The organism is Micromonospora sp. WMMA2032 (assembly GCF_002688545.1).
Taxonomy (GTDB): domain Bacteria; phylum Actinomycetota; class Actinomycetes; order Mycobacteriales; family Micromonosporaceae; genus Micromonospora; species Micromonospora sediminicola.
Window position 1 is genome coordinate 4,275,391 of sequence record NZ_CP024052.1, and the last position, 227,102, is coordinate 4,502,492.

At 72.3% G+C, this 227,102-nt stretch carries 206 protein-coding genes, 5 tRNA genes and 2 rRNA genes; 95 read left to right on the forward strand and 118 right to left on the reverse strand.

Annotated features, from left to right (window positions below):
* Positions 1 to 276: 276 nt before the first annotated feature.
* Positions 277 to 633: a hypothetical protein gene (locus CO540_RS19800; protein WP_157779161.1), complete on the forward strand. Its 357-nt coding sequence runs from the start codon at positions 277 to 279 to the stop codon at positions 631 to 633.
* A 94-nt stretch (positions 634 to 727) separates the two neighbouring features.
* Complete coding sequence (locus tag CO540_RS19805) at positions 728 to 1,171, forward strand: tyrosine-type recombinase/integrase (RefSeq protein WP_305777698.1); 444 nt, start codon at positions 728 to 730, stop codon at positions 1,169 to 1,171.
* Here CO540_RS19805 and CO540_RS19810 read toward each other — a convergent pair.
* From CO540_RS19810 to gyrB, 6 genes are all read right to left on the reverse strand, one after another.
* Positions 1,142 to 1,217: transfer RNA gene (locus CO540_RS19810), tRNA-Ala, on the reverse strand. The genes CO540_RS19805 and CO540_RS19810 overlap by 30 nt on opposite strands.
* A 29-nt stretch (positions 1,218 to 1,246) precedes the next feature.
* Positions 1,247 to 1,375, reverse strand: coding sequence for a DLW-39 family protein (locus tag CO540_RS30620; RefSeq protein WP_013283222.1), 129 nt, complete (start codon positions 1,373 to 1,375; stop codon positions 1,247 to 1,249).
* A gap of 43 nt (positions 1,376 to 1,418) precedes the next feature.
* Positions 1,419 to 1,492: transfer RNA gene (locus CO540_RS19815), tRNA-Ile, on the reverse strand.
* A 129-nt stretch (positions 1,493 to 1,621) separates the two neighbouring features.
* Complete coding sequence (locus tag CO540_RS19820) at positions 1,622 to 2,554, reverse strand: DUF3566 domain-containing protein (protein WP_099163183.1); 933 nt, start codon at positions 2,552 to 2,554, stop codon at positions 1,622 to 1,624.
* A 3-nt stretch (positions 2,555 to 2,557) separates the two neighbouring features.
* Positions 2,558 to 6,337, reverse strand: coding sequence for an intein-containing DNA gyrase subunit A (gene gyrA, locus CO540_RS19825; protein WP_099163184.1), 3,780 nt, complete (start codon positions 6,335 to 6,337; stop codon positions 2,558 to 2,560).
* Between the two features lie 130 nt (positions 6,338 to 6,467).
* Positions 6,468 to 8,414: a DNA topoisomerase (ATP-hydrolyzing) subunit B gene (gene gyrB, locus CO540_RS19830; RefSeq protein ID WP_099163185.1), complete on the reverse strand. Its 1,947-nt coding sequence runs from the start codon at positions 8,412 to 8,414 to the stop codon at positions 6,468 to 6,470.
* 546 nt (positions 8,415 to 8,960) lie between these two features.
* Between gyrB and CO540_RS19835 the strand changes: the two genes are divergently transcribed.
* Positions 8,961 to 9,515 carry a hypothetical protein gene (locus tag CO540_RS19835; protein WP_091567607.1) on the forward strand — a complete coding sequence of 185 codons (555 nt, stop codon included), beginning with the start codon at positions 8,961 to 8,963 and terminating at the stop codon, positions 9,513 to 9,515.
* Here the strand turns inward: CO540_RS19835 and CO540_RS19840 are convergent.
* The gene (locus CO540_RS19840; RefSeq protein ID WP_099163186.1) at positions 9,500 to 9,991 is read right to left on the reverse strand and encodes a MarR family winged helix-turn-helix transcriptional regulator; all 492 of its coding nucleotides are present in this window, start codon (positions 9,989 to 9,991) and stop codon (positions 9,500 to 9,502) included. The genes CO540_RS19835 and CO540_RS19840 overlap by 16 nt on opposite strands.
* An 84-nt stretch (positions 9,992 to 10,075) precedes the next feature.
* On the opposite strand from CO540_RS19840, the gene CO540_RS19845 reads away from it, so the two are divergent.
* Positions 10,076 to 10,315: a hypothetical protein gene (locus CO540_RS19845; RefSeq protein WP_091567615.1), complete on the forward strand. Its 240-nt coding sequence runs from the start codon at positions 10,076 to 10,078 to the stop codon at positions 10,313 to 10,315.
* Here CO540_RS19845 and CO540_RS19850 read toward each other — a convergent pair.
* The 5 genes from CO540_RS19850 to dnaA all read right to left on the reverse strand — a co-directional run bounded on the left by CO540_RS19850 (position 10,306) and on the right by dnaA (position 16,836).
* Positions 10,306 to 10,911: a DUF721 domain-containing protein gene (locus tag CO540_RS19850; protein ID WP_091567619.1), complete on the reverse strand. Its 606-nt coding sequence runs from the start codon at positions 10,909 to 10,911 to the stop codon at positions 10,306 to 10,308. The genes CO540_RS19845 and CO540_RS19850 overlap by 10 nt on opposite strands.
* Entirely contained in the window at positions 10,901 to 12,034 is a 1,134-nt protein-coding gene (gene recF / locus CO540_RS19855) for a DNA replication/repair protein RecF (RefSeq protein WP_099163187.1), read from the reverse strand. Before recF ends, CO540_RS19850 begins: the two co-directional genes overlap by 11 nt.
* A 16-nt stretch (positions 12,035 to 12,050) precedes the next feature.
* Positions 12,051 to 12,923, reverse strand: a complete 873-nt coding sequence (gnd, locus tag CO540_RS19860; RefSeq protein WP_099163188.1) for a phosphogluconate dehydrogenase (NAD(+)-dependent, decarboxylating) — start codon at positions 12,921 to 12,923, stop codon at positions 12,051 to 12,053.
* 40 nt (positions 12,924 to 12,963) lie between these two features.
* Positions 12,964 to 14,097 (reverse strand): DNA polymerase III subunit beta, encoded by a 1,134-nt coding sequence (gene dnaN / locus CO540_RS19865; protein ID WP_091567631.1) that lies wholly within the window; start codon positions 14,095 to 14,097, stop codon positions 12,964 to 12,966.
* A 930-nt stretch (positions 14,098 to 15,027) separates the two neighbouring features.
* The gene (dnaA, locus tag CO540_RS19870; protein ID WP_099163189.1) at positions 15,028 to 16,836 is read right to left on the reverse strand and encodes a chromosomal replication initiator protein DnaA; all 1,809 of its coding nucleotides are present in this window, start codon (positions 16,834 to 16,836) and stop codon (positions 15,028 to 15,030) included.
* 575 nt (positions 16,837 to 17,411) lie between these two features.
* Here dnaA and rpmH point away from each other — a divergent pair.
* The 9 genes from rpmH to CO540_RS31025 all read left to right on the forward strand — a co-directional run bounded on the left by rpmH (position 17,412) and on the right by CO540_RS31025 (position 26,261).
* Complete coding sequence (gene rpmH, locus CO540_RS19875) at positions 17,412 to 17,549, forward strand: 50S ribosomal protein L34 (protein ID WP_074478258.1); 138 nt, start codon at positions 17,412 to 17,414, stop codon at positions 17,547 to 17,549.
* Positions 17,550 to 17,583: 34 nt separating this feature from the next.
* Positions 17,584 to 17,997, forward strand: a complete 414-nt coding sequence (gene rnpA, locus CO540_RS19880) for a ribonuclease P protein component (RefSeq protein ID WP_099163190.1) — start codon at positions 17,584 to 17,586, stop codon at positions 17,995 to 17,997.
* 41 nt (positions 17,998 to 18,038) lie between these two features.
* Positions 18,039 to 18,278, forward strand: coding sequence for a membrane protein insertion efficiency factor YidD (gene yidD / locus CO540_RS19885; protein WP_091567651.1), 240 nt, complete (start codon positions 18,039 to 18,041; stop codon positions 18,276 to 18,278).
* Positions 18,279 to 18,281: 3 nt separating this feature from the next.
* Positions 18,282 to 19,265 (forward strand): membrane protein insertase YidC, encoded by a 984-nt coding sequence (yidC, locus tag CO540_RS19890; RefSeq protein WP_099163191.1) that lies wholly within the window; start codon positions 18,282 to 18,284, stop codon positions 19,263 to 19,265.
* A gap of 213 nt (positions 19,266 to 19,478) precedes the next feature.
* Positions 19,479 to 20,060 carry a R3H domain-containing nucleic acid-binding protein gene (locus CO540_RS19895; protein WP_099163192.1) on the forward strand — a complete coding sequence of 194 codons (582 nt, stop codon included), beginning with the start codon at positions 19,479 to 19,481 and terminating at the stop codon, positions 20,058 to 20,060.
* Positions 20,061 to 20,286: 226 nt separating this feature from the next.
* Positions 20,287 to 21,165, forward strand: coding sequence for a 16S rRNA (guanine(527)-N(7))-methyltransferase RsmG (gene rsmG / locus CO540_RS19900; protein WP_172968047.1), 879 nt, complete (start codon positions 20,287 to 20,289; stop codon positions 21,163 to 21,165).
* A gap of 247 nt (positions 21,166 to 21,412) precedes the next feature.
* Positions 21,413 to 22,759: a ParA family protein gene (locus tag CO540_RS31215; protein WP_099163194.1), complete on the forward strand. Its 1,347-nt coding sequence runs from the start codon at positions 21,413 to 21,415 to the stop codon at positions 22,757 to 22,759.
* Positions 22,760 to 22,786: 27 nt separating this feature from the next.
* Positions 22,787 to 23,821 (forward strand): ParB/RepB/Spo0J family partition protein, encoded by a 1,035-nt coding sequence (locus CO540_RS19910; protein WP_099163195.1) that lies wholly within the window; start codon positions 22,787 to 22,789, stop codon positions 23,819 to 23,821.
* Between the two features lie 1,492 nt (positions 23,822 to 25,313).
* Positions 25,314 to 26,261: a hypothetical protein gene (locus tag CO540_RS31025; RefSeq protein ID WP_253866076.1), complete on the forward strand. Its 948-nt coding sequence runs from the start codon at positions 25,314 to 25,316 to the stop codon at positions 26,259 to 26,261.
* A gap of 6 nt (positions 26,262 to 26,267) precedes the next feature.
* On the opposite strand, the gene CO540_RS19920 is transcribed toward CO540_RS31025, so the two are convergent.
* Positions 26,268 to 27,263, reverse strand: coding sequence for a D-alanine--D-alanine ligase (locus CO540_RS19920; protein ID WP_099163196.1), 996 nt, complete (start codon positions 27,261 to 27,263; stop codon positions 26,268 to 26,270).
* A 7-nt stretch (positions 27,264 to 27,270) separates the two neighbouring features.
* A complete protein-coding gene (locus tag CO540_RS19925) occupies positions 27,271 to 28,584 on the reverse strand; it encodes a PLP-dependent aminotransferase family protein (RefSeq protein ID WP_099163197.1) in 1,314 nt (437 codons plus the stop codon).
* A gap of 292 nt (positions 28,585 to 28,876) precedes the next feature.
* Between CO540_RS19925 and CO540_RS19930 the strand changes: the two genes are divergently transcribed.
* Positions 28,877 to 29,542 carry a GNAT family N-acetyltransferase gene (locus CO540_RS19930; protein ID WP_091567690.1) on the forward strand — a complete coding sequence of 222 codons (666 nt, stop codon included), beginning with the start codon at positions 28,877 to 28,879 and terminating at the stop codon, positions 29,540 to 29,542.
* A 5-nt stretch (positions 29,543 to 29,547) separates the two neighbouring features.
* Here the strand turns inward: CO540_RS19930 and CO540_RS19935 are convergent, their stop codons facing one another.
* The 7 genes from CO540_RS19935 to murJ all read right to left on the reverse strand — a co-directional run bounded on the left by CO540_RS19935 (position 29,548) and on the right by murJ (position 37,848).
* A complete protein-coding gene (locus CO540_RS19935) occupies positions 29,548 to 30,711 on the reverse strand; it encodes an N-acetylmuramoyl-L-alanine amidase (RefSeq protein ID WP_099163198.1) in 1,164 nt (387 codons plus the stop codon).
* A gap of 165 nt (positions 30,712 to 30,876) precedes the next feature.
* On the reverse strand, positions 30,877 to 31,200 hold the full coding sequence (trxA, locus tag CO540_RS19940; protein WP_091567699.1) for a thioredoxin: 324 nt from the start codon (positions 31,198 to 31,200) through the stop codon (positions 30,877 to 30,879).
* Between the two features lie 28 nt (positions 31,201 to 31,228).
* Positions 31,229 to 32,182 carry a thioredoxin-disulfide reductase gene (trxB, locus tag CO540_RS19945; protein WP_091567702.1) on the reverse strand — a complete coding sequence of 318 codons (954 nt, stop codon included), beginning with the start codon at positions 32,180 to 32,182 and terminating at the stop codon, positions 31,229 to 31,231.
* Positions 32,183 to 32,361: 179 nt separating this feature from the next.
* A complete protein-coding gene (locus CO540_RS19950; RefSeq protein WP_099163199.1) occupies positions 32,362 to 33,339 on the reverse strand; it encodes a hypothetical protein in 978 nt (325 codons plus the stop codon).
* Positions 33,336 to 34,037, reverse strand: coding sequence for an RNA polymerase sigma factor SigM (gene sigM / locus CO540_RS19955; protein ID WP_099164857.1), 702 nt, complete (start codon positions 34,035 to 34,037; stop codon positions 33,336 to 33,338). The genes CO540_RS19950 and sigM overlap by 4 nt, the downstream gene beginning before the upstream one ends.
* 43 nt (positions 34,038 to 34,080) lie before the next feature.
* A complete protein-coding gene (locus tag CO540_RS19960) occupies positions 34,081 to 35,700 on the reverse strand; it encodes a protein kinase family protein (RefSeq protein WP_099163200.1) in 1,620 nt (539 codons plus the stop codon).
* 402 nt (positions 35,701 to 36,102) lie between these two features.
* Complete coding sequence (gene murJ, locus CO540_RS19965) at positions 36,103 to 37,848, reverse strand: murein biosynthesis integral membrane protein MurJ (RefSeq protein ID WP_099164858.1); 1,746 nt, start codon at positions 37,846 to 37,848, stop codon at positions 36,103 to 36,105.
* Positions 37,849 to 37,981: 133 nt separating this feature from the next.
* On the opposite strand from murJ, the gene CO540_RS19970 reads away from it, so the two are divergent.
* Positions 37,982 to 39,442: a CCA tRNA nucleotidyltransferase gene (locus CO540_RS19970; RefSeq protein ID WP_099163201.1), complete on the forward strand. Its 1,461-nt coding sequence runs from the start codon at positions 37,982 to 37,984 to the stop codon at positions 39,440 to 39,442.
* Between the two features lie 180 nt (positions 39,443 to 39,622).
* Positions 39,623 to 41,659, forward strand: coding sequence for a S8 family serine peptidase (locus CO540_RS19975; protein WP_099163202.1), 2,037 nt, complete (start codon positions 39,623 to 39,625; stop codon positions 41,657 to 41,659).
* Positions 41,660 to 41,717: 58 nt separating this feature from the next.
* Here CO540_RS19975 and CO540_RS19980 read toward each other — a convergent pair whose 3' ends face one another.
* From CO540_RS19980 to CO540_RS19995, 4 genes are read right to left on the reverse strand one after another with little or no spacing between them, the layout of a single operon-like run.
* Positions 41,718 to 43,223 carry a flotillin family protein gene (locus tag CO540_RS19980; protein WP_099163203.1) on the reverse strand — a complete coding sequence of 502 codons (1,506 nt, stop codon included), beginning with the start codon at positions 43,221 to 43,223 and terminating at the stop codon, positions 41,718 to 41,720.
* A gap of 25 nt (positions 43,224 to 43,248) precedes the next feature.
* Positions 43,249 to 43,791, reverse strand: coding sequence for a hypothetical protein (locus tag CO540_RS19985; RefSeq protein ID WP_091567732.1), 543 nt, complete (start codon positions 43,789 to 43,791; stop codon positions 43,249 to 43,251).
* A 42-nt stretch (positions 43,792 to 43,833) separates the two neighbouring features.
* Positions 43,834 to 44,934: a PD40 domain-containing protein gene (locus CO540_RS19990; RefSeq protein WP_099163204.1), complete on the reverse strand. Its 1,101-nt coding sequence runs from the start codon at positions 44,932 to 44,934 to the stop codon at positions 43,834 to 43,836.
* Entirely contained in the window at positions 44,931 to 45,440 is a 510-nt protein-coding gene (locus CO540_RS19995) for a SigE family RNA polymerase sigma factor (RefSeq protein WP_253866084.1), read from the reverse strand. Before CO540_RS19995 ends, CO540_RS19990 begins: the two co-directional genes overlap by 4 nt.
* A gap of 67 nt (positions 45,441 to 45,507) precedes the next feature.
* On the opposite strand from CO540_RS19995, the gene CO540_RS20000 reads away from it, so the two are divergent.
* The 3 genes from CO540_RS20000 (at position 45,508) to CO540_RS20010 (ending at position 46,718) form a co-directional block, all read left to right on the forward strand.
* Positions 45,508 to 45,990, forward strand: coding sequence for a methylated-DNA--[protein]-cysteine S-methyltransferase (locus CO540_RS20000; protein ID WP_099163206.1), 483 nt, complete (start codon positions 45,508 to 45,510; stop codon positions 45,988 to 45,990).
* Between the two features lie 138 nt (positions 45,991 to 46,128).
* Complete coding sequence (locus tag CO540_RS20005; RefSeq protein WP_157779162.1) at positions 46,129 to 46,335, forward strand: ribbon-helix-helix protein, CopG family; 207 nt, start codon at positions 46,129 to 46,131, stop codon at positions 46,333 to 46,335.
* A complete protein-coding gene (locus CO540_RS20010; protein WP_099163208.1) occupies positions 46,332 to 46,718 on the forward strand; it encodes a hypothetical protein in 387 nt (128 codons plus the stop codon). Before CO540_RS20005 ends, CO540_RS20010 begins: the two co-directional genes overlap by 4 nt.
* A 60-nt stretch (positions 46,719 to 46,778) precedes the next feature.
* On the opposite strand, the gene CO540_RS20015 is transcribed toward CO540_RS20010, so the two are convergent.
* Positions 46,779 to 47,858: an inositol-3-phosphate synthase gene (locus tag CO540_RS20015; protein ID WP_091567747.1), complete on the reverse strand. Its 1,080-nt coding sequence runs from the start codon at positions 47,856 to 47,858 to the stop codon at positions 46,779 to 46,781.
* 23 nt (positions 47,859 to 47,881) lie between these two features.
* Positions 47,882 to 48,520 carry a PadR family transcriptional regulator gene (locus tag CO540_RS20020; protein ID WP_091567752.1) on the reverse strand — a complete coding sequence of 213 codons (639 nt, stop codon included), beginning with the start codon at positions 48,518 to 48,520 and terminating at the stop codon, positions 47,882 to 47,884.
* A 174-nt stretch (positions 48,521 to 48,694) separates the two neighbouring features.
* Here CO540_RS20020 and CO540_RS20025 point away from each other — a divergent pair, with 174 nt between their 5' ends.
* The 3 genes from CO540_RS20025 to CO540_RS20035 all read left to right on the forward strand — a co-directional run bounded on the left by CO540_RS20025 (position 48,695) and on the right by CO540_RS20035 (position 53,835).
* Positions 48,695 to 49,141 (forward strand): DUF5318 domain-containing protein, encoded by a 447-nt coding sequence (locus CO540_RS20025; protein WP_099163209.1) that lies wholly within the window; start codon positions 48,695 to 48,697, stop codon positions 49,139 to 49,141.
* Positions 49,142 to 49,335: 194 nt separating this feature from the next.
* A complete protein-coding gene (locus CO540_RS20030) occupies positions 49,336 to 52,155 on the forward strand; it encodes a transglycosylase domain-containing protein (protein WP_099163210.1) in 2,820 nt (939 codons plus the stop codon).
* A 123-nt stretch (positions 52,156 to 52,278) separates the two neighbouring features.
* Positions 52,279 to 53,835 (forward strand): glycosyltransferase family 87 protein, encoded by a 1,557-nt coding sequence (locus CO540_RS20035; RefSeq protein WP_099163211.1) that lies wholly within the window; start codon positions 52,279 to 52,281, stop codon positions 53,833 to 53,835.
* Positions 53,836 to 53,851: 16 nt separating this feature from the next.
* Here the strand turns inward: CO540_RS20035 and CO540_RS20040 are convergent, their stop codons facing one another.
* Both CO540_RS20040 and CO540_RS20045 read right to left on the reverse strand, forming a co-directional pair.
* The gene (locus CO540_RS20040; RefSeq protein ID WP_099163212.1) at positions 53,852 to 56,104 is read right to left on the reverse strand and encodes a hypothetical protein; all 2,253 of its coding nucleotides are present in this window, start codon (positions 56,102 to 56,104) and stop codon (positions 53,852 to 53,854) included.
* Positions 56,101 to 56,883, reverse strand: coding sequence for a deoxyribonuclease IV (locus CO540_RS20045; protein WP_099163213.1), 783 nt, complete (start codon positions 56,881 to 56,883; stop codon positions 56,101 to 56,103). Before CO540_RS20045 ends, CO540_RS20040 begins: the two co-directional genes overlap by 4 nt.
* Before the next feature lie 627 nt (positions 56,884 to 57,510).
* Here CO540_RS20045 and rpsF point away from each other — a divergent pair.
* The 4 genes from rpsF to rplI all read left to right on the forward strand — a co-directional run bounded on the left by rpsF (position 57,511) and on the right by rplI (position 59,156).
* Entirely contained in the window at positions 57,511 to 57,801 is a 291-nt protein-coding gene (rpsF, locus tag CO540_RS20050; RefSeq protein ID WP_046563719.1) for a 30S ribosomal protein S6, read from the forward strand.
* Positions 57,802 to 57,883: 82 nt separating this feature from the next.
* Positions 57,884 to 58,414, forward strand: coding sequence for a single-stranded DNA-binding protein (locus CO540_RS20055; RefSeq protein ID WP_172967885.1), 531 nt, complete (start codon positions 57,884 to 57,886; stop codon positions 58,412 to 58,414).
* A gap of 41 nt (positions 58,415 to 58,455) precedes the next feature.
* Positions 58,456 to 58,695 carry a 30S ribosomal protein S18 gene (gene rpsR, locus CO540_RS20060; protein ID WP_013289355.1) on the forward strand — a complete coding sequence of 80 codons (240 nt, stop codon included), beginning with the start codon at positions 58,456 to 58,458 and terminating at the stop codon, positions 58,693 to 58,695.
* 14 nt (positions 58,696 to 58,709) lie between these two features.
* The gene (gene rplI, locus CO540_RS20065; protein WP_091567774.1) at positions 58,710 to 59,156 is read left to right on the forward strand and encodes a 50S ribosomal protein L9; all 447 of its coding nucleotides are present in this window, start codon (positions 58,710 to 58,712) and stop codon (positions 59,154 to 59,156) included.
* Positions 59,157 to 59,234: 78 nt separating this feature from the next.
* Here the strand turns inward: rplI and CO540_RS20070 are convergent, their stop codons facing one another.
* Entirely contained in the window at positions 59,235 to 60,791 is a 1,557-nt protein-coding gene (locus tag CO540_RS20070; RefSeq protein WP_099163214.1) for a hypothetical protein, read from the reverse strand.
* A 393-nt stretch (positions 60,792 to 61,184) separates the two neighbouring features.
* On the opposite strand from CO540_RS20070, the gene dnaB reads away from it, so the two are divergent.
* On the forward strand, positions 61,185 to 62,588 hold the full coding sequence (gene dnaB / locus CO540_RS20075; RefSeq protein ID WP_099163215.1) for a replicative DNA helicase: 1,404 nt from the start codon (positions 61,185 to 61,187) through the stop codon (positions 62,586 to 62,588).
* A gap of 5 nt (positions 62,589 to 62,593) precedes the next feature.
* Here dnaB and CO540_RS20080 read toward each other — a convergent pair whose 3' ends face one another.
* The 5 genes from CO540_RS20080 to CO540_RS20100 form a co-directional block, all read right to left on the reverse strand.
* On the reverse strand, positions 62,594 to 63,274 hold the full coding sequence (locus CO540_RS20080; RefSeq protein ID WP_099164859.1) for a maleylpyruvate isomerase N-terminal domain-containing protein: 681 nt from the start codon (positions 63,272 to 63,274) through the stop codon (positions 62,594 to 62,596).
* A gap of 115 nt (positions 63,275 to 63,389) precedes the next feature.
* Positions 63,390 to 63,782 carry a zf-TFIIB domain-containing protein gene (locus CO540_RS20085; RefSeq protein ID WP_099163216.1) on the reverse strand — a complete coding sequence of 131 codons (393 nt, stop codon included), beginning with the start codon at positions 63,780 to 63,782 and terminating at the stop codon, positions 63,390 to 63,392.
* Positions 63,783 to 63,805: 23 nt separating this feature from the next.
* A complete protein-coding gene (locus CO540_RS20090; protein WP_099163217.1) occupies positions 63,806 to 64,438 on the reverse strand; it encodes a phosphoribosyltransferase in 633 nt (210 codons plus the stop codon).
* Positions 64,435 to 65,790 (reverse strand): glycosyltransferase 87 family protein, encoded by a 1,356-nt coding sequence (locus CO540_RS20095; RefSeq protein WP_099163218.1) that lies wholly within the window; start codon positions 65,788 to 65,790, stop codon positions 64,435 to 64,437. The genes CO540_RS20090 and CO540_RS20095 overlap by 4 nt, the downstream gene beginning before the upstream one ends.
* Before the next feature lie 40 nt (positions 65,791 to 65,830).
* The gene (locus tag CO540_RS20100; RefSeq protein WP_099164860.1) at positions 65,831 to 68,320 is read right to left on the reverse strand and encodes a bifunctional diguanylate cyclase/phosphodiesterase; all 2,490 of its coding nucleotides are present in this window, start codon (positions 68,318 to 68,320) and stop codon (positions 65,831 to 65,833) included.
* A gap of 576 nt (positions 68,321 to 68,896) precedes the next feature.
* Between CO540_RS20100 and CO540_RS20105 the strand changes: the two genes are divergently transcribed.
* The 5 genes from CO540_RS20105 to CO540_RS20125 all read left to right on the forward strand — a co-directional run bounded on the left by CO540_RS20105 (position 68,897) and on the right by CO540_RS20125 (position 74,898).
* Positions 68,897 to 71,959: a tetratricopeptide repeat protein gene (locus CO540_RS20105; RefSeq protein WP_253866093.1), complete on the forward strand. Its 3,063-nt coding sequence runs from the start codon at positions 68,897 to 68,899 to the stop codon at positions 71,957 to 71,959.
* Between the two features lie 258 nt (positions 71,960 to 72,217).
* Positions 72,218 to 72,709, forward strand: a complete 492-nt coding sequence (gene moaC, locus CO540_RS20110) for a cyclic pyranopterin monophosphate synthase MoaC (RefSeq protein WP_098747552.1) — start codon at positions 72,218 to 72,220, stop codon at positions 72,707 to 72,709.
* Positions 72,706 to 73,176 (forward strand): molybdenum cofactor biosynthesis protein B, encoded by a 471-nt coding sequence (locus CO540_RS20115; RefSeq protein ID WP_099164861.1) that lies wholly within the window; start codon positions 72,706 to 72,708, stop codon positions 73,174 to 73,176. The genes moaC and CO540_RS20115 overlap by 4 nt, the downstream gene beginning before the upstream one ends.
* A 37-nt stretch (positions 73,177 to 73,213) precedes the next feature.
* Complete coding sequence (locus CO540_RS20120; protein ID WP_099163220.1) at positions 73,214 to 74,470, forward strand: molybdopterin molybdotransferase MoeA; 1,257 nt, start codon at positions 73,214 to 73,216, stop codon at positions 74,468 to 74,470.
* Positions 74,471 to 74,484: 14 nt separating this feature from the next.
* Positions 74,485 to 74,898, forward strand: a complete 414-nt coding sequence (locus CO540_RS20125) for a molybdenum cofactor biosynthesis protein MoaE (protein ID WP_098747581.1) — start codon at positions 74,485 to 74,487, stop codon at positions 74,896 to 74,898.
* A 10-nt stretch (positions 74,899 to 74,908) separates the two neighbouring features.
* Here CO540_RS20125 and CO540_RS20130 read toward each other — a convergent pair whose 3' ends face one another.
* The gene (locus CO540_RS20130) at positions 74,909 to 76,345 is read right to left on the reverse strand and encodes a glycosyltransferase 87 family protein (RefSeq protein ID WP_099163221.1); all 1,437 of its coding nucleotides are present in this window, start codon (positions 76,343 to 76,345) and stop codon (positions 74,909 to 74,911) included.
* 204 nt (positions 76,346 to 76,549) lie between these two features.
* Positions 76,550 to 77,095: a DoxX family protein gene (locus CO540_RS20135; RefSeq protein ID WP_091567828.1), complete on the reverse strand. Its 546-nt coding sequence runs from the start codon at positions 77,093 to 77,095 to the stop codon at positions 76,550 to 76,552.
* 135 nt (positions 77,096 to 77,230) lie between these two features.
* On the opposite strand from CO540_RS20135, the gene CO540_RS20140 reads away from it, so the two are divergent.
* Complete coding sequence (locus tag CO540_RS20140; RefSeq protein ID WP_099164862.1) at positions 77,231 to 77,776, forward strand: GNAT family N-acetyltransferase; 546 nt, start codon at positions 77,231 to 77,233, stop codon at positions 77,774 to 77,776.
* 7 nt (positions 77,777 to 77,783) lie between these two features.
* On the opposite strand, the gene CO540_RS20145 is transcribed toward CO540_RS20140, so the two are convergent.
* Positions 77,784 to 79,022 carry an ATP-binding protein gene (locus tag CO540_RS20145; RefSeq protein ID WP_099163222.1) on the reverse strand — a complete coding sequence of 413 codons (1,239 nt, stop codon included), beginning with the start codon at positions 79,020 to 79,022 and terminating at the stop codon, positions 77,784 to 77,786.
* A 131-nt stretch (positions 79,023 to 79,153) separates the two neighbouring features.
* Positions 79,154 to 79,963 carry a flagellar basal body protein FliL gene (locus CO540_RS20150; protein ID WP_099163223.1) on the reverse strand — a complete coding sequence of 270 codons (810 nt, stop codon included), beginning with the start codon at positions 79,961 to 79,963 and terminating at the stop codon, positions 79,154 to 79,156.
* A gap of 85 nt (positions 79,964 to 80,048) precedes the next feature.
* On the opposite strand from CO540_RS20150, the gene CO540_RS20155 reads away from it, so the two are divergent.
* On the forward strand, positions 80,049 to 81,056 hold the full coding sequence (locus tag CO540_RS20155) for an EamA family transporter (protein WP_099163224.1): 1,008 nt from the start codon (positions 80,049 to 80,051) through the stop codon (positions 81,054 to 81,056).
* An 11-nt stretch (positions 81,057 to 81,067) separates the two neighbouring features.
* A complete protein-coding gene (locus CO540_RS20160; RefSeq protein ID WP_099163225.1) occupies positions 81,068 to 81,691 on the forward strand; it encodes an A24 family peptidase in 624 nt (207 codons plus the stop codon).
* Between the two features lie 37 nt (positions 81,692 to 81,728).
* Here the strand turns inward: CO540_RS20160 and CO540_RS20165 are convergent, their stop codons facing one another.
* The 5 genes from CO540_RS20165 to CO540_RS20185 form a co-directional block, all read right to left on the reverse strand.
* The gene (locus tag CO540_RS20165; protein ID WP_099163226.1) at positions 81,729 to 84,914 is read right to left on the reverse strand and encodes a UvrD-helicase domain-containing protein; all 3,186 of its coding nucleotides are present in this window, start codon (positions 84,912 to 84,914) and stop codon (positions 81,729 to 81,731) included.
* A 94-nt stretch (positions 84,915 to 85,008) separates the two neighbouring features.
* Positions 85,009 to 86,310 carry a metallophosphoesterase gene (locus CO540_RS20170; RefSeq protein ID WP_099163227.1) on the reverse strand — a complete coding sequence of 434 codons (1,302 nt, stop codon included), beginning with the start codon at positions 86,308 to 86,310 and terminating at the stop codon, positions 85,009 to 85,011.
* 10 nt (positions 86,311 to 86,320) lie between these two features.
* Positions 86,321 to 86,566: a MoaD/ThiS family protein gene (locus tag CO540_RS20175; protein WP_091567854.1), complete on the reverse strand. Its 246-nt coding sequence runs from the start codon at positions 86,564 to 86,566 to the stop codon at positions 86,321 to 86,323.
* 2 nt (positions 86,567 to 86,568) lie between these two features.
* Positions 86,569 to 87,585, reverse strand: a complete 1,017-nt coding sequence (gene moaA, locus CO540_RS20180; protein WP_099163228.1) for a GTP 3',8-cyclase MoaA — start codon at positions 87,583 to 87,585, stop codon at positions 86,569 to 86,571.
* A complete protein-coding gene (locus CO540_RS20185; RefSeq protein WP_099163229.1) occupies positions 87,582 to 88,496 on the reverse strand; it encodes a fructosamine kinase family protein in 915 nt (304 codons plus the stop codon). The genes moaA and CO540_RS20185 overlap by 4 nt, the downstream gene beginning before the upstream one ends.
* A 162-nt stretch (positions 88,497 to 88,658) precedes the next feature.
* On the opposite strand from CO540_RS20185, the gene CO540_RS20190 reads away from it, so the two are divergent.
* On the forward strand, positions 88,659 to 89,807 hold the full coding sequence (locus CO540_RS20190; protein WP_099163230.1) for a DUF4192 domain-containing protein: 1,149 nt from the start codon (positions 88,659 to 88,661) through the stop codon (positions 89,805 to 89,807).
* An 11-nt stretch (positions 89,808 to 89,818) separates the two neighbouring features.
* On the opposite strand, the gene fdhD is transcribed toward CO540_RS20190, so the two are convergent.
* Positions 89,819 to 90,673 (reverse strand): formate dehydrogenase accessory sulfurtransferase FdhD, encoded by an 855-nt coding sequence (fdhD, locus tag CO540_RS20195; RefSeq protein WP_099163231.1) that lies wholly within the window; start codon positions 90,671 to 90,673, stop codon positions 89,819 to 89,821.
* A gap of 167 nt (positions 90,674 to 90,840) precedes the next feature.
* Here fdhD and CO540_RS20200 point away from each other — a divergent pair, with 167 nt between their 5' ends.
* The 3 genes from CO540_RS20200 (at position 90,841) to CO540_RS20210 (ending at position 92,862) form a co-directional block, all read left to right on the forward strand.
* Positions 90,841 to 91,440: a molybdenum cofactor guanylyltransferase gene (locus CO540_RS20200; RefSeq protein ID WP_099163232.1), complete on the forward strand. Its 600-nt coding sequence runs from the start codon at positions 90,841 to 90,843 to the stop codon at positions 91,438 to 91,440.
* On the forward strand, positions 91,437 to 91,694 hold the full coding sequence (locus CO540_RS20205; RefSeq protein WP_099164863.1) for a DUF6457 domain-containing protein: 258 nt from the start codon (positions 91,437 to 91,439) through the stop codon (positions 91,692 to 91,694). The genes CO540_RS20200 and CO540_RS20205 overlap by 4 nt, the downstream gene beginning before the upstream one ends.
* A gap of 67 nt (positions 91,695 to 91,761) precedes the next feature.
* Complete coding sequence (locus tag CO540_RS20210; protein WP_091567876.1) at positions 91,762 to 92,862, forward strand: hypothetical protein; 1,101 nt, start codon at positions 91,762 to 91,764, stop codon at positions 92,860 to 92,862.
* A 7-nt stretch (positions 92,863 to 92,869) separates the two neighbouring features.
* Here the strand turns inward: CO540_RS20210 and CO540_RS20215 are convergent, their stop codons facing one another.
* A complete protein-coding gene (locus CO540_RS20215; protein ID WP_099163233.1) occupies positions 92,870 to 93,826 on the reverse strand; it encodes a zinc-binding dehydrogenase in 957 nt (318 codons plus the stop codon).
* A 55-nt stretch (positions 93,827 to 93,881) separates the two neighbouring features.
* On the reverse strand, positions 93,882 to 94,340 hold the full coding sequence (locus CO540_RS20220) for an Lrp/AsnC family transcriptional regulator (protein WP_099163234.1): 459 nt from the start codon (positions 94,338 to 94,340) through the stop codon (positions 93,882 to 93,884).
* A 59-nt stretch (positions 94,341 to 94,399) separates the two neighbouring features.
* Between CO540_RS20220 and ddaH the strand changes: the two genes are divergently transcribed.
* Positions 94,400 to 95,233 carry a dimethylargininase gene (gene ddaH / locus CO540_RS20225; RefSeq protein WP_172967886.1) on the forward strand — a complete coding sequence of 278 codons (834 nt, stop codon included), beginning with the start codon at positions 94,400 to 94,402 and terminating at the stop codon, positions 95,231 to 95,233.
* Between the two features lie 54 nt (positions 95,234 to 95,287).
* Here ddaH and CO540_RS20230 read toward each other — a convergent pair whose 3' ends face one another.
* Together CO540_RS20230 and CO540_RS20235 are read right to left on the reverse strand one after the other, a co-directional pair.
* On the reverse strand, positions 95,288 to 96,508 hold the full coding sequence (locus CO540_RS20230; RefSeq protein WP_099163235.1) for an ABC transporter substrate-binding protein: 1,221 nt from the start codon (positions 96,506 to 96,508) through the stop codon (positions 95,288 to 95,290).
* 49 nt (positions 96,509 to 96,557) lie between these two features.
* A complete protein-coding gene (locus tag CO540_RS20235) occupies positions 96,558 to 97,385 on the reverse strand; it encodes a S9 family peptidase (RefSeq protein ID WP_099163236.1) in 828 nt (275 codons plus the stop codon).
* Between the two features lie 58 nt (positions 97,386 to 97,443).
* Between CO540_RS20235 and CO540_RS20240 the strand changes: the two genes are divergently transcribed.
* Entirely contained in the window at positions 97,444 to 98,034 is a 591-nt protein-coding gene (locus CO540_RS20240) for a bacterial proteasome activator family protein (RefSeq protein WP_099163237.1), read from the forward strand.
* A 35-nt stretch (positions 98,035 to 98,069) separates the two neighbouring features.
* Here the strand turns inward: CO540_RS20240 and CO540_RS20245 are convergent, their stop codons facing one another.
* The 3 genes from CO540_RS20245 to CO540_RS20255 form a co-directional block, all read right to left on the reverse strand.
* Entirely contained in the window at positions 98,070 to 98,882 is an 813-nt protein-coding gene (locus tag CO540_RS20245) for an HAD family hydrolase (protein WP_099164864.1), read from the reverse strand.
* Positions 98,882 to 99,703, reverse strand: coding sequence for an HAD family hydrolase (locus CO540_RS20250; protein ID WP_091567909.1), 822 nt, complete (start codon positions 99,701 to 99,703; stop codon positions 98,882 to 98,884). Before CO540_RS20250 ends, CO540_RS20245 begins: the two co-directional genes overlap by 1 nt.
* A gap of 174 nt (positions 99,704 to 99,877) precedes the next feature.
* Positions 99,878 to 100,618 carry a hypothetical protein gene (locus tag CO540_RS20255; protein WP_099163238.1) on the reverse strand — a complete coding sequence of 247 codons (741 nt, stop codon included), beginning with the start codon at positions 100,616 to 100,618 and terminating at the stop codon, positions 99,878 to 99,880.
* A gap of 119 nt (positions 100,619 to 100,737) precedes the next feature.
* Between CO540_RS20255 and CO540_RS20260 the strand changes: the two genes are divergently transcribed.
* The 3 genes from CO540_RS20260 to CO540_RS20270 all read left to right on the forward strand — a co-directional run bounded on the left by CO540_RS20260 (position 100,738) and on the right by CO540_RS20270 (position 102,417).
* Positions 100,738 to 101,166 (forward strand): OsmC family protein, encoded by a 429-nt coding sequence (locus CO540_RS20260; RefSeq protein WP_099163239.1) that lies wholly within the window; start codon positions 100,738 to 100,740, stop codon positions 101,164 to 101,166.
* Positions 101,167 to 101,254: 88 nt separating this feature from the next.
* Positions 101,255 to 101,599 carry a metallopeptidase family protein gene (locus CO540_RS20265; RefSeq protein ID WP_172968049.1) on the forward strand — a complete coding sequence of 115 codons (345 nt, stop codon included), beginning with the start codon at positions 101,255 to 101,257 and terminating at the stop codon, positions 101,597 to 101,599.
* Positions 101,600 to 101,694: 95 nt separating this feature from the next.
* Positions 101,695 to 102,417, forward strand: a complete 723-nt coding sequence (locus tag CO540_RS20270; protein WP_099163240.1) for an AIM24 family protein — start codon at positions 101,695 to 101,697, stop codon at positions 102,415 to 102,417.
* Between the two features lie 43 nt (positions 102,418 to 102,460).
* On the opposite strand, the gene pheA is transcribed toward CO540_RS20270, so the two are convergent.
* The 4 genes from pheA to CO540_RS20290 form a co-directional block, all read right to left on the reverse strand.
* Positions 102,461 to 103,417, reverse strand: coding sequence for a prephenate dehydratase (gene pheA / locus CO540_RS20275; RefSeq protein ID WP_099163241.1), 957 nt, complete (start codon positions 103,415 to 103,417; stop codon positions 102,461 to 102,463).
* Positions 103,418 to 103,427: 10 nt separating this feature from the next.
* On the reverse strand, positions 103,428 to 103,943 hold the full coding sequence (locus tag CO540_RS20280) for a hypothetical protein (RefSeq protein WP_099163242.1): 516 nt from the start codon (positions 103,941 to 103,943) through the stop codon (positions 103,428 to 103,430).
* An 89-nt stretch (positions 103,944 to 104,032) separates the two neighbouring features.
* A complete protein-coding gene (locus CO540_RS20285; protein WP_099163243.1) occupies positions 104,033 to 104,479 on the reverse strand; it encodes a hypothetical protein in 447 nt (148 codons plus the stop codon).
* A gap of 229 nt (positions 104,480 to 104,708) precedes the next feature.
* Positions 104,709 to 105,446 (reverse strand): hypothetical protein, encoded by a 738-nt coding sequence (locus tag CO540_RS20290; RefSeq protein ID WP_099164865.1) that lies wholly within the window; start codon positions 105,444 to 105,446, stop codon positions 104,709 to 104,711.
* Between the two features lie 162 nt (positions 105,447 to 105,608).
* On the opposite strand from CO540_RS20290, the gene CO540_RS20295 reads away from it, so the two are divergent.
* Complete coding sequence (locus CO540_RS20295) at positions 105,609 to 106,820, forward strand: arginine deiminase (RefSeq protein ID WP_099163244.1); 1,212 nt, start codon at positions 105,609 to 105,611, stop codon at positions 106,818 to 106,820.
* A gap of 21 nt (positions 106,821 to 106,841) precedes the next feature.
* Here CO540_RS20295 and CO540_RS20300 read toward each other — a convergent pair whose 3' ends face one another.
* The 12 genes from CO540_RS20300 to CO540_RS20355 all read right to left on the reverse strand — a co-directional run bounded on the left by CO540_RS20300 (position 106,842) and on the right by CO540_RS20355 (position 118,816).
* The gene (locus CO540_RS20300) at positions 106,842 to 107,726 is read right to left on the reverse strand and encodes a DUF5926 family protein (RefSeq protein ID WP_099163245.1); all 885 of its coding nucleotides are present in this window, start codon (positions 107,724 to 107,726) and stop codon (positions 106,842 to 106,844) included.
* Between the two features lie 61 nt (positions 107,727 to 107,787).
* Entirely contained in the window at positions 107,788 to 108,204 is a 417-nt protein-coding gene (locus CO540_RS20305) for an ATP-binding protein (RefSeq protein ID WP_253866095.1), read from the reverse strand.
* A 64-nt stretch (positions 108,205 to 108,268) separates the two neighbouring features.
* Entirely contained in the window at positions 108,269 to 109,723 is a 1,455-nt protein-coding gene (locus CO540_RS20310; RefSeq protein WP_091567954.1) for an ATP-binding protein, read from the reverse strand.
* A gap of 76 nt (positions 109,724 to 109,799) precedes the next feature.
* Positions 109,800 to 110,591, reverse strand: a complete 792-nt coding sequence (locus tag CO540_RS20315) for a glycerophosphodiester phosphodiesterase family protein (protein ID WP_099163247.1) — start codon at positions 110,589 to 110,591, stop codon at positions 109,800 to 109,802.
* A gap of 14 nt (positions 110,592 to 110,605) precedes the next feature.
* Positions 110,606 to 110,941, reverse strand: coding sequence for a rhodanese-like domain-containing protein (locus tag CO540_RS20320; RefSeq protein WP_091567965.1), 336 nt, complete (start codon positions 110,939 to 110,941; stop codon positions 110,606 to 110,608).
* Between the two features lie 28 nt (positions 110,942 to 110,969).
* Positions 110,970 to 111,878 (reverse strand): LCP family protein, encoded by a 909-nt coding sequence (locus CO540_RS20325; protein ID WP_253866097.1) that lies wholly within the window; start codon positions 111,876 to 111,878, stop codon positions 110,970 to 110,972.
* A gap of 193 nt (positions 111,879 to 112,071) precedes the next feature.
* Positions 112,072 to 113,286 carry an LCP family protein gene (locus CO540_RS20330; RefSeq protein WP_099163248.1) on the reverse strand — a complete coding sequence of 405 codons (1,215 nt, stop codon included), beginning with the start codon at positions 113,284 to 113,286 and terminating at the stop codon, positions 112,072 to 112,074.
* Between the two features lie 176 nt (positions 113,287 to 113,462).
* Complete coding sequence (locus CO540_RS20335) at positions 113,463 to 114,695, reverse strand: LCP family protein (protein ID WP_099163249.1); 1,233 nt, start codon at positions 114,693 to 114,695, stop codon at positions 113,463 to 113,465.
* 74 nt (positions 114,696 to 114,769) lie between these two features.
* Positions 114,770 to 115,750, reverse strand: coding sequence for an NAD-dependent epimerase/dehydratase family protein (locus tag CO540_RS20340; RefSeq protein ID WP_099163250.1), 981 nt, complete (start codon positions 115,748 to 115,750; stop codon positions 114,770 to 114,772).
* Positions 115,751 to 115,820: 70 nt separating this feature from the next.
* Complete coding sequence (locus CO540_RS20345; RefSeq protein WP_099163251.1) at positions 115,821 to 117,494, reverse strand: cation acetate symporter; 1,674 nt, start codon at positions 117,492 to 117,494, stop codon at positions 115,821 to 115,823.
* Positions 117,472 to 117,840, reverse strand: a complete 369-nt coding sequence (locus CO540_RS20350) for a DUF485 domain-containing protein (protein WP_099163252.1) — start codon at positions 117,838 to 117,840, stop codon at positions 117,472 to 117,474. The genes CO540_RS20345 and CO540_RS20350 overlap by 23 nt, the downstream gene beginning before the upstream one ends.
* Before the next feature lie 235 nt (positions 117,841 to 118,075).
* Positions 118,076 to 118,816: a flavin reductase family protein gene (locus tag CO540_RS20355; RefSeq protein WP_099164867.1), complete on the reverse strand. Its 741-nt coding sequence runs from the start codon at positions 118,814 to 118,816 to the stop codon at positions 118,076 to 118,078.
* Between the two features lie 253 nt (positions 118,817 to 119,069).
* Here CO540_RS20355 and CO540_RS20360 point away from each other — a divergent pair, with 253 nt between their 5' ends.
* The 4 genes from CO540_RS20360 to CO540_RS20375 are packed head-to-tail and all read left to right on the forward strand — an operon-like array spanning position 119,070 to position 120,870.
* Entirely contained in the window at positions 119,070 to 119,855 is a 786-nt protein-coding gene (locus tag CO540_RS20360) for a helix-turn-helix transcriptional regulator (protein ID WP_099163253.1), read from the forward strand.
* Positions 119,852 to 120,049 (forward strand): DUF397 domain-containing protein, encoded by a 198-nt coding sequence (locus tag CO540_RS20365; RefSeq protein WP_099163254.1) that lies wholly within the window; start codon positions 119,852 to 119,854, stop codon positions 120,047 to 120,049. The genes CO540_RS20360 and CO540_RS20365 overlap by 4 nt, the downstream gene beginning before the upstream one ends.
* An 18-nt stretch (positions 120,050 to 120,067) precedes the next feature.
* Positions 120,068 to 120,325, forward strand: a complete 258-nt coding sequence (locus CO540_RS20370; RefSeq protein WP_091568006.1) for a hypothetical protein — start codon at positions 120,068 to 120,070, stop codon at positions 120,323 to 120,325.
* Positions 120,326 to 120,339: 14 nt separating this feature from the next.
* The gene (locus CO540_RS20375; RefSeq protein ID WP_099163255.1) at positions 120,340 to 120,870 is read left to right on the forward strand and encodes a hypothetical protein; all 531 of its coding nucleotides are present in this window, start codon (positions 120,340 to 120,342) and stop codon (positions 120,868 to 120,870) included.
* On the opposite strand, the gene CO540_RS20380 is transcribed toward CO540_RS20375, so the two are convergent.
* The 3 genes from CO540_RS20380 to CO540_RS20390 are packed head-to-tail and all read right to left on the reverse strand — an operon-like array spanning position 120,851 to position 123,815.
* Positions 120,851 to 121,372: a type II toxin-antitoxin system RatA family toxin gene (locus CO540_RS20380; protein ID WP_099163256.1), complete on the reverse strand. Its 522-nt coding sequence runs from the start codon at positions 121,370 to 121,372 to the stop codon at positions 120,851 to 120,853. The genes CO540_RS20375 and CO540_RS20380 overlap by 20 nt on opposite strands.
* Complete coding sequence (locus CO540_RS20385; RefSeq protein ID WP_099163257.1) at positions 121,372 to 123,066, reverse strand: ABC transporter permease; 1,695 nt, start codon at positions 123,064 to 123,066, stop codon at positions 121,372 to 121,374. Before CO540_RS20385 ends, CO540_RS20380 begins: the two co-directional genes overlap by 1 nt.
* Positions 123,051 to 123,815, reverse strand: coding sequence for an ABC transporter ATP-binding protein (locus tag CO540_RS20390; protein ID WP_091576792.1), 765 nt, complete (start codon positions 123,813 to 123,815; stop codon positions 123,051 to 123,053). Before CO540_RS20390 ends, CO540_RS20385 begins: the two co-directional genes overlap by 16 nt.
* A 152-nt stretch (positions 123,816 to 123,967) precedes the next feature.
* Between CO540_RS20390 and CO540_RS20395 the strand changes: the two genes are divergently transcribed.
* Together CO540_RS20395 and CO540_RS31030 are read left to right on the forward strand one after the other, a co-directional pair.
* Positions 123,968 to 124,468, forward strand: coding sequence for a SigE family RNA polymerase sigma factor (locus CO540_RS20395; RefSeq protein ID WP_099163258.1), 501 nt, complete (start codon positions 123,968 to 123,970; stop codon positions 124,466 to 124,468).
* Complete coding sequence (locus tag CO540_RS31030) at positions 124,461 to 125,309, forward strand: hypothetical protein (protein ID WP_253866099.1); 849 nt, start codon at positions 124,461 to 124,463, stop codon at positions 125,307 to 125,309. Before CO540_RS20395 ends, CO540_RS31030 begins: the two co-directional genes overlap by 8 nt.
* A gap of 47 nt (positions 125,310 to 125,356) precedes the next feature.
* Here CO540_RS31030 and CO540_RS20405 read toward each other — a convergent pair whose 3' ends face one another.
* On the reverse strand, positions 125,357 to 126,997 hold the full coding sequence (locus CO540_RS20405) for a cation acetate symporter (RefSeq protein WP_099163259.1): 1,641 nt from the start codon (positions 126,995 to 126,997) through the stop codon (positions 125,357 to 125,359).
* Positions 126,997 to 127,398, reverse strand: coding sequence for a hypothetical protein (locus CO540_RS20410; protein WP_099164869.1), 402 nt, complete (start codon positions 127,396 to 127,398; stop codon positions 126,997 to 126,999). The genes CO540_RS20405 and CO540_RS20410 overlap by 1 nt, the downstream gene beginning before the upstream one ends.
* A 224-nt stretch (positions 127,399 to 127,622) precedes the next feature.
* Between CO540_RS20410 and CO540_RS20415 the strand changes: the two genes are divergently transcribed.
* Positions 127,623 to 128,174, forward strand: a complete 552-nt coding sequence (locus CO540_RS20415; RefSeq protein WP_157779163.1) for a Uma2 family endonuclease — start codon at positions 127,623 to 127,625, stop codon at positions 128,172 to 128,174.
* A 134-nt stretch (positions 128,175 to 128,308) separates the two neighbouring features.
* On the opposite strand, the gene CO540_RS20420 is transcribed toward CO540_RS20415, so the two are convergent.
* The 6 genes from CO540_RS20420 to CO540_RS20445 form a co-directional block, all read right to left on the reverse strand.
* Positions 128,309 to 130,393, reverse strand: coding sequence for a carboxypeptidase-like regulatory domain-containing protein (locus tag CO540_RS20420; protein ID WP_099163261.1), 2,085 nt, complete (start codon positions 130,391 to 130,393; stop codon positions 128,309 to 128,311).
* Positions 130,394 to 130,541: 148 nt separating this feature from the next.
* On the reverse strand, positions 130,542 to 131,204 hold the full coding sequence (locus CO540_RS20425) for a DUF5701 family protein (RefSeq protein ID WP_099163262.1): 663 nt from the start codon (positions 131,202 to 131,204) through the stop codon (positions 130,542 to 130,544).
* A gap of 49 nt (positions 131,205 to 131,253) precedes the next feature.
* Positions 131,254 to 132,015 carry a LytTR family DNA-binding domain-containing protein gene (locus CO540_RS20430; protein WP_091576795.1) on the reverse strand — a complete coding sequence of 254 codons (762 nt, stop codon included), beginning with the start codon at positions 132,013 to 132,015 and terminating at the stop codon, positions 131,254 to 131,256.
* Between the two features lie 22 nt (positions 132,016 to 132,037).
* Positions 132,038 to 133,261 carry a sensor histidine kinase gene (locus tag CO540_RS20435; RefSeq protein WP_091568039.1) on the reverse strand — a complete coding sequence of 408 codons (1,224 nt, stop codon included), beginning with the start codon at positions 133,259 to 133,261 and terminating at the stop codon, positions 132,038 to 132,040.
* Positions 133,262 to 133,271: 10 nt separating this feature from the next.
* Positions 133,272 to 134,777, reverse strand: a complete 1,506-nt coding sequence (locus CO540_RS20440) for a sugar transferase (protein WP_099163263.1) — start codon at positions 134,775 to 134,777, stop codon at positions 133,272 to 133,274.
* Between the two features lie 281 nt (positions 134,778 to 135,058).
* The gene (locus CO540_RS20445; protein WP_099163264.1) at positions 135,059 to 135,919 is read right to left on the reverse strand and encodes an Fpg/Nei family DNA glycosylase; all 861 of its coding nucleotides are present in this window, start codon (positions 135,917 to 135,919) and stop codon (positions 135,059 to 135,061) included.
* 24 nt (positions 135,920 to 135,943) lie between these two features.
* Here CO540_RS20445 and CO540_RS20450 point away from each other — a divergent pair, with 24 nt between their 5' ends.
* The 3 genes from CO540_RS20450 to CO540_RS20460 all read left to right on the forward strand — a co-directional run bounded on the left by CO540_RS20450 (position 135,944) and on the right by CO540_RS20460 (position 137,934).
* Complete coding sequence (locus CO540_RS20450) at positions 135,944 to 137,194, forward strand: glycosyltransferase family 4 protein (protein ID WP_099163265.1); 1,251 nt, start codon at positions 135,944 to 135,946, stop codon at positions 137,192 to 137,194.
* Positions 137,195 to 137,260: 66 nt separating this feature from the next.
* Entirely contained in the window at positions 137,261 to 137,545 is a 285-nt protein-coding gene (locus CO540_RS20455; RefSeq protein ID WP_099164870.1) for a type II toxin-antitoxin system Phd/YefM family antitoxin, read from the forward strand.
* The gene (locus CO540_RS20460) at positions 137,542 to 137,934 is read left to right on the forward strand and encodes a type II toxin-antitoxin system VapC family toxin (RefSeq protein ID WP_099163266.1); all 393 of its coding nucleotides are present in this window, start codon (positions 137,542 to 137,544) and stop codon (positions 137,932 to 137,934) included. Before CO540_RS20455 ends, CO540_RS20460 begins: the two co-directional genes overlap by 4 nt.
* A gap of 12 nt (positions 137,935 to 137,946) precedes the next feature.
* Here the strand turns inward: CO540_RS20460 and CO540_RS20465 are convergent, their stop codons facing one another.
* From CO540_RS20465 to CO540_RS20480, 4 genes are all read right to left on the reverse strand, one after another.
* Complete coding sequence (locus CO540_RS20465) at positions 137,947 to 138,669, reverse strand: CDP-alcohol phosphatidyltransferase family protein (protein ID WP_099163267.1); 723 nt, start codon at positions 138,667 to 138,669, stop codon at positions 137,947 to 137,949.
* On the reverse strand, positions 138,644 to 139,711 hold the full coding sequence (locus tag CO540_RS20470) for an iron-containing alcohol dehydrogenase family protein (RefSeq protein WP_099163268.1): 1,068 nt from the start codon (positions 139,709 to 139,711) through the stop codon (positions 138,644 to 138,646). The genes CO540_RS20465 and CO540_RS20470 overlap by 26 nt, the downstream gene beginning before the upstream one ends.
* Entirely contained in the window at positions 139,699 to 140,430 is a 732-nt protein-coding gene (locus CO540_RS20475; RefSeq protein ID WP_099163269.1) for a sugar phosphate nucleotidyltransferase, read from the reverse strand. The genes CO540_RS20470 and CO540_RS20475 overlap by 13 nt, the downstream gene beginning before the upstream one ends.
* An 86-nt stretch (positions 140,431 to 140,516) precedes the next feature.
* Positions 140,517 to 140,966, reverse strand: a complete 450-nt coding sequence (locus CO540_RS20480; protein ID WP_253866101.1) for an NUDIX domain-containing protein — start codon at positions 140,964 to 140,966, stop codon at positions 140,517 to 140,519.
* Positions 140,967 to 141,078: 112 nt separating this feature from the next.
* On the opposite strand from CO540_RS20480, the gene CO540_RS20485 reads away from it, so the two are divergent.
* Positions 141,079 to 141,471, forward strand: a complete 393-nt coding sequence (locus CO540_RS20485) for a cyclic nucleotide-binding/CBS domain-containing protein (RefSeq protein ID WP_091568068.1) — start codon at positions 141,079 to 141,081, stop codon at positions 141,469 to 141,471.
* Positions 141,472 to 141,555: 84 nt separating this feature from the next.
* Here CO540_RS20485 and CO540_RS20490 read toward each other — a convergent pair whose 3' ends face one another.
* From CO540_RS20490 to CO540_RS31220, 8 genes are all read right to left on the reverse strand, one after another.
* Positions 141,556 to 144,627 carry a malectin domain-containing carbohydrate-binding protein gene (locus tag CO540_RS20490; protein WP_253866103.1) on the reverse strand — a complete coding sequence of 1,024 codons (3,072 nt, stop codon included), beginning with the start codon at positions 144,625 to 144,627 and terminating at the stop codon, positions 141,556 to 141,558.
* A gap of 218 nt (positions 144,628 to 144,845) precedes the next feature.
* Positions 144,846 to 145,892, reverse strand: a complete 1,047-nt coding sequence (locus tag CO540_RS20495) for a glycoside hydrolase family 26 protein (protein WP_099163272.1) — start codon at positions 145,890 to 145,892, stop codon at positions 144,846 to 144,848.
* 68 nt (positions 145,893 to 145,960) lie between these two features.
* The gene (locus CO540_RS20500) at positions 145,961 to 147,508 is read right to left on the reverse strand and encodes a lipopolysaccharide biosynthesis protein (RefSeq protein WP_253866105.1); all 1,548 of its coding nucleotides are present in this window, start codon (positions 147,506 to 147,508) and stop codon (positions 145,961 to 145,963) included.
* Positions 147,496 to 148,356, reverse strand: coding sequence for a sulfotransferase domain-containing protein (locus tag CO540_RS20505; protein ID WP_091568082.1), 861 nt, complete (start codon positions 148,354 to 148,356; stop codon positions 147,496 to 147,498). The genes CO540_RS20500 and CO540_RS20505 overlap by 13 nt, the downstream gene beginning before the upstream one ends.
* A complete protein-coding gene (locus CO540_RS20510) occupies positions 148,353 to 149,579 on the reverse strand; it encodes a hypothetical protein (protein WP_099163273.1) in 1,227 nt (408 codons plus the stop codon). The genes CO540_RS20505 and CO540_RS20510 overlap by 4 nt, the downstream gene beginning before the upstream one ends.
* Positions 149,579 to 151,045: an O-antigen ligase gene (locus tag CO540_RS20515; protein WP_216642292.1), complete on the reverse strand. Its 1,467-nt coding sequence runs from the start codon at positions 151,043 to 151,045 to the stop codon at positions 149,579 to 149,581. Before CO540_RS20515 ends, CO540_RS20510 begins: the two co-directional genes overlap by 1 nt.
* On the reverse strand, positions 151,042 to 152,016 hold the full coding sequence (locus tag CO540_RS20520) for a DUF3048 domain-containing protein (RefSeq protein ID WP_253866107.1): 975 nt from the start codon (positions 152,014 to 152,016) through the stop codon (positions 151,042 to 151,044). The genes CO540_RS20515 and CO540_RS20520 overlap by 4 nt, the downstream gene beginning before the upstream one ends.
* 17 nt (positions 152,017 to 152,033) lie before the next feature.
* On the reverse strand, positions 152,034 to 153,899 hold the full coding sequence (locus CO540_RS31220; RefSeq protein ID WP_305777688.1) for a Wzz/FepE/Etk N-terminal domain-containing protein: 1,866 nt from the start codon (positions 153,897 to 153,899) through the stop codon (positions 152,034 to 152,036).
* Between the two features lie 337 nt (positions 153,900 to 154,236).
* Between CO540_RS31220 and CO540_RS20530 the strand changes: the two genes are divergently transcribed.
* Positions 154,237 to 155,016 carry an N-acetylglucosaminyltransferase gene (locus tag CO540_RS20530; protein ID WP_141561954.1) on the forward strand — a complete coding sequence of 260 codons (780 nt, stop codon included), beginning with the start codon at positions 154,237 to 154,239 and terminating at the stop codon, positions 155,014 to 155,016.
* Between the two features lie 42 nt (positions 155,017 to 155,058).
* Here CO540_RS20530 and CO540_RS20535 read toward each other — a convergent pair whose 3' ends face one another.
* On the reverse strand, positions 155,059 to 156,048 hold the full coding sequence (locus CO540_RS20535) for a sulfotransferase (protein ID WP_091568104.1): 990 nt from the start codon (positions 156,046 to 156,048) through the stop codon (positions 155,059 to 155,061).
* Between the two features lie 236 nt (positions 156,049 to 156,284).
* Here CO540_RS20535 and CO540_RS20540 point away from each other — a divergent pair, with 236 nt between their 5' ends.
* The 4 genes from CO540_RS20540 to CO540_RS20555 are packed head-to-tail and all read left to right on the forward strand — an operon-like array spanning position 156,285 to position 159,185.
* Complete coding sequence (locus CO540_RS20540) at positions 156,285 to 156,725, forward strand: UDP-N-acetylglucosamine--LPS N-acetylglucosamine transferase (protein WP_099163277.1); 441 nt, start codon at positions 156,285 to 156,287, stop codon at positions 156,723 to 156,725.
* Between the two features lie 56 nt (positions 156,726 to 156,781).
* Complete coding sequence (locus tag CO540_RS20545) at positions 156,782 to 157,315, forward strand: glycosyltransferase (RefSeq protein ID WP_098747576.1); 534 nt, start codon at positions 156,782 to 156,784, stop codon at positions 157,313 to 157,315.
* Positions 157,303 to 158,274, forward strand: a complete 972-nt coding sequence (locus CO540_RS20550; RefSeq protein ID WP_099163278.1) for a sulfotransferase — start codon at positions 157,303 to 157,305, stop codon at positions 158,272 to 158,274. Before CO540_RS20545 ends, CO540_RS20550 begins: the two co-directional genes overlap by 13 nt.
* Complete coding sequence (locus CO540_RS20555; RefSeq protein WP_099163279.1) at positions 158,271 to 159,185, forward strand: glycosyltransferase family 2 protein; 915 nt, start codon at positions 158,271 to 158,273, stop codon at positions 159,183 to 159,185. Before CO540_RS20550 ends, CO540_RS20555 begins: the two co-directional genes overlap by 4 nt.
* Before the next feature lie 10 nt (positions 159,186 to 159,195).
* On the opposite strand, the gene CO540_RS20560 is transcribed toward CO540_RS20555, so the two are convergent.
* Positions 159,196 to 160,347 carry a hypothetical protein gene (locus CO540_RS20560; protein ID WP_099163280.1) on the reverse strand — a complete coding sequence of 384 codons (1,152 nt, stop codon included), beginning with the start codon at positions 160,345 to 160,347 and terminating at the stop codon, positions 159,196 to 159,198.
* A 96-nt stretch (positions 160,348 to 160,443) separates the two neighbouring features.
* Positions 160,444 to 161,259, reverse strand: coding sequence for a 3'(2'),5'-bisphosphate nucleotidase CysQ (locus CO540_RS20565; protein WP_371682236.1), 816 nt, complete (start codon positions 161,257 to 161,259; stop codon positions 160,444 to 160,446).
* A gap of 202 nt (positions 161,260 to 161,461) precedes the next feature.
* Between CO540_RS20565 and CO540_RS20570 the strand changes: the two genes are divergently transcribed.
* Positions 161,462 to 162,556: a PLP-dependent aminotransferase family protein gene (locus tag CO540_RS20570; protein WP_099163282.1), complete on the forward strand. Its 1,095-nt coding sequence runs from the start codon at positions 161,462 to 161,464 to the stop codon at positions 162,554 to 162,556.
* Positions 162,557 to 162,916: 360 nt separating this feature from the next.
* The gene (corA, locus tag CO540_RS20575; protein ID WP_091568134.1) at positions 162,917 to 164,065 is read left to right on the forward strand and encodes a magnesium/cobalt transporter CorA; all 1,149 of its coding nucleotides are present in this window, start codon (positions 162,917 to 162,919) and stop codon (positions 164,063 to 164,065) included.
* Between the two features lie 75 nt (positions 164,066 to 164,140).
* Here the strand turns inward: corA and CO540_RS20580 are convergent, their stop codons facing one another.
* A complete protein-coding gene (locus CO540_RS20580) occupies positions 164,141 to 164,962 on the reverse strand; it encodes a hypothetical protein (RefSeq protein WP_099163283.1) in 822 nt (273 codons plus the stop codon).
* An 84-nt stretch (positions 164,963 to 165,046) separates the two neighbouring features.
* Between CO540_RS20580 and CO540_RS20585 the strand changes: the two genes are divergently transcribed.
* Together CO540_RS20585 and CO540_RS20590 are read left to right on the forward strand one after the other, a co-directional pair.
* Complete coding sequence (locus tag CO540_RS20585) at positions 165,047 to 165,577, forward strand: peptidylprolyl isomerase (RefSeq protein WP_091568142.1); 531 nt, start codon at positions 165,047 to 165,049, stop codon at positions 165,575 to 165,577.
* Positions 165,578 to 165,602: 25 nt separating this feature from the next.
* Positions 165,603 to 166,547, forward strand: a complete 945-nt coding sequence (locus CO540_RS20590) for a rhomboid family intramembrane serine protease (protein ID WP_099163284.1) — start codon at positions 165,603 to 165,605, stop codon at positions 166,545 to 166,547.
* Between the two features lie 568 nt (positions 166,548 to 167,115).
* Here CO540_RS20590 and CO540_RS20595 read toward each other — a convergent pair.
* A complete protein-coding gene (locus tag CO540_RS20595; RefSeq protein WP_172967888.1) occupies positions 167,116 to 167,550 on the reverse strand; it encodes a PH domain-containing protein in 435 nt (144 codons plus the stop codon).
* 100 nt (positions 167,551 to 167,650) lie between these two features.
* On the opposite strand from CO540_RS20595, the gene CO540_RS20600 reads away from it, so the two are divergent.
* The 6 genes from CO540_RS20600 (at position 167,651) to CO540_RS20625 (ending at position 173,085) form a co-directional block, all read left to right on the forward strand.
* Positions 167,651 to 168,823 carry an acetyl-CoA C-acyltransferase gene (locus CO540_RS20600; protein ID WP_099163286.1) on the forward strand — a complete coding sequence of 391 codons (1,173 nt, stop codon included), beginning with the start codon at positions 167,651 to 167,653 and terminating at the stop codon, positions 168,821 to 168,823.
* 106 nt (positions 168,824 to 168,929) lie between these two features.
* Positions 168,930 to 169,442 (forward strand): hypothetical protein, encoded by a 513-nt coding sequence (locus tag CO540_RS20605; RefSeq protein ID WP_099163287.1) that lies wholly within the window; start codon positions 168,930 to 168,932, stop codon positions 169,440 to 169,442.
* A gap of 69 nt (positions 169,443 to 169,511) precedes the next feature.
* Positions 169,512 to 170,204, forward strand: coding sequence for a response regulator transcription factor (locus CO540_RS20610; protein ID WP_091568163.1), 693 nt, complete (start codon positions 169,512 to 169,514; stop codon positions 170,202 to 170,204).
* Positions 170,197 to 171,639: a sensor histidine kinase KdpD gene (locus tag CO540_RS20615; RefSeq protein ID WP_099163288.1), complete on the forward strand. Its 1,443-nt coding sequence runs from the start codon at positions 170,197 to 170,199 to the stop codon at positions 171,637 to 171,639. The genes CO540_RS20610 and CO540_RS20615 overlap by 8 nt, the downstream gene beginning before the upstream one ends.
* A gap of 56 nt (positions 171,640 to 171,695) precedes the next feature.
* Complete coding sequence (locus tag CO540_RS20620) at positions 171,696 to 172,295, forward strand: hypothetical protein (protein WP_099163289.1); 600 nt, start codon at positions 171,696 to 171,698, stop codon at positions 172,293 to 172,295.
* Between the two features lie 79 nt (positions 172,296 to 172,374).
* Positions 172,375 to 173,085 carry a glycosyltransferase family 2 protein gene (locus CO540_RS20625; protein WP_099163290.1) on the forward strand — a complete coding sequence of 237 codons (711 nt, stop codon included), beginning with the start codon at positions 172,375 to 172,377 and terminating at the stop codon, positions 173,083 to 173,085.
* A gap of 67 nt (positions 173,086 to 173,152) precedes the next feature.
* Here the strand turns inward: CO540_RS20625 and CO540_RS20630 are convergent, their stop codons facing one another.
* Together CO540_RS20630 and CO540_RS20635 are read right to left on the reverse strand one after the other, a co-directional pair.
* A complete protein-coding gene (locus CO540_RS20630) occupies positions 173,153 to 174,037 on the reverse strand; it encodes a transketolase family protein (protein WP_099164872.1) in 885 nt (294 codons plus the stop codon).
* Positions 174,038 to 174,051: 14 nt separating this feature from the next.
* Positions 174,052 to 174,735, reverse strand: a complete 684-nt coding sequence (locus CO540_RS20635) for a transketolase (RefSeq protein WP_091568178.1) — start codon at positions 174,733 to 174,735, stop codon at positions 174,052 to 174,054.
* 46 nt (positions 174,736 to 174,781) lie between these two features.
* Between CO540_RS20635 and soxR the strand changes: the two genes are divergently transcribed.
* Positions 174,782 to 175,225, forward strand: a complete 444-nt coding sequence (gene soxR / locus CO540_RS20640; protein ID WP_099163291.1) for a redox-sensitive transcriptional activator SoxR — start codon at positions 174,782 to 174,784, stop codon at positions 175,223 to 175,225.
* 4 nt (positions 175,226 to 175,229) lie between these two features.
* On the opposite strand, the gene CO540_RS20645 is transcribed toward soxR, so the two are convergent.
* Complete coding sequence (locus tag CO540_RS20645) at positions 175,230 to 176,204, reverse strand: NAD(P)H-quinone oxidoreductase (RefSeq protein ID WP_091568187.1); 975 nt, start codon at positions 176,202 to 176,204, stop codon at positions 175,230 to 175,232.
* A 71-nt stretch (positions 176,205 to 176,275) separates the two neighbouring features.
* Here CO540_RS20645 and CO540_RS20650 point away from each other — a divergent pair.
* The 3 genes from CO540_RS20650 to CO540_RS20660 all read left to right on the forward strand — a co-directional run bounded on the left by CO540_RS20650 (position 176,276) and on the right by CO540_RS20660 (position 177,638).
* Positions 176,276 to 176,362: transfer RNA gene (locus tag CO540_RS20650), tRNA-Ser, on the forward strand.
* A gap of 50 nt (positions 176,363 to 176,412) precedes the next feature.
* Positions 176,413 to 177,063 (forward strand): DNA alkylation repair protein, encoded by a 651-nt coding sequence (locus CO540_RS20655; protein ID WP_099164873.1) that lies wholly within the window; start codon positions 176,413 to 176,415, stop codon positions 177,061 to 177,063.
* Between the two features lie 41 nt (positions 177,064 to 177,104).
* Complete coding sequence (locus tag CO540_RS20660; protein WP_099163292.1) at positions 177,105 to 177,638, forward strand: YbhB/YbcL family Raf kinase inhibitor-like protein; 534 nt, start codon at positions 177,105 to 177,107, stop codon at positions 177,636 to 177,638.
* Positions 177,639 to 177,731: 93 nt separating this feature from the next.
* Here the strand turns inward: CO540_RS20660 and CO540_RS20665 are convergent, their stop codons facing one another.
* Positions 177,732 to 178,442 (reverse strand): bifunctional 2-polyprenyl-6-hydroxyphenol methylase/3-demethylubiquinol 3-O-methyltransferase UbiG, encoded by a 711-nt coding sequence (locus tag CO540_RS20665; RefSeq protein WP_091568193.1) that lies wholly within the window; start codon positions 178,440 to 178,442, stop codon positions 177,732 to 177,734.
* A gap of 207 nt (positions 178,443 to 178,649) precedes the next feature.
* Here CO540_RS20665 and CO540_RS20670 point away from each other — a divergent pair, with 207 nt between their 5' ends.
* On the forward strand, positions 178,650 to 180,416 hold the full coding sequence (locus CO540_RS20670; RefSeq protein ID WP_099163293.1) for a hypothetical protein: 1,767 nt from the start codon (positions 178,650 to 178,652) through the stop codon (positions 180,414 to 180,416).
* A 13-nt stretch (positions 180,417 to 180,429) separates the two neighbouring features.
* Here the strand turns inward: CO540_RS20670 and CO540_RS20675 are convergent, their stop codons facing one another.
* Complete coding sequence (locus CO540_RS20675; protein ID WP_099163294.1) at positions 180,430 to 181,212, reverse strand: hypothetical protein; 783 nt, start codon at positions 181,210 to 181,212, stop codon at positions 180,430 to 180,432.
* Positions 181,213 to 181,534: 322 nt separating this feature from the next.
* Here CO540_RS20675 and CO540_RS20680 point away from each other — a divergent pair, with 322 nt between their 5' ends.
* Positions 181,535 to 183,064: a peptide deformylase gene (locus CO540_RS20680; RefSeq protein WP_099163295.1), complete on the forward strand. Its 1,530-nt coding sequence runs from the start codon at positions 181,535 to 181,537 to the stop codon at positions 183,062 to 183,064.
* Between the two features lie 66 nt (positions 183,065 to 183,130).
* Here the strand turns inward: CO540_RS20680 and CO540_RS20685 are convergent, their stop codons facing one another.
* Positions 183,131 to 184,252, reverse strand: coding sequence for a globin domain-containing protein (locus tag CO540_RS20685; protein WP_099163296.1), 1,122 nt, complete (start codon positions 184,250 to 184,252; stop codon positions 183,131 to 183,133).
* 122 nt (positions 184,253 to 184,374) lie between these two features.
* On the opposite strand from CO540_RS20685, the gene CO540_RS20690 reads away from it, so the two are divergent.
* Entirely contained in the window at positions 184,375 to 185,148 is a 774-nt protein-coding gene (locus CO540_RS20690) for a CPBP family intramembrane glutamic endopeptidase (protein WP_099163297.1), read from the forward strand.
* Between the two features lie 61 nt (positions 185,149 to 185,209).
* Here CO540_RS20690 and CO540_RS20695 read toward each other — a convergent pair whose 3' ends face one another.
* Positions 185,210 to 186,046 carry a hypothetical protein gene (locus CO540_RS20695; protein WP_253866113.1) on the reverse strand — a complete coding sequence of 279 codons (837 nt, stop codon included), beginning with the start codon at positions 186,044 to 186,046 and terminating at the stop codon, positions 185,210 to 185,212.
* Positions 186,047 to 186,116: 70 nt separating this feature from the next.
* On the opposite strand from CO540_RS20695, the gene CO540_RS30425 reads away from it, so the two are divergent.
* The 3 genes from CO540_RS30425 to CO540_RS20705 all read left to right on the forward strand — a co-directional run bounded on the left by CO540_RS30425 (position 186,117) and on the right by CO540_RS20705 (position 187,268).
* Positions 186,117 to 186,548, forward strand: coding sequence for a hypothetical protein (locus tag CO540_RS30425; RefSeq protein WP_172967763.1), 432 nt, complete (start codon positions 186,117 to 186,119; stop codon positions 186,546 to 186,548).
* 520 nt (positions 186,549 to 187,068) lie between these two features.
* A tRNA-Ser gene (locus CO540_RS20700) sits at positions 187,069 to 187,159 on the forward strand.
* 36 nt (positions 187,160 to 187,195) lie between these two features.
* Positions 187,196 to 187,268 (forward strand) — tRNA-Arg (locus CO540_RS20705).
* A gap of 351 nt (positions 187,269 to 187,619) precedes the next feature.
* Here CO540_RS20705 and CO540_RS20710 read toward each other — a convergent pair.
* Together CO540_RS20710 and CO540_RS20715 are read right to left on the reverse strand one after the other, a co-directional pair.
* Entirely contained in the window at positions 187,620 to 189,404 is a 1,785-nt protein-coding gene (locus CO540_RS20710; RefSeq protein WP_157779164.1) for an AIPR family protein, read from the reverse strand.
* Positions 189,405 to 189,882: 478 nt separating this feature from the next.
* Positions 189,883 to 191,304 carry an FAD-dependent oxidoreductase gene (locus CO540_RS20715; protein ID WP_099163299.1) on the reverse strand — a complete coding sequence of 474 codons (1,422 nt, stop codon included), beginning with the start codon at positions 191,302 to 191,304 and terminating at the stop codon, positions 189,883 to 189,885.
* 144 nt (positions 191,305 to 191,448) lie between these two features.
* Here CO540_RS20715 and CO540_RS20720 point away from each other — a divergent pair, with 144 nt between their 5' ends.
* The 6 genes from CO540_RS20720 (at position 191,449) to CO540_RS20745 (ending at position 195,656) form a co-directional block, all read left to right on the forward strand.
* Positions 191,449 to 191,823: a metalloregulator ArsR/SmtB family transcription factor gene (locus CO540_RS20720; protein WP_099163300.1), complete on the forward strand. Its 375-nt coding sequence runs from the start codon at positions 191,449 to 191,451 to the stop codon at positions 191,821 to 191,823.
* 92 nt (positions 191,824 to 191,915) lie between these two features.
* Positions 191,916 to 192,608, forward strand: coding sequence for a helix-turn-helix domain-containing protein (locus CO540_RS20725; RefSeq protein WP_099163301.1), 693 nt, complete (start codon positions 191,916 to 191,918; stop codon positions 192,606 to 192,608).
* Positions 192,605 to 193,294 (forward strand): arsenate reductase ArsC, encoded by a 690-nt coding sequence (locus CO540_RS31040; RefSeq protein WP_099163302.1) that lies wholly within the window; start codon positions 192,605 to 192,607, stop codon positions 193,292 to 193,294. Before CO540_RS20725 ends, CO540_RS31040 begins: the two co-directional genes overlap by 4 nt.
* Before the next feature lie 166 nt (positions 193,295 to 193,460).
* On the forward strand, positions 193,461 to 194,552 hold the full coding sequence (arsB, locus tag CO540_RS20735) for an ACR3 family arsenite efflux transporter (protein ID WP_099163303.1): 1,092 nt from the start codon (positions 193,461 to 193,463) through the stop codon (positions 194,550 to 194,552).
* Between the two features lie 58 nt (positions 194,553 to 194,610).
* On the forward strand, positions 194,611 to 195,018 hold the full coding sequence (locus CO540_RS20740) for an arsenate reductase ArsC (protein WP_099163304.1): 408 nt from the start codon (positions 194,611 to 194,613) through the stop codon (positions 195,016 to 195,018).
* Positions 195,019 to 195,098: 80 nt separating this feature from the next.
* Positions 195,099 to 195,656, forward strand: coding sequence for a DUF3592 domain-containing protein (locus CO540_RS20745; RefSeq protein ID WP_253866115.1), 558 nt, complete (start codon positions 195,099 to 195,101; stop codon positions 195,654 to 195,656).
* Between the two features lie 11 nt (positions 195,657 to 195,667).
* Here the strand turns inward: CO540_RS20745 and CO540_RS30625 are convergent, their stop codons facing one another.
* The 3 genes from CO540_RS30625 to CO540_RS20755 all read right to left on the reverse strand — a co-directional run bounded on the left by CO540_RS30625 (position 195,668) and on the right by CO540_RS20755 (position 197,708).
* Complete coding sequence (locus CO540_RS30625) at positions 195,668 to 196,108, reverse strand: NUDIX hydrolase (RefSeq protein WP_253866117.1); 441 nt, start codon at positions 196,106 to 196,108, stop codon at positions 195,668 to 195,670.
* Positions 196,105 to 196,833, reverse strand: coding sequence for a hypothetical protein (locus tag CO540_RS30630; protein ID WP_216642293.1), 729 nt, complete (start codon positions 196,831 to 196,833; stop codon positions 196,105 to 196,107). Before CO540_RS30630 ends, CO540_RS30625 begins: the two co-directional genes overlap by 4 nt.
* Positions 196,834 to 196,904: 71 nt before the next feature.
* On the reverse strand, positions 196,905 to 197,708 hold the full coding sequence (locus tag CO540_RS20755) for a DUF1206 domain-containing protein (protein WP_099163305.1): 804 nt from the start codon (positions 197,706 to 197,708) through the stop codon (positions 196,905 to 196,907).
* Between the two features lie 219 nt (positions 197,709 to 197,927).
* Here CO540_RS20755 and CO540_RS20760 point away from each other — a divergent pair, with 219 nt between their 5' ends.
* Together CO540_RS20760 and CO540_RS20765 are read left to right on the forward strand one after the other, a co-directional pair.
* A complete protein-coding gene (locus tag CO540_RS20760; protein WP_099163306.1) occupies positions 197,928 to 201,371 on the forward strand; it encodes an NACHT domain-containing NTPase in 3,444 nt (1,147 codons plus the stop codon).
* Between the two features lie 57 nt (positions 201,372 to 201,428).
* Positions 201,429 to 202,349 carry an alpha/beta fold hydrolase gene (locus CO540_RS20765; RefSeq protein ID WP_098747472.1) on the forward strand — a complete coding sequence of 307 codons (921 nt, stop codon included), beginning with the start codon at positions 201,429 to 201,431 and terminating at the stop codon, positions 202,347 to 202,349.
* Here CO540_RS20765 and fxsT read toward each other — a convergent pair.
* The 5 genes from fxsT to CO540_RS30430 all read right to left on the reverse strand — a co-directional run bounded on the left by fxsT (position 202,327) and on the right by CO540_RS30430 (position 210,866).
* On the reverse strand, positions 202,327 to 206,262 hold the full coding sequence (gene fxsT / locus CO540_RS20770) for an FxSxx-COOH system tetratricopeptide repeat protein (RefSeq protein ID WP_099163307.1): 3,936 nt from the start codon (positions 206,260 to 206,262) through the stop codon (positions 202,327 to 202,329). The genes CO540_RS20765 and fxsT overlap by 23 nt on opposite strands.
* Positions 206,259 to 207,449, reverse strand: a complete 1,191-nt coding sequence (locus CO540_RS20775) for a TIR-like protein FxsC (RefSeq protein ID WP_099163308.1) — start codon at positions 207,447 to 207,449, stop codon at positions 206,259 to 206,261. The genes fxsT and CO540_RS20775 overlap by 4 nt, the downstream gene beginning before the upstream one ends.
* 129 nt (positions 207,450 to 207,578) lie before the next feature.
* Positions 207,579 to 208,394 (reverse strand): aminoglycoside N(3)-acetyltransferase, encoded by an 816-nt coding sequence (locus CO540_RS20780; protein ID WP_253866132.1) that lies wholly within the window; start codon positions 208,392 to 208,394, stop codon positions 207,579 to 207,581.
* Positions 208,382 to 210,685: an FxsB family cyclophane-forming radical SAM/SPASM peptide maturase gene (locus tag CO540_RS20785; protein ID WP_099163309.1), complete on the reverse strand. Its 2,304-nt coding sequence runs from the start codon at positions 210,683 to 210,685 to the stop codon at positions 208,382 to 208,384. Before CO540_RS20785 ends, CO540_RS20780 begins: the two co-directional genes overlap by 13 nt.
* 7 nt (positions 210,686 to 210,692) lie before the next feature.
* Positions 210,693 to 210,866, reverse strand: coding sequence for a hypothetical protein (locus tag CO540_RS30430; protein ID WP_172967889.1), 174 nt, complete (start codon positions 210,864 to 210,866; stop codon positions 210,693 to 210,695).
* Positions 210,867 to 211,370: 504 nt separating this feature from the next.
* Between CO540_RS30430 and CO540_RS20790 the strand changes: the two genes are divergently transcribed.
* Positions 211,371 to 212,894: a non-reducing end alpha-L-arabinofuranosidase family hydrolase gene (locus CO540_RS20790; RefSeq protein ID WP_099163310.1), complete on the forward strand. Its 1,524-nt coding sequence runs from the start codon at positions 211,371 to 211,373 to the stop codon at positions 212,892 to 212,894.
* A 166-nt stretch (positions 212,895 to 213,060) separates the two neighbouring features.
* Positions 213,061 to 213,354 carry a DUF4287 domain-containing protein gene (locus tag CO540_RS20795; protein WP_099163311.1) on the forward strand — a complete coding sequence of 98 codons (294 nt, stop codon included), beginning with the start codon at positions 213,061 to 213,063 and terminating at the stop codon, positions 213,352 to 213,354.
* Positions 213,355 to 213,566: 212 nt separating this feature from the next.
* Here CO540_RS20795 and CO540_RS20800 read toward each other — a convergent pair whose 3' ends face one another.
* From CO540_RS20800 to CO540_RS20815, 5 genes are all read right to left on the reverse strand, one after another.
* Entirely contained in the window at positions 213,567 to 216,167 is a 2,601-nt protein-coding gene (locus tag CO540_RS20800; RefSeq protein WP_099163312.1) for a cellulase family glycosylhydrolase, read from the reverse strand.
* Positions 216,168 to 216,407: 240 nt separating this feature from the next.
* Positions 216,408 to 218,126 (reverse strand): arginine--tRNA ligase, encoded by a 1,719-nt coding sequence (argS, locus tag CO540_RS20805; RefSeq protein WP_099164876.1) that lies wholly within the window; start codon positions 218,124 to 218,126, stop codon positions 216,408 to 216,410.
* Between the two features lie 267 nt (positions 218,127 to 218,393).
* The gene (gene trpS, locus CO540_RS20810; protein WP_099163313.1) at positions 218,394 to 219,452 is read right to left on the reverse strand and encodes a tryptophan--tRNA ligase; all 1,059 of its coding nucleotides are present in this window, start codon (positions 219,450 to 219,452) and stop codon (positions 218,394 to 218,396) included.
* Between the two features lie 88 nt (positions 219,453 to 219,540).
* On the reverse strand, positions 219,541 to 219,687 hold the full coding sequence (locus CO540_RS30220) for a hypothetical protein (RefSeq protein ID WP_157779165.1): 147 nt from the start codon (positions 219,685 to 219,687) through the stop codon (positions 219,541 to 219,543).
* 49 nt (positions 219,688 to 219,736) lie between these two features.
* The gene (locus CO540_RS20815) at positions 219,737 to 220,180 is read right to left on the reverse strand and encodes a PRC-barrel domain-containing protein (RefSeq protein ID WP_099163314.1); all 444 of its coding nucleotides are present in this window, start codon (positions 220,178 to 220,180) and stop codon (positions 219,737 to 219,739) included.
* A gap of 272 nt (positions 220,181 to 220,452) precedes the next feature.
* Here CO540_RS20815 and CO540_RS20820 point away from each other — a divergent pair, with 272 nt between their 5' ends.
* The 4 genes from CO540_RS20820 (at position 220,453) to CO540_RS20835 (ending at position 227,081) form a co-directional block, all read left to right on the forward strand.
* Positions 220,453 to 220,902 (forward strand): hypothetical protein, encoded by a 450-nt coding sequence (locus CO540_RS20820; protein WP_157779166.1) that lies wholly within the window; start codon positions 220,453 to 220,455, stop codon positions 220,900 to 220,902.
* Positions 220,903 to 221,030: 128 nt separating this feature from the next.
* On the forward strand, positions 221,031 to 221,276 hold the full coding sequence (locus CO540_RS20825; protein ID WP_099163316.1) for an SCO4848 family membrane protein: 246 nt from the start codon (positions 221,031 to 221,033) through the stop codon (positions 221,274 to 221,276).
* 801 nt (positions 221,277 to 222,077) lie between these two features.
* Positions 222,078 to 223,592 (forward strand): 16S ribosomal RNA (locus CO540_RS20830).
* A 380-nt stretch (positions 223,593 to 223,972) separates the two neighbouring features.
* Positions 223,973 to 227,081, forward strand: a 23S ribosomal RNA gene (locus CO540_RS20835).
* Together the 16S and 23S rRNA genes form the textbook arrangement of a ribosomal RNA operon.
* Positions 227,082 to 227,102 lie beyond the last annotated feature (21 nt).

The window sequence follows — 227,102 nt, forward strand, 5'->3', positions numbered from 1 at the left end:
CACCGAGTCGCCCAGGAACACCCGATGGACATGGCGTTGTACGTCCGGGGCAAGACGGCGATCGTCATCGACATCCTCAAGCGATGCGGGTCGCGCTGAACAGCGCGCCGCTGACGCCTCGCCCGCCGGCCACCGACCCAGGCTCAGGCTGCCTCGGCCGTCGATCAACAGCTGGGCGAGGTGGGGGGCGGCGGCATGAGCGGATACTGATTGGCCGCCGGCGGAACCAGAAGACGGGCAAGGGCGTCCAATCGGCTAACGGGGAGAGGCGGAGGCATGCGCTATAGACACATAGGGGCTGTTGCCCTACTGGCCGCGATGGGGAGCGCCTGTGACAGTGACAGCGCCACGAATGCAGCGAACGCCTCGGAACCGTCGCCAACAACCGTGTCGTTGCCATGCGACGATACCGAGCAGACGCTGGTGATGTGGGACCTCGCAGGGCCGGGACAGCCCACCCCGATCCAGGCGGTCGCTCCCCATGCCGGTGCGCTCACCCTGGTTGAGCAGGAGAGCGCTGAGGGCATCACCGTGTTCGGCATTCGTGACGACGGCTCCGTGTTCCGCGCGTTCCAGGTGACGAAGCACGACGGCGGATGGTGGCCTGACGGGTATCGAGAGTGTTCAGGCTGACGCCTGAGCGACGAACATCTCAGAGGGCACGGGCGCTCATCGGCAGATCCGTGCGCCCACGCTCCGCCGACCGGCCGCTAGGCCATAGGTTCCCCTGTCGAACCTCACCTGGCGGAGATGTGTAGCGGATCAGTTGGCGGATCACAGCGGGCCTTGTCAGAGCTTGGTGTTCGCCAGCACGATCGGCACGCCGATGGAGCCGCGGAACGTCAACCGGCACTTCGAGCAGCTCCGCGCGGCGGCCGGTCTGGGCTGGCTGCACCTGCACGACCTGCGCCACGCCTTCGCCACATTCCTGCTCGACCGGGGCGAGGAGCTGCGCACGGTGATGGAGCTGCTCGGGGACTCCACGATCCGGACGACGGCCGACACCTACGGGCACGTCCTGCCGGCGCGGGCTCGTCAGGCTGCCTCGGCCATCGACCAGGTCCTCGGCGAGGAGGGACGGCGTGACCGCTTGGCTGTACGAATGGCTGCACTCGGGACCGAGATCAACCGGTGTTTGTGCTGGTGGAGCCCAGGGGACTCGAACCCCTAACCCCTGCCTTGCAAAGGCAGTGCTCTGCCAGTTGAGCTAGGGCCCCGTGTCGGGCGGCAACCGCCCGGTGTCAGCTCAGCGCAGGTCGGGCGCGGTGGTGGCCTCGTGCCACAGGGCGCGCTCATCGTTCGAGGCCTTGACCTTCTTGGCCACGACGGCGGCCACACCGACGATGCCGGCCAGGATCAGCAGCTTCTTGAACATGGGCTTGACCCCTCGCGCTCGACGACCGTCGGACGGTGTGCGGTGGGGCTAGCTGGAATCGAACCAGCGACCTCAGAGTTATCAGCTCTGCGCTCTAACCGACTGAGCTATAGCCCCGCGTAGCGACGAGCAAGGTTAACCCATCGCCTTCTTCGCCCCCAAATCGGGGGGCCCATGACGGAACCTACCCGGAGACACGACGCCGGGGCGACCGCTTTACGCGGCGGCGCCCCGGCGTCGTCCGGTTCAGTCCCGCTCGGCGAGCGTCAGCTCGATCCCGCCGACCAGGTCGGCGCAGACGTTGTAGACGAACGCGCTCAGCGTGGCCAGCGCGGTGAACAGCACGACGTTAACCAGGCCGATCAGCGCGGAGGTCAGGATCACGCCCTTGGCGGTGATCCGGAACCCGCCCCCGCCGCCCGAGCCGCCGCCGGCGTTGACCAGGTCGGTCAGGCTGTCGTTGACGCTCTTGAACACGCCCATCGCGTCGAGCGCGAGGTAGAGCACCGAGGTCGCCACGACCACGACGATGAAGAGCACGACCGAGACCGCGAACGCGAACTTCATCACGGACCAGGGGTCGATCCGCTTGAGGTTCAGCCGGGCCCGGCGCGGCCCGCGCGACGCGGCCGAACTGACCGAGGTACGCGCGGCGCGTACCGCCTCACCGACGCGCGCGGCACCGACGGCCGCCGCGCCGCTGATCCCCGGCGGCAGGCCACCGCCGTTGGCGGGGCGGCCCTGGGGCTGCTGGGCCTGGGTGCCGCCGGCGGGCCGGGCAGCGTCGGGCGCCGGCTTGGGCGCGGTGCCCAGACCGGCGCCGATGCGCGGCTGGGTGCCGGTCGTCCCGGGGGACGGCCGGGCGGCCGCCGTCGGCGTGGTCGGCGGTGTGCTCGTGGCGGGCTTCGCCGCGGCCGGGGCGGCCAGGCCGTCGGCCGAGGTGGGCGCGTCGACCTTGGTCTCGGTGGCGTCGCTTGTCCCCGAGTCCTCGCCGGGCTTGTCGGGAGGCGGGGCCATGCCGGGGGCCCGGGTGAACTTCGGGGCAGGCGCGTCGGCGGGGACCGTGGCCCGACCCACGGCCGCGCGGCCGGTCGCTGGTGTACCGCCCTGCGCGGCCTCCTCGTCGACCGGGGTGGCCGAGGTCCCCTTGTTCCCCGACTTCGCCTGTGTCTCCGTCATCAACTAGTCCTGTTCGTCAGGCTCGTCGGCATTGCGAGCAATCGCCACGATAGTCACGCCGTCCGGGAGGTCCATCAGCTTGACCCCCATTGTGTTCCGGTCACGCGTACGGCGTACAGGCTTCACCGGAGTCCGGATGACGCCGCCGTTGCTGGTGATGGCGAACAGCTCGTCCTCCGGATCGATCACGACCGCGCCGACCAGACCACCGCGTCGCTCGGTGATCTTCGCAGTCAGCACGCCCTTACCTCCCCGGCCCTGGACCGGGTATTCCTCGATCGGGGTACGTTTCGCGTAACCCCCGTTCGTCGCGACCAGAACGTCCAGACCCTCCCGGACCACCTCGACGGCGAGCAACTCGTCCTCGCCGCTGAAGCGCATGCCGATCACACCGGAGGTGGCCCGGCCCATCGGACGCAGCGCCTCGTCGGTGGCGTTGAAGCGGATCGCCTGCGCGTTCTTCGACACGAGCAGCAGGTCGTCCTCCGGAGCCACCAGGACCGCACCGACCAGCTCGTCCTCATCGCGCAGGTTGACCGCGATGATGCCGCCGGAACGGTTGGAGTCGAACTCCTCGAGCCGCGTCTTCTTCACCAGGCCGTTTCTCGTGGCCAGTACCAGGTAGGGCGCCACCTGGTAGTTCGGGATTTCGATGATCTGCGCGATCTGCTCGTCCGGTTGGAACGCGAGCAGGTTGGCCACGTGCTGGCCCTTGGCCACCCTACTGGCCTCGGGAAGCTCGTAAGCCTTCGCCCGGTAGACCCGACCCTTGTTCGTGAAGAACAGGATCCAGTCGTGGGTAGAGCATACGAAGAAGTGGCTCACAATGTCGTCCTGCCGGAGCGTCGCCCCGCTGACGCCCTTGCCCCCACGCCGCTGCGACCGGTAGAGGTCGACCTTCGTCCGCTTGGCGTACCCGGTGCGCGTGATCGTCACGACCACGTCCTCGCGGGCGATGAGGTCCTCCATCGAGACCTCGCCGTCGAACGGCACGATCTTGGTGCGGCGCTCGTCGCCCCACTTGGCGATGATCTCGCCCAGTTCCTCCGAGACGATCCGCCGCTGCCGCTCGGGCTTGGCCAGGATGTCCTTGAGGTCGGCGATCTCCAGCTCGAGCTTGGCCAGGTCATCCAGGATGCGCTGCCGCTCCAGGGCGGCCAGGCGACGCAGCTGCATGTCCAGGATCGCGGTCGCCTGGACCTCGTCGATGTCCAGCAGCCGGATCAGCCCCTGCCGGGCGTCCTCCACCGTGGGCGAACGCCGGATCAGGGCGATCACCTCGTCCAGCGCGTCCAGCGCCTTGGACAGACCGCGCAGGATGTGCGCGCGCTCCTCCGCCTTGCGCAGCCGGAACGCGGTCCGCCGGCGGATCACCTCGATCTGGTGCTCGACGTAGTAGCGGATGAACTGGGCCAGGTTGAGCGTGCGCGGCACGCCGTCGACCAGCGCCAGCATGTTGGCGCCGAACGTCTCCTGGAGCTGGGTGTGCTTGTAGAGGTTGTTCAGCACCACCTTGGCGACCGCGTCGCGCTTGAGCACCAGCACGATCCGCATGCCGGTACGTCCGGAGGACTCATCCCGGATGTCGGCGATGCCGGCGAGCTTGCCCTCCTTGATCAGCTCGGCGATGCGCTCGGCGAGGTTGTCCGGGTTGACCTGGTAGGGCAGCTCGCTGACCACCAGCGCCGGCCGGCCCCGCTTGTCCTCCTCGACCTCGACCACCGCGCGCATCCGGATCGAGCCACGCCCGGTCCGGTACGCGTCCTGGATGCCCGCCTGGCCGACGATCAGGCCGTGGGTCGGGAAGTCCGGGCCCTTGACGATCTCCAGCAGGGCTTCCAGCGTGGTCGCCTCGTCGGCCTCCGGGTGCTCCAGGCACCACTGCACGGCCGCGCCGATCTCGCGCAGGTTGTGCGGCGGGATCTTGGTGGCCATGCCGACCGCGATGCCCTCGGATCCGTTGATCAGCAGGTTCGGGATCCGCGACGGCAGGATGGTGGGCTCCTTGGCCCGGCCGTCGTAGTTGTCCTGCAGGTCGACGGTGTCCTCGTCGATGTCCCGCAGCATCTCCATGGCGAGCGGGTCGAGCTTGCACTCGGTGTTGTGGCTGACGAAGCCGTCGGAGACGAACGAGTGGTCGTCGGTGTCCACCCGGATGCTGTAGACCGGGCGTACCCCGGCGTCGGTGATCCCGGTCACCTCGGCGTAGTAGAAGCGTCCGTCGACAAGCGGCTCGACCACGTCGAGGATGCCCGGCTCGGTGATCCGGCCCGCGATCTCGTCGCGGTCCCGCTCCCAGCGCTCGATCCGGTCGACGTTGTGCCGGCGCAGCCAGTCACGCTCGGTCCAGCGGCTCGCGCCGTGCTCACGGATGAAGTCGCCGACGAACGGCACGTGGTCGCCGGAGAGCGCGGTGCTGCTCGCCGGCACCTGGGCCAGCTCGGACTCCAACTTGGCCTGCTTGCGGCCGAGGAAACCGACGTGAGCGGCGAAGATCCGGGCGTCCCGCCGGTTGGTGACGACGACCTTGATCTCACCGTTTTCGTACCGGCACTGGCGGCTGACGACGCCGAACTCCAGCAGGAGCTGCTGCACCTCGCGGGCCAGACGCTCACTGCGGGTCGAGTACGAGACCTGGATGGTGTGGCGCGGCAGCAGCGAGGACGAGCCGTCACCCTCGAACAACGCCTGGAGGAAGGCCCGCTTGACCGCGGCCGGTCCGCGCCAGACGAACTCCGGCACGAACTTGGCGGCGCTCCGCGCGCCCACCATGTCGCCGAGGACACTCGCCCGGAGTGCGGAGAGGTCCTGGACGTCGAGTTCGTGCAGCGTGCTGCCGGAGGCGATGACGCGCTCGGCGACGTAGCGGGGGCCGCCGACCGCGAGGTCGTATGCCGTCAGGACGCGGACGAAGAAGTCCCTGTCGACGTTGTTGAAACCGGCCCGGTGCTCCGACACCCAGCCCTCGGACACGAACGCGCCGGCCAGGACGGCCGCCTCGACGTGCTCCAGCATCGGGTAGCCGATCTCGTCCGGCACGGTGCGCTGGAGGACGACCCGGTCGCCCGGGGCGATCTCGGCGAGCAGCTTCCACAGCAGGGTCGGCACGCCGGCCACGCTCACCAGGCAGAGCACCGGGTGGTTGTGCGTGCCGGTCAGCTCGTACCCCTCGCGGGTGCGCAACCGCAGCGTGGGGTGCTCGCCGGAGTGAAAGAACCTGCTGGCGCGGACCAGGTCACCGTTGCGATCACGGACCTTGAGGTCGACGTCGGTCTCGCTGCTCGGCGCGGCGTCCGGCACGATGTCGCCGATCCGGACGGTGCCGTCAACGGTACGAACCCGAACATCTGCCGTAACGCAGTACCTCATGGCGGCGGCCGGATCGTTGCCCGGCGAGCCGAAGTTGCCGTTGCCGTCGACCAGCGGGTAGCGCAGCGACCACGGCTGCGCCATCCGGACCAGCGCGTCGTAGATGGCCGAGTCACCGTGCGGGTGGAACTGGCCCATCACGTCGCCGACGACCCGGGAGCACTTCACGTAGCCGCGGTCCGGCCGGTAGCCGGAGTCGAACATGGCGTAGAGGATCTTGCGGTGGACCGGCTTGAGCCCGTCCCGGACGTCCGGCAGGGCCCGCCCGACGATGACGCTCATCGCGTAGTCGAGGTACGAGCGCTGCATCTCGACCTCGAGGCCGACCGGCTCGATCCGGTCGTGCTGGACGACCGCGGCCACTGTCTCCGGGGTCTCCGGCTCGTTCGGGGTGGACTCGGGAGTATCGGTCACTGTTAACCCTTATCAGACTCAGAGTCGTGATCTCGCTGTGGATAACGGCTGTGGAAAGCGGCCAGACTGTGGATAACTCTGTGGACCGCCGGGCCGGCCGGTGGATTTCCGGCCGGCCCGGACCGGTCCGTCAGATGTCCAGGAACCGCACGTCCTTGGCGTTGCGCTGGATGAACGAGCGGCGCGCCTCGACGTCCTCACCCATGAGGACGCTGAACAGCTCGTCGGCGGTTGCGGCGTCGTCCAGCGTGACCTGGCGCAGGGTGCGGGTGGCCGGGTTCATCGTGGTCTCCCACAGCTCCGGGTAGTTCATCTCACCGAGACCCTTGAACCGCTGGATGTCGTCCGGCCGGGCGTTGGGCTTCTTCTGCTGGCGCAGCGCGATCAGCCCGTCACGCTCCCGGTCGGAGTATGCGTACTGGGCGTCGTCGCCCTTCTTGTTCCACTTGATCTTGTAGAGCGGCGGGGCGGCCAGGTAGACGTGCCCCAGCTCGACCAGCGGCCGCATGAACCGGAACAGCAGGGTGAGCAGCAGCGTCTGGATGTGCTGGCCGTCGACGTCGGCGTCGGCCATCAGCACGATCTTGTGGTAGCGCAGCTTCTCGATGTCGAAGTCGTCGTGGATGCCGGTGCCCAGCGCGGTGATCAGCGCCTGCACCTCGTTGTTCTTCAGCACCCGGTCGATCCGGGCCTTCTCCACGTTGAGGATCTTGCCGCGGATCGGCAGGATCGCCTGCGTGCGCGGGTCGCGGCCCTGCTTGGCCGAACCACCGGCCGAGTCGCCCTCGACGATGAAGACCTCGGACTCGCGCGGGTCGGTCGACTGGCAGTCGGCCAGCTTGCCCGGCATCGAGCCGGACTCCAGCAGCGACTTGCGGCGGGCCAGCTTGCGCGCCTGCTGGGCGGCGATGCGGGCCCGGGCGGCCTGGGACGCCTTCTGGATGATGGTCTTCGCCTCGGCCGGGTTGCGGTCGAACCAGTCGACCAGCGACTCGTTGCAGACCCGCTGCACGAAGCCCTTGACCGGGGTGTTGCCCAGCTTGGTCTTGGTCTGACCCTCGAACTGCGGGTCGGTGAGCTTGACCGAGATGATCGCGGCCAGGCCCTCGCGGATGTCTTCCCCGGAGAGCCGCTCGTCGCCCTTGAGCAGCTTCTTCTCGGCGCCGTAGCGGTTGACCACGCTGGTCAACGCGGCCCGGAAGCCCTCCTCGTGGGTGCCGCCCTCGTGGGTGTTGATGTTGTTGGCGAAGGTGTAGACCGACTCGCCGTACGACTCGTTCCACTGCATGGCGATCTCGACCGACATGCCCGTCTCCTCGGCGCCGAACTCGACCACCGTCTTGTGGATCGGGTTCTTCGAGGCGTTGAGGTGCCGGACGAAGTCGGCGATGCCGCCCTCGTAGTGGAAGGTGACCTCGCGGAGCTTCCCCTCCTCGTCCTCCGGCACCCGCTCGTCGAGCAGGTGGATGGTGAGGCCGCGGGTGAGGAAGGCCATCTCCTGCAGTCGCCGGTAGATGGTGTGGAAGTCGAAGTCGACGGTCTCGAAGACGTCCGGGTCGGGCCAGAACGACACCGCGGAACCGGTCCGGTCGGTCGGCTCACCCTTCTCCAGCGGCGTCGGCTTGGAGTGGTCGTAGCGCTGGCGCCAGACGAAGTTGTCCTTGTGGATCTCCACGGCCATCTTCGTGGAGAGGGCGTTCACCACCGAGACGCCGACGCCGTGCAGGCCGCCGGAGACCGCGTACGCCTTGCCGTCGAACTTGCCGCCGGCGTGCAGCACGGTCAGCGCGACCTCGACACCCGGCTTCTTCAGCTTGGGGTGCAGGTCGACCGGGAAGCCACGGCCGTTGTCGGTGACCCGGACCCCCCCGTCGCCGAGCAGCACCACGTCGATGGTGTCGCAGTGCCCGGCCAGCGCCTCGTCCACCGCGTTGTCGACGACCTCCCACACCAGGTGGTGCAGACCGCGCTCGCCGGTGGACCCGATGTACATACCGGGCCGCTTCCGGACCGCTTCCAGGCCCTCCAGCACGGTGATGGACTCGGCGCCGTACTTCTTGTTGTCCTCCGCTGCCACCCTCGGCCACTTTCTCGCACCGGCCGCGCGTGGGCGCGGGGCGCGGGTTCGGCGGACAGGACGCGACGTCGGCGCGCACGGGCCGCCCCCGGGATCGCCAGGTCACGGATCGTGCACACCGGTCGCCGCGGATGCCCGCGGATAGCGATCGGCTCGGACCCGATGCGGGACAATGATCAAGGGCCCTGGGGGCCCGCGTCCGTCGCTCCGTGTCGGGTCTTTCGTCTCGCCCCCAATCTTACTGTGCGGAGCCGACCAAACCGCCACTCGGCACCCTCTCCGAGGCGGCTGAGAATGCCGTAGCCGGACGAACCTCGCTGCCCGCGACTCCCCCTACACGCCACTGGGGCCGTGCCGCGCCATCGGCCGCCGCGACCCGTGGCCGCTCGCCGGCCCGGCCGACGACGGGCGCCAACCGGGGGTCGCGGTGGAACTCGACGTGCCGTACCTTTTGCGGCGCCGCCGTTGCGGTCTTGATCTTTCGCGCCCGAACCGGGGACCATCGCCGGAGATGGTCCGACGACGCTTGGTGAGAGGTGACGCCAGATGGGGCTGGACAACGTCGCGGTGCACTGGCCGCGTACCGGCCGCTTCTACGACCCGGTCGCGCCGGCTGAGTTCGTGGACTTCGGCGAGATCGTGGACATGCCACGGATCTCCGCACCGACCGCCGCGCTCGCCGAGCTGATCGCGAAGACCGGCACGGTGCGGGCAACCGTGTACACGGAGCTGGTCGACCTGATCCTCGGGTTGGAGAATGTGCTCTACGCCACGGAGAACGCCGCCGAGGACGAGGATCCGGTGATCGACCCGGACGGGTGTTCCTGGATCGCCGAGGGCGTGGAGAAGTTCGTCGCCCGACACCGCCCGTACGGCGAGGCGGTCACGTTCGAGTCGGTCAGCGAGGTGTTGCGCGCGCTGCTCGGCGACGGTCGGCTCGCCGAGCAGCAGCTCCGCTGGCTGGACAGCCGGCTGGACCGGTTGCGGGACGAGAGCGGCGATCCGCCGCAGTGGAACTTCACCTGCGCCGAGCTGAGCGTGCTGGCCGCGTTCTACCGGCGGTGCGCCGAGCGCGGCTTCGCGGTCTACGCCGACGCCTGACCCGGGTTCCCCGCCCCGCCGGGCCCGGTGGTGGCCCGGTTGGCGGCGGCGATCACCTCGGTGAGCGCGTCGTGCAACTGCCGCAGGTCGGCCAGCGGCAGGCCGAGCCGCTGCACGATGGCCGGCGGGATCCGCTCGGCCTGCGCCCGCAGGGCCCGCCCCTCGGCGGTGAGCGAGACGGCCAGGCTGCGCTCGTCGGAGGCGTCCCGTTCGCGCCGTACGTAGCCGGCGGCTTCGAGGCGCTTCAGCAGCGGCGACAGCGTGCCCGGGTCGAGCTGGAGCAACCGGCTCAGCTCCCGGCCCGACAGCGGCGCGTGCTGCCAGAGCGCCAGCATGACCAGGTATTGCGGGTGGGTGAGTCCCATCGGTTCCAGCAGCGGGCGGTAGACGGCGACCACACCGCGCGCGGCGACGGACAGGGCGAAGCAGACCTGCTGCTCCAGCGCCAGGGGATCGTCCTCGACCCGGTCGGTCACGTGCGCCCTCCTCGTCGTCGTTGCGATGATACCAACGATTGGTGTACCAATTGTTTGTACGCCAATCGTCTGGGAAGGGTGCCAATGAGCAGCGACGAGCAGGTGGGCGACACCTCCGGCCAGGGCGGACGCCTCCTGGGCTGGGTCTTCCGCAACCTCGCCGGCCCCTCCCAGGTGCAGGGTGCCGTGCAGGGCGGCTCGCGGCTGGCGCGCGAGGCCTGGAAACAGGACCTGGAGCGGCGCAAGCAGTGGAGCCGCGAACAACGGGAACTCAAGCGCGCCCGCCGGGAGGCCCGCCGGGCCGGGGGCGACGGTCAGCCGTAGGTGTCGCGCGGTCCCCGGCCGCGCACCCGGCGCGGCCCCCGCGACCAGGACGGCGCGGCCGGACCGTGGATGTGCAGCTTGCGCACCACGTTGTGGCCGACCTCACGGGCGATCTGCTTGAGCAGCGAGCCGGCCAGCAGGCGCAGCTGGGTGGCCCACGCCGTCGAGCGGGCCTCCACGGTCAGCTCGCCGTTCTCCAGCTTCACCGGGCGGCTGTGCTGGGCGACCTCCGGCCCGACCACCTTCTCCCAGGCGCCGAAGACGGTCGCCTCGGCCGCCGGCTGTTGCCAGCCCCGCGCCTTGACCAGCTTGTCCAGCACCGCGCCGAGCGGCTGCGGGTCACGCGGGTCCGGCCCGGCCCCGGAGTAGCCGCGCAGCCGCCGCTCGCCGTCGCCGCGCACCGCGGCACGCCGCCGGGGGGCCGCCGTCTGGCGCCGGGCCTTCGCCGCGTCGAGCACCGCCCGGGCCAGTTCCGGCCCGCTCGCGCCCTCCGGCAGGCCCGCGGCCGGCTCGCCGTCCGCCGACTTCCCGGGGGTACGCGCGTCGCGTCCCGGCCCCAGCCGGGCCGGCGGGAGTCGCACCTCGTCATCCGACACGTCGCACCGTCCCCTCCGCGACCGTGTAGCGGGCGCCGCGCAGCGTCGCCGGCACGTCGTCGTCCACGGCACAGGTCACCAGGAGCTGGCCGGCGCCGCCGACCAGCTCGGCCAGCCGTTCCCGCCGGCCGGCGTCCAGCTCGGCGAAGACGTCGTCCAGCACCAGCACCGGCTCGATCCCGTCGGCCCGCAGCAGGTCGTAGCCGGCCAGCCGCAGCGCCAGCGCGTACGACCAGGACTCGCCGTGGCTGGCGTACCCCTTGGCCGGCAGCGGGCCCAGCGTGAGGGCCAGGTCGTCGCGGTGCGGCCCGACCAGCGTGGTGCCGCGCTCGATCTCGGCGGACCGGTTCGCGGTGAGCGCGGCGGTGAGCGCCTCGGCCAGCGCCGCCCGGTCGGCCGCCGGCTCGGGCAGCTCGACCGACGGCCGGTACGCGATGCCGGCCGCGCCCCGGCCGGCGGCCACCGCGTCGTACGCCTTCGCCACGTGCGGGGTGAGCGCGGCGACCAGCTCCAGCCGGCCGGCGAGCAGGTCGGCCCCGTGCTGCGCCAGGTGGGCGTCCCACACGGCGAGGGTGGACAGGTCACCACCGCGCGTACCACCGGTCTTGCGGGCCAGGTACGACGTCCGCAGCAGCGCGTTGCGTTGCTTGACCACCCGCTCGTAGTCGGCGCGCACGCCGGCGTAGCGGGGCTGGCGGGTGACGAGCAGGTCGTCCAGGTAGCGGCGGCGTTCGGCCGGGTCGCCGCGGACCAGTTCCAGGTCCTCCGGCGCGAAGAGCACCAGGCGCAGCGCGCCCAGCACGTCCCGGGCGCGCCGGGCCGGGGACCGGCCGAGCCGGGCCCGGTTGGCCTTGCCCGGAACGATCTCCAGCTCGACCAGCAGCTCCCGGCCGTCGTGCACCACCGCGCAGCGGATCACCGCCGAGGTGGCGCCCATCCGCACCAGCGGGGCGTCCGTGGCGACCCGGTGCGAGTCCAGGGTCGCCACGTAGCCCAGCGCTTCGGCCAGGTTGGTCTTGCCGACGCCGTTGGCGCCGACGAGCACGTTCGGACCCGGCTCAAGGTCGACGCCGACCCGCTCGTAGGAGCGGAAGTCGACCAGTTCGAGCCGGCGGACGTACACAGGCTGTGGACAGCGCTCAGCGCTTGTGGACGGCGTGGCCGCCGAACTGCTGGCGCAGCGCGGCGACGGCCTTCATGGCGGGTGAGTCGTCCTGCCGCGACGCGAACCGGGCGAACAGCGAGGCGGTGATGACGTTGAGCGGGACGGCCAGCCGGACCGCCTCGTCGACCGTCCACCGGCCCTCGCCGGTGTCCTCGGTGTAGCCGCTCAGCTCGGCCAGCTCCGGGTCCTCGTCGAGCGCCCGGTCGAGCAGGTCGAGCAGCCAGGACCGGACAACGGTGCCCTCCCGCCAGGACTTGAACACGCCGGGGACGTTGGTCACCAGCTCGGAGGCGGTGAGCAGCTCGTAGCCCTCGGCGTAGGCGTGCATCAGGCCGTACTCGATGCCGTTGTGCACCATCTTGGCGTAGTGGCCGGCGCCGACCGGACCGGCGTGCACGAAGCCGAACTCGCCCTCGGGCTTGAGCGCGTTGAAGATCGGCATGAGCCGCTCGACGTGCTCCTGGGCGCCGCCGACCATCAGGCCGTAGCCGTTCTGCCGGCCCCAGACGCCGCCGGAGACGCCGACGTCGATGTAGCCGATGCCCTGCTCGTTCAGCCGCTCGGCGCGCGGGGCGTCGTCGCTGAACCGGGAGTTGCCGCCGTCGATGATGATGTCGCCCTCGCCGAGCACGTCGGCGAGTTCGTCGATGGTGGCGTCGGTGACGCCGGCGGGGACCATGACCCAGATCGCGCGCGGCGAGTCGAGCTTCTCGGCCAGCTCCGCGAGGCTCGCGGCGTCGCTGAGCTCCGGGTTACGGTCGAAACCGACCACCTCGTGCCCGGCGGCGCGCAGCCGCTCGCGCATGTTGCCGCCCATCCGGCCGAGTCCTACCAGGCCGAGCTGCATCTGCTCCTACCTCCGTACGTCAGGGTCGTGCTGCCTGCGATCAGCGGGACACGCGGATCGGCATGATGAGGTACCGGTACCCCGGGATGACCTCGCCATCCTCGCCGGCCGGGGAAATGACCGCGGGCTTGAACGCGTCGACGAACCGCAGCAGGGCGTGCTGGGCGCCCAGGTTGTTCAGGCCGTCGATCAGGTACTGCGGGTTGAAGCCGATGGTGAGCGGGTCGCCGCTGAAGGTGGCCTCCATGGCCTCGCTGGCCCGGGCCTCCTCGGTGCCGCCGGCCTCCACCACGAGCCCGTCCGAGCTGAAGCTGAGCAGCACCGGGGTGGTGCGCTCGGCGACCAGCGCCACCCGCTTGACCACCTCGATCAGGGTGGCGACCGGGACGCGGGCCTCGGCGTTGTGGTCGGCCGGGAAGAGCGACCGCACCGGCGGGTAGTTGGCGCCGTCGAGCAGCCGGCTGGTGGTCCGGCGGGTGCCGCCGGAGAAGCCGATCATGCCTTCGCCGGCGCCGCCGGAGGAGAGCGCCATGGTGACGTGCCCGCCGAGCGGGCCGAGCGCCTTGGCGGTGTCGTGCAGCGTGCGGGCCGGAACCAGCGCGTTGAGGCTGATCTCCGGGTCGTCCGGGTTCCACTCCATCTCGCGCAGCGCGAGGCGGTAGCGGTCGGTGGCGAGCATCGCCATGGTGCCACCGGACAGCTCGAGCCGGACGCCGGTCATCATCGGCAGCGTCTCGTCCCGGCCGGCGGCCACGGCGACCTGGGCCACCGCGGCGGCGAAGGCGGCGGCGTCGACGGTGCCGGCGCTCTCCGGCATCTCCGGCAGGGTCGGGTAGTCCTCCACCGGCATGGTCGGCAGGGTGAACCGGGCGCTGCCGCAGACCAGCTCCAGGTGGGCGCCGACGGCGGCGATGTCCACCGGCTTGGCCGGCAGGGCCTTGGTGATCTCGGCGAGCAGTCGACCGGAGACCAGGGCGGCGCCGTCCGCGTCACCCTGCACCTCGACGGTCACCTGGCTGGAGACCTCGTAGTCGAAGCCGGAGACCTGGAGGTTGCCGTCGGTCACCCGGAGCATCACCCCGGCCAGCACCGGTACGGAGGGTCGGTTGGGCAGGCTCTTGGCGGTCCACGCGACCGCCTCGGCGAGCGCGTCGCGCTCCACTCGGAACTTCATCAATGCCTCCGCGTCGACGTCAGCGACAACTCTCTCATGCCGACCGCTGCCACCCGTCCCGCCCGACCGTGCGGGTACCCATCGCACCTTAGGGCGCGTGGGCATCGGCTGTGCGCCCGACCCCGTGGATCCAGGTGCCCGGGCGACTGCCGGCGGCAGTGCTCCGGCCCGATCCACAGGAAGTCCAACGGTGATGATTGGTTTTTGTTGTTTAGAAGAGATAACTCATCGTCTTCATCGCACCTGTGCAAACTGTGGAGAACCCGCGTCCGCGCAGGTCAGACAGGTTATCCACCGGTGGTTTGGCTGTGGAGAACCAGGGGTACAACCCGTGTCCCGGTCCACAGCCGTCGCCAGCTCCCGGGTTTTCCACGGCTGTCCACCGGTTGTCCACCGGTAATCCACCGGGTTTCTCCCCAGTGCTGTGGACAGCGCCGACGGCGTCGACCGCGGTTGTCCCCAGAACCTTCAACAGGCCACCCACAGCCGGACCGTCGTCGGTGGACAACGGAGCCGTCGTCCCCAGGCATCCACAGCGTCGTCCCCAGGAGTTGTCCACAGTCTGTGGGTAACCGGCCGAATGCACAGGGTGGTTTTCCACCGCCTGTGACACAGGGGGTGTGGACAACGGGCACGAGCTGTGGACGAGCACGCGACCGATCCTGTGCCCTTCACCGGGTCGAGGGTCAACCGCTCCCGCCGCCCGCTCCCCGCAACCCGGGATCTCGGCCCCTCCGGAGGCGAAACACGTCCATGACCGGTGGCCCGTCCGGGCGGAAGGAATGAGCGAGCGGGCAGCGCGGCAGGACAGCCAGCGGCCGACTTCTGGTGTCGAGCAGGGAGCGCGGGTCACCGAGAACGGGTCGCCCCGACACCAAGCCCTTGATCACCGCGCCGAAGTGACGGGCGGGAGGGCCGCAGGGGTGGGGCTCAGGTGTTCTGCTTGATGCGGTTGGTCAGCTCGGCGATCTGGTTGTAGAGCGAGCGTCGCTCCGCCATCTGCTGACGGATCTTGCGGTCGGCGTGCATCACCGTGGTGTGGTCCCGGCCACCGAACGCCTGGCCGATCCGGGGCAGCGACAGGTCGGTCAGCTCACGGCACAGGTACATGGCCACCTGCCGGGCGTTGACCAGCACCCGGGAGCGGGAGTGACCCCGCAGGTCCTCCAGGCTCACCCCGAAGTAGTCGGCGGTGGAGACCATGATCTGGTCGGCGGTGATCTCCGGGCCGGCGCCGTCCGGGATGAAGTCCCGCAGCACCTCCTCGGCCAGCGACAGCTCGACCGAGGAACGGGTGAGGCTGGCGAACGCGGTGACCCGGATCAGCGCCCCCTCCAGTTCCCGGATCGAGTTCGACACCCGGGACGCGATGAACTCCAGCACGTCCGGCGGGGCGTAGAGCCGCTCCTGCGCCGCCTTCTTCTGCAGGATCGCGATCCGGGTCTCCAGGTCCGGCGGCTGGATGTCGGCGAGCAGTCCCCACTCGAACCGGGTCCGCAGCCGGTCCTCCAGCGTCGCCAGCTGCTTCGGCGAGCGGTCGGAGGTGATCACGATCTGCTTGTTGGCGTTGTGCAGCGTGTTGAAGGTGTGGAAGAACTCCTCCTGCGTCCGTTCCCGGTTCTCCAGGAACTGGATGTCGTCGATCAGGAGGATGTCCACGTCCCGGTAGCGGCGCTGGAACGCGCTGGTCTTGTCGTCCCGCAGCGAGTTGATGAAGTCGTTGGTGAACTCCTCGGTCGAGACGTACCGGACCGAGCGGGCGTTGCCCAACGTGGTGGCGTAGTGCCCGATGGCGTGCAGTAGGTGGGTCTTGCCCAGCCCCGAGCTGCCGTAGATGAACAGCGGGTTGTACGCCTTGGCCGGCGACTCGGCCACCGCCACGCTCGCCGCGTGGGCGAAGCGGTTGGACGAGCCGATGACGAACGTCTCGAACATGTACTTCGGATTGAGCCGGTTGCCACCGCTGTCCCCGGCACCGGGGAGCCGGCGGTCGGCCTGGCCGCCGGGACGGTGGTGGTCGGTGCCGCCGCGACCCGGGCCGCTGTCCGTCGCGCCGTCGCGGGGCAGGCCGCGCATCGGGGGAGGGTCGACCGGTCCCGGGGCCTCGCGGTAGCGGGGCTCGTACCCGCCGGCGTCGGGAGCGGCCGGCTCGATCCGGGGCCGCTCGTCGTAGGGGCGGCGTTCCGGCGCGGCCCGCATCGGCTCGGCGAACGCGGCGCCGAACAGGGTGTCCTGCCCGTCCCGGCCGGCCGGGATCAGCTGGGGTCGCCCGCCGTCGGCGGTCCGCTGCCGGGGGGCGGGCTCGTCCACCGGCTGGTCCGGCCGCGCCTCGGCGTACCCGGGCTCCTGGCGGGGAGCGGGGAAGGCCGGTGCGGCCGGCTGGTCGAAGCCGGGAAGCAGGTCCGCGGGGCCGTCCGGTTCGGCGAGCGGCTCCGGAGCGCTGCGGTACACCGTGCCGGCCGGGCGTCCGGCCGGGTCCTCGGCGACCCGCACCGTGACGGCCACCTGGATCGGCCGGCCGAGCCGGCGGCTCAACGCCTCCGTGATGGCGGGGCGGAGCCGGGACTCGATCACGTCCCGGGTGAAGGCGTCCGGGACGGAGAGCAGGGCGGTGTCCTCGACGATCGCCCGGAGCCGGGTGAGCCGGAGGTACGCCCGCTGCTGCGCGGAGATGATCTCGTCGGCGAGTTCCTCGGTGGTCGCCGTCCACACCGCGGCGAGGTCGTTCGCTCCGGTCACCGTCGTGCCACCCCCTCGCCTGATCCTCACGCCCGCCCGGACGGCTGACCGGTCGTCATCCACAAGTTATCCACAGCCTGTGTGTACCGACCGATTGTGGCCGCCCACCGGACGCGGGTCGGACCTGCCCCCTGGTTCGCGGAGGCGCTGAAGCGGGTTCACCGTGCCGAACGATTCAACAGCTTGTCCGGTCTTGCCGATCGGCGACAAACTCGGACCCCCGACGCCGACCGCAATCGCGCACGCTAACAGCGGGGACCCCACACCATCAACCGCCGACACCCTGGCGGCGTTGGCAACATCAGTGAAAACCGCCCCTTCGGTCGCCATTCCGGCGCAGGTCGGAGCCGGAGTGTGACGTTTGACGGTCGTTGCGCCCCTGCGTAGGCTGGAGCGGCTGCTCTCTCGCCCTCTGCTAGGGTGATGGATGCTTGCTGTCCGTGGCTGTCGCCCCGCACCGTCGGGGGTCGCGTCACCGGGCAGCGCCGATCGGAGGTCACCGCCGAGGTGATCTGGACCAGCACACGACCCCGGGCGATCCGCCGCGCGGGGCGTACGACAACGGAGAGCCTGACGTGAGCAAGCGCACCTACCAGCCGAACAACCGCCGGCGCGCGAAGACCCACGGCTTCCGGCTGCGCATGCGCACCCGTGCCGGCCGCGCCATCATCTCGACCCGTCGCGCCAAGGGCCGCACCCGCCTGTCGGCCTGAGGCCGACCGGTCCGGTCCGGGGACGTGGGCAGTCGTGCTGACCGCCGCGCAGCGACTGCGGCGCAGTAGCGACTTCGCCGCAGCGGTTCGCGGTGGCCGACGCGTCGGCCGTGGCGCCGTCGTGGTCCACCTGAGCCTCCCTGAACCGACCGGCCCCACCGGGACCACCTCGCCGGAGCCGGCGCGGAGCAGCGGTGCGGAGATCTCCGCACCCCGCCGCGCCGGCTTCGTCGTGTCCAAGGCCGTCGGTGGCGCGGTGGTTCGCAACACGGTCCGTCGCCGCCTGCGGCACCTGGTCCGGGAACGCCTGGCCGAACTGCCCGCCGGCACCACCCTGGTGGTACGCGCGCTGCCCCCGGCCGCCGACGCCACGTACGCCCGGCTCGGAGCCGACCTGGACGCCGCCCTCGCCGCCGCGCGGTCGCCCCGGGGACGGCGGTCGCGGTGAACGGTGCGCCCCTGACCCCGTCGCCGACTACCGGTGCCCGCATGCTGCTGGCGCCCATCATCGCGTACCGTCGGTGGATAAGTCCGGCACTGCCGGCCCGCTGCCGGTTCTACCCGTCGTGCAGTGCCTACGCCGTGGAGGCGGTGTCCCGGCACGGTGCGCTGCGGGGGGCCTGGCTGACGGTCCGGCGGCTGTCGCGCTGCCACCCCTTTCACCCAGGTGGTCACGACCCGGTGCCGGAGCCGGGCGATCGCCGCCGTGCCGACGTGACTGGAGCCTGAGAATTGAGTCTCGACTGGATCTACTACGCGATCTCGTGGATCCTGCTGACCTGGCACTCGGCCTGGGACGCCATCGGGGTGCCCGTCGACGCGGTGATCGGCACGAACTGGGCCTGGATCCTCGCCATCGTCTTCCTCGTGGTGACGGTCCGGGTGATCCTCTTCCCGGTCTTCGTCAAGCAGATCAAGTCGCAGCGTGCCATGCAGGCGCTCCAGCCCAAGGTGAAGGAGCTCCAGGAGAAGCACAAGGGTGACCGGGAGACGCTCCAGAAGGAGATGATGGAGCTCTATCGGAAGGAAAAGGCCAACCCCCTGATGGGCTGCCTTCCGATGTTCCTCCAGATCCCGGTCTTCCTGGGCCTGTTCCACACGCTGAAGCGGCTCAACCCCGACAACCCGGGCAAGACCCTGTACGGCTGGACCGTCGAGCAGTTCAACAGCGCGTCCAACGCGAGTCTCTTCACCGCCCCGATCTCCGGCAAGTTCGGCTCCACCGCAGAGGAGCTGTCCCGGCTGGGCGCGAACACCGGCACGGTCAAGGTGGTCGCCGGCATCCTGGTGCTCATCATGATCGCCACCACCTACCTGACCAGCCGGCAGATGATCCTCAAGACCGGCTGGGCCGAGGACCCGCAGCAGCGGATGGTGCAGCGGCTGATGCTCTACGGCATCCCGCTCTCCCTGCTGGTCTCGGGCGCGATCTTCCCGATCGGTGTGATCATCTACTGGGTCACCAACAACCTGTTCACGCTGGGCCAGCAGCAGTGGGTGCTGCGGAAGTTCCCGCCACTGGTGCCGCCGAAGAAGAACGCCACCCCGGGCAAGAGCCCCGTTCAGCCGGCCAAGACCGGTCTACTAGGCCGCAAGACCGCCCAGCCCGCGGTCAAGGCGCCGGCCGCCGCGCCGAAGGTGGCCGGCCCGAAGCCGGGCGCCAAGCCGGTCAACCCGAAGAAGGGCGCGGGCCGACCCGCCAAGCGTCAGGGCTGAGCCCCGCCGGGCCACCGCCACCCGGCGGTGGCCCGTCCGGTTCCCGAGCTGCCACCGAGGGTCGGCGCCGGGCCGGAACCGCCGCGCGCAGCGCGGCCACGGGCGAGACTGGCCCGTACAGACGTGCCCGTGGGCACCCGGCGAACCTCCCGCCGGCCCCCGGGAGACCAGCGGACCCCGACGGTCCGGCCGAGCGAGTACGGAGATGAGACCGTGACCGACACCAGCATCCCCAGCGCCGACCAGTCCCTGGACGAGGAGACCCCCACGGCCACCGCCACCGAGACCGAGGAGGGCACGGCCGAGGCCCGGGAGAAGAAGGCCCCGGCCGACAGCGACCTGTTCCGGCAGAGTGAGATCGCCGCCGACTACGTCGAGGGCCTGCTGGACATCCTCGACTACGACGGCGACATCGACGAGCTGGTCTCCGGCGGCCGCCCGGTCGTCGAGGTGGTCGGTGGCCGCCTGCAGAACCTGGTCGGCCAGCGCGGCGCCACCCTCGAGGCGCTCCAGGAGCTGACCCGCCTGGCGGTGTTCCGGCAGACCGGTACGCCGAGCCGGCTGCTGCTCGACGTCGGCGGCTACCGGGCCGCCCGGCGCAAGGAGTTGGCGGCGGTGGCCAAGAACGCGGTCGAGAAGGTCAAGGAGCACGGTGAACCGGTGCGCCTGGAGCCGATGTCCGCGTTCGAACGCAAGTGCGTGCACGACGTGGTCAACGCGATGACCGACGTGGAGAGCGAGTCCGAGGGTGTCGAGCCGAACCGGCGCATCGTCGTCCGCCCGGTGGCGGACTGAGGCAGTGGTCTCCGACGACACGACGGCTGATGCCGTGGCCGGCCCGGGCGGTACGCCGCCCGGGCCGTCCGCTGTGCGGCCCGACCCGAGCGCCGATCCGGTCTTCTCCGACGAGGACCGGTCGGCCGACCCGGCGTACCGGCCCGCCGCGTCGGTCGAGCCCGCCTTCTCCGGCGAGCCGGCGGCGACCGGCGACTCCGTGGCGACCGATCCCGCGGCCGACGTGATGCCGGCCTTCTCCGGTGAACCACCGGTGGACGCGGCGTCCGACGCCCCGTCCGGCCCGGTCGGCCCGGTCTTCGCCGAACCGGAACCGTCCTCGGTGGACGGTGCGGACGCGCCTCTCGGGGAGGCGGCGCCCGATCCGGCCGAGGCGACCCTGCCACCCGAGCTGGCGGAGGCGGCCAGGACGCTCTTCGGTGAGCGTCTGGACCTCGCCGCGGCGTACGCCGAGCTGCTCGCCACGGAGGGCGTGGTGCGTGGTCTGATCGGACCTCGCGAGGCGCCCCGGCTGTGGGACCGGCACCTGCTCAACTGCGCGGTCATGGCGGAGCGGATCCCGGAGGGGGCCAGCGTGATCGACGTCGGCTCCGGAGCGGGACTGCCCGGTCTGGTGCTGGCGATCGCGCGCCCCGATCTCACCGTCACCCTGGTCGAGCCGCTCGCCCGGCGGGTGTCGTTCCTGATCGAGGCCGTGCAGCGGCTCGGCCTCACCCGGTCCGTTCGCGTCTTTCGGGGACGGGCCGAGGAGGCGGCAGCCGGGTCGCGGGACCGGGACCCGTTGGCCGCCGACATCGTCACCGCCCGTGCGGTCGCCGCGCTGGACCGGCTCGCCGCCTGGTGCCTGCCGTTGACGGTGCCGGGTGGTCGACTCCTGGCGCTCAAGGGCGCCTCGGCGGCGGACGAGATCGCCGAACACACCGACGCGGTGGTCCGCCTGGGTGGCGGGACACCCGAACTTCACCGGTGCGGCGCCGGGGTTATCGAGCCGGCGGCGACAGTGGTCGAGGTGGTCCGGGAGCGCGTGGTGAACCCGCCGCGCGCGAAGAAGCCGAAGCGGTCGCGCGGTGGCCGCAATCGCGGTGGTCGTAACCGGGATCGCTGACCCGGGCGGGCTTTCCCGGCACCCCACCCGGTCGTTGGACCGGGTGGGCGTGACCTGATCGATCGCAACCCGACGTGGACCCGCCGCGCCCGTCGGCCGTAGGCTGACCGCGCGTCGATAGTGTGGAGCGGCGGTGCCGGGCGGCGTCCGAACCCGACCGCTCTCACCGGGCCGATGACGTCGCGCGAAGCGCGAGGCCTGATTGACGGGGTGCGGACCGACCATCCGGAGCGGGTAGGGATGACAGGTGCATGACGACGGCAGGTACGACGATCCACGGCTGACCGGGCCCGACGGGCGACCCACCGGTGATCCCGTTTCACGTGAAACCAGCTACCAGGAGTGGGTGGTGAACGATCCCCGCGACGCGGCACCGCATCAGCCCGTCGACCCGACGCCGCGGCGGGACGCTCCCGCGGCGGGCGCCGTACGCCCGGTGTCGTCCGTTCCGGTCAACGTGCCGCCGGCCCGCGACCCGCTCGACCCGAGCGAGGGCCCGGTGAACGCGCCGACCCCACGCCCGGCGGTCGCGCGTGGGAACGCGGCGGTGTCGGGCCGGTTCGAGCCCCAACCACCGGTGTCCGCCGTGCCGCATCAGCCCACCCCTGACTCCGCCCCCGTGTCGGCCGTGCCGGCCGACACGCCACCGGCAGCCGGGTACGGGGACGACACCGGGGCCACCACGTACGTTTCACGTGAAACCCCGACGCGCGAAGAGGATGACCCACCGTTGGCTATGGAGGCGATGCGCGCCGTGCAGATCCTGAATCCCAGTGGCGAGGTCACCATGCCGCGCCCCGACCGGACCCGGGTGATGTGCGTCGCCAACCAGAAGGGTGGCGTGGGTAAGACCACCACCACCGTGAACTTGGCGGTGGCGCTCGCGCTGCACGGCAACCGGGTGCTCGTGGTCGACCTCGACCCGCAGGGCAACGCGTCCACCGGGCTCAACGTGCCCCACCACACGGGCGTGCCGGACGTCTACGACTGCCTCATCGACAGCGTGCCGCTGGAGGAGGTGGCCCAGGCGGTGGAGGGCATCCCCAACCTGTGGTGCGTGCCCGCCACCATAGATCTGGCCGGTGCCGAGATCGAGCTGGTCTCGGTGGTCGCCCGGGAGTCCCGCCTGGCGCGGGCCATCGCCGCGTACCCCGGGCACTTCGACTACGTCTTCATCGACTGCCCACCGTCGCTCGGCCTCCTGACGGTCAACGCGCTCGTGGCCGCGCAGGAGGTGCTGATCCCCATCCAGTGCGAGTACTACGCGCTGGAGGGGCTCAACCAGCTGATCAACAACATCAACCTGGTACGCCAGCACCTGAACCCGCAGCTCGAGGTTTCGACCATCCTGCTGACCATGTACGACCGGCGCACCCGGCTGGCCGACGCGGTGGAGCAGGACGTCCGGAACCACTTCGGGGACAAGGTGCTGCAGGCCGTGATCCCCCGGAACGTGCGGGTCTCCGAGGCGCCGAGCTACGGCCAGTCGGTGATGACCTACGATCCCGGTTCGCGGGGTGCCACGAGCTACTTCGAGGCCGCCCAGGAGATCGCCGAGCGAGGCGTCAAGGAGCCGGTGAGCCGGAATGCGTAGTGCGGAGATGTCGCTGGGAGGCGTCGCATGAAGAACCGTCCCCGCGGCGGTCTGGGCCGAGGGCTCGGCGCCCTCATCCCCACCGGGCCGGTGGCAGGAGCCGACCCGGAAGGTGGCGAGTCGACGGCGGCGGCCCCCGCGCCGGTGGCCTCCGCCAACGGCGCCACGGCAGCAGTGACCGGAGCGAGCGGCGGGACCGCGTCCCCCGCCGTCGCGCCGGAGCCTCAGCTGAGCCCGGTGCCGGGTGCCCGCTTCGCCGAGATCCCGGTCGACGCCATCGTGCCGAACCCGAAGCAGCCCCGGCACGTCTTCGACGAGGACGCGCTGGAGGAGCTCAAAACCTCGATCCAGGAGGTCGGCTTCCTCCAGCCGATCGTCGTCCGGCAGCTCGACCCGGAGAAGTACGAACTCGTCATGGGCGAGCGGCGCTGGCGCGCCGCCCAGGCGGTCGGCCGGGAGAACATCCCGGCGATCGTCCGGGAGACCAAGGACGACGCGATGCTCCGGGACGCGCTGCTGGAGAACATCCACCGCGCCAACCTGAACCCGCTCGAAGAGGCGGCCGCGTACCAGCAACTGCTGGAGGAGTTCGGGGCCACCCACGAGGAGCTGGCCCGGCGGATCGGCCGCAGCCGCCCGCAGATCTCCAACACGATCCGGCTGATGAACCTCCCCGCCGCCGTACAGCGCAGGGTCGCCGCCGGCGTGCTCTCGGCCGGTCACGCCCGAGCGTTGCTCAGCCTGGAGGACGCCGACGCCCAGGAGCATCTCGCCACCCGGATCGTCGCCGAGGGCATCTCGGTACGCGGCACCGAGGAACTGGTGGCGCTGGCGCTCGCGGACGGACCGGCGAAGGCACCCGCGGCGAAGCGGCGGACCAAGCCGCACGCTCCCGCGCTCTCCGATCTGGCCGACCGGCTCTCGGACCGGTTCGACACCCGGGTGAAGGTCGACATCGGCCGGAGCAAGGGCAAGATCACGATCGAGTTCGCGACCGTCGACGACCTGGAGCGGATCGTCGGCATCATCGGCGTCGGCGAGGAGCAGCAACCCGGCGACTGAGTTCCGGCCCTCGTTCGTTTCCCGGCCGCACCGCCCGTGAGGGAGGTGCGGCCGGACTCGTTCGGTCCGGCGTCTCGCGAGTCTCCGCGTTGCTCGGTCCTCGCCGGCGAGCTGCGAGCCGAGCCGGTATCCGCAACGGGCGGCCGGCGTGAACGGTGCTTCGGCCCCTCGCTGGCGGCCGGTTTCACGTGAAACGGCCAACCCGGGTGTCGAAACAGGGAGAGGGGATTGTCGGAGGGGCGCGACGGTCGGCCGACGAAATGGTGGCCGTGGCGGGTTCGACTGATCCGAGGCCACCGGCGGGAGTCGGCCAACACTGCGCCCGGGCGGCTGACGGGGATCGCGTCCGGGGTTCACAGTCCCCCACTCGCGGACCTTCCTGGATCGCCTGGCCTTCGAGGGGCAGGGTTGTTGGTGGGCTCGGGCGATAGCGGCTGCCGGCCCCAACCGTCGCCGGCCACCACGTCCCCGACATCGCCGAGCGGTCGGGCCGACATCCGACGGTCCACCGTGCGTCGAGCCGACCTGTGTCGGGCGGGCCGGCTGGCGGCTCGTCGGCTTGGGCGTCCTGCGGGCCGGGCCGCCGGGCCGCTGGGCCGATCGTCGACCGACCGCCTCTCCGCCGAGGCCCCCGCGACGTCCCGCCGAACCGGACCGGTAACGGCGGACGGTCAGCGCCCGGCACGGAGGCCGACCGCCGTCGCTGCTACCCGACCGACGTCGGCCGTCACTGCTCCCGGTCGCGCGAGCGGACGGCGTCGAACCGGTGGCCTCGGGAGTGGAGAACCGCCAACGGCAGAGAGCTGGCCGACATCGCGAGCACCCGCTCGCCCCTCGCCCTCAGCCCAGAAATTGCGCGTCGCCCCACCCTCGCCGCCGTCTTGACGTGCCCAGGCCGCTGAGTCGTCACCAGGCAGACGAGATCGCCGAGCCGGGGTCCGAGGAGGCATCCGCCCCAGAACGGCCTTCCTGGGCCCCTGAGGCCGCCGTTTCACGTGAAACGGGGAAAGGGAGCCGGGCACCCCGAACGCCCCTCCTGTCGGCGACCACCCCTGACCGGCCCGCCGCACGGGCCTGCGACCGGGGTTCGCAGCCGCTTCGACCCGTCATTCCGTGGCCCGGTTTCACGTGAAACGAACGCCGCGGTAGCCGGCGGCCGGCGACGAAGCCCTCGGAGCCCCGGGCGCGACTACCGCCACCTTTCCGCACCGACAACGCCGGCACGGATCGATGCGTCGCTCGTTGAGAAGGGAGGGCCGAGGCTCCGAACGAGCTCCCTCGGTTATCCACAGGCGTTGTCCACAGGCTGGCCCCGTTTCACGTGAAACACGGCGCGGAAACCGTTGCTGAGCTGTGGATGACGGTCCGTACTGGTGATCTCGGCACCCTGTGGACAACGTGGTGGACAAGCGCTGTGGATCGTCGCCCGCCCACCGATGGCCCGGGGGAACGGGTAGGGACAGGCGTCGCCAACTCGGTTAGGGTCAGCGTCGTGCAGGACACCCCTCCCTCAGTCCCGGACTTCACCCAGTGGCCCTCCTTCCCCTTCGAGGGCGATCTCCGCGTCAAGCAGATCGACGATCCCGTCGCGGTCGAACCTCCCCGCCGGGGAGAGGCGGACCGCGAGTGCACCGCCTGCAACGCGCCCGACGAGGCGTACATCTGGGTCGGCGAACGGTGGCGGGTGCGCGCCATGGACCGGCCGACCGGGCTGCCGATGGTGCTGATCCTGGAGTCCCGCTCCCACCTCGATCTCGGTGACCTGCCCAACCTCCTCGCCGCCGAGCTGGGCGTGATGACCGTCCGTCTGGAGCGGGCCGTCCGCTCGCTGGACGGGGTGGCCCGGGTGCACGTCAACCGGTGGGGCGACGGCTCGGCGCACCTGCACATGTGGTTCCTGGCCCGGCCGTACGGCCGACTGCAACTGCGGGGCACGTTCCTGTCGCTCTGGGACTCGATCCTGCCGCCGATCTCCGAGGAGCAGTGGCGGGAGAACCTCGCCATGGTCGCCGCGTGGCTCGCCGAGTTCGGTGGTCGTCCGCTCGCCGAGCCGCCCCGCATCCGGTGGGAGGCGCCGTCCACCCTCTCGCCGTCGCCCACGAGCGTGGCCGAGGAGCCCGAGGAGGAGTCCGCATCGGTGATCGAGGCGGCGGACGAGATCCCCGAGTCGGAGGCCGCGGAGCAGACCGCCGAGGCGGATGTCGCGGAAGACCTGGAGATGCGCAGCGGCCACCCCGCCGAAGCCGCCGCCGACGAGCACGCCGACGGTGATCCGGTGGGCGAGGAGAGCGGGAGCGTCGAGGCCGGAACCGCCGGACGCGCGGCCGCGGGCGACGAGCCGGAGGGCGAGAACGACGAGCCGTCCGCCGGCGTCACGGACGAGAACGGCCGGTCCTCCGGGAACGGCGGGCGGGCGGCCTCGGCGCGTACCGCCGGCTGACCCGGGTCAGCGGCGGCGGGCGGCGGCCCGGCTCACCAGCGTGCCGAGCACCCGGCCGAAGTCGAGCCCGGCCGCCTGGATGGCGAGCGGCAGCAGCGAGGTCTCGGTCATGCCCGGCGACACGTTGACCTCCAGCACGTGCGGCCGGCCCTCCGCGTCGACGATCAGGTCGACCCGGGACAGGTCGCGCAGGCCGAGGGCGGTGTGTGCGGCGAGCGCCACCTCGGTCACCTGAGCGGTGGTCGCGGCGTCGAGTCGGGCGGGGGCGTGCCACGTGGTGCGTCCCGCCGTGTAGCGGGCGGCGTAGTCGTAGACGCCGTTGCGCGGCACGATCTCCACCGGCGGCAGGGCTCGCGGCCCCTCGCCCAGGTCGAGCACGGAGACCGCGACGTCCATCCCGGGCACGTAGCGCTCCACCAGCGCCGTCTGGTCGTACGCGAAGCAGCCGACCATCGCGGCCGGCAGCGACGCGGCCTCCCTGACGACGGCGGCGCCCAGGCCCGACCCGCCCTGCGCCGGCTTGACCATCAGCGGCAGCCCGAGGCGGTCGACGATCCGGTCCAGCACCGCCACCGCACCCAGCTCGGAGAAGCGGTCGTGCGGCAGGGCCACCCAGTCGGGGGTGGGGATGCCCGCCTCGCGCAGCACCGCCTTGGCCGACGGCTTGTCCCAGGCGAGCCGGGAGGAGCGGGCGTCGCAGCCGACGTAGGGCACGTCGCAGAGGTCGAGGACGCCGCGCAGCGAGCCGTCCTCGCCGGTCGCGCCGTGCAGGGCGATCACCACCGCGTCCGGCGGGTCGGCGGTCAGGGCGGGAAGCAGCGCGACGTCGGCGTCCCGGAGGTCCGCCTCCACGCCGACCGCGCGCAGCGCGTCGAGCACTCGGCGGCCCGACCGCAACGAGACGTCCCGTTCGTAGGAGAGTCCGCCGGCGAGCACCAGCACGCGCAGCTCGTCGGAGGTGGGTCCGGTCACGGGAGTCGGTGCGGCAGGGCTGTCGGCCATGCGGGAATCATGCCAAGTCGGGGCCGGGCGCGTCCGAGCCGCCCTGGCGTCGGCGCGTACCGGCGCCGCCGACCGCACCGAAGACCTTCCGCATCGCGATCTCCTGCTCCATCACGCCGGCCAGCCGGCGGACGCCCTCCCGGATCCGCTCCGGCGGCGGGAAGGAGAAGTTGAGCCGCATGTTCCCGGCGCCCGTGCCGTCCGCGTAGAAGCCGGTCCCCGGCACGTACGCGACCCGGGCGGCCACGGCGCGCGGCATCATCGCCTTGGAGTCGAGGCCCTCGGGCAGGGTCGCCCAGACGAACAGGCCGCCACCCGGCGTGGTCCAGGTGGTGCCCTCCGGCATCAGGTCGGCCATCGCGTCGAGCAGCGCGTCCCGGCGCTCGCGGTAGACCTCGCGGTAGACCTTGAGCTGCTGCCGCCACGGCATCGTGCCCAGGTAGGTCGAGACGGCCGCCTGCGCGTAGCCGCTGGGACAGAGGATCTGCGCCTCGCTGGCGATGACCAGCTTGTCGCGGACCGCGTGCGGGGCGAGGATCCAGCCCACCCGCAGACCGGGCGCGAAGGTCTTGGAGAACGTGCTCAGGTAGAAGACGCCGTCGCGCCGCCGGGCCCGCAGCGGCGCGGGCGCCTCACCGGAGAAACCGAGCTGACCGTACGGGTCGTCCTCCACCACGAGCAGCCCCGCGCGCTCGCAGATGTCGAGCACCCGCTCCCGCCGCTCCTCGCTCAACGTCACGCCGGTCGGGTTCTGGTAGGTCGGGATGGTGTAGAGGAACTTCACCCGCCGGCCGGCCCGGGCCAGGTCGGCGATCGCCACCTCCAACGCCTCCGGGATGAGCCCCTCGTCGTCCATCGGCACGTGGGCCACCTGGGCCTGGGCGGCCTGGAACACCCCGAGCGCGCCGACGTACGTCGGGCCCTCGGCGAGCACCACGTCACCCGGGTCCAGGAAGAGGCGGGCCACCAGGTCGAGCGCCTGCTGACCGCCGACGGTCACCACCACGTCCTCCGGGGAGGCGCCGCACGACGCGTCGATCCCGGAGAGGGACATCACCTCGCAGATCCGCTCACGCAGCTCCGGGGTGCCCTGGCCGATGCCGTACTGGAGGGTGGTGGCGCCGTGCTCCGCGCCGAGCCGGCCGAGCATCTCGCCGACCGCGTCCAGCGGCAGCGCCGCGATGTAGGGAGCCCCACCGGCGAGCGAGACGACCTCCGGGCGGCTGGCGACCGCGAAGAGTGCCCGGATCTCCGACGCGGTCATCCCCCGGACGCGCCGGGCGTACCGGTCGGTGTAGTCGTCGAGCGTCGTGCCGGTCATGACATCACCTCGATCGGGTGTCGGCGGGGCTGCCGCCCGGTGTGGTACCCGCGATGCCGGCATCCATTGGCGGCGCACGCGGCCGGTTGGTCGATCGTAGTCCCTGGTGACCGTCACGGGACCCACCGTGTGGACACGTCCACATCCCGGACCGGCGGTCCGCCGCCCGGGTGGAGGTTCGCGCGTCCTCTCCCGTACCGGCGGGTGGCGGCGTACGATCGCTCGTCGGGGGCAGGAGGGCTGCGGGACACCGCGCAGGCCGACGCTCCGAGACTGTTGGTGGGGTGCGCTCATGTCGCGACGTCTGGTCAGCCTGACCCTGGACACCCTGGAGGACCTTCCCCGATCCTGCCGGCGGTGCGTCTACTGGGAGCTGGATCCGGTTTCCGCCGAGCGGGCCTGCGCGGCCGGCGACCCGGGCCTGGAGAAGGAGGCGTGGGTCTCCCAGACGCTGCTGGAGTGGGGCTCCTGCGGCAAGCTGGTCTACGTCGACGGCATGCCGGCCGGTTTCGTCATGTACGCCCCACCGGCGTACGTTCCGCGCTCGATGGCCTTTCCCACCTCGCCGGTCTCGGCGGATGCGGCGCTGTTGATGACGGCGCACGTGGTGCCCGCCTTCGCCGACGGCGGCCTGGGCCGAATGCTCGTCCAAGGCGTGGCCCGCGACCTGACCAAGCGTGGCATCAAGGCGATCGAGGCGTTCGGTGACGCCAAGTTCGGCGACGACGCGGACAGCCCGACCCGGGCCTGCCTCGCGCCGGTCGACTTCTTCCTCTCGGTGGGCTTCAAGACCGTCCGCCCGCACCCGCGCTACCCGCGGCTGCGGCTGGAACTGCGGACGGCGCTGAGCTGGAAGTCCGACGTCGAATACGCGTTGGAGAAGCTGCTCGGGTCGATGAGCCCGGAGACGCTGCTGCGCCCGGTGCGGCCGGCGCCGGCCACCCGCTCGACGAGCTGACCGGTTCAGTCGACCACGGTGCCGGCGGCCACGATCGCCCGCAGCTCGCTCACGTCGATCGAGCCGGTCGGCACGTCCCGCTCGATCGGCAGGTACATCCGCTGCACCCCGGCCACGATCGCCTCGACGACCCGGTCCCGGAACCGGGGGTCGACCAGCCGGCCCAGGTCGTCCGGGGAGGTCAGGTAGCCCACCTCGACGCGGACCGCCGGCATCCGGGTGAGGCGCAGCAGCTCCCACGCCTTCGCGTGGGTGCGGCAGTCGCGCAGCCCGGTGCGGGCCACGATCTCCCGCTGCACCAGCCCGGCCAGGCGTTCCCCGGTGGCCGAGGTGACGCCGTTGTCGGTGCCGTAGTGGTAGGTCGCGACGCCGTCGGCCTCCGGGTTGGTGTGCCCGTCGACGTGCAGCGAGATGAACACGTCGGCGCCGAGCGAGTTGGCCAGCTGGGCCCGGTCCGCGTCGGGCAGGCAGGTCGCCGGTGCCGGGCCACGGGTCAACTGCACCCGTACGCCGGCGGCGGCGAGCCGTCCCTCCAGTCGGCTGGCCAGGTCGTGCACCAGGTCCGCCTCGGTCCAGCGCAGTGTGCCGTCCGGCACCACCACGCCGGGGTCGGTGCCGCCGTGACCCGGGTCGATCACCACGGTCCGGCCGACCAGGGTCGGGCCGGCCTGGCGGATGGCGTCGGACTCGCGTAGCCACTGCGGCCGCCCGCCGACGACCTTGCGGCCGAGGCGGCGCAGCGCGTTGACGGTGTGCGGACCGCAGGAGCCGTCCGGCTTGAGACCCATCTCGCGCTGGAACTGGGCCACCGCCCGTGAGGTGCGGATGCCGTAGATGGCGTCGGCCCGGCCGACGTCGTACCCCATCTCCAGCAGACGTTCCTGGAGGGACCGGACGTCCTCGCCGGTGAGCGGCTCGGGCACGGCGTGGTAGAGGGCGCGGGCGCCGAACCGCCAGCGGGCCGCGTCCAGCGCCCGCCAGGTCTCCGCGCCGACCCGCCCGTCGACGCTGAGGCCCCGGGACTGCTGGAAGGCACGGACGGCGCGTTCCGTCGCGGTGTCGTAGTCGTCGTGGCCAGGGCCGTCGGCCGGGAGCAGTTCCAGGCCGGCGAGGACGGTGCGGATCTCGGCCACCGCGGGTCCCCGGTCACCGGGTCGGATCGGACGCACGACGACCCCCTCTGCACGGACGTTGGCGGACCGGGAACTCCGACGGACGCTTACGGAGCGTACCGTGGCCCGTCACTCTCCGGCTTCGTGTTCACGCAGGTCAGGAAAGCCGGAAGCCCCGCCACCCGGGTGGGGTGACGGGGCTTCCGACGGTGTCGGTCCGGGTCAGAGCGCCGACTCGATGAGTCGGACCAGCTCGCCCTTGGGCTTGGCGCCGGCGATCGACTGGACCGGCTCGCCGTTCTTGAAGATGGTCAGCGTCGGCACGGACATCACCCGGTAGGTACGCGCCGTCTCGGGGTTCTCGTCGATGTTGAGCTTGACGATGGTGACCTGGTCAGCCATCTCGCCCGCGATCTCCTCCAGCAGCGGCGAGACCTTGCGGCACGGACCGCACCACTCCGCCCAGAAGTCGACCAGAACCGGCTTGTCGGACTTCAGCACGTCGCTCGCGAAGCTCGCGTCCGTGACCGCCTTGGTGGCTCCCACTATGAACCCCTCCTCCTCGTGAAAATTCTCAGCCCTGCAGGGTGGCGATGAAGCGCTCGGCGTCCAGCGCGGCGGCGCACCCGGTGCCGGCGGCCGTGATGGCCTGCCGGTAGGTGTGGTCGACCAGGTCACCGGCGGCGAACACGCCCGGCACGTTCGTGCGGGTGCTCGGCGCCTGGACCTTCACGTAACCCTCGTCGTCCATCTCGACCTGGCCGCGGAACAGCTCGCTGCGCGGGTCGTGACCGATCGCCACGAAGACGCCGGTGACGTCGAGCACCTTGCTCTCGCCGGTGTGCACGTTGCGCACCCGGACGCCGCTGACCTTGCCGTCCTCGCCGAGGATCTCCTCGACGGTGGTGTTCCACTCGACCTTGATCTTCTCGTTGCCCAGCGCCCGCTCGGCCATGATCTTGCTGGCGCGGAACGAGTCGCGGCGGTGCAGGATCGTCACCGACTCGGCGAAGCGGGTGAGGAAGCTCGCCTCCTCCATGGCCGAGTCGCCGCCGCCGACCACCACGATGTGCTGGTTGCGGAAGAAGAAGCCGTCGCAGGTGGCACAGGACGACACACCGTGGCCCAGGTATTCCTGCTCGCCCGGCACGCCCAGCGGACGCCACGCCGAGCCCGTGGAGAGGATGACGGCCCGGGCCCGGTAGGCGGTCTCGCCCACCCAGACGGTGCTCACCGCGTCGGAGCCGATCTCGCCGGTGTCCTTCAGCTCGACCCGGGTCACGTCGTCGGTGAGGAACTCGGCGCCGAACCGCTCGGCCTGCTTGCGCATGTTGTCCATCAGCTCGGGGCCGAGGATGCCGTCCGCGAAGCCGGGGAAGTTCTCCACCTCGGTGGTGGTCATCAGCGCGCCACCGGACTGCACGCCCTCGATCACCAGCGGCTTGAGGTTGGCACGCGCGGCGTAGACCGCAGCGGTGTAACCGGCCGGCCCGGAGCCGATGATGATCAGGTTGCGGACCTCGTCCACTGCCGTCTCCCGATGTGTGTGTTCGTCACCGGTGCGCACCGATGTCGATCCCTAGTGCCGACGGCTCTCCGAGGCGCCGGCGCCTGACTTGCAGAACGCCATCGTACGAAGCGGGGATTCCCGAGCCGGTCATCCGGTGGGTCACGTCACGTGGCGGGACAGGCGCGGTGACCGCGGTTTCACCCTACCCGCGTACGGAACCGGGTGTCCGCGCCGGACCCGGGTACGCCGCATTCCGGGCCGCTCACCCACCCCCATCGGGTGCCGTCGGCGTCGGAGAACGTCACCACCAGCGCCGGCGCCCCCTGGAACCGGGCGTAGTCCACCACGTCGACGGTGAGGGGCGTGGCGCCGTGCTCGGCGCCGATCGCGGTCAGGCAGCCGGCCAGCGCCTCGGGCCGGTCCAGCCGGTCCAGCCCGCCGACGGCGCCGAGGCGGTTCTTCTCCGCGGAGAACGGCGTCTCCCGGCCGCCCTCCGCCGCACCCGACGGCCCGGCCATGTCCGGTCGCATCGACTTCGGCGACGGGACGGCCGCGGCGCTGGCCCGGCTGCCGGCGAGGCGTTCCGGGGTCCAGTCCGTGCCGCTGCGCAGCGTCGGCCCGGTCGTCCGGTAGGGCGCGGCGGCCATCGGAGCCGCCTCCCCGGCCGCCCGGTCGGCAGTGCTGCCGGAGCTGTCGCCCCCCACGTCCGCCAGCCGACCCACACCCAGGCCCACCGCCGCGACCGAGGCCGCGGCCAGCGCCACCGGACCGGCCAGTCGGGCCCAGCGCCGGGAACGCCGGCCCGGACCGGTGCTCCGCGCGGGGCGCTCCGCCGTGCCCGGCGGGCGGGTCACCCGGCCCGGCTGTGCCGGTACGACGTCCCGAAGCGCGCGGTCGGGGTCGGCGACCGGTGCCGGTCCGGCGCCGGAGAGCGCGGCGGTGATCCGGTCCGCCACCGCCACCGGCATCTCCGGCGCGGGCTCGGCGGCCCAGTCGGCCAGGTCGGCGTGCACCAGGTCGACCGCGTGGGCCAGGCTCGCGTACGCCTCGCGCCACGCCGGGTTCCGCTCGACCAGCCGGGCGACGGTCGCCTGCTCGGGGGTGCCCTCCAGCGCCCCGCCGAGGTAGTCGGCGAGCAGGTCGTGGTCGACCTCGCTGAACTCCCGGGACGTCACGGCTCCTCCTGGCTGACCGAGTGCCGGGACGCTCCCGACGAGGATCCGACGCCCTCGGACGGCCGGCGGTTCCCCGCCGTGACCCGGGGCACGTCCACGGCGTCGTCCGAGCCGGTGCGCAGGTGCCCGAGAAGCATGGCGAGTCGGGCCCGGCCCCGGGCGCAGCGGCTCTTCACCGTCCCCTCGGCGACGTCGAGCATCCGGGCCACCTCGGCCACCGGGTAGCCCTGCACGTCCACCAGGACCAGCGCGGCCCGCTGCTCCGCCGGCAGCGCCGCGAGCGCCTGCCGGACCACCAGCGCGGTCTCGTGGTCCCGGGCGGGTGCGGCCGGCTCGATCCCGCCGGTGTGCCGGCCCGGTTCGCCGTCGGTGTGCACCCCGTCGGGCAGCGGGACGGTGGCGTGGGTCTGACGCCGACGCATCCGGTCCAGGCAGGCGTTCACCACGATCCGGTGCAGCCAGGTGGTGACCGCCGAGTCGCCCCGGAAGCGGGCCGCGGCGCGGTGGGCCGACAGCATGGCGTCCTGGAGCGCGTCGGCCGCGTCCTCGCGGTCGCCGATGGTCCGCAGGGCCACTGCCCAGAGCCGGTCCCGGTGCCGGTGGAACAACTCGGTGAAGGCGTCCCGGTCGCCCGCGACATGGGCCCGGAGCAGCTCCAGGTCGGACCTGCCCGGCTCGCCGCCGCCGGAGCCCGCCATCACCACGTCCGGCGGAGGTGGCGCGACGGGTACGGCGGACGGATCACGAGCCCTGGACCGTGATCTCCTGGACGCCGAGCTTCCACCCGGGGCCGTCGTCCTTCTTCGGCAGCTCGGTGATCCAGAAGAGGAGGTACTGGTACTTCTCGTTCGGGTCGAAGCCGTCGAACGTCATGGTGGTGCCGTTGTGGTCCTCGAAGGGCTGCCCGATCACGGTCGGATACGCCGCGACGAGGTCCTTGTCGCCCTTGGAGGTGGACGGGAACTCACCCTTGGTGCCGGCCCGCAGCTCGGCCGAGGCGTCGGTGGACGACAGGCTGGCCTGGAGCGACTTGACCGTGTGCGGTGCCCCGAGGTCGATCCAGATCCCCATGCCCTTCTTGAGGCCGCCGAACTTGCCGTTGTTCTTGTAGGTCTGGGTCTCCCAGCCCTCGTCGTCGCTGCCGTCCATCACCTTCTCGGCGTCGCGCACCTCGGCGCGGTCGTTGCTGTCCGGGTCGATCACCCGGACGTCCTGGATGGTGAGCTTGCGGACCGGCGGAGCGGCCTCGCTGCTGCCACCGCCGGCGGGCGCGCTGCTGGACGGCTGGGCCACCGGCTCCTTGTCGCCGTCGTCCCCGCCACCGAGGGCGTTGACGCCGATGAGCAGCCCGATCAGGGCGACCGCCAGGAGGCCGGCGATGCCCATGGCGACCCGGCGTCCGCCGGCGGCGGCGGCCAGCGGCGACGGCTCCTCGCCGGGGTCGGCGGTGAAGCGCAGCGGGCCGGCCTGCTCCAGGAACTGCTCGTCGGCCGGGATGTCCAGCCGGCTCAGCTCGGCCGCCAGCACGTCCGACGAGGGCGGGGCGATCTCCGGGTCGAGCAGGTCCATGGTGAGGTCGTCGAGGTAGGCCGGCACGCCGGCGCGGACCTGACGGGGCGCGGCGATGGCGCCGCCGGCGTCCCGGACGGCGTCCGGCAGGGCGGCCCGGCCGTGCCCGGCGGTGGCGCCGTGCAGCGGGGCCTCGCCGTGCGGCCAGTGCCCGGTGAGGGCGAAGTAGAGCACCCCGCCGACGGCCCGCAGGTCGCTCTCCTGGCTGTCCGCCCCGTCGGTGCGCGCGTCGGCCAGGACCACCCGGCCGTCGTCGCTGATCATCACGGTGCCGGGGTGGAGGTTGCCGTGCACCATGCCGGTGGCGTGGACGGCGGCGAGGGCGCTGGCGACGGCGTTGCCGATCGCGGTGGCCCGGGTCGGGTCCATCGGTCCGTCGGCGGCGACCATCTCGCGCAGCGACTGCCCGTCCACCCACTCGCGGACCACGTACGCCCGGTCGTCCTCGTCGATCGCGTCGTAGACGCCGACCAGGTTGGGGTGGATGACCCGGCTCGCCGCGACCGCGGCCTGGAGCATCTCGGTGGCGGAGTCGCCACCCGGGTAGCGGAGGACCACCGCGACGGGACGGCGCAGGATGACGTCGACCCCGCGCCAGACCAGCCGGCCCGCGCTGTCGTTGTTGATGTGCTCGACCAGCTCGTAGCGCTCGGCGAGGAGCTCACCGACCGAGGGAGCACCGAAGGTCACGACCGCAGGAGAGGTTTCCTCCGCTTCCTGACCCTCGCCGACCTGGGTCACCCGTCCTCCCTCGGTGATCGTGTCGATCGATGGACCCGTGTTGCTGGGCATGTGTTTCCCGCTCTGGCCTCGGTGGAACCGGCACGCCGGCGCCGACGCCCACGTCGGCACCTGCCGTACCCGTCGAGAGCGACCTTACCCGGGATGCCCGGTTCTCCGACATGTCATCTTCCCGCTGCGGCCGGTGGGAAGCCAGTCACCGCGGATCCGAACAGGTCGGAACACCCGCGCCGGCGCCCGACCCGGACACGCACCGCCAATCTAGAGGTTGACCGCAAGTGGTCGGCGCAGGGGCGTACCGGTGTGGCGTTCCCGCCCCCGGCCTGGGCACCCTCGTCCGTACGGTTGGTTGTCCACAGGCCGAGAGGCCCACTGGACGGCGGAATTCCGAGTTATCCACAGCCGTATCCCCAGCCTGGTGATCCTCGTTCACCGTCGGTCACCGGCGGCGGGTCAGCGCCCGAGTCGCCGCCGGACCATCCCGACCACCTCGGTGATCTCGCCGATCCGCAGCAGCATGGCCAGCCCGAGGTAGGTCGCGCCGATCGCCGCGCCGCCGATCACCAACTGGACCGCGGCGGCGGCCCAGCTCAGGTCCGCCGGGTCTCCGGGGAGCACCGCCACCACGAGCACGCCGACCAGTGCCGCACCCAGCGCGGCCACCACCACCCGACCCAGCGTCCGCATGATCCGGCCCAGCCCGATCCGGCCCACCCGGGGCCGCAGCAGCATCGCCGAGATGATCGCCGCGGCCAGGTACGACACCGCGTTGCCGAGCATCATCCCGGCCGCCGCGAACGTGTTCGAGAAGAGCAGGAAGAGGCCCACCTGGAGCAGGACGCGCAGAATCACCACCGGGATGTTGACCAGGGCCGGGGTGCGGGTGTCCGGCAGCGCGTAGAAGGCGAACGTGAAGAGCTGGCTGACCGCGAACGGCACCAGGCCGAGCGCCGCCACCAGCAGCACGGTCGAGGTGGCCACCGCGTTGTCGCCGGTGAAGGCGCCGTAGCGGAACACCACCACGGAGATCGGGGCGGCCAGCACCGCGTAGCAGACCGCGATGGGCGCGAGCACCGCGCTGACCATCCGGGTGCCCCGGGACAGGTCGGCGGTGACGTCGCCGAACCGGTTCTCGGCGGCGGCCGCGCTCATCCGGGGCATCAGCGCGGTGATGATCGAGACGGCGATGATGCCGTGCGCCATCATCAGCAGCAGGAAGACGTTGTTGTAGATCAGCAGGCCGGCGTTGTCGCCGCCGGCGGCGCGGGTGAGCAGGTTGACCACCACGAAGAGACCGAGCTGGTTGACCCCGACGTAGCAGAACATCCAGCCGCCGAGCCGGGCCAGCTCGCTCAGGCCGAGGGCGCGGAAGTCGAACCGCCACTTCCACCGGAAGCCGACCTTGCGCAGCGCCGGCAGCAGGCCGGCGGTCTGCACGGCCACGCCGAGCAGCGTGCCGCCGCCGATCAGCAGGATGCGGTCCCCGCCCATCTCACCGGGCTGGATGATCTTGGCGCCGAAGACCGCGATGTAGAGCGCGCAGACGCCGATGACCACGAGGTTGTTCAGGATCGGCGCCCACATCGGGGCGGCGAAGTGCCCGCGCGTGTTCAGCACCGCGGCGATCAGCGCGCTCACGCCGGTGAAGAACAGCATCGGCAGCATCAGGTAGGACAGGCCGGTGACGAGGTCCTGGTAGTCCTGGTCCTTGCCGCCCGCGTAGATGGCGGTCAACACCGACGCCCCGGCCATGGCGATCAGCGCCACGGCGGCCAGCGCCAGCACGGCCAGCGTGAGCAACCGCTGGGAGTATGCCTCGCCCCGGTCCGGGTCGGCCTTGCGTCGCCGGACCAGCACCGGAATCAGCACGCTGGTGAGCACGCCGCCGAGCAGGAACTCGTAGACCTGGTTCGGCAGGAAGATGGCGGTGGTGAACGCGTCGCCGACCAGCGCGCCGCCCAGCGCCGCGCCGATCATGAGGTTGCGGATGAAGCCCGTGCCCCGGCTGACCAGGCTGCCGATCGCCATCACCGCGCTGTTCGCGGCGGCGCTGGTCTCGCCGACCACCTCCTGCGGCGGCGCGACCGACTCGACGCCCGGCTGGTTCAGCGGCTCCGCCGAGATGAAGGTCGCGCCGTCGTCCGGCGGCAGGCCGCCGTCGTGCGCGTTCGCGCTGCGGTAGAGCCCGCCGCCGCTCATCTCCACAGCCTCCAAGGGGTACGCCGGAACCGGGCCCCGCCGGCCCCGCACAACCGGAACCTTAGTCAACCTCGACCCGTTACCCGCGCCCGGCGCGGTCGATCCACCCCCGGCCCGATAGGCTGGCGCTCCCATGTCCGAAGCCTCCGCCTCCGCTGCCGCCGACCGCCGTGAGCTGACCACCGCACAGCGCAACGCCGTCGCCGAGCTGCTCCGCGTCTCCCCGGTCGCCGACGAGCTGGGTCGGCGGTTCGCCCGGGCCGGTCACGAACTGCACCTGGTGGGCGGATCGGTGCGGGACGCGCTGCTCGGCCGCCTCGGCAACGACCTCGACTTCTGCACCGACGCGCACCCGGACGACACCGTCCGGATCATCCGGGGCTGGGCCGAGTCGATCTGGGAGACCGGGCGGGAGTTCGGCACCATCGCCTGCCAGCGCGACGGCCTCAACCTGGAGATCACCACGTTCCGCGCGGAGGTCTACGACCAGGTCAGCCGCAATCCGGTGGTGCAGTACGGCACCAGCCTGACCGAGGACCTGAAGCGCCGCGACTTCACCGTGAACGCGATGGCCGTGAGCCTGCCGGACCACCGGTTCACCGACCCGTACGGCGGCCTGGCCGACCTGGCCGCCAAGATCATCCGTACCCCCGGCACGCCGCAGGAGTCGTTCCGCGACGACCCCCTGCGGATGCTGCGGGCGGCCCGGTTCGCCGCCCAGCTGCGCTTCGCCGTCCACCCGGACGTGCGGGCGGCGATGACCCGGATGGCGACGGACCTGGACCGGATCACCGCCGAGCGGATCCGCGACGAGTTCACCAAGCTGCTCTGCGGCGCCGACCCGATCACCGGGCTGCGGCTGCTGGTCGACACCGGCCTGGCCGAGCGCTTCCTGCCCGAGCTGACCGGCCTGAAGCTGACCATCGACGAGCACGCCCAGCACAAGGACGTCTACGAGCACACGCTCACCGTGGTCAGCAACGCCATGTCGCTGGAGGAGGACGGCTGCGACTTCGTGCTGCGGATGGCCGCGCTGATGCACGACGTCGGCAAGCCGGCCACCAAGGCGGTCGGCCCGGACGGCCGGGTCAGCTTCCACCACCACGAGGTGGTCGGCGCCCGGCTGACCAAGGCCCGGATGAAGGCGATGCGCTACTCCAAGGAGATCACCTCCCAGGTGGTCAAGCTGGTCGGGCTGCACCTGCGCTTCTACGGCTACGGCCGGGGCGAGTGGACCGACTCGGCGGTGCGCCGCTACGTCACCGACGCCGGTGACCTGCTGTCCCGGCTGCACAAGCTCACCCGGTCCGACTGCACCACCCGAAACCGGCGCAAGGCGGCCCAGCTCGCGGCCGACTACGACGCGCTGGAGGAGCGGATCGCCCGGATCGCCGCCGAGGAGGACCTGGCCCGGGTCCGGCCCGACCTGGACGGCAACGCGATCATGGAGCTGCTCGGCGTGCCGCCCGGGCCGGTGGTCGGCCGGGCCTGGCAGCACCTGAAGGAGCTGCGCCTGGAGCGCGGTCCGCTGGACCGCGACGAGGCGGAGGCGGAGCTGCTGCGGTGGGCCCGCGCCGAGGGCATCGTCGGCTGACCCCGCGGCGGAAAAACGACGACGATACGCCAGCGTGTCGACCGAACGGTTGACGCGTTCCGGTCGATGTCTCCCGCATGATGTTGGTCATCACCAGCCCCCCGGATCGACGGGTGCGGCTGTCCTGATCACATCCGCCCGTCCGATCCGGACGGTCGCTGGACACGGGGAGAAAATTCGGTGTCACGTTCCGGCGCGCTGCGCCGCTCCGCGCTGGTGGGGCTCGCCCTCACCTCCGCCACCTCGATCATCTGCGCCGCCACCGGCGGTGCCGCCTCGGCCGACCCGGGCGACGCCAAGCGGGCCCCGGTCCGGGGCGCCGACCTGCCCGGGGCCGTTCCCGGCCGCTACATCGTCGTCCTCAAGGACGGCAAGGCCACCCCGGCCAAGGTGAAGTCCGCCGCGTCGGCGCTCGCCGGTGAGCACGGCGGCTCCGTCCGCCGGGTCTTCGGCAAGGCGCTGCACGGCTATTCCGCCAGCATGGACCGTCGGCAGGCCGAGCGCCTCGCCGCCGACCCGGACGTCGCGTACGTGCAGCAGGTCCAGCGCTACACGGCCACCGACACCCAGACCACCCCGCCGTGGGGCCTGGACCGGCTCGACCAGACCAGGACCAGAACGGACGGCGAGTACACCTACTCGTCGACCGGCGCCGGGGTGACCGCGTACGTCATCGACACCGGCATCGACATCGACCACGAGGACTTCGGCGGCCGGGCCAGCAACGGCTACGACGCCGTCGACCAGGACGACGTCGCGCAGGACTGCGACGGCCACGGCACGCACGTGGCCGGCACCCTCGGCGGCGCCACCTACGGCGTGGCCAAGAAGGTCAAGCTGGTCGCGGTCCGGGTGCTCGACTGCGAGGGCAACGGCACCACCGAGGGCGTCATCGCCGGCATCGACTGGGTCACCGGTCACGCCAGCGGGCCGTCCGTGGCGAACATGAGCCTCGGTGGTGAGAACGACCCGGCGCTCAACGACGCGGTGGCGCGTTCCATCGCCTCCGGCATCACCTACGCGGTCGCGGCCGGCAACAGCTGGACCGACGCCTGCGGCTCCTCGCCGGCGAACGTGCCGGCCGCCATCACGGTCGGCGCCACCGACCGGCTGGACATGCGGGCCTGGTTCTCCAACTACGGCAGCTGCCTGGACACGTTCGCGCCGGGCGCCGGCATCGTCTCGGCGAAGGCCGGCACCACCTCCGGCTCCACCTCGATGAGCGGCACCTCGATGGCCTCCCCGCACGTGGCGGGCGCCGCCGCGCTGCTGCTGGAGGAGCACCCGACCTGGACGCCGCAGCAGGTGCGCAACTCCGTCGTCAGCACCGGTGTCGACGGCGCGGTGCACGACACCATGGGCTCCGCCGACCGGCTCCTGCACATCGGCGCCCCGGTGGTCGCGCGCGAGTCGTACGGCTTGAAGGCCCGGGGCAACGGCCGTTACGTGACCGCCGAGAGCGGCGGCAACCGGCCGTTGGTCGCTCGCGGCGTCGAGGTCGGCGCCTGGGAGAAGTACGACGTGGTGGACGCCGGCAGCGGCTACGTCGGTCTGCGGGCGGTGACGAACAACCTGTTCGTGACCGCGGAGAGCGGTGGCAACCGGCCGCTGATCGCCCGGTCCGCCTCGATCGGCGACTGGGAGAAGTTCCAGATCGTCACCAACACCGACGGCACCGTCAGCCTGAAGGCCGTGACCAACGGCAAGTACGTCACCGCGTCGAACGCCACCACCCCGCTGATCGCCAGCAAGACCTCCATCGGCACGGCGGAGAAGTTCGACTTCGACGCGGCCGCCCCGGTCGTCGGCATCAAGGCGGTGGCCAACGGCAAGTACGTGACCGCCGAGAACAGTGGCAAGCAGCCGCTGATCGCCCGGTCCGCGACGGTCGGTGCCTGGGAGAAGTACGAGGTCGTCAGCCTGGGCGACGGCTTCTTCGCCCTGCGCGCGCTGATCAACAACCAGTTCGTCACCGCGGACGCCGGCGGAAACCGGGCCCTGATCGCCAAGGCCACCGCCGTCGGCGCCTGGGAGGCCTTCGACTTCCTCGACTACAACGCCGACGGCTCGGTCTACGTGCGGGCCAACGCCAACGGCAACGCGGTCACCGCGGGCAGCACCGGCACCAGCCAGCTCATCGCCAGCCGCGTCATCGACTGGGAGAGCGAGACCCTCGGTCTGGGCGCCGGCGAGAAGTTCGTCTTCAGCGCACTCTGACCCGTACCACCACGGCGCCCGCCGGCTCCCCTCGGGGAACCGGCGGGCGCCCTCGTCGTCAGGGGTTGACGGTGCTGCCGTCCACGGTGCTCTTGCCGTTGGTGTGCGCGCTGCCCAGCCGCGCCAGCAGCCCGGCCAGGTCGATGCCGGTCAGGTCGCTGCCGAGCTGGAGGCCCTGGGCGACGTTGCCGGCCACCGACTTGGTCAGCGACGACGCGCCGTCGGTGGAGATGACGGTCATCTTGTCGATCGCGCCGATCGGGGCACTCGCCGCGCCGACCACCTCGGGCAGCACCTTGACCAGCAGGTCCAGCACGGCGGCCTCGCCGTACGCGGCGAACGCCTCGGCCTTGCGGGCCATCGCGTCGGCCTCCGCCTGGCCCCGGGCGAGGATGGCCGCGGCCTCGGCCTGGCCCTCCCGCTCGACCGCCTCGGCGATCGCGGACCGCCGGCGCTGCTCCGCCTCACCCTCCTTGGCGCCCTCGATCGCGTTCGCCTCGGCCAGCGCGGCGCGCCGGGCCCGCTCACCCTCACCGGTGAGCCGGGACTGCTCGGCGACGGCCTGCGCGGCGGCGATGGTGGCCTGCCGCTCGGCGTCGGCACGCAGCACCGCCGCGTTGCGGGCCGCCTCGGCCTCCTGCTCCACCTTGTACCGCTGGGCGTCGGCCGGCTTGCGCACCTCGGTGTCGAGCTGGCGCTGCTTGAGTTCGGCGTTGCGCTCGGCCACCTTCTGCTGCTCGGAGAGGATCGCCTGGTCCCGCTCGGCCTGGGCGAGCGGCCCGGCCGCGGCCGACCGTGCCTTCGCCGCGTCGATCTCGGCCTGGATGCCGGCCTGCTTGAGCGACAGGTTCCGGTTCGCCTCGGCGATCGCCTCCTCGGCGAGCAGCCGCTCCTGCTCGGCGGCCTGGCGGGCCCGGGCCTCGGCGATGGCGGCGTCCTTGAGCACCCGGGCGGCCTCCGGCCGGCCCAGGTCGGCGAGGTAGGAGCCCTCGGCCAGGATGTCCTGGAGCTGGAACGTGTCCAGCACCAGGCCCTGGTTGGTCATCGAGTGCTCGGCCTCCTCGGCGACCGCGCTGGCGAACGCGGCCCGGTCCCGGATGACCTCCTCGACGGTGAGCCGGCCGACGATCGAGCGCAGCGCGCCGGCCAGCACCTCGCGGGTGAAGTTGTCGATCTCGTCCTGCTGGTGCAGGAACCGCTGCGCGGCGGCCCGGATCGCGTCCTCGGTGCCGCCGACCTTGACGATCGCGACGCCGTGCAGGTCGGCGCGGATGCCCTGCTTGCTCACCGCGCCCCGGATGCCGACGTCGATCCGCCGGCTGGACAGGTCGAGGGACTGCAGCTTCTGCACCACCGGCAGCACGAAGACCGAGGCGCCGAGCACGACCTTCTGCCCGGACATGTCGGTGGAGCGCTGGCCGTCGGCGGTCTGGGTGGTCCGGCCCTTGCGACCGGTGACGATGAAGGCCTCGTTCGGCCCGGCCACCTTGATCCGGGAGAGCACGAAGAGGACGAGCAGGACGGCGAGGAGGACCGCGCCGCCGATGGCGACGAGCAGGGGCATGGGGGTTCCCGTCTGTGCTGAGGAATCAGTAGGTCTCGACGTGCACGCTGGTCTCGCTGAGCGCTTCGACCACGAAGATGCGGGCACCGATCGGGATCGGCCGGTCGGCCCGGGCGTTGAGCTTCACCGGCTGCCCGGCGAGGCGTACCCGGACCTCGCCGTATCCGCCGGTGGGGATCGGCGTGACCACCAGGCCGATCGCGCCGGCCAGGTGGTCACGGGTGGGGGTGGGGTCCGTGCGCATGGTGCGGGCCGCGCGGCTCAACCGGGCCGCCAGCCAGGCGGTGGGCACGGCGGCGAGCGCGCCGCCGGCCGCCGCCACCGCGATCATCCCGGAGGTACGACCCCCGAGCAGCTCGTTGACGATCGCGGCGCCGAACCCGAACGCCCCGGTGAACCCGGCGACCGCCTCCAGCGACACCGGCCCGTCGACGTCCGGGTGGCCCAGGTGCAGCACGCCCGATCCGAGCAGGGCCAGCGTCAGCACGCCGACCCCGGCTCCGCCGATGATCAGGAAGATGAGCGTCCCCGTGGCCACGACCTGCACGGTATCGACGTCGCGCAACATCGACTGCGTGCAGCGAACGTTCAGCTTCCGCCGAGCGACCGCTCAGCGCGGCGCGATCGTCAGCTCCAGACCGACCAGTTGCTTCGGCAGCGGCTGGCGGACCAGTTCCCGGCCGGTGGTGTCGGCGAGCACGAAGTCGCCCGCGCCGAGCGGCCGACGGTAGAGCAGCCGGTCGTCGGTCACCCAGACGACGTCGGCGGTGGGCAGCGCATTCACCACCCGGCCGGTCGCCGTTTCCACCAGCAGCGGCTCCTGCCGGCCCTGGACCACCACCAGCTTCCCGTCCGGCGACCAGGCGTCCGGACCGACCGGACCGCCCGGCATGTCGAGCAGGCGGGTGGGTCGGCCGTCGTCGACCGACAGGAGCTGTACACCCTTGGCGAGGTCGCGGGGCCACGCCTCCGACTTCTGCCTGCTGAGCGTCAGGGCGACCTCCCGGCCGTCGCGCGTCCAGGTGAACTCGCACCGGTCGGCGCAGGGCCAGCCGAGCAGGCCGACCGGATGCGTCCTCTTCGTGCCGTCCAGGTCGAGCACGACGAAACCGAAGTGGTCGACCTGCTGACTGGTGAACAGCAGCCGCCGTCCGTCCGGGGACCAGCGTGGGGCGGTCAGCGCGCGGCCGACCTCGTACCAGCGGGTCTGTCCGGTGGCCAGGTCGAACAGGCCGATCTCCCGGGGACGGTCCTCGTCCCGGACCGCGACGAGGGAACCGGTCGGAGCCGGGAAGATGCCGTCGTAGCGGTCGGTGGCGAAGTACCGGCCGCGTCCGCGGTCGAGCAGGAGTCCGCTGCCGGAGCCGCCCGCCACCTGGGCCCGGGTGACCACCCAGTCGCCGGGCAGTACCAGCGGTCGCTGCGCCCAGTCCGCGCCGGGTGCGGCCCGGAGCGCGGGCGAGGGGGTGACGGTGACCTGCGGCGTCGTGGGCGTGGTCGGCGGTGGGCCGGTGCGGGGGCGCAGCAGAACGAACGGCAGGGTCACCGCCACCACGGCGACCAGCGCGGTGGCGGTCGCGGCGACGCGCCGGCGCCGGCGTAGCCGCCGGCCCCGACCGAGCGCCCGCGACGCCAGGTCCGGCGCGGGTGCGGCACCGTCGGCGAGGTCGCGTACGGCACTGCGGAGCATCTCGTCCAGCGGCGAGTTCATCGGGTCACCTCCGACCGGTCGGTCAGCTCGTCGAGCGCCGGCACGAGGTGCCGGAGCCGGGCCAGCGCCTTGGCGCTCTGGCTGGCCACGGTGCCGGGCCGGCAGCCGAGCAGCGCGGCGGTCCGCTCGACGCTCAGGTCCTCCAGGTAGCGCAGCGTCAACACGGCGCGCTGGCGTGGCGGCAGCGCGCGCAGCGCGTCGCGCAACAGCAGTCGCAGGTCGCTGTCGTCGCCGGCCGCCGGCCGCTCCGGCAGCTCCGGCACCGGCACCTCCGCCCGTCGCGCCCGCCGTCGCCAGCCGGAGACCTGGTCGTGGTAGAGAATCCGCTTCACGTACGGCTCCGCGTCGCCGCGGATCCGGGGCCACCGGGCGTACGCCTTGGCCAGCGCGTTCTGGAGCAGGTCCTCCGCCGCGTGCTGGTTGCCGGCGAGCGCGTACGCGACCCGCAGCAGGACCGCTCCGCGCTCGTTGACGAACGCGGTGAACTCCCGGTCGACCTCCGCCACCGTCCACCTCCGTCTCTCCGACGCCCGGGGCGGGGAAAACTTTGCCCGCCGCGCGACAATGGGTGGCATGCGCTGGACCGTGCTCGACTCGCCGATCGGGGAGTTCTCCGTGGGGACGGACGACGACGCCGTGCGCGGCGCGCACTTCGGCCGGGTGGCGTCGGCGGCCGACGAGCCCGGCGACGACCTGGCCCGGCTGGCCGTGGCCGAGCTGCGGGCCTACTTCGCCGGTGAGCTGACCGAGTTCAGCGTGCCGGTGTCGGCGCCCCGGGGCTCGGAGTTCGAGCGCGCGGTCTGGCGGGAGATGACCCGCATTCCCTACGGCGAGACGACCACCTACGGCGAGGTGGCCCGGGCGCTCGGCGACCCGGGCGCGGCGCGGGCGGTCGGGGTGGCGTGCAACCGCAACCCGGTGCCGGTGATCGTGCCCTGTCACCGGATCGTCGGCGCGGGCGGCAAGCTGGTCGGCTTCGGCGGCGGGCTGCCGCGCAAGGTGACGCTGCTGGAGCTGGAGGCCTCGGCGGCGCTGCGCCGCGACTGGCTTCGCTGAGCGCGATCGCACAGCCGGTCCGCCCCGGTCCGAGCGATCCTCCCCATGATCTGGCCCGGTTGGATCCGAGCTGATCGAGGAGGAGACGTGCCACCGAGCGTGGTTGACGTGCCGACGGGCGAGTTATACAACTCTGGTATGGCCTTCACCCTGAACCTGAAGCCCGAGGTCGAGAAGCGGCTCAAGGAGCTCGCCGAGGCGGAGCACCGCTCGATGCACAAGACGGTCGAGGTGGCGGTTCAGGCGTACCTGGACCGGCACGAGCGCGACGAGTGGACCCGGCAGGCCGCGCGGCGGGTCCGTGAGCGCAACGCCGAGTTCTACGACATGTTGGGTGACCGGTGACGCGGCACTGGCCGGACGCCGAGGATCTGTTGCTGCTGCTGGCCGACAGCACGGCGTCGGGCACGATCGTGCGTGACGGCGGAATCCTCTTCGCCTCGGCCGCCCGGCCGCACGCGCACCTGCTGCAGGGTTTGGTCTATCCGACACCGCTGGACCAGGCGGCCGCTCTCCTGCACGGGATCCTGGTCTGGCGTCCGCTCGACATGTGGAACGCCAGTCTCGCCTGGATGGCGGCCGACGTCTGCCTGGAACGTTCCGGGTTCGTCCTCGCCATGCCGGCGAAGGAGCGGATGGCGTTGACGGACGCGTTGACCAGCGGAGAGGTCGACTCGGTCGAGGAGCTGGCATTGCGGCTGTCGCCGTACCTGGAGATGTCGGCCTGACGGAACGACGACGGCCGGGCCCCTGCGGACCCGGCCGTCGACGGTGTTCCGGTCAGCGCGTCAGCGCTCGACCTCGCCGGCGATGAACGCCTCGACGGCGGCGTGCGCGTCGTGGTCGGCGTACTGCTCCGGCGGGGACTTCATGAAGTAGGACGAGGCGGAGAGGATCGGGCCACCGATCTTCCGGTCCAGCGCGATCTTCGCGGCCCGGACGGCGTCGATGATGACACCGGCCGAGTTCGGCGAGTCCCACACCTCGAGCTTCAGCTCCGCGTTGAGCGGGGTGTCACCGAAGGAACGACCCTCCAGGCGGATGTACGCCCACTTGCGGTCGTCCAGCCACGGCACGTGGTCGGACGGGCCGATGTGCACGTCGCTCTTGCTCATCTCGTGCGGGATCTGGGAGGTGACCGACTGGGTCTTCGAGATCTTCTTCGAGACCAGGCGGTTGCGCTCCAGCATGTTCATGAAGTCCATGTTGCCGCCGAAGTTGAGCTGGTACGTGCGCAGCAGCTCGACCCCGCGGTCCTCGAAGAGCTTCGCCAGGGCGCGGTGCACGATGGTGGCGCCGACCTGGCTCTTGATGTCGTCACCCACGATCGGCAGGCCGGCGTCGGTGAACTTCTGCGCCCACTCCGGGTCCGAGGCGATGAAGACCGGCAGGGCGTTCACGAACGCGCAGCCGGCGTCGATCGCGGCCTGGGCGTAGAACTTGTCGGCCTGCTCGGAGCCCACCGGGAGGTAGGAGACGACCACGTCGACCTGCGCGTCGCGCAGCGCCTGCGCCACGTCGACCGGCTGGGCGTCCGACTCCTCGACGATCTCCCGGTAGTACTGGCCCAGACCGTCGAAGGTCGGCCCGCGCTGCACGGTCACGCCGGTCGGCGGGACGTCGCAGAGCTTGATCGTGTTGTTCTCGCTGGCGACGATCGCCTCCGCGAGGTCCATGCCCACCTTCTTGGCGTCCACGTCGAACGCCGCGACGAACTTCACGTCGGAGACGTGGTAGTCGCCGAAGGTGACGTGCATGAGACCCGGGACGCGGTCGTTCGGGTCGGCGTTCCGGTAGTACTCCACGCCCTGCACGAGGGACGAGGCGCAGTTACCCACACCGACGATGGCGACGCGGACGGAGCCCATAGCGTCTGCCTCCTTCTTCTTCATCACGGCCGCTCTGACCTGGACGTGCCAGGCGTGGGCGGGCTGTCGTTGTCTCCTCGGCCACCGGTCGTCCCGGGTCGCGGGGCGGTCGGGGCCCGGCCGGAGCGCTCGTTGGCGATGAGCTCCTCCAGCCAGCGGACCTCACGCTCACAGGCGTCGAGCCCGTGGCGTTGCAGTTCCAGGGTGTACGCGTCGAGGCGCTCGGCTGCCCGGCCGAGCACGTCACGAAGACCTTCGCGGCGTTCCTCGATCTTTCGACGACGACCTTCCAGGATCCGGAGCCGGGTGGCCTGGTCGGTCCGGGCGAAGAACGCGAAGTGCACCCCGAAGCCCGTGTCGTCGTACGTCTCGGGTCCAGCCTGCGCTATGAGCTGGGCGAAGCGTTCCTTGCCCTCCGCGGTAATGGTGTAGACCACCCGACCGCGTCGGCTGGTCAGCGCGGGAACCTCCTCGGCGGTCGCGGGTGTCTCGGCGGCTTCGGTGATCCATCCCGCCGCCTGCAGCCGGCGCAGGGTCGGGTAGAGCGTGCCGTAGCTGATCGCCGCCCGGATGGCGCCGAGCTTGGCGGTCAACTCCTTGCGCAGCTCGTAGCCGTGCATCGGAGCCTCCTGCAGGAGACCCAGGATGGCGAATTCGAGCACGGGCCATCCCTTCTTTCCCCCTGCGCGGAGCGCTAACCACCGCGATGTATCGGACCGATACATCGCACGGTAGCGGAGACGGGTGGGCAGGGCAAACCCCGGGTTACGCGACACCGTCGTCACCGATGGTGACCATGGTCGCCTCGGTTCGTTGGAGCGCGTACCCTTTGCCGCATGCGTACGCAGCGCCAGGTCGTCGACTACTCGCTCCAGAAGCGGGCGGTGCTGCGTGAGCTCCTCGCGGGGCGGGTCGGCACGTACGACGTCTGCGACGCCTCGCCGTACCTGAAGAACGCCGCCCGCTTCCACGGTGAGCCGACCGACCACCGCTGCCCGATCTGCCGCAGCGAGAACCTGATCCACGTCCACTACATTTACGGTGACGAACTCAAGCAGTCGGCCGGCCAGGCGCGTACCCGGGCCGAGTTGCCCGTCCTGGCCATGACGCTGCGTGAGTTCCAGGTGTTCGTGGTGGAGGTGTGCCCCGGCTGCGACTGGAACCATCTCGTCGAGCAGTTCCTGCTCGGTCGGGACGGTCTCGCGGGCGAGGCGGAGGACGCGGGCGAGTCGGTCGCGGCCAACGGCTCCACCCCTCGGCGAAGGCGAGAGGCGCAACGGTGAACGCGGCTGTCCCGACCGCTGCCGGCCCGGTGACCGGGTGGCACGAGCGACAGCCATTAAGCGTAATTGGTCCGAATAGGTCGGATTTGACGGGCGTACGCCGGCGCGGCCGGCAGGTAACGTCCCGTGTTCCAGCTCACGGCAACCCGGTGGTGGCGCCCCCGCGCCCCACCGCGACCGGCAGGGTGTGAGGAATGAACTACGGCGATCCCAGTTCTTCGCGTGGGCGGGCCCAGATCCCGGGCCCGAACGGCGACCCCGGTTCCGAGCGGAGTCCGCGCGGAAACGGTTGGTCCGGCGCACCGGAGGGCGGCGCCTCGGCGCGCGCCTCGGTGACACCGCGCGGCACCGGCGGCCGGGCCTCGGTCGGTGGCGCCGCGCCGGCGCCGCGGGGCGCCTCGGGCGCGGCCTCGGTGGGCCGGGCCGGCGCGGGCCGGGCCTCGGTGCCGGTCTCGCCGGCTCCCGGTGCGCCCGGGCGCGCGGGCCGGGCGTCCGTGCCGATCTCCCCGGCCGGTCCGGCCGGTCGCGCCTCGGTGGGCGCGGCGAGCGTCGGCGGCGCCGGGCGGGCGAGCGTGGGCGCGGCGTCGATCGGCGGTCGGGCCTCGGTACCCGGCTTCTCCGGCGCTGGCCCGGGCGGGCCCGCTGGCCCGGGCGGGCCGGGCGGCCCCGGCGGTCCCGGCCGTGGTGGCCGCGGCGGTGACCCGGCCCAGGCGAAGAAGCGGCGGCGGATCAACATGCTGATCGCCAGCTTCGCGGTGTTCATCATGCTCGCCGGCATCGGCGTGGTCAGTTTCACCTGGTACTCGCAGGGAGTGCCGCTCCCGCAGGACACCATCCCGCCGCTGTCCACCACGGTCTACGACTCGGGCGGCAAGATGATTGCCCGGATCGGCGACCAGAACCGGCAGTTGGTCACCATCGACCAGATCCCGGAGCACGTGCAGCACGCGGTCGCCGCGGCCGAGGACCGGAACTTCTACCGGCACTCCGGAGTGGACTACAAGGGCATCGCCCGGGCCGCCTGGAACAACCTCACCGGCGGTGACAAGCAGGGCGCGTCGACGATCACCCAGCAGTACGCGCGCAACGCGTTCGACAACCTGAACCAGGACACGTACGGCCGGAAGGTCAAGGAGGCGATCCTCGCCTCGAAGCTGAACGACCGCTACGACAAGCGCGTCATCATGCAGCACTACCTGAACGTCATCTACTTCGGGCGCGGCGCGTACGGCATCCAGTCGGCGGCGCAGACCTACTTCAAGAAGAACGTCGACAAGCTCACGGTGGCCGAGGCCGCCGTGTTGGCGGCGCTGATCAAGCAGCCCGAGCCGAGCTCCACGCACAAGGGCTACGACCCGGCCATCAACCCGCAGCCCGCGGTGGACCGGTGGAACTACGTGATCAACGGCATGATCTCCGAGAAGTGGCTGGACGCGCCGAACATGCCGGACCACCCCACCGAGTATCCGACCAAGACGCTGCAGAAGCCGACCAAGAACAGCGCCGGTGGCTTCGGCATCGACACGCCGTACGGCAACGTCGTCAACTACGTCTCGCAGGAACTGCGCGAGATGAAGCTGTGCACCGACAACGAGGCCGAGGCGACCGACGCCAAGCCGCTCTGCTCCAAGGCGCTCAGCCGCGGCGGTTACAAGATCACCACGACGATCGACCGGAAGATGCAGGAGGCGGCGCTCGACGCGGCCCAGCGGGCCCGGAAGGAGTCCGAGCTCAACGGGCAGCCGAGCAACCTGATGGCGGCCGTGGTGTCGGTCGAACCGAAGACCGGTCGGGTGCTCGCCTACTACGGCGGCGACAACGGCACCGGCACCGACTACGCCGGCAAGAACGTCGAGAACGGCGTGGTCAGCGGCGGCCACTCGCCGGGCTCGAGCTTCAAGATCTACACGCTGGCCGCGGCGCTCAAGGCCGGCATCTCGATCAAGTCGCGGTGGAAGGGCTCGGCGTTCACCCCGAAGGACACCAAGTTCAAGGTCAGCAACGCCGGCGCGGACAAGGTCTCCTGCGGCGACTCCTGCACCCTGGAACTGTCCACGCTCAAGTCGCTGAACGTGCCGTTCTACTACATCACCGAGAAGATCGGCCCGGACAAGGTGCTCGACATGGCCAAGCAGGCCGGCGTCACCACCATGTGGCAGACCGACACGAACCCGGCCAAGGCCCACGACCTGACCAAGGCCGACCCGAAGGACCTGGCGCCCAACCCGTTCTTCCACGTGATCGGCTACGGCCAGTACCCGATCACCGTGCTCGACCACGCCAACGGCGTCGCCACCTTCGCCAACCAGGGCATCTACAACAAGGCGCACTTCATCCGGAAGGTCGAGAAGCAGAACCCGGTGACCGGCAAGTGGGACCTGGTCGGTGCCGAGAAGCTGAAGGGACAGCGGCGGATCGACAAGGACATCGTCGCCGACGTCACCTCCGTGCTGGAGAAGTACCCGGCACAGGTGAACCACCGGCTCGACGACGGACGCAAGGCCGCCGAGAAGACCGGCACCTGGGAACTCGGCGACGGCAGCACCGACAACGGCGACGCCTGGATGATCGGCTACACGCCGCAGCTCGCCACCGCCGTATGGGTCGGCAACGTCAAGGACCGCAAGGCGATCAAGTACAAGGGCGGCGCGAGCATCAGCGGCGCCAAGATGCCCGGTGACATCTTCGAGCGCTTCATGAACGCCGCGCTCAAGGGCAAGGACAAGGAAGACTTCCCGCCGGCGGCGAACGTGGGCAAGGACGACACCGGCAACGGCGAGGCGCCCCCGCCGCCGCCCACCCAGCCGGGTCAGCCCGGCGGCCCGGGCTGCGACCCGCTGGGCCTGTTCTGCCCCGGGGGCACCCCCGGCGGGGGCAACCCCGGCGGTGGCAACCCGGGCGGCGGCGGCGACCAGGGCGGCGGGGGCAATCCCGGTGGGGGTGGCTTCCCCGGTGGCGGCGGTGGCGGTGGCGGGTTGCTCCCGAGCACACCACCGACGCGGCAGACCAACTGACGCGTACGACCTGACGGCGGCGGCCGGACCCCAGCGGTCCGGCCGCCGCCGCCGTTTCGCGGACCGGAATTTCTCCGCGCGCGACGGGACGGCGACCCCCGGCGTACGGCAGGATGCCTCTCCATGAGCACCCAGTCGCCCGCAGGCATCGACGAGCCCGGCGAGTCCGGGGCCGTGCCACGACCCGCAACGGCCGTGGACCACCCGTCCCGATCGGACTGGTTCGTCCGGGGCACCTCCGGCCTGATCGGCGGGCCGCTGGGTGACCACGCCACCGCGTTGGACCGGCCCGCCGGCCGGGAGGGTCGGTTCTGGACCGCCGCGCGGATCGTGCTGGCGCTGGTCTGCCTGACGCTCGCCCTGCACTGGGTGCAGAAGTCGCCGTGCCAGGACGGCGCCTGGCAGAACAACGTCCAGTACACCCGGATGTGCTACACCGACGTGCTGGCGCTCTACTACGCCGAGGGGCTCAACGAGGGCAAGGTGCCCTACGCCGACCACCCGGTGGAATACCCGGTGCTGACCGGCTACCTCATGGGCGCGATCGGCCTGCCGGTGCACGCCGTCGGCGTCGACAACCCCGGCATGAACCAGGGCCAGTGGTTCTACAACCTGACCGCACTGGTGCTCGGCGCGCTCGCCGTCGCCACCGTCGCCGTCATCCTCAACCTGCGCCGGCGACGACCCTGGGACGCGGCGCTGTTCGCGCTCTCCCCGGCCCTGGTGCTCACCGCCACCGTCAACTGGGACCTGCTCGCCGTCGGCCTGGCCGCGTTCGGGCTGCTGGCCTGGGCCCGTACCCGACCCGACCGGTACGGCATGCTGCTGCCCGGGCTGGCCGGCGTGCTGATCGGGCTCGGCGGCGCGGCGAAGATGTGGCCGCTGTTCCTCCTCGGGCCGATCCTCGTCCTCTGCGCGCGGGCCGGTCGACTGCTGGCCGGGCTCGTCGCCACCGCCTCCGCACTGGTGGCGCTGGTCGCGGTGAACCTTCCGGTGGCCATCCCCTACCGGGAGAACTGGGAACGCTTCTTCGACCTCAACACCACCCGCCCCATCGACTGGGGCACGCTCTGGTACATCGGCCGCTACCTCGACGGCCGGATCAGCCCCTCCGCGCCCGGCGAACTCGGGCCGTTCGAGTGGCTCAACGCCAACATCTCCACCCTCAACTGGGTGTCGTACCTGCTGTTCGGGGCGGCCTGCCTCGGCGTCGCCGCGCTGGCGCTGCTCGCCCCGCGCCGGCCCCGGTTGGCGCAGCTCGCCTTCCTGGTGGTCGCCGCGTTCCTCATCTTCAGCAAGGTCTGGTCGCAGCAGTTCGTGCTCTGGCTGCTGCCGCTCGCGGTGCTCGCCCGGCCCCGCTGGGGCGCGTTCCTGGCCTGGCAGTTCGCCGAGGTCTGCTACTTCGCGGCGTTCTACGGCGAACTGCTCGGCACCGCCACGTCCCGGCCGGTCTTCCCCGAGGGCGTGTTCGTGCTGGCGTCCAGCCTGCGCCTGGTCACCGTGGCGGTGCTCTGCGGCTTCGTGATCCGGGACATCCTGCGGCCCGAGCGGGACGCGGTCCGCCAGACCTACGCCGACGACCCGGACGGCGGGCTGCTCGACGGCGCGCCCGACGCGCCCTGGCACCAACGCTGGCGCTCGGGCGCCGTCGACCGCCCCGTCGAACCCGTCCCCGTCTGAGCGGAGCCGGCCGGCCCTACAGCCGGTAGACCACCGCCCCGGCGACCTGCTCCCGACTCACGCCCAGCCCCTCGACCGGTCGGTCGAGCATCCCCTCCCACGGGGTGCCGCCGAGCCGTTCGGGGAGCACCACCACGGTCTTCACCCCGACCCGCCGCAGGTAGTCGATGCTGGCGAAGTCGGGGAAGCTGACCGTGGCCTCGCGGATCTGGGTCTGCGAGTTCGGGGTGAAACCACTGCCGCCGTTGACCATCGGCTGGAACTTGTCGGTCGACCAGAGCATCACCGGCTGGTCCAGGTTCTGGCTGCTCGGCAGCACCAGCATCGGGCCGTCGACGATCCGCATCACCGCCGGCTGCTGCGGCACCACCGGGTGCGGGGTGACGTTCAGCCCCTCCGCCAGCACCAGCAGCAGCGGCACCAGCGTGGCGAGCCGCAGCCACGGGCCGGGCCATGGCGGGACCCGCTCGGCGGCCAGCTCGCGCACCCGCATGCAGAACGCGGTGACCGCGCCGGCCGCGAGCAGACCGAGGAGCAGGGTGGTCCACAGCATCATCCGGCCCGGCGTGCGCAGCCCGTTCCATCCCGGCAGGTAGTCGAAGAGCGGCACGTAGGTGAACCGGCCGCCGAGGAACCGGGTGCCCATGCCCAGCGCCATCGTCACCAGCACCCCGGCGAGCAGGAACAGCCGGTGCCGGACCCGCCAGACCGAGAAGAACAGCCCACCGGCGGCCAGCGCGTAGAGCACGAAGCCGGGCAGCAGCGTCATCTCCGGGCTCCAGGGCAGCACGGCCCGGGCCCCCTCGTGCAGCTCGCCCCAGACCCGGGACTCGGCCGGCGCGGTGAAGAACCCGCTGGCCGGCGGCGAGTAGAGCTGGATCTCGGCGAGCGTGCGCGCCGCGTTGGGGTGCAGCTCGGCGACCTTGAAGAACGGGATCGCCAGCAACCCGCCCACCACCGCGAAGACCAGCCCGCCGAGCAGGTCGGCCAGGAACAGCCGCCGACCGAACGGACGCTTCACCCGGCGCCGCCGGACGAACCACAGCACCACCGCGACCAGCACGACACCGGCCAGCAGGTAGGCGAACGGCAACCCGATGCCGAAGCCCAGGCTGAGCTGCCAGGCGGCCACCAGCCAGCCGGCGAACGCCCACCCCGCGTGCCGGCGACGCGGCCGGTAGCCGTACCGCAGCGACCAGCCGTGCCCCCGGGCCAACATGGCCAGCGCCAGCGGGATGCCGCCGTTGGAGATGATGTGCAGGTGGCCCGCCTGGGCCAGCAGCCACGGCGCGTACGCGAAGCTCGCCCCGGCCACCGCGCCGCCGATCCGGCCCGCGCCCAGCTGCCGCGCCAACGAGTACGCCCCGAACGCGGCGAGCGCGTGCGCCAGCACGAACATGATGTTGTAGCGGAGCACGGCGTGCTCCGGGCCGACCCCGATCAGGCCCGCCGGGGCATAGCCGAGCAGGGTGTCGGAGAACGCGAAGCTCCAGTTCTCCGGGAAGAACGCGTTGGAGTGCCACAGCATCGCCGGGTCGGTGCGCAGGATGTGCCCGGACCACGCCATCTGCCACGCCTGCAGGCTCGGGTCCCAGTAGTCCTGCGGCAACGTGTAGCGCGGGTAGCGCAGCGTGGGCCAGGTCATCGCCACGGCCACCGCCAGCGCGGCGACGGCGGCGAGCGTCCACTCGTGCACCAGGAACCGACCCACCGCGCGGGTGGCGCGGCGCACCCGGCCGAGCACCGGCTCGGGCGCTGGCCCGAACGCCGAGAAGGGATCGGCCGGCTTGTCGTCGCGGTCCTCGTCCTCGGCGTCGTCGGTGTCCGAGGCGTGGTCGCCGGTGCCGTCGGCCTTGGTGGTGGCGTGGTCGCCGGTGGCGTCGTCGGTGGCGCTGGCCTGCGTTGCGGCGTCGTCGTCGGTGGCGCCGGTGGCGCCGGCCCGCGATGCGGCGTCGTCGCCGGTTTCGGCCCGGTCACCGGCGGTCGTCCCGCTGCCCTCGTCGCCGCTGGCGCCGCCACCGGCCACGGTGGCGGTCACGGCCGGGCTCTTCTTCCGGGCCCGGCGCTTCCTGCCGGCCCGCCGCCCGGTGCCGGGTTCGGCGTCGGCCCGCGCCGCGTCGGTGGACGCCGCCGTCCCGCCGGGTCGCGAGCTGGCATTGGGCGGCGTGTCGCCGGTCGCGGCCGGCTTCTCCGCCTCGATCTCCTCCGGGGCCGGCCCCGGCTCGGCGTCGGACCGGCCGCCGCGCGCGTCGGACTGCTCGGTGGTCATGCCGTGGCGCCCAGCTGGGCGCGCAGGAACGCGATGTCGGCCGCCTGCCCGTCGACACCGCCGGGCGTCTCCACGATGACCGGCGCGCCGGCGGCCCGGATCACCGCCACCAGCAGCTCCGGGTCGATGGTGCCGCCGGTCAGGTTGTCGTGCCGGTCCTGACCCGAGTTGAAGGCGCCCTTGGAGTTGTTGGCGTGGATCAGGTCGATCCGGCCGGTGATCGCCTTGACCCGGTCGACCAGGCCCAGCAGTTCCTCGCCGCCGGCGTGGGCGTGGCAGGTGTCGAGGCAGAAACCGACCTCGTGGTCGCCGAGCGCGTCCCAGAGGCGGGCCAGCGCGTCCAGGTGCCGGGCGCAGGCATTGTCCCCGCCGGCGGTGTTCTCGATCAGCACCGGGAGCGGGAAGCCGCCGGAGTCCGCCGCGTACGCGAAGGTCTTGCGCCAGTTGTCGAAGCCGACCGCCAGGTCGTCACCGGCGTTGACGTGGCCGCCGTGCACGATCAGCCCCCTGGCGCCGACCGCCGCCGCCGCGGCGGCGTGGCCGAGGAGCAGCTTGCGGCTCGGGATGCGGATCCGGTTGTTGAGCGTGGCCACGTTGATCACATACGGCGCGTGGACGTAGAGGTCGACGTCGGCGGCGCGGAGGCGTTCGGCGTCCTCCCGCGGCTTCGGGGCCTTCCAGCCCTGCGGGTCGGCGAGGAAGAACTGCACCGCCTCGGCGTCCCGGGCGGCCGCCTCGGCCAGCGGGTCGGTCGGATCGACGTGGGCTCCGATTCGCATGCAGGGCAGCCTACGTCTCGCCTGCGACGCGCGGTACGCACGCGCGCGGGGGGTTCCGGCGGGTGGACGCGTCACCACCCGCCCCGGCGGTCGTTGTCCGAGGTGGGATCGATGGTCGACGCTCCGCCGGACGTGGTCCACAGCACGGACGGATGAGCGGAGACCCCCGGTAACGGGACGCCCCGCCGTGCGGCCCGGCACGACGGGGCGGGATCCGCCGGTACGCCGGCACCACCCGGAGCCAGATGGACGAATTCCTCCATTTACCCCAAGTGGTGACGAGAGCCGTTGTATGGTCAGACCAGGTGACAACACGATAAAGCTCCGCGGGGCGTCCTCGATCCAACCTCATCGGTGTGGTCGTTCCTCCCCAGGTCCCACCCAAGGAATGCGGACGGGACGCCCCGCGGCCCCGTGGACAGGGGTCCACCGCACGGCGCGCGACGCCGACGGTGGGCCCCTGTCACCGCGTCCGGGCCACCGGCCCGGGCATGATCGTCCGGACCGGCTATCCTGGTCCGGTTGTCCGCGTCCGGCCGGGTTCCCCCGGCACCGGGCGGGCAGCGACGCACGACCTCCTGCCACGGAAGGACCGTGGCCGCTTAGCCCACAGGAGGTGAGCACGTCTTGCGTCATTACGAAGTCATGGTGATCCTCGACCCCAGCCTCGAGGAGCGCACCGTCGCCCCGTCGCTCGACACGTACCTGAACGTGATCCGGACCGCGGGTGGCTCGGTGGAGAAGACCGACGTGTGGGGCCGCCGGCGCCTCGCGTACGAGATCAACAAGAAGGCCGAGGGCATCTACGCCGTCATCGACCTCCAGGCGTCGCCGGAGGCCGTGGCCGAGCTGGACCGTCAGCTCCGACTCAACGAGTCGGTGCTGCGCACCAAGGTCATCCGCCCGGAGATGCGCTGAGCATCTAGACCCGGCACGTCCGGATCACAAGCCTCATCCACGCTGTCGTACGGCTCTGAGAGCCTGTACGGCACAAAGATGAGTGCGCGAGGAGATGGTCATGGCAGGAGACACCACCATCACGGTCATCGGCAACCTGACCGATGACCCCGAGTTGCGGTTCACCCCCTCCGGCGCGGCGGTCGCCAAGTTCCGGGTCGCTTCGACGCCCCGGTTCATGGACAAGGCGTCCGGCGAGTGGAAGGACGGCGAGCCGCTGTTCCTCTCGTGCACGGTCTGGCGCCAGGCCGCCGAGAACGTCGCCGAGTCGCTGCAGCGCGGCGCCCGGGTGATCGTGTCCGGCCGGCTTCGTCAGCGGTCGTACGAGACCCGCGAGGGTGAGAAGCGCACCGTCATCGAGCTGGAGGTCGACGAGATCGGCCCGTCCCTGCGCTACGCCACGGCGAAGGTGCAGAAGATGTCCCGCTCCGGTGGCGGTGGCGGCGGCTTCGGTGGTGGTGGCGGCCAGGGTGGCGGCGGAGGCAACTTCGACGACCCCTGGGCCTCGGCTGCCCCGGCCCCCTCCCGCGGTGGTTCGGGCGGCGGAAACTTCGACGAGGAGCCCCCGTTCTGATGGCGCCGAGCGCCCGCGATCGCAAACCAGGAGCAAGAGCAATGGCGAAGGCTGCGGCACTGCGCAAGCCGAAGAAGAAGGTGAACCCGCTCGACAAGGACGGGATCACCTACATCGATTACAAGGACACCGCGCTGCTGCGCAAGTTCATCTCCGACCGCGGCAAGATCCGCGCTCGACGGGTGACCGGCGTGACCTCGCAGCAGCAGCGGCAGATCGCCCGTGCGGTCAAGAACGCCCGCGAGATGGCGCTCCTGCCGTACACGGCCACGACCCGCTGAGAGGAGGCACGGACATGAAGATCATCCTGACTCAGGAGGTGTCCGGCCTCGGCTCTCCGGGCGACATCGTCGAGGTCAAGGACGGCTACGGCCGTAACTACCTGCTGCCGCAGGGCTTCGCGATCGCCTGGACCAAGGGTGCCGAGAAGCAGGTCACGGTCATCAAGCGGGCCCGCTCGGCCCGCGAGGTCCGCGACCTCGGCCACGCCAACGAGATCAAGGGCCAGCTCGAGGGCCTGAAGGTCAACCTCAAGGCCCGCGCCGGCGACGGCGGGCGGCTCTTCGGCTCGGTCACCCCGGCCGAGATCGTCGAGGCCGTCAAGGCCGCCGGCGGTCCGACCCTGGACCGTCGCCGGCTGGAGACGCCCGGCCACATCAAGTCGCTCGGCGCCTACCCGGTCAGCATCCGGCTGCACCCCGAGGTGACCGCCAAGTTCGACCTGAACGTGGTCAAGGGCTGACGCCACCAGCACGACGCGAGGGCCCGCACCGGACACCGGTGCGGGCCCTTCCGCATCCCACCGCGCCCCGCGCCGACGTCAACCGATCGGCTGGCCGGTCACCGCGCTGATCACCACCGTGGACAGCCCGCCACCCACCACGGCCGCCGCCAACGCCACCGTCGCCGACCGCCAGGTCGTGCCGACCTGCCGCAACAGCACCGCCACCACGAGGCTGCTCACCATCGCCAGCCCGAACCGCGGCGCCGCCGCCAACAACGACGCGAGCGCATGCGCCCGCGGCGAGTCGCAACCCCCGCCGGTGAGGTCGGTGACACAGCCCGCCGGAGCCTGCCCGTTCAGGAACACCAGACCCAGGAAGAGCAACACCGCCGGCACCAGATAGCAGGCGGCCGTGTAGACCAGCGGCCGCAACGGACCACCCGGGTCCGGGTCCAGCAGGTCGTCCTCCAGCCGCCGGCTCCACGAGCCGCCGCCGATCGTCTCCACCCGCTGCCGCAGCGCCGACCCGCCCGACCGCACCGGCTCCACCGGCCGCCGGCGCGGCGCGGCACGCGGACGCGGAGCGGTGTACGCCACCATCGGCGACCGCGGCGCCGACGGAGGCGTCTCCATCCAGCGCGGATCGTCACCCGCCAGCCGGGTACCCGACCAGAACTCCTCGGCCCGCTCCGGAGACGCCCAGCCCTCCCGGACCGGCGGCGCCGTCCGATCCCAGGGATCGACGTCCGCATAGCGGTCGCCGCCGTCGCGCACCCGCTCCAGATAGCCCGTATCGGTGAACCGGTCCCACTCACCCGTGTGCTCGGTGCGGTCCCACCGGCTCTCCGACTGGTCCCACCTGCTCCCGGTGGCCGCCCGACCCCACGCGTGCACACCCGACGCGTCCCACGGATCCACCGCCGGCGGTTCCGCCGGACCCGGCTCCACCGCCCGGCCCCGCTCCCACGGGTCGACCGCGGGCTGCGGCCACGACGGCTCCGCCGCCGCGGGCCGAGACCACGACGGCTCCGCCGCCGGCGGCGACCAGGACGAGTCGCTGGCCGCCCGCCGGCTCCGCCGGGTCGGCCGTTCCGCCTCCCACCCACCGGAGTCACCGACCGGACCGGCCTCATCCGCCAGCCCCGACCAGGTCACCTGCGGCTTGCGGCTCGCCGCACGACGGGGACGCGCCCGCGGCGCCACCCCCGACACCGGCCCGTCCTCGGCCCCCTCGGCCCGCCGGCTCCCGACGTACCCCTGCTCCTGCGGGGCGTCCATCGTCCACTCGGCGGTGTGGTCCGACACCGGGCCCGCGCCGATCGCCCGCAGCTCACGCCGGCCGTCGTCCCGTAGCCGGCCGGCCTCCGGCCGCCGGTCACCGACGGAGTAGGGCTCAACCTCGTCGTCGTCCGGCGCGGCATGCCGCCCGCCACCGTCCGCACGACTGATCCCCGACTCCACCGCCCACCGCGGAAGGTAGGCGTCCACCGGCTCGTCCTGGCCACGCTCGATCGCCCGCCGCCGGCTCTGGGTGCGGGAACGTTCCGACGCGTACGGCTCGACACCGCGCGAACCGGCGGGATCGTCCCAGGAACCGCTCGGCCGGCGCTCGCGCGGGCTGTCCTCCCCGCTTCCCCAGTCCCGGTGTCTCACGGCCGGAGCGTGACCCTTCTCAACCCGAAAGTGCAACCCGCTGTCCAGGTGTAGCCGTTCGCAGCGATAGTACGGGACGATCGGCGGCAAGGCTCGACCCGAAATCTTCCGTCCACAGGGTGGGGATGGGAAAAGCCCAGGTCAGGAGCGATAGGCCCGGAATTCCCCATCACTTTTCCACACCCCTGTGCACACCCTGCGCACATGTCGCCCCCCGTGCGTCCACAGGTTGTCCCGAGGCTCGTCCACCGGCCCTGTTGGTGGCTGACCTCGGGTTCCGTATCGTGGCCACCGACCGCCGGACGATGACCCCCGATCGACCGGAGGGTCGGCGGAAGTTGTCGTACCCAGGCGATAGAGCTGGACTCGACCCGACGCAACAAGGGGGGACCCGTGTCGGTCACCGACGAGACACGGGCGGAACGGGCCGGGGGGCCACCGTCCGAACAACCGCCACGCGACGCGCCGTTCGAGAAGACGCCGCCCCAGGACGTGGCCGCCGAGCAGTGCGTCCTCGGCGGCATGCTGCTCTCCAAGGACGCCATCGCGGACGTCGTCGAGATCCTCAAGACCAACGACTTCTACCGCCCGGTGCACGCCACCATCTTCGACGCCATCCTCGACATCTACGGCCGGGGCGAACCCGCCGACCCGATCACGGTGGCAGCGGCGCTCGCCGACTCCGGCGACCTCGCCCGCATCGGCGGCGCGCCCTACCTGCACACGCTGATCGCCAGCGTGCCCACCGCCGCGAACGCCGCCTACTACGCCCGCATCGTGGGCGAGCGGGCCGTGCTCCGCCGCCTGGTGGAGGCCGGCACCCGGATCGTGCAGCTCGGCTACGGCACCGGCCAGGGCGGCAGCCGGGACGTGGACGACGTCGTCGATCTGGCCCAGCAGGCCGTCTACGAGGTCACCGAGAAGCGGGTCAGCGAGGACTTCGCGGTCCTGGCCGACATGCTCCAGCCGACCCTTGACGAGATCGAGGCGGTCGGCGCCCAGGGCGGGGTGATGACCGGCGTGCCGACCGGCTTCACCGACCTCGACCGGCTGCTCAACGGCCTGCACGCCGGCCAATTGATCATTGTGGCAGGCAGGCCTGGTCTCGGAAAAAGTACGGCTTCAATGGACTTTGCCCGAAATGCGGCTATTCGAGCCAACCAGGCGTCGGCGATCTTCTCGCTGGAGATGAGCAAGGTCGAGATCGTCATGCGACTCCTCTCGGCCGAGGCGCGCGTACCGCTGCACGTGCTGCGCAGCGGGCAGCTCTCCGACGACGACTGGACCAAGCTGGCGCGCTGCATGGGCGAGATCAGCGAGGCGCCGCTCTTCGTCGACGACACCCCGAGCATGAACCTGATGGAGATCCGGGCGAAGGCACGGCGGCTCAAGCAGCGGCACGACCTCAAGCTGATCGTGGTCGACTATCTCCAGCTGATGACGTCACCGAAGCGCACCGAGAGCCGGCAGCAGGAGGTCGCGGACCTGTCCCGTGGCCTGAAGCTGCTGGCCAAGGAGGTCGAGTGCCCGGTGATCGCGGTGAGCCAGCTGAACCGTGGCCCGGAGCAACGTACCGACAAGCGACCGCAGTTGTCCGATTTGCGTGAATCTGGCTCAATTGAGCAGGATGCTGACGTTGTGATCCTCTTGCACCGTGATGACTACTATGACAAGGAGTCACCCCGCGCTGGGGAGGCGGACTTCATCATCGCCAAGCACAGAAATGGGCCGACGGACACCGTCACCGTCGCGGCCCAGCTGCACCTGTCGCGGTTCGTGGACATGGCCATCGTCTGACGGCGTCAGCCCATCAGCGGGAACCACCCCGCGGCCTCGCCCAGCTCCACCCGGTCCCGGTCGGTCAGCGGCATCCGCCCGGTGGCCTTCAGCAGATACTCGTGGTCGTCCCACCCGGCCGGCCGCACCGCCTCGTCGCTGAGCAGGCCGTCCATCGTGGTCACCGCGAGCCGGGTCGGGTCCGCCGCCGGCAGCGGCGCGTCGGGCAGGTCCACCACCAGGTCCAGGTGGTGGACGACCGCCTCGGTGGTCAGGGTCGCGAGCAGATCGGGTACGCGCAGCACGTGGCCCTGCGTGGTCACGTACCCGTCGGGGTCGGCGGTCGCGGCCGCGCGGACGGCCGCGGGGGCGGTGTCGGACCAGATCCGGACGATGCCGGTGGGCCGGTCGAAGGCGGCGGCCGAGCGCCGGGCCCACCAGGCGTGTCGCGCGCCCGCCCCGTCGTCGTCGGGGGTGAACGCCCGCCAGTAGCTGACGTCGTCCACGTCGGCCGGGCCGGGGGCCGGGCTGGCCAGGGCGACGAGTGCGCGCTGGGCGTCGCAGAGCACGTGGAAGAGCAGGTCGGCGACGAGCCAGCCGCGGCACCGGGTGGGCCGTTGCAGGCCGGCGTCGTCGAGTGGGGCGACGACCGCGGTGATGCCGTCGTAGGCCTGGGCCAGCGCCTCGTGCGGCCGGATCGGGCTCATGCCGAGCAGCCTGCCACGGCGCGGGACGGTCGGCACGGCGGCGAGGGGTCGGGCGGGGGCTCTCCAGGCCGTCGAGACGACCGGAAGGACCCCCGCCGACAGGGGCGGCGAGCGGTCAGTCGAACAGTTCGCCGAGGAAGCCGTGCTTCTTCTTGCGCCGGTAGTGACCGTGGTAGCCGTAGTGCTGCTGCTGACCGTGGCCGTACGCGGGCTGCGGGTACCCGTGGCCGGGCGGGGGCGGCGGAGGGGGCGGGGGGACCGCGCCGTAGCCGGGCTGGTGCGGCGCGGCGGCGGGCGGGGGTGGCGGCGGCGGGTAGCCGGCGCCGGCGGGTGCGGCCTGTCGGGCGCCCCCGTGCTGCTGGTTCCAGTTGGCCTCGGCCTCGAACAGCTTCTCGAGCTCGCCGCGGTCGAGGAAGATTCCGCGGCACTCGCCGCACTGGTCGATGACTACTCCGCTGCGCTCGTACTGGCGCATCTCTCCGTGGCATTTGGGACAAGTGAGCTGCATGACATCGACGGTACCGGGTGATTTCACGCGGTGGCGGTCAGCGTCTGCGTCACCTCGTCGTCGGAGACCTCGTGGAAGTCGTCGTAGTAGGCGCCGACGGCGGCGAAGTCCGGCGGGAGTTGGCAGCTCACGACCGTGTCGGCGGTGTCGGCGAGCATCTCGTACGCCTGCTCGGAGCCGACCGGGACGGCGACGAGCACGCGGGTGGCGCCGAGGTGGCGGGCGACCTGGACGGCGGCGCGGGCGGTGGCGCCGGTGGCGAGCCCGTCGTCGACGACGACCGCGGTGCGTCCGGTCAGGTCCAGGGGTGGGCGGCCGGCGCGGTAGCGCTGTTCGCGGCGCTCCAGTTCGGCCTGTTCGCGGCGGCGGACCTGGGCCCGGTCGTTCTCGCTGATCCGGCCGGCGACCATGTCGTTGAGGACCTGCACGCCGCCGGGGCCGAGTGCGCCGTACGCGACCTCGGGCGCCCAGGGCACGCCGAGCTTGCGGACGACCAGCACGTCGAGGGGGGCGCCCAGCCGGTCGGCGATCACCCGGGCGACGGGTACGCCGCCGCGCACCAGGCCGAGGACGATGACGTCGGGTCGGCCGGCGAGGTCGGTGAGTCGTTCGGCGAGGTCGCGTCCCGCCTCGGTCCGGTCGCGGTAGGTGGTCATCCCTCAGGTGTACGCCCTCCGGCCGCGTCGCGGCGGGCGGTTGCCGGGAATGGCGGGGCGCCGGGGTCCCGGTTCGGGCGTTCGGTGCGCGTCAGCGCCGGGGCGAGGACGAGCAGGGCGACCGGGTAGAGCAGGTAGCCGAAGCGGGTGGAGGGCATCAGGAGGATCGCGGCGAGCAGCCCGTACCCGCAGATGGTGGCGGTGGCGGCGGCGGTGCGCGGCGGTCGGCGCAGCAGCCGGACGGCGATCGCCAGGCCGACCGCGACGAGCAGCGCGGCGGCGACGGCGCGGCCGGCGGGCAGCGTCTCGGCGATCAGGTGGCCGGGGAACGGGGACTGGGCGGGGCTGGTCACCAGGCCGTGGCCGAGGGGGAAGCGCAGCACGTTCTCGACCAGGGCGTCGCGGTCGACGAGGAGGACCGGCACCAGGGCGAGGACGGGGAGGCCGAGGGCGCCGAGGGCGGTGCGGCCGGCGGCGCGGCGGGTGGCGGCCCAGCAGACCAGCACGATCGCCACCGGCCAGGCGAAGAGTTTCAGGGCGCCGGCGGCGCCGACCGCGAGGCCGGCGCGGCCGGGTCGGTCGGCGGCGGCGAGGGCGAGGGCGAGCAGGCAGAGCGCGAGTACGGGGAGGTCGTCGCCGCCGGTGGCGAGGGTGAGCGCGCAGACGGGCAGCACGGTGGCGGCCTGGACGGCGCGCAGCACGGCGGCGGTGCGGCGGGGCGTGGTCGGGCCGCCGGTGGTGCGCAGCGTGGTGACCAGGGCGGCGAGGACGAGCGCGGTGACCACGGCGAACCAGACGCGGGCGTCGGTCCACCAGGCGTCGACGGCGGCGCGGGGCAGCCCGAACAGCGCCATGCCGGGCTGGTAGGGGGTGTAGCCGAGGAGCTGCTCGCCCGGCGGCAGGGCGGCGATCGCGTCGGGTCCGAGGTAGGGGGTGCCGTGCTCGGCGAGGCGCGTCCCGGCGTGTTCGACCACGATCACCTCCTCCTGGGCCCGGTCGGTGCGTCCGCCGGCCCGTTGGACGCTCTGCACGACGACGGGCAGCAGGGCGGTGGTGGCCCAGGTGAGTGCGGTGACCGTCCAGCGGGCGGGCAGCCCGGCCACTGTGGTGCCGGGGTCGCGGCGGCGGGCGAGGAGCTGGGTGGTGGCGGCGAGCGTGGCGAGGGCGTACCCGACGGTGGCGATCGCGCCCCAGGCGCGGTGCGGCGGCAGGGTGGAGGTGGCGGCGGTGATCGCGGCGAAGATCGTGGCGGCGGCGTAGAGCCCCAGGTCGAGGGCGAGGCCGCCGGCGGCGGTGTCGAGTGCCGACCAGCGGCGGGAGGCGGGGCCGGGCGGGTCGGCGTGGGCGGTCACGCGGGCCAGTCTGGCAGACCGGCGGTGCGGCCCGGCCGGGTCAGGGCTGCCGGGAGTCGGCGGCGGGCGCGGCGGGGCGGGTGCGCGGACCGCCGGTGCGGCGGCCGGGCAGGCGGATGACGGCGCCGGTGTCGTGCAGGGGCGGCGCGAGCGCGCCGGGTCGGCCGCCGGCGCCGCGCTGGAGGGCGGCGAGGAGCGCGCCGGCGGGTAGCGGGCGGGCGAACAGGTGGCCCTGCCCGGCCGCGCAGCCCAACTCCCAGAGCGCGCGGCGTTGCGGTTCGCTCTCCACTCCCTCGGCGACCACGGTGAGGTCGAGGCTGCGTCCGAGGTCGAGGGTGGAGCGGATCACGGCGGCGGCCTCGGGTGCGGTCTCCATGGCGGTGACGAAGCTGCGGTCGATCTTGAGTTCGTGGACCGGGATGCGGGAGAGCAGGGAGAGGGACGAGTAGCCGGTGCCGAAGTCGTCGAGGGCGAGCCGGACACCGGAGTCGCGGAGCCGGCTGAGCACCCGGTCGACCACGTCGAGCTGGCTGAGGGTGAGGGTCTCGGTGAGTTCCAGCACGAGTCGGTCCGGCGGCAGGTCGTGGGCGCGCAGCCGGGCCAGGACGGCGCCGGGGAAGCGGGCGTCGAGCAGGCTGCGGGGTGAGACGTTCACCGAGACGGGCAGGTCGAAGCCGGCGTCGCGCCAGGTGCCGGCCGCGATCAACGCCTGGTCGAGGATCGCCTCGGCGAACGCGGGCAGCAGCCCGGAGCGTTCCACCGCTTCGAGGAAGCGCAGCGGGTCGATCAGCCCGTGGGTCGGGTGGTGCCAGCGGGCCAGCGCCTCCGCGCCGGTGACCTCGCCGCTGGCCAGGTCGACGATGGGCTGGAAGTTGACGGTGAACTCGTGGTCGGCGACGGCCCGGGGCAGTTCCCCGCCGAGGGTGAGCCGGCCCAGGTCGGCGGTGTCGCGGGCGGGTGCATAGGTGGCGATCCGCTGGCCGGCCCGTTTGGCCTGGTACATGGCCACGTCGGCGCGGCGCAGCAGCTCGGCCATCCCGCCGGTGGCGGGGGCGACGGCGATGCCGCCGCTGGCCTCCACGCTGATCCGCATGCCGTCCAGGTCGAGCGGGTCGTGCAGGGCGGCGAGCAGGGCCTCGGCCCGGTGGGCGGCGACGGCCGGGGCGGGCAGGGCGCGCAGCAGCACCGCGAACTCGTCGCCGCCGAGCCGGGCGACCAGGTCGTCGGGTCGGGCCGCGCCGCGTAGCCGTTCGGCGACCTGGATCAGCACCCGGTCGCCGGCGGCGTGCCCGAGGGTGTCGTTGACCTCCTTGAAGTGGTTGAGGTCGATCAGCACCAGGGCGGTGACGCCGTCGGCGTGCCGGGTGGTGAGGTGGGTGGTGCCCTCGTCCAGCAGGTGGCGGCGGTTGGACAGGCCGGTGAGGGCGTCGTGGGTGGCGGCGTAGGCGTGGGCGTCGGCGATGCGGGCGAGTTCGGTGTACGCCTGGGCGTTGCGCACCGCGGTGCAGAGGGCGGAGGCGAAGGTGCGCAGCGTGTACTGCTCGCGTTCGGAGAGCTCCACCGGCCCGGCGAACCTGAGCCGCAGCATGCCCAGGTTGTCGGTCCGGTCGTGACCTTCCAGCGTGACCGGCATGATCCGGCCGTCCACCTCGCTGGGCGGTGGCGCCGTGCCGTCGTACGCGACCGCGGGGGCGCTGCCCCGCACGGTGCGTCCACCCTCGCGCAGTTCGACCTCGACCTCGTCGGCGGAGAAGAGTTCGGCGGCTTCGGTGACGGCGGTGGTCAGCACCTGGTCGAGGTCGACCACGTTGAGGGCGTCGGTGGCGCGGGCGAGGCGTTGCCACGCCTGCTGTTCGGTGCGGGTACGGATCCTGGACGAGTAGGCCAGGTGCAGGCTGAGCACGAGTGGCGGCACGGCGGGCAGCAGTCGAGGATCGATCCGCAAGATGAGCACGGTGGCGACGGCCACCAGGAAGCGCACGCCGAAGCCGGCGATCCGCAGGTCGAGATCGTTGCGGAACTGGCGGAGGATCGGCGTACGGGAGGCGAGCGCGATGACCGGGATCGCGAGCACGTCGTCGAGGACCGCGGCCACCAGGTAGACGAATCCCAGCAGCACGATGATGCCGACCGGTTCGCGTGGTGGCCAGGCGGCTCCGAGCAGCAGTGTGGTGGCCGCGGTGCCACCGGCCACCAGGGTGTGCTTCGCGATGGCGAACGCCACCTTGATCGGCGCCAGCCGGGTGATCGACCCGCAGGCCACCCCGATGCCGGTGGCCAGGACGACCCAGGAGGGCGGGGCGACGGCGAGGCCGATGACGATCGCCGTCTCGACCCAGGCGAAGTAGAAGGTCGTCGACCGGATCCGTAGCCGGGTCTTGATGACGGTGGCCAGTGCGACCGTCACCACGAGCGTCGCTACCGTGACGAGATCCCGCACGGAGTCGGGAGGCTGCTTGCGGGCGGCGAGGATCGCGACGAGCGCGATGGTCGCCGCCCCGAGGACGAGGGTGTAGACGAGTCCGCGCAGGGCCGGGTCGACAGCCGTTCGGCCTTCCGTCGTTCGGCTCAACCGGAGTCACCCGCCGCTCACCGTCGGTACGCGATGAGCGGCAGCCTACCGCGTCGCTCCTGGCCGGGAAACTCTCATCCCCATTCGGTGCTGCGCATTGTTCACCCCTCCTCGGATATCGCTTCGGGTCGGAATCGCCACGGACCGAGTTCGTCGCTCTCAATCGGTGCGCCGCATTGTCGCGACCCTCCTCGGATATCGCTTCTGCGCGTATCTGTGCCCAGCCGGTTGAAGAGCAGGCTAGGCGGAGGAGTGAGTGGTAAGGAAGAATTAATGTCCTTATGCGCAATATAAGGAACTATCACGGCTTAAATGACGTTCTGTCCACAAGTTGTATGCGGAGCGGAACGGATCGTCTCCTTGCGTACCCGCGTTGTCGCTCAGTGCCATCCGAAATCGCGCGGTACCGCATGCCCTCTGTAGCGTCGTCTGGGCGGGGAGACATTACAACCGTGCTTCTGGCCGGATCCCTTGTCGGTTCGACGAGTCGTGCCGAGTGCGTCCACGGGCCGTGGGACAACGGTCGAGTGACGAGTGGATTACCCTGGCGTTCGGTTTGGGACGAGTGCCGAACAAGGCTGGAAACGCGGCGTGGAAATACGAGTGCTAGGTGGCCTGTCGGTACGGCTCGACGGAGCCGACCTCGCCCTCGGGACACCCAAGCAGCAGCTGGTGTTGGCGCTACTCGCCGTTCGGGTCAACCAACTGGTCACTCTGCACGACTTGGTGGACGAGTTGTGGCCCGACGATCCGCCCCGGTCCGCAGTTCCCAATGTCCGGACGTACGCCGCCAATCTTCGTCGAGGTCTCGACTCCGCTGGGGGCGGCCGACTGAGGATCGTCCGTGAACCGGGCGGCTACCGCCTCGTTGCCGACGAGGAGCTGATCGACATTCACCGGTTCGGCGCCCGGTGGCGTCGCGCCCGTGAACTCATGCGCGCCGGAAAGCCCTCGCAGGTGATCGCCGGGTTGAGCGACGTGGTCGACCCCGGTCCGGCTCCGCTGTTGGCCGGACTCGCCGTGGGTCCGGCGCTGACCGCCCATCGTGAGGCCTCGGAACAGGAACGCCAGTCCGCGCTGGAACTGTTGGCGGAGGCATACCTCGCCCTGGGCCGCGCGGAGCTTGCGGTCCCGCTGCTGCGCGAGCACGCCGTACGCCAACGCCTGCGAGAGCGGGCGCAGGTCCTTCTGATGCGGGCGCTCATCGAGACCGGCGACGCGAGTGGTGCTCTCACCGTGTACCACGCGGCGCGGGACGCCCTGACCGAGCAGCTCGGACTGCCACCCGGCGAAGAGTTGGAGCACCTCCGGGTTGCGGCGACCGACGCCCGACGTGGTCCGCCGGAGGCCGCCCGCGCGGCGGAGAGGAGCCAGGCGCAGACCAACTGGCTACCGCGGGCGGTCTCGGACCTCGTCGGCCGTGAGGCACTTGTCGAGGCGCTGCTGCGTGAGTTCGCCGAGGCCCACGACTCCGGCCCGACGGTGCGGATGATCGACGGAATGGCGGGGTGTGGCAAGACGACCCTCGCCCTGCACGTGGCGGCTCACCTGGCCGACGCCTTTCCCGACGGACAGCTCTTCATCGACCTGCGGGGTCACGCGCGGCAGACCCGGATCCGACCCGCTGCGGCGTTGGACATCCTGCTCCGCCAGCTGGGTGTACCGGCCGGTCGGATCCCGGCCCGGTTCTCCGATCGGCTGGAGACCTGGCGGCAGGAGCTGACCGGGCGGCGCGTCGTGATGGTGCTCGACAACGCAGCGGACAGCGCACAGGTCGAGCCGTTGCTGCCCAGCCACGGTTCCGTGGCGGTGCTCGTCACCAGTCGGCGACGTCTGCTGGCCCTCACCGAGCGACCACCGGTGTCTCTCGCGGTGCTCACCGAGTCCGAGGCGCTCGAACTGCTCGGCACGCTGATCGGTAGGCGACGGTTGGCAGCGGATCCGGAGGGTGCGAGGCGACTGGTCAGCATCTGCGGTTGCCTCCCGCTCGCCGTCAGGCTGGCCGGGACCCGGTTGGCCCATCGGCCTGACTGGCGGGTGTCGGAGCTGGTGGACAGGTTGAGCCGGCGACCGTTGTTCCTTCCCGGCCTGCGCGCCGAGGCGCGGAGCGTGGCCGAAGCCTTCGCCGAGTCCTACGAGCCGCTCGGCGAGGCTGCGAGGCGCGTCTTCCGGTCGTTCGGCCTGGTCGCCGGGAACCACCTCGACAGCGCCATGGTGGCGGCTCTGACGGACCTGCGCCTGCCGCAGGCGGCCGACCTGCTGGACGAACTTGTCGACCGCCACCTGGTGGAGGAAGCCACCCCCGGGCGCTATCGCCTGCACGACCTGATGAGGCGCTATGCCACCGAGCTCGCCCGCCGGGAGGACCAGGCGACATTGGGCAGGCAGGCCGTATGGGGCCTGCTCGACCACGTCCTGCACTCGGTGGTCCGGGCCTCCGCGCTCATCGAGGACCCACAGCTGATCGCTGCGCACCTACGACTCGAAGCCCCGCTTCGGCCCGATCTGCTCGACGGGCGCGCCATCGGTGATCTGAACTGGCTGGAGGATCAGCGCCTGAACCTGGACGGCTTGGTCCGGCAGGCCGCTCAGGAGGGTCACGAGTCGATGGCGTGGCGGTTGGCCCGGGCGAGCTGGCGCTTCTCCTACACGCGCAGTTACTACGACGACATCACCGCCACGCACGAGATCGGGCTGACGGCGGCGCGCCGATCGGGGGACGAGCACGCCATCGCGTTGATGCACAACTACCTGGCCTCCGCCTGCGTCCGCACCGGCTCCTACCGCGAGGCCTCCGCCCACCTGCACGCGGTCGTGTCCATCCGTACCGCACTCGGGGACGCCGACGGCGCGCAGCGCGCCCGGGTCAACCTCGGAGTTGTGCACTGGCTCACCGGGCGGCTCCAGCAGTCCCTCGACGCCAACCTCAGCGCGTTGCGCAATGTGTCGGACACGATCCCCGTTCTGCCCAACCTCGGCCTCACGCTTCGATACCTGGGCCGCTACGACGAGTCGATGGCCGTGCACCGGCTCCATCTCTATGTCGCCCGGATCAGACGCGACCATTTCCACATGTCCAACGCCCTGGGGCACCTCGGCGGCGTTCGGTACCGCCTGGGTCAGCATCTCCAGGCGGAGCGCCTGCTTCGTGCCTCGTTGACGCTCCGCGACCGAACCGGAAGCGGGTTCGCCCGCGCCGAGACCCTGAGTGACCTCGCCGGCACGTGTCGGCAGCTCGGTCGCTACCAGGACGCCCTGCGCCACCACGAGGCGGCGATCGACGCCGCCACCGTGTCGGGGGAGCGTCACGTCCAGGCAGAGGCACGCAACGAGTTGGCCCTCACCCTCCGGGCGACGGGGCGGTGGAAGGAATCGGCGGCCATGTTCCAGGAGGCGCTGACCATCTCCACCCGGATCGCGCACCCGTACGAGCAGGGTCGGGCGTTGTGCGGCCTGGCCGAGCACCTGGAGGGCGACCAGCCGGCGGAGGCGCGTCGATACCGGCAGCGGGCGTTGGCGATCTTCGACCGGATGGGCGTGCCCGAGCGCCACGAACTCCGCCGGCGTCTCGCCGAACCGCCGTCACCAGTCGCCTGAACCGGTTTATCGATTTCTTATCGCGGTGCCGTCTAGCGTTCCCTCATCGGCCAAACGGGGGGTTCCCGCCCGAGCGGGACCCGGCCGACCAGGCCCCCACCGTCGATCCACCCCAGCGGATCGACGGTGGGCAGGTGAGGGAGGGGCGTCGTCCGGACATCGGCACCCGCCGCGACGTCCCTCCCCGCCGACGGCCCCGAGCAGCGCCGACCGCCCCGAGCGACGCCCGTCGTCGTACCCGGCGGATAGGGTCGAGCGGTGACCGAACCCGCGCAGCTCACCCACGTCGATCCGGCCGGCGCGGCCCGGATGGTCGACGTCTCCGCCAAGCCGGTCTCCGGCCGGCTCGCGGTCGCCGCCGGCCGGCTCCGCACCACCGCCGAGGTGGTGGAGCTGCTGCGCCGCGACGGCCTGCCCAAGGGCGACGCGCTCGCGGTCGGCCGGCTCGCCGGGATCATGGGGGCCAAGCGCACGCCCGACCTGATCCCGCTCTGCCACCCGATCGCGCTGCACGGCGTCACCGTCGACCTGCGCCTCACCGCCGACACCGTCGAGATCACCGCCACCGCGCGGACGGCCGACCGCACCGGGGTGGAGATGGAGGCGCTCACCGCCGTGGCCGTGGCCGGGCTGGCCCTGGTCGACATGGTCAAGGCCGTCGACCCGGCCGCCTCGGTGGACGCCGTCCGGGTGCTCCGCAAGTCCGGCGGCAAGACCGGCGAGTGGGTGCGACCGGAGGACCGGCCGTGATCCGGGCCCGGGTGGTGGTGGCCTCGAACCGGGCCGCCGCCGGGGTCTACGAGGACACCAGCGGTCCGCTGCTCGTCGCCGGCCTGCGCGAGCTGGGCTGCACGGTCGACGCGCCGGTGGTGGTGCCGGACGGGGAGCCGGTCGGCGCCGCGCTGCGGGCGGCCCGCGACGAGGGCGTCGACGTGGTGGTGACCAGCGGCGGCACCGGCATCACCCCGACCGACCGCACCCCCGACGTGACCCGTTCACTGCTCGACTACGAGATCCCGGGCATCGCCGAGGCGATCCGGGCGCACAGCCGCGACACGGTGCCGACCGCCGCGCTGTCCCGCGGCCTGGCCGGGGTGGCCGGCCGCATGCTGGTGGTCAACCTGCCCGGCTCGCGCGGCGGGGCCCGCGACGGGCTGGCCGTGCTCGGGCCGATCCTGCGGCACGCGGTCGACCAGCTCCGCGGGGGCGACCACTGAACCCGCGGCGCGCGTGCGCCGGCGCTAGGCTCGCCGGATGAGCACCGAAACCGAGACCACCGGGGCCGAGGTGGGCACGCCGCCACCGGCCGGGTGGGAGGAGGCCCGCTCCCGGGTGTACGCGGTCGGTCTCTCCGCCGCGCTGCCCGCGGTCGCCCGGCCGCTGGCCGACACCGACGGGCACACCCTGGCCGAGCCGCTGACCACGCGTACCGACCTGCCGGCGTTTCCCACCTCCAGCGTGGACGGGTGGGCGGTGCGCGGGGCGGGGCCGTGGCGGGTGGCCGGTCGGGTGCTCGCCGGGCAGACCGCGTCCCCGCTGGACGAGGACGGCAGCACCGTGGAGATCGCCACCGGCGCGATGGTACCGGCGGGCACGACTGCGATCCTGCGGATCGAGGAGTCGACCCGCACGGCGGACGGTCGGGTCGCCGGCACACCCCGCTCCCAGCCGGAGTGGCGGGAGCCGGGCGAGGAGGCACACCTCGGCGAGGAGTTGGTGCCGGCCGGCACGCCCGTGGATCCGGCGGTGATCGGCCTGGCCGCCTCCTGCGGGTACGACACGCTGCGGGTCCGCCGCCCACCCCGGGCGGCGCTGCTGGTCTTCGGCGACGAACTGCTCACCTCGGGCCCGCCGGGCGCCGGCCGGGTCCGCGACGCGCTCGGCCCCTCGGTGCCGGGCTGGCTGCGCCGCTACGGCTGCCAGGTGCGCGGCGGCGACGTGGTCGGCCCGGTCGCCGACACGCTGCCCGCGCACGTGGCGGCGCTGCGCGGCGCGCTGGCAAACGCCGACCTGGTCTGCACCACCGGCGGCACCATGCACGGCCCGGTCGACCACCTGCACCCGACGTTGGAGGCGCTCGGCGCCGACTACGTCGTCAACACCGTGGCGGTGCGCCCCGGCTTCCCGATGCTGCTCGCCCGGTTGGTGGACGGCGACGGCCGGGTGCGTTTCGTGGCCGGCCTGCCCGGCAACCCGCAGTCCGCGGTGGTGGCTCTCGTCTCGCTCGTCGCACCCCTGCTCGCCGGCCTCACCGGCCGGCCGATGCCGGTGCTTCCGCAGGTCACCCTGGCCGAGCCGGTGCCCGGCCGGGGCGACCACACCCACCTGGCGCTGGCTCGCTGGGACCGGGTCGCCGGCACCGCGCACCCGGTGCGGCACGTCGGCTCGGCGATGCTGCGGGGTCTGGCCGGCGCGGACGGCTTCGCGGTGATCCGGCCCGGCACGAGCGGCGCGGCCGGCGACCGGGTGCCGCTCGTCCCGCTGCCGCTGATGCCCGGGGAGCGGTCGTGATCGATCCGGTGGGGATGGTGCTCGGGGCGGTCACCGACCGGCCGCTCGATCTGGCCGCGCACGAGGCGGCGGTCGGCGACCGCCGGGCCGGTGCGGTGGTGTCCTTCCAGGGCGTGGTCCGCGACCACGACCACGGGCGTGCGGTCACCCGGCTGGAATACGAGGGTCACCCCAGCGCCGAGGCGGTGCTGCGCGAGGTCGCGGCGGAGATCGCCGCCGACCCGGCGGTCTACGCGGTGGCTGTCTCGCACCGGATCGGGCCCCTGGAGATCGGTGACGTCGCCCTGGTGGCGGCGGTCAGCACGGCGCACCGGGCGGCGGCGTTCGATGCCTGCGCCCGCCTGGTCGACGAGGTCAAGGCACGGCTGCCCATCTGGAAGCGGCAGGTCTTCGACGACGGCACCGAGGAGTGGGTGAACTGCCCCTGAGCGGGGTGGCTCAGCGCCGGGCGGCGAGCGGGGCGGTGCGGGCCAGCCGCTCGGGATAGAACGCCGGCTCCGCGCCGGGGCGCCACGGCAGCGCCGCGACCAGCACGATCAGCGCGATGGCCAGGGAGTTCTCCATCAACGCGCCGAACAGGCCGTCCTGGTAGTGGGACACCTCGGGGAGCTGGTGCTCGTACGGCCAGATCGGCGAGATCAGGAAGAGCAGATAGAGCCCGAGCGCGCCGACGCCGTGCCGGAGCCCGGTCAATGTCGGGTACCAGATCGGCGGGCGCAGCGTGGGCACGCCGTTGGCCGAGAGCATGCCGTTGCCGCGCGGCGGCAGGCGGCGGCTGGCGTCACGGCGGCGTACCGCGGCGTCGGCCAGCACGATGATCGCCGGGATGACCCAGACCAGGTGGTGCGACCAGGAGATCGGGCTGATCACGTTGGCGGTGAGCCCGACCAGCGTGAACGCGGTCAGTTCGTCGCCGTCGGCGCGCGCGCTGAGCGCCCGGGACAGGCCCAGCGCCAGCACCAGCACCGAGAAGGCGAGCCAGAGCAGCCCGGGCGTCTCGATCGAGTCGTAGAGGCGCGCCAGCAGGCCGGCGAGGGACTGGTTGGCGGTCATGTCCGCCGCGCCGACCCGTTCGGTCTGCCACAGCACGCTGGTGAAGTAGGCGCGGGACTCCGCACCGAGCACGCCGAACGTCCCGAGCGTCACCCCGACGGCGGTGCCGGTCGCGATCATCGCGGCCCGCCACTGCCGGGTGAGCATCAGGTAGAAGACGAACAGCGCCGGGGTGAGCTTCACGGCGGTGGCGAGCCCGATGCCGACCCCGGCCCAGGCGCCGCTGTAGACGAACCGGGCCAGCGGCGAGTCGGCGGTCTCGTGGTGGGTGCCCCGCTTGGCCCGCCACCGCAGCCCGACCAGGTCCGCCATGATCAGCGCGAAGAGCAGCAGGTTGACCTGGCCGTAACCGAGGGTCTCCCGGGACGGCTCGATGGCCAGCGCGACCGGGGTGGCGACGGCGACGGTGAACCACAGCGGCCAGCCGAGCCGGTCCACGATGGGACGTAGCAACGCGGCCAGCACCACGGCGAGCGCGGCGATGCTGGCCAGCGCGTTGACGAACCCGGCCCCGTCGACCGGCAGCCAGGACATCGGCAACATGACCAGGGCGGCGAAGGGCGGGTAGGTGAAGCCGAGGGTGGTCGAGGGAGCGACGAAGTCGTACAGCTCGTTGCCGCCCGCCCACCACAGCACCGCACCGTGGTAGATCTTCATGTCGAAGAAGTTGTAGGGACGGCCGAACGCGCCGACGGCGATCCAGGCGGCGTACGACACGGCGGCCACGACGCCGACGCGGACGACGATCCGACGGTCGACACCGCGCGGGACACGGGAGGCCGGGGCGAGGCGGTCCGTCCGTCTACCGACTGTCGTCGGCATGGCGTGGCCACCCCCGTACCAAGGTCGTCGTGCCCGTCCAGGTCCAGAACGGAGCCTAGAACGGTGCCTCACGTCGCTGCCTCCCGCGTTACACGACCGTGTCCGATCCCACACGTCTTCGCGACATTTCCACCGCGTTAACGGGTGTCGGGCGGTTCAGGTGATTGGTGGCCTTGCGGGGGGTGGTGGCCGTACGGGTGCAGGTCAGCCGGGCATGCGACGGGCGGTCGCCGCGGAGCGTACGGCGATCTTCGCCTCCCGGCGTGCGGTGCGGACCGCGCGCTTGACCGACCGGCGCGAGTGGTCGATCCGGTGGCCGGCGCGCCAGCGTAGCCCCGGCCTGCCCTCGGTGTCCGCGGCGGCGAGGAGGAGCCCACCGAGCAGTCCGAGGTTCTTCAGGAAGTGGATCTGGTTGTTGTTGCGCGCGGCGGGGTCGTCGTTGTTCCAGAAGGGATGGCCGGCGGCGGTGGTCGGCACCAGCGTGGCGGCGAGGACCAGCGCGGCCGGGCGACTGAACCGGCCGGTGGCCAGCATCAGGCCGCCGACCAGCTGGGTGGCGGCGTTGGCCCGGATGAGCGTCGCGGTGTCGGTCGGGATGCGCGGGTGCAGGTTCTGGATCAGCGGGGCGATCTTGTCGGTGACCGGTTCGGAGGCGGGGACCAACCGTTCCGGGTTGCGCAGGTTGCGGGCGCCGCTGACCACGAAGATGCCGCTCAACATGACTCGGGCGAGGGAGCGCACGGGCTTCATGGCTCAGTCATACCCCGTCGCGGGCGTCGTCACCCCCGCAACACACGAAAGGTATCGGCCGACGTGGACGTCCGGGCCACGCCGATTTCAGCGACCGTCGCGGATGGACCGGCCGTGTTCGGTAAGGTCGCGCGGGTGACGACGCTGCGACTGCGCCCGGAGGACCCGGCGGACGAGGCACCGGTGGCCCGGGTGCTCGCCGCCGCCTTCGCCCGGCCGGATGTGGCCACCCCGCCCGAGGTCGGCCTGGTCGAGGAGCTGCGACACGGCCCGGCGTGGATCCCGGAGCTGGCCATGGTCGCCGAATACGGCGGCGAGGTGGTGGGCTTCGCGCTGCTCACCCGCGTCGGCGTACGCACCGACGGCGGCACCTGGCCCGCGTTGGCGCTCGGACCGGTGGCGGTGGCCCCGCACCGGCAACGCGTCGGGCACGGCACGGCGGTGGTGCAGGCGGCGCTCGAGGCCGCCACCGAGCTGGGCGAGCGGCTCGTGGTGGTGCTGGGCGACCCGGCGTACTACCGGCGGTTCGGGTTCGGCCCGGCGGAGCGGCTGGGGTTGACCAGCCCGTGGTCCGGGCTGGGGGAGCCGTGGCAGGCGCTGGTGCTGCCGCCGTCCACCGGCGAGGAGCCGCCGCCCCCGGCCGGCGAGGTGGTCTTCCCGCCGCCCTGGTCGCGGGTGTGAGCGTCGCTCAGGCGGGCTGGGTGCGCAGGTAACGGCCGAAGTGCGGGACGGTGAACGCGACGGTTCCCCGCTCGCCGGAATAGATCAGGCCCTTCTTGATCAGCGCGTCCCGGGCCGGGGAGAGGCTGGCCGGCTTGCGGCCGAGCGCCCGGGCGATCTCCGCGGTGGGCACCGCGGCGTCCATGTCGTCCCGGCCGCCCTCCTCGCCGTCCACCAGCGCCAGCGTGGCCATCGCCCGCATGTACTCGCGCTCGGCCGGCGTGGCCCGCTCGAACCGGGAGCCGAAGAACCCCACCGCCAGCTCCGCCTCCGCCTCGGGCGCGGCGACCCGCACGTCCGCCGCGGTGATCGGTGAGCGCGGCGCGTGGTCCCAGGTGGCTTTCCCGTACGCCTGGACGAAGTAGGGATAGCCGCCGGACTTCTCGTAGAGCAGGTCGAGCGCCTTCTGCTCGTACTCGACCTCCTCCCGCTCGGCCGGCGCGCAGAGCGCCTGGTCGGCGGCGATCCGGTCGAGTCGGTCGATGCGCTGGTAGCGGTAGAGCCGTTCGGAGTACGACTTGGCGGCGCTGAGCACGGCCGGCAGGTGCGGCAGCCCGGCACCCACCACGATCAGCGGCGCGCCGAGCTGGGACAGCTCGTGGCAGGCGGCGCAGAGCGCCGAGACGTCCTCGGCGCCGACGTCCTGCATCTCGTCGATGAACACGGCGATGCCGGTGCCCACGTCGGTGGCGACCGCCGCCGCGTCGCTGAGCAGCTCGACCAGGTCGATCTCGATGTCGCCGGAGTCGGCCCGGCCGCTGCTGGCCGGCACGTCGATGCCGGGCTGCCAGCGGTCGCGCAGCTTCGGCGCCGCGCCACCCCGTCCGCTCGGCGGCGTGGACCGTTGCGCGAACGCCTTGAGCACGCCCAGGAAGGCGTCGATCCGGTCGGGCGCCCGGTGCCGGGGGGCCAGCTCGCGGACCGCCATGTGCAGTGCGGCGGCGATCGGCCGGCGCAGCGACTGGTCCGGTCGGGCCTCGATCTTGCCGGTGCCCCAGAGGTGGCTGATCGCCTCCGAGCGCAGCGTGTTGAGCAGGACCGTCTTGCCGACTCCGCGCAGCCCGGTGAGCATCAGGCTGCGTTCCGGCCGGCCGCGGGCGATCCGTTCCAGGACCACGTCGAAGACGTCCAGCTCCCGCCCCCGCCCGGCGAGTTCGGGCGGGCGCTGGCCGGCGCCCGGCGCGTACGGGTTGCGGACCGGATCCACGAATCGCACAGTATCGGGTCGTCTAGCGGCCAGGCTAGACGTGCGTAGAGGTGGCTACCGCGTGTCGGCCTCGACGTAAAACTAGGGCTGTCTAGCGTCCACGCTAGACAGCCCTAGTTTTGCCTACCGGCTCACCGCCGCTTCAGGCAGAGGACGAAGTCGAGCGTGTCCAGCTCGCTGTCGAAGAAGTACCAGTCGGTGTAGCCGGTCACCTTGCCGCACTTCGCCTCGGCGTCCTTCTTGCCGCTGGTCGCGCCGTCGATCCGGCGCAGCACCTGGTAGGTCTTCGGCGCACAGTCGGCGATCACCAGCTTGGGCTGGCCGCCCCCGCCCTCGTTGGCGACGCACTGGCCCGCCTTGACGAAGCGCGGATCGGTCGACGAGGCCGGGGCCGGTGCGGTCGGCGTCGCCTCAGCCGGATCGCTCGGCGCCGCCGCCGTCGGGTCCGCGGCCGGCGCGGTGGCCGCCGTCGTCCCGGCCGTCGGGCTCTGCTCGTCCCGGCCGAGCAGCCACCAGGCGCCGGCGCCGCCCAGCAGCAGCACCGCCAGCACGATCACCACCACCAGCAGCGGACCCTTGCCCCGCTTCGGGGGCGTGGGCTCGGCGTAGGGCGGCTCGCCGCCGGCGTACGGGGGCTGCCCGCCGGCGTAGGGCGGCTGCCCGCCGTAGCCCGGGTCGGCGGGGTATCCCTGGTACTGCGGCGGACCGGGCGCCCACCCCGGCGCGGCCGGCTCGTACTGCTGGGTGGGGGGCCCGTACTGCTGGGGCGGGACGCCGTACTGCTCGGTGGGAGCGCCGTACTGCTGCGGCGGCCCGTACTGCGGACCGCCGGGCGCCGGGCCGTAGTGCGGGTCGGCCGGCTGCGGGGCGTACCCGTCGTCGGGCCGCCGTCCCCCCCACGGCTCGGGTGAGCCGCCGCCCGGTGGTCCGAAGTTCGACATGAACGCCTCCTGCGTACGCCAGTGCTGAGAGGCCGGCCACCAACACGGGACGCCGACGCCGTGGTCACCGTAGCGTGGTCCACCGATGAGCTCACGCCCCGAGAGTGCGACGACCGCCGCCGACGGCCCCGCGCGGTCGGCCCGCCCCGCCCTGATCTGGACCGCCCTCGCCCTGGTCTACCTGCTCTGGGGTTCGACCTACCTGGGCATCCGGGTCGCGGTCGAGTCCCTGCCGCCGCTCACCTCGGCGGCGATGCGGTTCGCCGCGGCCGCCGTGGTGCTCGCGCTGGTGCTGCGCCTGCGCCGCGGGCCCGGTGCGCTCCGCGTGCCGGCCCGACGCCTCGGCTCGGCCGCGCTGGTCGGTGTGCTGCTGCTGGCCGGCGGCAACGGGCTGGTGGTGCTCGCCGAGTCCGGCCCGCCAGGCGGCGCCGTGCCCTCCGGTGTCGCCGCGCTGCTGGTGGCCACCGTCCCGCTGCTGGTGGTGGTGCTGCGTACGGCCGGCGGGGACCGGCCCCGGGCCTGGACGTTCGCCGGCGTGGCGCTCGGCTTCGTCGGGCTGGTCCTGCTGGTCCTGCCCCGCGACGGCGTGGACGGGGTGCCGCTGGTCGGCGCGCTGATCGTGGTGGCCGGCGCGGTCAGCTGGTCCGTCGGCTCGTTCCTGTCCGGACGGATCCGGATGCCCGCCGACCCGTTCGTGGCCACCGTCTACGAGATGGTGGCCGGAGCGGTGGCGCTCGCGGTGGTCGCGGCCGCACGCGGGGAGCTGGCCGACTTCTCCCCCGCCGAGGTGACCACGCGGTCCTGGGTGGCGCTGGTCTACCTGATGGTGGCCGGCTCGCTGGTCGCCTTCACCGCGTACGTCTGGCTGCTCGCGCACGCGCCGCTCTCCCTGGTGTCCACGTACGCCTACGTGAACCCGGCGGTCGCGGTGGCGCTCGGCGCGCTGCTCGTCGCCGAGCCGGTCACCGCGCAGGTGCTGCTCGGCGGCGCGGTCATCGTGACCGGCGTGGCGGTGGTGGTGAGCACCGAGCGTCCGCGCCGGACCGCGCCGGCTGCCGTGGACGGGACGGCCCGGGAGACGGCGGAGCGGTAGCGTCCCGGCCCGTGTCGGCGGCGCTGGTGACCGGGGTGGCGCTGCTCGGCGCGCTCGCCGGGCTGGTGGCCGTACCGGTGGGTCGGTCCCTGGTGGGCGGCGGCCCCGCTCCGCGCCGGGCGGTCCTGACCGCGACCGGTGCGGTGGTGTTCGGCGGGCTGGCCGCCGCCCACGGGGCCGGGCCCGCGCTACCGGCCCTGCTGCTGGTCGCCGGCGTCGGGCTGCTGCTCGTGGTCACCGACCTGACCGCCCTGCGGCTGCCCGACCCGCTGGTCGGCGCGCTGGCGCTCGGCGGCGGGCTCGGCCTCGCCGGCGCCGCGCTGGCCACCGGAGAGCCGGGTCGCCTGACCGCCGCCGGCGCCGGCGCCGCGCTCTCCCTCGCCGGCTACCTGCTGCTGGCGCTGGTGCCCGGCGCCCGGCTCGGCTTCGGTGACGTGAAGCTCGCCGCCGCGCTCGGGCTCCCGCTGGGCTGGCTCGGCTGGCCGACGCTCCGGCTCGGGCTGCTCCTCCCGCACGTGCTCGCCGGGGTGACGGTGCTGGTCCTGCTCGCCGCCGGCCGGGTACGCCGGGACACGCCGCTGCCGTTCGGCCCGGCGATCCTCGCCGGCGCCTGGCTCGCCGTCCTGCTCACCTGAGGCCGCCGCGCGCGTGTCGGCGGGCGAGGCGCGCCGGTCAGATCAGCCGGAGCTGGTGATCCCGGGGCCGGCGTGGCTCCGCCGTGCCGAGCCGGTCGAACAACGCCGGGTCGATCACGTCGAGGAACGGCGACGGCCGGGTCTCGCGTTCCGCGCCGTGCCGGGCCCGCCGGGCGGCGTGGCTGACGTAGAGCCGGTCCTGCGCCCGGGTCAGGCCGACGAAGAAGAGCCGGCGCTCCTCGGCCACCGCGTCCTCGTCCGGCTCGCTGCCGGGCCAGCGCAGCGGCAGCAGGCCGTCCTCGGCGCCGACCAGGAACACCACCGGGAACTCCAGCCCCTTCGCCGCGTGCAGCGTGAGCAGCGTGACCGCCTCGGCCCGCGGATCCAGGGCGTCCACCTCCGCGCCGGTGGCGAGCTGGTTGAGGAACAGCCCGAGGTCGTCACCGCAGCGCCGGGCCAGCGGCGTGAGCAGGTCCACGGCGGTGCGGACGTCCTCGGGGCGTACCGCGCCGGTGCCGTCGAGCGTGGGCACGGCGAAGCGCTCCGCCAGGAGCTGACCGGCCTGGCGTACCCGGGCGGCCAGCGACCCGTCGAGACCGGCCTGGCGCAGCTCGCGGGCGACGGCGGTGACGCCGGGCCGGTCGCGCAGCCGGTCGTGCGAGCGCTTCTGCACCGGGATGTTGGCCCGGGCCAGCGCGTCCACGACCGGCGCGGCCTGGGAGTCGGTGCGGTAGAGCACCGCGATGTCGGAGAAGGAGAGCGACGTCGTCCGCCCGTCGATGCGGCCCGAGTCCAGCGAGCGGTGGGACAGGCCGCCGACCAGCTCGTCGACGGTGCGGACCACGAAGTCGGCCTCGTCGGCCACCGAGGTCGCGGCGTACCGGCCGACCAGCGGCGCCTCCGGGTCGAGCCGGGCCGGGTCGAGGCGGCGACCGCGCACCAGCGACGACGGCGCGATGGCCTGCACCGCGGCGGCCAGGATCGGCGCCGACGAGCGGTAGTTGCGGTTCAACCGCACCAGCCGGGCGTCGGTGAAGTCCTGCGAGAAGCGCAGGAAGTAGCCGACGTCGGCGCCCCGGAACGAGTAGATCGCCTGGTCCGGGTCGCCGATCGCGCACAGGTTGCCGTCGGCGGGGCTGAGCAGCCGCAGCAGGTCGTACTGCACCGCGTCGACGTCCTGGTACTCGTCAACGAAGATCCACTTCCACCGTTCGCGGTACTCCCGGACCAGTTTCCGGTCCCCCTTGAGCAGCGCCACCGGCAGGGTGAGCAGCTCGTCCAGGTCGACCAGGTCCTTCTTGCGCAGCAGCGCGACGTACCGCTCGTCGTCCTCGCCGGCCTCGGCGCGGGCCGCCGCCCGGTCCGTCTCGTCGGCGATCCGGAAGTCCGCCGGCAGCCCGGCGGCCGCCGCGTTCTCCCGCAGCACGGTCAGGCCGAGCGAGTGGAACGTGCCCACGGTGACGTCCTCGGCGACCGGGCCGAGCAGCCCGTCGAGCCGGTGCCGCAGCTCCTCGGCCGCCCGGCGGGTGAACGTGATCGCCAGGCACTGGTCGGGGAAGACGTTCAACTCCGCGCAGAGGTACGCGATCCGGTGGGTCAACGTCCGGGTCTTGCCGGTGCCGGGCCCGGCCACGATGAGCAGCGGACCGCCCGGCGCGGACGCGGCCACCCGCTGCATCGCGTCCAGGCGGTCCAGCAGGCCGGTGCCGACCTCCTCCATGCCGGCGAGCATCGGCTCGAACGGCTCGTGCGGGGAGGGCGGCGGCGCGATCGGGCGAGCCGGCGGCGGCGTGCGCTTCGGCTCGGGCCGGGCCGCCGCCGGGCGCTTGGCCCTCGGTCTCGGCGCCGGCTCCGCGGGCCGTCGCTGCGCGGGCACGGGTACGTCGAAGAGCGCGTCCTGCCCCGACCCGCCGGCCGTGGCGCCCAGTTCCGCCGGATCGAACAGTGTGATCACCCCGTACTCGCCGTCGTAGCCCGGTACCCGGCGGACCTCACCGCGGCGCAGCCGGCCGATGCCCTCGGCGAGCAGCTCGCCACCGACCCGGCCGATCTCCTCGACCGGGGTACGGGTCAGGATCTCCAACTCCGGGCCGAGCGCGGCGACCAGCTCGTGGAGCTTGCCCTCCACCTTCTTCGACCGCGCGCCCACCCGGTTGATCTCGCCGAGGATCTCGGCCAGCGGCACCAGGTGCGCCACCGCGCGGGCGTGCGCCGGACGGTGCCCCACCGGACGGTCGGCCAGCTCCTCGACCCGGCTCAGTACGCCGACGGTGAGCGGCTTGCCGCACTCCGGGCAGCGCCCACCCGCCTCGCGGGTGCGCTCGGGCGACCAGTTCACCCCGCAGAGCCGGTGCCCGTCGGCGTGGTACTTGCCCTCCTCCGGGAAGAACTCGACGGTGCCGGCGAGCCCGTCCCCGGTGCGCAGCGCCTCCCGGATCGCGAAGTAGTCGCGGGCCGCGGTGAGGACCGTGGCCTCCCGGGCCAGCGCCGGCGGCGAGTGGGCGTCCGAGTTCGACACCAGCTGGTAGCGGTCCAGGCTGCCGACCCGCCAGTTCATCTCCGGGTCGGAGGAGAGGCCGGTCTCCACCGCGAAGATGTGCTCGGCCAGGTCGGCGTAACAGTCGGCGATCGCGTCGAAGCCGGACTTCGAGCCGAGCGCGGAGAACCAGGGCGTCCAGATGTGCGCCGGCACCAGGTAGCCGTCTCCGCTGGCCTCCAGCGTGATCTCCAGCAGGTCGCGGGAGTCCAGCCCGAGGATCGGCCGGCCGTCGGAGCCGAGGTTGCCGATCCGGCCCAGCGCGGCGTTGAATCGGCCCACCGCGTCCAGGTCCGGCAGGTAGATCAGGTGGTGCACCTTCCGGGTCCGGTCGTCCCGCTTGTAGATGGTGGAGATCTCCACGCTCAGCATGAACCGGACCGGGTCCGCCTCCGCCGCGCTCGCCAGCCGGGGCGGCAGCCGCCGGGCGATGTCCCGCTCCGCCTCCGGCGAGAGCCGGTAGAGGCCGGGCTCGGCCGGGTGCAGCGTCTCCCGCAGGTGGTCGTACCAGGCCGGGTGGGTGAAGTCTCCGGTGCCGAGCACCCCGATGCCCTTGCGTCGGGCCCACCAGCCGAGGTTCGGCAGGGTCAGGTCGCGGCTGCACGCGCGGGAGTATCTCGAGTGGATGTGCAGATCCGCGACGTAGGGCGGGAGGCCACCGGGGGGTGCGGCGCTGAACGGAGGCACGCCGCATCCTGTCACGTCCGGTTGCCCGCCCGCCCGCCGCCACGCGTACGCGTGACCTGAGCAATGCGGTGCTGGACTCGGCGCCCCCGGCGCGCTATGGGGCGCGCAGCTCGACCAGCGTCACCTGCGGCGGGGCGCCGACGCGCACCGGCGGACCCCAGAACCCGGCGCCGTTGGTGACGTACACCTTGGTGCCGTCCACCTCGCCCAGACCGGAGACCACCGGCTGCTGGAGCTTCACCGCCAGGTTGAACGGCACCATCTGGCCGCCGTGGGTGTGCCCGGAGAGTTGCAGGTCGACGCCGAACTTCGCCGCCTCCTGCGCGGCCACCGGCTGGTGGGCCAGCAGCACCACCGGGCGGCTCGGGTCACGGTCGCCGAGGGCGGCGGCGTAGTCGGCCGGCGCGGCCAGACCGGTGCCGGCGGCGGTCACGTCGTTGACCCCGGCCAGGTCCAGCACCCCGCCGCGGGCCTGGATCTCCTGCCGCTCGTTCTGCAGCACCCGCAGGCCGAGCCGGTCCACCTCGCGGACCCACTCCTCCACGCCGGAGTAGTACTCGTGGTTGCCGGTGACGAAGAAGCTGCCGTAGCGGGAGCGCAGGTCGCGCAGCGGCTCCGCGGCCGAGCCCAGCTCGGCCACCGTCCCGTCGACCAGGTCGCCGACCACCGCCACCAGATCGGCGTCCAGCTGGTTGATCATGGCGACGATCCGCTCGGTGTGCGCCCGTCCGCGCAGCGGCCCGAGGTGGATGTCGGAGACGGTGGCGATCCGCAGGCCGTCCATGCTCCGGGGCAGCTTGGCCAGCGGGATCCGGACCCGGTCCAGTCGGGGCGGGCCCGTCGCGGTGCGGACGCCGTACCCGGTGACGCCGGCGGCGGTGAGCCCGGCGAAGATCGCCGCGCCGCGCGCGAGCAGCAACCGGCGGGACGGGTCGTGGTCGGCGGGCACGGTGTCCGCCGGCGGGGCGTCGCCACCGTCGGCGGTCCCGCCGGACGGGGTGCCGACGGCGTCGCCGGTCGACCCGGGCGGGACGGCCCCGGCCCCGGCGCCGATCAGCGCCGGCTCGGGGGCGGGGCCCGTGGCGGCGGCGCGGGCGCGGCGGCGCAGGACGAGCCGGACCACCGCGATCGGCACCTCCAGCACCAGCAGCAGCACCAGCAGGTAGAACATCAGCGCCAGCCAGAGGTAGCCCGGCCAGGCCAGCCAGAACCAGCCGTTCCTCGTGCCGGCCATGGTCGCCGGCACGAGCAGGGCGAGCAGGGCGACCACGGCCGCGCCGAGCCGGCGCCACCGACCCGGCCGGGTGGTGTCCCGGACCAGCCGCTTCCACAGGTAGAAGTGGATCAGGCCGATGACGAGCACGACGAAGATCAGGAATGTCGCCATCGCCAGCACGTCGGCCTCCTCAGCCGCCCGCGAAGGGCGGCAGCACGTCCACCGTCACCCCGGCCGGCAACAGTGCCTGACGATCATGACAGGCCACGCCGTCGACCAGGAAACTCGCCGCCTTCAGCACCACGGACAGTCGCTCGCCGTGCCGGGCGGCCAGGTCGTCGAGGAGTTCGTCCAGCGACCGGCCGGCGGATGCGGTCTCCTCGGCGCGGCCGGCCGCGGCCCGCGCCCCGGCGAAGTAGCGGACGGTCAGTTCCACGCTCACCCTCCGATCGCGGACATCGGCCGGGCCGGCTGGAGGAAGGTCGGATCGTCGATGCCGTGGCCCGCCCGCTTGCCCCACATCGCGGCGCGCCAGCGCCGGGCCAACTCGTCGTCGTCGGCACCGCCGCGCAGCGCCGCCCGCAGGTCGGACTCCTCGGTGGCGAAGAGGCAGTTGCGCACCTGGCCGTCGGCGGTGAGCCGGGTGCGGTCGCAGTCGCCGCAGAACGGCCGGGTCACGCTGGCGATCACCCCGACCCGGGCCGGCCCGTCGTCCACCAGCCAGGTCTCGGCCGGTGCGGCGCCCCGCTCGGCGGGATCGGGGCGCAACGCGAACTCGCTCCGCAGGGCGGCGAGGATCTCGTCGGCGGTGACCATGGTCGAGCGGTCCCAGCCGTGCTGGGCGTCGAGCGGCATCTGCTCGATGAAGCGCAGCTCGTAGCCGTGCGCCAGGGCGAACCGGAGGAGGGCCGGCGCCTCGTCGTCGTTGACACCGCGCATCAGCACCGCGTTGATCTTCACCGGGGTCAGCCCGGCCTCCGCCGCGCCGGCCAACCCGGCGAGCACGTCGGCGTGCCGGTCCCGCCGGGTCAACGTGGCGAACCGGGCCGGGTCGAGCGTGTCCAACGAGACGTTGACCCGGTCGAGACCGGCGGCCCGCAGCGCCGGCGCGAGACGGGCCAGCCCGATCCCGTTGGTGGTCACCGAGATGCGCGGCCGGGGCGTCAGCGCGGCGACCGCCGACACGATCCCGGGCAGGCCGGGCCGGATGAGCGGCTCACCTCCGGTGAAGCGCACCTCGGTGACGCCGAGGCGGCCCACCGCGACGCCGACCAGCCGGACGATCTCGTCGTCGGTCAGCAGTTGCGGGCCGGCCAGCCACGGCAGGCCCTCGGCCGGCATGCAGTAGGTGCACCGCAGGTTGCACTTGTCGGTCAGCGAGACCCGCAGGTCCCGGGCGACGCGACCGTACCGGTCGGCGAGGACCCCGTCGGCCGGCGTCCGGGGGGCGGTCATCCGTCGACCGTAGCGCGTCGGACGCCCCGCAGCGCGCCACGGGCGGCGGAGACCACCGCGTCCGCGTACGCCGTGCCGAAGAGCGCGGTGTGCACCAGCAACAGGTGCAGTTGGTGCAGCGGCACCCGCTCCCGCCAGCCGTCGGCCGGCGGCCGGGCCTCCCGGTAGGCGGCCAGGATCCGCTCCAGGTGCGGCGGGCCACCGAAGAGGGCCAACTGGGCCAGGTCGGTCTCGCGGTGGCCGCCGTGCGCGGCGGGGTCGACCAGCCAGACCCGGCCGTCGGCGCCCCAGAGCAGGTTGCCGGGCCAGAGGTCACCGTGCACCCGGGCCGGCGGCTCGTCGCCGCCGAACTCGCCGATCCGGTCGACGACCTGCTCGACCAGGGCGGCCCCCCCGCCGTCGAGCGCCCCTCGGTCGACCGACATCCGCAGGTAGGGCAGCAGTCGACGGCGGGCGAACCAGTCCGGCCACGGGCCGGGATCGGGCGTGTTGTCCTGCGGCAACGCGCCGATGAACCCGGTCCACTCCGCGCCGAACGCGGTCGCGCCGGACGCGTGCAGCCGGGCCAGGCCGCGCCCGAACGCCTCCGCGGCCTCCGGGGTCGGCTCGCCCGGCTCCACCCAGTCGAGCGCGAGCAGGTCGGGCAGCGTGACCAGCACCTCCGGCACCGGCACGGCGTCGGCCTCGCGCAGCCACCGCAGGCCGGCCGCCTCGGTGGCGAAGAAGCCCTCCGGAATCGGCCGCGCCGACCGCTCCGGCCAGGTCTTGGCGAAGACGGAGTGCCCGTCGTCCAGGGTGAGCCGGGACGCGGTGCAGATGTCGCCACCGGAGACCGGCGTCTCCCGGATCCGCTGGTGGGTCAGGAAGGTCGGCAGGTGCTCCGGGTGTGCCCGCAGGTATGCCAGGTCCATGAGCGCAAGGTAGCCGGTACCTGGGACAGCCGGGGACCGTGACGGAACCGCGGCGGCCGTCGATCGCCGGCCACCTGCGCCGATACGCTCCGTATCTGGGGACGGACCGCGTGTCGTCCACAGGGTCGGACGCGGGCCCCGACGACCACGGACGCTCCCGGCATGAACTCCACCGAGCGCCCACGCCTGTCCGTCCGCTCGCCCGGCGACCTCGTCGCGGCCGTGCCCTACCTGCTCGGCTTCCACCCGGCCGACAGCATCGTGGTGGTCGCGGTACGCGGCCGGCGAGTGGTCTTCGCCGCGCGGGGCGACCTGCCCGGGGCCGGCGTCGACCCCGCTCCGGCGGCCCGGCACCTGGCCGAGGTGGTGGCCCGCCAGGAGGTCGACGCCGCCACGGTCGTCGGTTACGGGCCGGCCGCCCGGGTGACCGGCACCGTGGACGCGGTCGGCGACGCGCTGGACGCGGCGGGGCTGACCGTCCTGGACGCCCTGCGGGTCACCGACGGCCGGTGGTGGTCCTACCTCTGCGCGGAGCCGGCCTGCTGCCCTGCCGACGGCACCCCGTACGACCCGGTCGCGAGCCAGGTCGGCGCGGCGGCGGTGTTCGCCGGTCAGGTCGCCCTGCCCGACCGGGCCGCGCTGGCCGCCCAGGTGTCCGCGCTCGACGGCCCGGTCCGGCTCGCCATGCGCCGGGCCACCGCACGGGCTCGCCGCCGGCTGGCCGTGCTCGCCGGCGCATCCGTCGACGGCGCCCCGCCCGAGGACGTCACGGTCGGTGTCCCCGCCGATGTCCCGCCCACCGGGGAGACCTCGGCGGAGGGGCCACCGGCCGAGGGTGACCCCGTGGTGGTCGTCGGATCCGGCGGTGCGGCGCGGGCCGTGCGCGCGGCCGGCGTGGCGGCGGTGCGGGCGGCGTTCCGGCGGCAACGGCGCGGTGAGCGGCTGGACGACGACGAGGTGGCCTGGCTGACCGTGCTGCTCACCCACATCCCGGTTCGCGATCACGCCTGGGCCCGCACCGACGGCCGGGACACCGACATCAGCCTCTGGACCGACGTCCTGCGCCGGGCCGAGCCGGACCTGATCGGGGCGCCGGGCAGCCTGCTCGCGTTCGCCGCCTGGCGGGCCGGGCACGGCGCGCTGGCGGCGGTCGCCCTGGAACGGGTGCTCACGGCCCACCCCGACCACTCGCTCGCGGTGATCCTCGACGACGCGCTCCGCCGTGGGCTGGCCCCGTCCGAGCTGGACGGCTGGCCCGTCGTCACCGGTTCGTCGGTGCTGCGCCGCCGTCGTCGCCGTCCGCGCCGGTGAGCCGGCGCCGTTCACCCGGCTACGCGCTGCGCCCCGGCGTAGACGTTCATGGTCGGCCCGCGCAGGAAACCGATGAGCGTCATCCCGGCCTCCTCGGCCAGTTCGACGGCGAGCGTGCTGGGCGCGGAGACCGCCGCGAGCAGCGGCACCCCGGCCATCCACGCCTTCTGGGTCAGCTCGAAACTGGCCCGACCGGAGACCAGCAGCACGTGCCCGGCCAGCGGCAACAGGTCCTCCCGCACGGCCCAGCCGATCACCTTGTCCACGGCGTTGTGCCGGCCCACGTCCTCCCGCAGCACCACCAGCTCGCCGTCGGCGGTGAAGAGACCGGCCGCGTGCAGGCCGCCGGTCCGGTCGAACGCGCGCTGGGCGGCGCGTAGCCGGTCCGGCAGCGCGGCCAGCAGCTCGGCGGTGACCGCGAGCGGGTCCTCCCGCACCGCGAACCGGGAACGGGTACGGACCGACTCGATGCTCGCCTTGCCGCACACGCCGCAGGAGCTGGTCGTGTAGAAGTTGCGCGCCGGGTCGGTGGTCGGCTCCGGCACGCCCGGAGACAGCACCACGTCGACCACGTTGTAGGTGTTCGGGGTCTCCGCCCCGGCGCAGAGCTGCGCCGTGTGCACGTCCTCCGCCGACCGGATCAGCCCTTCGGTGAGCAGGAAGCCGATCGCCAGGTCGAGGTCGTCGCCGGGCGTACGCATGGTGACCGCGAGCGGCCGGCGTCGCCCCGGGCCGCCCGGCCCGACCCGGATCTCCAGCGGCTCCTCCACGGACAGGGTGTCCTGCCGGCGGATCCGGGCCCGGCCGTCGGCCGCCGCCCCGAGGTCGATCCGCAGCACGCTCCGCCGGTCCGTCGCCCGTCCCATGCCGCCATCCTCCCCCGCGCGCCGCCCCACCCGCACGTTCGCGGCGTCCGTGCCCCCGACGGCCCTGTGGTCCGGTCCCGCTCCCGCGCCGGCCCGCCCCCGCACCCCGCCCCCGTCCCGCCGGCGCGGGACCGGTTCGGGGCGGTGCCCGTGGGTAGGGTGAGGCGGTGACGGGGTACGCGGCGGTGCTGCTCTCCGGCGGCGCGGCGCGACGGATGCGCGGCGTGGACAAGCCCGCCCGCCCGGTCGGTGGGCGACCGATGCTGCACCGGGTGCTGGAGGCGGTCGCCGGCGCGGACGAGCGGATCGTGGTCGGCCCGGCCGGTCCGGTGCCCGCAGGGGTGCGGGTGACCCGCGAGGAGCCTCCCGGCGGTGGACCCGTGGCCGCCACCGCGGCCGGGCTGGCGCTGCTGGGGCCCGGTACGACCACCGTCGCCCTGCTCGCCGCGGACCTGCCGTTGCTCACCGCCGCGGCGGTGGACGGGCTGCGGCGCGAGCTCGACGGGTCGCGGGCCGGGCTGGCCTGTTACGTCGACGGTGACGGGCGTCGGCAGCAGCTCTGCGGCGTGTGGCGGGTCACGGCGTTGCGGGCGGCCCTCGACCGTCTGGCGGCGGAGCGGGGCGGCACCGTCGACGGCGCGTCGGTACGCGGGTTGCTGGCCGGTGTCGCGGTCCGTGAGGTGGCGTGGACCGGCTCGGGACCGCCGCCCTGGTTCGACTGCGACACTGACGAGGACGTACGCCGGGCCGAGGAGTGGACGAGATGACGGTGTTGGACGACTGGGTCACCGCGGCCTGCGCCGAGCTGGATCTGGATCCGGCCGGGGTGCCGGTGTCGAGCGTGCTCGACGTCGCCCGGGACGTGGCGCACCAGGTGCTCCGGCCGGGGGCGCCGGTCACCGCGTACCTGCTGGGGGTGGCCGTGGGACGCGGCGCGGACCCGGCCGCGGCGGCCGCGCGGCTCAGCGCGCTGGCCGGTTCCTGGCCGGTGGAACTGGACGGGACCGTACCGGCGGAGTAGCCGCGCTCGGGCGCGGTTCGACGCCCACCGCCCATGGGTAGGGTGGCGGGAACGGACGGAGGCGATCATGACGGCAGACCACCCCTCGGCGCCGGTCGACCAGCCTTCCGGCGGTACGCCGGAGCAGCACGAGTCGATCCTGCTCGACGAGCCGACCACGGCCGATCTGCGGGCCAAGGTGACCGAGGCCTGGCGGGAGTTCGCCCGGGCGCTGGCCGACCGGCTGCGCGGGCTGCCCGCCGGCGGGCACCTGGAGGTCACGCTCGACCCGACCGCCTCCGGCACCGGTGACGCCGTCTACTCGGTCAGCGCGGACGTCGGCGAGGAGGGTCGCCTGTCCGCCCGGGCGGTCGGCAACGCCACCCTGCCGCAGGGCTACCGGCTGGACCGGGCCGCGGTGGCCGACATGGTCGCGCTGGGTTGGTCGCCGCCGGGGGTGGTGCCCGGTTCGGGCGAGCAGTTCGGCCTGGACTGCGGCGTCGACGAGGCGACCCGGTTGTCCGCCGTGCTCTCCCGCACGCTGCGCGACGTCTACGGCGCCCCGCACCCCGCCTTCCTGGTCTACCTGGTGCACGACGCCGAGGGTGAGCCGTTGCCGGTGGAGCCGCTGGGCACGGCCCGCAGCGAGTTCGGCCCGGACCGGGACGTGGAGGCGGACCTGGACGAGGCGCTGGCGGCCGCGGCGGCGGCCCAGGCCGGCGAGAACGACGTGCTGGCGCTGGAGGAGCGGGTCCGGACGGTCGTGTCGACGATGCTGAAGTCGAACTCCGACCAGGTCCAGGTCGACTCCGACGGGGACATCAACATCCGGGCCGGCTCGGCGATGGTCTTCGTGCGGGTGCGCGACAACCCGCCGCTGGTCGACGTCTTCTCGCCGGTGCTGACCGAGGTGGAGCCGACCGAGCGGCTCTACGTGAAGCTCTCCGAGCTGACCAACCGGATGCCGATCGGCCGGCTCTACTGCGCCGACGACACGGTCTGGGCGTCGATCCCGGTCTTCGGCCGCAACTTCCAGGCCACCCACCTGATGCTGGCGGTGCAGGTGATGACCGGTCTGGCCGACGAGCTGGACGACCGGCTGCACGGCGAGTTCGGCGGCAAGCGTTTCTTCGGCGAGGGCGACAAGCCGGCGCGGGCCGAGGAGCACCGCACCGGCATGTATCTCTGACCGCGCGTCAGCGCACGTCGAGCAGCGTCTTGCCCAGTGTCTCCCGGGCCTCGATCGCGGCGTGCGCGGCGGCGGCCCGGGCCAGCGGGAAGCGCTGCCCGATCAGCGGCCGCAGCCGTCCGGCCGCGCCCTCGGCGAGCGCCGCCTCGGTGAGGGCGCGCAGCTCGTCCGGGCCGGGCCGGGGGTTCAGCAGCGTCACCCCGCGTGCGGCGGCGGACTCGGCCGGGATGTCCGCCCAGGCGCCGCCGGCCAGTCCGAAGCTGAGCATCCGCCCGCCGCGGTCCAGCAGGTCGAACGCCTGCCGGGCGAGCGGCCCGCCCACACCGTCGAACACCACGTCGACGGCGCCCACGGCGTCCCGGACCCGGTCGGTCCAGCCGGCCTGCCGGTAGTCGACGACCACGTCGAGGCCGGCGGCGCGGAGCACGTCGACCTTGCGGGCGCCGCCGGCGGCGGCCACCACGGTGGCGCCGGCGGCCGCGGTCAGTTGCGTGAGCAGCGATCCGACGCCCCCGGCCGCCGCCTCGACCAGGACCCGGTCGCCCCGCCGCAGCCCGGCCGCCCGGGCCAGCATCAGGGCGGTCCGGCCGTCGGCCATCAGCGCCACCGCCGCGTCGAGCGCCAACCCCGGGGGTACGGGGACCGGCGCGCTCCGGTCGACCACGACGCGCTCGGCGTACCCGCCGGTGCCGCCGGTGGCGGTGACCACGACGCGGCCGGCGAGCGCCGGGTCGACGCCCGCTCCCAGCGCGGTGATCGTGCCGCCGACCCCGTTACCGGGGATCACCGGCAGTTCGGCGCCGAACGGCCCGAAGCCGCTGGCCCGGAACATCGTCTCGACGAACGTGATGTTGGCGTGTGCCACGTCGACGAGCACCTGGCCCGGTCCGGGTGCCGGGTCGGGTGCTGTCCCGGGCACGAGCACCTCGGGTCCGCCGAACTCCCGCAGCCACACCGCACGCATACCGCCCCCTTGCGTCAAGCCGGTCACCAGTGCACGACATGAAGCCGGGTTGAGGTCAAGGCGTGGAGGGTCCGACGCCGGGGGACTCGACCAGTCGGGACAGCACGATGGTGCTGCGGGACGAGGTGACGAACGACTCGGCCCGCAGTCGCTCCAGCGCCTCCTCCAGGTGGGAGATGTCGGCGGCGCGCAGGTGCACCAGTGCGTCCGCCTCGCCGGAGACGGTGTAGGCGCCGACCACCTCGGGGTGCCGGCGGGCGGCGGCGCCGATCTGCGCCGGGGTGGTCCGGCCGGCGCAGAACAGCTCGACGAACGCCTCGGTGGTCCACCCGACGGCGGCCGGGTCGACGACGGCGGTGAATCCGCGGATGACCCCGGCCGCGCGGAGCCGGTCGACGCGTCGCTTGACGGCGGGGGCGGAGAGTGACACCCGGGTGCCGATGTCCGCGTACGAGGCGCGGGCGTCTGCCACGAGCAACGCAATGATTCGCTGGTCGACCGCGTCTATCTGCAACGTTCCGCCTCTGGGAAGCAATGGTTGTGGCTGTTACCAAAGTTCTACCGTACCTACTCTTGGTGACCGTGAACCAGCAGCGAGTCTCGCGAAAGCGGACATATCTCATGTGCTCGCCCGAGCACTTCGCGGTCGAGTACGCGATCAACCCGTGGATGGACGTGACCACGGCGGTCGACGCCGACCTGGCGGTCAAGCAGTGGGACCGGCTGCGCGAGACGCTGGTCGGGCTCGGCCACGAGGTGCACCTGCTGACGCCGGAGGCCGGCCTGCCGGACATGGTCTTCGCGGCCAACGGGGCGTTCGTGGTCGACGGCACGGTCTACGGCGCCCAGTTCAAGCACGAGCAGCGGGCCGCCGAGGCCGCCGCGCACCGGGCGTTCTACGAGGAGCGGGGCTGGCGGTTCATCGCGCCGAGCGAGACCAACGAGGGCGAGGGCGACTTCGCGTACCTGCCGGAGGCGCACGGCGGGCTGGTCCTGGCCGGCCACGGCTTCCGGACCGAGCCGGCCGCGCACGCCGAGGCGCAGGAGGCGCTCGGCCGGCCGGTGGTCTCGCTGCGCCTGGTCGACCCGCGCTTCTACCACCTGGACGTGGCGCTCGCCTCGATCGACGACGAGAACATCGTCTACTACCCGGGGGCCTTCTCCGCGGCCAGCCAGCGGGTGCTGACCCAGCTGTTCCCCGACGCGGTCGTGGCGGACGACGAGGACGCCCTGGCCTTCGGCCTGAACCTGGTCAGCGACGGGCTCAACGTGGTGCTGAACAACGAGGCGACCCGGCTGGCCGGCAAGCTGAAGGCGGCCGGCTACCACCCGGTGCCGGTGGAGCTGGCCGAGCTGAAGAAGGGCGGCGGCAGCGTGAAGTGCTGCATCGCCGAGCTGCGGCACTGACCCCCGCACGCACGAAGGGCGGCCTCCCCGGGGGAGGCCGCCCTTTCTCGCGTGTCAGCCGAGCGTGGCCAGCTCGTTGATCACCACGTTGGAGAGCATCCGGCCGTCGAGCTGGACCTTGCGCAGGTACCACTTCTGCTGCGGCGTACGCGGCTGGTTGAACTGCCAGGACCCGCGCGGGCTGTCGACCTGGCCGATCTTGCCGAGCGCCAGGTTGACCTGCTGCGGGGACGGGTCCCTGCCGACCAGCCGGATCGCCTTGTCGAGGACCAGCGCGGCGTCGTACGAGGCCATCGCGTAGGTGGTCGGGGAGGCGTTGAACGTCTTGCGGTACGCGGAGGCGAACACCCGGTTCGCGGTGTTGTTCAGGTCGGCGGAGTAGTTCAGCGCGGTCTCGATGCCGAACCTCTCGATCAGCTGCCGGTCGCGGCCCTTCTCGCCGTCGTCGAGCTGGTCCAGGACGGTGCCCTCGGTCAGGAACCCGGGCGCGTAGACCGGCCCCCGGTAGCCCTCGTCGTAGAGCTGCTTGACGAACTGCACCGCCTGCGGGCCGGAGTAGTGGCAGAAGACCGCGTCCGGCTTGCGTTCCAGCGCCTTGCGGATCGGGCCGGAGTAGGCCCGCTTGCTCGGGGTGGCGTAGTCCTCCGTGTAGATCGGGTCCTCGGTGAGGCGACGGCCCTGCTCGTAGCCGCGCCGGAAGCCGGCGACGACGTCCTGGCTGCCGGGGCCCTGGGTGCCGAAGATGGCGATCCGGCTGGACGCGTCCAGGTTCTGCCGCAGGTACTGCCCGAGCGCCACGCCCGGCTCGTCGAGCACGTAGGAGGTGCGCCAGATGTAGACGACGCCCTGCAACGTGGCGGGGGAGGCGTTGGAGCCGATGAGCGGCACCCGGGCCTGCTCGACGGTGTCCCTGATGCCGGTCATGACGACCGGGTCGACCACGCCGGTGAGGGCGAGCACGCCCTCCTTGAGCAGCCGGTCGACGGCGGCCTTGCCGGTCGCGGCGCTGTTGCCCTCCTCAGCCGGCACCAGCGTGACCGGGTGGCCGCCGAGCTGCTGGGAGTGCAGGCTGAGGAAGAGCTGGAAGCCGTTGGTGATCTCTTCGCCGATGACCTTGTTCGGGCCACCGCCGGGCACGATCAGACCGATCTTGATCGGGCTGCCGGCCGGGGCCTGCTCCGTGGAGTCGTCACCGGAACCGCAGCCCGCCGCGAGCCCGGTGGTGCCCAGCGCGGCCAGCAGTTGCAGCGCCCGCCTGCGGTTCATCTGTGCCACCGAAATTCCTTCCCGACGGGGTGGCCATGATGCACACCCCTCCGGCGTTCTACCTGGTCGGCAACGCTGCGTCAATGCCCGGATGATCATTGTGAAGGGACCGCAACGCCCCGACCACCTGCGGCCACGCCGCGGAGTCCGGCGCGATCAACCCGAAATGTTCGCATTCCGGCAGCTCAACCAGCGCCGCTTCGCCTCCGGCGGCCCGGTCCGCGGCCACCCAGGCGCGGCTGATCGCGGCCGGGACCTGACGGTCGAGAAGACCATGCATGACTACGGTGCGTGTCCGGATCGGCACCAACGCCGATGGATCCGCCTCCGCGTACCGATCCGGCACGTCGGCCGGACCGCCGCCCAGCAGCGCGGCCACCGCGCCGGCGTCCAGGTCCAGCCGGTACGCCTCGGCGAGGTCCGCGACCGGCGCCAGCGCGAGCACGCCGCCGACCGTCTCCGGGGCGCGTCCGGCCACGTACAGCGCCAGGTGCCCACCGGCCGAGTGACCGACCAGGAGCGGCGGGACGGGCGCCACCCGGCCGGGCAGCGCGGCGGCGGCCAGCGCCGGCAGGGCGGCGACCCCGGTGCGTACGTCGGTGAGCGTGTGCGGCCATCCGCCGTCCGGCTGACCGGTCCGGCGGTATTCGATCTGGGCGACCGGATGGCCGAGCGCGGCCAGCGCCGCCGCCATCGGGCCGGTGTGGGCGCGGTCGTACCCGGCCCGCCAGAAGCCGCCGTGCACCACGACCACCAGCGGGCGGGCGGGCCCGTCGCCGGCCGGTCGGCGCAGGTCGGCGCACTGGTCCGGGTGGTCGCCGTAGGCGACGGTCGCGTCCGGCGGGGGAGCCGGCCGGGTCAGCACGTCGCGCGGGTCGCTGGACATGCGGCGACGGTAGCCTGCCCCCGGTCCGGGCGCGTGCGCGTGGTCGGGGTGGGTAAAGATGGGTGCCATGACCGAAGCGCACTCCGCCGGACACGACGACGAACAGGGCAACGATGGCATCCCCGGCACCGTGGTGGTGGTCGGGCCGGACGGCCGCCCGGTCGGCACGGTGCAGACCGACGAGGGCAAGGGCGAGGACCCGACCCGTCTGGTCGAGCAGCCGGCCAAGGTGATGCGGATCGGCAGCATGATCAAGCAGCTGCTGGAGGAGGTGAAGGCCGCCCCGCTGGACGACGCCAGCCGGCACCGCATGCGGGAGATCCACGAGCGCTCGATCGTCGAGCTGAAGGAGGGCCTGGCCCCTGAGCTGCGCGAGGAGCTGGAGCGGATCTCACTGCCGTTCACCGAGCAGCAGGCGCCCAGCGAGAGCGAGCTGCGCATCGCCCACGCCCAGCTGGTGGGCTGGCTGGAGGGGCTGTTCCACGGCATCCAGGCCGCGCTGGTGGCCCAGCAGATGGCCGCCCGGGTCCAGCTGGAGCAGATGCGGTCCGGCCGGCAGGCGCTGCCCAGCGGCCCCGGCGGGATGATCCCCGGCATGCCGGGGATGCCCGGCAACAACGAGGGCCACGCGCCCGGCCAGTACCTGTGACCCGTCGGCCGGGGCGCGTCACGCGCCCCGGCCGGTCAGTGCACCCCGAAAACCTCTTCCAGGTACGCGGCGACGCCGTCCTCGGTGTTCGGCCCGGTGACCTCGTGTGCGATCTCCCGCACGGCCGGGTGGGCGTTGGCCACGGCCACGGCCCGCCCGGCCCAGGTCAGCATCGGCACGTCGTTGGGCATGTCGCCGAAGGCCAGCACGTCCCGCTCGTCGATGCCCAGCCGCTTCGCGTACCAGGCCAGGCCGGCCGCCTTCGTCACGCCGGCGGCGGAGATCTCGATCAGCCCGCTGTAGGACGAGTGGGTCGCCTCGGCCAGCCCCTCCAGCGCGCCGGCCACCACCCGGACGAACAGGTCCGGGTCCTGCTCGCCGGCGCGGACCAGCAGCTTCACCGCCGGCGCGGCGAGCAGTTCCTCGGGCGACTCGACCGCCCGGATCGCCTCCGCGTCGGCGTCCCAGCGCAGCGGGTAGTGCGCCTCGTGCCGCATCTGCCGGCTGTCCACGATCTCCACCGCGAAGCTCACCCCGGGCACCTCGGCCCGGAGCCGCCGGGCCACCTCGGCCAGCAGCTCCGGGGCGAGCGGATCGGCACGCAGCACCTCGTCCGCCACCGGGTCGTAGACCACCGCGCCGTTGGCGCAGATCGCCGGCAGCGGCGCGGCGAGCTGGTCGTACACGAGTTGGAGCCAGCGGATCGGACGGCCGGTGACCAGCACGACCGGCGTGCCCGCGGCGACGATCCGGGCCAGCACCGCCGATGTGCGCGGGCTGAGCGTCCGGTCGTCGCGCAGCAGCGTGCCGTCGATGTCGGTCGCGACGAGCCGAGGTGGATCTCCCATCACCGGGAGAGTAGTCGGTCCAGGTAGACCGCGACGCCGTCGTCGTCGTTGCGCAGGGTGATCTCGTCGGCCGCGGCGCGCACGTCGGGGTGCGCGTTCGCCACCGCCACCCGGGCCCAGCCGGCCCAGCCGAACATCGGCAGGTCGTTGGGCTGGTCGCCGAAGACCAGCACGTCGGCGGGGTCCACCCCGAGCTGGTCGGCGATGACGCTCAGCCCGGTGGCCTTGTCCACGCCCGGTGGGCAGATCTCGACGAACCCCAGCCCGGCCTGGGTGAGCGTGGCCACCTCCGGCGGAACGATCCGGCGGGCCGCCGCCAGCAGGTCGTCGACGTGGTGGTCGGCGGTCCGGGCGAACGCCTTGATCACGTCACAGGAGAGGCACTCGGCGCGGCTGCGCGCCTCGAACCGGTCCGGGTAGGGCCAGCTCGGGTGGTAGTCGCCCCAGAGCGGCGCGTCGTGCTCGTCGGACGCCTCGACCATCACGGTCAGCGGCCCGACGGCGGCCTCCAGGTCGGTCAGGAGCTGGGCCAGCACCTCACCGCGCAGGCGCTCGTCCCGCAGCACCAGCGGCCCGGCCGGGTCGCTCTGGTCGACCACCCGGCCACCGCCGGCCATCACCAGGAAGTCGGCGGCGCGGATGTCGTTGCGGGTGAGCTCGGTCAGACGCGGTCCGCGTCCGGTCGCGCCGACCACCGGGATCCCGGCGGCGCGCACCCGGTCCAGCACCCCGTGGGTGTACGCGGAGACGGTGTCGTCGCTGCGGACGAGCGTGCCGTCGAGGTCGGTGGCGATCAGCTTGGGCAGGCCCGGGCGGGTCATGGTTCCTCCTTCGCCCGCCGCCGTCACGTCGGCCGCCAGGTCCTCGGTGCCGCGACCCTCGAACGGCGGGCAGCAACCGTATCTCGCGAAACGGGCGGCAACCACGGCTTTCCGGCGAATCGGCCGCGAATCCCCGGCGGCCGCCAGGTGGCCGCCCGGCGGGGGCCGGACCCGTCAGCGGGAGCGTTCGGGGCCGGCGAACGGCACCGTCGGTTCCACGGTCAGGTCGGCCGGCGCCGGGGGCGCCTCGTCCTCGGCGGACCGCCGCCGCCGGCGGCCGGTCGGTGTTCCCGGCGGCTCGTCGCCCGGCTCCGCTCCGACCTCCACCGGATCGGTCCCCCGGTCGCCGGTCCGGCCGCTCAGGTGCAGCGCGGCCGCCAGCAGCGCGACGGCGAGGAACGCGGTGACCAGACCCCGCCCGTGCTCCACCTGGAGGCTCTGCTCGGTCGGGAAGAAGAGGATGCGTCGGGCGAGCTGCTGGAGCGACGCGGCGGTCGCGACCAGCACGCCGAACAGCGGCGCCGCGAGACCGAGGCCGGCGATCCGGGCGTGCCGCCGGACCGTCGGGGCGCCACGCAGCGCCAACACCAGCGCGACCGACAACCCGAGCAGACCCACCAGGTAGGCCGTCCCGAAGGCGCCCGTCTCGGCGATGCCGTCGGCCAGTTGGGCCCGCGCGCCCTCCTCCCGCGAGTCGGCGGGAATGGCGATCACCACCCACTCGCCGATCAGCGAGGCGAGCGCGGCGACCGCGCCGAGCCCGACGAGCACCGGCGGCAGGCGGTGGTCGCGGCCCAGGCCGGCAAACGCCCTGCCGACCCGGCCGGGCGGGGTCGTGTCGGCGTCACCCCACTCCACGACGGTGGTGCCGTCGTGCCGGTCGTCCTGCCTGGGGATGGGGAGATCCTGCGACATCGGCCACCCTTCCCGTACGCGGGCCTGCGTCGAATCATGGCACAGCCGACACCCGGGCACCCGGACCGCGAGCCGCCGGACCGGTGCGGGGCGGCCCGCTTTCGGTTAGCGTCGGTGCCATGCCTATCCGTACCGCTTCCGCTCGTTGGCAGGGCAACCTGACCGAGGGGTCGGGCACCGTCCGCACCGGCAAGGGCGGCCTGTCCGGCAACTACTCCTTCAAGTCCCGCTTCGAGGAGGGCGAGGGCACCAACCCCGAGGAGCTGATCGGCGCCGCGCACGCGAGCTGCTTCTCGATGGCCCTCTCCAAGCAGCTCGCCGACGCCGGCGCCACCGACACGTCGGTGGAGACGACCGCCAAGGTGCACTTCGACAAGACCGACGCGGGCATGACCGTGACCCGCATCGACCTGGAGACCGTCGGCCAGGTCCCCGGCCTCGACGAGGCGGAGTTCACCAAGCTGGCCGAGGCGGCCAAGGAGAACTGCCCGATCTCCCGGCTCCTCTCCCCGGGCGCGCAGATCACGCTGAACGCCCGTCTGGCCTGACACCACGTACGGGACGACGGGGGCGTCCTCCGGGGCGCCCCCGTCGCACCGCGTGCCGAACGCGAGGGAGTGACCGGGCCGCGTGGCCGTGGAGATGAGCCGGGACCGGTTCGAGGAACTGGTCGGCGAGGCGCTCGACGAGGTGCCCGAGGAACTGCTCGGGCTGATGAGCAACGTGGTCATCCTGGTCGAGGACGATCCACCCCCGGGCGAGGACCTGCTCGGTCTCTACGAGGGGCACGCGCTCACCGAGCGCGGCTGGGACTACTCCGGCGTGCTGCCCGACCGCATCCTGATCTACCGCAACCCGATCCTGGCGATCTGCGACACCGACGAGGACGTGGTCGACGAGGTCGCGGTGACGGTGGTGCACGAGATCGCCCACCACTTCGGCATCGACGACGAGCGCCTGCACGCCCTCGGCTGGGGCTGACCGGTCCCCGGCGCGTCCCCGCTCGGCTGATCCCGTCGGTTGCGCCGGTCCCCTAACCTCCGGATCAGGCACATCCCGATGCAGGAGGAAACCCCATGCGCAGCGCGCTGTTCTCCGCGGAGAACCTCGAGAAGGAGTCCCAGCAGCCGGGCATGCGGCTGCAGAACTCCAAGATGCTGAAGATCGAGCTGAACGGCGAGGCGATGGCCCGCGTCGGGTCGATGGTCGCGTACCAGGGCCAGGTGCAGTTCCAGGCGCTCGGCTCGGGCGGCATCGGCAAGTTCATCAAGCAGCGGCTGACCGGTGAGGGCGTCCCGCTGATGAAGCTCACCGGGCGCGGCGACGTGTTCCTGGCCGAGCTGGCCAAGGACGTGCACATCATCGACCTGGAGCCCGGCGACGCCCTGTCCATCAACGGCTCCAGCGTGCTCGCCTTCGACTCGACCCTCCAGTACGACATCAAGATGGTCGGCGGCGCCGGGATGGCGTCGTCGTCGGGCCTGTTCAACTGCGTCTTCACCGGGCACGGCCGGATCGCGATCACCACCAAGGGCACCCCGGTGGTGCTCAACGTGGACGCCCCGACGTACGTCGACCCGCAGGCGGCGGTCTGCTGGTCGGCCAACCTCCAGACCGGCTACCACCGGGCCGAGCAGCTCGGACTCGGCACGCTGCTGGGACGCAGCACCGGCGAGGCGTTCACGATGAGCTTCGCCGGGCAGGGCTTCGTGGTGGTGCAGCCGTCGGAGGAGCCGCCGGTGGCCGGCAGCGGCGCCCAGCAGCAGCAGGGTGGCCTGCTCGGCGGCCTGCTCCAGTGACCGGCCGCGCCGGGTGCGCCCTGGGGGAGCACCCGGCGCGGTCTCAGTTCAGCTCGCCGGCGCGCAGTCGGGCCAGCCAGGCCGCCGCGTCGGCGTAGTCGGCGTCGGAGAGGCCGGCCGGCGCGGGCGTCGGCCGGTCGGCCGCCGCCGTGCCCCAGCGGTGCCGGGGGTACGACCCGAGGAAGCGCACGTCGGCGCAGACCCGGCGGAGCCCGCGGAGCGCCTCGCCGAGGCGTACGTCGGCGACGTGCCCGGTGCAGTCGAGGAAGAACACGTAGCGGCCGAGCGCCTCACCGGTCGGGCGGGACTCGATCCGGGTCAGGTTGACCCCGCGCACGGCCAGCTCCATGAGCACCCCGAGCAGCGCGCCCACCCGGTCGTGCGCGATGTAGACCGCCAGCGAGGTGAGGTCGTCGCCGGTGGGCGGCGGGGGCGGCCCGGGGCGGGAGACCAGCGCGAACCGGGTCACTGCGTCCGGATGGTCGGCGATCTTGTCGGCGAGGACGGTGAGCCGGTGCCGGGCGGCGCCGATGGGGGCGCAGATCGCGGCGTCGTACTCGCCGCTCGCCGCGCCGGCCGCGGCGGCGCCGTTGGAGAGCACGTCGACCACGGTGGCGTCGGGCAGGTGGTCGCGGAGCCAGCCCCGGCACTGGGTGGACGCCTGCGGGTGGGCCGCCACGCTGCGCACGTCGGCCGGCGTGACGCCGGGTCGGCCGGCGAGGACGAACTCCACCGGCAGGACCACCTCGCGGGTGATCACCAGCGGGTCCCCCTCGGCCAGCTCGTCGAGCGTGACGCCGACCGCGCCGCCGATCGAGTTCTCCAGCGGCACGAGGGCGGCGTCCGCCTCCCCGGCCCGTACGGCGTCCAGCGCCTCGCCGACGCTGCGGGCCGGCGTGCGGTCCCCCCGCTCGGCGGCGGGCACGGTGCGCAACGCCTGCTCGGCGAAGGTGCCCTCGGGGCCCAGGTAGACGAAGCGGGTCGGCGGTGTTCCCGGCATGGCGACCAGCCTACGCACCCGGGGCGCCGTCGCAGGCCAGGGTGCGGATGCCGGGGGGACCGGCGGCGCGCACCTCGACGCCGCACACGTCGGTCCCGGCGGTGACCAGGGTGGGTGCGCCGGACGAGCCACGCGTGACCACCTGGAGTTCCTCGTGCCCGGTGACCGCCAGGACGGTGTAGTGCCAGCCGTCGGCGCAGAGCGGTCCGGTCCGGACGGTGACCTTCACGTCCCGGGGCAGCACCCCGGCGGAACCGCGTAGCAGCGCCACGATCCGGTCGCCGGACGGCTTGCCCCGGCAGGGTGTGGCAGCCGGATCGGGGATCCGGGTGGTGGGCGGCGGCGCGGCCGGGGTGACCGGTGGGGTCGGCGGCGCGCTCGGGGTGGGCGTGGCGGACGTCGAGGCGCGGGGGCCGGCGGTGGCGACGGGCTCACGCAGCTCGGGCGGGGTGCCGCACGCGGTGAGCGCGAGCAGGGCGAGCAGCGTCACCGGGGCGGACCGGCGGCGGGGTGCGGTGCGGGGCACTGTGGAGTCCTCGACATCGAGGGGCGTCGACGCGGCCCGAGGGCCGAGCCCATCGTAGGAGGATCATCCGCCGGGGTGAAGACCGGTGGTCAGACCACCGAGAAGAACGTGAGTGACCCGGCCACCGAGGCGCCGGTCAGCACCGGTGTGGAGATCGCGTCGACCGTGGTACCGGCGTCGGAGCCGGGCCTGCGGACCCGGAGCAGCCCGCGGGCGAGGCGGCCGGAGTGCAGCGCGAGCAGCGGCGGGATCTTGTCGGTCTCCTGCTCGGTGAGCTCGCTCGGGCTGGCGGTGAAGTCGACCAGGCGCAGACCGCCCTCCAGCAGCGGCAGGCCGATCACGTCCTCCGGGGCGCCCAGGCAGAGCAGGTCGCAGCCGGACGAGGAGATCGCCACCACGCAGGTGTCGGCGTCGATCAGCAGGCACGGCTCGGCGGCCCGGGAGACGGTGCCGGACCACTGCCCGACGTTGTCGGACTCCTGCTCGGCCGGTGCCTTCCCGAACACTTCCGAGAGTGAGAGCTCGACGTGGGCCACCGCGCCTCCTATGTACACCGACGGTCTGTCCACGCTAGCCGGTCGGCACGGCGGCCTCCCGGCCGCGCTGCGCTTCCGGTCGCCGGTGCCACCCGTGGGTCGGACGGCTCGGGGACCGGGGGACAGGCGTCGGTGCGACGGGAACCCCGGGGCCGGGCGGCCGGCGACGACGCGGACCGACGGAACCGGTCGGGGCGGAGCCGTGGACCGCGTGGCGTCGTCGGAGACGTTACCGGCGGGCGGCCCGCTTGTCAGCGGCCGTTCGGCCCTCGTCATACCACCGGTAGTCGGCGGATGGACGGTACGTGCCGTTGAGCCACGTCGACGGCGCCTGGGCGACCCGGGACAGCTTCTCGGCGGTGGCCGGGCTGATCCGGTTGCCGGCGGCCACGAGCAGCCGGTCCAGCTCCCGGTGGGTGGCCATGAGGCAGTCCTTCGGCAGGCCGTAGACGCTGATCACCCCGGAGCCGACGAACGTCAGCACCGGGGTGACCGGGATCGGCAGGCCGACCGCGTCGGAGAGCGCCTTGCTGGCCCGCTTGGCGTCGCGGCGCGCCTCCGCCACATAGGGCGGACGCTTGCCGTTGATCTGCACCACGTCGCCGGCGACGAGGACGCGGGCCCGGCCGTGGTCGGCGATGGTGACCGCGAAGAGCCCGCTCGGCCCGATCGCGAGGAACCCGGCCCGGTCGTCGTGGGCGTGGTCGAAGAGGGCGTCGGCGGGATCCGTCCGAGGCCACTCGATCACGTGCCACGCGGGGCCGAGGTGGTCGAGCTGCCCCAGGGCACGGGCCCCGGCCGCTTCCAACCGGCGGGCGCCCCGTTCGGCCCGACGGCGGCGCGCCCACTCCAGGGGAGTGGGTCGGGCCGGCTCGAGCACCGACGTGGCCTCGACCCGGGGATGCGGCACCGAGCGGGGCGGCAGTGCCCGGCTCGGTACGGCTCGACGAGCGGGAAAGACAGTCATCGCGACCTCCGGCAAAAGGTCTCTCGAAGTTATGTCTCCACTACCCTACGTTGCACCCCGGGGGGCTCGGCAAGTTGGAGCGCCGGAGTGAGTGCGGATGAATGCCATATTCATTCACACTTCTTTTCCGGATGGTGCGGAAGCCTGCCCTACGCTGCGAGGGTGACCCACTACGTGGACAGCGAAGTGGCCCGACTCGGCACGGTGCTGCTGCACCGCCCGGGACCGGAACTCGCCCGCCTCACCCCGCGCAACAACGACAGTCTTCTGTTCGACGCTATCCCATGGGTGGGACGGGCGCAGGAGGAGCACGACGCCTTCGCGGCCGCCCTGCGCTCGCGCGGGGTGGAGGTGCTCTACCTGGCCGACCTGCTCGCCGAAACCCTCGCCGTGCCGGACGCCCGGGCCGAGCTGACCGAGCAGGTGCTGCGGTCCCGCCGACTCGGCGACACCCTCCGCCGCCGGGTCGCCGACCACCTGGCCTACCTCGATCCGGCCGCCCTGGCCGACGTCTTCGTCGCCGGGCTCGCCCACGAGGAGCTGCGCGTCGGCGCCGACCGGCCCGGCGGTCTGGTCTGGACGCTGATGGACCGGCACGACTTCGTCATCGACCCGCTGCCGAACCTGTTGTTCACCCGCGACTCGTCGGTGTGGATCGGCGACCGGGTCGGGGTCACCAGCCTGGCCATGCCGGCGCGCCGGCGGGAGACCACGCTGACCGACGCGATCTACCGGCACCACCCGCGCTTCGTCGGCACCGAGTTCGTCTACCACCCGCGCCTGGAGCACCTGGAGGGCGGCGACGTGCTGCTGCTCGCCCCGGGCGTGCTCGCCGTCGGCGTCGGCGAGCGCACCACCCCGGCCGGCGCGGAGCGGCTGGCCCGGCAGGTGTTCGCCGCCGGGCTGGCGCACACCATCCTGGTGGTGCCGATCGCCCAGGAACGCGCCACCATGCACCTGGACACGGTCTGCACCATGGTCGACGTCGACACGGTGCTGATGTATCCGAACATCGCCAGCGAGCTGTCCGCGTACACGGTGATCGCCGGCGCGGACGGCGGCGAGCCGCGGGTGGACGGGCCGGCGCCGTTCCTGCGGGCCGCCGCCGACGCGATGGACCTGGACCAGCTCCGGGTGATCGACACCGGCCTGGACCCGGTCACCGCCGAGCGCGAGCAGTGGGACGACGGCAACAACACGCTCGCGCTCGCGCCGCGGCTCTGCGTCGGCTACGAACGCAACGTGGAGACGAACGCGCAGCTGGAGCGCGCCGGCATCGAGGTGATCGCGATCGCCGGCTCGGAGCTGGGCTCCGGCCGGGGCGGCCCCCGCTGCATGTCCTGCCCGCTGGTACGCGAGCCGCTGCGCGGGTGAGACCGGCCCGGCCGGGGCCGCTCAGCGCAGCGTCAACTGCCGACCGAGCAGGCCCTGCCGGGCGCGGCGGCCGGCCGCGTCCAGCGCCTCCCGCTCCGCCACCGCCTCGGCGTAGCGCTTGGCGAACTCGGCGACCGGCGCCTCCCACTCGGCGGCCGGGGTGTCCTCCGGCAGGTCCCAGACCGGCACCAGCCGGCCGTGCGCCCGGAACATGCCGGCGAACCGGGTGTCGTCGCCCAGCCGCAGCGAGCCGGCCGCGGCCAGCCGGGACAGCGCGTCCAGCGCCTCGTCCTCGTCCTCCGGCAGCACCCAGCGCACGTGTGCCTTCTCGGTGACCTGGCACCAGTACGCGGCCCGGGCCGCCGCCAGCTTGACCGTCGGGTAGATCGCCGCGTTGGCCCGCTCCAGCGACGCCTGCACGTTCGGGTCGTCGGCGGCACCCGGGTCCAGCCAGAACTCGAACCCGTCGTGCATGCTGATCTCCAGCGGGCCGTCCACCAGGACGTCCTGGAGGCGGGGGCCCGGCCCGGGCAGCGGCGGCACGCTCACCTGGCCGCCCGGCTCGGTGCGCAGCGCGCTGAGCAGCGCGTCGGCCAGGTCCCGGGAGACGTCGCCGGACTGCTGGTGCCGCTGCAGGCCGATGAAGACCCGCCCGTCCGGCTTGGTCATCGCCGGGGCGGCCATCGGCAGGACGGTGGCCAGGGTGACCGGGCGGTCGCCGTACTCCTCGACCAGCTCGGGGGTCAGCCGCAGCGGCGCGGACGCGGCCGGCACCAGCTCGCGGAGGGCGATCCACTCCGGCTCGTCGGTCAGACCCTCGAACGGTCGGGGCACGAAGACGTCGCGCACCTTCTCCCGCTTCGGGGTGGCATCTGCGGCCCGTTGGCTCTTTCGACGCTTGCTCACGGCCCCACAGCCTAGATGCCGATCCGGACCTGCCGGGGGCGGACCCGCGGGCCCGGCCGGCTCAGCCGGCGGCGACCAGGTCCGGTCGGTGCGATCCGGCCGGGTCGAACTCCGCCCAGACGCTCTGACCGAGGCCGTCCCGGTCGACGCCCCACCGGCTGGAGAGCCCGGAGACGATGTGCAGACCCCGCCCGTCGACCGCGTCCGGGGACGCGACCCGCATCCGCGGGCCGGCGCCGGAGTCGCCGTCGGTCACCCGGAGTTGGACGCTCGGCCCCCGCTCGGTCGTCCGCAGCCGCCAGGCCACCCGCACCACCCCGCCGGGCAGCGGGTCGGCGTGCCGGACCGCGTTGCCGACCAGCTCGGCGAGGACCGCCACCAGGTCGGCCAGCAGGGCCGGGGGGACGAGGCCGGTCAGCTCGTCGGCGAGCCGGTGCCGGGCCAGGCGCGCACCGGTCGCGTGGTGGGGCACCACCACGCACCACGATCGTTCGGCCGAACCCGTCGACACGTCGTTCCTTCCACCCCCGTGGGCGCCCGGGTCAACCCCGGGGCAGCCGCACCTCCGCGACCGTACCTCCACCGGCCCTTGGTCGGAGGGATACCCATCCATTCTGCTGTTCAACGATCTGGCGGACGAGATAGAGCCCCAACCCGGCCCCCGGATAGCGCCGACGGTCGCCGGACTCCCCCTGCCAGAACCGGTCGAAGGCGCGTTCCACGTGCTCCGGCCGGATGCCGATGCCCCGGTCGGCGACCCGGAACGACACGGTCCGCTCGTTCGCCTCGGCCCGGATCTCGATCGGGGTGTCCGGCAGCGAGTACTTGCCCGCGTTGGTGCCCAGCTCGGTCAGCACGGTGCTCAGGCTGTGCCGGTCGCCGAGGGCCTTCGGCAGGTCGGCCGGCAGGTCGAGCACGACCCGGTGCCGGATGTCCGCCGGCAGGTCGGCGACCGCCGCCCGCAGCGCGTCGACCAGGTCGAACGGGGCGGTCGGCTCACCGCCGGAGCGGTGCTCGGTGGCGGCGGTCAGCAGTCGGTCGACCAGCCGGGCCAGCTCGTTGGCGCGCTGCCCGATGATCCGGGCGGCCTGCCGCCGGTCGTCGTCGCTGAGCGACTCCCAGTGGTCGGTGAGCGTGTCCGCGTACCCCTTGATCACGGTGACCGGGGTACGCAGTTCGTGGCTGGTCACCGCGACGAACAGGTCGCGGTCGTGGTCGCGCCGCTGCTGGTCGGTGATGTCCCGGAAGGTGACCACCCGCAGCGCGGTCGGGCCGGGCAGCTCGCCCGAGGTGATCCGCAGCCAGCGCCCGTCCGCCATCCGGTGGTCCAGCACCTGCCCGGGCGGGGGCAGCGGGAACGGCAGCGGCCGGCTCAGTGCCTCGTCCGCCGGCCGGCCGGTCACCTGGGCCGCGGCCGGGTTCCAGAGCCGGACGCGGTGGTCGCGGTCGACCACCGCCAGGCCGTCCGCGAGCGCCGCCACGACCGGGCCGTCGCCGTGCACCGGCAGGCCGGTCTGGTCGCCGTACATGTGCGCGATGCAGGCGGCGACGTAGCCGACGACGGCGCGCTGCGAGGCGTCCAGCGGCTCGCCCGCCGGGTAGAGGGCGTGCAGGCTGCCGACGGTCAGCCCGCCGATCTCCGCGCGCGCCACGATCATCCGGCTCAGACCCCGGCCGGCCACCTCGTCGGCGAGCGCGCCGGGGATCGCGTCCACCCGGACCTCCCGCACCGGTGGGCCGGCCAGGAGGCAGACGGTGGCCGGGTCGGTGGCCGGCAGCGGGCGGCCGATCACGAACTCGGCGCTGCCGGTCGCGGCGATCACCCGACCGCCGGCCGGGGTGAACTCCACGAAGACCAGGCCTGCCGCGCCGACCGCGGGTTCGACCTCACGGAGCAGGCTGGTGAGCACGGCGAGGCCGGACTCGCCCGAGTTGATCATCTTGATCACGGACGTGTGACCGGCGATGAGGGCGGGGTAGTCGGTTCGCTCCGGCATGTCCCGAGTGTGCCGCGCCGTCCGCGCCGTGGACACCCCCACCCGGGCGACCGTCCGCCGGACGGATCGACGAGGTTCACCGGCCCAACCGGGCCAGGGTACGGGCGGGCCGGTCGGTGATCACCCCGTCCACCCCGGCGGCGAGCACGAGTTCCAGGTCCTCCGGCTCGTTCACGGTCCAGACGTAGACCGAGTTCCCGGCCGCCCGCAGCGCCGGGACCAGCTGCGGGCGGGCCCGCACCAGCTCCACCCCCGGCCCGGCGATCCGGCTGCCGAAGGGCAGCCGGCCCAGCCGCAGCCAGCGCGGCAGCACCTCCAGCAGCAGCACCGTGGGCAGCGCCGGGGCGAGTTCCCGGATCCGCCGCACGGCCAGCGGGGAGAACGACATCACGGTCACCTGGACCGGGTCGTCCGGGCCGGGCTCGGTGAGGCCGTGCCGGCGCAGCAGGGCGACCAGGCGACGCTCGACGTCGCCCCGGTGACGCGACGGGTGCTTGGTCTCGATCAGCATCCGGACCGGTCGCCCGGCGGACAGCACCGCGTCGAGCAGCCGTTCCAGCGTGAGCAGCCGGGTGTGCGACTCGTCGAGCGGCGCGGCGCCCTCGGCCACCGCGGCGGCGGGGTGCCAGGAGCCGAAGTCCAGCGCCTCCAGCTCGGCGAGCGTCCGCGCGCTGACCAGCCCACGGCCGTTGCTGGTCCGGTCCAGCCGGCGGTCGTGCACGCACACCAGGTGACCGTCGCGGGTCAGCCGGACGTCGCACTCCAGCCCGTCCGCACCCTCGTCGAGCGCCCGCAGGTAGGCGGCGAGGGTGTGTTCCGGCAGGTCGTACGAGGAGCCGCGATGGGCGAAGACCAGGGGGGCGGTCATGGCCGGGACGTGCCTCAGGCGACCCGGCCCGGCTGCCCGTCGTCGGTGACCACCGGGCGGCCGGCGGCGGCCCAGTCACCCATCCCGCCCTCGACGTTGCGCACCTGGTCCCAGCCGTTGCGGAGCAGGTAGCCGACGACCTGGCCGGAGCGCCCGCCGGAGCGGCAGATCACCGCCACCTCACGGTCGTCGGGGATCTCGGCGAGCCGGGCCGGCAGCTCGGTCATCGGCAGGTGATGGGCGGCCGGCGCGTGGCCGGCGGCCCACTCGTCGTCCTCACGGACGTCGAGCAGGTAGACGTCGTCGGGCACGGCCGACGCGGGGACGCTGGGAAGCTGGGCTCCGAACACGATTGCCAAGCCTAGCCGCCCGGACCGGTCAGAGCCGGGTGACCCAGCGGGAGTTGGCGCCGGCCCACTCCGGCACCCGCCGGTCGCGCAGCGCGGTGAAGAGCCCGTCGCCGCCGTTGTCCAGCACCACGTACGACACCTGATCGATGGTCTGTGGGTAGGAGGGGACCCGGACGCCGCGCAGGGCGTCCGCGGGCAGGCCGCGGAGCGCGAACAGCAGCTCGTCCAGGGGTACGCCGTTGGTGTCCACGGTCAGCGCCCCGCCGACGGCGCGCAGCACCCGGTCCAGTTTCACCGGGTCGGTGCGCAGGTGCGTCTCGCCGGCCCGGTCGAGCACGGCCCGCAGCATCTGCTGCTGGTGCCGTTGCCGGTCGAAGTCGCCCCCGGGCAGGTCGTAGCGCTGCCGGACGTAGTCCAGCGTCCGGGCCCCGTCCATCTGCTGGCAGCCGACGTCGAACCGGGTCTTCGTGTGGATCGAGCGGACCGGCGTGTCCACGCACATGGTGATGCCGCCGAGATGGTCGATCACCTGCTTGAAGCCGGAGAAGTCGATCAGCGCGGCGCCGTCGAAGCGGATGCCGGTGAGCCGGGTGAGGGTGGCGCTGAGCAGCCGGGCCCCGCCCTCGCCCCCGCCGCCGTGCTCGTACGCGGCGTTGACCTTGTCCTGGCCGCCCGGGAAGCCGGGGGCGGCCGGGACCGCGACGAGCAGGTCGCGCGGGACCGAGATCAGGTACGCCTGCCGCATCCCGGCCGGCACGTGCACGATCAGGATGCTGTCCGAGCGCTGGTCCTCCGGGTTCGCGCCGGGGCGGTGGTCGGAGCCGATCAGCAGGTAGTTGAGCGCCCCGTCCAGGTTCGTCCGCTTCTTGCGGGCGGTCGGGTCGAGCAGCTGCTCCTTGGCCACCGTGCGGTCGTAGCGGTGGGTGAGCCAGTTCAACCCGGCGACGCCGAGCGCGGCGAGCAGGACCAGGGCGAGCCCGGCGCCGAGCAGGAACCGGGGCCAGCGGGCCGGTCGGGCCGGCCCGCGTCGGTTCCGTGCTGGCCTGGACGTGACGATCCCCCCGTGGTCGCGACATGAGACCCGCTCACGTCAGGCTACGGGGGGATCGGCCGGAGGACGCCGGCTTCGGTCATTTACGGGTGGAGAGGACGGTCGGGTTGGCCACGATGAAGTCGGCCAGCTTGTCGTTCTTGACCGCCTGGAACATCTCCATGGTCGTCGCGTTGAACGTCTCCCGGCCGTTGCCGTTGCCGGCGAACGTGCCGCCGTTGGTGCGCAGCGTGACCAGGTCGTTGCCGCTCAGGTTCTTGAGCGTGAAGATGAAGTCGGCGATCGGCACGCCGCCGGTGTCCAGGACGAACGCCTTGCCGGCGGCCTTCATCAGCGAGTTCAGCTTGATCGGGTTGGTCAGCATGCCGCCCTCGGTGGCCTTCTTGGCCATCGCCTTGATCAGCTGCTGCTGGTTCTGCTGCCGGTCGTAGTCGCTGTTCGGCAGGCCGTAGCGCTGGCGGGAGTAGTCGAGCGCCTCCCAGCCCTCCATCTCCCGGCAGCCCTTCTTGTGCACCACGGGCTTGTAGGGCTTGCCGGTCTTCTTCGCGTCCGCGTTCCACATCGGCTTGCCCTCGACCATCGACATGTGGTGGGAGGGAACCTCGTGGCTGACGCAGATCCGCACGGTGCCCAGCGCGTCGATGACGTTCTTGAACCCGCCGAAGTTGATGATCGCGGCGCCGTCGAAGCTGATCCCGGTCATGCCCTTGATGGTCTTGGCCATCAGCTGGGCGCCGCCCTCCCAGCCGCCGCCGTTCTGCGCACCGTGGAAGAAGGCGGCGTTGATCTTGTCGGTGCCGCCCTTGTAGCCGCTGTCCTTGAACGCCGGGATGCGAGCCTCGGTGTCCCGCGGGATCGAGATCAGGTACGCCTGGTCGTGGCTGGCCGGGATGTGCAGGATGATGATCGTGTCCGACCGCACGTCGTCGGCCGCCCAGCGCGCCCGGGCGTCGACGCCGAGCAGCAGCATGTCGATCGGGCCCTCCAGGCTGCTGCCGCCCTCGGCCTCGCTCTTGCCCGCCTCGCCGAGCAGGTTGCGCTGGGCGATGTTGTTGGTCGCCTGGCCGATCACGGCCTTGCTGCCGACGATCGCCACCCCGCTGGTCACCATCAGGACGGCGCCGAGCACCAGGGTGAGCTTGGCCCAGAGCGGGTCCTTGCGCTTGGTGCGCTTCTTCTTCCCGCCACCGGGTCCACGGCCTCCGGGGCCGGGCTGGGTGGGGATGATCGGGGGGACCCGCCCGGATGATCCGGGCTCCAGTGAGTGCGGGCGGCGGCTGGTCTGGACCGACATGCGTGCTCCAGCTCGATGATCGGGGGCGGGACCACTGTACGTACCTGTTCCCGTTCTCGCGACCTCCTGAGGCGGCTATTCCCGTCAATACCGGCCGATCTCCCCGAGTTGTAGCCGAACGGGCGAGGGAGAGCGACCGGACGACGGTTGGCCGGTGTGGCGCCGCACGGTGGGGGTCAGTCGCCCGCGCTCTTCTGGTTGGCCCGCATCCACTCGGCCATCTTGTCCCCGACGATCGCCTGGTACATCGCCAGCGCCTTCTCCCGGTCGGAAACCACCACCGACTGGCCGTCGATGGTCTGGCCGCCCAGGTTGGGGCTGGTGACGAACGTCAGGTTCTCGCCGCGCAGGCTGCGGAACTGCACCGCCATGTCGGTCAACGAGAACCCCTGGTCGACCGTGACGGCGGCGGTGACCGCCTGGAGGAAGTCGTTCAGCTTCTTCGGGTTGCTCAGCGTCCCGGTGCTCGCCGCCTTGTCCATCAGCGCCTTGAGGAACTCCTGCTGGTGGCGCATCCGGGCGAAGTCGCCGTCGGGGAACTGCTTGCGCTGCCGGACCCAGTCCAGCGCCTCGGCGCCGTTCATGTGGTTCACGCCCTTGGTGAACGTCCGGTACGGCTTGTGGATCGAGGTGATCGTCCGCTCCACCTTGAGGTCGACCCCGCCCAGGGCGTCGGTGACGTCCTTGAAGCCGGCGAAGTCGATCGCCATGACGTGGTCGATCCGTACGTCGGTGAAGCACTCCACGGTCTTCACCGCGAGCGGGAGGCCGCCGAACGCGAACGCCGCGTTGATCTTGTTACGCGAGCCGGAGTCGCAGGTCGCGCCCGCGTTCTCCGGGATCGGCACGTACAGGTCGCGCGGAATGGAGACCAGGTAGGCGCTCTTGTGGTCGGCCGGGATGTGCATGACGATCACGGTGTCCGCGCGCCACTTGCCGGCGCCGTCGACCGGGGCGTCCGGGTCCCGGGAGTCGCTGCCCACGAGCAGGATGTTCAGCGCGCCGTCGACCTGCTTCGCCGGCCGTCCGCCGGTGATCTCGGAGAACGGGTCGGTCCGGGCCAGGTCGCCGTCGAGATTGCGGGCGTAGAGCCAGGCGCCGACGCCGCCGAGCAGCGCCAGCACGAGCACCGCGATGCCGGCGACCAGGCCGATCCGGCCCCAGCGCGGGCGGGGACCGCGTCGACCCGGCCCGCCCGGCCCGTCACCTGGTCCGCCCGGCCCGGTGGGTCCCACCGGCCCGCCGGGGCCGCCCGAGCGGGGCGCCTCGTCGGCCGAGGGGTACCAGCGGGCATCCGTGGCACGGGCGCGCGCGGCGGTGCTCCGGCCGGGGCCGGGAACCTGGGCGCGGCCCGCACCGCGGTTCAGGGGACGCGGGAGCGGAGCGCCGGCAGACGAGGTCGCTGACATGTAACCGAGGGTAGGTCGGCCCGGCCACCCTCACCCTCAGGCGCGCACCGGTGTCAGCCGGTTGCCAGCCGGGTTCAGTACCCTAGCCGCCCGCGGAAGTACTCGATCGTGCGTCGGAGGCCGTCTTCGGGCGTCACGGTCGGCTCGTATCCCAGCAGCTCGCGGGCGAGCGTCAGATCGGGCCGGCGCATCTCCGGGTCGTCCGAGGCGCGAGTGATGTAGCTCACCTCAGATGTGCTTCCGGTGAGTGACACGATCGTCTCGGCCAGTTGCCGCATCGACATCTCGTGCTCGGTGCCGCAGTTGATCGGGCCGGTCTCGGTCGAGTCGAGCAGCAGCAGGATGCCGCGTACCAGGTCGTCGACGTAGCAGATCGAGCGCGTCTGGTTGCCGGTGCCGTGCACCGTGATCGGGTCGCCGCGCAGCGCCTGGGAGATGAAGGTCGGGATCGCGCGGCCGTCGTCCGGGCGCATCCGCGGGCCGTACGTGTTGAAGATCCGCACGATCGCGGTGTCGGTGCCCCGGCTGCGGTGGTACGCCATGGTGGCCGCCTCCGAGAAGCGCTTCGCCTCGTCGTAGACGCTCCGGATGCCGATCGGGTTGACGTTGCCCCAGTACGTCTCGCGCTGCGGGTGCTCCTTCGGGTCCCCGTACGCCTCCGAGGTGGAGGCCATCAGGAACCGGGCACCGTCGGCGGTGGCCCGCTCCAGCAGCGCCAGCGTGGCCACCGAGCCGACCCGGAGGATCTCCACCGGCAGCTTCTCGAAGTCGGTGGGACTGGCCGGCGACGCCATGTGCAGGATCGCGTCGAACCGCTCGGCCACCGCCGGGTGGTGGGTCGGCAGGCCGTCCGAGATGTCCGCCTCGACCAGCGTGAAGGTCGGCTTCTCCAGCAGATGGACCAGGTTGTCCTTGGAGCCGGTGACGAAGTTGTCCAGCACCACCACCGAGCAGCCGCGCTCGACCAGCCGGTCGACCAGGTGGGACGGGACGAAACCGGCGCCGCCGGTGACGAGGATGCGGTGTCCGGCACCGAAGCGGGGAGCGACCTTCATGCCGGCCAGCCTATACAGGTGAGGAGGGACCCCCGCCCAGGACGGGGGTCCCTCCGGTCCAGCATGCCGATCAGTGGGCGCCGGCGCCGGTCAGCGAGCGCACCTCCAGTTCGGCGTACTTGTCGTCGTCGCTCTCCTTGGACAGGATCGTGCCGAGCCAGCCGCACAGGAAGCCGATCGGGATCGAGATGATGCCCGGGTTGGACAGCGGGAACCAGTGCCAGTCGTGGTCCGGGAACATGGCCGTCGGTGCCCCGGAGACGACCGGGGAGAAGAAGACCAGCAGCACCGCGGAGACGAGGCCGCCGTAGATCGCCCAGACCGCGCCCGAGGTGTTGAACCGCTTCCAGAACAGGCTGTAGAGGATCGCCGGCAGGTTGCCGGAGGCGGCGACCGCGAACGCCAACGCCACCAGGAACGCCACGTTCAGGCTCTGCGCGAAGATCGACAGGACGATCGACACGGCGCCGATCACCAGTGCGGAGATCCGGGCGACGGTCACCTCCTGCCGTTCCGACGCCTGACCGTTCTTCATCACGTTCGCGTAGAAGTCGTGCGCCAGGCTGGACGACGACGCCAGGGTCAGTCCGGCGACCACGGCGAGGATCGTGGCGAACGCGACCGCCGCGATGATCGCCAGCAGTGTCGCGCCGCCCAGGCTCCCGCCGAGGAAGTCCACGCCCAGCGCCTCGGCGAGCTGCGGCGCGGCCGTGTTGCCGGCCTTGTCCTGCGCGGTGATCGCCTGGCCGCCGACGATTGCCGCCGCGCCGAAGCCGAGGGCCAGCGTGAGCAGGTAGAAGCTGCCGATGATGCCGATCGCCCAGAGCACGCTCTTGCGGGCCGCCCGTGCGGTCGGCACGGTGTAGAAGCGGATCAGGATGTGCGGCAGGCCGGCCGTGCCGAGCACCAGCGCGATGCCCAGCGAGAGCAGGTCCATCTTGCTGTAGAACGTCTTCAGTGCGTCGCCGGGTGTCTCCACGCCGTAGCGCAATCCGGGTTCGAGGAACGCCGCCCCCTTGCCCGAGGCGTCGGCCGCGTCGCCGAGCAGCGAGGAGAGGTTGAACTTGTACTTGGCGAGCACCAGCAGCGTCATCACCAGCGCGCCGCTCATCAGCAGGAACGCCTTGACGATCTGCACGTAGGTGGTGCCCTTCATGCCGCCCACCGTGACGTAGATGATCATCAGGGCGCCGACCAGGATGATGGTGGCGACCTTCGCGGTGTCGGCGTCCATGCCGAGGAACGTGGTGCCGGGCTTGATGCCCAGGAGCAGGGCCACCAGTGCGCCGGCGCCGACCATCTGGGCCAGCAGGTAGAAGATCGACACGGTGATGGTGGAGACCGCCGCCGCGGTCCGGACCGGCCGCTGCCGCATCCGGAACGCCAGCACGTCCGCCATCGTGTACCGGCCGGAGTTGCGCAGCAGCTCGGCCACGAGCAGCAGCGCCACCAGCCAGGCGACCAGGAAGCCGATCGAGTAGAGGAAGCCGTCGTACCCGTAGAGGGCGATGATGCCGGCGATGCCCAGGAAGGACGCCGCCGACATGTAGTCGCCGCCGATCGCCATGCCGTTCTGGAAGCCGGAGAAGGACCGGCCGCCGGCGTAGAAGTCGGTGGCGGTCTTGGTCTGCCGGCTGGCCCAGACGGTGATCGCGAGCGTGATCGCCACGAACACCAGGAACAGCGTGATGGTGAGGTTCCGGGCGGTGGTGCTGCCCGCCTCAGCCGCGAGGACCGTGTTCATGGGTCACCTCCCCCATCTCGGCCCGGATCCGGTCGGCGACCGGGTCGATCCGCCGGTTGGCGAACCGCGAGTAGAGCCAGGCGATGACGAACGTCGAGACGAACTGGAGCAGGCCGAAGACGAGGGCGACGTTGATGTTGCCGATCAACTTCGTGCCCATGAATCCCCGCGCGTACGCGGAGAGGATGACGTAGAGCGCGTACCACAGGAAGAACGCGACGGTCATCGGGAAGATGAAGCCGCGCAGCGTGCGCCGCAACCCGGCGAACTCGTCCGATCGTTGGACGGCGAGGTACCGGTCCGCCGTCGACTCGGAGGGTGCGGACGCGGGTGTGTCCGTGGACATCTGTGGATCACCACCTTCGCAGGCGTGGGGAGTTTCGCGCACGGTAGAGAGCGCGCTCCCAGCCCGGAAAGGCCCGGTCGACCCCCGGCAGACACCTGCGCCGAACGGCACTCCCGCTGCGCCCAGTGACCCACGTCACTCCGCTAACCGGTCCACCCCTTCCGCGTCGATCATGAAGTTGGCAGTGGCGGTTGCCCGATTTTTCGCCGCCAACTTCATGATCGACGAGGTGAGGTTAGTCGGTCAGGTCGTGGTAGCGGCCTCGGTAGTGCAGCAGGGGTGGGGTGTCCTGGGGGAGGTCCACCGCCTCGATGGTGGCCTCGACCAGGAGGCCCCAGCCGTACTCCCGGGCGGTGTCGAGCCGACACCCGGCCCAGCCGCCGGCGTCCGCCGGCACCGGCCCGTACGGGGTGTCGGTCCACGCGTCGAGCGCGAACAGTCCGCCGGGCGACGGGAACAGGCCGGCGAACCGGTCGGCGAGCTGCCGGTGGTGCGGACCCAGCGGTGTGACCGCGAACCGCCCGGCCTCCTCGACCGCCGCCCACAGGTCCGACTCCGGGTCGACCAGGCCGAGCAGCTTGTCCGGCTCCCCCTCGGCCACCAGCGTGGACGAGACGGTCAGCCCGGCCGGGCCGGGCGCGGTCCAGAGCGTCACCGGGGCGGCCAGCCGCCCGCGCAGTCGGCGTACCGGCGAGCGCTGCCCGGCCGGCACCGCGAACGGATCGGTGTGGTGGATCTCGGCACCCGGCTCATGATTCACGTGAAACATTGTGCCGCCCCGGACCCGGGCCCAGCCCAGGAAGCGCCGGTGCAGGTCGGTGGCATCGGTGAGCTGCGCGTTCGCCTCGGCCAGCAGCCCGCCCAGGTGGAACAGCAACGCCGTCCGGTCGCCCCGGAACTCGACCAGCAGCTCGAGCCGCGCCGGCTGGCAGGGCCAGGGCGCCCCGCACGCCCGGCACCGCCACGCCGGCCGCATCGGCAGGTGCCCCCGACTCCGCACGGGGCTGGAGCCGTACCTCGTTCGTCCGCGCTCGTTCCGCATCGGCGTCCTCCCGGAAGGGGTCGCCCCGGCCGGGAGTGGTCGCGACGACCCGGCGCAGGACCGGCCGCCGGGTCGTCGCCTCCACCGGCCGGGCCGCGTGCCTCCACCCTGGACTCGGCCGTGTCGGCGAGGGAGGATTCCAGGGCTTACTACGCAGCGCGGTCACGTACTTACCGGAGAGGTAAGGATGAGCATCGAGGTGTGGATCCGGGCGTTGAAGGCCGCCCGGGCCGGGGCCGACGTCTCCCAGGAGGCGCTGGCGGCCACCATTCGCTGGAGCCCGTCGACGGTCGCCGCGATCGAGACCGGCCGCCGCCGGCCGACCATGGAGTTCGCGGTCGCCGCCGACCAGGCCCTCACCACCGGCGGTCTCCTCGCGCAACTGCTCAAGGCCGCCGATCAGGAGCGCGGTCCGTCGTGGTTCGTGCCGTGGCGGGGATACGAGCAGCAGGCGGTCAGGCTGCGCGCGTTCGAGGCGTGCCTGGTTCCGGGTCTGCTCCAGACCGAGGAGTACGCCCGCGCCGTTGTCTCCACCGGCGGTCTGCACCCACCGGCCGTGATCGAGGAGTTGGTGGCCCTGCGGATGGAACGGCAGCGACTGCTGCACCGGGAAGCACCGCCGCACTGCGTCTTTCTCCTGGACGAGACTGCGGTCCGGAGGCCGGTCGGTGGACCGGCGGTACTCGACCGACAGCTCGCCCGGTTGCTGGAACTCGCCGAGCTTCCGGCTGTGCGACTTCACGTCGTGCCGTTGGCGGTCGGGGAGCACGCTGGCCTCGGTGGTGGTTTCGTGCTGGCCGAGTTGGCGGACTCCGAGCGGGTGCTCTACCTGGAGAATGCCGCGCGGGGACACGTGGTCGACGACCCGGAGACAATCGGCTTGATCGAGCGGAAGTGGGATAGCCTCCTCGGCGAATCGCTGTCCACAGGAGCATCCCTGGATCTGGTCCGGAAGTTGAAGGTGACGCCATGACCTCCGACGAGCCCTGCTGGCGCACGTCGTCCCGATCGACCGACTCGGGCGGCAACTGTGTCGAGGTGGCGGACAACCTCCCCGGCGTGGTGCTGGTCCGGGACAGCAAGGACCGATCCGGCACGACCCTCACCCTCACCGCCGACACCTGGCGGTCCCTGGTCGCGCACCTGCGGCGGGCGAAGCTGGACTGATCGGCCTACCCTGCCGGCATGGCTCTCGTCCCACCGCAGAAGCTCGCCCAGGACCGGGTGGTCACCGCCGAGGCCGTCCTCGGCGGGCAGGTCGACCTGCGCGCCTACCCGTACAAGCACCTGATGGTCATCGCCCGGCACAAGTGGGGCAGCAGCGGGTTCCCGCCGCTCATGGAGGCGGTGGAGCACCTGTCGAACTACGGCTGGGAACTGGTCAACGTGCTCAGCGTCGGCGACGGCCACCACGTCTACGCGGCCGTGCGCCGCACCACCTGAGCCCGGGAGGCTCCGTGGCACTGCTGGAGATCGCCGTCACCACCATCGGCGGCGCGCTCTCGGCGACCGTCGGCGTGCTCGCCGGCGGGATGCTCACCCGCCGCGCCCAGGACCGGCACTGGTTACGGGACCGGCAGCTCGTGGCCTACCAGGACCTGCTGCGGGAGTACGCCACGTTCACGATGATCCTGCGTCGCGCCCACCTGGGACGTACGGGTTGGGACTACGACTGGGGGGCGTGGAGCGCCGCCTTGATGTCGGCCAGCCTCGTCGCCCCGATCTCGGTGGCCACCGAGATCGACAGGTTCGGTCAGGCGGTACAGGTGCTCCTGGACACCACGGCGGTGGACACCACCACCGCGCCGCTGTCCCAGGAGCAGTTCGAGCGGGCGATGGCCGCGCCGGCCCGGGCGCAACTGGACCTGGTCAACGCCATGCGTCGGTCGATGGGTCGGAACCAGGGTCCGCTGTCGGTGTGGTTGGGCGGAGCGGGTGGCCGCGCCCCCCACTGGCAGGACGGCGTCGTCAGCCCTCGCCGGCCCTGACCGGCCCCGGCCCTGGGTCGGCGAGCGCGCGGCGGGCGGCGGCCAGCACCTCCGGGTCGGCGCAGCCGGCCGCGTACCCGGCGATCCGGCGGCGGATGTCCCGACCGAGCAGCCAGACGCCGATCCGGTCGGCCACCGGGCGGAGGAACGCCGGCCGGCAGCGGAAGTTGTAGCGCCAGGTGGCGACCGTGGTGCCGGGGTCCGGTCCGGGCGCGAAGCGCCACCCGCCGCCGAACCGCTCGAAGAACCACGGCCCCCGCACCATCTTCATGCCGACGTTCGTCGGTGGCGCCCAGGAGACGTACTCGCTGACCATGACCAGGCCGTGCCGGGAGCGGGTGTACGTCCGCACGCCCCGGCCCGGCCGGGTCGCCCCGTCGACGAAGTGCTGCTCCCGCACGAACGGGTCCCAGCGGTAGCGGACCGGGGCCACGGTCTGGGAGACGGCGAAGGCCAGGTCCGGCGGGACCGGAACCGTGGTGACCGCCTCGACGACCGGCATCAGCGCCTCGGCGTGACCGCGGCCAGCAGCTCCGGCTGCCGGCGGTCGAGCGCATCCCCGGCCAGGTACGCGCCGAGCAGCGCCGCCCCCGCCCCGTACGCCAGGCCGAGCGGCAGCGCCAGCCAGAGCCAGACGTCGCCGAGCAGCGCGGCGGCCACCACGAACGGCACCGCCGCCACCGTCGAGGCGACCATGGAGAGCAGCGTGAACATGCTCTTCGCGATCCCCGCGCCGGTGTTCATGGCGAACGGGTTGCTCGTCTCCGGCAGCGAGTAGGCACCCAGCACCGAGATGAACCCGTTGATCGCCAACCCGCACCCGTACGCGGCGAACAGCCCGCCGGCCATCACGCCGAGCCACTGCGGGCGCCCCAGCACCAGAGCCAGCACGGCCGCGACCACGACCAGGATCGGCACCACGTAGAGCGAGAACGCGACCATCCGGGCGCGCAGCTCCACCCGCCCCGGCACGCCGGCCACCACGTTCGCCGCGTACCCGCTGCCGTCGAAGCCGAACTGGTTGGCCAGCGTCACCGACGCGAGCACCCCGACGAAGACCATGGAGAGGCTGACCAGCACGGGGCTCGCGTCGGCGGTGGCCTCGCCGAACGCCGCGCCGCCCTCGACCACGAAGCTGGCCCCGCCGAGGTTGACCATCACCGGCACGAACACGCCGACCACCGCGACCGTGATCAGGTTGGCCCGCCGCCGGGCGTCCCGCCACCAGTAGCGGCACTCCCGGGCGACCAGCGCGCCGAACCGGTCCCGCCGGGTCCAGCCGACCGCACGGGGAAAGAGCTGCGCGACCGCGCCGCCGACCGCACCCCGCGGCGCGCGGGCCGGCCCGGCGCTCGCCGCGCCCACCATCGCCGACTCCAGCGACCGCGACCACCAGAGCAGGAGTACGCCGAGCGTCGCGGCCGTGATCAGCAGCTTCGCCACCGCCGCGCCGGCCCGGCCCTCGGCCACGTCGACGCCGGCGGTCCAGGGCGCGCCGAACGGCGTCCAGCCGACCACCCGGGCCACCCCGGTCAACCGGTCCCAGTCGGCCTGCTGCACGGCGGCGACCACGAACAGCTGCAACGGCCCGAGCAACGCGGCCAGCACCGCGAGCAGCACCGCGGCCAGGTCCCGCACCCGGCGGGAGCGCAGCATGGTGGCGAACGCGCTGGTCACCGCGCGCGCCCCGGCCACGCAGACCAGCAGCCCGCCGAGCGCCCCGAGCGCGCCGACCAGCGCGGCCGACCATCCGCCCAGCGCGCCGGCGGTGACCACCAGCCCGGCCACCGTGACCACGGTGGCCAGTGCCGGCACGCTCACCAGCGCGGCGGCGAGCAGGCCGGTGACCAGGGTGCGGCGGGAGAGCGGGAGCAGCGCGAACCGGGCCGGGTCCAGCGTCTCGTCCACGCCGAAGAAGACGAGGGGCAGGAGCAGCCAGCCGAGCGTCAGCACGCCGCCGCCGAACGCGGCGGCCATCAGCGCGTACCGGGACTCGCCGGCCAGGCCCGGCGCGGCCAGCAGGAAGAACCCGACCCCGGCGAACCAGAGCCCGAACAGGACGCCCAGCACGAACAGCGCGATCCGCCACGCCTGGCCGCGGAAGTTGTTGCCCAGCACCCGCAGCTTGAGCCGGACGAAGTGCCGGGGCGAGACGGCCCGGGCCGGCGGCTCGACGGCGGTCACCGGGACAGCCACGACAACTCCTCACCGGTCGCGGTCCGGCCGCCGACCACCTCGACGAAGACCTCCTCCAGCGACCGGTCGCCGCGCACCTCGCCCAGCGTGCCCACCCGCTTGATCCGGCCGTCGGCCAGGATGGCCACGTGGGAGCAGAGCCGCTCGACCACCTCCATCACGTGGCTGGAGAAGATCACCGTGCCGCCACCGGTCACGTAGCGGTGCAGGATGTCCCGGATCAGCGCCGCCGACACCGGGTCGACCGCCTCGAACGGCTCGTCGAGCACCAGCAGGCGCGGGCCGTGCAGCAGCGCGCAGGCCAGGCCGATCTTCTTCTTCATGCCGGCCGAGTAGTCGACCACCAGCGTGCGGCCCGCGTCGGAGAGCGCCAGCACGTCGAGCAGCTCCGCCGCGCGCTGGTCGACCACCTTCGGGTCCATGCCCCGCAGCAGCCCGTGGTACGCCAGCAGTTCCGCCCCGCTCAGCCGGTCGAAGAGCCGGACCCCGTCCGGCATCACGCCGAGCAGGCTCTTGGCGCGTACCGGATCGGCCCAGACGTCGTACCCGAGCACCCGCGCCTCGCCGGCGTCGGGCCGCAGCAGGCCGACGGCCATGGAGAGGGTCGTGGTCTTGCCGGCCCCGTTCGGGCCGAGCAGGCCGTAGAACGAGCCGGTCGGCACGGCCAGGTCGACGCCCGCCACCGCGACCTTGGTGTCGAACCGCTTGGCCAGGCCACGCAGGGAGAGCGCCGGGTGCTGATCGGTCATGGTCCGACCGTAGCCCGCGCCGGCCACCGCGCAGTCCGGCCGAAGGACGATCTTCCCGTCATACCTGAGGGGTACGAGTCGGATCACGGACCGGGTGCAACCGACACCCCCGCTGGTGGGTGTCAGGCGCAGGGACGGCAACGGGGAGAGAGATGGATCCGGACAGTGCGTTCGAGGAGTTCTACCGGAACAGCAGGCAACGGGTCGTCACGGTGCTGTACGCGCTCGGCGGCGACCGCGGCGAGGCGCAGGACGCCGCCCAGGAGGCCTACGCGCGCGCCTGGCAGCGCTGGTCGCAGGTCAGCGCGTACGACGACCCGGAGGCGTGGGTGCGCACCGTCGGGCACCGGCTCCTGGTCAACCGGTGGCGGAAGATGCGCAACAGTGTCGTCGCCTACCGTCGGCACGGCCCGCAACCGGCGGTCGGTCCACCCTCGGAGAACACGGTCGCGCTGATCGCCGCGCTGCGGCAGTTGTCCGCGGAGCAGCGGGAGGCCATCGTCCTGCACCACCTGGCCGACCTGTCGGTCGCGGAGATCGCCGCGCAGACCGGCGTGCCGACCGGCACCGTCAAGGCCCGCCTCTCCCGAGGTCGCAGGGCCCTCGCCACCCTCCTCGACGTGACTCTCCCGGAGGAGGTCCGCCATGCCTGATCCGATCTTCTCGGGCCTCTACCAGGACACCGAGCACCTCATCTGGGCTCCCACCGACCAGGTGCGCCGCCGGGGCCGGCAGCGCGCCCGGCGTACCCGGATCGCCGCCGGCCTGGCCGCCGCGGTCGCGGTCGGCGTCGTCGCGACCGGCGTGGTCGCGTTCGCCGGCCCGCCGGAGAAGACCGCACCGCCGGTGCCCCCGGCGACCGTCGAGCCCACCACGCCGACGCCCACGCCGAGCCCCTCCCGGTCGGCCGAGCCGACGCCGAGCGGGAGCCCGAGCCGCACCACCCCGTCCGCGCCGGCCGCCACCAGCGGCACGCCCTCCGCCCGACCGCCGAGCCGGGCGGTCCCCGCCGCGGCGATGCTGCAACTCGCCGACCTGCCCACCGGCTTCACCAGGACGACGACTGTCGACGGCGACTGGTCCCTGGAGTCGGTGACCATCTACTGCGGGAACGAGTCGCCGTCGCTCCAGGTGGGGCAGGTGGCGAGCAGGTCGGTGCAGTTCGACTCGCCCAGCGACTGGATCGTGCAGCGGGTGACCCGGCACTCGGGCACGTCCGCCGCCACCGTGATGCAGCGGGTCCGCCAACTGGTCACCGGCTGTGCGCCGGCCCGCTCCGGTGACTCGTTGACGATCCTCGCCGAATCGTTGGGCGGGGACGACGCCCTGCTGGTGGGCAGTGAGATAGAGGGGACTCCCAGCCGGTGGCTCGTCGTCCGCCGAGGCGACCTGGTGGCACAACTCCGGATCGACCACCAGACGACCCCGGCCGAGGCCCGCCGGACCGCCTCGTCGGTGGCGGACCGCCTCTGCGCCGGCACCGACGCCTGCTGACCCCGTGGTCGCCGCCCCCGCCGTCCGGTGGGGGCGGCGGCCCCGCGTCACAGGCGCAGCGACTCCGGGGTGTGCAGGCGGAGCATGGTGGCGCCCACGTCGCGGGGCAGCCGCCGTCGGCTGGCCATGGAGACCACCACCATCACGGTGAACGCCAGCGGCACCGTCCACGCGGCCGGCTGGGTGGTCAGCGTCGCGGGCCAGCCGCTCAGCGGCGGGCCGAGCACGGTGAGCAGCACCGCGCCGATCGCCGCGCCGCCGCCGACCAGCACCCCGGCGGCGGCGCCCAGGTCGGTCAGGCCGCGCCACCAGATGCCCAGCACCAGCAGCGGGCAGAAGCTCGACGCGGCCACCGCGAACGCCAACCCGACCACCTGGGAGACGTCCAGCCCGGAGACGTTCAACGCGAGCACCGCCGGCACCCCGCCGGCGATCACCGTGGCGATCCGGAAGCCGCGTACCGAGCCCCGGCCCAGGACGTCCGTGGAGATCACCCCCGCCACGCTGGTGAGCAGGCCGGACGAGGTGGACAGGAAGGCCGCGAACGCGCCGGCGGCGACCAGCGCGGCGAGCAGCCGGCCGGTGGTGCCGTCGCCCAGCGCCGCGCCGGGCAGCAGCACCACCACCGCGTCGGTCTGCCCGGTGACCAGCAGCTGCGGGGTGTAGATCCGGCCCAGCACGCCGTAGATGGTGGGTAGCAGGTAGAAGACGCCGACCAGGGCCAGCACCACCAGCGTGGTGCGGCGCGCGGCGGCGCCGTCCGGGTTGGTGTAGAAGCGGACCAGCACGTGCGGCAGCCCCATGGTGCCGAGGAACGTGGCCAGGATCAGCGAGTACGTGGCGAACAGGCTCCGGTCGTCGTCGCCGGCGGTGTCCGGCAGCAGCCAGTCGACGGCGGCGGTCGCCGCGCCGGACACCTCGGGCACGGGGTCACCGGCGGCGAAGTCGAGGCGGTCGCCGGGGCGTACCTCCCGGACGTCGCCGTCGGGCAGGGTGAGCGTGGCGCGGTGCTCGACCACCACGGTGGTCGCGGTCCGGAACGTCGGCCCGTCGGGCGGGGCCACCGCCGGACGGGCGTCGGCCTGCCACTGCAAGGCCAGGAAGATCGCGGGTACGGCGAGCGCGGTGAGCTTCAACCAGTACTGGAAGGCCTGGACGAAGGTGATCGCCCGCATCCCGCCCAGCGCCACGTTCGCGGTCACCACCACGGCGACCAGGAGCGCGCCGACGGCGTAGGGCGCGCCGGTCAGCGTGGCCAGGGTCAGCCCGGCGCCCTGCAACTGCGGCACCAGGTAGAGCCACCCGATGAAGATCACGAAGACGGTGGCCAGGGTGCGCAGCCGGCGCGAGCCGAGCCGCACCTCGCAGAAGTCGGGCAGGGTGAACGCGCCGGACCGGCGCAGCGGCGCGGCCACGAACAGCAGCAGCGCCAGATAGCCGGCGGCGAAACCGACCGGGTACCAGAGCACGTCCACGCCGTACTTGAGGATCAGCCCGGCGACGCCCAGGAAGCTGGCCGCGGACAGGTACTCGCCGCCGATCGCGGCGGCGTTCCAGGTGGGGCTGACCGCCCGGGAGGCGACCAGGAAGTCGGAGGTGGTGCGGGCCAGCCGCAGCCCGTAGAAGCCGATGCCGACGGTGACCAGGGTGACCGCCACGATCGCCGGGACCACATAGCCGTTGGACATCAGCGCTCCGGCCGGTGCACCAGGTCGACGAAGTCCTGCTCGTTGCGCTCGGCCAGCCGCACGTACGCCCACCCGACCACGATCAGGAACGGGAAGGCGGCCACGCCGAGCAGCAGCCACGGCAGGTTGACCCCGAGCACGGTGACCCGGCCGACCGACGGCGCGATGGCGAACAGCCAGGGCAGCCCGCCCAGCCCGATCAGCACCAGCAGGCTGAGCCGCAGCGCGAGCGAGAGCTGGGCCCGCATCAGCCCCTGCACCAGCGTCTCGCCGACCCGGGTCTGCTGGGTCAGCTCGGAGCGGGTGCGGTCGGCCCGGCTGCCGGACCGGGACACTTCGGCCAGCACGATCCGGGTCCGCCGCGGCGGGTCGGCCGGTCGCGGCGGGCGCGGGCCGGGCACCGGGGCCGCCTCGACGGGCCGCCCCGGCCGACGCTCTTCCTCGGCTCCGGTCACCCCCGGCAGTCTCGCCTGCTCCGCCCGAATGTCAAGAGCACGTCGGCCGCCCCTGTGCACAACCTGTGGATAACGCTCCACACCTGTGGACAAGCCGGTGGATGAGCGGGGAGTCGTTGTGGACGACCGAGCGGGATGTCAGGGTGACCCGGTAGAGAGGAGGTGTGACAGTGACCACCCCGGCACGGCCCAGCAGCGGTGACTTCTGGACGGTGGACGACCTCCAGGACCTCCCCCAGGACGGCCAGGACTACGAGATCTTCGACGGGAGCCTGCTCGTGTCCCCACACGCGGACGTCCGCCACGGGGCGATCGCCAACCGCCTCCGCAGGCTCCTCGATCGGCAGGCCCCGGCCGGTCTGCTGGTGGGGCAGGACGTCGGGGTCAGCGCGAAGCGCTCGTCCTACTTCGTGCCGGACGTCTTCGTCGCCTACGAGGAGGCGCTGGAACGGGGTGGCGCGGCGCTCGCTCCGGCGGACGTGCTGCTCGTGGTCGAGGTCGTCTCACCCGGCAACGCCGGGCGTGACCTGGTGCTCAAGCGCCACGAGTACGGCGTGGCCGGCATTCCGCACTACTGGCTGGTGGAGCCGCGCAAGCAGACCCTGACGGTGCTGGAACACGTCGGTGCCGGCTACCGCGAGGCGACGGTCCTCTCCGCGACGGACGTGCACCGCACCGATCGGCCGTTCCCGCTCGTCCTGCCGATCGCCGACATCTTCTGAGCGTCGCCCGGAACCTTCCTCCTGCCTCGTGAGTGGGCAGGTGGGGCGCACCTGGGACCGGTTCCTGCTGGCGTCCCCCTGAGCCGCCGCGAGGGCCGGTCCCACCGGACCGGCCCTCGCGGAGGTCGTCCGGATCAGCTGGTCGGGACCACCAGGTCCGCGGTGAGCGTGCCGGTGGCCGGCACGACGAACAGCCCCAGCTTGCGGGTGCCGTCCGGGCCGGTCACCAGGTAGCGGCCGGAGTAGTCCTGGTCGGCGAGCCTGACGTCGTAGGTGAAGTAGACGCGCTGCTTGCCGGTGACCCGCATGGTGAACCGCCCGTCGGACATCCAGCCGGCGCCGGCGATGTCGCCGGTGTCGGCGCTGCGGGCGATGACCCAGCCGCTGGTGAACGGCGCGCCGTCCGGGTCGGTGAACGTGCCGGTCACCGTGGTGCCCGGCCGCATGGTGGTGTCGTGGGTCGCCGTGCCGCCGGCGGTCACCGTCACCGGCGTGGCGGTGTAGCGGCTGACCGCGTCACCGGACCAGTGGGGGGCGTACGGGTGGGCGCCGAACACCACCGGCCAGTCGTACGGGCCGAGCCGCTCGAGCGTGTACCGGCCCTGCTCGTCGGTGGTGGCATCGTTGACACCCACACCGGGGTGACCGGTCAGCACCGAGACGTCGACCGAGTTCGCCGGCTCGCCCGTGGCCGCGTCCGTCACCGTGCCGGTGATCCGGCCGGCCGGGTCGAGCCGGACCTGCGGCCCGGCCGTCACCGTGCCGACGGTCGCGGCGACGGTGGCGGCCTGCCGCTCGTCACCGGTGCCGCCCTCGGCGCCCACCCACTGCCGGCCGTAGGCGGTCTGGCCCGGGTCGGCGAAGAGCCGGTAGGTGCCGGCGGCCAGCGGACCCACCCGGATCCGACCGGCCTGGTCGCTGCAGTTGCCGTGCCCGTCCACCAGCCTGGCCTGCTTGGGCAGGAAGGCGTCGAGGCAGACGTCGGCCACCGGCCGTCCGGTGGCCCGGTCGACGATGGTGGTGCTGATGGCCGCGCCCGGCCGCATCTTCGGTGCGACCTCGGTGGTCTGGCCGGCCACCACCTTGACGCCGGTGAGCTGGCGGGCGAAGTGCAGGGAATCGGGTGAGTGGAGGTAGAGGTCGTGCCGGCCCTGCGGCAGGCCGGTGAGGGTGACGACGCCGGTGCCTCCGCTGCACGTCTCGTCCGAGTTGACGCAGAAGTCGGTCACCGGGGCGCCGCTGACCGAGTCGACGGCACGGATCCGCACGGATCCGGTACCGACCAGCGCGTCGGTGATCCGGGTCCGCTGGCCACCCCGCACCACCACCAGGTTCGCGTCGGTGTAGTCGAGCTTGCCGCGGTAGTACTGCGTCCGGTCGCCGGCCTCGAAGCGCACCTTGTAGGAGCCGGCCAGCAGCGCCGGGACGGTGAAGGTGCCGTCGGCCCCGGTCTGGGTGTCGACCCCGCCGTACATGTTGGCGGTGTTCACCGCGACCTGGGCGGAGGCGAGCGGCTCGCCGGCCGCGGTGGTGAAACGGCCGGTGAGGCTGCCGGTGGGCAGCACCGTCTCGTCGACGACGGTCTCCTCGTCGGCGGTCACCCGGTAACGGCCGGCGTCGACCTCGTCGAGCTTCCCCGGAACGTACTGGGTCTGGTAGGAGCCCTCGATCGGGCGGAAGGAGAGGGTGTAGCTGCCGGGGACGGCGGCGATCCGGAAGCGGCCGTCCTCGTCGGTCGACCCGTAGGCGTGCTCGGAGTTCTCGGACTCGTCGGCGAAGACACTCAGCCAGGCGACGGGTGCGCCGGCGGTGTCGGTGATCCGCCCGGTGAGCAGCCCGGTGGCCCGGAGCTGGTCGTCGGCGGTGACGCTCTCGCCGCTGCCGACCGTCACCGGGTCGGCGTCCCAGATCATGGCCTTCTGCCGGTAGTACTGGTCGGGGCGGTCGACCGGGTGGAAGCCGACGATGTAGCGACCGGCGTCCAGACCGCCCACCGACCAGCGGCCGTCGCCGTCGGTGGTGGTCCAGCCCGCCGTGGCGTAGCTGTCGGCGTCGAACACCTCGACCTGGGCGTCGGCCGCACCGGCGCCGGCGCTGGTGGTCAGTCGTCCGCTGACCGTGCTGGTCTCCGCGGCCTGCGCCGGGGTGACCCCGGGCAGGACCAGGAGGCCGGTGACGACGGCCGCCGTGGCGGCACGACGTGCGAGGGCAAAGCGCATCTGCGTCCCAACGTGAGAGTGGTCGGGGCGACCCCACGCAGGCTCCGCCCACGCCGCCCCCCGCGCCCCGTCCGGGATCGGCTCGGAAAGGATAGCGACAAGGTGTGACAGGCATCGATCAGCCGTACCGGCGGAATCGACTGTGGACTCACTCCAGGCCGACCCGGACCGGGTGGGCGGTGGCGGAGCCGAGCCACGTGTGCGGGTTGCCGAACCAGCACCAGCCGAGCTTCGGCGCGCCCTGGCTGATCCAGAGCGCCGGCACCCGCTTGTCGCCGCAGCGCGAGCCGACCAGCGAGAAGCACCGGTTGCTGGCCAGCGCCTGCGGGCGCAGGGTGACGAAGGCCAGGCCCTCGTCGATGGTGATCGGCAGCCGGCCCTTCGCGGTCATGTCCTCCAGCGCGGCCGACGGTGTCCGGTTCCGGTACTCCTCGCCGCGGTCCACGTCGAAGAGCAGGTACGCCGGCCCGGGCGGCACCTCCAGCTCCTTGATCGGGTGGAACGTGGGCAGGTCGTCGGCGGGGAAGTTCCGGTCCAGCACGCCGGGCTTGCGTCTGCCGGCGAGTGTGGTGAGCGCGATCCGCTCCGGGACCGGTGTCAGCTCCCGCGTGGTCACCAGCAGGAACGGCGCTCGCGCGTCGGTCGGGCCGGCCAACCCGACGGCGCCGGCGACCGCCGCGTCGCGCAGCGGGCTGAGCAGGGTGCGGAACGCCTCCTCGGTGCGCCCGGCGAGGGCCGGGTAACCGAGCCGGACCAGGTGGTCGAGCTGGCGGTCGAATTCGGCGCCCGGGTCGAAGCGGTCATCGGTCATGCGCTCTCCGCTCTCTCGTACCGTCTGCCGTACATTGTACGTCAGCGCGTCAGCGGCTCCAGTCCTGCTTGGCGGCGCGAACCAACTTGTCCTTCAACTCGCGCGTGTGCCGGCGGCTCACCGGCAGCTCGCTCCCGTCGATCACCACCACGTAGCCGGAGTTGACCAACCGCAGCTCGGCGATGAGCCGCAGCTGCACCAGGTAGGAGCGGTGGATCCGGACGAACCCCGCATCCGCCCAGCGCTCGGCGAGCGTGGCCAGCGAGACCCGGACCAGATGCGACCCCTCCGCGGTGTGCAGCCGGGCGTAGTCGCCCTGCGCCTCCACCCAGCGCACCGCCGACCGGGGCAGCATCCGGGTGGTGCCGGCCAGCTCCACCGGGATGGTCGGATCCTCCTCCGCCCGGGCCAGCGCCGCCGGGTGCGACGGCACCACCCGCGAGCCGATCACCCGGCGCAGCGACTCGGCCAACCGCTCGGCGCGGACCGGCTTGCGCACGTAGTCGGTGGCGCCCAGGTCGAACGCGTCCACCGCACCGTCGTCGTACGCGGTGACGAAGACGATCGCCGGCGGCCGGGCGAACCGGCGCAGCACCCGGGCCAGCTCCATGCCGTCCAGCCCGGGCATCCGGATGTCGAGGAACACCACGTCCACGTCGTCGTCGCGGAGCACCCGCAGCGCCTCGGTGGCGTCCCCGGCGGTGTGCAGCCGAGCCACCCGTGGATCGGCGCGCAGGTGGTAGGCCAGCTCGTCGAGCGCCGGCGGCTCGTCGTCGACCGCCAGCACCCGCAGGAATCCGGAGGCGCTCACCACGCCGACCCGGTTCGCTCGCTCACGACGACACCCGGACGCCCGGGTGGAACTTCGGCACCCGCATGCTGACCTTCGTACCCGAGCCCAGGCCGGTCTCGACGACCAGGCCGAACCGGTCCCCGAAGGCCGACCGGAGCCGCTCGTCGACGTTGGAGAGGCCGACGTGCTGCCCCGGGTCGTCGGCCGGGTCGCTGCCCGCGCCGGACACCTCGGCGATGCCGGCGGTCAGCGTCGTCGGATCCATCCCCACTCCGTCGTCCTCCACCGTGATGTGACACTCGGCGCCCGCGTCCCGGGCCTCGATGCTCACCATGCCGGTGCCCGGCTTGCGGGACAACCCGTGCCGGACCGCGTTCTCCACCAACGGCTGGAGACAGAGGAACGGCAACGTCACCGGCAGCACCTCGGGGGCGATCTGCAGGCGCACCTGGAGCCGCTCGCCGAAGCGGGCCCGCTCGATGGTCAGGTAGCGGTCGATCGAGCGCAACTCCTCGGCGAGCGTGGTGAACTCCCCGTGCGCCCGGAACGAGTAGCGGGTGAACTCGGCGAACTCCAGGATCAGCTCCCGGGCCCGCTCCGGGTCGGTGCGCACGAACGAGCCGATCGCGGTCAGCGCGTTGTAGATGAAGTGCGGGCTGATCTGCGCGCGCAACGCACGGACCTCGGCCCGGGCCAGCCGCTCCCGCGACGAGTCCAGCTCGGCCAGGGCGAGCTGGTCCCCCGCCCAGTGCGCGGTCTCCAGCGTGGCCTGCACCAGGCCCGGCGCCGGCCGTTCGTCGGCCACCGCCACCAGCGCCCCGACCACCCGCCCGTCCGCGCTCAGCGGCGCCACCACCGCGCCGCGTACCGGACAGTCGACCAGGTCGCAGTGCAACTCCGACTCGTGCAGCACGGTCGAGCGCCCGCTGCCGACCGCCCGCCGGGCCGCCGCGACCAGCTGGTCGGTGTGGTGCGCGCCGCGCCCGTCGATGGCCAGCAGCGCGTCCCGGTCGGTCAGCGCCAGGCCCGCCGCGCCCACCAGGGCGCGCAGATGGCGTACGGCCTTCGCCGCGTCCGCGGTGCTCAGGCCCGCGCGCAGCGGCTCGGCGGCGAGGCCCGCCGTGTGCAGCACCTCGTACGTGGCCCGCTGGGTGGCCGTCGCGATGCCCCGCCGGGCACGCAGGCGCAGCACCGCCCAGAGCGCCGCGGCCAACGCGGTGACCAGCGAGACGACGGCGAAGACGGCCGAGAGGTTGCCACCCACGCAGCGAAGGCTAGTACGCGCCCTTGCGCGCCAGCACCACCCCGACGGTCCGCCACAGGATGCTCAGGTCGTAGGCCAGCGACCAGTTGTCGACGTAGTAGAGGTCGAGCCGGACCGCCTCGTCCCAGGACAGGTCGGAGCGACCGGAGACCTGCCACAGCCCGGTCATGCCCGGGCGCACCAGCAGCCGGCGCCGGACGTCGCCCAGGAAGTCGCCGTCGTCGGCGGGGAGCGGACGCGGGCCGACCAGCGACATCTCGCCCCAGAGCACGTTGATCAGCTGGGGCAGCTCGTCCAGCGACGAGGCCCGCAGGAAGCGGCCCACCGGGAAGACCCGGGGGTCCTGCTTCATCTTGAACAGCATGCCGTCGGTCTCGTTCTGGTCGACCAGGCCGGCCAGCCGCTCCTCGGCGTCCACGTACATGGTGCGGAACTTCCAGACCCGGAAGGTACGCCCCTCGTGCCCGACCCGGGGCTGCCGGAAGAAGACCGGCCCGGGGTCGGAGATCCGGATGGCCAGCGCGATCGCGGCGAACAGCGGGGTCAGCAGCAGCAGGCCCAGCCCTGCGGCGACCCGGTCCATCAGGCTCTTGAGCAGCAGCGCCGGCCCGGAGAGCGTCGGCTCCTCGACGTGCAGCAGCGGCAGGCCCTCGATGGGGCGGATGTGCACCCGCGGGCCGGCGATGTCGGTGAGCTGCGGAGCGACCACCAGGTCCACGCCGGAGCCCTCCAACTGCCAGGCCAGCCGGCGCAGCTCGCCCGGCTCGGCGCTGGCCGAACCGCAGACCGCGATGGTGTCGCCGCCGACCTCCCGGACCAGGGCCAGCACGTCCCGGCCGGCGTACACCGGCACCGGCGTCTCCATGCCCCGCGCGGCGGCGTACCCGTCGGTGAGGTGGATGGCCACCGGCACCAGCCCGACGCCGGGGTGACGGGTGACCGTGGTGAAGACCTCCAGGCACTCCGGCAGCGTGCCGACCAGCACCATCCGGTGCCCGGCGTGACCGGCGCGGCGGCGCAGCGTGTGCAGACCGGCCCGGGCGATCATCCGGCCGAGCAGGATCAGCAGCATGGCGCCGAGCAGCGCGAACCCGACGGTCCACCGGGACAGTGACGTCACCGTGGCGAAGGCCAGGAACGAGACGGTGGCGGCCACCGCCACGCCGGAGCGGATGACCCGCTTGTACTCGTCGGGCCCGAGCCCCAGGTAACGCCGGTCGTAGGTCCGGTTGCCCCACAGGATGAGCACCCAGCCGAGCGGCAGGAGCAGGAACGCCACCGTGTAGAACCACGCCTGCGGCGAATTCTTGAAACCGGAGTCGGCCTGCTCGAAGATCTGCACGGCCAGGAAGCTGGCCAGGGCCGCCGCCCCGAAGTCGAGCAGCAGCAGAATCGCGATGTAGGGGCGGTGCCAGCGGGAGACCCGACGCCGGGCGCGAGCCCACGCCAACCGGGGTACGCCGTTGTGCGACGGCGGAGTCGGCGGCTGGATCTCAAAGCTGTCGACGTGCCGCACGCTCTTGCTCCGGCCTGTGTCGGTTACCGGGCGCTGGAGGCTTGTCGTCACCTCAACCCATGTCCTCCCGCATGACCCGCGCCCTCACTCGCCGTAAGGACCCGGGTCGCTCACCGTCCCAGTCTCCCACGTTGCCCGTAGGGATCTGGCCGGCTCCGAGTCAGTTGTGAAGCCGGGGACCGAGCCACTATACCGATGGATGGCGGCTCGGGTAGAGCCGGCGACCGGGACCTTCGGCGATCGCCGGACGATTCCGCTCAGTAGTCGGCGGGTTCGGTCACTCACCGTACGAGACGGGACAACCTTCGGTCAGCCAGCGGCTTGCCGCCGGTCTGACAGGTGGGGCAGTACTGGAGGCTCGAGTCGGCGAACGAGACCTCCCGCACCGTGTCGCCACAGACCGGACAGGGCAGGCCCTTCCGGGCGTGCACCTTGAGGCCCGAGCGCTTCTCACCCTTCAGCTCCGCGGCCCGCTGCCCCATCGACCGCCGCACCGCGTCGCCGAGCACCGTCCGGGTCGCCGCATGCAGGGTGGCGAGCTGGTCGTCGGTCAGCCGGTCGGTGATCGCGAACGGGGAGAGCCGCGCCGCGTGCAGGATCTCGTCCGAGTACGCGTTCCCGACGCCGGCGAGCACCGCCTGGTCGGTCAACACGCCCTTGACCTGGCCCCGGCGGCTGCGCAGCCGCTCGGCGAACGTGGGCAGGTCCGCCTCCAGCGCGTCCGGACCCAGCTTCGCCACGCCCGGCACCTGGGCCGGGTCGGTGACCAGGTAGGCGGCCAGCTTCTTCTGCGTGCCGGCCTCGGTCAGGTCGAAGCCGGAGCCGTCGTCGAGGCGGAGCCGCACCGCGATCGGTCCCTTGCCGGGCCGCAGCGGCGTCGTGGACGCGAACGCCTCCCGGTAGTGCAGCCAGCCCGCCCGGGCCAGGTGGACCACCAGGTGCAGGCCCTCGTCGAACCGGACGTCGAGGAACTTGCCGTACCGGCCGGCTCCGGTGACCGTCCGCCCGGCGACCGTGCTCGGCGGCGGGTCGTACGTCTTGAGCGCGTTGATCGAGGCGACCTCGAAGCGGTCGACCCGCCGGCCCACCGCCCGCTCACGCAGGTAACCGGCGAGCGCTTCCACCTCCGGTAGTTCAGGCACGGGACAACGGTAGCCTTCTTTTCCGTGAGAATCGTGGTGGCGCACAACCGGTACCGGGAAGCTCAGCCCTCCGGCGAGAACACCATCGTCGACGCGGAGATCGCCGAGCTCACCGCCGCCGGCGTGGAGGTGCTGCCGTTCCTGCGCAGTTCCGACGAGATTCCGTCGATGTCCAGGTCCGCCAAGGCGCTGCTGCCGATCTCGCCGATCTGGGCCCCGAAGGCCCAGCACGACCTCGACCGCCTGCTCACCGAGCACCGGCCGGACGTGCTGCACCTGCACAACCCGTACCCGTTGCTCTCGCCCTGGGTGGTGCGGACCGCGCACCGGCGCGGCGTGCCGGTGGTGCAGACGGTGCACAACTACCGGCAGGTGTGCTCGTCCGGCCTCTACTTCCGCGACGGCGTGATCTGTCAGGACTGCCGCGGCCGGGCGTTGGGCGTGCCGGCGGTCGTGCACCGCTGCTACCGCAACTCCCGGGCGCAGAGCGCGCTGATGGCCACCACGCTCGCCGTGCACCGGCCCACCTGGAAGTCGGTGGACCGCTTCATCGCGCTGACCACGGCGGTCGCCGACCATCTCCGGGACTACGGCATCCCGGACGAGCGGATCGTGGTGAAACCCAACGCCGTGCCCGACCCGGGCGCCCCGGCGCCGGTCGGGAACGGCTTCCTCTTCATGGGCCGGCTCAGCCCGGAGAAGGGGCTGGACCTGCTGCTGGCGGCGTGGCGGCGGCACCCGGTGGGCACGCTCGGCCCGCTGCGCATCGCGGGTGACGGCGAGCTGCGCCCGCTGGCCGAGGAGGCCGCCGCCGAGCGGCCCGACGTCCACTACCTGGGCCAGCTCGACCGGGCCGGGGTACGCGCCGCGCTGGCCGACAGCTCCGTGGTGCTGGCCACCTCGACGTGGCACGACGTGCTGCCCACCGTGATCATCGAGGCGCTGGCCGCCGGTCGGCCGGTGCTCGGCACCGCGCTCGGCGGCATCCCGTACCTGGTGGGCGCGGACACCCCGCGCGAGCCCGCCGGCACCGGGCCGGCCGAGGTGGCCACCGCGGCCCCGGGCGACGGCCGGGTCGCGTTGCCGTCGGGGGTGCAGCGCGGCGAGGCCGGCTGGGTGGTGGCGCCGGAGGTCGAGGCGCTGGCCGCGGCCCTGCCGCTGGCCTCGGCGGACGCGCCGGTGCTGGCGGGCGCGGCGCGGAGCCGCTACGAGCGGACCTTCCACCCCGACGTGATCACCAAGCGCCTGATCGACATCTACGCCTCGCTCACCTGAGTGTCGGTCGTTGAGGCCTGCTTGTAAGTACAATCGGGCTGTTGTCGGCACAAGGGAGGTGGGGTGGTGAGCACCGTGTCCGTACGCGAGTTCTCCTACAACCCCAGCGCGATGTTCGCCCGCGTGGAACAGGGCGAGACGATCGAGGTCACGCGGCACGGCAGCGTGATCGCCGTGCTGTTGCCGGGTTCGGGGACGCTGGGCAGGTACTCCACCCTGGTGGCGAAAGGGGTGATCCGCCTCAAGGCGACCACCACGAGCGACATCGACCGGCTTCCCCGCTACGACGTGCCGCCCGACGCGTCGCCCCTTGAGCTGCTGTTGGCCGACCGCGAGGACGACGAGCGGTGATCTATCTGGACTCGTCCGCCCTGATCACTCTGATCGCCGGCCGTACCTACGTCACGGAACTCCAGGAATTCCTGGCGAGCCGGGCGGGCATGCCGATGGGAACCAGCTCAGTCGGATTCGTTGAGACGGTACGCACCCTCGACCGGATCGGTGACTACCCGGACGCCATGCAGATGCTGGTACGGCACTTCACCGAGATCCTGGTGACCGAGGAGGTCCGTGATTCGGCGGCGGCCCTTCCCGCCGGCATCCGGACGTTGGACGCGCTACACGTGGCGAGTGCCCAGGCCCTCGGTGATGCGCTCGACACGCTGGTCACCTACGACAAGCGGATGTCGGACATCGCAGTCTCGGTGGGCTTACCGGTCGCGGCGCCCGGCACCGACTAGGTCTCCCGCACCTCAGCGCAGGGAGGCGCGGGCGGAGAAGGCGATGCTGGCCAGCAGGAAGCCGCCGTTGACCACCGTGAACGCCACCACCACCCAGAACGCGAGTGCGGGCGCGAACACCAGCACCAGCCCGGCCAGGAAGATCACCGCGCCGTAGTCGCGGACCAGCTTCACCACACGCACCGGGAACGAGGTCGAGGTGACCATGCTGGCCGCGTTCGGGCCGGCCTGCATCACCGAGGTGACCAGGTTGACCATCCAGGTGCCGGCGAAGACCGCGACCAGCCAGACCGGGGTGGACGGGCGCTGCGCCACGGCCGTGGCGGACAGCGCGGCCACCAGCGCGATCTGGGCGGCCACGTCGCAGAGCACGTCGACCCGGGCGCCGGCCGCGCTGCCCTGACCGGTGACCCGGGCGAGCTGCCCGTCGGCGCAGTCCAGCGCGTACGCGACCTGCCAGCCGACCAGGGCGACCAGCCCGACCACCCAGGCCGGGACGGAGCCGGCGGCCACCTCGTCGGCGAGCGCGACCACTGTCACCGAGGCGGCCAGCCCGAGCACCAGGTTGGCCAGGGTCAGCGCGGTCGGGCGCAGCCCCAGCCGCTGGGCGACCAGCGCGAAGGCCGCCCCGATCCACTGGCTGATCGACTCGCTGAACAGGCCGCCGCCCCGGTTGACCCGGTGGAAGTCGGCGACGGTGGGACGGGGCTCAGCCAAGGTGGTCGCGGAGGGCACCGGCGTAGTCTGCCAGCCGCTCCCGGGTCTCGGTAGACGACATCGCGAGGTGTTCGAGGATGGTGTAGCGGTCCGGTCGGGTGGCCGGCGCGAACTGCACCGCCTCGACGAACTGGTGGTCGGTCAACCCCACCTCGGCCGGCAGCCGGGGCAGCCCGTGCCGGGCCAGGCAGGCCGACATCTCGGCGAACCGGCGATCGTCGCCACGAAGGAACGTGCAGAACAGCGCGCCGAGCCCGGCCAGCTCGCCGTGCGAGGCGGTGCCGGGGAAGAGCGCGTCGACCGCGTGCATGATCTCGTGGCAGCCGCCGCTGCACGGGCGGCTGGTGCCCTCGATGGCCATCGCCAGACCGCTGGAGATCAGCGCGTCCGCGAGGACCGTGACGAACCCGTCGTCGGTCATGTCGCCCGGATGGTTCAGCACCGCCTCCGCGCCGGCCCGCGACAGCGAGGCGGCCAGCCCGTCGAACGGCTCGCCGCGGACCGTACGAGCCAGCTCCCAGTCGGCCAGGGCGCTGATGTTGCTCACCACGTCGCCCACCCCGGCGCGGTTGTGCCGCTCCGGGCCGGCCTCCACGAAGTCCAGGTCGACGATCACCGCGATCGGGATGTGCACGCCGTAGGAGCCCTTCAGGCCCTCGGTGATCAGGCTCGCCACCGGGGAGGCGATGCCGTCGTTGGCCAGGCTCGTCGCCACCGAGACCATCGGCAGCCCGCGCCGGGTGGCCGCGTACTTGGCCACGTCGATGGTCTTGCCGCCACCGATGCCGACCACCGCGTCGTACGAGCGGGCGCGCAGCTTGCCGCCCAGCTCGTCGGCGGCGTCCAGGGTGCCCCCGGCCACCGTGAACACGTCCGCCGAACGCAGCGACGGCCGGAGCAGTTCGGCGATCTTCTCGCCCTGCCCCGGACCGACCACCACGGCGACGTCGCCGCCGGCCGAGATCCGGCCGTCGGAGAGGATCGCCGCCAGATCCGCCACCGCGCCCCGCCGCACGTCGATGTGCAGCGGGGTGAGGACGCTACGGGCTAGTAGCGGCACGCGATCTCCCGCGCCCGGGCCAGGTCCTCGTGGTTGTCGACCTCGACCCAGGAGACGTCACCGATCGGCGCCGCCCGCACCTCGCCGCCGGAGTCGGCGAACTCCTGGTAGCCGTCCTCGTAGTAGAGGTTCGGGTCGCGCCGCCAGGTCGCCTCCAGCGCGTCCGCGAGCGCGTCGGCCACCTGCGGCTCGATCAGCGTCGCGCCGATGTACTCGCCGTACGCCTCGCCCGGGTCCATCAGCTTGGTGATCCGGGTGAGCTGGCCGGCGGCGTCGAAGGTGGTCTTCATCTCCTCCTCGGCCAGCGCCTTGAGCGTGTCGACGGCCAGCAGGATGCCGGGGCCACGCTCGGCCAGCAGCGTCTTCTCCACGCTCACCGGGTGCACCGTGTCGCCGTTGACCAGCAGCACGCCGCGGGCGAAGTGCTCCCGGGCCAGCCAGAGCGAGTACGCGTTGTTCCACTCCTCGGCCTTGTCGTTGTGCACCAGCGTGAGCGTCACGCCGTACTTCTGCTCCAGGTCGGCCTGCCGCTGCCGGACCGCGTCCGCCGCGTAGCCGACCACGATCACCACCTCGGTCAGCCCCACCTCGGCGAGGTTGCGCAGCGCGATGTCGAGGATGGTGGTCTCCCCGTCGACCGGCACCAGGGCCTTGGGCAGGGTGTCGGTGTACGGCCGCAGCCGGCGCCCCGCACCGGCGGCGAGCACCATCCCGATCATGCCGACACGCTCCTCTTCTCGACCGGATTCCACGTGGCGAGGATATCGTCGGCGGCCGGACGGCCGTGGTGCAGCCCGTGATCGCCCTACAGCCCGATGGAACGGAGGGCGGCGAAGCCGTCCTCGGCGATCCGGCGGATCAACCCGTCGTTGACGTCTCGGTGCTCGTCGAGCAGGGCGACGTCCGACTCGGCCAGCCAGCGGAACTCGGTGTGCTTGCCGGCCTCCAGCCGGGGCCGGCTGAGGTCGCCGTCCACCCGGACCAGGAAGTCGGTCTCGACCCGGGCCAGCCCGTCGTCGGCGGTGTACCGGTATTCGCCGACCAGGCCGAGCACGTGCGACACCGCCCAGCCGGTCTCCTCGGCGACCTCGCGACGCAACGCGTCGTCGATCTCCTCGCCGGGTTCGAGGTGGCCGCCGACGATGTCCCAGCAGTTGGGGAAGATGCGCCGCTCGGGGGATCGGCGCTGGATGAAGATGCGGCCGTCGTCGTCGACGATCAGCGCGCCGGCACAGCGGAAGGGCTCGGTGGGCACCCTCCGACAGTAGCCATCCGCACCGGTTCCGGCGATGCCCGTTCTTGTCCCGGTACGCATCGATGGCCCACCATGTCCGTACCCAGTCGCCGTCCCACAGGAGTGATGTGTGATGCAGGTTCGGGAAGCGATGTCCAGTGAGGTTCTCGTGGTCGGCCCGGAGCACACGCTCCGCCAGGCGGCCCGGATGATGTCGGCCCGCGGTGTCGGGTCGGCGGTCGTGATCGACCCGGACTCCGAAGGGGTCGGGATCATGACCGAGCGCGACGTGCTGAAGGCGATCGGCGCCGGGCTCGACCCGGACGTCGAGCGCACCGGTGCCCACCTGACCTGGGACGTGGTCTACGCCGGCCCGGACTGGACGGTGGAGGAGGCGGCTGCGGCGATGGCCCGGGGCGGATTCCGTCACCTGGTCGTGCTCGACGGCCGGGAGGTCGCCGGGGTGATCTCGGTGCGGGACCTGATGCGGGTGTGGGCGCGGGAGCACGCGCCGACCGGGACCTGATCCGGCCCGGAACGGGCGATGGCCCGGCCGATACCGGCCGGGCCATCGTCGCTTTGCGGTGCTGTCAGGTCGTGTCCGCCCCGGTCAGGGGCCGACGAAGACCGCGGTGCCGCGCCAGTCCACGTTGTCCACGCCGGGACCGCTGCGGACCGTCGCGGAGCCGGTCGGCACGCCGTCCGACCACGCCATCGAGGACAGGTTGCCGGTGGTCCGGGAGACGACGTAGAGGTTGTCGCCGTCCAGGAACAGACCGCCCGCGTCGGCGAACGCCGTGGTGCCGGCAACCGTGGCCCGCTCCGCGCCGACCGTGCCGGTGTCCGGCGTGAACCAGCGCCAGAACAGGGTGCTCTGACCGGCCAGCGAGTAGTAGAGCCGGCCGCTCTTGTAGAACATCGCGGTCACGTTCGGCAGCTCGGCGGCGAAGTTGACCGTCATGCCGGCGTACGTCTGGCCCTCCGGCGCGGAGCCGGTGATGACCGTGTCCCACTTCGCGTCGTGGTAGGGGTCCAGCTTCTTCGGGCTGCCGAACTCGGCACCGTCGAAGGAGCGCTTGTAGAGGTCGCCACCGACGCCGTAGAACAGGTCACCGCCGACCCAGAACGCGCCCTTGACGGTGGACCAGCGGGTGTCGTCCGGGTTCGCCACCGACATCGCGTTGCCGACCGTGGTCGCGCCGTCGTACGACCGCTTGGTGATGCTGTCCACCGTGGTGGCCGGCGGCACCGGCGGGAGCTTCACGATCTCGATGCCCTGCACCAGCGGGTTCTCCAGGACCCGACCGAAGTCGATGTCGATGTTGCCGTCGCTGGTGATCGGGAACGCCCGCATGGTGCCCTTGTTGGTGGCGCCGATCGCGGCGATCGGGTCGAAGCTGTTCAGCTTGAGCACACCGTCGATGCTCACGTTGAACTTGCGCTTGCCCGCGGTGGCGGTGCCGGCGTACCGGTTGGCCAGGTAGAGGCGCACCTGCACCGGCGTGCCGGCCGGGACCGGGAAGTCCCACTGCATGTCCGGCGTGGGCGTCTGGTCCCACCGCTCGCTGTTGAACAGCTCGACCGGGGTGCCGGCCGGGACGGTGGCGTCGACCGAGGCGTTCGTGGGGTACGTCGTGACCGTGCTGCCGTCGTTGTGCAGGCTGCTCGGCGCGGCCAGGGTGTCCGCGGCCCAGGCCGGGCCGTTCGCGCCGGCCAGCTGGTCGCCGCCGGCGTTCACCCGGTAGAGCACGTCCGAGGCGTCCGGCGTCGGGGCGGTCTTGACCACCTCGATGCCCTGGATGAGCGGGTTCTCCAGCACGCGGCCGAAGTCGATGTCGACCACGCCGTCGCTGACCAGCGAGAAGGACCGCATGGTGCCGCGGTCGGTGCCACCGGCGGAGGCGACCGGGTCGAAGTCGTTCAGCTTGAGCACGCCGTCGATGGTGACGTCGAGCTTGCGCTTGCCCACGGTGGCGGTGCCGGTGTACCGGTTGGCCAGGTAGAGGCGGACGTCGACCCGGGTGCCGGCCGCGACCGGGATGTCCCACTGCATGTCCGGGGCGGTCGTCTGGTCCCACCGCTCGGTGTTGAACAGCGTCGCCGGGGTGCTCGCCGGCACGGTGCTGTCGAACGTGGCGTTGGTGGGGTACGCCTTCGCGCTGCTGCCGCTGTTGTGGTTCGGGCTCGGCGCGGCGTCGGTGTCGGCCGCCCAGTCCGGGCCGCCGTCGGTCGCCGGGATGGCCGGGCCACCCGCGTTGACCCGGTAGAGGACCTCGGTCTGCGCCGCCCGGCCGGCCTGGTAGACGTCGCCGGGCAGGCCCTTGGTGCTGGTCGAGTGGGGCGCGTCGCCGCCGTCCAGCGGGAAGAACGCGATCTTCTTGCGCAGGTGCTCGCCGGCGCCGATGTAGTCCTGGTCGCTGCCGAGCCAGAGGCCCTGCGGGGTGACCATCATCTCGGTCACGCCGTAGCCGCGCGGGTGGCGGCCCGGGTTCCAGGACAGCGGCAGGCCGCTGGCCGGGTCGAGGGCCGCGATGCTGGCCCGCGGCACCGCGCCCGGTCCGGCCTTGTCGCGGGCGATCGGGTTGTTCGACCAGCGGAAGTGACCACCGACGTAGATGGCCTTCTCACTGATGCCGACGGAGAGGAAGGTGTCGCCGCCGCTGAAGTTGGTCCAGGTCGGCTGCTGGCCGCCACCGGTGGCGTCGGCCTCCCAGCGGGCGGCCGAGTCGCAGAGCGTGCCCGGGTAGGACGCGCCGGTGGTGACCACCACGAAGTACTTGCCGTCCGGGGAGAACTGGACGTCGCGGACCCACGAGTCGAACGCGGCGTACTTGCAGGCGCCGGAGTAGCCGTCCGTGTTCCAGTCGGCGACGGTGGCTCCGCTGTCGCCCAGGTTGATCCGGACGATCTGGTCGTGCACGACGCCGTCGGCCTTCTTGAAGTTGCCGATGACGACCATCTGCTTGCGGTCGGGCGAGACGGCGAGCTTCTCCGGACCCACGCCCGCCTTGGCGGTGCCGGTGCTGCCCTCGGTCCAGTTGTGGTTCTCGGTCAGGTTGGTGGTCAGGTAGTCGTCCACCGCACCGGTGTCGGCGTCGATGGAGGCCAGGCCGCCGCGGTTCACGCCGGTGCCCGCGGTGGTGAAGATGCCACCCACCAGCAGGCGGTCGCCGACCTTGACGATGTCGTTGACCAGACCGTTGAAGGCCGGTCCCTTGAACGTGGTGACCAGCGAGCCGTCGGCGATGTTGAGCAGCGCCAGCTTCCGACGGTTGACGCCGTTGACGGTGTTGAACGAACCCGCGATGTAGACCGTGCCGGCGGTGGGGCCGGCGACGACGGCCGAGACGTCGCCGTCGATGACGGGCGCGAACGCGGGGTCGACGATGCCGGTGGCCTTGTCGAAGGAGAGCAGCTTGGTGCGCGGGATGTCCTGGGACTTGTCGCGGTTACGCACCTCGGTGAAGGACCCGCCCGCGATCACCTTGCTGCCGGCGTCGTAGATGGCGTAGACCGCGCCGTCCTTGATGTTCGGCGTGGTGGTGGCGGGGGTGCTGCTGACCATGGTGCTGTGGTCCGGTGCGGCCAGCGCGGGGCTGGCCGACAGCACACCACCGACACCGAGGAAGGCGGCGGTGACCAGCGCGAATGATCGGCGCGTGGTCGCGGGAAGATTTAGCACGGGCAGCTCCGGAGGAGTGACGGAGAACGAGGTGGCCGGCCCGGCCGATCGGGCGAGGGGTGCAGGGGTCGCCGATCGGGGGCGCACGGCCGGTTGACGCGTGATGGGCACACACTTCCGCATTTCAGCTATGGCGTCCACCCCGGATGACCTTTATACCCGTCCACACGACCTGACGGATACCGGGAGAGGCGAACCGGCCACACGAACGGTGGAGGTCAGTTCACCGGGCCCCCCGGCGTGGCCGTCGGCGCGGGCGCCGAGAAGTACGGGTCCCCGGCCAACTCGCGGTACGCGGCCAGACCCTCCGGGTCGTCGTCGAAGGTGCTGTCGTACGTGGTGCCCTTGGTCTGCTTGGCCGAGAAGTAGACCACCGCCTTGATCTGCGGGTGCTGCTTGATGTAGGTGCGCGCCTCCCGCAGCCACGCCGCCCGCTGGCCCGGCCCGCCGTCGTGGGTGACGCCGAACTCGCCGATCAGCACCGGTCGCGGCCGCTGTCGGGCGAAGGCCATGAAGGTGTCCATCTGCTCGGCGAAGCCGTCGTAGTCCTTGCCCGGGTAGACGTCCGTGCACAGCCAGTCGACCTGGTCGTCACCCGGGTAGTAGGCGGCGGCGTTACGGCTGGAGTCCACGAAGCCGAGCACGTGCGGGCACCACACCCAGCCGGCGTTCGTCGCCCCCTCCTCCGTGAAGATGGCCCGGATGTGCTTCCACGCGGCCACGTAGTCCTCGGGCGACCGGACGCTCTGGCGCAGGTTGGGCCGGTCCATCTCCCACCGCCACCGCAGCAGCACCGGAACCCCGAAGTCCTTGATCTTCTTGGCCCGCTGCCGGATCAGCTGGTCGTACACGCCGTCGGTGATCGACCGGGTGTCCGCGCCGGACCAGGAGATCATCTGCAGCATCTGGGCGGCCTGGAACGCGTTCTCGGTCGGGCCGGGGAAGTCGTCCTCCCACTCGTGGAACATGTGCGCCAGCGTCACCTTGCCGCCGGTCTGCTCACCGAAGGCGGTGAGGGCGCTGACCCGACCGTCGGGCGTCTGCCAGGTCGGCTTCACCCAGGCGCCGAGCCAGGCGCCCTGCGCCGGCATCTCCGGGCCCCGCCCGGTGGTCTCCAGGCCGCCCACCGGCCGGGGCTTCACCGGCGCGGTCTGACCGCCGGTCGACGGGGCCGGGGTGAGGGGCGCGGGCGCCTCCCGCTGACAGGCGGTCAGGGCGAGTGTCGCTCCGATCAGGAGCGCCGCCGAACTGCGGACCCACTTCATGATTGCCGTGCCTCCCCGTGTTGGTGCCACCGGCCGGGCCGGTGATCGATGTCGTGTGGAGTCGCCGGTCATCGCCCCCGGTGGCGCCGCAGCGCCCGCAGGGCGTCGAGCTGGAGCACGCCACGGAGCCGCCAGACCGCCGCGGCGTAGCCGGCGCCGCCCAGTGCGGCGACCACCAGCAGGGACGCCATACCCGGATCGGTGACCACGTGCAGCGCCAACGACGGCGCACCGAAGCAGGCCAGCGCCAGCCCGGCGGCGGTGAGCGTGCCCGGCCCGAACGGATGCAGCCGGAACGCGCGGTGCAGCTGGACCAGCGGCACCAGATTGGTGATCAGGATGGACGCGGACCAGGCGATCGCCGCACCCATGACGCCGTAGCGCGGGATGAGCAGCACGTTGGCGACCACGTTGACCACCGTGCCGGAGAGCGCGTTGTAGAACGTCCAGGCCGTCTTCCCGGCCATGTTCAGCACGGTGTCGACCATGCCGCAGCCGGTGGCGACCAGCATCGTCAGGGCCAGGTAGACGGTGACCGTCCGCCCGGCGTCGTAACCGGAGCCGAACAGGGACAGCATGGGCTCGGCGAACGAGGCGAACAGCAGGTAGGCGGGCCAGGCCAGCAGCACCAGCCACGCGGTCGCGGCCTGGTACAGCCGGCCGGCCGCGGCCCGGTCGTCCCGGGCCAGATGCTCCGCCAGCCGGTGTTGGACGGCGGTCGACAGGGCCTGACCGGAGAGCTGACCGAGGGTCAGGAACCGGGTGGCCGCCGTGTAGAGCGCCGCCTCGGACAGCCCGCGCAGCGCGCCCAGCAGGACGATGTCGAGCCGTTGCACCACCATCTGGGCGAGCCCGCTCAACGCGCGCGGCCCGCTGTACCGCCAGTACGGGACGAACTCCTCCCGCCAGCTCACCGGCCGCGGCGAGGCCGGTCCGGCCGCGCGTTCCGCCCGCCGGACCAGGCGGGTCAGCCAGAACACGGCGGCGAGCGCGGCCGGCACGTACGGCAGCGCCCACGCCAGCGGCAGCGCCGTGGTGGCGGAGAGGCCGAGCACGGCGACCACCAGCACGGCGAGGAACTGGAGCAGGGTGCGTCCGAGCCGCTCGATGAGCAGCAGCGGACGCATCTTGCCGAAGCCCCGGCAGGCGGACAGCGTGAAGTCGCAGAGCGCGGCCACCGGGACGAAGAGCAGCAGCGCGCGCAGCGCGGGCACCGCGCCCGGCACCGGCTCGGCGAAGGTCAGCTCGACGATCCGCGGGGTGAACAGCCAGCCGACCGTCGTGAGCAGAACGCCCATGACCAGCAGCGGAAGTAGCCCGGCCAGAACCGAGGCCCGGATCCGCTCCGGCTGCCCCAGCGTCCGGTAGCGGCTGATGAAGTAGACGGAGCCGATGCCCGTGCCGAGGCGGGCGGCCGCGTACGCGATCATGAAGGCGCTGGTCGCGGCGAAGAACAGACCCGCGTCCGCCATCGACCAGCCACGGGTGACCACGATGTTCAGCCCGAAGCCGGCGACCGCCGCCACCGCCACGCCGAGCAGGTTCAGCACCCCGTGCCGGGCGGCCCCGCCCAGCTCGGCGCCCCCCGCCGGTCGGGTGGGAGTTACCGTCGCCACGACGGCACGCGTCCCCACCAGGCGGCGAGCCGTTCGTCGTACGGCGTGAAGTGCGCCTCCAACCGGGCGCGCAGCTCCGGGTCCATCGCCGAGCGGGACCGCGAGTTGTGCTTGCCGAACGAGATGTCCGCCCAGTGCGGCAGGCCGAGGAAGTCGCAGACCCCGTCGAAGGCCGGCCGCGGGTCGGCGAAGAAGTCGTCGGCGTCGATCACGTGCAGCCGGTCCCGCCCGAAGATCGACTCGAGTCGCTCCAGCTGCTCGACGTACTGCCCCCGGGTCAGGTAGGCGTTGTGCTGGTAGTGGTGGCTGTGCGCGGTCGGGTCGGCGAGCAGGCGCTCCCGCTCGCCGGCGATGCGGCTCTGCTCCAGTTCGAGCGCCCGCTCGAACGTCTCCGACTCGAAGCCCCGGGCCGACTCGTGCGCGTGCGCCGAGTACGCCCGCTCCACCGGGTCGCGCAGCAGCACCAGCAGCCGGACCTCGGGCAGGTCGGCGGCGATCCGCTCGCCGGCCAGCGGGTGGAACATGTAGTACGGGCTCGACTCGCCGGTCACCCCACGCACACCGAGCTGCGCGCGTACCGCCTCGGCCCGGCGGTTCGTCGGGAAGTGCCCGAGGTACCAGTCCATGCCCCGGTCGTAACCGGTGTCGAAGTAGTGGACGCCCTTGTGGTAGACCGCCGGCAGCACGCCCGGGTGCTGGGAGAGCGTCTTGAACAGCGACGTCGTGCCGCACCGCTGGGCGCCCACGATCAGGAAGTCGGGGGTCATCCGCGAGTTCGCCGTCCACCGACCGACCGTCCGCGTCACCGACCGCACGGCCCGTCGGGCCTTGGCCTTGGCCAGCGTCATCTCAGCACTCCTCCCGCACCCGGCCGGGTCGCCAGGTGATCCTCCACCGCCGGCAACAGCCAGGCGGCCACGTGTCCCAGCCGGGCGCCGGCCTCGGCCTGTCGGTCGCGCAGGTAGCGCGCGGCCAGCTCGACCAGGTAGAGCACCGCCACCAGGTCCTCGGTGCCGGCCGGCGGCGCGAACGGGGCGAGCGTGCCCGCCGCCCCGCCCAGCAGCTCGCGGGCCGCCGTCGTCGGCTCCACCCCGGCCTTGGTGATCGCCGTCTGGAGCCGTCGGTGCAGCGCGTCGTAGCCGACCGGCACGCCCGCCGCGAACCGCTCCCAGTCCCAGACGAGCATCCGTCCGTCGGCCAGCGCCGCGCTGTTGCCGCCGTTCCAGTCGCCGTGCCAGGCGCCGAGGTCGAGCGTCGGGTCGAGCCCGACGACGGTGGCCAGGACCGCGCGCAGCCGCGCGGTCTCCGGCCGGTCACCCAGCGCCTCGACCTCGGCGGCGAGACGGTCGGCGTAGCCGCTGCCCGCGAGGGGCCGGCGGTCGACGCCGAGGCAGCGGCCGACCGCCACCATCGCCTCGCGTTCCCGCTCGGCGGCCGCCGCCGGCGTCGCCCGGGGCAGCCCCACGGGAAGCGCGCTCTGCACGAGCAGGGCGTGCGGGCCCCAGGCGCCGTGGTGCAACACGTCGGCCACCACGATCCCGGGCAGGTCGACGGTGGCGAGCCGGCGCAGGACCTCGGCCTCCGCGTCGACCAGGCCGCGGGTGAGCGGGTCCACGCCCAGCTTGGCGTACCCCAACGGTCGGCCGTGGTCGTCGAGCAGCTGGATCACCGGCTTGCGGTTGGCGCGGGCCGGACCGATGTGCACGCTCAGCAACGCCGGGCGGCCGAGCACCTCGGCCAGGTGCTCCTCCAGCGTTCCGCCGGTCGCCCCGACCTGGAGACGGTCCCGGAAGGCGAGCCGGCCGAGACCGGTGCGGAAGGCGGTGGCCAGCAGCGACCGGCGCAGCCGGGCCTTCGTACCCACCGCCTCCGTCGAGTGCCGCACCGCGCTGGCCGCGGCCCGCCGCGAGCCGGCGGGCACCAGCAGCCGGGGTCGCGCGGCCGAGGGCACCACGGCGTAGCCGGCGCCGCCGCGGCGCAGCGTCGGGCCGGCCGGTTCCGGCCAGACCACGGCCGCCAGCTCGGGCAGGTACGCCGCGCGCGCGTCATCGACTCGTGGGGTTGCGGTCATCAGCGGGTCCGTTCCCGTCGGTTGGTCGGCACGGCGGACGCCGCCGCGGCCAGCGCCTCCCGGCGCAGCGTCCGGAGGTGCCAGTCGTTGCGGGCCAGCACCGCCACGCTGATCAGGCCGTACGCCAGCGTGGTGTTCAGGGCGCCGTAGAGGAACTGGAAGAACAGCATCAGGATCAGCACCGCGCTGCCGGCGATGCCGATGGCGGTATGGTCGCGCCGGAACCGCCACAGGCACCAGAGGAAGAACGCGCTGTAGCAGAACGCGCCGACCCAGCCCTGGCCCACGAGCAGGTTCCAGACCTGCCCGTTGCTGCCCAGCTCCCGGTTGCCGCACTGCTGGCAGTCGGCCGACTTGCCGATCGCGATGGACCGGTTGCTGCCGATCAGCGCCCGGTTGGCGCCGTAACCCAGCACCGGCGAGTGGTTGGCCGCCTCGACGGCCCCGTTGGACAGGGTGGCCCGGATCTCGTCACTGTGCCCGTTCTGCATCCGCTCGTCGAGCAGCCCGCCCAGCGGCGAGGCCAGCACCAGCACCCCGGCCAGCGCGGTGGCCAGCGCCATGCCGGCGAGGACGGCGATCCGGCCGCGCAGCGCCAGCCGCAGGGCGACGTAGACGGCGGCGATCACCAGCCCGATCCAGAGACCGCGGTTGAGGGAGAACACGATCGGGAAGATCGCGGCGGCCACCAGGAGGTATCCACCGAGCCGGCGCAGCCCCCGGCCGTACACCACCCAGCCGACGAGGAACCAGATGAGCAGGATGCCCATGTTCTCGCCCCAGGTGTTCGTGTATTCGAAGGGGGCGGCCGGACGCGGGGAACTGGCCTCGCCCTCCAGCACCTCCTGCACCTGGGCCACCTCGACGTGCATGAGCCGGTTGACGAACGGCTCCTTGGCGATGACGTCGGGCAGGATGTAGTTGAGCGGGGCGGTGAACTTCAGGTCGGGCAGCAGCGCGCCGACGTAGCCGCCGATCACGGTGACCACGGCCAGGAACCCGAACAGCCGCAGCATCCGGATCCGCGGCAGTTCCTTCTCGCTCAGGTTGAGCACGTAGAGCATCGTGATGGTCAGCGCCGTGTAGTTCATCACCCGGATGCCCCAGCCGATGTACCGGCCGAAACCGTCCGGGGCCAGCGTGTTCGGCGCGGTGACGTCCAGCATCAGCCCGGAGAGCACCACCCAGGCGAGCAGGATCAGCCAGAACCCGAAGCCGGGGGGCACCCGGATGTGGTCGCGCCGACGCAGTTGGAACGCCATCGGCACGGCGAGGATGGCGAAGATGAACGACGGCAGGCCGAGCGCCCACCACACCGGGTAGAGCACGAACAGCGCGATCAGCGGCCACGCGGTGGGCAGACCTCGGCGTCCGGCGGCGCGTACGCCGGCCGGCGCCCCCGTCGGCACCGGATCACTCGGCACCGGCTCCGGCCGCGAGGGCTGGAGCGGGACGAGCGTCTTCATGTGACCGCTACCCGGGCCGTCGTCGGCGCGTAGACGATCCAGGTGGTGCCCGGCTGCGGGCGGACCTGGTAACCGGCCAGGTCGGTGACGTTGCAGACGAGCTTCTGCCCGGGCTTGCTCCACTGCGCCTTGGCGCTCGACGGCCCGGACACGACCAGGGCCGCGCCCTTGCCGTAGACGTTGGCGCTCGGCAGGGAGCGGGGGCTGGGCTTGCGGACGGTGAGCGTCCGGTATTCCATCGTGAGCACGACAACCGAGGCGGCGGTCACGGTGGTCTTCCCGACCCGTCCCGACCACTGCTGCTTCGCCTGGTCGTAGGTCCAGGTCTGGGTGCGGTGACCGGACACCGAGACGGTGAGCTTCCCGGCGGGTGTCACGTCCCGGGTGGCCAGCGGCGTGCCCGTGGTCGCGTAGTCGAACAGCGGCGCCGGTGCGGCGCCGCCCTTCGGCGCGGTGGCCCGCAGTGCCGTCGTGGAGGTGTTTCCGCCCGGGAACGCGGAGCTGCGCTGCGCCGGCGTCACGCCGCTGAGGTCGGCGGCCTTGAGCTGGCTGACGAAACCGGTGGGACCACCGTCGTAGCCGAGCCAGGGGCGGAGCACGCCGACACTGCGGATGTCGACCGGGCGGATCTCGGCGACCGGGCCGATCTTCGCGGCGTCGCGGGACTGGTAGACCGCGCTCAGGTGCAGGCTGCCCGACTCGGCGAACTCCTGGTAGACCAGGTCCGCCGCGTCGAGGCCGGTCGCGGTGCCGGACTCGCTCACCCGGATAGGCACCGCCAGCGCCTGCCGCGCCTCCACGCCCGGCTGGGTCAGCGGCTGCCCGGAGAGCGGCCCCGCCGGCAGGCTGGGCGTCGGGCTGGGCTTCGGCGCCGGGGTGCCCGGGTCGACCAGGTCGGTCGCACCCGGAGGCGGCGGGTCGCTGCACGCGGCACCCAGCGCGACGACCAGCACCCCGACGGCCGACGCCACGACAGACCGTCGGAGCCTCACTCCTGGTCCTCCACCGGGTCGAAGGCCATCGAGAGCCGGCCCTGGCCGTCGACACCGTCGATGTCGCGCTTCGAGCGGTAGACGGTGGACGGCGGCTGCCGGACCGCGCCGCCGGCCTGGACCGGTGCGGGCGGGCCGGGCTTGGCGGCGGGCACGGCGCTCGGGGCCGGGTTCGGGGTCGGCTTGCGGGGGCCCGGGGCCGGCTTGCGCGGGGCGGAACCACCGGTCGACGAGCCGACCGGCCGGGGCAGGATCATCGTGCTGTCGCTCGTCGGCTGGCCACCCGGGCGGAAGACGGGCTCCGGGCGCGGGCGGGGCGACGGTCGCCTGTCGTCCCGCTGGTTGTCACCCGTGGACGGGGCGCCGGCGGCTGGGCCGCCGGCCTGCTCCGGCAGGCGGGGCGCCATCACGCTGCCGAGCACCGGCGCGTCCACCTGCTCGAACTGCTGCAGGGCGGCGGTGATCTCGCTGGTCCGGGTCCGCCCGCTCTCGATCACGAGGATCACGCCGTCGACGTGCCGGGCCAGGGCCTGCGCCTCGACGGCCTGGGTGGGCCGGGCGGTCTCGATCAGCACGTGGTCGAAGCGGTCGGCGAGCTCGTCGAGGATCCCCAGCATGGTGGCGACCGGCAGCTCCACGTCGGTGTCCAGCTCGCCGGGCAGCAGGGCGCGCAGCGTGTTCAGCCCGGGGGCGGGGGTGAGCGCGGCGAGCGCGCCGACGTCGTGCCGCAGCACGTCGGCGAGGGTGTGCCGCGGCTTCGCCCCGCCGAACATGGCGGTCAGCGGCGAGTCGGGCCGGGTGGTGACGATCGCGACCTGGGCGCCGGTGCGGGCGTAGGCGGCGGCCAGGTTGCCGGCGACGAAACCGGCCACCGGACCGGGCGAGGTGTCGGTGAGCAGCAGCTGGCGGCCGCGCCCCGGCCGGGGCTCCGACATGATCGAGAGCAGCACGTTGCGCAGCCGGCCCAACTCACGCGAGACCCGGTGGGTGGGCGGCAGGATGCTCAGCGACGGCGCGCGCAGCGGCAGCTCCAGCAGCGTCGCCAGGCCCGTGCGGGCGGTCACGTCGCGGCCCCGCCGGACCCGGGTGTCGAGCCGGTCCAGGACCAGGGCGAGCACGATGCCGAAGAGCAGCCCGGCGCCCATCCCGCTGGCCAGGTTGAGCGTGCGGTTCGGCGAACTGGGCTTCCGGGGCAGGGCCGCGTCGGAGATGATCTGGCCGGCGTCGGGCGCGTTGTCCTGCAGGGGGCTGAGCCGCTCGTTGAGTCGGGTCAGCTGGTTGGTGAGGACCTGCTTGCTGGCCTCGGCCTGGGCCCGGGCGGCGGAGTTGGCCGGCGCCGCGGCGATCTTGCCGACGGCCGCGGTCAGCTGCTTGTTGACCTCGGCGATCTGCTGGTTGATCGAGGTGATCTCGTTCTCCACCGCCTTGGCCGCCGTGGCGAGCCGCAGGTCGAGGTACGCCTGCGCGAACGAGTGCGAGCCGTTCTGCGCCGCCTGCGGCGTGGTGCCCTCGTACGCGATCTGGAGCACCTGGCTGTTCGGCGGCACGGTGACCGACAGCGACCGCACCAGGTCCTCGTTGCTGGTGCTGGTCTTCAGCAGGGCGCGGGCCCGCTCGGCCACCACCAGGGAACGGACCACCTGCGCCTCGGTGTCGAGGTTGACCTTGCTGCCCGGCACCGCGTCGGGGCCGACCTGGCGCACCAGCACCGACGTGGTGGAGGTGTAGGTGGGCGTCTGCAGCTTGGTGACGAGCAGACCCGATCCGATGCCGAGCAGGGCCGCGAGCGCGAGGATCCACCATCGGCGGCGGAGCCACTCGAGGTAGGACATCAGCGTGGGCCCGTCCGCGTCGTGCTGCACATCGGGGCGGTGAGGTGAGGGCATCGGAGTGTGTCGCTCCCTTTCGACCGGACCGGCCAGTCAGCCGTGGGACGTCCGCGCCACGGTGAATTCTGAGTCTCCCTGATCGGAGCGGAGAGTGGAAGTCGCCGAGGGTCCGCCACTTCTGCCCGGAGGGTGCCGGGACGATAATGCACTGGTGCGCTTCTGCTATCACATCCAGAGTCACCGTTCGCCCGACCAGCTGACCAGGCTGGTGCATGCGGTGAAGCGGTACAGTCCGGACAGTATCGTGCACATCAGCCATGACGTGAACGGGGCTCCGCTCGACCTCTCCGAGCTGCGCACACTACGCGACGTGACGGTTCAGTACCACGAGGGTGGTTACGGCGACTTCAGTCACGTCGATCGCTACATGGCGGCCGTGGACTGGCTGAACGGTGAGGGTGTCCAGGTCGACTGGTTGGTGAACATCACCGGTCAGGACTACCCCATCCGTCCGCTCGACCAGGCGGAGGCCGAGCTGATCGGCTCCGGCGCCGACGGGTTCATGGAGTACTGGGACGCGTTCGGCCCGGAGAGCCACTGGCCGCAACGTCGGGTCCGCTCCCGCTACCACTTCCAGCACCGTCGGCTGCGCGGGCTCAGCCCGCGGGCCAAGAAGCTGCTCCGGCCGGTGCAGGCGGTCAACCGGATCCAGCCGCTGATGCGGGTGCACGTGTCGTACGGGCTGGTGGTGGGTCGGCGGGCCCGCACCCCGTTCGGACCCGACCTGCGGCTGCACGGCGGGTCGGCGTTCTCGTCGTTGACCTGGCCCGTGGTGGCCTACCTGCGGGAATACTTCGACCGGCGGCCGGACGTGGTCGACTACTTCCGGCACTGCCTCTCGCCGGTGGAGGCGGTCTTCCAGACCATCGTGTGCAGCGCGGACCGGTTCAACCTGGTGCCCGACTGCAAGCGCTACTTCGACTTCCGGAACAGCACGTTCAACCACCCGAAGTCGCTCACTGCCGACGACCTGCCCCGGGCGTTGGCCAGCGGTGCTCACTTCGCCCGCAAGTTCGACTACGAGCGCAACCCGGAGCTGCTCGACGTCCTCGACGCCCACCTGGCCGCGGCGGCGACCCCGAGGGCCTGACCGGTTCCGGCGGGCCGGTGACCGGCCCGCCGGACCGGCCGCTCAGCGGTAGTCGTACCGCCGACGCAGCGGCCAGGTCATCGCACCGACCATCCGGCGGCGGCCGGGCGCGTACTCACGACGCCACTTCTCGTCGAGGCTGAGCGCGATCGGCCCGGTGCGCATCCGGATCCGTCCGCCGGCCACCGCGTGCGACCCGGCCTGCTCGAACTCGGTGCCGTGCAGGAACGACAGCGGGTCGACCTGGCCGGTCACGTCGGCCGTCAGGGCGGCGATCCGGCCCAGCTCCGTCCGTGGGTCGCGGACCAGGTCCTCGTACCGGACGACCACCCGCGGGACGCCGGACCGGGCGAGCGACGAGATCATCGCGTTGACGGTGACCCACCGCCGCGCGGTCAGCCGGGCCGAGCGCTGGTTCATCCGGCCCTTGGTGGAGGTGCCCTCGGGCAGCTCGACGAGCTGGCTCCAGGAGTAGGCCACCCCGCGCGGGTCGCGGAGGATGTGCACCAGCCGCAGGTCGATCTCCGGCGCGCGGGCCAGGATGTACGCCAGCGAGGGGCGCTTGGTCGAGTCGACCACCACCTTGGCGCCGGACACCTCGGCGATCGCCCGGTAGAGCTTCGTGATCAGGGTCGTGTAGCGCTCCAGGTCCTGCCGGAAGCCCGGCACGACCCGGGCCCCCTTGATCATCGGAACCTTGCCGGTGGCGTCGACCCGGCGTTGCAGGGCGCGGACCTCCTGCACGTCGATGTTCGCCCAACCGCCGTACGCGCGCCGACCGACCTCACCCCAGAACGGGCACTCGTCGAAGTGCTCCCCGCAGGCGCAGCGGAAGTTCCGTTCCACCCCGGACTGCCACAGGTAGAACAGCTCGCCGACGTCGCAGTGGTCGACGAACTGGCCGAGCATCAGGTCGAGCAGGGTGGAACCGCTGCGCGGCATCCCGCAGACGTAGAGCACCGTCACCCGGTCGGTGCCGGACGGAGCGCCCGCCCCGGATCCGTCCGCTGCCGCAGGCTGCTGGGCCGTCATCGATCGCTTCTCCTCGTCCCCGGTGGATGTCAAGCGGCAGTGTAGGCGCGATCGGAGGAGCCGGGGATTGGCGGAATGCGTGAAGGAATCCGGCCGGCAGGACGTGAATCGTGACTCCCACTTCTGTTCCGCGTGCGGTGCCGTTAGATTGTTCCGGCGCTCAGCTGACCGTCCCACGGAAGTGGCACGGGTGTGCGGTGGGGGAGGCGGTTGGAGACGTGGAGCCCGGTGAAGTCATGCTCGTGGGTTCCAGTGGCGGGCACCTTGCCCAGCTGCTGGCGCTCGCACCCTGGTATCGCGACCGCGCCCGCTCCTGGGTGACCTTCGACACCCCGGACGCGCGCTCGCTGCTCGACGGGGAGCAGGTCGTGTGGGCACACCACCCCACCACCCGCAACGTGAAGAACCTGGCCCGGAACATGCTGCTCGCGGTCCGGACGCTCAAGCGCCGCAACGTCGACGCGGTGGTCACCACCGGCGCCGGTGTCGCGCTGCCGTTCGTCGTGGTGGCGCGGCTGCGCGGGATCCCCACCGTCTACATCGAGGTGTACGACCGGATCGACAGCCCCACGCTCACCGCCCGGCTCTGCCGTCCGTTCCTCTCGGCGATGCTGGTGCAGTGGGAGGAGCAGCGCCGCTTCTATCCCGACGGCACCGTGGTGGGGAATCTGCTGTGACCTCGTTCATCCCCCGGCAGCGGCAGACCGAACCGGAGCCGGACACCGTGCTGGCCATGGTCGGCACCGACGTGCACAGGTTCGACCGGCTGGTCGGCTGGCTGGAACGCTGGTGGACCGCGCGCGCCGACGGTCCGCGGCAGGTCCGGCTGGTCCTCCAGTACGGCAGCAGCACCCCGCCGAACCTGCCGGACGCGGTGCCGTTCCTGGCCCACGACGAGTTGCAGCGGGCGATCGCCGAGGCGAACGTCGTGGTCTGCCACGGCGGGCCGGCCACCATCACCGAGGCCCGACGCAACGGCCACCTGCCGATCGTGGTCCCGCGCGACCCCGCCCACCACGAGCACGTCGACAACCACCAGCAGCTCTTCTCCCGCCGGCTCGGCTCCGCCGGCATGGTGCGACTGGTCGAGACCGAGGCCGACCTGGTCGAGGCGCTCGACAAGGCGCTCGTCGACCCGGCGACCTTCCGCCTGGACGCCGACCCGGACCGCCCCGACCCCCGCGCCGCCGCGGCGGCGCGCGTCGGCCAGATCGTCGAGGACCTGGTACGCCAGCGTGCGTCGGGACGACGCCGGTGGTGGCGGTGACCGCGCCGGTCCGCGTGCTCTTCGTCGGCGGCCTCGGACGCAGCGGCTCCACCCTGCTGGAGCTGATCCTCGCCCAGCACCCCGACGTCTGTGCCGTGGGTGAGGTGGTGCACCTCTGGGAGCGGGCCCTCGGTGGCGACGAACGCTGCGGCTGCGGCGAGCGCTTCACGGTCTGCGGGTTCTGGCAGCAGGTCGGCGACCACGCGTTCGGCGGTTGGGACGCGGTCGACCGGGACGAGGTGCTGGCGCTCAAGGCCGAGGTCGACCGGACCCGGCACATCCCCCAGTTGGCCCGGGGCGACCTGCCGGCCGGGCAGTTGGCCGCCGTGCGCCGCTACGCCGACCTCTACACCCGCATCTACCGGGCGGCGACCGAGGTCACCGGCGCCGAGGTGGTGGTGGACTCCAGCAAGCACGCCTCGACGGCGTTCGCCCTGCGCTGGGCGCCCGATCTCGACCTGCGGGTCGTCCACCTGGTCCGGGACAGCCGGGCGGTCGCCTACTCGTGGGCCAAGCAGGTCCGCCGCCCCGAGGTGGTGGACGGCGAGGCCTACATGCCGACCTTCTCCCCGTTCACGGTGAGCAGCCTGTGGACCGCGCAGAACGCGGCGTTCCACCTGCTCGCCCAGCGGGCGCCGGTGGTCCGGCTGCGCTACGAGGACTTCACCGCCGACCCGCGCGGCACCGTGACCCGGGTGCGCCGGTTCGCCGGCCTCACCGACACCCCGGACGCGCTGCGGGTGCTCGACGAGCCGCCGGTGCCGCTGGTCCGGGCGCACAGCATCGCCGGCAACCCGCTGCGGTTCAGCGCGGGTCCGCTGAAGGTGCGCCAGGACAACGCCTGGCGGGAGAACCTGCCGACGCGCAGCCGGGCCGTGGTCAGCGCCGCGACGCTGCCGCTGCGCCTGCGCTACGGATACCTCGGCGGTGGCCGAACCAACAGCACGGAGGCGTCGTGACCGGGAGCAACCCACCGCAGGTGACCGCCGTGGTCCCCACCCGGGACCGGCCGGTGCTGCTGCGCGCCGCCCTCGACGCGATCCTGGGTCAGGACTACCCGGGCGGGATCGACGTGGTGGTCGTCTACGACCAGTCCGAGCCCGACCACACCCTCGCCGATGACCCGCGGATCCGGGTGATCACCAACAGCCGCACCCCCGGCCTCGCGGGTGCCCGCAACACCGGCATCCTCGCCGCCGAGGGTGAGCTGGTCGCGTTCTGCGACGACGACGACGAGTGGCTGCCCGGCAAGCTGGCCGCCCAGGTCGCCGCGCTGGAGGCGACCACGGACGGCGCGTTCGTCAGCTGCGGCATCCGGGTCGACTACGACGGCCGCCAGGTCGACCGCTCGTTGTCGATGAACCGCGTGCCGCTGGCGTCGCTGCTGCGCGACCGGCACACCGAACTGCACCCGTCCACGTTCCTGATCCGGCGGGACGCGCTTGTCGACGCGATCGGGCTGGTCGACGAGGAGATCCCGGGCAGCTACGCGGAGGACTACGAGTTCCTGCTCCGGGCCGCCCGGCACGCGCCGCTGGTCAACCTGACCGAGCCGTACGTGACGGTGCGCTGGCACAAGCGGTCATACTTCGCCCAGCGCTGGGAGACCATCTCCACCGCGTTGCAGTGGCTGCTGGAGCGCTACCCCGAGTTCGCCACGGTGCCGGCGGGGGAGGCCCGGGTCGCCGGGCAGATCGCGTTCGCCCAGGCCGCGATGGGCAACCGTCGGGAGGCCGTCCGCTGGGCCCGCCGCACGTTGGCCGGCAACCCGAAGGAGGCCCGCGCCTACCTGGCGCTCGCCGTGGCCAGCAAGGCCGTGGACCCCGACCGCGTCCTGCGTACGCTGCACAAGCGCGGTCGGGGCATCTGAGCCGGAGCGGTCAGGCGGACGCCGAGCACCAGGCGCGCCAGGCGTCCTTGCTGGGTTGGTCGGTGAGCCGGAAGTCTCCGCCGGACACCTTGTAGTCGTAGTAGGCCACCCAGAGCGGGCGCTGCCCGTTCAGGTAGCTGCTCATCGACCGGATCCAGGCGGCGCGGCCGGTGCCGCTGTCCCCGGCGATCCGCACGCTGCCGGTCTCGGCGAGGCCCCAGGGCTTGCCGAGCTCCTTCGACTTGCTGATCATCGGCCCGAAGACCTTGGCCGGCTCGGTGTAGCGGTTGTACTTGCCGCCGCTGTTGTAGCAGTCCCAGCCGAGCACGTCGACGACGTCGCCGCCGGGGTAGTAGTCGGTGAAGCTGCGCCGGGAGTTCGGGTTCAGCGTCCAGCACATGAGGATCAGCGTCGCCCGCAGCCGCGGGTTCTGGGCCCGGTCGGCGAGGCCGGCCACCCGGCGCCAGGCGGCCCGGAACTGGGCGGTGGTGTAGTTGCCGCTCTCCACGTCGTTCTCCGGCTCGTGGAAGTACGACCAGTAGACGTCGTGGTCGCGCGGGATCGAGGCGAACCACTGCGTCAGCCGGGCGTCGTGCTTGCCGGCGGCGACCTCCGCCGGCGGCGCCTTGAAGGACACCACCACGGTCCGGTCGACCACGTCGGCGCGGCTGCCCGACCAGGCGGGCGGCAGGCCCGGGTAGAACACCCGGACCATCCGCAACGGGCCGTAGGTGCGGTCGGAACGGGCCACGCCGGCGCTGAAGCTCTCGCCGCCGACCAGGTGGATGCTCGCCCCGGGCAGGGTGGCCCGCGGCGCCGGGAACGGCTGGAAGCCGGGCTTGGCCGACGGGGACTGGCCGGGCGAGAGGCTCGGGTTGGCGCCGAGCCCGGCGACCCCACCGGTCGGACGGGCGGACAGGGACGCGGCCCCGCCGGGCGTGGACGCGACGCTTCCCGGCCCGTTCGCCTCCGGTGCCGGCTGCCGTGCGGGCTCCCGCTCCTGCGTGACCGCGACGGCGACCGTCGTGCTGAGCAGGACGACGGTCGCGGTGACGGCGACGAGCCAGCCGCGCCGGTAGAGGCGGCGTGGCCGCCGGCCCGGGGGTGGGGTCGGGGCCGGGTGGGCATCGCGAACGGGTGCGATTGACGGGCCGGGTCCCATGATCCTCCTCCGGATCGGCGTGTCAGCTGTCTCCCGGCTCAGCACCGGCGTCACCGCATGGACCAACGAGCGAGGCGGCGGGTCGGTGCGGTGCCGTCACAGCAACCGGTCGATGGCCTTCAGCAGCTGCTCGGCCTGCTCGGGCCGGCAGACGAGCAGGTCGGGCAGGCGGGGGTTGGCGGCGTTGTAGCGCAGCGGTGACCCGTCGATCCGGGACGCGTGCATCCCCGCCCCGAGCGCGACCGCCACCGGGGCGGCGGAGTCCCACTCGTACTGCCCGCCGGCGTGCACGTACGCGTCGGCCTGGCCGGTCACCACCGCGCAGACCTTGACACCGGCGGAGCCCATCGGCACCGCCTCCGCGCCGAGGTCCTCGATGAGCTGGGGGACGAACGCGGGGGGCCGGCTGCGGCTGACCGCGATCCGCAGCGGACCGTCGACCGCGGCGGGCGTCGGCTCGCCCGTGCCCAGGATCAGCGGGGTGCCGTCCGCGCCGGTCCGCGCCGGCATGCCGACGGCGCCGGCGGTCAGACCGCCGTCCGGGCCGGCCGAGCGCTCCCAGAGGGCCACGTGGACGGCCCAGTCGGTGCGCCCCTCCTCCGAGAACTCCCGGGTGCCGTCCAGCGGGTCGATGATCCACACCCGGTCGGCGTCGAGGCGGGCCGCCCGGTCGCCGGTGGAGAAGTCCTGTCGGGAGTCCGCCTGCTCCTCGGAGAGCACCGCGTCGGTCGGCCGGTAGCGGGCCAGCGCAGCCAGCATCAGCTCGTGCGAGGCCTGGTCGCCGGCGTCCTTGAGCGCCCGCGGGTCGGCGAAGCCCTGGCCGGCGCGCAGCGCGGTCAGCGCCTCGCCGGCGCGTCCGGCCAGCCAGCGCGCGAAGGCCTGATCGTCGAGCCGGTCGATGTCGTCGGACACCTTGCCATCCACCACCTTGTCTGATGTCGACGGGCGGCCGGCGGGTGCCCGCCGCCCGGACCGCACCATCTTGGCCGGTGGGGCGAGTGGACAACAAGTACGGGGGCCGAAACGGTACGCCCGGCCCACCGAGTTCTGCCCGCATGTTGAACTTCGCGTGTATGCCGGTCGGACCGCCGGATGCAGGCCCTAGGCTCTGCGCATGACCGCCGAGCAGCTGATCTCCTTCGCCCGTGGGGCTCCTTCGCTGGACATCGTCGATGTCGAGGGGCTCAAGGCCGCCGCCGTCCGCGCCTTCGACGCCGACCCCGCCGGGGTCACGGCGTACGGCACCTCCGTCGGTTACCCGCCCCTCCGCCGCTGGATCGCCGAGAAGCACGGCGTCGAGGCGGATCAGGTGCTGGTCACGAACGGCTCGCTGCAGGCCGACGCGTTCCTCTTCGACCACCTGGTCCGGCGCGGCGACGCGGTGGTCGTCGAGCGCCCCACGTACGACCGCACGCTGCTCAACCTCCAGCAGATGGGCGGCGAGGTGCACGGCGTGACCATCCAGCCGGACGGCCTCGACACCGCCGAGCTGCGCAAGCTGCTGGAGTCCGGGGTCCGGCCGAAGCTGGCCCACGTGATCCCGAACTACCAGAACCCGGCCGGCGTGACGCTCTCCCTGGAGAAGCGCCGTGAGCTGCTCGATCTCGCCGCCGAGTACGAGTTCACCATCTTCGAGGACGACCCGTACGCGGACGTCCGCTTCCGGGGCGAGCCGCTGCCGTCGATGCTGTCGATGGACAGCCGCGGCGTGGTGGTGCACGCCTCCAGCTTCACCAAGACGGTCTGCCCGGGCGTGCGGGTCGGCTACCTGGTCGGCCCGGCGGAGCTGATCGCGGCGATCGCCAAGCGGGCCACCAACCTCTACATCTCGCCGGGCATGGTGGCCCAGGCGATCGTGCACCAGTTCTGCGTCTCCGGGTCGATCGAGCAGTCGATCCGGACGGTCCGCACGGGGCTCGGCGAGCGGGCCGCGGTGCTGGCCGAGTCGCTGCGCCGGCACATCCCGGAGGCCCGGTTCGTCGAGCCGGACGGCGGCTACTTCCTCTGGGTCGAGCTGCCGGAGGACGTCGAGGTCGACCGGCTGGCGCCGGCCGCCGCCGAGCGCGGCGTCGCGGTGGTGAAGGGCAGCGACTTCATGGTCGACGGCGGCCGGCACGCGTTGCGGTTGGCCTACTCCGCCGTGACGGCGGACCGGATCGACGAGGGTGTCCGGCGGCTCGCCGAGGCGATGGCGGCGGTTCGCGGCTAGTTTTCTGTCGGGTTTTTGACAGAACGGCCCTGCTGGCCGGCTCGGCTCTCCCGCTGGGCCGGCCGGCGGCCCACAATGCTGCGAGCGCCGCTCACCTTTCCCGGTGACCGGCCCGCACGCCCCGGGCGGCAGTTCCCCGCCCCGGGCCGGGCCGGGGGCGCGCCCAGCATCACTCCCGCCCCCAAGGGGTGCCGGGTGGGCCGTGTCGCCCCTCACCCCCCTGACGCGGCCCGGCCCGCCCGGCGCCACACCGCGTGACGCCCGTCGCAGCCGCCCGTCCGGACCCGCGTCCGCCCGTGCCGCGCCCGCTCCCGATCGGCGTAACCTGCAAGCCGCAGCTTCGCGGAGAGGGGGCGAGAGATGACGGACCGGGTGGCACGCGACCGCACCGCCGGGGAGAACGGCGGCCGGGCACTCCGGCCACGCGCCTGGGCCGCCCCGGTACGCGCGATGTCCCGCATCCTCAACGCCGACGGCTCCCCGCGTACGCCCCAGCCGGCCGGCCCCGGTCGCAGCGGCATCGTCGACTGCGGGCTCTACGTCGACGGCGAGCGTCAGCCCGGCCGCCCGCAGTACGCCGAGGCCCTGGCCGCCGCCCGCCGGGAGCGGGACGGCTTCGTCTGGCTCGGCCTGCACGAGCCGGACCTGGCCGAGATGACCGAGATCGCCGCCACCTTCGGCCTGCACGAACTGGCGGTGGAGGACGCGGTCAAGGCCGAGCAGCGCCCGAAGCTGGAGCACTTCGGGGAGATCGTCTTCCTGGTGCTGCGCACCGCCCGCTACTGCGAGCACACCGAGCTGACCGAGAACTCCGAGGTGGTGGAGACCGGCCAGGTGATGCTCTTCATCGGGCCGAATTTCGTGATCAGCGTCCGGCACGGGGACGCCTGCCGGCTGTCGCCGGTCCGGGCCGACCTGGAGGCGAAGCGGGACCTGCTCCGGCAGGGGCCGTGGGCGGTCGCGTACGCGATCACCGACCGGGTGGTCGACCTCTACCTGGAGGTCGCCGACCGGCTGGAGGACGACCTCGACGTGCTGGAGGCGGACGTCTTCGACCGCCAGAGCAGCGGCCGGATCCAGCGGATCTACCAGATGAAGCGGGAGCTGGTCGAGTTCAAGCGCGCGGTGGTGCCGCTGCAGCGCCCGCTGATGACGCTCACCTCCCAGGTCAACCGCGCGGTGCCGCAGGAGGTGCGCCGCTACTTCCGGGACGTGCAGGACCACCTCAGCCGCACGGTCGAGCAGGTGAACTCCTACGACGACCTGCTCAACTCGATCCTCCAGGCCCGGCTGGCCCAGGTCACCGTCGACCAGAACAACGACATGCGCAAGATCGCCGCCTGGGCCGCGATCGGTGCGGTGTGGACGGCGATCGCCGGCATCTACGGCATGAACTTCGACAACATGCCCGAGCTGAGGTGGACGTACGGCTATCCGGGCGTGTGGGCGCTGATGCTGGCGGCGTCCTTCACGCTCTACCGCCTGTTCCGCCGCAACGGCTGGCTGTAGGCACGCCGCCGGCAACGGGAAGCGCCGGCCACGCGGGACGTACCCGCGCGCCGGCGCTGCTCCGAGAACCTGGGGTCAGCGGCGACCGCTGGCCTTCGCGGCGCTCTTGCCGTTCTGCGTGGCCTTGGTGATGTCGTCGGCCGGACGGCCGCTGACGTCCCGGGCGCCCTCGGCGACCGAGGGGACCTTGCTGTTCGGGTGGATCACCGGGTCACCGGCGGGGGCGGTGGTCGACGAGCTGCTGCCGTTGGCGACGGCGGAGCTGCCGGCGCCGGTCGGGCCGGCCTGGGTCACCTTCGCGCTCGCGTCGGGGGTCTCCACCACGATCGTGTCCACGTCCTCCCGCATCGGCTCCAGCTTGTCCTGACCGGTCGGGCCGAGCGTGCCGGTCGGGTCGTACTCGGCCCACTCCTGCTGCTCGCGGCGGCGGCGCATGGCCATCGCCCCGGCCAGGCCGGCCACGGTGCCGGCGATCAGCAGGCCGGTGGTCATGCCACGCGACCTGCGCTGCTTCTTCTTGCCCACCTTCATGTTCTTCGCCTTCTTCGTCATCGCGGACTGCTTCGCCGCCACGGCCCGGCGACCGGTCGACGCCTTGCCGGCGGCCTCGGTCCGCGCGTTGCGCACGGCGAGGACCACCGGGGCGAGAGCGGCGACGCTCGACGCGACCCCGCTGGACGCCCGGTCCCGGACCAGGACGGCGGTGGGTGCGACGGCGACCCGGGCTGCCTGGACCCGCGGACCGACAGTGGCCCCGGCGCCCTTCGCCGCGTGCGTGGCGGCCTGCCGCAGGTGACCGATGCCCTGGTTCAGCTCGGCCTTCGCGAGCTGGCCCTGGGTCTTTCGCCGCCCGATTCCAAACACGGTCCCACCTCCTGGGAGTTGTTCCTTCGTCATCCTCCACCTTCGGATGCCTCCGCATGGCCAGATCGGGCACATGGGAGGATCCGCAAGGAACTGACCAACGAGTGAGGAGTACCCGTGGCCGAGGCTGTCTACGCCACCTTGCACACCAACGCCGGCCCGATCCGGCTGGAGCTCTTCCCGAACCACGCGCCGAAGACCGTCCGCAACTTCGTGGAGCTGGCCGAAGGCACGCGGGAGTACACCGACCCGCGGACCGGCCAGCCGGGCAGCGGGCCCTACTACGACGGCACGATCTCGCACCGCGTGATCAGCGGCTTCATGGTCCAGATGGGCGACCCGACCGGCACCGGGCGCGGCGGCCCGGGCTACAAGTTCGCCGACGAGTTCCACCCGGAGCTGCGCTTCGACCGGCCGTACCTGCTGGCGATGGCGAACGCCGGGCCGGGCACCAACGGCTCGCAGTTCTTCATCACCGTGGGGCCGACCCCGCACCTGAACAACCGGCACACCATCTTCGGACAGGTGGCCGACGAGCAGTCCGCGAAGGTGGTCGACTCGATCGCCAACACCCCGACCGGGCCGAGTGACCGGCCGCTGCAGGACGTGGTGATCGAGCGGGTCGAGATCGAGCGGCAGCCGTCCTGAGCGTCACGCGGGTACCTTTGCTCGCATGACTGAGCGCTCCGGGCAGGCAGGTGACGCCACCGAGGGGCCGGTGCCGACCACTCCGGTCTGCTACCGGCACCCCGATCGGGAGACGTACATCCGGTGCACCCGATGCGACCGGCCGATCTGCCCCGAGTGCATGCGGGACGCCTCCGTCGGCCACCAGTGCCCGGAGTGCGTCGCCGAGGGACGCCGCAGCGTGCGGCCGGCGCGTACCGCCTTCGGTGGCGGTGCCGCCGGCCGCCAGGGCTATGTGACCAAGGTCCTGATCGCGCTGAACGTGCTGGTCATGCTGCTCTCCATCGCCTCCGACCGGGGAGGTGACGCGGCCGCCGGCGGCTCCGGCTTCGGCGGCCTGATGGGCGGCTCGACGCCGCTGACCAACTGGGGTGCGGTGCTCGGCCAGGCGATGTTCCCCGACGGCACGGTCGGCGGGGTGGCCGAGGGCCAGTGGTACCGGCTGGTCACCGCGATGTTCCTGCATTACGGCCTGGTGCACCTGCTGCTCAACATGTGGGCGCTCTGGGTGCTCGGCCGGACGCTGGAGGCGGTGCTCGGGCCGCTGCGCTTCCTGGCGCTCTACCTGATCGCCGGGCTCGGCGGCAACGTCGCGGTCTATCTCTTCAGCGCCCCGAACCAGCCCGCGGTCGGCGCGTCGACGGCCATCTTCGGCCTGTTCGCCGCCATCTTCGTGATCATGCGTCGGCTCGGGCGGGACACCTCGGCGATCGTGCCGATCCTGGTGATCAACCTGATCTTCACGTTCACCGTGCCGGGCATCTCCGTGGCCGGGCACCTCGGTGGGCTCGTGGTCGGCGCGGTGATGGCCCTGGTCCTGGCGTACGCCCCGCGGATGCGGCGGACCGTCTTCCAGGCGGCGGGCGGCGCGATCCTGCTGGTCGCCCTGATCGGCTTGGCCGTCGTCCGCACCGCGGCGCTGCTCGGCTGACCCGCTGCCGCGGCTGACGACCCCGGTTTCACGCGAGCAGGTCCGGCGGTCGAGGCGTGGCACTGCGCGGGCAGGGCCGCGCAGTGGGGCAACGCTCGGCCAGGTTGCCTTCGGCCAGGTCGCCCCGGAGGCCTCCTCTCCGGCGTGTTCCTTGGGACGTGGTCCCTGGGGCGTGTTCCCTGGGCATGTCGACCTCGGGCTTGTTCCTCTGGACGTGTCCACCTCGGGCGTGACCCTTGAGACGTCGCGCCTCGGGCGTGTTCCCACGAGGCGGGTCGCGTCTCGGCGACAGTGTGCCCGAGAGCGATATACCGCTCAGTCATAATTATGACTGAGCGGTATATCGCTCATCAGTGATGAGTTGTCCCGCTGGCTCCCGCTCCTGCGGCTTCCACCGCCCTTCTCGGCCCGGCTCGGCCCGGCTCGGCCCGTCTCGGTCCCGTCCGGGCCGGGATGCCAGGCCCTGGCGATCGGCTCGGTCCGGCCGGCCCGCGGCTGAAGGCGCGCGATCGCCCGAGCCTGACGGCGGCGGGCGTCGCGCGGCGCACGTGAACGGTCGGTGTGGGGCTCAGCGCGCGGCGGCGCGGGCGGCGGTGAGCGCGGCGGCCACCTCGTCCAGTGGCGCGTCCAGGTCGCGCCGGCCGTACAGGTGCAGCGACTCCCCCGCGTCGATCTCCAGCGTCTCGGCGGTGAGCCCGCGGCGGCTGCGCCGGTCCAGCCGGATCGCCTCCACGGTCGCCCAGGGCAGCCTGCGGCGCCCGGCGAACCCGCGGATCACGGTGATCCCCTCCGGGTCCACGGCGAGTCGGACCGGCGCGACGACGTCGCGCAGCGCCCAGGCGAGCAGTCCGGCGGCAGCCAGCCCGGCGAGCGCCGGGCGGACCGGGTCGCCGGCGGCGAGCAGCAGTCCCAGGGCCAGCAGGAGCAGCGCGCCGAGCGCCTTGACCACCGGCGACGTGCGCGGCACCCGCCACTGTCGGGCCGGTGACGACTGTGGATCCATCCGACCAGCATGCCAGCCGCCGGTGCCCGCAGGGCGGGGGAGGACGACCGGTCGGGTCAGCACGTAGGATCGGGGCAAGCGAGGTTACCGGGGAGTAGACATGAGTGACGCGGTCATCGTCGGCGCGGTGCGGACCCCGGTCGGGCGACGCAAGGGCAGTCTCGCCGGGGTGCATCCGGTCGACCTGTCGGCGCACGTGCTGCGCGCGCTCGCCGAGCGCACCGCCATCGACCCGGGCCAGGTCGACGACGTGATGTGGGGCTGTGTGTCGCAGGTCGGCGAGCAGTCCTGGAACGTGGCGCGCAACGCGGTGCTGGCCGCCGGCTGGCCGGAGTCGGTCCCCGGCACCACGCTCGACCGGCAGTGCGGGTCCAGCCAGCAGGCGCTGCACTTCGCCGCCGCCACCGTCCTCTCCGGCCAGGCCGACCTGGTCGTCGCCGGCGGCGTCGAGTCGATGACCCGGGTGCCGATGGGCTCCAGCGTGGCCGGCGGGATGCCGTTCAGCCCGGCGATCCTGGAGCGCTACCGCGGCGTCGAGGGCGTCGCCGAGGACTCGCCGCTGCCGTTCAACCAGGGCGTCGGCGCCGAGCTGATCGCCGAGCGGTGGCGGTTCTCGCGTACCCAGCTGGACGAGTTCGCGCTGGCCAGCCACGAGAAGGCGGCCGCCGCGCAGGACGCCGGCGCGTTCGACCCGGAGCTGGCGCCGGTGGCGCTCGCCGACGGCGCCAAGTTCGCCGCCGACGAGGGCATCCGTCGCGACACCTCACTGGCCAAGCTCGGCGAGCTGGCCACCCCGTTCCGCCCCGACGGCGTGGTCACCGCCGGGTCCGCGTCGCAGATCTCCGACGGCGCCGCCGCGCTCGCGGTGACCACCAGCGAGTGGGCCAGCCGGCACGGTCTGCGTCCGCTCGCCCGGGTGCACACCGCCGTGGTCGCCGCCGACGACCCGGTCGCCATGCTCACCGCGCCCATCCCGGCCACCGCGAAGGCGCTGCGCCGCGCGGGGCTGGGCATCGAGGAGATCGGGGTGTACGAGGTGAACGAGGCGTTCGCCCCGGTGCCGCTGGCCTGGCTGGCCGAGACCGAGGCCGACCCGGAGCGGCTCAACCCCCGGGGCGGCGCGATCGCGCTCGGCCACCCGCTCGGCGGGTCCGGCGCGCGGATCATGACGACGATGCTCCAGCACATGCGGGACAACGGCATCCGCTACGGCCTCCAGACCATGTGCGAGGGCGGCGGCATGGCCAACGCCACCATCGTCGAGCTGCTCTGAGCCGGAGTCGGCGCAGTCGCACCGCAGGTGCGATTTGCACGGGTGGAAGTTCCAAAAATCGGGCGTGACCCATATCACCCCTGGTCAGCCGCTCGTTGCACCGGGCATGGACGTGTTCTCGCGAACGTTCCTTCCGGCCGCCGCCGAGACCGGCCTGGCCACCCAGACCGTCACCCGACACATGCCGGTGTTCCGCCGGTGCGTCGGCTCCGGCGACGCCACCATCCTGGTCACCCGGTGCAGCCGCCCGGACCACCCGGTCGGCGGCGAGTACCTGATGCTCCTCACCCACCGCCGGCTGGTGGTCACCCGGCAGACCCGGGTGCTGCACCGGCTCCGCCTGCACCTCAACACCGAGCTGCGGGAGCTGAGCAACGTCACCTGGAGCCCCGACCCGCGGGCGCACAGCCTGGAGCTGGCGGCCACCGCGATCGACGGGGTCCGTGAACGGTTCCTCATCCGCACCCACCACCCGAAGCAGGTGTGGCAGCTCGACGCCCTGCTGAACCACGCCTTCCGTACCCGGCTGCGGACGCCGGCGGAACGGCTCGTCGCCACCATCGGCGACTCCCCGACCGCCGCTCGGCCCGCCGTGCTCCGCCCGGCGCCGGCGCGCTGACGTTCTTCTTACCTGACCCGAACGTTCCCCGGACCTTCCCGGGGACCACCGAGCGGTCATCATGGGCCGGTGACCGCCGACGCCGCACAGCGCGGGCTCGTCCTCGTGGTGGAGGACGAGCCGGCCATCGCCGACCTGGTCCGGCTCTACCTGACCCGGGACGGTTTCGGCGTACACCTGGAACGGGACGGCGACGCCGGCCTGGCCGCCGCGCGGCGCCTGCGCCCGGTGGCCTGCGTGCTCGACATCGCGCTGCCCGGCCTGGCCGGCACCGAGATCTGCCGGCGGCTGCGCACGTCGGGCGACTGGACGCCGGTCATCTTCCTCACCGCCCGCGACGACGAGGTGGACCGGGTGGTCGGGCTGGAGCTGGGCGCGGACGACTACGTCACCAAGCCGTTCAGCCCGCGCGAGCTGGTCGCCCGGGTCCGCGCGGTGCTGCGCCGCACGTCGGGCACACCGGCCACCGCCGAGCGACCACGGGTGCTCGGCGCGGTCACCCTCGACCCGGGCCGCCGCACGGTCACCGCCGGCGGCGTACCGGTGCAGCTCACCTCCACCGAGTTCGACCTGCTCGCCCACCTGATGGCCCGCCCCGGCCGGGTGTTCACCCGGGAGGAACTGCTGGCCGGCGTCTGGGGGTACGCGGCGCACGCCGGCACCCGGACCGTCGACGTGCACGTGGCGCAGGTTCGGGCGAAGCTCGGCCCGGCCAGCGTGATCCGCACCCACCGCGGCGTCGGGTACGCGGCCGATGCCTGACCACCCCACCGTCGCGCTGCCGGTCGTCGGCCCGCCGGCGCCGCCCGCCCGCCGCCGGAGCGCGCACACGCTGACCGCCCGCGCGGTGCTCGTCACCTGCGCCGTCGCGCTGGTGTCGGTGCTGGTCACCGCGTTGGTCGCGGTGCCCCTGGCGGTGCGCGGCGCCGAACGGCGGGACCAGGAGGCGCTGGCCGCCCAGGCCCGGCTCGCCGCCGAGGTGCTCCGCGTCCGGGCGGTCCGCCAGCGGGACAGCGCAGGGGACCGGCTCATCCGCCAGCTCCGCCAGCAGAAGATCGAGGTGTACGTGATCCGGGGCGGTCGGGTCGACCGCCCCGGCCTGCCCGCACCGCTGGTCACCCGGGTCGCCGCCGGCAAGAACGTCTCCGGTCGACGGCTGGTCGACGGGGAACGCCGGCTGGTCGAGGCGCGGGCGCTGCCGGGCGGTGACGGGGTGGTGCTCACCCGGGCCGTCACCACCGGCCCGTGGCAGCAGGTGCTGCGCGGTCTCTGGCTGCCGCTGCTCGCCGGCCTCGCCGCAGGCGCGGCCGCCGGGCTGCTGCTCGCCCGCCGGCTGGCCCGGCCGATCCGCGTCGCGGCCACCGCCGCCGCCCGGCTCCGGGCCGGTGACCGGGCGGTCCGGGTGCCGGTCGAGCCGCCCGACGAGGTGGCCGACCTGGCGTACGCGCTGAACGGGCTGGCCGCCGCGCTGGCCACCAGCGAGGGCCGGCAGCGGGAGTTCCTGCTCTCCGTCTCGCACGAGCTGCGCACCCCGCTCACCGCCATCCGGGGCTATGCCGAGGCGCTGGCCGACGGCGTGATCGACGCCGACGCGGTGCCGGCGACCGGCCGGACCGTGCTCGCCGAGGCGGAGCACCTGGACCGACTGGTCAGCGACCTGCTCGCGTTGGCCCGGTTGGAGGCCGCCGACTTCCCGCTGGATCCCGGTCCGGTGGACCTGAGCCGGCTCGCCGCCGACGCGGAGCGGACCTGGTCGGACCGGTGCGCGGCGGTCGGGGTGCCGTTCCGGGTCGAGTCGCCGGGCGCGCCGGTGCCCGCGTACACCGATCCGGGTCGGATCCGGCAGGTGGTGGACGGGTTGCTGGAGAACGCGCTGCGGGTCGTACCCCCGGGGGCGCCGGTGGTGCTCGCGGTCCGGGCCGCCGGCGCGGACCCGGCGGCCGGCGGCGTGCTGGAGGTCCGGGACGGCGGCCCCGGCTTCACCGACGACGACCTGGCGGTGGCGTTCGAGCGGGGCGCGTTGCACCAGCGGTACCGGGGGGTGCGCAAGGTGGGCAGCGGCCTCGGGCTGGCGCTCGCCGCCGGGCTGGTACGCCGGCTCGGCGGCGACATCACCGCCGCGCACGCCCCGGAGGGCGGGGCGGCCTTCACCGTCCGGCTGCCCGGAGATCCTTACCTGGCTCGAACATCGGCCTGACGATCCGCTCGTGGGGGTGGGGAACGCTGACGTCACCACCGACGAGAGGAACACAGATGGCACGCCAGCGAATCGTCACCGGCGCCACCGCGCTGCTCGCCGCCGCGGCGCTCGGCCTGTCCGGGTGCGGCGCGGGCCGGGTCGGCGCCGAGCCGGTCCGGGAGACCGCGGTCGAGGTGGCCGCCGCGATGGGCGCGGACGGCCAGGCGCTCGCCGCGCTCGGGGTGGACGCCGCCGACCTGGACGTCGACCCGGTCGCCGCGCCCGCTCCGTCCGCCTCCGGCACGCCGGACGAGCAGGCCCGACCGGACCGCAAGGCCGGGGCGCAGGAGTGGCGCAAGCGACACCGCGCCCGGGTGCTGCTGCGCAAGAACACCCTGCACGGCGAGGTCGTGGTGCAGACCAAGGAGGGCACGAAGACCGTCGCGGTGCAGCGGGGGGAGGTCACCGCCATCGATGACCGTTCGATGACCGTGAAGTCCACCGACGGCTTCACGAAGACCTGGACGTACGACGAGAAGCTGCGGGTGGTGGAGCGCCGTTCCACCGTTCGGTCGAGTGATATCAAGATCGGCACCACGGTGGGCGTAGCCGGGGCCACGCAGGGTGACGGCGGAGTGGCCCGACTGGTCGTCGTTCCGGCCAAGCAGGGCTGACCGGGCGGGCTGTGGGTGACCTCAGGGATTTACCAGGCTAGGCTATGCCCCGACCTGCCGCCGCCTTTGTGGAGAACCCGTGAAGCTCTCGATCCTCATGCCGGTCTACAACGAGGAAGAACGCATCGCGGACGCCCTCAAGCAGGCGTTGGCGGTGGACTACCCCTGCGAGATCGAGCTGGTCGTCGTGGACGACGGCAGCCGGGACGGCACCGGCGAGGTGCTCGGCCGGGTGGACGACGTCCGCCTGCGGGTGATCACCCACCCGCGTAACGCCGGCAAGGGCGCGGCCATCAAGACCGCCGTGGACAACGCCGAGGGTGAGTACATGGTCATCCTCGACGCCGACCTGGAGTACGACCCGCAGGACATCCCGCGCCTGCTGGAGCCGGTGCTCGACGGCCGGGCCACCGTGGTCTACGGCAATCGCACCTTCGGCAGCCACAGCTCCTACAGCTTCTGGTACGTGATGGGCAACAAGGGTGTCACGTTGGCGGCCAACGTGCTCTACAACTCGTACATCGGCGACCTGGAGACCTGCTTCAAGCTGATGCCGCTGGAGCTCTACCGCTCGCTCCAGGTGCGCTCGCGCGGCTTCGGCATGGAGGCCGAGGTCACCGGCAAGCTGCTCCGCCAGCGGATCCGCCCCTACGAGGTGCCGATCAGCTACCGGGCCCGGGGCCGCGAGGAGGGCAAGAAGATCACCTGGAAGGACGGCGTCGAGGCGATCTGGATCCTGGCCCGCGAGCGCGCCCGGCGCCGCCCGGTCGGCCCCGCCGCCGCGCGCTGACCCGAACGACACGAGGACCCCGCATCCCGGCGTCGGCCGGGGTCGCGGGGTCCTGTCGTGTCCGGGTTCATGCGGTGGGTCCGAGGAACGCGTCGACCGAGCGGCGCAGTCCGGCGGCGTCCAGTCCGTGCCAGCGGTCGTGGTCCTCCGGCCCGCCGTAGCGGCGCAGGTCCGCCCGGCCGACGCCGAGGGCGAGCAGCCGGTGCGGCCGGTCGGCCAGTGCCTCGCTCACCACCCGGGTCGAGGTGCCGGCCAGGTACGGCTCGACCAGGATCACCTCGGCGCCGGCCAGCGCCCGCAGCCCGGCGGTGTCGAACGGCCGGGGCCGGTGGGTGTAGGCCACCGTGACCGGCCGGGCGGCCACCGCCTCCAGCGCCGCGTCCAGCGTCGGCCCGACCGCCACCAGCAGCGGCGCGCCCGGTCCGGCGTCCCGGACGACCCGCAGCTCACCCGCCTCCGGGTACGCGGTCGCGTTGCTCCGGGTGGACAACCGCAGGTACGCCGAACCCGCCCCGCACACCGCCGCGCGCAGCAGCGGTCGCACCTCGTCCGGGTGGCCCGGCACGTGCACGGTCCAGCCGTCGAGCGTGTCGACCAGGGCCACGTCGGCCGGTCCGAGGTGGGTGCGTCCGGACGCCGCCCGGTCGTAGGAGGCGCCGATGCCCACCAGCACCGCGCCCACCCCCTGGTGGCCGAGGTCGAGCTTGATCTGCTCGTAGGCGCGTTCGACGAGGAACGGGGCGTAGCTGTGCACGATCGGCCGCTGCCCGGTCAACGCCAGTCCACCGGCCACGCCGATCATGAGCTGTTCCCGGATGCCGACGTTGACCACCCGGTCCGGGTAGCGGGCGGCGGCCGGCTCGAAGGCGGCGGCGGAGATGTCGGCGAGCACGATCACGCTCCGGGGGTCGGCGAGCACCTCCTCGGCCGTGTTGACGAACTCCTCGCGCATGCTCGTGGTCATGGTCACTCCCCGTTGTCGACGACCGCGACGACGACGTGCGGCCGGTGGTGGTCGTGTCCGGTGAGGGCACGGTGCAGGGCGTCGTGGTCGCGCCCGTCGACGGTGGCGGCGCTCCACCCGTGCACGGTGAACCGGCTCGCCACGCCGCCCGGCCAGCCGTGGGTGGCCGAGTGGTTGTCCACCACGATCGCGGTCAGGTCGGCCAGGCCCGTCGCCCCGGCGTACGCGATCGCCTCGTGGTTGGATCCCTCGTCCAGTTCGGCGTCGCCGAGCAGCACGTACACCCGGGGGCCGGTCCGTCCCTGGGCCCGCAGGCCGAGCGCGGTGCCGACGCCCAACCCGAGGCCGTGACCGAGCGAGCCGGATCCGATCTCGACCCCCGGCACGAGGGTGCGGTCCGGATGGTCGCCGAGCCGGCTCGCCGGGCCGCCCTGGTCGTCGAGCCACTCGACCGGTACGAAGCCGCGGGCGGCGAGCAGCGCGTAGTAGCCGGCGACCGCGTGCCCCTTGGAGAGCAGGAACCGGTCCCGGTCGGGGTCGTCCACGGTGGCCGGGGTGATCCGGAGCACCCGGTCGTAGAGCACCTGGAGCACGTCCAGCGTCGAGTACACGTTCGGGCCGAACTCGCGGCCGGCGCGGACCCGGTCCAGCAGCGCGGCCAGCTCGGTGGCGGTGGTCGTCGTCATACGGATAGCCTCGGACCTGAAGCGAACTTCAACTCAAGGCCCTGTGATGCATGAGGCAACCCTGACCATCGGCCAGCTCGCCGAGCGGAGCGGCGTGGCGCCCTCCGCGCTGCGCTACTACGAACGGCTGGGCCTGATCCGCGCCGCCCGTACCGGCGGCAACCAGCGTCGTTACGCCCGCACGGAGCTGCGCCGGGTGGCCTTCGTCCGGATCTCCCAGCAGGTCGGCGTCTCGTTGGACGAGATCCGGGAGGCGCTGGACTCGCTGCCCTCCGGGCGTACGCCCACCCCGGACGACTGGGCCGCGCTCTCCCGAGCCTGGCGGGACCGGCTGGACGAACGGATCCGGCTGCTCGGCAAGCTCCGCGACGACCTGGACGGCTGCATCGGCTGCGGCTGCCTGTCGTTGCAGCGCTGCACGCTCTACAACCCCGGCGACTCGCTCGCCGCCGAGGGCCCGGGCGCCCGCCTGGTGCTCCCCCGGGATTGAGGCGTCACCGCACCAGCAGCACCTTGCCGAGGTGGTCGTTGGTCTCCACCAGCCGGTGCGCGTCGGCGGCGTCCGCCATCCGCACCCGGGCGTGCACCACCGGGCGCACCCGACCGGCCTCCACCAGCGGCCACACCTGCTCGCGGACGCCGCGCGTGATCGCCGCCTTCTCCGCCACCGGACGGGACCGCAGCGCGGTGGCGTGCACCGAGCCGCGCTTGGCCAGCAGCATCCCCAGGTCGAGTTCGCCCTTGCGGCCACCCTGCATGCCGATCACCACGAGCCGCCCGCCGGTCGCCAGCGCCGCCACGTTCCGGGGCAGGTAGGACGCGCCCATGATGTCGAGGACCACGTCCGCGCCGCGCCCGTCGGTGACCCGGCGTACCTCCTCGACGAAGTCCTGCTCGCGGTAGTCGATCGTGTGCGCGGCCCCCAGCTCGCGCAGCCGGTCGTGCTTGGCCGACCGGGCGGTCACCACCACCGTCGCGCCCAGCGCCACCCCGAGCTGGATCGCGAACGTGCCGATCCCGCTGCCGCCGCCGTGCACCAGCAGCGTGTCGCCCTCGGCCAACCGGGCCAGGTCGACCACGTTCGACCAGACCGTGCAGGCCACCTCCGGCAGGGCGGCGGCGTCGACCAGGTCCACCCCGGCCGGCACCGGCAGCAGCTGCCCGGCCGGCACGGCGACCTGCTCGGCGTATCCGCCGCCGGCCAGCAGCGCGCAGACCTCCTGGCCCACCGACCAGCCGGTCACGTCGGGACCGAGCGCGCGGACCGTCCCCGAGCACTCCAACCCGGGGTACGCGGGCGCGCCCGGCGGCGGCGGGTAGTGGCCCTGCCGCTGGAGCAGGTCGGCCCGGTTGACCGCGCTGGCCCGCACCTCGACGACGACCTCGCCGGGGCCGGGCTCGGGGTCGGGCACCTCCGTCCAGACGAGGGCCTCGGGTCCGCCGGGTTCGGTGATCGTGATCGCGCGCATGGCTCAGTCTTACCCGATCCCGGGTTCGTGGCAGACTATGCGCGGTCGGGTTCCCCTCGGGGAGCACGTCGGGAGGGTTCGCCTAGTGGCCGATGGCGCTGGTCTTGAAAACCGGTAAGGCAGCGATGTCTTCGTGGGTTCGAATCCCACACCCTCCGCCCGCAACGCCCAGGAGGCCGAGGTGACGGACGCGGCGTTGGCCGAGGTGATGGCCGAGTTGGTCGCGCTGGAGGACCCGAGGGTCCGCGCGGTCAACGAACGGCACGGCGACGACCACGGGGTCAACCTGGGCAGGCTGCGGGCGGTCGCGAAGCGGCTGAGGACGCAGCAGGAGCTGGCCCGCGAGCTGTGGGCGACCGGTGACAGCGCGGCCCGGCTGTTGGCGCTGCTGGTCTGCCGGCCGAAGGCGTTCGGGGCGGACGAGTTGGACGGCATGCTGCGCGAGGCGCGTACGCCCAAGGTGCACGACTGGCTCGTGGCCTACGTGGTGAAGAAGAGCCCGCACGCCGAACGGCTGCGGCTGGCCTGGCTCGCCGACCCGGATCCGGTGGTGGCGAGCGCCGGTTGGGCGTTGACCACCGAGCGGGTGGCGCGCAAGCCGAACGGGCTCGACCTGGCCGGCCTGCTGGACGTGATCGAGGCGGAGATGCGGGACGCCCCGGACCGCCTCCAGTGGGCGATGAACCACTGCCTGGCCCAGATCGGGATCGACCACGCGGGGCACCGTGACCGGGCGATCGCCGTCGGCGAGCGCCTGGCGGTGCTGAAGGACTATCCGACGCCGCCGGGCTGCACGTCGCCGTACGCGCCGATCTGGATCACCGAGATGGTGCGCCGGCAGCACGAGAGCGGGGTATGAAGGGGCGCAGAACATTTCGCGCACCCGGAAGGACCGTTTCGATGACCCTGGAACGACCGATCGCCCCGGACCCGTACGAGCTGCTGCCGACGGTGTCGGCGTTCGACCTGACCAGCGACGACGTGCACAACGGCGAGCCGATGGACGCGCGGTACGCGCACGGCAGCGCCGGCGGCGAGAACGTGTCGCCGCACCTGTCCTGGTCCGGCTTCCCGGCGGAGACGAAGAGCTTCGTGGTCACCTGCTTCGACCCGGACGCCCCGACCGGCAGCGGGTTCTGGCACTGGGTGCTGGTGGACGTGCCCGCGTCCGTCACCGAGCTGCCCACCGGGGTGGCGGAGGCCGACCTCGGGGGCGCGTTCAGCATCCGCAACGACTACGGCGACACCGGTTACGGCGGCGCGGCGCCGCCCCCGGGTGACCGACCGCACCGGTACGTCTTCGCGGTGCACGCGGTCGACGTCGAGCGCCTGGACGTGGGCAAGGACGCCAGCCCGGCCTTCGTCGGCTTCAACCTGGCGTTCCACACCCTGGCCCGCGCGGTGATCCGCCCGACCTACCAGGTCAAGGACTGACCAGAGGTAAGCAGGGGCCCCTTCTTAACACGCGGGTGTGAGAGGGGGCCCCATCTATACCGGAGGCGTTAACAGGGGGCCCCTCCTTGCGCCTCAGGCGGGGACGCGGGCGACCGCGAAGACGGACTGGCCGAACGGCGGCCGGACCCGCTGCTCCGCGGCCTTGGTCGCGGGCAGCACCAGCGTGTCGTAGACCTTCACCATCGGGCCCTCCTTCGGCATCAGCCGGAAGACCTTGGTGGCCATGAAGTAGCCGATCAGGCCGAGCGCGTTCGCGTAGTGGATCTTCTCCACGGTGAGCCCGGCCTCGGTCATCGCCGCGCCGAGCGTCTTCTTCGTGTAGCGCCGCACGTGGCCGGTGGCGATGTCCGCCGGGCTCATCGCGAACTGGAACGCCGGCACGATGATGACCACCGCGCCGCCGGGCCGGACCAGGTCGCGCATGCTGCGTAGCGCGCCCACGTGGTCGTCGATGTGCTCCAGCACGTTGTAGGAGACGGCGGCGCTGTAGTCGCCCCGCTCGGTGTGCGGCAGCAGCATCTGCCGGACCTCGACGCCCGGGTGGTCGGCCAGCCGTTCCTTGAGCTTGATCAGCCGCTCCGGGTCGGCCTCGGTGGCGGTGATCCGGGGCAGGTGCTCGGCCCACTCCAACGCGTAGTCGCCGAGGCCGCTGCCGATCTCGATGGGGTTGTCACCGAGGTAGGGCACGGCCAGCTCGACGAACCACCGTCGGTGGTTGACCGCCGTCGCCAGGCCTTCGAGCACCTCCGACTGGACGCGCTGATCCCCAGTGATTTCTGCCATGCGTCGATTCCTCACGATATGACTGACCCGCGCCTGGACCGTCAGAGTCAACCATCTGGATGGCTGGTGGGGAAATCGGGGCACCGGGGTGGCCGAATTGCGGTCGGGTGGGGCACGTGATCGGCGGTCGGCGAACTCGGCACATAGTACGTGAGTCCCGGAAACATGTCACGGGCCCGTCATACCCTGACTACGCTCTGAAATGTCATGACTACTCCGGAATCGGACGTGGGCCCACGGGGTCGGCGGTTCGACGCCCTCGCCGTGCTCAGCTTCGTGCTGCTCGCGTTCTGGGTCACCGCTCGCCTGTGGGTGGATCCGGCGAACGGGGTCCGGGACAATCGCACCGATCAGGCGCAATTCGAATGGATGATGGCGCACGGTGCGCGCGTCGTCACGGATTTCGCCTATCCGTTCACCTCGGACCGGATGAATGTGCCGGACGTGGTCAATCTCATGGCCAATACGTCCGTATTATCCATTTCGGTGCCGCTGTCGCCGATAACGCTGTGGTGCGGGCCGCGGTGGTCCTTTCTCATTTTCCTCACCCTCGGCCTCGCCGCCACCGGAGCGGCCTGGTATTTCCTGCTCTCCCGCGTGGTGATCGGCGCGCGCGGGCCGGCCTGGCTGGGCGCCGGCTTCTGCGCGTTCGCGCCCGCGATGGTGTCGCACGCCAACGCCCACCCGAACATCGTCAGCCAGTTCGTGGTGCCCCTGATCGTCTGGCGGACGCTGCGGCTGGCGCAGCCCGGCCGCTGGCTGCGCAACGGCGTGCTGCTCGGCCTGGTGATCGTCTGGCAGGCGTTCCTCAACCTGGAGATCCTGCTGATGACCGCCATCGGCCTGGGCGTGGTGGTGCTCGCGCTGGCGCTCGGGCGGCCCGCGCTGCGGTCGGCGGCACGCCCGTTCGCCGCCGGGCTCGGGGTGGCCGCCGCGGTCGCCGGGGCGCTGCTCGCGTACCCGCTCCGGGTGCAGTTCTTCGGCCCCGGCGCCTACAGCGGGCTCTCCACCCTGATCCGGGGCTACTCCACCGACCTCGCCGCGTACGTCGCGTGGTCCCGGGAGTCGGTGGCCGGCGACGCCCGGGGCAGCGAACCACTGGTGAAGAACGCCACCGAGGAGAACGCGTTCTTCGGGTGGCCGCTCGTGGTGCTGGTGGCCGCGCTGGTCTGGTGGCTGCGCCGGGACGCGGTGGTGCTCGGGCTGGCCGCGGTGGGGCTGGTGTTCGCGGTCTTCTCGCTCGGCCGACAGGTCCGGTTCGACGGGCGGGACACCGGCGTCCCGGGCCCGTGGGCCGCGCTGGAGAACCTGCCGGTCCTGCACTCGGTGGTGCCCACCCGCTGGTCGCTCGCGCTCACCCCGATCGTCGGCGTGCTGCTCGCGCTCGGGGCCGACCGGGCTCGACGTCTCGCCGCGCGTCACCCGGCGGCACGCGGGCAGATCCGGTTCGCCACCGGCACCGTGCTGGCCATGGCGCTGCTGCCGATCCTGCCCACCCCGCTGCCGGCCAAGCGACTCGACCCGACCCCGGCGTTCGTCACCGCCGGAACCTGGCGTCCCTACGTCGCCGACGGGCGGAGCGTCGTCACGCTCCCCCTGCCCGACACCACGTACGCGGTCCCGCTGCGCTGGTCCGCCGAGACCGGGCTGGACATGCCGCTGGCCCGGGGCTACTTTCTCTATCCGGACACCCGCCCGGGCGGCGACCGGATCGCCCTCTTCACCGCCCCACCGCGTCCCACCAGCACGTTCTTCGACACGGTGCGGCGCACCGACGCGGTGCCCCCGATCACTCCGCAGGACCGGGTGGCCGCCGTCGACGACCTGCGGTACTGGCGGGCCGGCGTGGTGATCCTCGACCCCCGGCTGCGGCAGGCCGAGGCGCTGCGCCGGGCGATGACCGAGCTGACCGGGATCACGCCCACCCGCTCCGGCGGGGTGTGGCTGTGGGACGTCCGGCCGTTGGTGGACTGAGCGCGTCGGGCGCTCAGCCCTGACGGACGCAGCAGCCCTGGCAGACCTTGGGCCGGGGCAGCGTGAACGCGAGGCAGCAGGTGCGCCGCTGCACGGTCGGCTCGCCGGTCGGGCCGGGCACCAGCTCGACCAGGTCGCCCAGGTCGAGCGCGTCCAGCAGCGTGGTCACGGTCGCGGCCGACGAGCCGGGCAGCGCGTCCGCCGCGCGCAGGATGCCGTGCGCGATGCCGGACGCCACCGAGCCGAGCAGCGTACGGGTGCCGATCCGGACCTCGCCCTGGATGGCGGTGATCAGCGGGGCGAAGTGCGCGTCGAGCAGCGACGCGCGCAGCTCGCCGAGCAGTGCCGTCTCGTCGGCGACCACCCGGATCCCCGGCGCGCCGCTGAGGGCGAGCGGGTCGCCGGGCAGCACCGCCACCGGGGTCGAGGCGCGCAGCCCCAGGGTGAGCAACTGGTGGTGGTCCTCGAAGTGCACCAGCACGTGGGCCGGGTCGAGCAGCGGCACCCGGCGGGCCGAGGCCCAGCCGAGCACGGCCGGCAGCGCGGTCCAGTAGCTGTAGGACTTCCAGGCCAGCGCGGCGCAGGCGTGCGGCGTGCCGCCCCAGCGCCGGCCCGCGGCGGTGAGGAACTCGGGCAGCAGCGTGCCGTCGACCAGGCGGGCGGCCGGGGTCCAGCGGTCCAGCTCGTCGCGGACCAGTAGGCCGGGCGCGAGCCCGGGCAGGTCGTCGGTGCCGAACATGACGCGCAGGGTCGCGGTCACCGGGGCGAACGGGGTGGCGACGTCGCGCCCCGGCATCACCGCAGTCACCTGGCCGTCCCCTGTCTGGTCGCCCTGCCGGCCGGCGCGTGCCGTCGACCGAAGCTAAGGCTAGCCTAACCACAATCCCCGGCGGAGGGAAAGTGGTGCCACGGGCTTCAGGGGGAGGTCCCGGTCACTCCGTCGCCGTCGCGTACTACCCGGCGGGGTGGGCGGAAAACGCCGCCGGGCGGGCCGGGCGGGTCGCGCAAGCATCGACGTGCGCCGTTGAATTGTCAAGGCGAGTGTCGAATACGAGGCAGTTTCCGTACACGTCCGGCCACCCAACGTGAAAATGGTCGTCCCGGCTACGAGGAAGCTGATGACGACCTCACCGATCGAGCGTGCCGCCGACTCGTTCGCGGCCGAACTCGCCCGGCACCGGACCGGCCGAGGGCTGTCCAAGAAACAGTTGGCGACGCTGATGGGCTTCGACCCGTCCTACGTCAGCCACGTCGAAGGGCGCCGCCACCGGCCCACCGAGGATTTCGCCCGCCGGGCCGAGGCCGTCCTGGAGGCCAGCGGCGCGATCTGGCAGCGTTTCCGGGAGTACGACGAACTGCGGCACGGCCGGGCCGCCGGGGCGCACCGGGACCCGCCGGTACCCGGCCAGTGGCTGCCGCCCGGCACCGGCCTGGTGGTCGAGCGCGAGGTCGCCACGCTCACCCACACCGGCGACGGCTACCACTGCGCCATCCGCCGGGAGCTCTACAACGCCGGCACCGAGCCGGTCACCCGCTACCTGGTCCGGGTCGCGGTCGACCGCTACCCGAACGATCCGGGCCGCTCCAACCGGCACCACCGGGAGCATCCGCTCACCTTCGCCGAGCTGCAACTCACCGCGTACCGGGACGACGGCAGCGGGCGGGAGCCGATGCACTGGCGGGCCAAACACGACCGGGACGCGTTCAAGGAGATCTGGCTGCTCTTCGAGAACGACGAGGGCCGCTTCCCGCTCTACCCGGGCGACCGGGTCACCATCGAGTACGCGTACCAGGTCGGCCGGGACAAGTGGGGCCCCTGGTTCCAGCGCGCCGTACGCCTGCCCACCCGGCACCTGGCGGTGCGCCTCGACCTGCCCGCGGACCTCGACCCGAAGGTGTGGGGCGCGGAGACCTCGCTGTCGGCGGAGGAGGGACCGCTGCGGACGCCGATCCAGCGCACCGCGGCCGACGACCGCCTGATCTTCGACTGGGGGACCGACGACCCGCCGCTGAACGCCCGCTACCGCTTGCAGTGGCGGTTCCGCAGTCCGGCGCCGGAGGCCGAGCCGGACGGCCCGCCGGCCGGCGGCCGGGTGCGGGCCAGCGACCGGATGCGCGCGGTGGGCATCGTGCAACGCGGCGACGACCTGCTCCGGCAACCGGCCCGCCCGTTCGACCTGCCGGCCGAGGAGCCGCACGCCCGGAAGGTGGTCGACCGGCTCGCCGGCATGCTGGTCCGCCTGGACGAGCTGCACCCGTTCAGCAAGGGCGTCGGCCTCGCCGCACCCCAGCTCGGCCTCGGCTGGGCCGCCGCCCTGGTCCGCCCCGCCGACCGGGCGGCCGAACCGGTGGTGCTGCTCAACCCCCGCGTGGTGGACGCCGCCGCCGAGACCGACGAGCAGTACGAGGGCTGCCTCTCCTACTTCGACCACCGCGGCCTGGTGCCCCGACCGCTGCGGATCGACGTGGAACACGCCCTCTGGGACGGCAGCCGGGTGATCACGTCCTTCGAGTACGCGATGGCCCGGCTGGTCGCGCACGAGATCGACCACCTGGAGGGGCGCCTGTACGTCGACCGGATGGCCCCCGGCGTGCCGCTGGTGCCGGTGGAGGAATACCGCGAGACCGGTACCCCCTGGCGCTACTGACACGGGGGGCCGGGTCGCGTGCCCCAGGGGGCGGGGGCACGCGACCCGGCTCGGGGGGAGAAAGGCTCAGAGGTTGCCGAACGTGTCGTAGCGGATGTTGTCCGGCGGGACGTCGTCGGCGGCGAGCGCCCGCAGCGTCGCCCGGACCATGGCCGCCGAACCGGAGACGTAACAGTCGTGCGTGGTCCACGGGCCGTACCGGGTGACCACCTCGGAGACGTCACCCTGCTCACCGGCGTAGTCCGCGTCCTCGCTGCACGCCGGCGTCACCGACAGCCAGGGGTGGGTCGCCACCAGCTCCTCCAGGCCGGCCAGCCCGTACAGCTCCTCGGGGCGGCGGGCGCCGTAGAAGACGTGCACCCAGCGGGTCCGGTTGACCCGGGCCAGTTCCTCCACCAGCGCCTTGATCGGGGCCAGCCCGACCCCGCCGGCCACGCAGAGGATGTCCCGGGTGGAGTCCGGGTCCAGCGTCATCGAGCCCATCGGCGCGGCCACCCGCAGCAGGTCACCCGGCTTGGTCCGGCGGACCAGCGCGCCGGAGACCCAGCCGGCCGCCCCGGCCGGTGTCCGGACGTGGAACTCCAGCACGTTCTCCTCGTTCGGGGCGTTCGCCACCGAGTACGTCCGCCACACCCGGGGGTGGTGGCGGGGCACCTCCACGCTCACGTACTGACCGGCCTTCCAGGCGAGCGGATCCTGGAGGGCACGGACGGTCAGCACCGCCGTGTCCGGGCCGTGCCGCTCGTGGGTGAGCACCTCGGCGTGCCAGAACGGCGGGTTCCCGTCCGCCTCCGCGCCGGCGAGCATCCGCTCGCTGATGCTCGCGTACGCCTCCCGCCACGCCTGGTCGTACTCGAGGTTCCAGCCGTCGCCGGCGGTGCTGCGCAGCGCGTCGAGCAGGGCGACGCCCATGGTCTCGTAGTGGGCGGACGACACGTGGTACTTCCGGTGGTCCCGACCCAGCGCGCGCAGGTACTCGTCGAAGCTCTCCGGATCGTCCACCGTCTGGGTGGCCGTGACGATGGCCTCCAGGATCCGGTCGCCCTGCCCGTTCATCTGCACCGGGAAGAGCGCGCGCAGCTCCGGGTCGAGGAGGAACAGCCGGGCGTAGAAGTGGCCGCTGAGCCGCTCCCGGTGCTCCTCCACCAGGGCCCAGCTCTCCTTCAGCAGCCGCGCGAAGTTCTCCACAGGGGCACGCTCCTTCTCCGTACGGGCGGATCGGCCCCCATAGAATGTCCACGCAGCGTGTCCGTCGGTCGCACACGATGTGCGACCGGCCCACCTCGTCGCCGAGGTGGTTTCATGGTCCGGTGACGGTTGACGAGCTGGCCCGGCCGGTCTCCCGCCGGGTGCTGGGCACCGAGACGCTGCTCGTGCTCGGTCTCTCCCTCGGCCAGTCGGCCGTGTACGCGCTGGTCTCGCTGGTCGCCAAGCTCACCGCGTCGGGCGGGCTGTCGAAGCAGACCGCCGCGCTGAACACCTCCGCGTCCGCCCGGCCCTACCTCGACCTCACCTACCAGCTGCTCGGGATCGTCTTCGCGCTGCTGCCGGTGCTGCTCGCCGTACACCTGCTGGCGCGCGACCCCGGCGACCCGGCGCGGACGCTCGGCGTCGACCTCCGCCGGCCCGGCTCCGACCTGGTCCGCGGCGCGGGCCTGGCCGCGCTCATCGGCCTGCCCGGCCTGGCGCTGTTCTGGGTGGCGGCGCAGCTCGGCATCAACGCCACCCTCGTTCCGGCCGCCCTGCCGGACCTCTGGTGGGCGGTGCCGGTGCTGATCCTCGCCGCCGTGCAGAACGCCGTGCTGGAGGAGGTGATCGTGGTCGGCTATCTGGTCACCCGGCTGCGGCAGCTCAACTGGCGGATCGGCGCGGTGCTCGCGACCAGCGCGGTGCTGCGCGGCTCGTACCACCTCTACCAGGGCTTCGGCGCGTTCGTCGGCAACGCCGTGATGGGGCTGATCTTCGGGTGGTTCTACCTGCGCACGCGCCGGGTGGCCCCGCTGATCGTCGCGCACACCCTGCTCGACGTGGTCGCCTTCGTCGGCTACGCGCTGCTGCCGAGGTCCTGGTTCGGCTGGCTCTGAGCGTTGCGCCAGGTCGGCGAGGTGGCGGGTGATGCCACCACCTCGCCGTACCCGGTGTCGATCAGGCGCGGGTGGGCCGGTACCGGGCGACCGCCCGGGCGGCGAGTCGTTCGGCGGCGGCCGTCCCACCGGTCGCGGCCGCCAGCGCCGCCGCGCCCGGCAGCAACCGGGCGGCCAGCCGCAACCCGAGCCACCCGCCCGCCTGCGCGGCCACCGGCGTGGCCAGCCGCCAGGCCGCCTCGGCCACCCGCCCCCACGGCCCGTCCGCCGGCTCGTCGGCCGCCCGGGCCGCCGCCAGCGCCGCCCGGGCCGTGCCGTCGTCCGGGTGCACCGACGTCAGCACCAGCAACTCGGCCGCCCGGTCCGGATGCGCCGGCTCCCGCCCGTAGGCGGCGGCCAGGTGCAGCACCAGGTTCGCCTGGGTCCAGAGCACGGCGGTCAGCTCCGCGACCGGCGCGAACAGCCCGGCGCCCGCCGCCAACGCGCCGCCCGTGCCGGCCATCCGGACGAACCGCCGGGTCGCCAACCGGGCCACCCCGTCCGCGTCCGCCTGCGGGTAGGCCCGGCGGACCTGCTCCACCCAGTCCCGGGCACGCGGACCGAGGGCGTCCACCGCGGCCAGGGCCAGCAACTCCGGCGCGAACCCGGGGTGGTCGCGCAACCTCGGCCCCACCGCCCGCCAGCCCTCCACCGGGGTACGCGCCACCGCCGCCGACCCGTCGGCGGCCCGGGTGATCCGCTCACCCGTGCCCGCGGTTGCGGCGTCCCTGCCGATGACCCCGTGCGCGGGGGTGTCCGAGGTCGGCCCGGCGACCGGCCGGGGGTCCGCCCTGTTCGGGCCCTCCGCCGTGGGGCCGGCGTCCGGCACGGTGTCCGGTCGGTCCGGGATCTCCGCCATGGGGCCGGCGTCCGTCCGGGCATCGGCGGGTGACGGGGTCGGCGGGACAGCCCCGGCCGCCTGCCTGGCGGTGCGTTTCGCGGGGCTGGTCCGTGCCGCCGGGGTGGCCTTGGTGGTCCGGCGGGCCCGCGCCGGGCGGACCGGGCTTGCCGGCTCCTCGACCGGGGTCGGCTCGGCGTCGGCGGGCTGCGGCCCGGCCGTGGACGCCCCAGCCCCGGCCGGCGCGGTGAACTCGGGCGCGTCGGGGGTTCTCCGGCTCGCACCGGCCGCCTTTCGCGGGGTGGGCGCGGCCTTCCTGGCCGCCGGGGCGGTCGTCTTCCCGGCCGGGGTGGTCTCCGCGTCGGGCGTGGTCCTGTCCTCGGCGGCACGCCGTGCCCGCTTCGGGGTCGCCTTCGCGACCGAGGTCGCCCCGGTCGCGGTCGCCCCGACCGAGGGCCCCCCGGACGCCGTACTCCCGGTGGGAACCTCGTTCGGCGTGGGGTCGACGGCCGCCGGCGGCTGACCGGTCACCTCCGGCTCGCCCGGCGGCGTACCGGAACCGGCGTCGTCCCGCTCGGCGGTCCCCCCGCCGGATCGCGTACCCGGGCCGGTGTCGTCCGGCGCGGCGGCGGCCGGGCCGGACGGCGAACCTGGATCGGGCTCGGCGGGGTCGCCGCCGGCGCGTGGGCGAGGCGCCGGCGGCGCCTCGGCGGCCGGGGCCGGCGGCTGGAAGAGGACGGTCGGCGCGGTCCGACGCGGTCGCCGGCGCGGCGGTGTGTCCTCCGTCGCCTCCACCGGGGCGGGCTCCGGTGCCGGTGGCGGGCTGAACGTCGGTCGGGGGGAGCGGCTCCGCCGGGCCTTGGCGGCGGGCTCGCGATGGGGCGGATCGCTCGGCGGGTGCTCCTGCATATCGATGGAGCGTAGCCGTGGACGTGATCTGGCACACGGTGGAAACACGCCGTCCGGACCGGGCGCCGGTAGTCGCTTTGCTCCGGGCGGGTGCGGACCTGTATTCTCGGGCGCGGTGACCTCCGGGCCACCAGGGAGACTTCGCCTAGTCTGGTCTATGGCGCCGCACTGCTAATGCGGTTGGGGTCTTAAAGCCCCTCCCGGGTTCGAATCCCGGAGTCTCCGCGCGAAAGCCGGTTGTGTAGACTGGCCGAGCACCGGGCGCCCGTAGCTCAATGGATAGAGCATCTGACTACGGATCAGAAGGTTAGGGGTTCGAGTCCCTTCGGGCGCACAGGGTTTGACCTGCGGAAACGCCCCTCTGGCGATCGATAGTGATCGACCAGGGGGGCGTTTTTCGTGCCACTTCGGTGGCACGGGTGCGCCGCAGTTGCCACAGCGTGACCAGCGGCGTGGCTTGCGGTGAGCGGCCTGCGCCTGCCGACGATCAATCCGCGTCCTGGATCGTCACTGCGCGGATCATTGGCCATCCCGGACCAGACGACGTGGCGGGTGGGTGTGGCCAACGAAGCGAGTGGTCGAACATCCTTGTCGTCCGGTCGATGCAGCCACTCCGGGTTAGTCGCTGGGGCGCCGTTGCCTCTGCGGAGAGTCGCGAGACCAGCGGCCTGTCACTACTGCCGCCCTACGAGAAGCGCTTGAACAGGCGCTCAACGAAGTCTGGTCCCTTGGACATCTTCTCTGGGGGTATCCCGAGCAGGTGCTCGACAAAGTCGGGGCCCTTGGCGATCTTGTCGGGTGAGTTGCCGGTTCGGCGCTCGTGCGCGGCGAACTCATCCCGTAGGAACTCCAAGGCCGCCGGCAGATCCGCTTCGGCCAGCGGAGTACCTGCCGACGCGAGGTGGTTGAGCTGCTTCGGGGACCGCACCGGCTGCCCTACAAGCCTCGCGGCTGCCACCATGGCTAAGTGGAAGCGGTAGTTGTTCCGCTCCGGCACGCTGACACCGGCGGCCTCCGACGCCAGGAACGCGTCGATCTCCTTCTGAGCCCTGGCGACCCAGAGATAGATCTTCACCGGGAACTCCTTGGAGAAGATCCGCCGGTACTCTTCGTCACGCTTAAGGAGGCTCGATGGCCGGGCTCGCGAGTTGTCCGGGCGGCTGAGACCCATTGCCATGACAGCCTGCGCAAGCAGCGAGATGCTCACGATCCGTTCCGCGCTGCGCCCGCTGTTGCGGTAGAAGTTCTTCCGCCGGTCGTAGTACCAGTCCTGCCCGAGGAAGTACGCCTCGATGTCGCGCTGAATGTCGTCGGTCGCGCGCAACGACGCCGCCGGCACCGATGTCTGCCGGTTGGTTGCACGGATGACGAGATCCCGGGTGGCTAGGTCATCGCCGGTCACCAGGATGCGGACCAGCACCGAGCGTTCGAACGCTGGATGGTCCGCGGGCGCCGTTCGCAGGAAATTGAAGATGGTGTGCGATGACTGCAATCCGTTGACCACCTGCACGTCGTCGAGAGAATAGGTCTTGGCGACCGTGGTGGCCTTGGAGCAGACGATGGTGACGCCGTTGTTCAGCCACCAGAACTCCGGCCCCTCGGGGTCCTCCAAGGATTGTCGGATCTCCCGGTTCACCTCGACATCGCCTTGGTAGTCGCGGACGTTCCAGTCGAAGATGTGCCGTCGTAGGTGGCCGTTCTCATCGGCCAGGAAGGTCAGGTAATCGCGTAGCTTGACCAGGGCGACGTGGCTGTTGCCGCTGGTCGCGTTCTCCTGATAGGTCAGTTCCGTCGTGTATGACGGGACAGCGTTCGCCCTGCGCCACAACTCGGCGGCCCCGAGGAACTCGACGCGACCGTTGGCGCCGGGGATAACGCTGGCGAGCTGAGCCTCCAGGTCGCGAGCCTTGATCTCGACCTTGGTGTTGATCGAGTTCGGGCCGGTGGCGCGCCCCCGGGTTGCATACACGAAGTGAATCTCGACCTGAGGGTGCCGCGTGGCCAGCACTCGGAGAGCCTTCCGAAAGAACCCCGTCCGCAAGACCGTGCCCGGCGAATACAGCTTGAGGAGATCGTCCTCGTTCTCCGAGAGGTTCAGTAGCCGCGCAAGCGCGCTCCCAGCCTTGTCGATGGCCGTCTCGGTGAACGACGTCTCTCGCTTAGCCTGCACCAACCAGAGTTCAAGCTTCACGCCGCGCGGTAGTTTGACCGCGGAGAACCCGTCCTGCAGCACGTCGCTGTCCTCGGAGAGGAGCACCCCGCCGACGAACACGTAGATCGCGTCGATCGCCCCGTCGTTGCTGCCTCCGATGACGCCCTCGGCTACCTCCTCCGAGGACAGTTGCCGCGCGGTGAGTGCCTGCTCCGCAGCGAAGATCTCGAATGCCTCATCGTCGCGGATTGGGATGGACCGGTCGGCCTGCCGCTGGACCAGGACTTGATCGAGCAACACCTGTTCGTTGTCGGCCACGCACGAAGTGTAGGCGAAATTTGGTCGATAGGATCGCCCTGCGCGAGCCGGACTCGATCTTCGTTCACATAACATCAACTGATTGGTGGGCAATCCTCAGCAGGTCGGAGGCGTCGCTGTACCTGCAGGACGAGGCGGCTAGCCCGTTAGCAGTCGCGAGCCTGTAGCCGGTCTCGCTGCACATCGGCATCAACCGTGCCACTTGAGTGGCACCGTGGGGGATGAGAACGCGGTCTAGCGTCACGTTCCGTCGACACTGCTACATGCCGTATCCGGACAAACCTATATAGCTGCAGGTCACGCGCACCCTCTCCTCCTGAGTACGGATCAGAAGGTTAGGGATTCGAGTCCCTTCGGGCGCACAAGATGGAAAAAGCCTGACCCGCGGAAACGCGGGTCAGGCTTTTTCCTTGTCAAGCCCCGGTGGCGGTGATCGAGCCGGCGATCATGCATCGCGCGACCGCCGTGGGGGTGGGCATCAGCTGCCGCAACAGCCACCGGTCTGGGCGTCGACGGGTGCGGCGTCGAGCGTGACCAGGTTCAGCGGCGCGGCGAGCAACCCGCCGGAGATTCCGGTGGCCAGTCCGCGTGACGTCGGCTCGGTGGCCGGCGCGGGTCCGCAGCAGCCGTCGCCGGTGGCGGAGTCGTCGGGGTTGCTGTTGCACACGCCGGTCTCCGGCAGGTCGAGCTGGACGTCGCGGGCGGCGGCCCAGTCGCCGGCGAGGGCGGCGACGACGGAGCGGACCTGCTCGTAGCCGGTGGCCATCAGGAACGTGGGCGCCCGCCCGTAGCTCTTCATCCCCACGGCGTAGTAGCCGACCTCCGGGTGGGCGAGTTCGTCCACCCCGTGCGGAGGCACGGTGCCGCAGGAGTGCTCGTTGGGGTCGATGAGCGGGGCGAGGGCGCGGGTGGCACCCATGACCGGGTCGAGGTCCAAGCGCAGTTCGGCGGCTATGGAGTGGTCGGGGCGGAAACCGGTGGCGGCGACGATGCGGTCCACGGTGACCGATTCTTCGCTGCCGTCGCCGTGGCGCACCACGACGGTCACCCGGTCGTCACCGGTCGGGGTGAGGGCGTGGACGGAGAAGCCGGTGAGCAGCCGGATCCGGCCGGCGTCGACGTGGGCCCGCAGCCGGGAGCCCAGCGCCCCGCGGGCGGGGAGGGCGTCGGCGTCGCCGCCGCCGTAGGTGCGCGCCGGCGAGGCGGTGCGGATCGCCCAGGTCACCGCGGTTCCCGGGTGCTCGGCCGCGAGGTCGGCCAGGGAGAGCAGGGTGTTGGCGGCGGAATGACCGGCGCCGACGACGAGGGTGTGGCGGTCGGCGAAGCGGTCGCGGTCGGCGCCGAGCACGTCGGGCAGGGCGTGCTCGAGGTACGCGCCGGCCTCGGCCTCGCCGAGGGCGGGCAGGCCGGAGGCGCCGAGGACGTTCGGCGTGCGCCAGGTGCCGGAGGCGTCGATGACCGCGCGCGCGAGCACCTCCTCGCCGTCGGTGAGGCGGATGAGGAACGGGGTGGTGTCGCGACCGACGGTGCGCAGCCGGTCCAGGCCGAGCCGGCTGATCGCCTCGACCCGGGCGCCGTAGCGCAGGTGCGGCTTGAGCGCCGGCAGCTCCGCCAGTGGCTGGAGGTAGTCGGCGGCCAGTTCGGCGCCGGTGGGCAGGGCGTCGGCGTCGGGAGCGACCCAGCCGGCGTCGTCGAGCAGCCGCCGGGCGGCGGGGTCGACGTCGTACCGCCACGGGGAGAACACCCGTACGTGGCCCCACTGGCGCACCGCCGCGCCGGCGGTGTCGCCGGCTTCGAGGACGAGGAAGGGCAGGCCCCGTTCGTGCAGGTTGGCGGCGGCGGCGAGGCCGACGGGTCCGGCGCCGATCACCACGACCGGGAGGGTATCCAGGGCGCTCATCAGGCAACTCCTCTGTGTTGATAACTGTCGAATCAGCGATGCGGGTGGTGGCCCGGGATTCGCGTGCCGTTCCCGCCTGGTCTGTCTCGACGTCCGTCAAATCAGAGAGTTGCACGTTGATTAGAAGAATGTCAACCTAGAGGCATGTCTAAGCAGTCGACGCCGCTCGTCGCCATCGACCTGAACGCGGAGACCTCCTGCTGTGCGCCGCTGACCCGACGACCGGTGCCCGCGCAGGCGGCGGGTGCGCTCGCGTCGGCGTTCAAGGCGCTCGGCGACCCGGTGCGTCTCCAGTTGATGTCGATGATCGCCTCCGCCGAGGGCGGGGAGGCCTGCGTCTGCGATCTCACGCCGGCGTTCGACCTGACCGGCCCCACGATCTCGCACCACCTGAGGACGCTGCGCGAGGCCGGCCTGGTCGACGCCGAGCGGCGCGGCACCTGGGTCTACTACCGCGCCCGGCAAGGCGTCCTTCGCCAGTTGGCGTCGCTGCTCTCCGTCGAGCCCGCCGCGCCGTAGCGGCCCTGGCGGTCCTTGTCGGGGAGTCCGGGGAGGGGTGCTTCCCGGGGGTGGCGTTGGCAATCGACGTTAAGTCAGCTAACGTTGAGTCAATGGACGTTGAGCTTAACTCCCTGGCGGGGCGGGCGCGCATCCACGCCGCGCTCGGCGATCCGGCGCGGCTGGCGATCGTGGACGCCCTCACCCTCGGTGACGCGTCCCCGGGGGAGATCGCCCACACCCTCGACCTGCCCACCAACCTCGTCGCCCACCACGTCAAGGTCCTTACCGAAGCCGGCCTGGTGGTCAAGGGCCGTTCCGAGGGTGACAAGCGCCGCACCTACCTGCGGCTCCGGGCGGAGTCCCTGGCCGTGCTGACCCCGCCCCCGCTGACCGGGGTCGGCCGGGTGGTGTTCGTCTGCACCCGCAACTCCGCGCGCTCCCAACTCGCCGCCGCGCTCTGGCGCGACCGCACCCACACCCCGGCTGCGTCCGCCGGAACGCAACCGGCCTCCCGGGTGCATCCCCGCGCCGTGACGGTCGCCGGCCGGCACGGGCTGCGTCTGGATCCCACCGCCACCGCCCACGTCACCGACGTCGCCCGCGACGACGACCTGCTCATCGCCGTGTGTGACAACGCCCACGAAGACCTCACCGGGCCCGTCCGCCCGCGCCTGCACTGGTCCGTGCCCGATCCGGTCCGTGTCGACACCGACGAGGCGTTCGAGGCCGCGTTCGCCGACCTCGCCGCCCGCGTCGACCGGGTCGCCCCCGCCGTCACCATCGCGCCCGGAGAACTGTCATGACTGACACCAGCCCTCACCTCCGCCAGGAGGTCTCCATCGACCAGCAGGTCGCCCTGCGCACCGCGGCGACGCGGCTCGCCGAGGAGTTCACCGGCGTCTACGGCGCCGAGACGATCGAGCGGTTCCTGTACTCCAGCCACGACCAGTTCGCCACCGACAGCACCATCCCCCACTACCTGCCCCTGCTCGCCGAACGCTTCGCCCGCCAGCGCCTGCAGGCTCTGGCCCGGGTCGAGGGTCACCACCGGGACGGTCGCCCCGTGGTGCTGTTCCTGTGCACCCACAACGCCGGTCGCTCCCAGATGGCGCTCGGGTTCTTCGCCCACCTCGCCGGCGACCGGGCCGTCGCCTGGTCCGGCGGCAGCGAACCCGGCGCCGCCGTCGCCCCCGCCGCCGTCGCCGCCATGGCCGAACGCGGCATCGACATCTCGCAGGAGTTCCCCAAGCCGTGGACCGACGAGGTCGTGCGCGCCGCCGACGTCGTGGTCACCATGGGCTGCGGCGACGCCTGCCCGGTCTTTCCCGGCACCCGCTACGAGAACTGGGACCTCGACGACCCCGCCGGCCTCGACCTGGCCGACGTGCGACCCATCCGGGACGAGGTCGAACGCCGCGTCCGCCACCTGTTGGATCAGATCGGCATCCTGGTCCCACGGCCCGGCTCGCCGGTGGCGACGGCGATGTGACCAGGTTGCCGACCGATCCGCTCCGCGTCCGAGACCTGCTCGCCGACCGTCCCGCCCGCACCGGTCACCCGGGCGAGGACCCGGGATACGCCAGTCCAACGTCACGCGACGTCGGTGACCTCGCTCGACGCGCACGCGCCAGCACCGACGACCCACGGGAGTCTCCATGAGCACCGCCACCCGAGCCGACCATGCCGCACCGGTGGCGGCACGTCTGTCCCGCCTCGACCGACTCCTGCCGGTGTGGATCGGCCTGGCCATGGTCGCCGGGCTGCTGCTCGGCCGGATCGTTCCCGGGCTGGACGCCGCCCTGGACGCCGTCAAGATCGGCGGCATCTCGCTGCCCATCGCGCTCGGCCTGCTGATCATGATGTATCCGGTGCTGGCCAAGGTCCGCTACGACCGCCTCGACACCGTCACCGGCGACCGGCGCCTGCTGGTCTCGTCGTTGGTCCTCAACTGGATCGTCGGCCCCGCCCTCATGTTCGCCCTGGCCTGGTTGTTCCTGGCCGACCAGCCGGAGTACCGCACCGGCCTGATCATCGTCGGCCTGGCCCGCTGCATTGCCATGGTCATCATCTGGAACGACCTCGCCTGCGGCGACCGGGAGGCCGCCGCCGTCCTCGTCGCCCTCAACTCCGTGTTCCAGGTCCTCGCCTTCGGTCTGCTCGGCTGGTTCTACCTGTCGGTGCTGCCCGGCTGGTTGGGTCTGGACGGTGCCGCGTTGGAGGTCTCCGGTTGGGACATCGCCGGCAACGTGCTCGTCTTCCTCGGCATCCCGCTGCTCGCCGGCTACCTCTCCCGTCGCCTCGGCGAGCGCGCCAAGGGCCGCGACTGGTACGAGCAGCGGTTCCTGCCCAGGGTCGGGCCCGTCGCCCTGTACGGGTTGCTGTTCACCATCGTGATCCTGTTCGCCCTCCAGGGCGAAGCCATCACCGACCGGCCGGTCGACGTCGCCCGCATCGCCCTGCCGCTGCTGGCCTACTTCGCCGTCATGTGGGCCGGGTCCTACCTGCTCGGCCGGGCCATCGGCCTGACCTACGAGCGCACGACCACCCTGGCGTTCACCGCCGCCGGCAACAACTTCGAACTGGCCATCGCGGTCGCGATCGGCACGTTCGGCGTGGCCTCCGGTCAGGCCCTCGCCGGCGTCGTCGGTCCCCTGATCGAGGTGCCCGTCCTCGTCGGCCTGGTCTACGTGTCGTTGTGGGCCCGCCGCCGGCTGTTCCCCACCCCCGGCACCCAGGCCGCGAGGTGACTCGACCGCACCGCGCCGCGGCCCACCGCGCGGCGACCATACCTCCCTGGAGAACGTCATGAGCGACAAGCCCAGCGTCCTGTTCGTCTGCGTCCACAACGCCGGCCGCTCCCAGATGGCCGCCGGCTGGCTCCGCCACCTCGCCGGCGACACCGTCGAGGTCCGCTCCGCCGGCTCCGCGCCCGCCGAGGCGGTCAACCCCGCGGCCGTCCAGGCCATGGCCGAGGTCGGCATCGACATCACCGACCAGACCCCGAAACTCCTCGAGTACGAGACCGCGGAGTCCTCGGACGTCATCGTGACGATGGGCTGCGGTGACGCCTGCCCCGTCTTCCCCGGCAAGCGGTACGAGGACTGGAAGCTCGACGATCCCGCCGGCAAGGGCGTGGACGCGGTCCGCCCGATCCGCGACGACATCCGTACCCGGGTGGAGGGGCTCCTCGCCGAGCTGCGTCCCACCGCCTGACACGACCCCTTCGACGCGGCCCGCCGGGTACCACCCACGACCCGTGGTGACCGCTTGCGTCGGACCGACATGATGGCTCGGTGCGTTCCTCGACCCCGCCGTGGCGGTCGCCGGCCCTGACCGCCCTCGGCTGCGTGTTCCTGCTGGTGGCCGGTGGTGCACTGCTCTGGCTGCCGATCCACACCCAGAACGAGCTGGACGACTGGCAGGCCGAGCTGCGCGCCCGTGGTGTGCCGACGCGGGCGCTCGTGCACGACCAGGTGACGAAACGCGGGGGCACGTCGAAGACGATGTACTTCCGTTACGAGGTGGACGGCCGGACGTACGAGCGTGAGGTGGCCTGCGTCGAGGTGTGCCGGTCGATCGGCGACGAGGTGCCGATCTGGGTGAACCGGGTCGACCCGGGCGACTTCGTCACCGACTTCGGCCAGTTGAGCGGCCACCGGGGCCGGCTCCAGGGCGGGCTCGGCGCGGCGGGCTTCATGCTCCTCGTGGTCGCGATTCCCCTCGCGCTGTCCCGGCTCCGGTGGCCGAGCCGGTCACGCCGCCGTACGCCGCCGCGTCCGGCCGCCGCACCAGGGGCGGGCGGCACCGACGCCACCGTCCGCATCCGGCACAAGCGGAAGCGGCGACGCTGAGGGCCGGGCGGTCACGGGAGGGCGCGGGGCAGCAGGTCCAGGAGGCCGTCCGGGTAGAGGATCGCCTCGCCGCCGGCGAAGCGGCGCAGCGGCTGCCAACTGACCGGGCTGCCCTCGTCCGCGACGATCCCGACGGCGTCCCGGTCGTAGATCGACGGGTCGGCCAGGTCGGCCGAGAAGACGAACACGATCTCGTGACCGGCGCGGCCGAACGCCGTGAAGATGTTCTCCAGGACGCCGAGCAGTTCCACACCGGACAGCTCGACGGCCAGCTCCTCCCGCAGCTCCCGCCGCACGGCCTCGGCGGCCGACTCCCCGAACTCGACGCCACCGCCCAGCGGCCGGTAGAACGTCTCCCGCTTCGTCGCGTCGTGCGCCTCGAAGACCAGGAGGTCGTCCCCGCGTCGCACCACGGCGACGGCCACGGCGCGAATGTGCGGCGGTGAGGTCACGGCGTGACCTCCTCCAGCGTCCCGTCCGGTCCCAGGCGGAACCTTCGCGGCGGCCCCATGGCGCGCATCGCCTGTGCGTAGGCGGCCGCACGCGCCGCCTGTTCCCGACCCGTGGGGTCCGCGACGCGGAAGACGTGCACGGGAACGGCGTCGGCGTCGACGTCGTCCGGCCGACGCCGGCCCTCGATGGTGAAGCCGAACAGGGCGCGCAGGGCGTCCTCGCCCAATTCCAGCGGGTGGAACGGCAGCGGGTAGGGGACCGGTTTCACCGGATGTTGGCCGTCCCAGTACGGGCGCTCGAAGTCGTACGGCTCCCCGATGTTCTCGGCGATGCCGCCGTCCGGGGACAGGCTGAGCGAGCGGACCAGCTTCCCGTCCTCCCAGACCGCGAAACAGAGCCCGTCCACGCCCGAGTGCATGCCGTGCATGACGATCCGCCGGCCGGTACCGAGGCGGAGCAGGTGCTCGGGCAGTTCCGACGGGCGGTCGAGGACCAGCCGGCGGTCGCACAGGACCGTGGCTCCGGGCAGCGCCGCGACGTGGGTGACGTCCTCGGGCGGCCAGGTCACGTCGAGCGTGCTGTCGTCGGCCGGTGTGAGGTCGTACCCGGGAAGGGCCTGCCGGACGGCGGCCTCGGCCTCCGCCGGGTCCGAGGCGACCGCGGCCCGCAACAACGGCCGCAGGTCGCCATCGGCGAACGCCAACAGCGCCGTCTTCGCGCCCATCGCACCTCCCGGTCGGTCCCCGGACGATACCCGGCATCGATCTTGAAGGTGTGCCGGCGGCGCGCCCCGGGTCAGACCTTGCGGTAGCGCGCCTCGGTCACCGCGAACAGGCCGTACGCCGTGAACCCGACCGCCACCACGAGCAGCAGCCAGGTGCCGTAGCTCTCGTCGGCGAGCGCGCGCAGCGCCGCGTCGAGTCCGCGCGCCTTCTCCGGGTCGTACCGCCAGGCGGCCACCACGAACAGGATCCCGGCGATCGCGTACGCCAGGCCCTTGGCCGTGAAACCCACCGCGCCGAGCCGGCCGACCAGCCGTCGCGTCGCCGCCGCCATCCGGCCGACGTGCAGGTGCTTCTCGAAGCGCCTGGTGATCCCGACGATCGCCAGCCAGACGCCGATCCCCGCCAGGATCAGGCCCGCCGTCATGACGGCGACCCGGCCGGCGTCGGAGGCGAGCAGCCCCGCGGCGGCGTCCTGCTGGGTGTCGGCGCTGGACGACTTCTTGCCGCGCAGCACCTTGACCCCGCTGAACGCGAGGTAGAGGTAGAACGCCGCCCGGCCGGCCGACGCCGTCCGCTCGGTCAGCCGGCGCTCGCGGAAGATTTCCAGCACCTGCCAGACCGCCATGGCCACCAACCCGACGACGATCGCCCCGATGAGCGCCGCGCCGAACGGTTCGTCGGCGATCTGCTGCATGGCGCCCGACTGGTCGCCGTCGGCGGCCGGCCCGCCGAGGGCGACCTTCATGATCACGTACGCGAAGAGCAGGTGCAGGGTGCCGTAGCCGACGAAGCCGGCCCGGGTCAGGCGCTCCAGCCAGGAGTTGTCGGCGGCGCGGGAGGCGGCCCCGCGCGTCCGCGCGGACAGCGATGACATGGGCCGTCATTCACCGATCGCGGCTCCCGCCAAACCTCCGGCCCCGGTGTGCGCGATGAAATGACCGCCTTCAACCCCTTGCCTCCCATTTATCGGGTGAATGAAATGAATGAGCGGCAAGTCGTGCTAAAGCCTTCGCCCCGGTGCGGAATCGATAGCTTTCCGTCAGTGAAGTTTCTATCCTTGAAGGATCCGATCGCCCGCAGCGAAAGGGGCGGCATGCCGCGCCGTTCGAGCCTCAGCTATCGAGATGCGTTACGACTGTTGGCGCCCGGCAGCGCGCGCATCACCGAGACCGACAAGGTCGTCAACGCGGGAATCCTGGGCGCGGGCGCGCTCTCGCACGGTGCGGCGCTGGCCCTGCTCGGTCCGAAGAACGCGCTCATGCAGCTCGTCCGGGACGCCACCGGCAACCAGGCCGGCCGGATACGCGCATCCGGCGGAAAGGCGTACTACGAACTGTTGGAGGCCAGCCACACGGTGCTGGCGCTGTCCGCGTTCTTCGACGGATTCCGGGACGAGGTGGGCCCGGGCTTCGACCGGCTGGAACTGACCGACGCGGAAAAGGTCGCCATGGTGCCGGCCGAGCGACGTCGACACACCCTGCCCCAGGAAATCGACGCCGGATACTTTCCGCTGCCGTCGTCGGTGCACGGCATGGACGACACCCGGCGGGACGTCGAGGCGGCCTACGTCACCCTGTACGACGCCACCATCGCCTTCTGCGACGGCCTCGCCGCCTGGCCGGCGGTGCGGCGCGGGCTCGACCTCACCTCGCTGCGGTCCCGCGTGGTCGCGCGCAGCATGTGGCACTACGAGGACCGCTTCGACCGGCTCGCCACCGACCTGCCGGAGTTCGGGTTCCGGATGGTCCGGCAGGCGATCGAGCACAACCTGGTCGACAACCGGAAGCTGACCGCCGAGGTCGCGGACCGGCTGGACGCGCTGGCGGACCTGTCCCGCAACCTGGCCGGGCTGGCCGGCCCGGCCGCGCCCGAGCCGGACCGGCTCCGGGAATCCCTCGACCGGCTCGCCGGCTCGCTGGGCGCGGTGTTCCGGCAGCCGCTGCTGCGGATCAAGGACATCGACTTCCACCTGCGGCTGCCCACCGTGGAGCGGGGGTTCATCAGCCCCGACTTCCGGGTCGCGGAATACGACAAGCGCGCCGCGCCGGAGCGGGAGCGCTGGTGGGAGGAGCAGCCGCGCAGCGGCGACCTGGTCGGGTTCCTCTCCGACTACCTGACCGACCCGGCGAGCCTGCACCGCCCGCTGCTGGTCCTCGGTCAGCCCGGCGCCGGCAAGACGCTGCTGACCCGGGTGATCGCGGCCCGGCTGCCGGCGAACCGGTTCACCGCCATCGTCGTACCGCTGCGCCGGATGTCCGGGGACACCTCGCCGACCGAGCAGATCGAGTCGGCGATCGAGCAGCTGATGGACGAGCGCATCCGGTGGGCGGACCTGCGCCGCGCCACGAGCACCACCACGGTCGTGGTCGTCTTCGACGGGTTCGACGAACTCGTCCAGGTCACCGGCACCGCCCACTCCCAGTACATCGACCGGGTGGCCGAGTTCCAGGAGGCCCAGTGGGACCTGGGCTACTCGGTCATCCCGGTGATCACCTCACGGATGCTGGTGATGGACCGGGCCAGCGTGCCCCAGGGCACCGTGCTGGTCCGGCTGGAGGACCTGACCGACGCGCAGGTGACGACCTGGGTGTCGGCCGTCAACGGCGCCAACGAGGACCGGTCCGGCTACCGTCGCCTGTCCGCCCGCGACCTGCTGTCGCACGGCGAGCTGGCCCGGCAGCCGCTGCTGCTCACCCTGCTGGCCATCTACTACGACGAGCACCGGGTGGAAGGACCCCCCGACCTGGGTATCTCCCGGTCCGACCTGTTCACCGGCCTGCTCACCGCCTTCATCCGGCGGCAGATCGGCGAGAAGGCGCCGGGTGACCTGTCGCAACGCGAGCGGGAGGCTCGGGAACACCGGCTGCGGCGCGACCTGGCGATCACCGCGTTCGCCATGTTCAACCGCAACCGGGAACTGGTGAACCGGGCCGCGCTCCGCGACGACCTGGGCTGCTTCGGCTCCGGCTCCGGCGACGGCACCCGGTTCGAGCTCGGCGACGTGCTCGGGCCGGAGCAACTGGTCACCGCCGCCTTCTTCGTCGTGTACGGCCCGGACGACCTCCAGGGCGAGGACGCCCGCCGGACCTACGAGTTCCTGCACGCGACGATCGGCGACTTCCTGATCGCGGAGTACGTGATCGGGTCGCTGCGGGAACTGGCCGAGCTGCGGCGGCGCACCCGCACCCCAGCCGGCTTCGGCTACCAACTGGACACCGGCCAGTTCCGCGCCCTGCTCTCCCACCAGCCCCTGGTGAAACGGGAGGCGGTGGTCGGGTTCGCCCGGGAACTCAGCGCCCGGCACCCGGAGGAGCGTGGCGCGATCATCGAGACCGTCGCCGAGCTGCTGGCCGAGGCGCGGCAGCGGGGCAACGTCGCCGGGGTGGACGGCTACCGGCCGTCGCCCTACGACCCGGTGCGGCTGCTCGCCGCGTACACCGCCAACCTGGTCGCGCTGGCCGCGCTGGTGTCGCCCGACGGCGTACGGCACACCGACCTGATGGACGACGAGACCTGGGTCTCCACGGTGCGGCTGTGGCGGGCCGGGCTCGACGAGAAGGGCCAGCTCGCCATGATCAGCTGGCTGGGGCGGGACGCCGACGGCCGGATCACCGCGGAACGGCGGCGCGAGCGCCGGGGCGAGACCGTGAGCGTGGCCGCCGAGGAGGCCCGGCTGCTCGGCGACATCACCACGTACGGCCAGTTGCAGGCCGGCGCGCGGACGTGGCGCGGCCGGCAGCCGGACAGCTTCGAGGCCGGCCGGTTCCACGCGGACCTGGTGTCGCTGGCCACCCGGCGTTGGCCGGTGCCGTCGTTGCACCAGCTCATCCTCTACGACGAGCGCAGCTACCGGCGGCTGTGGGAACGGGCCGTCGAATCGCCGGGCGCGGTGTCCAGCACCAGCGCCACGGTGCTGCTGGAATGCCTCGCCGAGGACGGCGCGCAGTTGCCCCGCGAGGTGGTCTGCGGGTTGACCCGGGTGGCGCTGGACCGACTGCCCCGGTCGGTGACCGCGCCCCCGGAGCTGATCATCTCGTGCCCGTACCTGATCGACGAGTTTCCCGAGCTGCTCGACTCGATCGGCACGCCGGAGGACCACGCGGTCCTGCACGCGCTGATCCTCCGGCACGGGCTCGACCGGCTGCCGGCGGAGTACGTGCCCCGGGTGCGGGCGGTGCTCGCCGACATCGAGGGGCGGCTCGCCGAGCTGCCCCTGGAGGACGGGGTGGTCTCCGCCGAGATGGCGGAGCAGTTCGCCGCCGCGCGGGTCGACAACCGCACCGCGTTGTGGTTGCTGATGGCGCTGAGCGAGTACGCCGACCTGGCCTGGCGGAAGATCCGGCCCGGGACCATGGCGGCCCTGCTCGCGCACCGGCTGCCCGACGAGTTCCTCGACGAGACGAGCCTGTGCCGGCTGCTCCTCGACTACCTGCGGGCGCACGACCGGGTGCCCGCCGACGTCACGTTGACGGCCGCCGTCGACACGCTGCGCGTCCTCGCGGCGACCGATCAGGGCCCGGCCGCCGATGGGTTCTGACCGCGCGCCCGGCCCGGCCCGCCACCCCCGCCACCACCACCGTCCCGGAGGCCCGGTTTGTCACACCCGCCCACGCACCGCGAGCACATCGTCCGATCCGGAAGGCGCAGCCTGGCCGTCGACGTGGCCGGCGCGGAGCGCGGCTGGCCGGTGTTCCTGATGCACGGCACGCCGGGCAGCCGCAACGGGCCACGCCCGCGATCGAGCGTGCTCTACCGGCTCGGCGTCCGGCTGATCTCCTACGACCGACCGGGCTACGGCGGTTCCAGCCGGCTGCCGGGCCGCCGGGTGGCCGACGCCGCCGCCGACGTCGCGGCCATCGCCGACGACCTGGGCCTGGACGAGTTCTCGGTGGTCGGCCGCTCCGGGGGCGGCCCGCACGCCCTGGCCTGCGCGGCGCTGCTGCCGGAGCGGGTACGGCGCACCGCCGTGCTGGTCGGCCTCGCCCCGGCCGGCGCGACCGGACTGGACTGGTTCGGCGGCATGACGGAGGCGAACGTCCGCGACTACGGGACCGCCGAGCACGACGAGGTGGTCCTCGCCGAGCAGTTGCGCCTGCGGGCGGAGCGGACGATCGACGACCCGGGCTCGTTGCTGGCGCTGCTGGTCGAGCAGATGACCGAGGCCGACCGTCGGGTGGTGGCCGGGGTGCCGATCCGCCGGCAGTTGACCGACGCCTACGCCGAGGCGCTGCGGCGGGGGCCGGACGGCTGGATCGACGACGTCCTCGCGCTGCGCGCCGACTGGGGCATCTCGCTGGCGGAGATCCGGATGCCGGTACGGCTGTGGCACGGTGCCGACGACAACTTCGCCCCGGCCAGCCACACCCGGTGGCTGGCCGGTCGGATCCCCGGCGCGCAACTGCACGTGCAGCACCGCAGCGCGCACTTCGGCGCGGTCGAGGTGCTGCCGGAGATGTTGGCCTGGCTGACCCGCCCGTCGGAGCGGACCCCGGTCAGATCGGATGCGGGTCGATGATCCGCCGCTGGAACCGGTGCTGGCGGAGCGCCTCGACCGCCGGATGGTGCTCGCCCAACCGACGGGCGAGCTTGTCGGCCACCGTCTCGATCTCCGCCCGCCGGCCGGATTCCATCCGCTCCCGCATCAGCACCAGGTTGGCCCGGCAGCGCAGCGCGTTCGGATGCTCCGGTTGGAGCACGCGGTCGAGACCACGGGAGGCACGCTGCAACAGCTCCAGCGCCGCCCGGTCCGCCGCCTCCCGGCCCTCCGGCGGGTCCGGCTGCTCGGCGAGGCAGATGGCCTGGTTCATCCAGCCGGAGAGGGGGTACGGGTGCGCGTCGCCGAGCACGGCGGCGAGCGCGTCCGCCGAGCTGCCGGCGAGCTGCCGCGCCTCGACGAAGTCCCCGGCGCGACGGGCCACCATCGCCAGGTTGACCTGGCAGACCAGGGTCAACGGGTGCTCGGGACCGAGGTTGCGCCGGTAGATGCGGTGCACCTCGGTGAGTTCCCGGCTGGCCCGCTGGTGGAGGTCGACGGTGAGCAGGTTGATCGACAGGCTCAGCCGGCAGGTGAGGGTCTCCGGGTTGTCCGGCCCGAACCGTTCGGTCAGCAGCTCGTAGGCGGCCTCGAGCAGCTTGCCCGCCTCGACCGCGTACCCGGCCGCGCGCAGCGACACCGCCAGGTTCGTCTGCGTCCGCAGGGTGATCAGGTGTTCGGCGCCGGCGGTGTGCAGCAGGTCCCGGTGGACGGCCCGCAGCCGGGCGATCGACTGCTCGTAGTCTCCGGCGTCGCGCATGTCGATGCCCACGTAGGCGGAGGAGGCCAGCGTGTCCGGGTGGCTGTCGGTGAGGGTGCCGCGGCGCCCCTCCAGCACCATCTCGTCGTTCTTGCGCGCCTCCTGGAAGTCTCCCATCAGGCGCTGGGTGCTGGCCAGGTTGTTCAGGGCGGCGAGGGTACGCGGATGGTCCTCGGCGAACAGTCGCTTCCAGGCGTTGAAGGTGGCCTCGTCGAGGCGCAGCGCCTCGCTGTACATGCCCATGCCCCGCAGGTCGCGCGCCAGCCCGCCCGCCGTCATCAGGGTGTGCGGGTGGTCGTCGCCGAGCAGTTCCCGCTGGGCCGCGAGCACCTTCTCGTCCAGCGCCCGGGAATCCTTGAACTGCCCGAGGAAGGCGAGGATGTTGGCGAGGTTGAACTGGAGGTGCAGCAACTGCCGGCGCAGGTCCTCCCGCGCCCGCTCGTCGGTCTCCGTCGCCAGCATCCCCTTCCAGGTCCGGACGACCTCCTCGCCGAGCCGGCGGCCGGTCTCCAGGTCGCCCCGCAACTGCAGGTAGCGGACCCGGTCGATCATCAGCGCCCGCACCTCGACCTTCCGGCTGAGCGCCGCCTTCGACGGCTCCAGGTGCGGCCAGATCACCCGGAACTTGGGCCAGTTGACCGGGTCGTCCACCTCGCCCTCGGGCCGGAAGGCGGCCAGCACGAGGTGGACCTGGGCGCGCGCCTCGTCGAGTTCCTCCTCCGTCATCCGGGACCGGACGGCGTGCTGGAGCAGGCGGTGCATGAGCACGAGCCCGCCCCGGCTCCGCTCGCCGCCGGACGGGTTGTCGGCCCGGAGGTCGACCCGGACCAGGGCGAGCCGGTTGGCCTGCTGCACCAGCTGCTGGCGGACCAGGCGCTCCTTCGCCTGCGGGTGGAACGGCACCAGCGCCTCGGCGAACTTGTTGCTGTAGACCAGATCGGCCGAGATCTCCGGCGCGAACACCGAGCAGAGCTGGAGCACCCGGTAGGCCGCCGGGTTCCGGGTGCGCAGGTGGTTGAGGGACAACTCCCAGGTGGCCTCCACCGAGACGTTGCTGTTCGGTTCCATCACCGCGCCCGGACCGAAGCGGGCGATCTCGGTGAGGTAGCTGTCGACCGAGTGGCCGGTGTCGGCCAGCCAGGCCGCCGCGGCGGTGACCGCGATCGGCAGGTCACCCAGCAGGGAGGCGATCTTGTCGGCCTGGTCCGGCCGCATGTTCGGCACCCGCTCGGTGAGGTGCTGGATGCTCTCCGCCCGCTTGAACACGTCGACCTGCACGGTGGTCGCCCGCTCCACCCACTGGAGGTTGCGGGACGTGATCAGGACGTGGCCCTTGCCGTCCGGCACGTAGGGCAGCACGCCCTCGACCTCGTCGGCGTTGTCCATGATGAGCAGCCACCGCAGGTCGGTGTGGCGCAACGCCTGGAGGACCAGCCGGGCGTTCTCCCGGTTCGACTCCGACGACTGCACGCCCAGGTAGGGCGCCAGGTCGCCGATCGCGGACTCGATGAACGGCACCTGGTCGGCGTCGACCCACCACACCATGTCGTACGCGGCGCGGTAGCGGTGGGCGTACTCCAGCGCCAGTTGGCTCTTGCCGATGCCGCCCATGCCCTGCAACGCCACCGGTCCGGTGCCGGCCAGCACCACCTTCGGGCTGCTGCGCAGCAGCGTCCGCAGCTCCCGCAGGTCCGCCTCGCGGCCGGTGAAGCGCTTGTTCCGGCCGGGCACCTCGAAGACGCTGTTGTCCCGGCCGGGGAACCGGGGGCCGGTCGGCAGCTCGACGTCGGCGCTCGCGCCCTCCCGCCCGACGAGGCGCAGGATGCGGGTCGCCGCGGTCCGGGCCTCCAGCCCGGCCACCGAGACGCTGTGCGCGGCCGGCACGTTGGCGAGCCGCCGCACGTCCGCGACGTAGACGACCAGCGGCACCTGGTCGGGTGAGCGGTCCGGCGCGGCGAGCACGGCCTCCTCGGTGGCGTTGGCCTCCGAGACGATGATCAGCTCCCGGGCCGTGCGGGGCGCCTCGTCGTCGGCGAACCAGGGGTCGGTCACCCGGACGTCGGCCGAGGCGAGCAGGTTGCCGATCCACTCCGCCCACACCCGGTCGTACGGGTCGTGCCGCAGCAGGATCTCGTTCTCCACCGAGGTGGACGTGCGGGTGAACCGGGCGTTGACCCGGTCGCGCACCGCGCCGCTCATCGGGGGCAGCGACTCCACCTCGCCCCGGGTGATCTCCCGGGCCAGCACCTCGTACGCCGACAGCAGCGAGCCGTTGACGCCGGGCTGGTCGGCGAAGGTCGCCAGCAACTCCTCGTACGCGTAGTAGGCCTGGTAGGGGACCTGCATCCGGGCCCAGTAGCGGTCCCGTTCGGCCTCGCTCATCCCGCTCGGCAGGCCGCTGAAGCGCTGCCGGGCCACGGCCCGCCCGGTGTCCGCCTTGATCTTCTCGGCCGGGTCGATCCGCATCGGCACGGGCAGCACCCGGATCCGCCGCGAGCCGTAGCGGTGCTCGACCAGTCGGGCCACCTTGGCCGCCCCGGTGATGCCCTGCTCGCTCAGGGTGAAGCAGGTGACGAGCACGTCCGGGAGCTGGATGGTGCAGATGTCGGCGACGTCGGAGAAGCCGGTGCGGCTGTCGATCAGGACGTAGTCGTAGTTGCGCTTCATGTCGGCGCGCAGCGCGTCGAAGAAGTGGCCGCCGCCCTGCCGCTCGTAGAACTCGTCCCAGTTCATCCCGGCCAGCGCGCCGGCGTAGTCGTTGTTCTGCTGGCCCGCCGAGAGGAAGTCGAGCGTGCCGTCACCGGGGAAGTTCGACCAGTTCAGCGAGAACGAGTACTTGTGCACGCGGGCGTACTGCTCGTGCCAGCGGTCGTCGCCCTTGTCCTGCGTGGTGGTGGTTGCCCACTCGTACTCCCGGATCAGGTCGATCACCCCGCCGGTGCTCTCCAGCGCGTCGCGGTCGATGAACGGCGCGAAGAAGCGCGCCAGCCCGGGGGATTCCAGGTCCCAGTCGACGGCCAGGACCCGCTTGCCGTTGGCGGCGAGGATCCACGCCACGTTGGCCAGGGCCATGGTCCGGCCGGTGCCGCCCTTGTAGGAGTAGAAGGTGACGACCTGTCCCTCGGGTCGGGTCATGGCTCCACTCCTTCGTCGGGCGGCGGGTTCTCCCAGAGCCGGGGCTTGCTGATCGGCCGTCCCGGCGGCGGGTAGGCCGGTCGCGCGTCCAGGTAGCGGCGTCGCATCCGGTCGACCAGGCCGTGCACCCCGGCCCGCCAGTCGTCGTACGTGCTGACCGCCAGCGGGCGGGCCGTTCGGGGGAACATCGCCACCGCCCGGTCGAGCAGCACCGTGGCGTGGGAGCGGCGACCGGGTGCCGGGTCGTCGATGAGCACCACCACCCCCACCCAGCTGTGCAGGCAGTCGACGGCCGCGCGGACCGCCTCCGTACCGTCCGGCGTCTCGACCACCCGCGGGTCGACCATGAGGACACCCGGGCAGCCCCGGAACAGGCCCTCGTCCGGCGCGAAGTCCTGGACGTCGATGGGCATCCGCAACCGCTGGACCGCGTCGGTCACGTCGTCGACCACCGGCGGTCGGTCGCGGAACGGTCGCCACCGAGCGGCGTGCGTGTCGGGCCGCCCGTTGAGCCGGCCCGCCTCCGGCAGCTGGCCGGGGGCGATGACCACGGCCAGGAAGGGCACCTCGCTGGTCGGGGACGAGGGCACGTCGGTCGGCCCGGTCGGCGGCTCGGCCGGTTGCAGCGGAGTCTGCTCGGCGGTGTCGACGATGTGCTGGGCCAGCCGGCCCAGGACCTCCTGGTAGTCGCGCTGGAAGATCTGCAGGCGGCAGAGCGCGCTCATCCCGTTGGCGGCGTAGGCCTCCACGTCCGCGGCCATGGCCAGCGCCCGGGCCTGGTCGGTCGCGTGGACGGCGGCGGGTGACGGGGTCCACAGCACGGGCAGGATGTTGTCCCCGTCGGCCGGCCGGCCGGCCCGTAGCAGCCGTTGCCGGAACCACTCCCGTTCCCGGCGCGAGTCGTCCCGGTTGAGGTAGTCCGGTGAGTAGAGCGGGACGAACACCTCGGCCTCGGCGAGCGCCACGCGCTTCTGTTCCGCCCGATCCTCCGACAACCGGACGGTGAAGTCGGCGAAGCCCCGCCGGCGCAGCCGCGCACCCGGGCGCCCGTCGATGGCGAGGTTGAGATCGTGGTAGAAGCGGCGGACCCAGTGGTCGCCGAGGGTGCGGTCGCTGTGTGTCGGTGGGGGGACGTAGCTGAGGAAGAAGTAGCGTGCGCCGGCGAGGACGGGCCTCTCAGGACTCACGTCGGCACGACCCGTCCAGCGTGGACGGAACCTCCGACCGCCAACCGGTAATGATCACGCGCTGCTCTCCAGTCGACACGTTGTGCGTATCGATCAGAGTAAGAGACGGTGCCCACCGGTGAACAGGCCTCACCGTCCGGCGTGGTGATCCATCCAGCCGACCGCGGTGCGCACCGCCGCCGGCATCGGCAGCAGACGGGCGACGGCGTCCCCGACCTTTCCGTGGCGGGTGAAGTCCGCCCGGTCGAGGTCCTCGCCGATCGCGGTGAACGGGGCCGCGTCCAGGTGCGGGGCGACGAAGTCGAGCCGCTCCCGGCGGCCGTCCCGGAGCACGTAGCAGCGGTAGGGGCGGATCATCGGCGGGTGGTGCGAGCGGTACTCGGCCAGGTGCAGGGCGGTGCACGACGACCAGCCGACGCCGAGCAGCAGGATCCGCGCGTCGGCGGCCTCCAGGGCGGCCAACGGGGACCGCTGGCCGAGGTGCGAGTCGAGGTCGTGGACGCGCATCAGCGCCTGCGCCCGGGGGCCCCACGCGCTGAACGACGTCTGGGGGTGGCGGCTGCGCACCGCGCCGGGCAGCCGGCGTACGTGTTCGGCGAGCGCGCCCACCCCGAACGACGGTGTGGTGGCCGGGTCGAAGCCGGGCATCCGCTCCTCGTACGCCCGGCGTTCGTCGTCGGTCATCCCGGCGGTCGCGGTGCGGTACGCCGCGCTGCTGACCGAGTTGTCGGGGGTCTGCGCCGGCACCACGACGGTGCCCGCCGGCCCGACGGCCGCCCGGAGCGCCCGGGCCAGGGTGGCCGCGCCACCGGTGACCGGGCCGACGGCGCGCATCGCGCAGTGCACGAGCACGACGTCGCCGGGGCCCAGCCCCAACGCCCGCAGCTCGGCGGTGAGGGTGCCGAGTCGGTGCCCGGCGCGGACGGCGGTGGTCACGACGGCCACCCGGCCACCGCGTGGGCCACCTGCCGGAGCAGCCGCGAACCCACCGGGGTGAGGGCGTCCGCCCGCTCCAGGGCGCCGATGGCCTCGGCCGTCCAGTCCCGGTACCGCCGGTAGACCGCCTGCGCCCCGTCGACGTGGCGGTCGGCCCGGACGCGCCAGATGTCGGCCACCGCCGCGTGCGCGTAGATGCCCTGCAGCACGGCCTCCGGGGGGCGCGGGTCGGGCCGCCAGCCGACCGTGATCCCTGCCGGCCGGGTGCCGTCGACGAGGTCGTAGAGGTCGAGCAGGGCGTTCATCTTGCTGTGCTGGAACTCGTGCACCAGCAGCACCGCCAGGGAGCCGGCGTCGGTCTCCGTGGCCGCGACGCCGCCGAACGCCTGCCGCGCGGTCGAGGCCTCGCTCACACCGGCGCCGCTGCGTCGCAACGGCACCAGGGCCCGCAGGCCGGCGCGCAGTTCCTCGGCGTGGCCCGGCGTCTCGTCCCGGACGATCGTCCACGCGGCGCCGAACGTGGTCGCCCAGTGGGCGGCGGTCGCGTCGTCGAGCCGCCCGGCGGCGGGCAGCCGGTGGCAGTCGCGGTGCGGGTCGCCGTCCTCCAGCAGGACCGTCACGTCGTCCGCGACCAGAGCCCGGGTGGGTTGCCAGCGGGGCTCGTTCCCGGCCGCGTCGACGCGTACCGTCACCGCTCCGGCGGTCACCCGCAGCGTCCCGGGGCCGACGTGGACCTCCGCCGCGCCGTCGCCGACCTCGGGCAGCAGCACGGTGCCGACGGTCGGCAGGTGCAGGCGGCCGGCCCGGACCGGCACGGCGAGCCGGAGCGGGATGCCGGCGTCGCGCGCCACGGCGGCGGCGATCGCGGCCAGGTAGTCGGCGCCGTAGCGGGCGCCGGTGCCGGCGCCGGCCAGGCACTCGACCGCCCACGCGCGGACGTACGGGTGGGCGGTGACCCGGGCGACCGAATCCGGCGCGTGCCGGTCGAGATCGGTCAGAGCCGCCCAGCCGTCCGCCCCCGGGCCGGCACCCGGCAGGTCGCCGGCCACCGCGCCGAGCAGCGCGCGGACGATGGCGGTCTGCGCCTCCACGAGCCGGCGGACGGCGGACCGGTCGCCGGTCGAGGCCGCGAGACGGTCGATCAGGTCGTCGGCCGGCTCGGCGGCCAACGGGGCCGGCGCGGACGCCGGTGGGTTCTCGTTCACGTGCACGATCAGCTCTTTCAGATCGACGCAGTAGACGCTGGGGTGGTCGAAGTGCCCGTCGCCGTAGCGGTGGGCGAAGAGGCCCCCACCGCACTGGGCGACCACCGGGCAGCGCCGGCACTCGTCGCTGAGCCCGGCGCGGCCGGCGCGGCGGCGGGCCAGTTCCGGGCTTCCGGCGACGTCGTCGGCCGAGTGCGAGAAGACGGTCATGCCGGTGGCGGGCGCGCCGTCGTACGTGGTCTTGAGCGAGTCCGCCTGCTCCCACTCGCCGTCCGTCTCGATCACGGCCAGGTCGACCGGGTCGAGGCCGAGCCACTCGGTGCCGCTGGGACCGCCGCCGGCCGTGGACCGGAGCGAGTCGAAGAGGCGGACCGGGACCGGACGTCCGTCCGCCCGCCAGCGGTCGTAGACCGCGCGGAGCCAGTCGGCGTACGCGGCGCCGCCGCCCGGCCGTGGGGGTGGGCTGTCCCAGGTGGCGTGCGGGAGCAGGAAGTCGATCCGGGGCGGTCCCTCGGCGAGCAGCGACTCGTAGACGGCGAGCGGGTCGTTGCGGACGTCGACCGTGCACAGCAGCCCGGACCAGAGCCGCCGGTAGGCCGGGCGACGGATGAGGGCGAGGGCCCGCAGCACCTGGTCGTGGCTGCTGGCGCCGTTGCGGAACCGCCGGTGCCGGTCGTTGGCGGCGCGGTCGCCGTCCAGTGAGACTCCGACCGCGACGTCGTACTCGGCGAGCAGGTCGCAGAACCGTTCGGAGAGCAGCACCCCGTTGGTCTGCATGCCGATCCGCAGGTCGGTGACTGGGGCGACGGCGGCCCGGAGGTCGGCGAGGACCCGGCGCAGCCGCTCGGGGCCCAGCAGCAGCGGCTCCCCGCCGTGCAGGATGACCGAGACGCGCGGCAGGTGGTGCGCGGCGGCGTGCTCGGCGATCCGGCCGGCCGCGGCCCGGAGCACCTCGGGCGTCATCCGCGCCGGGCGTCGGCGCCAGCTCTGGTCGGCGTGTTCGTAGACGTAGCAGTGGTCGCACGCCAGATCGCATCTGGAGTGGACCTTCAGCACGAACTCGGTCAGCGCCGCGCGGGCCGGCCCGGGGGACATCGCCGGATCAGATGAACGACGAGAACTTCGCGGCGGGGATCCTGGACTGATCGAGGTGAGCCGCCATGACCCGGCGCACGATCGGCGAGATGTCCGCGGCGGAGAGGCGGTCCAGCGGCTCCGCGCGAATCCTGCCCAGCGACACCGGGGGCTCATCCTGGGGCATGGGTGCGGTTGTCATGAGTCTTCCTTAGGTTTTCGTGTGCGCGCCGTGCGGGCACATGAAGCGACGGCCTACCGTAGTGCGTCCATAGGTTGATCACCATCAACCCACCGGTGCGACACGGTCCTCATAAGACTGAGTGCGGCGAGTGTCGGCGGTGGCGTCGTACGTGCGGCGAGGGATCAATATTATGCCCCTTTTTGGGCATCAGGCATGATTCAAAAGTCCAGACTTTTACAGAAATCGGCCACCTGATCGCAACATGTGTGTGTCCGGCTCGCGTCCCTCCGGCGTGGACCGTGAAGACGTTACGTCTTGACGAACGGCGTGTTATCGCTCACAGTCGATGTCATAGGACGGCGACGCCTGTGGCTTACCGGGCAGGCCCTGCTTCGTCGAACCCTGGGTCGGACGTGCCTCACCATGCGTAGCGCCAAGTGTTAGCGCTAACAGGTCCTGACCCACGTCCCGGTCCGTCCGGCCCCGGGCGGATCGCACGGCTCTGCTCACCGGAGGAGGATCATGTTCGCCCTCGATAGATCCCCATCGATCGTGTCGTCGCCCCGACGGCGCAGGTGGCTGCCACGGGTCGTCGCCGCCGGCGTGACGGCGGTGCTGGCGGGTGTCGGCGCCGCGGCGGTGGTGTCGACCCCCGCCGCCGCGGCGACGGTCGACACCAGCGCGTGGTACGTGCTGGTCAACCGCAACAGTGGCAAGGCCCTCGACGTCTACAACCTGGCCACGAACGACGGCGCGCGGATCGTCCAGTGGGCCCGCAACAACGGCAACCAGCAGCAGTGGCAGTTCGTGGACTCGGGTGGCGGCTACTACCGCCTTCGGTCGCGGCTGTCCGGCAAGGTGCTGGACGTCTACAACTTCTCCACCGCCAACGGCGGCAACATCGTGCAGTGGTCCGACGCCAACGGCGTCAACCAGCAGTTCCGGCTCGCCGACTCGGACAGCGGCTACGTCCGGTTGATCAACCGGAACAGCAACAAGGTGGTGGAGGTGCAGGGCGCCTCGACCGCCGACGGCGGCAGCATCGTCCAGTACGACGACTGGAACGGCAGCAACCAGCAGTGGCAGCTCGTCCGCGTCGACGGCGGGGGCAACCCCACCACGCCGCCGCCGAGCGGTGGGTGCAGCCTGCCGTCGAGTTACCGCTGGAGTTCGACCGGTCCGTTGGCGAACCCGCGGTCGGGTTGGGTGTCGTTGAAGGACTTCACGGTCGCTCCGTACAACGGTCGGCATCTGGTGTACGCGACGACGCACGACTACGGGTCGTCGTGGGGGTCGATGAACTTCGGGTTGTTCAGCAACTGGTCGGAGATGGCCTCGGCGAGTCAGAACGCCATGTCGCAGGGCACCGTCGCGCCGACGTTGTTCTACTTCGCTCCGCGCAACATCTGGGTCCTGGCCTACCAGTGGGGTCCGACCGCGTTCTCCTACAAGACCTCGACCGACCCGAGCAACCCCAACGGCTGGTCGTCGGCGCAGCCGCTGTTCACCGGCAGCATCTCCGGCTCCGGCACCGGCCCGATCGACCAGACGCTGATCGCCGACGGCCAGAACATGTACCTGTTCTTCGCCGGTGACAACGGCAAGATCTACCGGGCCAGCATGCCGATCGGGAACTTCCCCGGCAGCTTCGGCTCGACCTACACCACGATCATGAGCGACTCGACGAACAACCTCTTCGAAGCCGTCCAGGTCTACAAACTGCAGGGCCAGACCCGCTACCTCATGATCGTCGAGGCGATCGGGGCGCAGGGCCGCTACTTCCGCTCCTTCACCGCCACCAGCCTCAACGGCTCCTGGACCCCACAGGCGGCGACCGAGAGCAACCCGTTCGCCGGCAAGGCCAACAGCGGCGCCACCTGGACCAACGACATCAGCCACGGCGAGCTGATCCGCACCAGCGCCGACCAGACCTTCACCGTCGACCCCTGCAACCTGCAACTGCTCTACCAGGGCCGCGCCACCAACTCCGGCGGCGACTACGGCCTCCTGCCCTACCGCCCCGGCCTGCTCACCCTGCAGCGCTGACGTACCCGGGAATCGGGAGCCCGACCCGCGCGGACGCGGGTCGGGCTCCCTGACCGTTGTCTGTGAGGCAACGGTTGTGCTCCCGATCGTCGTTGATCGCCCGGTGCCGCTGACCGAGGCTGGTGGTCGACAACAACGGAGAACGAACGACACCGGGGGCGACCAGATGTCCTTCCAGGCTTACCTCGACGCGATCGAGGACCGGACCGGCAAGACCCCGCGCGCCCTGGTCGACGAGGCCAGGCAGCGCGGCTACGACCGCACCGACGTGAAGGCCGGCGTGATCGTCGACTGGCTGAAGGAGGAGTACGGCCTGGGCCGGGGACACGCGATGGCCCTGGTCCACGTGATCAGGAAGGGCCCGACGATCAGCGCCAGGCACGTCGGCTCCACCGGCTCGCACCGCGACGCCACCGACACGTTGTGGCTCGACGGCAGGGCGGCACGGGCTTCCGCGTAGGGCCCGGGTGGACGCTCACGGCTAGCGTTCGGCACATGGGAGCGATCAAGCCGTGGCACCTGGCCGTCCTGACCATCGTCTGCGTGCTGCCGGCCCTCGTGGCCGTGGCCGGCGGGATCTGGGCGCTCCGGCGATCCCGCAACCGCCGCTGAGTGGCCCCGACACCGGGCGGGCGCCGGGCCGGGGTGGCCTCCCCAACCCGGCGCCCGCCGTCACGACGCGTACGCGGTGACCGAGTCGATCCGGAGGCTGCTCGCGCCGGTGGTCCCGCCCGGGTAGAGCGACACCTGCGTGACCGAGCCCAGGTCGAGCGGGCCGGGGGTGGCCCACGGCGGCGGCGCGAAGTCGCCGAACGGCACCTCCACCACCCGCGCCTCGGTCCCGGCGAACGTGAGCGTCTTCTCCCAGTAGAAGCCGGACGCCACGAACTGGACGGTCAGCTGTTGCCCGTCCGCGCCCGGCTCGACCCACATCCGCAGCCCGGTGGTGCCGCGCCAGTCCTGCGGCACGGACAGGTTGCGGATGACGCCCGCGTACCCGCTGGCGCCGGGCGTCCAGTCCAGCCGCATGCTGTGCCCGCTGCCCTCCCCGGCCGGGGCCAGCGTCGCGGTGATCGGGTCGCCGCCGGTGTTGCGCGGGTAGGCGGCGGCCAGCGCGGCGTCCGACGGGTAGGTGTCGAAGTCGTCGACGACCACACCGGGCAGGTCGGCGCGGGTGGTGAACGCCGCGGTCGCGGCGGTCGAGCCGTACCCGTTGGTGGCGGTGATCCGCACGTGCAGCGTGGTCCCGGCGGGCCACGCCGTGGTCGGCGTGAACCCGGGGGTACGCAGGCCCGACACCGCCACCAGCGGCGCGCTCAGGTCGGCGTGTTCGGAGACGGTGAGCGAGTAGTACGCGGCACCCGGCGCGGCGGACCAGTCCAGCGCCGCCAGCCGGCTCACCCCGGTCGCGTCCGGCGCCGGCGCGGTCAGCGCGAAGGCACCCGGCGCGGTGCTGGCCGTCGCGTCGGAGCGGGCGGTCAGCGCCACCGAGGCGACCGCGAAGCGGGCGTCCCGCCCCCACACCACGCGCATCCCGTCCACCCCGCGCAGGCCGGAGACGGAGAGCGCGTACCGGCCGGGGCCGACCCGGTCGATCCGGGGCCGCACCGTACGCCAACCGCTCGTGCCGTCGGCGGACACCTGGAGCACGGCGCGGGGACGCCCGGCCGAGGCGACAGTGACCGTGGCCGCGGTCAGGTCCGCGCGTCGGTACCGCAGCTCGCCCGAGCGACCCCGCTCGGGCGCGACCAGCACGCCGTCACCGGCCAGCGTCCGGCGCAACGAGTCGCTGTGCCCGGCGCTGACGAACCAGTCCTCCAGCGGGTCGTACACCTGGTCCTGGCTTCCGGTGGTGCCGACCGGCCGGGACACGGCCAGGGCGGCGCCGGTGGCGTCGACCGCCACCACCCGGTAGGTGACCGGGCCGGTCGGGGTGGTCAGGTCGAACCACGGGGCGTCGTCGGCGCCCACCGGCTCGGCGCCGCTGACCGTGGCCCAGGCCCCGCCCGGACCGCGCCGCTGCACGAGGTAGCCGGCGGCGCCCGCAGTGCCCCGCCAGCGCAGCGTGTTGATGCCGTAGTCGGCGTCGACGGCGGTCAGCAGCGGTCGGTCCCCGGTCACGGCCGGTGCCGGGCGGCCCGACATCCGACCGGCGAAGCGGGTCAGGGCGGCGACCGCCGTCCGCATGGCCGGGGTGTCACCCGGATAGTGCACCGTGAAGCCGTCGCCGTGCGGCACGAAACCGTGGTGGTCGTGGTGGCCGAAGAGCGACCAGAACAGCGCGCCGGTCACGTCCGGGTTGGCCGCCACCTGGTCCAGCAGTTCGTCGGTGGCCTGCCCGGAGCCGAACTCGCCGGCAACGTAGACCTTGCCGGCGGCGGTGGCCGCTGCGGCGTCCGCCGCGATGCCCGCCGCGGTCGGCGGATAGTAGTGCGAGTCGCTGATGTCCACGTGCGGCGAGGCCAGGACGGCGGGGTCGACGCCGTGCTGGCTGCCGGCCGCGACCAGTTGGCGTGGGGCGAGCGTGCTGACGTGGCCGGCGAGGTCGTCGACCCAGTCGGCGGTCATCCCGTTGAGTTCGTTGCCCAACTCCCACGCCATGATCGTCGGATCGTCGGTGTACGCCGTGCCGGTGTAGCGGTTCACGTGGGTGAGCAGCGTCCGGACGTACTGCTTGAACGCGGCGCGCGCCGCCGGGTCGGTGTAGAACGCCGCGCCGTCGTCGTCGGTGCTCAGACCGAGCCAGCGCAGGAAGTCGTACCGGCCGCCGTGGTAGTACTGCCAGTTGTCGGTGAGCGGGACGATCAGCCGCAGGCCCTGCCGGCGCGCCTCGGCGATCGCGTAGTCGATCCGGTCGAACGCCTCCGGGTTGAACTCGCCGAGCGCGGGTTCGAGCGACCGTGGGTGTCCGGTGGAGACGCCGAGGGTGTGGGCGCGGACCACGGTGGCGCCCATCCGCCGGGCCGTGGTGAGCCCGTCGCGGATCCGGAAGTAGGTGGGGTGGTCGACGGCCGGCGGGTCGGCCGGGTCGGTGCCGCCGACGTTCTCGTCCAGGCCCAGCCAGTACATGTTGGGTCCGGCGAACCGGAAGGGCCGCCCGGCGAGGGTCAGCCGGGTGCCGTCGCGGACCACGAAGGAGTGGTCGGCGCGTCGGGCCGATTCGTCGGGTGCCTGCTGCCGGGCGCCGGCCCCTGCCGGTGGGGCGGGCAGGGCGGTCGTCGCCAGCGCGGCGAGGACCGCGACGACGACGGTCCGGCGGATGCGCAGTGTCATCGGAAACCTCCGCAGCTGTGCCGCCGGGGACGGCGGCGACCGGGCGGCGACGGCGTCCGTCGATGTCCGGCCGTCGCCACCGCTCACTGAACCGGTTAAGGTATCGAGCGTCAAGCGCTGGAAACACCGCGTTATTCGAACGTTATCGATGACGTCACGAGCCTGGGCTCGTCCGAGCGCACGCCTGAATCGGTTAACGGACGGCACCGGCCGTCAGGGTCCGAGCATGAGCGGGCCCGCTCACAACCGCTCCGGGGTGCGGATGCCGAGCAGGTGCAGACCCTGGTGCAGGACCCGGGCCGTCAGGTCGCACAGCACCAGCCGGCTCTCCCGCACCGGCCCCTCCGCCCGCAGCACCGGGCACCGCTCGTAGAACGCGCTGAACGCGGCGGCGAGCCGGTGCAGGTACGCGGCCAGGTGGTGGAACTCCAGGCTGCCGGCCACCGCGTCGACCACCGCCGCGAACCCGACCAGCTCGACGGCGAGCGCCCGCTCGGCCGGCTCGGCCAGCGAGATCCCCGCGTCCGGACGCGCGGTCACGCCGGCCCGTCGGAAGATCGACCGGATCCGCGAGTACGCGTACTGCAGGTACGGCGCGGTGTTGCCGTCCAACGCCAGCATCCGCTCCCAGTCCAGCACGTAGTCCTTGTGCCGGTCGCCGGACAGGTCCGCGAACTTGATCGCGCCGATGCCGACCGCGCGCCCCACCTCGGCCGCCTCCGCCTCGCCCAGCTCCGGATTGCGCTCGCGGGCCAACGCGGTTGCCCGCTCCACCGCCTCGGTCAGCAGGCCGACCAGCTTCACCGAACCACCGGCCCGGCTGCGCAGCATCCGGCCGTCCGCACCCAGGATCGACCCGAACCCGACGTGCTCGGCCCGCGCCGGCGGGGTCAGCCAGCCGGCCTGCGCGGCGGCCGCGAAGACCATCTCGAAGTGCCGCCGCTGCGGCAGCCCGACCACGTAGAGCAGCCGCGTCGCGCCCAGCGTGCCGGTCCGGTGCCGCAGCGCCGCCAGGTCGGTCGCCGGGTAGCCGTACCCGCCGTCGGACTTGCGCACGATCAGCGGCAGCGGCTCGCCGTCACGCCCCACCGAACCCGGCGGGAACACGCACTCCGCGCCGTCGCTGCGCCGCAGCAACCCGAGCCGGTCCAACTCGTCGACGGTGGGCGCGAGCAGATCGTGGTAGCTGCTCTCCCCCCGGAAGTCGGCCCGGGACAGGGTCACGTCGAGCAGGTCGTACACGGTCAGGAAGTAGCTCTCGGACTGGGCCACCAGCAGCCGCCACAGCCGGAGCGTGGCGGGATCGCCGCCCTGCAACGCCACCACCCGCGACCGGGACCGGTCCCGGAACGCCGCGTCGTCGTCGAACTTCCTCCGCGCCGCCGTGTAGAACGTGTCCAGGTCCCCCATCGACAGCTCCTGCGCCGCCTCGGCCTCGCCGAGGTCGACCAGGTGCTCGATCAGCATGCCGAACGGGGTGCCCCAGTCGCCCAGGTGGTTGGCCCGCGACACCCGGTGCCCCAGCCACTCCAGCGTCCGCGCCGCCGCGTCGCCGATCACCGTCGACCGCAGGTGCCCGACGTGCATCTCCTTCGCCACGTTGGGCGCCGAGTAGTCGACCACCACGGTCTCCGGCGTGGCGGCCACCGGCACCCCGAGCCGCGGATCGACCGCGAGCGCGGAGACCATCCCGCCGAGCGTCCGGTCGGCCACGGTCAGGTTCAGGAAACCCGGCCCGGAGACCTCGACCGCCGCGCAGAGGTCGGCCAGCTCCGCGCGCTCCCGCACCTCCTCGGCGACCGCCCGCGGCGGCCGGCCGAGCCGCCGGGCCAGGCCCAGCGCCGCGTCGGACTGGAAGTCCGCGTGCTGCGAGCGCCGCACGACCGGGTCCACCGGTACGCCGGCCACCGCCGCGAACGCCGGCGCCAGCCGGTCGGACAACAACTTTTCAAGATCCATCGGTACGCCGATCTCGCTCGGATCCGTCGCGCGGATCACCGGTCGGGACTGCGGCGGAACGAGGACGATCGACGACGACCGGCGGCTCGATCCGCCGGTCGCAGGAGGGGAAGGCTCAGCGCAGGCGGTCGCGGGACCGCCGGCGTCGCAGCGCGCCGAGCCGGACGTCGGAGGACGCCGTCGGGTACGCCTGCGCGCTGGTCATGTCGGCAGCGTAACCGGCCGGTCCGGGGTACGCGCAACCGCGTACCCCGGACCGGCGGGTCGTCAGGCCGGCGTGGCCACGGCCTTGCGGTAGCGCTCGGCCCGTCGCCGCACCTGGGTGTACGCGCCGGTCAGACCCATCGCCCGGCGGGCCTCGACGAGCGTGCGGCGCACCTCGGCGCGGGTCCGCTCGGTGCCGGCGACGATCAGCTCGTCGACCAGACCGGGCTGCGCCTCGATCCGGGCGCGGCGCTCCCGGATCGGGTCGAGGAACCGGTTGAGCGCGGTCGCCAGGGCCTCCTTGACCTCGACGTCACCGACCCGGCCGGCCCGGTAGCGGGTCCTGAGGTCCTCGACCTGTGCCCGGTCCGGGTTGAAGATGTCGTGGAACTCGAAGACCGGGTTCCCCTCGACCGTCCCGGGCACGTCGGCGCGGACCCGGTTCGGGTCGGTGTACATCCCCATCACCTTGCGGCGCACGGCCGCCGCGTCGTCGGCGAGCGCGATCGCGTTTCCCCTGCTCTTGCTCATCTTCCCGGCGCCGTCGGTGCCGACCAGCGTGGGTGTCTCCGACATGATCAGGTCGGGCACCGGGAAGACCTCGCCGTAGAGGTGGTTGAACCGGCGGGCGATCTCCCGGGTCACCTCGACGTGCGCGGCGTTGTCCTTGCCCACCGGCACGACCTGCCCCTTCACGCAGAGGATGTCGGCGGCCTGGAGGACCGGATAGCCGAGCAGCCCGTACGGCATCTCGTCCCTGCCCGCGTCCCGACTCATCTCCTTCAGCGACGGCACCCGCTCCAGCCGGGGCACCGTGACGAGGTTCTGGAAGAGCGTGTTCAGGTCGCCGACCTCGGGGATCGCCGACTGGAGATAGAACGTGGCCCGGTCCGGCTCGACACCGGCGGCGAGGATGTCGGTGACCATCTCCCGGGCGTTGTGCGCGACCCGCTCGATGTCGGCCCGACTGTTGCGGGTGGTGAGCATGTGCAGGTCGGCGATGATGAAGAAGCTCTCGTAGCGCTGGTGCAGCCGCACCCGGTTGGCGATGCTGCCGACGTAGTGGCCGAGGTGCAGCCGCCCGGTCGGGCGGTCGCCGGTGAGCATGCGTGCTGAGGACATGGTGGTACGCCTTTCGTGCCGGTCGCTGGCGGGGACGCGCGGATGCGCGGGCCGACCCGGGTGGCCCGGATCGGTGGAGGCGGGCTCGTCAGAGCGAGCGCCGCCATCGCCCGCCGGCGCGGAACCGCAGCCCGCCGGCACGAAGGACGTCGAGAATCTGCTCCCGGCCGTCGTCGGCACGGCGACCCCGGAGACCGACAGGGGTCTCCGGGTCGCAGGTGTTCGACCGGGGCATGTCTGACACGGTAGCGGCTCGCCGGCGCCGCCGGCTGCCCCTCAGGCGGTCAGTGCTGCCGGTAGCTCTCCGTGTAGTAGCTGCCGACCCGGTCCCGGTAGTCGGGCCGGCCGAAGTCGTCCGGGTCGAACGCCGGGGACTCCTTCACCTGATCCCGCGTGCGGTCCACGTGCACCACGCGCTCCAGGTGGTCGACCCGGGCGACGGTGCCCGCCGGCAGCAGCACCTTCTTCCCGAAGATCCAGGGCCCGGTGTCCACCACCAGGTACCGGGCGTCGGCGTCCTCGCTCGCCTCGTCGATCGAGCCGATCCGGCCGTCGGTCGCCTCCACCCGGTAGCCGGTGAGGTCGATCGGCGTGCCCGGGCCGGGCGCGTCCGGTCGGTCGTCAGCGTCCCCGGAGCGCTGCTGCGGCACGTCGTCCGGGTCGGTCTGCTGGTAACCCCCGGCGAGAGCGGCGGGATCCCGCCAGGACCACGGGTTGAACGGCTGCATCACGGCACCTCCGGATCGTCGTCTCGGCACTATCGACGGTGCCCGGCCGAGCGCCGCCGGAAACGCGGACGCAATTTTGAATTCACCTCGCCTCATTCCTGCGAGATAGCTCATAGCCCGCGCCGTATCGTCTCCGCCCCAGTTCAGGGCCGCTACGACGGTCGGTCGGCACATCGGCGGACCAGCCGTGGTGTGACCGGCGCACATTCGGCGGCGGCCGCCGCGTCGACCATTCTCTGCCCGCATCGGTGGCAGCGAACAAAGGAGTGCAGATGCAACGGCTCATTCGACGCGTCGGTGTCTCGACGGCCGCGGCGGTCGCCCTGGTCGCGCTCACCGGCGCCACCCCGACGTCGCTCCCCGAGGCGCTCTGCGGCCCCGGCTACGCCGCCGTCGACCAGGACCCGATCCACGACGCCGCCACCGGGGAGCCGCTCGGCAGCGTGCACCTGCTGCGCAACCTCCTGACCGGCTACGGCTGCGCGGTCACCGTCAAGTCCGCGTACGCCGGCACGTTCACCGAGACCCGCGTCTACGTCGGTCCGGAACACCTGCCCTTCGTGGTCGACCAGGGCAGCCGCCGCTACGCCGCCGGCCCGGTCCACGGCTACGTCCGCGCCCGGTGCGTCGTCTGGGGCGGCTCGATGACCGACCCGTCGGGAGTGGTCCACCACCACGACCGGGCCAACCCGGCCATCGGTGGGGCGGTCACCTGCTTCTGACGTCTCCGCTCCCGGCCGGTGGGTCGGGCCGTCCGCGCGCGCCGGCCGTTCCGTTCCTCGGGTCCACGGGCGGGTCGGATCGTCCGGCCCGCCGGCGCCGGGAGCTGCCGCTGGCATACTGGCCGACCATGGTTCTGTCGCGTGGCTGGTCGTTGTTCCTGCTCGGGGTCGGCGTGTGGACCTGGGTGATCTGGCCGAGGTTCGCGGTCGCCATCTGGAACGACCCGCGGGCCTGGTCCGCCGGCGTCGTCGGCGAGGGCGATCCCACCGCCTTCCTCTGGGTGCACGCTCTGCTCATCGCCGCGTCCCTGGCCATCGGGACGACCGTCGGCGTCCTCGGCCTCCGCGCCTGGCTCGCCACCCGCCGCCGCTGACTTCCTCCGCCCGCCCACGCCTACCTCTCCCACTCTCCCGGCGTTGACCAAGGAGTTTGCGTCCGTCAGGGACCGTTCTCCTGACCGGAACTCCTTGGTCAACGGGGCCGGACGAGGTGCCGAGCCGGCGCGGAAGTGGTGCTGAGCTGGGGAGATTTGCGGTCGAGGATGGTGTGACGCGGGACGCTACCCCTGGATTTGACGATCAAACCCGCAGACGCGTAACTTTCTCTCTGCCAGCGCGGAACGGGGCAAACGGGACGAAAGCCCGGGAGTGCCGAACCGAGGTGGTACCGGGTCGGACGGAGGCACTGCCTCCTGAGGACGCGGTCCGGGCGAGGCCCGCCGAAACGCCGCAGGGCGGATTTGGCGGAGCGGAACCGACCGGGTAAGGTTGTCGACCGGCAGGGCACCGGGCGAGCTTGCGGGAAACCGCAGCGGCCGGCCTGCCAAATCCGATGATCAAGCGCACGGCTTGCCGCTGCGTGCGGTCAGCGGCGCCAACCCGTACGAAGCATGACAGACCGGGACACACGGTTTGACACGGCGGAGACGGTGAGGTAACGTAGTAAAAGTGCCCGGCGCGAGAGCGGCGGACATGAACGAGATGCCCCGAGCGGGGTTCCACGGGTGTGGGGCTTCTGGTTGGTGTGTGGTTGTTCTTTGAGAACTCAACAGGGTGCTTGTAAAGCCAGTGCCAATTGTTTTATACCCCGGACTGGTCGGACCGTTTGGTTTGGCTGGTTGGGATTCCTTTGGCAACACTTTTGTTGCCAGGACATTGTGTCCGACAAATGATTTTTGTTGGAGAGTTTGATCCTGGCTCAGGACGAACGCTGGCGGCGTGCTTAACACATGCAAGTCGAGCGGAAAGGCCCTTCGGGGTACTCGAGCGGCGAACGGGTGAGTAACACGTGAGCAACCTGCCCTAGGCTTTGGGATAACCCCGGGAAACCGGGGCTAATACCGAATATGACCTCCGATCGCATGGTTGGTGGTGGAAAGTTTTTCGGCCTGGGATGGGCTCGCGGCCTATCAGCTTGTTGGTGGGGTGATGGCCTACCAAGGCGACGACGGGTAGCCGGCCTGAGAGGGCGACCGGCCACACTGGGACTGAGACACGGCCCAGACTCCTACGGGAGGCAGCAGTGGGGAATATTGCACAATGGGCGGAAGCCTGATGCAGCGACGCCGCGTGAGGGATGACGGCCTTCGGGTTGTAAACCTCTTTCAGCAGGGACGAAGCGTAAGTGACGGTACCTGCAGAAGAAGCGCCGGCCAACTACGTGCCAGCAGCCGCGGTAAGACGTAGGGCGCGAGCGTTGTCCGGATTTATTGGGCGTAAAGAGCTCGTAGGCGGCTTGTCGCGTCGACCGTGAAAACCTGGGGCTCAACCCCAGGCCTGCGGTCGATACGGGCAGGCTAGAGTTCGGTAGGGGAGACTGGAATTCCTGGTGTAGCGGTGAAATGCGCAGATATCAGGAGGAACACCGGTGGCGAAGGCGGGTCTCTGGGCCGATACTGACGCTGAGGAGCGAAAGCGTGGGGAGCGAACAGGATTAGATACCCTGGTAGTCCACGCTGTAAACGTTGGGCGCTAGGTGTGGGGGGCCTCTCCGGTTCCCTGTGCCGCAGCTAACGCATTAAGCGCCCCGCCTGGGGAGTACGGCCGCAAGGCTAAAACTCAAAGGAATTGACGGGGGCCCGCACAAGCGGCGGAGCATGCGGATTAATTCGATGCAACGCGAAGAACCTTACCTGGGTTTGACATGGCCGCAAAACTGTCAGAGATGGCAGGTCCTTCGGGGGCGGTCACAGGTGGTGCATGGCTGTCGTCAGCTCGTGTCGTGAGATGTTGGGTTAAGTCCCGCAACGAGCGCAACCCTCGTTCGATGTTGCCAGCGCGTTATGGCGGGGACTCATCGAAGACTGCCGGGGTCAACTCGGAGGAAGGTGGGGATGACGTCAAGTCATCATGCCCCTTATGTCCAGGGCTTCACGCATGCTACAATGGCCGGTACAATGGGCTGCGATACCGTGAGGTGGAGCGAATCCCAAAAAGCCGGTCTCAGTTCGGATCGGGGTCTGCAACTCGACCCCGTGAAGTCGGAGTCGCTAGTAATCGCAGATCAGCAACGCTGCGGTGAATACGTTCCCGGGCCTTGTACACACCGCCCGTCACGTCACGAAAGTCGGCAACACCCGAAGCCGGTGGCCCAACCCTTGTGGAGGGAGCCGTCGAAGGTGGGGCTGGCGATTGGGACGAAGTCGTAACAAGGTAGCCGTACCGGAAGGTGCGGCTGGATCACCTCCTTTCTAAGGAGCACCATCCACCGAAAGGTGGCATGGAGCCCGCGACCTGCGAATGTCGGGTCGGGGTGCTCAGATGGCGGAGACACTGGCAAGTCGGGTGCCGGCAACGGCCATGGTTCCTCTAGTACAGCTGCCCCTTTTGGGGGGTGGTGGGAACGAGTTCGTGGTGCGGCTGGTGACTGATGTAAGCACCCTGTTGGGTCCTGAAGGAACAACCACGGTTGTTTTTTCGGAACCATGCTTCTGCCCGTGGTGGTGGGAGACGGTTATCCAGGCATGGCCTGGTCTTGCATACCGCCGGCGGTGGTCGGGTTTGGTGTGGGGCTGTGGGTTGTGGGTTGGTTGTTTGTTGAGAATTGCACAGTGGACGCGAGCATCTTTGTGGTCAAGTTGTCAAGGGCGAACGGTGGATGCCTTGGCACCAGGAGCCGATGAAGGACGTGGGAGGCCGCGATAGGCCTGGGGGAGCTGTCAACCAAGCTGTGATCCCAGGGTGTCCGAATGGGGAAACCCGGCATCAGTCATGTGATGTCACCCGCACCTGAACACATAGGGTGTGTGGGGGGAACGCGGGGAAGTGAAACATCTCAGTACCCGTAGGAAGAGAAAACAAATAGTGATTCCGTGAGTAGTGGCGAGCGAAAGCGGATTGAGGCTAAACCGGCTGCGTGTGATACCTGTCAGGGGTTGCGTGGTTGGGGTTGTGGGACCCTGCTGAGTGTGCTGACACGCACTCGAGGAGTTACAAAGCTGGTGGCTAGTCGAACAGTCTGGAATGGCTGACCGTAGACGGTGATAGTCCGGTAGGTGAAAGTTGCCAGTCTTCTGTGGGTGTTCCCGAGTAGCGGCGGACTCCTGAAATCTGCCGTGAATCTGCCAGGACCACCTGGTAAGCCTAAATACTTCCTGGTGACCGATAGCGGACGAGTACCGTGAGGGAATGGTGAAAAGTACCCCGGGAGGGGAGTGAAATAGTACCTGAAACCGTTCGCCTACAATCCGTCGGAGCCTTGCGGGGTGACGGCGTGCCTTTTGAAGAATGAGCCTGCGAGTTAGTGGCATGTGGCGAGGTTAACCCGTGTGGGGGAGCCGTAGCGAAAGCGAGTCTGAATAGGGCGTATTCAGTCGCATGCTCTAGACCCGAAGCGGAGTGATCTAGCCATGGGCAGGCTGAAGCGCGGGTAAGACCGCGTGGAGGGCCGAACCCACCAACGTTGAAAAGTTGGGGGATGACCTGTGGTTAGGGGTGAAAGGCCAATCAAACTCCGTGATAGCTGGTTCTCCCCGAAATGCATTTAGGTGCAGCGTCGCGTGTTTCTTGCCGGAGGTAGAGCACTGGATGGTCTAGGGGGCCCACAAGCTTACCGAAATCAGCCAAACTCCGAATGCCGGTAAGTGAGAGCGCGGCAGTGAGACTGCGGGGGATAAGCTTCGTAGTCGAGAGGGAAACAGCCCAGATCACCAGCTAAGGCCCCTAAGCGTGTGCTAAGTGGAAAAGGATGTGGGGTCGCATAGACAACCAGGAGGTTGGCTTAGAAGCAGCCACCCTTTAAAGAGTGCGTAATAGCTCACTGGTCAAGTGGTTCCGCGCCGACAATGTAGCGGGGCTCAAGCACACCGCCGAAGCTGTGGCATTCACATTTCAACCTCGCTTGGACTTGATTCCTTGTGCAGGTGTGTGGATGGGTAGGGGAGCGTCGTGCCGGGGGTGAAGCAGCGGGGTGACCCAGCTGTGGACGCGGCACGAGTGAGAATGCAGGCATGAGTAGCGAAAGAAGGGTGAGAAACCCTTCCGCCGGATGACCAAGGGTTCCAGGGCCAGGCTAATCCGCCCTGGGTGAGTCGGGACCTAAGGCGAGGCCGAGAGGCGTAGTCGATGGACAACGGGTTGATATTCCCGTACCCGCGAAAGAGCGACCCTGATGAACCTCGTTGTGCTAACCATCCGAGCTGCTGGACGTCTTCGGACTGATGGTGGTGAGCGTGGGAACCTGGCGGGTAGTAGTCAAGCGATGGGGTGACGCAGGAAGGTAGCTGATCCCGGCCGGTGGTTGTGCCGGGGTAAGCGTGTAGGCCGTACCGTAGGCAAATCCGCGGTGCATGTAGGCTGAGACGTGATGCCGAGCCGATTCAGGTGAAGTCAGTGATCCTATGCTGCCGAGAAAAGCCTCTAGCGAGTTCTGAGCGGCCCGTACCCCAAACCGACACAGGTGGTCAGGTAGAGAATACCGAGGCGATCGGGCGAACTGTGGTTAAGGAACTCGGCAAATTGCCCCCGTAACTTAGGGAGAAGGGGGGCCGGAGACGTGAAGCCCCGCGCGGGTGGAGCGTTGTATGGCCGCAGAGAGCAGGGGGAAGCGACTGTTTACTAAAAACACAGGTCCATGCGAAGAAGTAATTCGATGTATATGGACTGACGCCTGCCCGGTGCTGGAACGTTAAGGGGACCTGTTAGCTCTTCGGGGCGAAGCGGAGAACTTAAGCGCCAGTAAACGGCGGTGGTAACTATAACCATCCTAAGGTAGCGAAATTCCTTGTCGGGTAAGTTCCGACCTGCACGAATGGCGTAACGACTTCCCCACTGTCTCAACCACAGGCCCGGCGAAATTGCATTACGAGTAAAGATGCTCGTTACGCGCGGCAGGACGGAAAGACCCCGGGACCTTTACTATAGCTTGACATTGGTATCTGAATTAGCTTGTGTAGGATAGGTGGGAGCCGGTGAAGTCCATACGCCAGTATGGGTGGAGGCAATCTTGAAATACCACTCTGGTTGATTTGGGTATCTAACTTCGGACCGTTATCCGGTTCAGGGACAGTGTCTGGTGGGTAGTTTAACTGGGGCGGTTGCCTCCTAAAGGGTAACGGAGGCGCCCAAAGGTTCCCTCAGCCTGGTTGGCAATCAGGTGTTGAGTGCAAGTGCACAAGGGAGCTTGACTGTGAGACTGACAGGTCGAGCAGGGACGAAAGTCGGGACTAGTGATCCGGCACTGGCATGTGGAAGCGGTGTCGCTCAACGGATAAAAGGTACCCCGGGGATAACAGGCTGATCTTCCCCAAGAGTCCATATCGACGGGATGGTTTGGCACCTCGATGTCGGCTCGTCGCATCCTGGGGCTGTAGCAGGTCCCAAGGGTTGGGCTGTTCGCCCATTAAAGCGGTACGCGAGCTGGGTTTAGAACGTCGTGAGACAGTTCGGTCCCTATCCGCCGTGCGCGTAGGATACTTGAGAAGGGCTGTCCCTAGTACGAGAGGACCGGGACGGACGAACCTCTGGTGTGCCAGTTGTCCCGCCAGGGGCACGGCTGGTTAGCTACGTTCGGAAGGGATAACCGCTGAAAGCATCTAAGCGGGAAGCTCGCTTCAAGATGAGGTATCCCACCCACTTTGTGGGGTAAGGCCCCCAGCTAGACGACTGGGTTGATAGGCCGGAAATGTAAGCCCGGTAACGGGTTCAGTTGACCGGTACTAATAGGCCGAGGACTTGACTACCAAGCTGCTACGCGTCCACTG

Excerpts from the sequence above, each read along its gene's own strand:
- CO540_RS19800 (WP_157779161.1), top strand. The coding sequence starts at position 277 with ATGCGCTATAGACACATAGGGGCTGTTGCCCTACTGGCCGCGATGGGG.
- CO540_RS30620 (WP_013283222.1), bottom strand. The coding sequence starts at position 1,375 with ATGTTCAAGAAGCTGCTGATCCTGGCCGGCATCGTCGGTGTGGCCGCC.
- CO540_RS19820 (WP_099163183.1), bottom strand. The coding sequence starts at position 2,554 with ATGACGGAGACACAGGCGAAGTCGGGGAACAAGGGGACCTCGGCCACC.
- CO540_RS19835 (WP_091567607.1), top strand. The coding sequence starts at position 8,961 with ATGGGGCTGGACAACGTCGCGGTGCACTGGCCGCGTACCGGCCGCTTC.
- CO540_RS19845 (WP_091567615.1), top strand. The coding sequence starts at position 10,076 with ATGAGCAGCGACGAGCAGGTGGGCGACACCTCCGGCCAGGGCGGACGC.
- gnd (WP_099163188.1), bottom strand. The coding sequence starts at position 12,923 with ATGCAGCTCGGCCTGGTAGGACTCGGCCGGATGGGCGGCAACATGCGC.
- dnaN (WP_091567631.1), bottom strand. The coding sequence starts at position 14,097 with ATGAAGTTCCGAGTGGAGCGCGACGCGCTCGCCGAGGCGGTCGCGTGG.
- yidD (WP_091567651.1), top strand. The coding sequence starts at position 18,039 with ATGCTGCTGGCGCCCATCATCGCGTACCGTCGGTGGATAAGTCCGGCA.
- rsmG (WP_172968047.1), top strand. The coding sequence starts at position 20,287 with ATGCCGGCCTTCTCCGGTGAACCACCGGTGGACGCGGCGTCCGACGCC.
- CO540_RS19910 (WP_099163195.1), top strand. The coding sequence starts at position 22,787 with ATGAAGAACCGTCCCCGCGGCGGTCTGGGCCGAGGGCTCGGCGCCCTC.
- CO540_RS19920 (WP_099163196.1), bottom strand. The coding sequence starts at position 27,263 with ATGGCCGACAGCCCTGCCGCACCGACTCCCGTGACCGGACCCACCTCC.
- CO540_RS19925 (WP_099163197.1), bottom strand. The coding sequence starts at position 28,584 with ATGACCGGCACGACGCTCGACGACTACACCGACCGGTACGCCCGGCGC.
- CO540_RS19930 (WP_091567690.1), top strand. The coding sequence starts at position 28,877 with ATGTCGCGACGTCTGGTCAGCCTGACCCTGGACACCCTGGAGGACCTT.
- sigM (WP_099164857.1), bottom strand. The coding sequence starts at position 34,037 with ATGGCGGGCTCCGGCGGCGGCGAGCCGGGCAGGTCCGACCTGGAGCTG.
- CO540_RS19960 (WP_099163200.1), bottom strand. The coding sequence starts at position 35,700 with ATGCCCAGCAACACGGGTCCATCGATCGACACGATCACCGAGGGAGGA.
- murJ (WP_099164858.1), bottom strand. The coding sequence starts at position 37,848 with ATGAGCGGCGGCGGGCTCTACCGCAGCGCGAACGCGCACGACGGCGGC.
- CO540_RS19970 (WP_099163201.1), top strand. The coding sequence starts at position 37,982 with ATGTCCGAAGCCTCCGCCTCCGCTGCCGCCGACCGCCGTGAGCTGACC.
- CO540_RS19980 (WP_099163203.1), bottom strand. The coding sequence starts at position 43,223 with ATGCCCCTGCTCGTCGCCATCGGCGGCGCGGTCCTCCTCGCCGTCCTG.
- CO540_RS19985 (WP_091567732.1), bottom strand. The coding sequence starts at position 43,791 with ATGTTGCGCGACGTCGATACCGTGCAGGTCGTGGCCACGGGGACGCTC.
- CO540_RS19990 (WP_099163204.1), bottom strand. The coding sequence starts at position 44,934 with ATGAACTCGCCGCTGGACGAGATGCTCCGCAGTGCCGTACGCGACCTC.
- CO540_RS20000 (WP_099163206.1), top strand. The coding sequence starts at position 45,508 with ATGCGCTGGACCGTGCTCGACTCGCCGATCGGGGAGTTCTCCGTGGGG.
- CO540_RS20005 (WP_157779162.1), top strand. The coding sequence starts at position 46,129 with ATGGCCTTCACCCTGAACCTGAAGCCCGAGGTCGAGAAGCGGCTCAAG.
- CO540_RS20015 (WP_091567747.1), bottom strand. The coding sequence starts at position 47,858 with ATGGGCTCCGTCCGCGTCGCCATCGTCGGTGTGGGTAACTGCGCCTCG.
- CO540_RS20025 (WP_099163209.1), top strand. The coding sequence starts at position 48,695 with ATGCGTACGCAGCGCCAGGTCGTCGACTACTCGCTCCAGAAGCGGGCG.
- CO540_RS20030 (WP_099163210.1), top strand. The coding sequence starts at position 49,336 with ATGAACTACGGCGATCCCAGTTCTTCGCGTGGGCGGGCCCAGATCCCG.
- CO540_RS20035 (WP_099163211.1), top strand. The coding sequence starts at position 52,279 with ATGAGCACCCAGTCGCCCGCAGGCATCGACGAGCCCGGCGAGTCCGGG.
- CO540_RS20040 (WP_099163212.1), bottom strand. The coding sequence starts at position 56,104 with ATGACCACCGAGCAGTCCGACGCGCGCGGCGGCCGGTCCGACGCCGAG.
- CO540_RS20045 (WP_099163213.1), bottom strand. The coding sequence starts at position 56,883 with ATGCGAATCGGAGCCCACGTCGATCCGACCGACCCGCTGGCCGAGGCG.
- rpsR (WP_013289355.1), top strand. The coding sequence starts at position 58,456 with ATGGCGAAGGCTGCGGCACTGCGCAAGCCGAAGAAGAAGGTGAACCCG.
- rplI (WP_091567774.1), top strand. The coding sequence starts at position 58,710 with ATGAAGATCATCCTGACTCAGGAGGTGTCCGGCCTCGGCTCTCCGGGC.
- CO540_RS20080 (WP_099164859.1), bottom strand. The coding sequence starts at position 63,274 with ATGAGCCCGATCCGGCCGCACGAGGCGCTGGCCCAGGCCTACGACGGC.
- CO540_RS20085 (WP_099163216.1), bottom strand. The coding sequence starts at position 63,782 with ATGCAGCTCACTTGTCCCAAATGCCACGGAGAGATGCGCCAGTACGAG.
- CO540_RS20090 (WP_099163217.1), bottom strand. The coding sequence starts at position 64,438 with ATGACCACCTACCGCGACCGGACCGAGGCGGGACGCGACCTCGCCGAA.
- CO540_RS20120 (WP_099163220.1), top strand. The coding sequence starts at position 73,214 with ATGAGCACCGAAACCGAGACCACCGGGGCCGAGGTGGGCACGCCGCCA.
- CO540_RS20125 (WP_098747581.1), top strand. The coding sequence starts at position 74,485 with ATGGTGCTCGGGGCGGTCACCGACCGGCCGCTCGATCTGGCCGCGCAC.
- CO540_RS20130 (WP_099163221.1), bottom strand. The coding sequence starts at position 76,345 with ATGCCGACGACAGTCGGTAGACGGACGGACCGCCTCGCCCCGGCCTCC.
- CO540_RS20135 (WP_091567828.1), bottom strand. The coding sequence starts at position 77,095 with ATGAAGCCCGTGCGCTCCCTCGCCCGAGTCATGTTGAGCGGCATCTTC.
- CO540_RS20150 (WP_099163223.1), bottom strand. The coding sequence starts at position 79,963 with ATGTCGAACTTCGGACCACCGGGCGGCGGCTCACCCGAGCCGTGGGGG.
- CO540_RS20155 (WP_099163224.1), top strand. The coding sequence starts at position 80,049 with ATGAGCTCACGCCCCGAGAGTGCGACGACCGCCGCCGACGGCCCCGCG.
- moaA (WP_099163228.1), bottom strand. The coding sequence starts at position 87,585 with ATGACCGCCCCCCGGACGCCGGCCGACGGGGTCCTCGCCGACCGGTAC.
- CO540_RS20185 (WP_099163229.1), bottom strand. The coding sequence starts at position 88,496 with ATGGACCTGGCATACCTGCGGGCACACCCGGAGCACCTGCCGACCTTC.
- CO540_RS20190 (WP_099163230.1), top strand. The coding sequence starts at position 88,659 with ATGAACTCCACCGAGCGCCCACGCCTGTCCGTCCGCTCGCCCGGCGAC.
- fdhD (WP_099163231.1), bottom strand. The coding sequence starts at position 90,673 with ATGGGACGGGCGACGGACCGGCGGAGCGTGCTGCGGATCGACCTCGGG.
- CO540_RS20205 (WP_099164863.1), top strand. The coding sequence starts at position 91,437 with ATGACGGTGTTGGACGACTGGGTCACCGCGGCCTGCGCCGAGCTGGAT.
- CO540_RS20210 (WP_091567876.1), top strand. The coding sequence starts at position 91,762 with ATGACGGCAGACCACCCCTCGGCGCCGGTCGACCAGCCTTCCGGCGGT.
- CO540_RS20215 (WP_099163233.1), bottom strand. The coding sequence starts at position 93,826 with ATGCGTGCGGTGTGGCTGCGGGAGTTCGGCGGACCCGAGGTGCTCGTG.
- CO540_RS20235 (WP_099163236.1), bottom strand. The coding sequence starts at position 97,385 with ATGTCCAGCGACCCGCGCGACGTGCTGACCCGGCCGGCTCCCCCGCCG.
- CO540_RS20240 (WP_099163237.1), top strand. The coding sequence starts at position 97,444 with ATGGGTGCCATGACCGAAGCGCACTCCGCCGGACACGACGACGAACAG.
- CO540_RS20245 (WP_099164864.1), bottom strand. The coding sequence starts at position 98,882 with ATGGGAGATCCACCTCGGCTCGTCGCGACCGACATCGACGGCACGCTG.
- CO540_RS20250 (WP_091567909.1), bottom strand. The coding sequence starts at position 99,703 with ATGACCCGCCCGGGCCTGCCCAAGCTGATCGCCACCGACCTCGACGGC.
- CO540_RS20255 (WP_099163238.1), bottom strand. The coding sequence starts at position 100,618 with ATGTCGCAGGATCTCCCCATCCCCAGGCAGGACGACCGGCACGACGGC.
- CO540_RS20260 (WP_099163239.1), top strand. The coding sequence starts at position 100,738 with ATGCCTATCCGTACCGCTTCCGCTCGTTGGCAGGGCAACCTGACCGAG.
- CO540_RS20270 (WP_099163240.1), top strand. The coding sequence starts at position 101,695 with ATGCGCAGCGCGCTGTTCTCCGCGGAGAACCTCGAGAAGGAGTCCCAG.
- pheA (WP_099163241.1), bottom strand. The coding sequence starts at position 103,417 with ATGCCGGGAACACCGCCGACCCGCTTCGTCTACCTGGGCCCCGAGGGC.
- CO540_RS20290 (WP_099164865.1), bottom strand. The coding sequence starts at position 105,446 with ATGACTGTCTTTCCCGCTCGTCGAGCCGTACCGAGCCGGGCACTGCCG.
- CO540_RS20310 (WP_091567954.1), bottom strand. The coding sequence starts at position 109,723 with ATGCCGGAGCGAACCGACTACCCCGCCCTCATCGCCGGTCACACGTCC.
- CO540_RS20315 (WP_099163247.1), bottom strand. The coding sequence starts at position 110,591 with ATGACCGCCCCCCTGGTCTTCGCCCATCGCGGCTCCTCGTACGACCTG.
- CO540_RS20330 (WP_099163248.1), bottom strand. The coding sequence starts at position 113,286 with ATGTCGGTCCAGACCAGCCGCCGCCCGCACTCACTGGAGCCCGGATCA.
- CO540_RS20335 (WP_099163249.1), bottom strand. The coding sequence starts at position 114,695 with ATGTCAGCGACCTCGTCTGCCGGCGCTCCGCTCCCGCGTCCCCTGAAC.
- CO540_RS20340 (WP_099163250.1), bottom strand. The coding sequence starts at position 115,750 with ATGAAGGTCGCTCCCCGCTTCGGTGCCGGACACCGCATCCTCGTCACC.
- CO540_RS20345 (WP_099163251.1), bottom strand. The coding sequence starts at position 117,494 with ATGAACACGGTCCTCGCGGCTGAGGCGGGCAGCACCACCGCCCGGAAC.
- CO540_RS20350 (WP_099163252.1), bottom strand. The coding sequence starts at position 117,840 with ATGTCCACGGACACACCCGCGTCCGCACCCTCCGAGTCGACGGCGGAC.
- CO540_RS20355 (WP_099164867.1), bottom strand. The coding sequence starts at position 118,816 with ATGCGGCCGGCGTGGCGGTGCCGGGCGTGCGGGGCGCCCTGGCCCTGC.
- CO540_RS20360 (WP_099163253.1), top strand. The coding sequence starts at position 119,070 with ATGAGCATCGAGGTGTGGATCCGGGCGTTGAAGGCCGCCCGGGCCGGG.
- CO540_RS20365 (WP_099163254.1), top strand. The coding sequence starts at position 119,852 with ATGACCTCCGACGAGCCCTGCTGGCGCACGTCGTCCCGATCGACCGAC.
- CO540_RS20370 (WP_091568006.1), top strand. The coding sequence starts at position 120,068 with ATGGCTCTCGTCCCACCGCAGAAGCTCGCCCAGGACCGGGTGGTCACC.
- CO540_RS20380 (WP_099163256.1), bottom strand. The coding sequence starts at position 121,372 with ATGCCGGTCGTCGAGGCGGTCACCACGGTTCCGGTCCCGCCGGACCTG.
- CO540_RS20390 (WP_091576792.1), bottom strand. The coding sequence starts at position 123,815 with ATGACCGATCAGCACCCGGCGCTCTCCCTGCGTGGCCTGGCCAAGCGG.
- CO540_RS20395 (WP_099163258.1), top strand. The coding sequence starts at position 123,968 with ATGGATCCGGACAGTGCGTTCGAGGAGTTCTACCGGAACAGCAGGCAA.
- CO540_RS31030 (WP_253866099.1), top strand. The coding sequence starts at position 124,461 with ATGCCTGATCCGATCTTCTCGGGCCTCTACCAGGACACCGAGCACCTC.
- CO540_RS20405 (WP_099163259.1), bottom strand. The coding sequence starts at position 126,997 with ATGTCCAACGGCTATGTGGTCCCGGCGATCGTGGCGGTCACCCTGGTC.
- CO540_RS20420 (WP_099163261.1), bottom strand. The coding sequence starts at position 130,393 with ATGCGCTTTGCCCTCGCACGTCGTGCCGCCACGGCGGCCGTCGTCACC.
- CO540_RS20425 (WP_099163262.1), bottom strand. The coding sequence starts at position 131,204 with ATGACCGATGACCGCTTCGACCCGGGCGCCGAATTCGACCGCCAGCTC.
- CO540_RS20475 (WP_099163269.1), bottom strand. The coding sequence starts at position 140,430 with ATGATCGGGATGGTGCTCGCCGCCGGTGCGGGGCGCCGGCTGCGGCCG.
- CO540_RS20485 (WP_091568068.1), top strand. The coding sequence starts at position 141,079 with ATGCAGGTTCGGGAAGCGATGTCCAGTGAGGTTCTCGTGGTCGGCCCG.
- CO540_RS20495 (WP_099163272.1), bottom strand. The coding sequence starts at position 145,892 with ATGAAGTGGGTCCGCAGTTCGGCGGCGCTCCTGATCGGAGCGACACTC.
- CO540_RS20505 (WP_091568082.1), bottom strand. The coding sequence starts at position 148,356 with ATGACGCTGGCCAAGGCCAAGGCCCGACGGGCCGTGCGGTCGGTGACG.
- CO540_RS20510 (WP_099163273.1), bottom strand. The coding sequence starts at position 149,579 with ATGACCGCAACCCCACGAGTCGATGACGCGCGCGCGGCGTACCTGCCC.
- CO540_RS20515 (WP_216642292.1), bottom strand. The coding sequence starts at position 151,045 with ATGAAGACGCTCGTCCCGCTCCAGCCCTCGCGGCCGGAGCCGGTGCCG.
- CO540_RS20535 (WP_091568104.1), bottom strand. The coding sequence starts at position 156,048 with ATGACGGCCCAGCAGCCTGCGGCAGCGGACGGATCCGGGGCGGGCGCT.
- CO540_RS20540 (WP_099163277.1), top strand. The coding sequence starts at position 156,285 with ATGCTCGTGGGTTCCAGTGGCGGGCACCTTGCCCAGCTGCTGGCGCTC.
- CO540_RS20545 (WP_098747576.1), top strand. The coding sequence starts at position 156,782 with ATGGTCGGCACCGACGTGCACAGGTTCGACCGGCTGGTCGGCTGGCTG.
- CO540_RS20560 (WP_099163280.1), bottom strand. The coding sequence starts at position 160,347 with ATGGGACCCGGCCCGTCAATCGCACCCGTTCGCGATGCCCACCCGGCC.
- CO540_RS20570 (WP_099163282.1), top strand. The coding sequence starts at position 161,462 with ATGACCGCCGAGCAGCTGATCTCCTTCGCCCGTGGGGCTCCTTCGCTG.
- corA (WP_091568134.1), top strand. The coding sequence starts at position 162,917 with ATGACGGACCGGGTGGCACGCGACCGCACCGCCGGGGAGAACGGCGGC.
- CO540_RS20580 (WP_099163283.1), bottom strand. The coding sequence starts at position 164,962 with ATGACGAAGGAACAACTCCCAGGAGGTGGGACCGTGTTTGGAATCGGG.
- CO540_RS20590 (WP_099163284.1), top strand. The coding sequence starts at position 165,603 with ATGACTGAGCGCTCCGGGCAGGCAGGTGACGCCACCGAGGGGCCGGTG.
- CO540_RS20595 (WP_172967888.1), bottom strand. The coding sequence starts at position 167,550 with ATGGATCCACAGTCGTCACCGGCCCGACAGTGGCGGGTGCCGCGCACG.
- CO540_RS20600 (WP_099163286.1), top strand. The coding sequence starts at position 167,651 with ATGAGTGACGCGGTCATCGTCGGCGCGGTGCGGACCCCGGTCGGGCGA.
- CO540_RS20605 (WP_099163287.1), top strand. The coding sequence starts at position 168,930 with ATGGACGTGTTCTCGCGAACGTTCCTTCCGGCCGCCGCCGAGACCGGC.
- CO540_RS20615 (WP_099163288.1), top strand. The coding sequence starts at position 170,197 with ATGCCTGACCACCCCACCGTCGCGCTGCCGGTCGTCGGCCCGCCGGCG.
- CO540_RS20620 (WP_099163289.1), top strand. The coding sequence starts at position 171,696 with ATGGCACGCCAGCGAATCGTCACCGGCGCCACCGCGCTGCTCGCCGCC.
- CO540_RS20630 (WP_099164872.1), bottom strand. The coding sequence starts at position 174,037 with ATGCGCGAGGAGTTCGTCAACACGGCCGAGGAGGTGCTCGCCGACCCC.
- CO540_RS20635 (WP_091568178.1), bottom strand. The coding sequence starts at position 174,735 with ATGACGACGACCACCGCCACCGAGCTGGCCGCGCTGCTGGACCGGGTC.
- soxR (WP_099163291.1), top strand. The coding sequence starts at position 174,782 with ATGCATGAGGCAACCCTGACCATCGGCCAGCTCGCCGAGCGGAGCGGC.
- CO540_RS20645 (WP_091568187.1), bottom strand. The coding sequence starts at position 176,204 with ATGCGCGCGATCACGATCACCGAACCCGGCGGACCCGAGGCCCTCGTC.
- CO540_RS20655 (WP_099164873.1), top strand. The coding sequence starts at position 176,413 with ATGGCCGAGTTGGTCGCGCTGGAGGACCCGAGGGTCCGCGCGGTCAAC.
- CO540_RS20660 (WP_099163292.1), top strand. The coding sequence starts at position 177,105 with ATGACCCTGGAACGACCGATCGCCCCGGACCCGTACGAGCTGCTGCCG.
- CO540_RS20665 (WP_091568193.1), bottom strand. The coding sequence starts at position 178,442 with ATGGCAGAAATCACTGGGGATCAGCGCGTCCAGTCGGAGGTGCTCGAA.
- CO540_RS20670 (WP_099163293.1), top strand. The coding sequence starts at position 178,650 with ATGACTACTCCGGAATCGGACGTGGGCCCACGGGGTCGGCGGTTCGAC.
- CO540_RS20675 (WP_099163294.1), bottom strand. The coding sequence starts at position 181,212 with ATGCCGGGGCGCGACGTCGCCACCCCGTTCGCCCCGGTGACCGCGACC.
- CO540_RS20680 (WP_099163295.1), top strand. The coding sequence starts at position 181,535 with ATGACGACCTCACCGATCGAGCGTGCCGCCGACTCGTTCGCGGCCGAA.
- CO540_RS20695 (WP_253866113.1), bottom strand. The coding sequence starts at position 186,046 with ATGGCGGAGATCCCGGACCGACCGGACACCGTGCCGGACGCCGGCCCC.
- CO540_RS20715 (WP_099163299.1), bottom strand. The coding sequence starts at position 191,304 with ATGAGCGCCCTGGATACCCTCCCGGTCGTGGTGATCGGCGCCGGACCC.
- CO540_RS20720 (WP_099163300.1), top strand. The coding sequence starts at position 191,449 with ATGTCTAAGCAGTCGACGCCGCTCGTCGCCATCGACCTGAACGCGGAG.
- CO540_RS20725 (WP_099163301.1), top strand. The coding sequence starts at position 191,916 with ATGGACGTTGAGCTTAACTCCCTGGCGGGGCGGGCGCGCATCCACGCC.
- CO540_RS31040 (WP_099163302.1), top strand. The coding sequence starts at position 192,605 with ATGACTGACACCAGCCCTCACCTCCGCCAGGAGGTCTCCATCGACCAG.
- arsB (WP_099163303.1), top strand. The coding sequence starts at position 193,461 with ATGAGCACCGCCACCCGAGCCGACCATGCCGCACCGGTGGCGGCACGT.
- CO540_RS20740 (WP_099163304.1), top strand. The coding sequence starts at position 194,611 with ATGAGCGACAAGCCCAGCGTCCTGTTCGTCTGCGTCCACAACGCCGGC.
- CO540_RS30630 (WP_216642293.1), bottom strand. The coding sequence starts at position 196,833 with ATGGGCGCGAAGACGGCGCTGTTGGCGTTCGCCGATGGCGACCTGCGG.
- CO540_RS20755 (WP_099163305.1), bottom strand. The coding sequence starts at position 197,708 with ATGTCATCGCTGTCCGCGCGGACGCGCGGGGCCGCCTCCCGCGCCGCC.
- CO540_RS20760 (WP_099163306.1), top strand. The coding sequence starts at position 197,928 with ATGCCGCGCCGTTCGAGCCTCAGCTATCGAGATGCGTTACGACTGTTG.
- fxsT (WP_099163307.1), bottom strand. The coding sequence starts at position 206,262 with ATGACCCGACCCGAGGGACAGGTCGTCACCTTCTACTCCTACAAGGGC.
- CO540_RS20785 (WP_099163309.1), bottom strand. The coding sequence starts at position 210,685 with ATGTCCCCCGGGCCGGCCCGCGCGGCGCTGACCGAGTTCGTGCTGAAG.
- CO540_RS30430 (WP_172967889.1), bottom strand. The coding sequence starts at position 210,866 with ATGACAACCGCACCCATGCCCCAGGATGAGCCCCCGGTGTCGCTGGGC.
- CO540_RS20790 (WP_099163310.1), top strand. The coding sequence starts at position 211,371 with ATGTTCGCCCTCGATAGATCCCCATCGATCGTGTCGTCGCCCCGACGG.
- CO540_RS20795 (WP_099163311.1), top strand. The coding sequence starts at position 213,061 with ATGTCCTTCCAGGCTTACCTCGACGCGATCGAGGACCGGACCGGCAAG.
- CO540_RS20800 (WP_099163312.1), bottom strand. The coding sequence starts at position 216,167 with ATGACACTGCGCATCCGCCGGACCGTCGTCGTCGCGGTCCTCGCCGCG.
- argS (WP_099164876.1), bottom strand. The coding sequence starts at position 218,126 with ATGGATCTTGAAAAGTTGTTGTCCGACCGGCTGGCGCCGGCGTTCGCG.
- trpS (WP_099163313.1), bottom strand. The coding sequence starts at position 219,452 with ATGTCCTCAGCACGCATGCTCACCGGCGACCGCCCGACCGGGCGGCTG.
- CO540_RS30220 (WP_157779165.1), bottom strand. The coding sequence starts at position 219,687 with ATGCCCCGGTCGAACACCTGCGACCCGGAGACCCCTGTCGGTCTCCGG.
- CO540_RS20815 (WP_099163314.1), bottom strand. The coding sequence starts at position 220,180 with ATGCAGCCGTTCAACCCGTGGTCCTGGCGGGATCCCGCCGCTCTCGCC.
- CO540_RS20820 (WP_157779166.1), top strand. The coding sequence starts at position 220,453 with ATGCAACGGCTCATTCGACGCGTCGGTGTCTCGACGGCCGCGGCGGTC.
- CO540_RS20825 (WP_099163316.1), top strand. The coding sequence starts at position 221,031 with ATGGTTCTGTCGCGTGGCTGGTCGTTGTTCCTGCTCGGGGTCGGCGTG.